Genomic DNA, 229,042 nt, shown 5'->3' on the forward strand with positions numbered 1-229,042 from the left:
TGGCCGGTGCTGTCAGGGCCACTTTCAGGCGCCGCTCCTCACGCTGCAGGGGCAGGTGGATCAGGCCCAACGCGCGTGCCGGGGTGACGCGGTCGCCCTGGCTGCCGGGGCGGAAGGCCAGCACCGAGATGTAGAGGTCGTGGCGGCTCCAGCTCTTGTCGACCGGAATCGTGAGGCTGCTGCCGCTGGCGGAGACGCTGATGCGGCGGCTCCACAGCACCTTGTCCGCTTCGACCGTGACCAAGGCTTCACCATCGTGTGGTGGCACGATGTTGAGTTTCACGCTGTCACCTTCCTTGACCGGTGCGCCTTCAAGCTTGAGCTGGACGCGGTCCGGTCGGTTGCCGAGATCCTCGGCTTCCTGAGCGCCCCAGCCAGCGTAGAAGCGATAGCGCATCGTCATGCCGGTGCTGGCGTCCGTTACTTCCAGCCGATAACGGCCATAGCCGACCGGTAGGGAAAGCTTGCCAGGCTGCTTGAGCGCCAGCTTGCCGGCCTGTTCGAGCTCTTCGGTTTCGGTAAAGCCGGAGTGCCAGCCTTTCTGGTCATCAAAGCGCCAGTAGTATTGGCGATCTTCACGGTAGAGGCGGAATGCGGCCTCGTTGAGCGGGGCGAACTTGCCATCCGTGCCGACGCGGATCAGCTCGAACTCGGCTGGGCTGCTCTCGCGGGCTACGTTGCGATCGAAGGCCGGGCGTACGCCGATCAGCTGGGCGGCCGGCCACCAGGTGCGCTCGATCGAGCGAACCACCGGGCGGCCACCGGATTCGAGCAGGCTGAAGCTGGCACGCACGGTGAGTGGCGAGCGCGCGCCGCTGGCATCGAAGGGCACCTCGACGCTGGCCTTGCCCTGCTCGTCGAGGGCGCTTTCGTCGAGCTCGGCACGGCGTTTGCGGCTGTCGTCGGCGAAGTCGCCGAAGATGAAGTTGGGCCATTTGGCGGCGAGCGGATTGAGCTCGCGCTCGGTGGCCACGCTGCCAAGCAGGCGGTTGCCGGCGGCGGGTGCGCCGAAGAGGTAATCCCCCTGTACGGCGACCTTGAAGTCTGCGTCCCCCAGCAGCAGGGGCTGATCATTGCGTAGCTGAAGCTTCATGCGCTCGGGCAGGAATTCCTCGACCTGGAAGCTCCACACCTTGTCGGCCGCCTTCGCGGCCGGGTCGCTGCGCAGGGCCAGCGTCCAACTGCCGGTCTGGGCATCGGCCGGCAGGCTGACGCGCTGGCGGAAGTAGCCGGGCAGCTTGCTGTCCGGCTGCCAGCTCTGGGTCAGCACGCTCTTGCCGTCCGGCCGCATCAGGGTGGCCTGCAAGGGTTGCGGCGGCTGCACATGGCCATCCGCATCGCGGGCCAAGATGGAGACCTCGAAGCTCTCGCCGGGGCGGTAGAGATCGCGTCCGGCATACACGAAGAGCTTGTTGCGATTGGGTTGATGGCCGCCGGTGTCGAACTCCGAGAGATCCAGTGCCGGTTCCTGCAGGGCGACCAGTGACATTTCCTTGCCGCGGCGGGCCAGCAGCAGGCGTGCATCGGTCGGTACGCCGGCCAGGGCTGCGTGACCATCGCCGTTAACGCGGCCATTGGCGACGCGTTTGCCGTTGGCGTCGAGCACTTCCACTTCTATGTCCCCGAGCGCTTTGCCACTGGCCAGCGAGGTGGTGAATACGTCCAGCTGTTGCACATTGCGGCGTGCGTGCAGGCCGATGTCGCTGACGTAGAAGTAGGTCGTCTGGTAGTCATCACGGAAGCGGCCGGGCTGGCTCATCACCGCAATGTAGATGCCGGGCTCCTGCAGCTCCTTGATGGTCTCGACCGGCAGGTGGGTTACCTTGCGCGCGTTGGGCTTGTCGCTGGTCAGAAAGCGGCCCATGTACACGCTGCTGGACACCTCGCGCAGGCGGTCGAGCTGGTAACTCCAACTGCGGCCCTTGAGCTTGCTGTTGTCGCCCTCATAGCCATAGCAGTCGTAGCACTCGCCTTCTTCGTCACCATCGTAGCTCGGACCCTGATGGCGTATGCCCAGAACGGTTTCGATGAAGCGCGGCATCTGTGCTGGTTCCACGCGCAGAAATTGCACGTCCACCTCCGACACGTTCACTGTCACCACCGGCAGGCCGCCGTTCTGTTTTGCGGGCAGTACCGTTCCCTTGCTGGCGAAGAAGAAGGAGGGCGGCATTTCTTCGCTGGCAACGTCACACTCCTTGGCTGCCACGAGCTTGGCGCCGGCGGCGGCTTTGAACTCGGCGGCGATGCGGATGCGGTAATTACGTTGTGGCTTGATGTAGGGGAAGAACAGCACGCGCGGGTTGCTGCCGATTACCCAGCTGCCGGGGAGAATTTTCTCGTTGCTGCTGGCCTTGCCATTCTGTGCCGGACCCTGATTGGAGCTTTGTTCGCTGCTGCTGTCTGCTGCGCCATCAATGCGGCCCAGATCCACCACCTGCAGCAGCTTGTCGAAGGATTGACCGCTTGCCACCGGTTCCGAAAACACGACAGCCAGGGCGGGCTGGTCTTCGAACAGGCGGGATTGGCAGGTATTGGCTTCAAAGGGGCCATCAGCCTGGGCGATCACGGCATCGCCACCGATCATCTGAGGGGTTCGCTGCGTCTTCCACCACCAACCGGCCATCGCGGCCAGGGCAATGAATGCGGCCGCAATTGCGGCGAGGAGTTTGTGCCTGGTCATGCTGGAATCCCCGGGAGGCGTGCCTGGATCGCTACACGTGCGGTCAGGGCTGTGTTGTGATGGCAGAATTCTGCCATCCGGACCAAAGGCGGAACGGGGCCGGAAGGGCAGGAGTGGCAGGCGTGCGACGGATGGCGTGTCAGCGTCGTTGGCGCGTTGAATCAGGCATCCGTTCTGGGGATTTCGCCATCCAGCTGGCCGCTTAGAAAGTCGAGAGCATCCTTGAGCATGGCCGGGCTGATGGTGTGGCCTGTGGCGTACTCCTTGAGGTCTGCTGCCGTACCTTTTTTCGAGAAATACTTACAGGCTGTGACCGATTCGGAGCAGGCCACAACTTCGTCCTGGCTACCGTGTTGAAGCAGCAGGTTCAAGTGCTGCATGGCCGTGGCCGGTGCCGCTTGCGCTGTGCAAGCGGCAAGCAGGCGTCCGGCAATGCTGACGACGCTCTGCACCATCCGTGGCTCGGTGAGTGCCAGAGCCAAGGCCATGGCGCCTCCCTGGCTGAATCCGAGAATGTGTACTTGTTGCGGGGCCGCGCCGGAGCTTGTGACCAAATCTGCTATGTGCTGCACGAGCCACTGTCGGCTGGCCTCGATCTCTTCTTCATCAAAGATGCTGCCATGAGGGGAGTCAAAGCGTTCGTACCAGCGGTAATAGCCGGGAGCCATTTCGTGTGGGGCACGCAGGCTGATGACCAAAAAGCGCGGATCGACATGGCGTGCCAGAGCGAACAGGTCGTCCTCGTTGGCCCCCTTGCCATGCAGCAGGACCAGCAATGGAGGGTGCTGTGTGGAGACTTCGGGCGAACGCAGTCTGAAGTTCATTGCTCAAGATGGAAGCGAGGATGAATCCAGTCAGCATGGTCACTGCGATTCTCTCCGAGCGCGTCCGTAACTAAGGTGAGGGTTTTCGCGTTACGCACATCTACCTGAGCGTTGACTGCACTCTTGCCGCCGCTCATGGGACCGCTCTTCCAGACCAGTGCGTTGTCAGCCAGGATGCTGAACTCGGCGTAGCCGCCTCCTTCTGTAGCGTCATCAATGCCGGCACGAGTACTGAAGCTGATAGCTTTCTGCGGCACGGGAATAGTGATGCTTGATGCAGCATGTGTGCCAAAGCCGCTTGCGAACTTCTCTCCGCCGACGCGCAGGGCCCTGCCGGAAACTGCGGCGTTCAAAGCCAGATCACCCCACTCCTGCTGCACCATACGTCCCGTGATGCTGGTGGCGTCAATCCATCCCTCGTGGCTTGGCAGGGCGCGATTGACATGGAACCCGGTCGTGGCCAGCCATGAGCTGAACGCGAGAATCAGCCAGGCGCTGATCGGAATGCGCGCATAGCAGGCGCGCCAGTGGATGCTGGCCCAGAGTCTGGGTGCCAGCATCCAGAGCACAAACAACACAGTAAGCGCCGCCACTGCGTATTCGAGGGCGATTCCGCGTGGAGGCAGCAGGAGAAGGATGTTCGCGGCCGACAGCAGGCTGATCCATACGGCATGGACTGCGAATTGCCGGTTGCAGGCTGCGGCTACCAGGGCGATGACCGCCGCCGGGAACATGTAACGCTCATGCATTGCCGGCAGAAGAAGGAAGAAGGCACAGGCCGAGATGATGGCATTCCGCCAGTGAGTGGATTTTTGTTGTGTAAGGAAGGAACTGGTCGTCAGCACAAGACCAAGCGCAGCATAGAAACCCATGCCCAGATATTTCGGCGTAAATAGCCTGTACCAGCCCTCCGGGCTGGCCGCCCAGTCGAAGATAACCAGACTGTCCGGTCGCATGTTTAAGCCAAACAGGTACCAGAGATTGGCCCCGTTCATCGTGGCATAGGGGTACAGGCTGGACGCCTTCAGGTAGGTCTGATCAAACATTGACCCTGTGCTGCCTGCAAGGAAATAGGGCAGCAGCAGGAGCACCGCGATACCAAGTGCGGGAACAGCTCCGAACCACAGGCGGTGGCTGTGCCGGCGATGCCACAGGAGCGGCAAGATGACCGGGGCGACGCAGATGGTCTGGAACTTGGTCAGCACCGCGATCACGAGAATGGGCAGGCTCAGGATCAGGTAGCGGCCTTCAATCAGCGTATAGAGCGCCAGCACCAGCAGGAACGAGAACAGCAGGTCGACCTGTCCCCACAGCGGGCCGTCGATGAGCAAGGCAGGGTTGAGCGCGGCAAATCCGATAACGATATTCCACTCCAGATCATTCGCAACGGACCGCTTGAGGCAACGATCCAGCAGTAGCAGCAGCAGCCCGTGTGCAAGAACGATGGGCGCGTTGCACAGGTGGCGCAAGAGCAGATTGGCCTCCGGTGTGATCTGCAGGCCACTCATGAATTTGCCGACTAGCCAGAGCCAATGCATGTACAAAGGCGGGTAGTTGGCCTCCAGATTTTCGAAGCCGTTGCGTTGCAGTTGTCCGATCCAGTCCACCCAGAATGCGATGTCGCTGCCGAAGCCATCCGTGCTCGCCAGCAAGATGTTCACAATGGTGACGACCATGAGCCAGAAGCCCAGAGGGCGCTCGCCGCTATGGCTGAATACGGACGGGTATTGTGTGGCGGAACGCTGCGGCATGATCGGCGTCGGGATAATGGTTAGGTGTCTTTTCTGCTCTTGAAGGCGCAGCCTTCCAGACGGTCTACTTGAAAGCGTGGTCGATTCTTTGCTTCGGTGTAGATCTTGGCGACGTATTCGCCTATCACGCCAAGGCTCAGCAGTTGCACGCCTCCCAGAAAGTACATCGGGATGACGGTGGAGGCCCAGCCGGGCAGGGCTTCATCGGTGAACAGGCGAATGACCAGACCCCAGCCGGCGAGCGCGAGGCTGACGATGGAAATCAGGATGCCGATCGAGGTGATCAGTCGCAGCGGGTAGGTTGAGAACGAAGTGATGCCCTGCCACGCGAAGGACAGCATCTTGCTCAGCGGGTATTTCGACTCGCCGGCGAAACGCTCGGCGCGGTCGTATTCTACGGTGGCGCTTTGGTAGCCCAGCAGGCGTACCATGCCGCGCAGGAAGAGGTTCACTTCCCTGTATTCGGACAGCGAATCAAGCGCACGACGCGAGAGCAGGCGGTAGTCGGCGTGATTGAAGACGATGTCGACTTTCATCGCGGCCATCAGCTTGTAATAGCCTTCGGCAGTGAAGCGCTTGAAGAAGGTGTCGGTGTCGCGACGCTTTCTCACGCCGTAGACGATCTCACAGCCTTCACGGTAGTGGCGAACCATCTGCGGGATGACGTCCAGATCGTCCTGCAGGTCTGCGTCCACGCTGATCAGGGCATCGCCGGGGGCGGTCATCAGGCCACAAAAAAGCGCGTTCTGATGGCCGCGATTGCGCGAGAGCTTGATGCCGCAGACTTCCGGGTGTGCGGCGGAGAGCTCCTGAATCAGGGCCCAGGTCTTGTCGCGGCTGCCGTCATCGACATAGAAAATTGCACTGGCTTCGCTGACCAGACCTTCCTGACGCATGCTGGCCAGAAGCGGAATCAGCCGGCGGGTGGTTTCGCGCAGCACTTCCTCCTCGTTGTAACAGGGAATGACTAAGCCGATGGTGGGCGTACTCATGATGGATGCCTCGAACGGAAAGACCAGATGGCGTTGATGACGTAATTCCAGACCAGCACGCAGCCGGTGGCCAGGATCTGAGCGGCTGCAACAGGCAGGCCCAGCGCGATCAGGCCGAGCAGGACCAGCTGGTTGATCCCCAGACCGGCTGCCGCGGTGAGCAGAAAGCGGGGGAGACTGTCGCGGTGCCGGTGGCTGCCTCCGAAGGTGAAGCGCGCGTTGGCCCAGTAGTTGTAGAAGGTGCTCAGGCTGTAGCCGGTGGCCGAAGCTGTTGCTGCCGTGCACAGGCTGGTGGCCAGCAAGGCGGCCATGATCAGGTAGTGCAGCGCCGTGGCACTGCCGCCAACCAGCAGGAAGCGCAGGAAAGAGCTGGGGCCGAGATGCGTCATCGTGTGGCGATGGAAAAGAGGAAGAACTGCATGGAAAGCATTGCCAAAAACCTATTTATCTGCCCATAAGGGAAGTGTTTGCCATCATAACGGCTTATCACTGTGTTGCGGCGGGGCAGATAGGCCTTCTTTGTAAGATTTTTTCTGACAGTTGCAAATATGCCGAGACGAAAAAAAGCCTGGTGATTTGGAGTCACCAGGCTAACCATCTGCTTGGCAGCAGGAGGAGTCATCGGGACGTGGCTTGCGCCACGATGATCAGTTGCCGCTGCCGGTTCCGGAATTGTTGTATTCCCAGAAACGGGCGGTTGAGCTGGAATAGGCCGCGCCATTGGTGCCGGCCGCCCAGGGATCGGTGATACGGACATGCGCGCTGATGGCCGTGTCACGTATCACCAGTTGGCCTTTGGCGCCCGATTGCGCCCAGTTTCGACCCAGATAAGTCTTGCCGGTGCCCGCGCTGCCGGTGGAGTTCAAGGTGCTGTTGGTGACCAGGAAGCCGTAGCTGTTGGTCGACTGGGTGCTGGGGGCAAAAATGTAGCTGGTGGCCGAGGCGCCCAGACGCGCGCCGGTGTACTGGATGGTGCAGCCATAGAAGGCGGCGGTGCCGTGACCGAAGATGAAGTCCACATCCCCCTGCACGAAGCTCGACTTGAAGAAGGCGCGGATTACCGCGCTGTAGCTGGTTGAGCCAATGAACAGGGTGTCCTGATTGCCGATCACCTGCACGTTCTCGAAGATCGCCTTGTCGCCGCGCACCGATAAGGCCAGGGCGGACTGGTTGCTGCCGCTGTAGCTGCCCTCGGTGTAGCTGTTCTTGAAAGTCAGGTTGCGGGCGCGGAAGTCTTTGGACATCACCGTGAAGCTGGCACTGTCACTGGTGCCGACGGTGGTAGCCGAGGCGTTGCTGGCGCACTTGGAGGTGGCGGTGCCGGTGGCTTTTGGCGTCAGGTTGGAATTGTTGTAATGAAGCACTGTGTTGCCAGCGCTGGCGTCCAGACCGTAGAGCGTGATCGGTGGCGCGGAGGAGGGGATGCACACCACTTCCTTGTAGGTGCCGGCCTTCACGCTGATGTACTTGCGGCTCGTGCCGCCAGCCGATACGGCGGCGTTGATGGCCGCCTGGATGGTGGTGTAGCTGGCGCTGCCGTCGGCGGCGACCTTGTAGTTGGCGGTGAAGCCACTGATGGCGCCAACGCCGCCAGTGGGATCCCAGTTATCCGTCGTGAGCGAGCCGATGGTGCCGGCCTGGGCCATGTACTTCGAGATCGTGTAGCCGGCCGCTGCCGTACTGCTCAGTTGCGGGCGGGCGGTGGTGGAGCTGACGGCGAGGGCACTCGGGCTGGCCAGCAGGCTGGCAGCCATGAGCGCCAGCGCGCCGATAAGGCGGTGGCTTGATTGCATGTTTGTCTCCAAAAGTCCGTTGTGAAACGTGATTGGCCTTTTTCAGGCTCTGGGCCGGATGTTTCCGGTCACGCGATTATAGTTCTGATATCGGTAACAAATGGAGTCTTTATCGGTTTTTGCAGGCTTGCCCGGGGGCGGCGGGCTCAGGCGCCGGGCAGGCGGATGTGGAATTGGCTGCCCGTGCCGGGCGTGCTGCGTACTTCGATTTGGCCGCCCAGTGTGTCTTCGACGATGTTGCGCACGATATCGAGACCGAGTCCGGTACCACCCTGGCCGGCGCGCGTCGTGAAGAAGGGTTCGAAGATGCGCGCCTGGACTTCGGGGGCCATGCCGCTGCCGTTGTCGCTGATCTGCAGGCGGGCGCAGCCAGTTTCATCCCGCCTGGCTTCGATGCGGATCTGCTGCGTGCCGTCGCCGACATTACCGGCCGGAAAGGCATGGGTGAGGGCATTGCTGACCAGGTTGGTGATGACCTGGGCCAGCGGGCCGGGGCTGGTGTCGAGCTCCAGATCTGGCGGGATGTTGAATTCAAGACGTGTGCCACGTCCCTTGAACATGGGTGAGAGGGTGTAGCCAAGCTGCTCTAGCCAGCTTCGCAGCATGATTTGGCGGCGCATCGAGGTGGCTTGATCCAGCGCCATGTCCTTGAAGCCTTCGAGCAACTCATGGGCACGCTCGAGATTGCGGTCGAGCAATTTGCGGGCTTCGCTGACGGTATCGAGGAAGTCGCTGAGATCGCGCTGGCGCAGGGTGCCGTCTGCCTGCTTGCGGCGAACGCTGGCGAGGTTTTCATCCAGGATGCCGCTGGCCATCCAGCTGTTGCTGATCGGGTTGCTGATGTCATGAGCGAAGAGCGCCACCAGCTTGCCGAGGGTGGCGAGTTTTTCGCTCTGGGCAAGTTGCAGATGGGTGGATTCGAGGCGGGCGAGGGTTTCGCGCAGGGACTGGTTGGCTGCCTCCAGCTCGCGGGTTCGTTCGGCCACGCGTTCGCTCAATGAGGCGTTGGCTTCCGAGAGTAGGCTGGCATTTTCGGCGTGTGCGGCGAGCAAGGCCTGCTCGGCCTGCTTGCGTTCGGTGATGTCCTGATGCGTGCCGGAGAGGCGCCGCGCCGTGCCATCTGCGGCACGTGCAGTGACTTCGCCACAACTCTGGATCCAGCGATATTCGCCACTCTTGCAGCGCACGCGTATGTCCACGCGGTATTGCTCGATCTGACCTGAGCTGAGGGCCTGGGCTGCGCTCATGAGGCTGGACAGGTCATCCGGGTGGACCCGTGCGGTGAATGCATCGACCGACTCGTCCATTTCTTCGTCGGTATAGCCGAGCATCTGTTTCCAGCGCGCATCGAAACGGTTGCGGCCCGAGTCCAGCTCCCATTCCCAGCAGCCCAGGCGCCCAGCGGCCAAGCTCAGTTCCAGGCGCTGCTTGGCTTCGCTGAGTTCCTGGGTGCGTCGGCCGACTTCGTTTTCGAGGCCTGTATTCAGCGTCGACAGGGCCTGTAGGCTGGTGTCGAGACGGCTGCGCGCCTCGGCAAAAGCGGCCAGCAGACTGCCCAGTTCATCACGGTGTGGATATGCCGGCTGGGCCATTTCATCTGCCGCGCCTTTGCGCCAGTGGCGCAAGGCTTCGGCCATGGCGGCCAGTGGCTGCGATAGCTCGCGGTGGATGATCCAGTAGAAGAGGGCCCACAGCGCGGCGGCCATGACGAAGGAGTTGAGCAGGGTGGCTAGAAGGCTGTAACGCATCTGCGCGAGCATCAAGGCGTGACTGGAGTACAGCTCGAAGTGACCGACCGTGATGGTGTTTGCGCCGGGCGCTGCGTGCTCCAGCGCTACGCTCAGCGGTGGCATTCCAGCAGGTTGGCGGGCATCGAGATTCCCTGCCCAGATCAGCACGCGGCCGACTTCGTCGCTGATACGGATGGCGCTGACCACTGGCGAGCGCTCGATGCCGGCGGCGAGATCGGCCAGCTGTCGTCGGTCCATGGCCCACAGCGCTTCGCCCAGACTGGGTGAGAAAGCGCGTGCGAGGTAGTTGAGCTCGCTATCAATGGCCTGGCGGGTGGAGACGTACAGAGTGAACAGTTGCAGCGCGGTGAGTGCCGCCGCCAGCAGCAGATAGGCAGGCAGGAGCTGGCGGAACAGGCGGCGGGCGAGTAGATGCGGCGAGCGCATGCGGAGTCCAGAAGTAGCGACGTCCCCAGTCTAGCCGCGGTTGTTACCTGCCCGATTCGCTTTATGCGTTAAATACGTCAAATTCTGCAATTCATTTGCGAAATCTGTGATTTTTTACCGCACTTCCTGGGCGCTGAGGCGCTTTGCCGGGCACTGGGCGCTGAAGCATGGCGCTGGCGCGCGGCACCAGCTGATGCGGGCTATTGCCGATCAGGTCGCGACGATTGATGTCGACGAGGAACTCGCGGATCAGCTCATGGTTGTCCGGGTCGTGGTAGCGGAGCAGCGCCTTGTGCAGTCTGCGCTGTTTGGCCAGGCGCGGCGTCTCCACGTCCTCCGAATCCTGGGAGACTTTCCTCAGCGGATTCTTGCGCGAGTAATACATGGCGGTGGCCATCGCCAGCGGCGTGGGCGTGAAGGCCTGCACTTGATCCGGGCGGAAGTTGTTCTGCTTCAACCACAGCGCCAGATTCAGCATGTCTTCATCCGCCGTGCCGGGGTGGGCGGCGATGAAGTAGGGCACCAGATGCTGGGTCTTGCCGGCTTCCTTCGAATACTTGTCGAACATCTTGCGGAAGCGCTCGAAGCTGCCGATGCCCGGCTTCATCATCTTGGAGAGCGGGCCTTCTTCGGTGTGTTCCGGGGCGATCTTCAAGAGGCCCGAGACGTGGTGGGTCACCAGTTCCTTCACGTACTCCGGCGAGCGCACGGCGAGGTCGTAACGCAGACCTGATCCGATGGTGATTTTCTTCACGCCGGGAATCGCGCGTGCCTTGCGATACAGCTCGATCAGCGAGTCGTGGCTGGTGTTGAGGTTCTCGCACACGCCCGGATACACGCAGGACAAGCGCCGGCAGGAGGATTCGATTTCCTTCGTCTTGCAGGCCATGCGATACATGTTGGCAGTCGGCCCGCCGAGATCCGAAATATGCCCCTTGAATTCCGGGATCTTGTCGCGGATCTCCTCGATTTCCTTGATGATCGATTCGTGCGAGCGGCTCTGGATGATGCGGCCCTCGTGCTCGGTGATGGAGCAGAAGGTGCAGCCGCCGAAGCAGCCGCGCATGATGTTGATCGAGAAGCGGATCATCTCCCAGGCCGGGATGCGCGCCTTGCCGTAACTCGGGTGCGGCGCACGGGCGAAGGGCGCGTCGAAGACGTAATCCATCTCCTCGGTGGTGAGCGGAATCGGCGGCGGGTTCAGCCATACGTCCCGCTCACCATGCGTCTGGCGCAATGCGCGGGCGTTGCCCGGATTGGATTCGAGGTGGAAGACGCGCGAGTTGTGGGCGTAGAGCACGCGGTCTTCGGACACTGCCTCGAAGCTCGCCAGGCGCACCACGGTCTTGGCGCGCTGGGCCTTGCGGGCCGCGACGCGGGCGGCGGCGGGCACGATCTGCACCGGCAGCGAGCCGTCGGCGTTCGGCGCGGTGGCGGTCTGCTGCGGCTCCATGGCGTAAGGGTCGGGATGCGGATCGACGCGGCCCGGTTTGTCCAGACTCAGCGAGTCGATCTCGCTCCAGTCGGCGTCCGGCAGCCAGTCGCGCTTGACCATGAAAGCCGTGCCGCGCAGGTCGCGGATTTCGCCGATTGGCTCGCCTGCGGCCAGCCGATGCGAGAGCTCGACCAGCGCGCGTTCGGCGCTGCCGAAGATCAGCAGGTCGGCCTTGGAATCCGGCAGCACGGAGCGGCGTACCTTGTCGCTCCAGTAATCGTAATGCGCGATGCGGCGCAGGCTGGCTTCGATGCTGCCGATGATCACGGGCACGCCGGGGAAGGCCTCGCGCGCACGCTGGGCGTACACGGTGACGGCGCGATCCGGCCGCTTGGCGGGCGCGGCGTCCGGCGTGTAGGCGTCGTCCGAGCGCGGTTTGCGGTCCGCCGTATAGCGGTTGATCATCGAATCCATGTTGCCGGCGGTCACGCCGAAGTACAGATTCGGTTTGCCCAAGGCGCGGAAGGGTTCGGCCGAGAGCCAGTCCGGCTGGCTGATGATGCCGACGCGGAAACCCTGGGATTCGAGCAGACGACCGATCAGCGCCATGCCGAAGCTGGGGTGATCGAGGTAGGCGTCGCCGGTGACGAGGATGATGTCGCAGCTGTCCCAGCCGAGCGCATCCATTTCCTTGCGACTCATCGGAAAGAAGGGGGCGGGCTTCAGTTTTGGGCGGTGGCGCGGCCAGCTGGCGAGGGGGCGGGGATCGGTTTGCATCAGGCCGCGATTCTACCCGTGAAAGCCTTGCAGGAAGCCCTGCGCAAGGTGTGGACTCTTGTCACGCCGGCGCATGCCAGCACGGGGCTCAGCCCCGTGGCGCCGGATGATTTCGCGAGGGTCGCTTCAGCGTGTGCGCACGCGGAAGTTTGCAACGGAACGCAGCAACTCGTCGGCGAGCTTGTTGAGCTCGCTTGCGGTGCGGGCCGCTTCACTGACCTCGGCATATACGTGCTCGGACATGCGGGCGATGTGTTCCACGTTCTGCGCCACGCTTTCGTTGGTGCTGCGGTGCTCGCGCAGGGCCGTGTTGATCTCGGCAACTGAAGCCAGCACGCGATCCGCGCTGCTGCATACGGCCAGCATGCGGTCCCCTGAGGCTGCGCTGAGCTGGCTGCCCTGCTGCACGCGGGCGACGCCCTGTTCCATGCCTGCGGCGGCGGCGGCCGTATCCTGGCGGATGGCATTGACTGTACGGACGATCTCGTTGGAGGCCTGGGTGGTGCGTTCGGCGAGCTTGCGTACCTCGTCGGCCACCACCGCGAAGCCACGCCCTTGCTCTCCCGCACGGGCAGCTTCGATGGCAGCATTGAGGGCCAACAGATTGGTCTGGTCGGCGATCTCGCGGATCACCGAGATCATGTGTGCGATCTCTTCGGAGCGCTCGCCCAGCTTGCGGATCGAGGCCGCCGAACCTTCGACCACGCTGGCGATACTGCCCATTTCGGTGACGACCTGGCTCACCATCTGATTGCTTTCGGTGGCTCGCTGGCGTGATTCGGAGGAGGCCGATTCGGTATCCCCGGCGTAGTGTGAAATCTCGCCCAGACTGACCGACATCTGCTCCACCGCAGCGGCCATGGCGGATGCCGAGCTGGACTGCTGTTCCGCGTCATCGCTGACCTTGGCCGCGCCTGCAGTGAGCGCAGCTGCGGCCGTCTGCAAGTGTTGGGCGTCGTTTTGCACCATTCGCAGCACATCTTCTACCCGGTCGCACATGGTGTTGAAGCCAGTGGCCACGCAGCCCAGCTCGTCGCGGCTATCGAGTGCCATGCGCTGGGTGAAGTCGCCCTGGCTCATGGCTTGGGTGCCTGCCGAGAGTTCGTCCAGCCCTTCACGCAGGCTGTGATAGAGCGTGGCCAGCCCGAGTAGCAGCAGCAAGGCGCCGGCCCCGCTGCCGCCGATCACCAGCAGCATCATGCGGCCTGCTGAACTGGCCCGCGCGTCGAGCTGCTCGCGCAGGCGCGGCAGGTAATAACCCTTGCCGTCCTTCACCAGTAGCCCGATCGAGTCGGTCAGGCGCTTCCACCACTCGGCTGGTTCGATGCCGAAACGTGCGCTGAGCACCTCTTCGCGGGTGAGTTTGCGGGCTTCTGCCACTTCTGTGTCCATCTGCGCAGAGAAGGTCTCGAAGTGCTTGCGCGCGTCAGCATCCTGCTGGCTTGCGAAGTGCAGCGCAGAGCGCATCTGTTGCCACATCAGTGCGAGCTCGCCCGACAGGGCCGAGAGGGCTTCGCGCTGGTTGTCGTTGATCTGCTTGGCGGCGAGGATGCCGTTGGCGGCGCCACGCAGCTTGCCCAGGCGTTCGGTGACTTCCGGCATGTACATGGTCAGCGCGGCAATCGCGTAGTAGGTGTGCGCTTCCGGATCGAGCGCCAGACCGGATACGTCATTGAGTTGTTGCACCAGCTTGATCAGGGCGTTGATGGTCTGGGTGTGGGCAGCAAAATTCTGTGGACCGGGCAGGGCAAGGCCGCCTTCACGCAGCTTCTGCCAGTCGTCCATGATGGTTCTGGCCGGTTGTTGCAGCGCCCATGCGGCTGGGGTGGCCTGGGCAGCGCTGGCAAAGGCACGTGCGGCTTGCTCGACTTCCGGGGTTTTCTTGTCGAGCCCTGAGCGCATGCCAGCATTGCCGCCGAGCGCCCCGGCGCTCATGCCGCGGTGTTGCTGCAGCAGGAGCAGGAATTCCAGGGTGGGCTCGAACATCGCGAGGCCTTCGCGCTCGGCCTTGGCGGTTTGCCAGGTACGGAACTCATGGCTGCTGGAAAGGCTCACCAGCAGAACCATCACGATCAGGGCAAAGCTGCCCACGATGGCGAACTTGAGATTCCAGTTCAGGTGCTTGAACAGGCGCAGCAGTGGCGCGAGCAGGGTTTTCATGCGCAGGGCTCCGGCAGCAAACAGGGATACATCTGCTTTAACGGCCGCTTTGGGAAAACCCTGAGCCAGCGATTCGGGCAGAATTCTCTGGCCTGGAGTGGGGTTTTGGGGCACTCCGCAATTTTCATCAAGCCGCAGCCGGCTGGTCTGAGGCATCATTCGCGATCATCTTCTTTAGCGCCCTGCCGGAGGAAACCTCATGAAGTCCATGAATGCCTGCCGTACCGCCCGTGCCAGCCTGCTGGCCACGGCCCTGCTTGCTCTGGCCGGCTGCGCCGGAATGGGCTTGCAGAAGCTCTCCGGTACCGTTGTGCAGGGCGTGGTGTCGCAAGGCGGACCACTCGCCAAGGCCCGGATTGTGGTGACCGATGCGCTGGGCCAGAAGAAAACCGCCAGTGCTGATGCGCAGGGGCACTACGCCTTGAACGTGGACGGGATGCAAGCTCCGCTGATGCTGCTGGCAGTGGAGCCCGGCAACAACAACTGCACCGATAGCACCAAACCCTGGGCCAAGTGTTTCGGCGCCTTGCTACCGGAGCTCAAGGCCAATGCGAGCAACACCGCCAACATCAACGCCCTTTCTGATCGTGCCGTGAGCAGTGTGGCCAGTGCGCTTAAGCTCAAGGGGCCACAGGAATTGCTCGAAAAAGGCAGCACAGAAGGAATCGAGGTTGCATTGATCCGCGATCGCAGTGCTGGTGGGCGCAAGGCCGTGCTGCAGGCGCTCAAGGATGCTGGAGTGCCGGATGCCGAGAGCTTTGATCCGGTGACGACGCCGATGCTGGCCGATGGCAAGGGTGTGGATGCCGTACTCAGTGCGCTGGTGCATAACCGGGGCTACGACAATGACACCGGTGTGCCCGGCGGTACTGCGATACTGGATGCTGACTATCGCTACGTCGGCAACGAAGAGCCGCTGAACCTGGCGCGCGCCCAGGCGGCGCTGGCACGTGCCAAGGATCCGGCCTACACCCGCGTGATCATCGTGGGCGATTCCACGGCCAGTACATACGAGGGCTTCCGCCTGCCGCGCATGGGCTGGGGCCAGGTTTTCGAAGAGCTTTTCAAGCCCGAGGCCAAGGTCAAGGTGCTCAACAATGCCAAATCCGGCCGCAGCTCGCGCAACTTCTACAATCAGGGCTATTTCCGCCAGATGATGCAGTACGTGCGCCCCGGCGATTACGTGATCATCCACCATGGTCACAACGATCAGAACTGTGATGCGACCAAGGCCAAGCGCGGAGCGGCTGATGTGGCCAATGCCTGCACCTATCCGAACGATGCGCAGGGCCGCAAGCAGTTTCCGCAGGGCAAGCCGGAGCTGAGCTTCCAGAACTCGCTAGAGGTCTATGTCAAGGAAGCGCGTGCCAAGGGGGCTATCCCGATCATCATGACGCCTACCACCCGCGTCTGGAACAAGGATCGCAAGGAGGGCTTCCCGGTGGTGCCGAATCACTTCACCTCGGCCGGCCAAGGCAATAACGGCTTCGCCTTTGTTGGCGATTACAGCCAGACCATTCGTGATACGGCGCGGGCCAGCAAGCTGCCGCTGATCGATATCGAGGCCAAGACCATTGCCTTCGTCAACGCCCATCAGGATGACTGGAAAAAGTACTGGCTGGCGGTAGATCCGGCGCTGTACCCCTTCTATGCCAAGGAACCCAGCGGCACCCTGGCCAAGCCGGATACCACGCACTTCCAGGAAGCGGGCGCACGTGCCGTGGCCCAGATGGTGGCGCAGGGCATCAAGGAAACGCCGGAGCTGAAGGCGCTGGCCGACAAGCTGAAGTAAGCGGCGGGGATCACACAGCCAAACGCCCACCTTTCGGTGGGCGTTTGGCCTTGTGGCGTGGGCGCTTTTAACGCCAGCGGCTGCGTGCCCAGCGCTCCATGTCGGCTGTGCTGTAGAAGCTCCAGGCCACGGCACGGCTGATTTTCTGGCCTTGGGCCATGTCCAGCGTGCGCATGTTGCGGGCGCCGATGCGCTCGATCTGGGCGTAGATCTGCGGCAGGTTGTCCTGTTTCGAGACGAGCGTGCTGAACCACAGGATGTTGTCGGCCAGCGGCCGGCTCTGGCTGATCATCTGGCGAATGAACTCGCGCTCGCCGCCGTCGCACCACAGTTCATGGCCGAGACCTTCGAAATTCAGCAGCGGTTTTTCGGTGACTTCCTTGCCGATGTTGCGCAGCTTGCGCTGGCTGCCGGCGGCCGCTTCTTCGGCTGAGGCGTGGAAGGGCGGGTTGCACAGGGTGAATTCGAAGTACTCGTTTGAGTTGATGGCGCCAGCGAGGATGTCGTCCGGGTGCGTCTGCTGGCGCATCTCGAGCGCACCGGCGAGATTGGCGTTGTCTGCGAAGATTTTCTCGGCGTTCAGGAGGGCCGTCTGGTCGATCTCGGTGCCGACGAAGTTCCAGCCGTAGAGCGTGTGGCCCAGCATTGGGTAAATGGCGTTGGCTCCGCAGCCGATATCCAGTCCGCGTACCCGTTCGCCGCGCGGAATCGTGCCACGGTTGCTGGTTGCGAGCAGGTCGGCCAGGTTGTGGAGGTAGTCGGCGCGGCCCGGGATCGGCGGACACAGATAGCCTGGCGGCAGATCCCACTCGCGGATGGCGTAAAAGTGGGCCAGCAGCGCCGCGTTGAGCGTCTTGACGGCAGCCGGGTCGGCAAAGTCGACGCTCAGATCGCCGTGCGGGTTGGGGCGCACGAAGGCTTGCAGCGCCGGATGGCTGGCGATCAGGGTGGGGAAGTCGTAGCGCTCGCGGTGCAGGTTGCGCGGATGCAGGCCGCTCTTGGCCGCCGGAAAGGTCTTTTTATGAGGCATGGCGAAGCTTAGCAGGAAGCCCCCGGATTACGCGCCGCGGATGCAGCCCGCGAGGGTGGCCAGCCCGCGTTCCATTTCTTCGGGCGTCGAGCGGCTGTAATTGAGGCGCAGATACTGGCGGCCTTGCTGCGGGTCCGGAAAGAAGGCCTCGCCGGGCATGAAGGCCACGCCTTGTGCCAGAGCCTTGTCGAGCATTGCGCGGGTGGCGCTGAGTTCGCCGCGCAGGCGCAGCCAGAAGAAGAGGCCGCCGCGTGGCGTCTGCCAGTCCGCGATGTCGCCAAAGTGGCGCGCCAACGCGGCCTGCATGGCATCGCGGCGCAGGCGGTAGCCGCTGCACAGCGATGCCAGATCCGAGGCACGGGAATCGCTGGCGAGCCAGTGTGCGACGGCGGCCTGGCCTGGGCGCTGGGTGTGCAGGTCGGCGGCCTGCTTGAGGCGCACCAGATGCGGCAGCAAGGCCGGGTGGGCGGCGAGGTAGGCGATGCGCAGACCCGGCCAGAGGATCTTGGAAAAGCTGCCCAGATAGATCCAGGGCGCGCGTTTGAGCAGCGCGCAGATCGGCGTCATCGGGTGATCGACGTCCAGTGCCACGCTGCGATAGGGCTCGTCTTCGATCAGGGGCACGTTGTAGCGGTCCAGCAGTTCGGCGATGCCGGTGCGGGCGGCCGGGCTGTAGCAGGTTCCGGATGGATTCTGGAAGCAGGGGATCAGATACACACAGCGCGGTTTGCGTGTGGCCAGCAGCGCTTCGAAGGCGGCGAGGTCCGGCCCTTCGGCGGTGAGCGGCACGCTGGCGATATCAGCACCGAAGAGTTCGAATACCTGCAGCGCGGCGACATAGGTGGGCCCCTCGACGAGCACAGGGCTGCCCTCGTCGATGAAAAGCTTGGCGGCAAAATCCAGCCCTTGCTGTGAGCCGGACAGGGCTAGCACCTGCTCGGCGCTCACTTCCAGACCCATGCTGCCTATCCACTCGGCTACTGCTGAGCGATAAGCCGGTTCGCCTTCGCTCGTGCCGTACTGGTGGAGGGCCGAGTTGGCAAAGACCTGCAGCGGCAGGGTGGGCATCAGGTCCGCCGCCGGCAGGCCGCCTGCGAAGGAGATCATGCCGGGCTGCGCAGCCGCGGCGAGGATGTCGCGCACCAGCGAGGATTTGAGGCGGGCTGTGCGGTGGGCCAGTTCGAATTCGGGCTGAGTGGGGGCGAGGGACACGGCAGACTCCAGATAAGTCATGTATATTGACCAATATCCTTGAGTGTCGAATTAAAGTCAATATGCTTGACGTAAATTCTCCTGAGCGGGAAGCCGAGCTGTTTGCCGCCATCGAGCTGTTCTTCTATGCCTTCCGGGCCTTCACGGCCAAGCCGGATGCGATTCTCGCCGAGCGCGGATTGGCGCGTCTGCATCACCGCATCTTGTATTTCGTGGCGCGGCGCCCGGGTCAGCGCGTCAGCGATCTATTGGCCACCCTCGGGGTCAGCAAACAGGCGTTGCACGGGCCGCTCAAGCAGTTGGTGGAGCTGGGGCTGGTGCAGGTGGCAGCCGATGCCAGCGATGGCCGCGCGCGTTGTTTGTCGCTGAGTGCAGCGGGGGCCGAACTGGAGGCACGCCTGTCGCAGACCCAGCGCGAGCTGATGGCCGGGATCTTTGCTGTACAGGGCAGGGCCGCAGAGCAAGCCTGGCGCGAGGTGATGGCAGGGTTCGCGGAGCAGGTTTGAGGGCAGGATTTCCGGCCTGGATCAAGGCAAGTCCAGCTGCTTGGGTTAGGATGCTGCGGCGAATGGCGCGTGCCTTCGCCGGTTCAACAGGAGCAAGTGGATGCGTGGTTTGAGGGGGGTGCTGGCGCTGCTGGTCGTGTGTGCTTTGAGTGCCTGTGGCGACAGCGACAAAATCCGCATCGGTTTTCTCGGCGGTCTCTCTGGCCGCTATCAGGATCTGGGTAATGCGGGCCGTGATGGCGCGACCCTGGCCGTGGAAATGCGCAATGCGCAGGGTGGGGTGGGCGGGCGTCTGGTCGAGCTGGTAGCGCGCGATGACGAACAGGATGCGACCCAGGCACGCCGCGCGCTGGATGATCTGGTGGCCATGCAGGTTGCGGCCGTGGTCGGACCGATGACCAGCAGCGTGGCGGTGGCGGTGGCACCGCGTCTGGCCCAGACCGGCACCGTGATGCTGGGCGTGCATACCACCACGACCGAACTCACTGGCAAGGACGACATGTTCTTCCGCGTCATCGACGACACCAACAAGTATGCTTCCGAGGTGGCACGCTTTCACTACCAGCGCCGCAACGTTCGCCAGGTGGCGATTCTCTACGATCTGGCCAATGTCGATTACTCGGCAAGCTGGGTAGCGGACTACAAGCGCACCATTGAGGGCCTTGGCGGTGCCGTGGTGCGCTCGATCAGCTTCGATTCGCACTACGAGCGCAAATACGACGACATGGCCCGCACCCTGCTCGACGTGGCGCCGGACATGGTGGTGATCGTGGCCAACGCGGTGGATACCGCCGAAATCGTCGGCAAGCTGCGCGGGCAAAACGAGCGGGTGCAACTCGCCGGCTGTGGCTGGGCCAATACCGAGCGCCTGCTGGAGAACGGCGGCAAGCAGATCGAGGGCCTGCTGCTCGAGGAATACGTTGACCTGGAGGACTTCTCCCGTGTCTATCAGGATTTCCGCGAGGCCTACGTCCAGCGTTTCAAGAAAGAACCCAGTTACGGCGCCTCGATGGCTTATGAGGCAGCCAACATCGTGATGGATGCCCTGAGCCATAACCCGGACCCACGCCAGCTCAAGCAAACCCTGCTGTCTGTTGGCAGCTTCCGTGGCGTGCAGGGCAATATCCGTTTTGATCCCTATGGCGATGTGCAGCGCTCGGTTTTCTTTGCCGAAGTGCGCGATGGCCGTTTTCAGCGTTTGCGCTGAGTTCCCCCAAAGAGGAGTCTTTTTTCATGCCGGTCATTGCCGTCAAACACCCCCTGGTTCAACACAAGATCGGTCTCATGCGTGAGGCCGATATCTCGACCAAGAAATTCCGCGAGCTCACCGCTGAACTCGCACGCCTGCTGGCCTACGAGGCCACCGCCGATTTCGAGCTGGCCCCGGTCGAGATCGACTGCTGGAGCGGCCCGACCGTGGTGCAGCAGATCAAGGGCAAGAAGGTTACCGTGGTGCCCATCCTGCGTGCCGGCCTTGGCATGCTCGATGGCGTGCTGGACATGATCCCCAGCGCCAAGATCAGCGTGGTGGGCCTTGCGCGTAACGAAGAAACCCTGCAGCCCGAGCATTACTTCGAGAAATTCGTCGGTAATCTCACCGAACGCACGGCCCTGATCATCGATCCGATGCTGGCCACCGCCGGCTCCATGATTGCCACCATCGACCTGCTCAAGCGCCGCGGCTGCAAGGATGTGCGTGCGCTGGTGCTGGTGGCCGCGCCGGAAGGTATTGCGGCGATCGATAAAGCCCATCCGGACGTACGTTGCTGGACTGCATCGATTGACAGCCACCTGAATGAAAACGGTTACATCATTCCGGGCCTGGGTGACGCGGGCGACAAGATTTTCGGTACCACTTCCAAGTAATCCCGGTCGCGCAGCCGAGGGCTGCGCGGCTTTCATTCCCCCGCAAGAGAGACAGACATGAGCAATTCCATCACCACGGCCAGCGGCCTGATCTATGAAGACCTCATCGCCGGCAGCGGCGAAGCCGCTCAGGCCGGACGTTCGGTGCGCGTGCATTACACCGGCTGGCTGATCACCGGCGAAAAGTTCGATTCCAGCGTGGATCGCGATGAGCCTTTCGGTTTCCCGCTGGGGGCCGGCCACGTGATTCCGGGTTGGGACGAAGGCGTGCAAGGCATGCTGCCGGGCGGCAAGCGCAAGCTCACGATCCCGCCCCATCTGGCCTATGGCGAAGATGGCGCAGGCGGCGTGATTCCGCCGAATGCCACCCTGGTCTTTGAAGTTGAACTGATCGAAGTGGAGCCGGGCCTCGACATGACGATGCGTGACCCGATTACCACGGCCTCCGGCCTCACTTACGACGACAGCATCCTCGGCACGGGCGCCGAAGCCAAGGCCGGCAAGTATGTGTCGGTCCACTACACCGGCTGGCTCACCACCGGCGAGAAGTTCGATTCGAGCAAGGACCGTGGAGACCCTTTCAGCTTCCCGCTCGGTGGCCGTCGTGTCATCGCAGGTTGGGATGAGGGTGTGCAGGGCATGAAGGTGGGCGGCACGCGCAAGCTGCTGATCCCGGCCGAGCTGGGCTATGGTGCGCGCGGCGCAGGCGGCGTGATTCCTCCGAATGCCACGCTGGTGTTTGAGGTCGAACTTCTGGACGTTCAATAAGGCTTTGAATGGGCGTCATCCCCGCGAAGGCCGGGATCCAGTGGCTTGCGAGTGTCGCTGGGTTCCGGCTTTCGCCGGAATGACTGAAAAATGACATGAAAGACAGCAAAGCCCCCGTTACCGCCGCGATCCGCGTGCTGCGCCAGCACCAGGCCGAGTGGTCCGACCATCTCTACGACTACGAGGAGAAGGGCGGTACAGCGGTCAGCAGCCGTGAGCTGGGCGTCGATGAGCATGCCGTGATCAAGACCCTGATCATGGAGGATGACGCGAAGCGCCCCTTGATCGTGCTGATGCATGGTGATCGCGAAGTCTCCACCAAGAATCTCGCTCGTCATCTCGGGGTGAAGGGCATCACACCCTGCACGCCTGAAGTGGCCAATCGTCATTCGGGTTATATGGTGGGTGGCACCAGTCCCTTCGGTACCAAACGTGCGATGCCGGTCTATCTGCAGCAAAGCATCTGCGCGCTGCCGCAGATCTATCTGAACGGTGGCAAGCGCGGCTATCTGATCGGCATTTCGCCGCAGGCGGTTGTGGCTATACTCAAGCCCGAACTTGTCGATGTAATGGCCTGAACGAGCAGGCCGCTTTAGGAGGAGTGTCGGGGTGCATCTTCTGCTTGGTCTGTTGTTTCTGGGTGTTTTGGCCTATCTGTTTCACCGGATCTTTCTTGCGCCAGCGGCTGTTCAGACTTCGCTGCAGCAGGCTGAGGCGGGGCGCAGCGAGCGTGGTTTTGCTTTCCTCTCGAATGGCCTGTTGTTCCTGCGCCCGCACGGTGGCGAACTGCAGCAACTGCACAGCCCCTATGTGCAGGAGGCGATTGATCGCCGCGAACGGGCACGTGATCGCCACAGCTGGAAGCAGGGCACCAGCTTCGGGATCTCGGCGGGTGGCAACATGCGCAACTTCGAGGCGGGCGACAAGCCTGTGCTAGCCACGACTGCGGCTTTCGAGGCGAATGGCGATCTGCTGTATTTTCTGAAGGATGAAGGCATTGGCGGCCTGTTCCGGCGCGAAGCTGGCAGCGGCAACGAGCTGCGGGTGCTGCTGCGTCAGCATCTGCATCTGGAAGACCTGAGCCTGTCGCCCGATGGTTCCACACTGGCGGCGTCTTCACGCCAGTCCGCCGGCATTGCCAATCTCGCATTGTTCAATCGCGATGGCAGCGCTTTCCGCGAGGTCACCGGGGGCGATACCGTGGATGCGGCGCCGGCCTGGATTCCGGATGCGCCGCGGCGCCTGCTGTTCCAGTCCTCAGGGCTGGCACGCGACGAGAATGGTTACATCGTGGCGCAGGGCAATGCGAGCATCCAGATGCTGGATATGGATACTGGCAGCGTCGCGCCCATTCTCGAGAATCCGCGTTTCGATTTTCTCAAGCCGCGCGTGAGCCCGGCGGGTGACCTGCTTTTCATCCGTCGCCCCTATGAGCTGCCGCGCTACGGCAGTGCGAGCATGTTTGTGGATACCTTGCTGTTCCCTTTCCGCCTGTTGCGGGCGGTATTTCACTACCTGAACTTCTTCTCGTTGATGTACACCCGCAAGCCGCTGACCAGTGCATCCGGGCCGGCGGTGCAGGCCGATCTGAAGAGCATCCTGTTGCAGGGGCGGCGCATCGATGCGGAGAAGGCCCTGCGCAGCGAGCGACCGGTGCAGGGCGTGGCGTCGCTGGTGCCAAGCAGCTGGGAGCTGGTGAGCCGTACCCGGGCGGGACAGGAAACCGTACTGGCCACCAATGTGGCCTCTTACGATCTCGGCACGGATGGCAGCATCGTCTATTCCAATGGCCGCGGAGTGTTTGTCATCGGGCCCGATGGCCGGGCCGGGCTGGCCCTGCGGGATCAGCTGGTGGCCGAGGTGTTTGCCAGCGCCTGAGGCTCAGTGGCGGGTCGGGCGGCTGGCTGACCGACCCTGGCGCGAGCTTCGCACCGAGGCCATGAAGCCATCGAGAACCCGTTGGCGCTGCTCGATGCTGGCGGCCCCGAGGAGCGGCATGGCTTCGTCCGGCAGACGTACGCTGGCGCGGCGGTCATTGCGCACCGGGATCACCCGCCAGCCGGCCAGGAGCAGCCAATCCCACAGTTCCACACTGCAGGGCTGGGTAACCTTGATCTTGTAACCGTTGCGGGTGATGTAGGCGCCCACCTGGGGTGCCGGGGTGACCGGCAAAGCCCTGCGCTTGGTGCGAATCCCGAACAACGTCCTGAAAAAGCTCTTCATTTCTATCCCCTTGGCCTGTTTTTTCGCGACCCTAACGAGGGCAAGGGGGCGCCGCCAAGTGCTTTCTTCCTGACGTGATCCTGCGCGCGTCGAACGGCGTGCGAACAGTCGGGGGCTATTTGCCGAACCAGCCCTTGAGGGTTTCGCCCAGCCCACCACCCGAGCTGCTGCTGCCGGAGCTGCTGCCCAGGCCGATCAGCTTCAGTGCGGCCAGGCCGCCCTGGGCATAGATTGCGTCGTTCAACGAGAAACGCGCATCGTCCAGATTGCCTTGCAGGGTGAAGTCCATGTCGACTGGCCGCCGGGTGTCCGCGTCCAGCCCCTTGGCGCGGGCAAAGGCGGCTGCGGCTTCACGGGTGAGGCCGGCAAGGCCGCCGATTTCGAGCTGGCTCAGGACCATATGGCCCGGCGCCTTGAGCTGGCGCTGCGCCACTTTTGAGTGCAGATCCAGGGCCAGGCTGCCGCGCTTGATCTCGCCGGCCTTGCCCTTGAAGAGATAGGGCTCGACGAGCTTGAGTGGCACGTTCGCGAGTTTGAGTTTCAGGTCCGAGTCCATATTGGCTGGCACCAGATCGCCCTCGAGTGCCAGGCTGCCCTGGCCTGCGACACGGGCCTGCAGATGCAGGAGGGCGGTCTCGTCCATGGCCGGCAGAAGCAGATTTTCAAGTGACAGCTCGATCTGGTCGAGCGGGATGTGCAGGGGCTTGGCGGCGACCGTGGCATCAAAGAAATCGACACGGCTGTTGGCGAGCGTGATGCGTTCGATGCGGATCTTCGGCCCGCTCGTGCTGGCAGCGGGCGCTGCTTCCGGCTTTGCGGCGGGTTTGGCGGGTGCCTCGAGCAGGGCCGGCAGGATCTTGAGGCCGGCGCGGCTGCGCAGCACGCTTAGGGCGGCATCCTCGATTGCGATCGAGCGGACCACGATGGTGGGCGAGAGCAGGCTGCGTAGTGCCGGGGTGACGCTCACACGTTCGGCGCGTAACTCGTCGGCGGCTGGCCAGCCGGGGCGGCTGGCCTTGATGCGCAGCCCTTCGATCTCGATATGGGCGAGGCTGATGCGGATCTCGCGCACTTCACCGGTGGTGCCCAGCGCGGCGACAATCTGCTGCTTGAGGATGTGCAGCGCGGCAAAGTAGCCGGTCACGAGCAGCACGGCCAGCAGTGGCAGACCGATCAGCAGGGCGAGGCGGAGTTTGCGGGATTTCATGATTTCTGTTCCTGATCAGAAGGTGTAAAGCCTGGTGTTTTCAGCGTGATCATTTCCATAGCACTTCTACTCGGTTGGGCATCTCAGGCAGAACTCGAACCTGAAGAATGCTGCCGATGCTGATCTTGTGCCGCCTGACTTGCGGCCCGGACTCACAGATTGTCGTGACAAAGGGTGGCACGCCGTCATTGCACTGAATCTCGACGCACAGATTTACCCATGTGGTGTCGCCACTGAGGCTTCCTGTTTCATAGAGACTCAATACCCTGGCGCTCGCTGCTTGCGCGTTGGCCTCGAATTTCATCCGCTGCCTGAGACTGCGGAGCCCCGTTTTCAGAAGATAAAGGGCTATGAGTACGCCGATTGCAGGGCCGATCCAGGGCGTGATCTGCTGGATGATTTCAGGGATGTCTGCCCATGAAGTCATGCTTGCGTATCTCCTGCCAGGGCTTGCAGCCAGTGCGAAAAACCGGGGTCGGAAATTTCATATTGCCCGCGCTCGCGGCGGGTGATGATTTCGTCGCGCAGCAGGCGTTCGGCGGCGGACTGTACGGCCGTCGTGCTCGGGGTGGCGGCGCCGAGGGTGGTGCCCATGCGCGCCCGGGTGTCTTCGGCGAACAGCGGCGCGCTGGCGAGCACGGCCTGCAGCACCAGCCGGTCTAGGATGGGCAGCGCCTTGAGAATCTTGGCGTACTGAGCTTCGTCGTGTACGTCGTGCAGTTTCAGGGCTACCGCTTCGGCCAGGCTCAGATCAGCGTTCAGCACCATGGCTTCGACCACTGCGCGCAAGCGCCCTGGCACATGGCCGGTGGCCTGGAACTCTTCCCACAGACGCGATTCATCCAGCGCACGGCCCGTGGAGCGCGTGAAAGCGGCGGCCAGATGGCTGCAGAAACCGCGATCCAGGGTTGGCAGCTCGATATTGGTGCCGAAGTGGAAGAAGGGCGCGCGCGCTTCCGAGAACATGCGCCGCAGGCCTTCGCGTGAGGAGCCGGTGAACAGCACCTTGAGCTGATCCTTGTTTATATCGAGGCCGGTGCGCAGGCCGCCGAGCAATTCCTCGTTGCGCGGCAGGCGGGTGAGGATCTGTGCTTCGTCCAGCAGCAGCAGGCAGCGCCCGCCACTGGCCAATGCCTGTACGACCTCGGTTAGCGAGTGCGGCGCGCTGGCGGGCTGGCTGCCGAGTTCTGCTTTCACGCCCAGTAGTTCGGCCGAGACGCGGGCGGTGAGCGGTTTGAGCCAGCGCTTGAGGCGGCCCGCTGCGAATTCGGCAAGAGAGAGGCGGAAAACTTCGCCGGCCTCGTCGCCATCGGTCATGAAGGAGTGGTAAAAAACCCGCCAGCCGTGCTCCTCGGCACGCGGCGCGAGATCCTGCAGGAGGAACTCGGTCTTGCCCATGCGGCGTGGGGCGAACATTGTCAGGGCATGGGAGAGGCCGCTGTCGAAAGCCATCAGCACCGAGTCGGCCAGTGCGCTGCGAGGATAGTGCCAGTAATCAGGAGAGGCCATGTCGAGCCCGCTTTATGATCAATTATGTGAATTGATCATAATTACGTGCGCGCCCGAAATCCAGCCTGAAGCATCGGCTCAAGCCGGCCTTCCGTCGTTTTCGCAAAGAAAAAGCCTCTCCCGGCGCATACCGGGAGAGGCTTCTGGCTGAGGCGCGTTCAGTGCTGGCCGCGTAGCTGATACCAGGCGCTATAGGCCCAGCAGGCCACGCAGAAGGAGAAGGCCCATTCCAGGAAGGAGAATACGGCCAGGACGGTGAGCGGCACGATCCACATTCCGCTGCCGGCCAGATAGAGGCCCGTTGCCACCGTACTGGCGATGAACAGCAGTTTGTTGGCAAACATCTTGGCGCCCGCGTTTTCCTTCTTGCCAGCCTTGCCGAGCTTTTCGAGCAGGGCCGCGTAGAGGCGATGCGAGGGGCACTTGTAGTGGCCGATGAAGCCTCGCACCAGACCTTGTACGATCAGCAGCGGCACCAGATAGGGGAAGCCCGCCAGGGCGATGACGGCGATGATGAAGGTGGTGAGGCCATCGAGGCGGGCGGCGTTGGACCACACCGGCGGTACGTCGAAGCGCAGCATGGGGAGCTCCTGAAAAGCGTGGGTGAGATCAAAATATATAACTACATAGCGATATAGTCAATGCGGTTGTCTGGAGAAAAAACGGGCCCGTCTTGCAGGACGGGCCCGTTGTACTGCCGACGTGATGATTTACTTCTGATATGCGCACTTATTGGGGTTGCCGCCCGGGTTGCTGCCGAAAGCGGCGACGCTACAGGCAATGCTCTTGCCGACACCGACATTTCTGGCTACCCATTTGCCTTTGCGGCCGAACGCGACCCAACCGGTGCCGGTGGGTACCGTGCAGGTGGCGTCCTCAGCCGAGCACTTGGAAAAGCCGGTGGGGTAGTCGCCGGTGCCGAGCAGGGCGGGCGTGGTGCTGGCCGAAGAGGTGGCTGAGGAGGCTGCTTTGGAGGAACTGGCAACGGACGAAGCCGCTGCAGAGGAGGTGCTGGCTGACGAGGAGGCTTTGGATGAGCTGCTTGCTGTGCTGCTGGAGGCTGCCGCCTTGGATGAACTGGCCGTCGATGTGGCAGCACTCGAGCTGGCGCCGCTCATCGTGGAAGCGCCTTGCATGATGGCGGTGACGATTTCCGGATAGGTCCAGCTGAGCGTGCTGCGATTGAGCAGACCAAAGGCTTCGCCGCCGGGGGTGAAAACATTGTTGTCCCACACGATGACCGGGATGCCCAGTTTAGCGGCGGCTTTTACGTAGTACTCGGCGTGCTTCACGCGTTCGGTGTAATTGCCCTTGTTCGTCGTACCCCATTCGCCCATCACCACCGGAATGCCCTTGGCAATGAAACGGGTGTTAAGGCCGGCGAACACGGAATCGACCAGTGCCGTATCGGTGAAGCTGCTGCTGCCCGGATATTCCATCGCGAAGGCATACGGGATGTAAGCATGGATGGAGGCGGTCAGCATGTTGTCTGCCGGCAGGCTCAGGGCATTGATCTGCACGTCCCACGGGCCGGCCACATAGGTCGGCAGCATGACCAGGCGGCTGGCATTGTTGCCTCCGGTGGCGCGGATGGTGCTCAAGGCTGCGGCGTTGAGTGTATTGACCACGGCGTAGTTCTCGGCGGTGCCGGTCCAGTCCTCGCCGCTGCGCGGTTCGTTCATGACTTCGAAGATCAGGTGTTCGTCGTAGCCCTTGAAGCGGGTGGCAATCTGTTGCCAGAGCTTGCTGAGGCGATCCTTGGCCGTGCTCTGGTTGGCATAGGTGGGGGCTTCCCAGCCATTGTGGTGATGCACGTTGATGATCACGTACATGCCGTTGGCAAGGCCGTAGTTCACGACTTCCTCGACCCGGTCTAGGCGGGAGCTGGCAATGCTGTAGCTGCTGCCCGAGGTGTAGTCATCCCAGCTCACCGGTACGCGCAGGCTCTTGAAACCGGCGCTGCGGACCTTGTCGATCATGGCCCGGGTGGTCTTGGGGTTGCCCCAGTTGGTTTCACCGCCGATGGCATCGAGTGCGTTGCCGAGATTCCAGCCCGGCATCATGCTGCGGGTGATCTCGGAGGCACTGGCGGCGTGGGCTAGCGACGAGGCGAGGGTGCAGCCGGCGAGCAGCAGGCTGCCAAGGATTTTGTGCATGAAAATACCCGCTCAGGAATGGCTCCGCCGAGCGGAGCAAAACGTCGAGTATTCAGGCTCTGACGGGCGGCGTAAATCCTTCAGGCAGATGCCCTTCCGGACGGCTTGCGCGCCGGCGCTGGCGGTCGTCCGGGAGGGTTGAACGGCGCAGCCTATTCCGAGTCTTCAAGCCAGGTACGGCCGTCGCGCTCGATCAGGGCGATGGCTGCAGAGGGCCCCCAGGTGCCGCCGGCGTAGGTGTGCATGCGTTGGTCATTGTGTGCCCAGGCAGCGTGGATCGGATCCACCCACTGCCAGGCGGCTGCGACTTCGTCGGCGCGCATGAACAGGGTCTGGTTACCGCGAATCACGTCCATCAGCAGGCGCTCGTAGGCATCCGGATTGGAAACGCCGAAGGTCTCGACAAAGCTCATGTCCAGCGGGATGCGGCGCAGGCGCATGCCGCCGGGGCCCGGATCCTTGATGGTGACTTCCAGCGTGACGCCTTCATCGGGCTGCAGACGCAGGATCAGGCGATTCTGACTCAGCCGTCCGGCGGTCGCGTCGAAGATGTTGTGCGAGATCGGGCGGAAATTCACCACGATTTCCGAGGTGCGCTTGGTCAGGCGCTTGCCGGTGCGCAGGTAGAAGGGCACGCCGGCCCAGCGCCAGTTGGCAATCTCGGCACGGATGGCGACGAAGGTCTCGGTCGAACTCGTGTCATTGCCCAGATCCTCGAGATAGCCGGCAGAGGGCTGACCGCCGACCGAGCCAGCACGGTACTGGGCGCGTACGGTCATATGCTCGGCATTGCGCTCGTCGATGCGTTTCAGTGCCTTGAGCACCTTGAGCTTCTCGTCGCGCACGGCGTCTGCCTCAAAGGCGTCTGGCGGCTCCATCGCGGTGAGGCACAGTAACTGCATGATGTGGTTCTGCAGCATGTCGCGCATCGCGCCGGAAGTGTCGTAGTAGCCGCCGCGATCGCCCACGCCGATGTCTTCGGCGACGGTGATCTGCACATGATCGATGTGAGTGCTGTTCCACAGCGGCTCGAAGAGGCGGTTGGCAAAGCGCAGGGCCATCAGGTTCTGCACCGTTTCCTTGCCCAGGTAGTGATCGATACGGTAGATCTGGTGTTCATTGAAGACCTTGCCCACGGCTTCATTTACTGCGTGGGCGCTCTCGCCGTTCTTGCCGAGCGGTTTTTCCAGCACTACGCGGCTGTGGTCGGTGATCAGGCCGAACTGGCCGATGCGCTCCGAGATCGGTGCGAAGAGATCGGGCGAGACCGCGAAATAGAAGCAGCGCACCGCTTCATTGCCGCTGGCCAGCAAGCTTGCGAGCTCAGGCCAGCCCGATTCGCCGGTGACGTCTACGGGGACGAAATGGACGCGGGCGAGGAAGCGTTTGAGCGCCTCGGGCTCCAGTTCCGAAGCCTTCACATAGGTGCTCAGCGACTTCTTCACGAAATCCAGATAGCCGTCATGCCCCAGTGCCCGGCGTGATACGCCGATGATGCGCCCTTCATCCGGCAGCTGACCGGCGCGATCGCGCTGGAACATCGCAGGCAAGAGCTTGCGGGCGGCCAGATCGCCGGTGCCACCAAAGACGACGAGATCAAAAGCGCTGACCTGGATGGTGCGGGAGGACATGGTGAAACTCCGGGCGAGTGTGCAATGCACAAAGTGTAGCGCCGAACGCCGTGGGCCAGCAGCTGCTTGCTATGCTTGGGCAAAGTTCACAAGGATGAGGCGGAAAAATGAGCAGTCTGATCGTGGTGGAACGCGCCCTCTCCGAGGTGCGCAAAATCGAGCTGGGCGTGGCTCGTTGGCCAGTTTGGGAGAAGGATGTCTCGCGTTTCCCGTGGACTTACGACAGCTCTGAAACCTGCCTGCTGGTGGCTGGCGAGGTGGTCGCGACACCCGTTGGCGGCGTGCCGCTTACCCTGCGGGCGGGCGATCTGGCCACCTTTCCGGCGGGCATGGCCTGCGAGTGGAACATTACCCGGGCGCTGCGCAAGCATTACCGCTTCGGCTGAGCGCTGGGCGTTTGCCCAAGCTTGCTTCAGCTGCGCCCGAGGCGTGAAGCGCGCTTGCGCTGATACATGTCGTGATCGCAGTGGGCGATCAGTTCATCCGCGCTCTGCCCATGTTCCGGATAGCAGGCAAGACCCACTGCCGCACCGCCGGCCGTGCCACCGGGCAGGCTGGCGAGGTCAATGCTTTCTAGAGGTGCTCGCATGAGCTCTTCGATATGCGTGCGCAGGCGCTCGAGCTCCTGGCGCAGAACCGTCGACTGAACCAGGATCACGAATTCGTCACCGGCGTAGCGGGCCACGCGATCCGTTGCGTGGAGGCTGTTGCGCAGGCGGGTGGCGAATTCGACCAGAACGCGGTCGCCGGCATCATGGCCGAAATGGTCATTGATCTGTTTGAAGTTGTTCAGATCCACAAACAGCACGGCAAAGGGCAGCGGGTTGCCGGTGCGGTGTTCGAATTCGATGCGCCGGCTGATGGCGCGCAGCATCTCGTCGCGGTTGGCGAGCCCGGTCATGCCGTCGGTGCGCAGGGCGTGCTGCATCTCGCGGAAGGTGTTGGCGAGCACGCCGATCTCGTCATTGCGGTGAATATCCAGTGGGGCTTCGAGATGGCCTTCACCGGCGGCTTGTGCGGCTTCGGTGAGGCGCTTCAGATCGCCACCGATCCAGCCCACGATGGATAGCCCCAGCACCACGGCTACCAGTGCGCCAAGCAGGCCGATCAAGGCCGAACGTTTGACGTTGGCCGTCACGCCCTGCATGAAATCGCTGCGTGGCACCGCCACGGCGATGATCCAGTCCAGTCCGGCTTCGTCGCGCACCCGGTCGAAGGCCAGTTCCACGGCGCCCCCTTCCGGCCCGGTGAAGCGCTGGGTGACGGCACCCACACTCACGGTGCCGGCGGCGATGAGCGCCTGCACCTGGGCGTAGGCAGCGCGTTGCAGGGCGTCGTGACTCTCGGCCGCACTGATGCGGGCGTTGCTGCCATCGGGCTGGCGCGCCACGTTGGGGCTGCGCGAAGAGGCGATCAGCTTGCCGTCCGGTTCAATGATGAAGGCGACGGCATTGCGGCTGATCGTGAGCTTGCGCACGAAATCATTGAGGCGCTTGAGGGACAGGTCTGTGGCGACCACGCCCTGCAGCTGGCCGTTGTTGTCCAGTACGCGGCGGGCGCGGGTGGCGACCAGCTCCGAGTTGCGGAAATCGATATAGATCGAGGTCCAGGTGTGCGAGGGGCTGCCTTCACCGGCCTTGTACCAGGGGCGCTGGCGTGGCTCGAACATCTTCTGCTCCACTACCGGGCTGCCGGGCTGGCCGTTGATGCCGGTGAAGCGCGAGATCTCGCGCGGGCGCTCGGCTTGCAGCTTCACGCGCAGTTCGGCGTCTTCCTGATTGAAGCGCCACAGGCCGAAGAACTGGCCCTGCTGGTTGCCGTAGTAAACATAGTTGTTCGGATCGATATGCAGCGAGGTGGCGATCCAGAAGCGGGTACGTAGCGCGGGCAGATCCTTGTCCAGGCGGGGCGGAGCCGCCATGCCGTTCGGAAAGGCGGCTTCCAGGACGGCAGCCGAGCCGAATACATGCCGGTCCACCGCCTGGCCGATCCGTGCAACGGTTTCCTGCAGCAGATGCTGGGCCACCGTGTCGACGGCCTGGCTGCCGGTGCGATAGGAGAGGGCGCCGATCAGGATGGCCACACCCAGCACAAGGGCGAGGTAGGGCAGGGTCAGCCACTGGCGCAGGGAAAGGCGGGCGGTAAGTTTCACAGGTGTCGGATGTGAACGGAGAGGTCAGGCGTTGTGTGACGGCAGTAACGGGTGGTTTAAGTGCCGATACTCATTGTGGCACAGACTTACGGGCGGGCGTTCGGCCAGCGCGTGCGTGTGCCAAGCTGGTCAGGCCGCGGCGGAAAAGCTGCCTGCCGATTGTTTTGAACAAATCCGGCTATCCTGCTGTCTTCCTCCCAGTTCCTTTTGCCTGACTGCCCATGTCGAGTCTCCGCCTTGCCCTACAGATGCTCCGCCGCGATCTTCGCGCGGGTGAACTCAGCCTGCTCGGGATGGCGCTGTTGCTTGCGGTGGCCAGCCTGACCAGCGTCGGCTTCCTGACTGACCGGGTGCGCCAGGCGCTGGACCAGAATGCCACCCAGTTGCTCGGTGGCGATCTGCTGATCTCGGCTGATCGCGAGATACCGCCCGGTTTTCTGCAGGAAGCGCAGCGACGGGGGCTGCAAAGTACCCGCACCATTACCTTCAACAGCATGGCCACCAGCGAAGAGGGCGCGCAGATGGTGGCGGTGAAGGCGGTTGAAGCGGGCTATCCCCTGCGTGGCGAGTTACGTGTGGGGGATTTTTCCGGTGCGCCGGCCAAGCAGGCCCGCAGCGCTGTTTTGCCGGGTGAGGCCTGGGTGGATGAGGCTTTGTTGCCGGCGCTGCAGAAGCAGCCGGGCGATGTTTTCCAGCTTGGCTACGCCAAGCTGAAGATTGCTGCGCGGGTTGAATTCGAATCGGACCGCGGGGTGGGCTTTTCCAGTTTCGCGCCGCGCGTGCTGATCAATGCCGCCGATCTGCCGGCCAGTGGTTTGCTGGTCGAGGGCAGCCGGGCCCGTTACCGCCTCTTGGTGGCGGGTGAGCGTGAGGCCGTGCGCAGTTATGAGAAATGGCTTACACCGTTGCTTGAGCGTGGTCAGCAGATTGAGAGTCTGGACAATGCCCGTCCCGAAATCCGCGCCAATCTCGATCGCGCCGGCCGCTTCTTGCGCATGGCGGCGATGCTTGCTGTGGTGCTGGCGGCGGTGGCCATCGGTCTTTCAGCGCGGCGTTATCTGGATCGTCACCTTGATGGTTGTGCCGTGATGCGTTGTTTTGGCGCTCAGCGTGGCCAACTGCTGAGCCTGTACATGGGGGAGTTCCTGCTCTTCGGCTTCTTCGTGGCGGTGGCCGGCTGCCTGCTCGGATATGGCGTACAGGCCGCGCTGGGCGGACTGGCGGCTGCGCTGGTGCAGAGTGAGTTGCCGGCACCCGGCCTGGTGCCGGTGGCACAGGGTCTGGCCATCGGTGTGCTGCTGATGGCGGGCTTCGTCGCGCCGCAGTTGTTGCGCCTGACGGCCGTGCCGCCGATCCGGGCGATCCGGCGTGAGTGGGGCCAGCTGGGGGGCGGCAGTATCGCTGCCTGGGCCTTTGGTGCGCTGGCGCTGGCCGGGCTGATGTTATGGATTGCAGGTGAGTGGAAGCTGGGCGGCATCGTGGTGGGCGGTTTCGCGGCAGCGCTGGCCTTGTTCGCAGCTTTGGCCTGGGGGTTGCTGGCGCTGTTTGGTCGGGCACGCCATGCCGCGGGCGGCCAGGGCCGCTGGGGTTTGCGTTACGGGCTGGCGGCGCTGTATCGCCGGCGCACCTCCAGCGTGATCCAGGTAGTGGCGCTGGCGCTGGGGCTGACTGCGATCCTCTTGCTGACCCTGATCTCGAACGATCTGCTGGCCGGCTGGCGCGCCAAGCAGCCGGCGGATGCGCCAAACCGCTTCATCATCGGGATCCAGCCCGAGCAGCGTCAGCCGATTGCGGATTTCCTTGCTGCGCATGAGATTGCCGTGCCGCTGCAGCCCATGATTCGGGGCCGCCTGGTGGCGATCAATGATCACGCCGTGAAGGGGAGTGATTACGAGGAGGAGCGCACGCGCAATCTTGCCGAACGGGAATTCAATCTCTCATTTGGCAGCGAGCTGCAGGCTGGTAACCGCGTGATTGCCGGCGCCTGGCACGGTGCGCAACAGGCGCCACTGTTCTCGATGGAGGAGGGGATCGGCAAACGCCTCGGTGTGAAGCTGGGTGACAACGTGACTTTCGATATTGCTGGCCAGCGCGTCACCGGCAAGGTTTCCAGCGTACGCAAGCTGGACTGGGATTCGATGCGGGTGAATTTCTTCTTTACGGCGGCCCCGGGCTTGCTCGACAAGATGCCGGCGAGCTACATCACGAGCTTCCATCTACCGGCGGACAAAGCACCGCTGGTGCGCGAGCTGGTCGCCCAGTATCCCAACATCACGGTGATCGACGTGGCCATGGTGCTGGAGCAGGTGGCCAGCCTCACCGAGCGGCTGGCGCAGGTGGTGCGTTTTGTTTTCAGCTTCGCGCTGGCGGCTGGCATTCTGGTGCTGCTGGCGGCACAGCGCAATACGCATGACGAACGCGGCTACGAGGTGTCCGTGCTGCGTGCCCTGGGCGCGCGCCGGCATCAGGTACGCTCGGCCTTGCTGGCCGAGTTTGCGGCCCTGGGCGTGATTGCGGCGCTGCTGGCGGTGGGGGCCTCGACGGCTATCGGTTACCTGCTGGCTGAATATGCACTGGAGCTGGACTTTCAGCCCTCCGTCGCTGCGCTGAGCGGTGCTGGCCTGCTGGCGGTGCTGACCATTGTGGTCTTTGGCTGGCTCGGTGTGCGCCGCCTGCTGGCGCAAACCGTGATCGAAGGCATCCGCGAGACGACCTAGGAGTTTTCATGCAACGCATCCTTCTCGCCGCCGGGCGGGCTCTGCGCAGCCTCGCCGAGCCCGGCATGCTTTGGCATCTGCTGTGGCCGACCCTTGTCGCCCTCCTGCTGTGGGGCGGGCTGGCCATCGGATACTGGAGTGAGGCTGCACAGGCCTTGTTGCAGCTGATGCGCGGCTGGCCACTGGTGGGGGGCTGGTTCGGTAGCGGCCACGAGATCGCCAGTGGCCTGTTGAGCTTCGCCCTGCAGGTGGTGATGCTCCTGCTGATGCTGCCGCTGGTATATGTCACGGCGGCCATGCTGGTGTCGGTGTTTGCCATCGGCTTCATGCTCGAGCGGGTGGCGGCGCGGGATTATCGCGAGCTCGAACAGCGCCGTGGCGGCAGCCTGATCGGCAGTGTGACGAACTCGGCCGGCGCTTTTGTCATCTTCCTGTTAGTTGCACTGGCTACGCTGCCGCTGTGGTTTGTGCCGGGCCTCGGCCTGGTGCTGTCGCTCACGCTGGGTGCCTGGCTTAACAAACAGTGTTACGCCTATGACGCTTTGATGAATCATGCGGATGAGACTGAGCTTGCCCGCCTGCCGCGCGAGCGTCGCAATGAAATGTGGCTGCTGGCGCTGGGGTGTGGCCTGCTTGGTTTCGTGCCCTTGCTGAATCTGCTGGCGCCAGCTTTTACGGGGCTGTGCTGCGTGCATTACCTGCTTGAAGCCTTGCGTCAGGAACGTGGGCGGCCGATCAAAGACATTTCTGCGGAGTAAGACATGGCATTTGGCGTACTCATCATCGGTGATGAAATCCTCTCTGGCAGGCGGCAAGACAAGCATCTCGCCAAGGCCATCGAATTGCTCGCTGCACGCGGCCTGCAACTGACGTGGGCGCGCTATTGCGGTGATGATCGCCCGCTGCTGACCGAAACCATCCGCCAGACTTTTGCGACCGGCGACATCGTGTTTTCCTTCGGCGGTATCGGTGCCACGCCAGACGACCACACCCGTCAGTCCGCCGCCGCCGCCGCCGGTGTGGCGCTAGCCCTGCATCCGGAAGCTGAGGCTGCCATGCGTGAGCGCTTCGGTGCGGAACTTACGCCGCAGCGCCTGAAGCTGGGCGAATTTCCACTGGGCAGCCGCTGCATTCCGAACCCCTACAACCGGGTGCCGGGTTTTGCCTTCGGTACGCATCACTTCCTGCCGGGGTTTCCGGAGATGTCCTGGCCGATGATGGAATGGGTGCTGGATAACTGGTTTGCCGGGCTGCATCACCAGCGTGCGCATGCCGAGCAATCGATCCTGGTGTTCGGGGCTCGTGAGGGCAATCTGATCTCCTTCATGGAGGCGCTGGAAGCGCGCCACGGGGTCACCATCTTCAGCCTGCCGCATCTGGGCAGCGAGAGCCTGCGCCAGCATATCGAGCTGGGCGCGAAAGGTGAGCCGGCTGCCGTGCTGGCTGCGCTGGATGAGATCCGCGCCGAGATGACGCGGCAGCGCTTCGAGTGGCTGCCGGCCGAGGATACGCGCCCGGCTGCCTGAGCTTAGTTCCCCGGAGAGGGGGCTAAGCCGCGTTGCAGTGAATGTTGCTGCGTCTGCCCGGCCGCGAATTCGGCGCTCAGCGCAGCCATCAGGTGATGTGCGCGTGCCGAGTTGTCGGCGCCGAAATTGCAGACATAGACGTCCAGCGTCACGGCGTGCTGCTCGGGCCAGGTGTGGATCGCGAGATGGGATTCGGCCAGCAGCAGCACGCCTGTCACTCCGCCTTGCCCGAGTACCCCCGGGAAGGCGTGCCAGACCTCATTCACGATCGTCAGCCCGGCCGCCTCGACATGCTCGCGGCAACGCGCGGCCAGCAGTTCTGCCCGGGTGAGCAACGCGTCGGCACAGCGGCATTGATGCAGGTCGGCGGTGAGGTGAAGGCCTTGCATGGCGAGTGTCGGTCAGCTTGATGTATTCATTCTGCCAGCGCTTTTTCCAGCGCGCTCAGGGTGCGCGCGCCGAGCCCGGCGCACTGCGCCTCATCCAGCACATACGGCGGCATCCAGTACACCGTGTTGCCGATCGGCCGCAGCAGCAGGCCCTCGGCCAGCGCATGGGCGTGGAAGCGGCGGGCAAAGCCGGGCGTAGCCTCCACATCGAAGGCGAGGATCATGCCCAGTTGGCGCAGGTGACGTACCGTCGGATGGGCCGCGATCGGCCCGGCGGCCCGGGCGAGCCAGCGGGCGCGTTGCTCGTTTGCGATCAGTACATTGTCATCGCGGAAAATTTCGAGTGTTGCCAGTGCTGCCGTGCAGGCCAGTGCGTTGCCGGTGTAGGAGTGCGAATGCAGGAAGCCGCGCGCCACGTCGTCGGCATAGAAGGCCTGATAGATCGTGTCGGTGGTGAGCACCAACGAGAGCGGCAGGTAGCCGCCGGAAATGCCCTTGGAGAGACACAGGAAGTCCGGCCAGGTGCCTGAATGCTCCATGGCGAAGAACTTGCCGGTGCGGCCACAGCCGACCGCGATTTCGTCGGCGATCAGATGCACCTCATATTGGTCGCACAGGGCGCGGGCGCGGCGCAGGTATTCTGCGTCGTACATCGCCATGCCGGTGGCGCATTGCACCAGCGGCTCGACGATCAGCGCCGCCGTTTCGGCGTGGTGCTCGGCGAGAAAATCTTCAAGCGCACGCGCGGCGCGGATCGCCACGTCCCGCGCGGATTCGCCCGGCTCGGCGGAGCGCGCGTCCGGCGAGGCGACCGTGGCGGCAGCGCGCACCAGCGGCGCATAGGCTTCGCGGAACAGGGCGATGTCGGTGACGGCCAGCGCGCCCACGGTTTCACCGTGATAGCTGCCGGCTAGGCTCACGAAGCGGGTCTTGGCCGGGCGGTCGCTGTTGCGCCAGTAATGCACGCTCATCTTTAGCGCGATCTCGGTGGCCGAGGCGCCGTCTGAAGCGTAGAAGGCGTGGCCCAGCGCGTGGCTGGTCAGCGCGGCAAGCTCTTCCGAGAGGCGCACCACCGGTTCATGCGTGAAGCCGGCGAGGAGCACGTGTTCGAGCTTCTCCATCTGTTCGCGCAGGCGTTGATTGATGTGCGCATTGCAGTGACCGAAGAGATTCACCCACCAGGAACTCACTGCGTCGAGATAGCGTTGCCCGTCCTCGGCTACGAGCCAGGGCCCTTCACCGCGCGTGATGGCGATCAGGGGCAGGGTTTCGTGCTGTTTCATCTGCGTGCAGGGATGCCACACGGAAGAGAGCGAGCGCTGGAGCAGGGAGGCGGACATGACGGGGCTGGGCGGCGGCAAAGCGCGCAGTCTACCCGTGAAGCGGCCCGGCTGCTTCAGCTCGCCAGGTGGTCGTGCAGGGCGACGAATTCCTGGGTCAGCTTGTGGCGTGCATCCAGATGGATCATCGGGCGTGCCAGCTGATGGCTCTCGCGGATCTTCACCGAGGCTGAGAGGAAGGTCGGCAGGATCGGCAGGCCTTCGTCGACGAGCTCCTGCACCAGGCGCTGCGGCAGGCTGGCGCGCGGCTGGAACTGGTTCACCACGATGCCCTCGACCAGCAGCTCGCGGTTGTGGTCGGCACGGATTTCCTCGACGTTTTCGAGTAGGGCGTAGAGCGCGCGGCGCGAGAAGTCGTCGCAGTCGAAGGGGATCAGGCAGCCGTCGGCGGCGATCAGTGCCGAGAGGGTGAAGAAATTCAGCGCCGGTGGGGTATCGATGTAGATGCGGTCGAAGTCGTCTGCCAGCTCGGCTAGCGCTTCGCGCAGCTTGTAGATCTTGTGGCGCGATTCGAGCTTGCTCATGAGTTCCTCAAGGCGTGGCGAGGAGGCCATCACGCTGAGGTTTTCGAAGGGAGTGGCAACGGCGTAGTCGGCCGTGGCACGCGTTTCAAAGCGGATGGTGAGGGTCTGCTCGAAGAAGTCCGCCAGTGTGTGCTCGACTGTGGTGACAGCTTCGCCGAGCAGGTAATGCGTGGAGTTGCCTTGCGGGTCGAGATCGATCACTAGGGTGCGCAGGCCTTGCGCGGCCGAGATGGCGGCCAGGTTACAGGTGATGGTGGACTTGCCAACGCCGCCCTTCTGGTTGAACACCACGCGCTTCATGATCCGCCTCCGTTACTTGAATTGCTGCACTGCACACATTGTGCCAAAAAGCCGCAGGAAGTGGCGGCGCGTGTCCATTTCGCCACGCTGCAAGCCCGGTTTCATAGGCCTCGCGGCTACAATGCGGCTTCTAGCCGAGGGGACATAATGAAAGCACGCAAGCTGTTGGCCGCCCTGCTGGCCGCATCGGGTTTTGCCATGCCGGCCGGGGCCGCCGAGTTCATCTCCGTAGGAGGTTTCTCCTACCATTTCGAGCGCGATCTGGGCCACAACGAGTTCAATTACGGACTCGGTTATGAGCGCGATGTGAATGAGGAATGGACCTGGTCTGCCGGCGTGTACAAGAACAGCCTGCGCCGTGCGAGTTTCTATGGCTTGGCCAACTGGTATCCGCTGAATCTGGGCGCGGGCTTCCGTGCCGGCCTCACCGGCGGACTGATGACCGGCTATCACGATTCGCCGGTGATCGCGACCCTGATGCCAACCCTCGAGTGGCGCGGTGAGGTGCTGGCCCTGCAAAGCTATGTGGTGCCGACCATCAAGCCCTATGTGGATGGTGCCGTGGTGCTGCAGTTCAAGTTCGCCTTCAGGTAGGCGGGTTTTCGTTCAACGCCTGCTGCAGGGCAACGGCTGCTCCGGTGAGGGCTGGGTTGCCGGCCGTAATGACCCAGGTTGGAATCGTGGCCAGGTAGGTGGCAAACCGCCCCTTGGCCTCAAAGCGCGCGCGGAAGTCTGAGCGGGCAAAGTAGTTGCCCAGTTGTGGCACGATGCCGCCACCGATGAAGACGCCGCCTTGGGCACCGAGGGTCAGAGCCAGATTGCCGGCGGTGCTGCCGAGCAAGGCACAGAACATGGCCAGGGTGTCAGCACAGAGGACATCGCTGTTGTCCAGTGCCTGGCGCGTGATGGTGGCGCCATCGAGTTGTGGCTCGGCCAGGCCGCGCACCCGGGCAAGGGCCCGGAGCAGGGTCAGCAAGCCGGGACCGGATAGCACCCGCTCGGCCGATACATGGCCGTATTCACGTAGTAGCAGCGCGGTGACGGCGAACTCTTCATCCGTGTATGGCGCGAGGCTGACATGACCGCCCTCGCCACCGATCGGAGCGTACTGCCCCTTGACCGGCACCAGCCCGGAAACCCCTAGCCCGGTTCCTGGGCCGATCACGCCGATGGCCGCACCGCGCAAGGCCTGACCGGGACCAATCTGCTGCAGTCCGGCCGCGTCCAGATGCGGCAGGGACAAAGCCAGCGCGGTGAAATCATTCACGAACACCAGCTCACCCAGGCCCAGCGCTTCACGCAGCGCGCGGATCGAAAACTGCCAGGGGTTGTTGGTCAGGCGCAGCTCGTCGCCGGTAATCGGATTGGCGATACCGATGGCGGCGTGGCGTGGCTGGATGCCTCCCTGGGCCGCAAGGTAGCTGCGGATCGCTTCGAGCGGGCCCGCATGCTCGGCGCAACGCAGGGTGACGATTTGGCTGATGGCTGCACCGGGCGCCGTGATCAGGCCAAAGCGGGCATGGGTGCCGCCGATGTCGCCGACCAGGCGGGGATGACTTTCAGCGTGTCCAGAAAACATGTTTCTCCGGTCCTTGGGCGTGCAGAAAATGGCTCACCGGCAGGGCCGGATTCGTGTGTTGCAGGGCTTCACCGAGAACCTGCCATTTGCGCTGACCCGTGATGTGCAGGATCAGGTTGCGGGTCGCCAGCAGGCGCGCGGCGGTCAGCGTGATGCGCTCGCGCACTGGCGCTGCGCCGATCACCTCCAGGCTGGCGTGGCCCGTCGCATCGTACAGTGCGGCTTCACGTTGCGGGCTATGCGGAAAGATCGAGGCCGTATGGCCATCTTCACCCATGCCCAGTACCACCGCATCAAATTGAGCAGGCAGGGTGGCGAGGCGCGCGTTGCGTTGTGGCGGGGTTTCGTCCGCCAGATACAGTGGCAGGAAGCGTGCTGCGGCTGCCGGCCCTTGCAATAGATGAGTGGCCAGGCTGGCGGCGTTGCTGTGGGGGCTCGCAGGCTCGCAGCAGCGGTCGTCTGCAAGGGTTACGAAAATACGTGACCAATCCAGAGAGGCCGCACTCAGTGCGCGGAAGAACCCGGCCGGTGTGCGTCCGCCTGAGAGCGCGAGGGCGGCCTGGCCATGTTCGGCAAGGCCGGCACGCAGGCAGCCAGCGACCAGGGTGGCCTGGGCCTGATCCAGCTCGGTGGCGCTGGCGAAGGTGTGGAGCGACAGGTTCACGGCTAGATGGCTACGGAAAGCGGGTTCTCGAGTGTAGGAAATTGGCGTGCGGAAGGCTAGCGCTTGCAAGGGTGGCGAGCGGCACGAATTTTCATGGCGGGCATTGTGAAGTCCGATGCTTGTGCGTGAAGCAGCATTGGACTACTTTCTGAAACTCGACCCCCGCCAGAAAATACCATCATGCCGATTCATCCGATTCTCGACGCGGTGACTCACCGCATCGTTGCCCGCAGCGCCGAAACCCGAGGCCGTTACCTAGCCCGTATTGAGGCCGCTATTCCTGGTGCCCCCTATCGCGGCCAGCTCGGCTGTACCAATCTGGCGCACGGTTTTGCGGCCAGTCCGGCGGAAGACAAGCTGCGCATCAAGACCATCAAGGTGCCGAACATCGGCATCGTGACCGCTTACAACGACATGCTGTCGGCTCATCAACCCTACGGCGTCTATCCTGAAATCATCAAAACGGCCGCGCGCACTGCGGGTGCCACGGCTCAGGTGGCTGGCGGCGTGCCCGCCATGTGTGACGGCATTACCCAGGGTCAGGACGGCATGGATCTGTCGCTGTTCTCGCGCGACGTGATCGCCATGAGTACCGCGATTGCACTGTCCCACAACATGTTCGATGCCGGTCTGTGCCTCGGCGTGTGCGACAAGATCGTGCCCGGGCTGTTCATGGGCGCGCTGCGTTTCGGCCATCTGCCCTTCATCTTCGTGCCTGCCGGGCCGATGCCCACCGGCATCTCGAACGATCAGAAGGCCAAGGTGCGGCAGAAGTACGCCGCTGGCGAAGTCGGGCAGGAGGCGCTGCTGGAGAGCGAATCACAGTCCTACCACGCACCGGGGACCTGTACTTTCTACGGCACCGCCAACAGCAACCAGATGATGATGGAGATGCTGGGCCTGCATCTTCCGGGGGCGGCCTTTGTGCCGCCAGGCACGCCTTTGCGTGAGGCGCTGACGCGGGCCGCTGCGACCCGCGTGCTGGAACTCACCTCCAGCCGCGCAGAATTTACGCCGCTGGGCCGCATGATCGACGAGCGCAGCATCGTCAATGCACTCGTTGGCCTGCTGGCTACCGGCGGCTCAACCAATCACACCCTGCACCTGGTGGCGATGGCGCGTATGGCAGGGATCCTGATTGACTGGAGCGATTTCGAATCACTCTCCAAGGCGGTGCCATTGATTGCGCGCGTCTATCCGAATGGTGCGGCCGATGTGAACCAGTTCCATGCGGCGGGCGGCATGGCCTGGGTGGTGCGCGAGCTGCTGGCGGGGGGGCTCTTGCACGAGGATGTGCAGACGGTGTTCGGCAAGGGGCTGGCGGCCTATGCCAAAGCTCCGGCTCTCGACGAAAGCGGGGCGCTGGTGTGGCGCGAAATTCCCGCCGAGAGCGGTGATCCGGCGGTACTGAGCAGCGTGGCCGAGCCTTTCAGTGAGGATGGCGGTCTGCGCCTGCTGACCGGCAACCTCGGTCGGGCGGTGATCAAGGTGTCGGCAGTGAAGCCTGCGCAGCGTGTGATCCGTGCTCCGGCCATCGTTTTCGAAAGCCAGGATGCACTGCTGGCCGCGGCCAAGGCCGGGCGTCTGGAGCGTGATTTCGTGGCGGTGCTGCGTTTTCAGGGGCCGCAGGCGATTGGTATGCCGGAGCTGCATCAGCTCACCCCAACGCTGGCCAACCTGCAGGACAAGGGGTTCAAGGTCGCACTGGTGACCGATGGGCGCATGTCTGGCGCTTCCGGCAAGGTACCAGCGGCGATCCACGTCACGCCGGAGGCATTGGCGGGTGGCCCGCTGGCACGCGTGCAGGATGGTGATGTCATCGAGCTGGATGCTGAGGCCGGCATCCTGAGGCTGGAAACTGCCGGGACAGATTTTGCCGGACGTACCCCGGCTAAATTCCGTGGCGCGGGTCAGAGCGGTATGGGGCGTGAGCTGTTTGCACCAATGCGAGCGGCCGTGAATGGTGCCGAGCAGGGCGCGACTGTGTTCTCGTTTGAGGAGTGAGAGGTAGCAGGCGCGCGGCTTAGCCCGCGTGATGCCGCCAGGTGATCGCCCAAGCATACAGGGCGCTCACGCACAGGATGTCGAAGGCTGGGCCGAAGACCAGGAACAGGGTCGGCATGGCCAGCGGACTCATGAATTGCAGCAGGGCGGCGTGGGCCAGCAGCTTCAGTGGCAGGCTCAGTACGAGGAAGGCCGCAATCATCAGTGTGGCCAGCAGGCGGCGCTCATGGCTGCGCTCCACGATGTAATGGGTGGCAGCCATCACCAGCGGCAGACTCAGCAGCAGGCCGATGCTGATGACTGCAAGGTGGTGGGTGTGCTGGGCTACGTCGTAGTCGAGCGGGCTTGCCGCCTGCAGCAGCAGGGTGGCGAGATGAAAGCCTGCCAGCGCGCGCACGACCGAGCGCAGGGCCGGGCGCAACAGGCTGGCCAGCAGGAACAGCAAGGCCGCTCCTCCCAGATTGCCAAGCCAGGCCTGGGAATCCGCAGCGGCCAGCCAGAGCTGGATCGCAGGCGTTTCGAACTCTCCCCATAGCGGCAATTCCAGGTTCATGCGGCCGGCCATCGCGTCGCTCAGTGGCAGCCAGCTCAGCAGATGCAGCAGGGCTGCGTCCCAGAAACGCAGCAAGGCTGGCAGCACTCGGAAACTCAGCCAGGTGAGGCCGGCGGCCATCAACAAGGCGACCAGTGCTTGGCCGAAGCGACTTGCAGCAAAACGTTGCAACAGGCTCGGAGGCGTGGTCGGACTGGTGGCGAGTGCCGCATCAGGCAGATTCATGCGCTGATCCTCGCATCGATGACTTCGCCGCGCCGACCCGCTCGGACCGTACCGTATGCCACACACCCCTCGCTGACGAGGAGTTCATCCGCCGCCAGGGTAGAGGGTTCGTCCGGTTTGCCGACCCGGCTGCAGGGCCCCAGGCGCAGGCAGGAGGCTGAGATTAGCGGGCCGCTGACCAGACAGTTGGCGCCTGTGCTGATCGGGCCGTCGGCATACACCGCGCCTTCGATCTGCACATCCTGACCCAGCACGATGCCTTTGTCGGCACGTAGCTGGCCGAAAATCCGGCAGCCATCGCCAATCTCCAGCAAGCCGGCCACGATCAGATCACCACGTACGGTATGGCCGGGCGGGATGACGAGATTGCGTCCGTTGCCGAGCTGCTCACCGCGCCGTGAGGGCGGATCGAAGCGGGCTACCGGGTCTTCAAGGGCCGGTCGGGCCGGGCTATCCGGTTGGCGTCCGAAGCTGATGCGTGGGGCCTCGAGCTGCTCGAAGCGGGTGCGGCGGGCCAGTGCGATCTCGATACCGGCACTGGCAAAGCCCTTTACGCTGCCGCCCTCGGCCACATCCAGGCGGCGATCACTGCGTACCCAGCGGGTGACCCGGGCACGGATGCCGATGGCGATGTCGCGGTGGGACAGTACGGATTTGACGACGGCATTGTGGGCAACGTTGATGCGGCCCTCGGCGAAAATCTCGCGGTCACACACCAGTTCGCCAGGAATGTCGAGGTGCCCGGCTGAGAGCACCAGGCTGCGCAGGCGTCGGGTTGCGGGTGGGATGCACTCGGCTAGATGCTTGTTGAAGCCCAGCACGATGAAAGGTCGGCCGCTTTCGTTGGCGCCCTGGATCGGTTCGCTTTCGCGCACGACTTGCAGCAGTTGTGCAAACTGCTGCGTCACCATGCCACGGAAAGCTTCGATCCGCGCCGGCGCATCCTTTTCAGCCTCCGGTGCTGGATTGCGGGCCTCGGGCCGGCGCAGGGTCCGCAGTGCCGGCAGGAAAGGTAGCAACAGGCCGAAGGCGCAGAGCGCAACGAAAGCCAGCCAGGCTTGCAGGGGACTCAAGCGACCGCTCCTTCACTGGCGGGCGTTTCGATGGGCTGAGCATGCTCGCGGCGTCGTGGTGTCCGCGTGGTGGCCAGCAGAATGATGCCGCCGAGCAGGCGATGTGCAAAGCCCACCCAGCTCAACGGCAGCAGGCGGATTTCTTCGCGGACTCCGGCCATGCGCGCAGCGGCCGCGATGCGGAAGGCCGGGCCTGGATTGCCGTGCGGGTCGAAACTGCAGGCGGTGCATAGCAGGATGGCCAGTCCGGCAAGCAGCGGTGCGCCGGTGAAATAGAGCGCGATGCCGCAGGCGAGGTTGATGAGCCAGACCAGGGGAAGAGCTGCTGTGAAGAAAGCCGCCGCGCCCTGGCGACGAGCCCCCGCGGGCAGGCGCGGGTCCACCAGCAGGCTGGCCAGTCGCAGGCTCTGCAGAACCAGCGCCGGATGCAGGCGAGGTGAGCGGATCTGGTCGAGCAGATCTTCACTGTGGTAGCGGGTGATTTCGCCGAGCAGGCTGGATTGCCAACCCAGCCGGGTGAGATCGAGGATCAGACTGGCGCCATCGGGGGCGTGCAGGAGATCGGGCGCGTGCAGGCTCTTCATCGCCTGGCGGCGCACTGCGCGGATGCGCGCCTTGCCACATAGCAGCAGGTTCAGCGCATCGTTCTGGCTGGCCAGCAGCGTGTCGGCCTGGTCGGCAAGCAGGTCCAGGCGGGCGGAGAGTGCTCCGTCTAGCGGGGTGAACACGGCCCGGGTGAGCACGCAGCCGATGGCCGGATCAAGAAGTGGGGTGATGGACTGACGCAACCAGTTACGGGCCAGCGGCAACTCCTGATCGAGCACCACCAGTGCGGTGCCGATGGAGTTGGCGACTGCAGCGTGCAGCGCTGTGGCCAGCGTGGTGTTGGGACCGGCCATCATCGGCAGGGGATGGACCCGGCCCGGGCAGGCTCGCTCAAATACTGCGACCGCTTCGACAAGCCCGGTTTCAGCGGGGTCGAACATCAGCACGAAATGGATGCATTCGGCGGGGTAATCGAAATCCATGCCGGCCAGGGCTGTCAGGCGTTCGATCTGTTGTGCGGCTTTGCCGTGTGATGGCACCAGGATCGAAATTGTGGGCCAGCGGGCATGGCTCAGGGCCAGCGGACGCGGCGGGCGCAACACACGCAGGCGCAGCACGCGTAGCCATTCGCGTAGCAGATGCAGACCCAGCAGGGTCGAGGTGAGGAGCCAGAGCCCCTGCAGGGCGGACTGCAGCAGCTTGCTGTGGGCAGGCGCTTCTGTCGGCGCTGGCGAGGCCGCTTCGATCGGGGGTGTGAGTTGCAGATCGGGTGGGGTGCTAAGGATCTGCGGACTGAGATTCAGCGGACGCTCGTTCTCGTCCGCCGAGCCCTGTGGTACTGGGGTGGCAGGGGGTGCGATCTGAGTCGAACCGATATGCGGATCAAGCTGCAGGTGAGGGTCGGGGCTCGATGCTGACGTGTTTGTGCTACATGCGAAAAGCATGAGCAGGGCAGCGCACGACGAGCGGAACGACGGGATCGACTGCATTCTTGTAGGTATGTCGCCTGGGTTCAGAAGGCCGTCTGTTGCGCCGTCATGTCTCCCCCGGCCGGCCTCATGAGCAGGGATTCTAGCCCGGTTTGCCGCGCTTGCGCGTGCTGCGCGGCCTCCTCAGTTGATCTCCAGATTGTCAATCAGGCGGGTGCTGCCCAAGCGGGCAGCAGCCACCACGACAAGCGGCTGATTGTCCTGTGGCGCCTGCAGGTCGGATTGCTGGCGGATGGCAATGTAATCGGGCTGCCAGCCGTGCGCGCGTAGCTGTTCTACGGCTTCGGCTTCGAGGACTGTGTAGTCCTGACGACCGGCTTTCACGGCTGCCGCCAGTTGCTTCAGGCAAGCGGCGAGGCGAGGTGCCTCGACACGCTGTTCGGCCGTCAGGTAACCATTGCGGGACGACAAGGCGAGCCCGTCCGGTGCGCGCACGGTGTCACAGCCGATGATGGTGATCGGCAGATTCAGTTCGCGCACCATGTTGCGAATCACGATCAGCTGTTGGTAATCCTTCTTGCCAAAGAGCGCGATTTGCGGCTGGACGATATTGAAGAGCTTGGTGACGATGGTTGCCACACCCCGGAAATGCCCGGGGCGGGATGCGCCTTCAAGGATTTCGTCATGGCGTGCGGCAGGCTGTACGAAATAGCTTTGAGCCTGCGGATACAGCTCCGCTTCATCCGGGGCAAACAGGTGATCGACTCCCACCGCAGCCAGTTGCTCACAGTCGGCCTGGAAGGTGCGCGGATAGCGGTCGAAGTCTTCGTTTGGGCCGAACTGGGTGCGATTGACGAAAATGCTGCTGACCACGGCATCACCATGTGTACGTGCAGTTTGCATGAGGCTCAGATGGCCGGCGTGCAGGTTGCCCATGGTGGGGGCAAAGGCGATGCGGGTGGCGGAGGCAAGGGCTGCGCGCAGGCTTTCAATGCGAGTATGGATCTGCATGAGGGGAGGGCGGCGAGAGGCGGGCTAAAAACAAGTCGGGCAGGATGCACCAAGCGCCTCGCGCAGGCAATCTTTGCAGTTCAGCCTGTCTGCCCCGACGGGCAGAGCTTGGGTCGCATCCTGCCTAGACGAGCATGGGCCGGGGCGGCTCTGCCGAACTGACCTACAAACACGATGACTGGCCGTTTCGCATGGTCGGCAACGGTGGCAGAGGGACAGGAATGCAAGGTTTCAGGCAGTGTTTCCGCTCAGCTTCCCTTCACTACGCCTTGCGGGTAGTCGCGGCGTATTTCGCGATTGCCGCGCTGTGGCTGGGTTTGCTTGATCATCTTGTGGCCTGGTCGCAGGTCAGCCCGGCATTGCGCGCGGAGATCCTGCGCTGGCAGGGCTGGGCCTTTGTGCTGTTCAGCGCGGCTTGTCTTTTCTTGGCGCTGTGGTGGAGCCGCGGGCGGGTGGAGCATCGTCTGGAACAGTTGCGGGCCAGCGAATTGCGTTTCCGCTCCCTGTTTGAGCGGCTGCCCGCCATTGCGGTACAAGGCTACGCTGCGAATCATGAGGTGATTTTCTGGAATGCGGCCAGTGAGCGGCTGTACGGTTATCGCGCCGAGGAGGCGCGCGGACGTTTACTCGAAGAGCTGATCGTGCCGGTGGAGTGGCGTGAGGCGGTGCGACAGCAGATTACGGATTGGCTGGAGAAGGGGCAGGCCATTCCGCCAGGCGAACTGCTGTTGATGCGCAAAGATGGCTCGCGGGTGCCGGTCTATTCAAGCCATGTGCTGATCGAGAATGTCCGTGGCGAGCAGGAAATGTACTGTCTGGACGTTGATCTTTCGGCACTCAAGCAGGCGGAGGCCAAGGTCCGTTTGTCCGAAGCCGTATTCAACGACTCGGCAGAAGGCATCCTGGTGACCGATGCGGATAACCGGATCGTGTCGGCTAACGATGCTTTCTGCCGCATCAGTGGTTACAGTCCAGAAGAGGTGGTGGGGCAGACGCCCAACATATTCAGCTCCGGCCGCCACGACTATGGTTTCTACGCCTCAATGTGGCGAAACTTACTGGAGAAGGGGCGCTGGCACGGCGAAATTCTCAACCGCAAGAAGAATGGTGATGTTTATCCCGCCTGGCTGGCGATCAGCGCGGTGGAGGATGAAGAAGGCAGCATCTCGCATTTTGTGGCCATCCTGTCTGACTTCTCCGAACGCCGTGCTTTTGAGGAGCGTCTGGAGTTCGTCGCCAATCATGACGCGCTGACCGGTTTGCCTAATCGCGTGTTGCTGCGCGACCGCGCCGAACGTGCGCTGATGCTGGCCGCTCGCGATGGTTTCAGCCTGGCCATGGTGGTGCTGGATCTGGATCACTTCAAGATCGTTAACGATTCGCTCGGGCATGCCAGTGGAGATCGCCTGCTGCTGGCCGTGGTTGATCGCCTTCAGTCCTGTCTGGCCGAGGCCGACACCTTCTGTCGGCAAGGGGGGGACGAATTCATTCTGCTGATTCCTGCGGATGCCGGGCGTGAGCAGCTGGGTAGCAAATTGCAGCACATGCTGGCGAGTCTGGCCCAGCCATTCGATATCGAGGGGCATTCCTTGATCATCACGGCTTCGATGGGCGTGGCACAGTTCCCGGATGATGCGCACAGCGTCGATGAACTGCTGCTCAAGGCGGAAACCGCGATGTATCACGCCAAGCAGGCAGGCCGGAACGCCTATCGTTTCTTCTCCGAGCAGATGAACGCGGATGCTCACGAGCGCTTGGCCCTGCAATCGCGTCTGAGTCAGGCTGTCGAGCGTGGCGAGTTGCTGTTGCATTACCAGCCTCAGATTGATCTGCGCACGCGGCGCATCATCGGTGCCGAAGCACTGGTGCGCTGGCGCGATCGTGAGCTTGGGTTGGTCTCTCCAGCCAAGTTTATCCCGGTCGCGGAAGAGAGCGGACTCATCATCCCGATCGGTGAGTGGGTGCTGCGCGAAGCCTGCCGTCAGGTTCAGCTCTGGCGCGAGCAGGGGTTGCCGGAGTTATTGATCGCTGTAAACATGTCTGCCCTGCAGTTCAAACGCAGCGATCCGGTTGAAACCGTGCGCCAGATTCTGGAAGAGACAGGGCTGCCCGGTCACTGTCTGGAGCTTGAACTGACGGAGTCAATCCTGATTGATGACGCCAACCTGATTCTCGAAACACTCCGGCGTCTCAAGGCGTTGGGGGTACAGCTGGCGATCGACGATTTTGGTACTGGCTATTCAAGCCTGGCCTATCTCAAGCGTTTCCCGATCGACAAATTGAAGATCGATCAGTCCTTCGTCAGAGATATCGTTGATGATGCCGACGAAGCCGCCATCGTGCACACGATCATTCAGCTAGGCCGCAACCTCAAGATGCGTACCCTGGCGGAAGGGGTGGAAACCGAGTCGCAGCTGGCCTTCCTGCGCGTCGAGGGCTGTCGTGAGGCGCAGGGCTATCTGTTCAGTAAGCCCTTACCGCCAGATGACTTTCTTGCCTTGTTCAGACAGGGGCGCGCACTGGCGGGGGGCTCAATTCAGTCAGTGCCAAGCGCAGTGCCAGTGCAATGAAAAACACGCCGCTGAATCCTTGTAGCCAGTTATGCAAGCGTGGATGAGCGTGCAGCAGGCGTCCTAGGCTGCCCGCGCTCAGCGCAATCATGCTGAAAACAGCGCCTGCAGCTAGCGTGAAGATCAGGCCGAATATGGCGATCTGAGTGGCACTGCTCCAGTTGCCGGGGCGTACGAACTGCGGCAGGAAAGCAAGGAAGAAGAGTGCAACCTTCGGGTTGATCGCGTTGGCGATCAGGCCTCGCCTGAAGTGCGCCAGGAAAGTTGTTTCGCTCTGCGCAGTACTGGTCAGGGCGCTGCTCTTGGTGCATTGGCGCAGGCTTTGCAAGCCGATCCAGCCCAGATAGGCGGCCCCGAGTCCCTGCAGCAGTTGCAAGGCTAGTGGCGAGGTTGCGAGCAGGGCCGTAATGCCCAGTACGGCTAGCAGGGTGTGGTTCAGACAGCCCGCCGCACAACCTAATGCAAACCCGAGGCTGGCGCGGCGGCCGGTGGACAAACCCAGCGCCAGCACACCCAGGTTGTCTGGCCCGGGCGTGGCGGCGATCAGCAGGGCCGTGGGTACAAACAGCAGTAATTGCCCTGCGTCCATCCCCATGATTTTTACTTGCTGGCCAGGTAGCGGCTGTTCGGATAGTTCTGGCGCAGGACGCGCTCAGTGTCCAGGCGCAGAGTTTCAAGTTGTAGCTCACGATAGCTCTGGATCATCAGGCCCAGCGCATCTTCAACCGACTTCGAAGTGGAGTAGGTTTTCACCACGGCTTGCGCCCGATTGGCTGCAGCCAGCGGTGCCCGACGTTGCAGGTAGTAGCGGGCTGCATTCAACTCATGGGTGGCCAGCGCTTCAAGCAGGATGTTCATGCGCAGGTGAGCATCTGCGGCATAACGGCTGTCTGGAAAGCGCTGATAGAGCTGCTTGAAGGTTTCAAACGCGTTCTGTACGCCTTTCTTGTCCCGCTCCGAGAGTGGTTGCTGGGGCAGGAAGGGAAGCCATTCATCGCGCTTGGTGTTTTCGTAAGCGAGGCCCTTCAGGTAGTAGGCGTAGTCAACATTCGGATGATTCGGGTGAAGCCGGCTGAAACGCTCGGCGGCACCAATCACAGCATCCATTTCGCCCATCTTGTAGTGCGCATAGGCTGTATCGAGCTGCGCTTGCTGGGCGTGACGACCATATGGGAAGCGGGCTTCGAGCTGCTCGTAAGCCGTGATGGCAGATTCGTAAGAACCGGCATCCAGAAACTCCTTGGCCTCGGCATACGCAGACTGCGGGTCTTTCGCAGTGGAACCCGGCTTGGGTGCGGTTGCACAGGCGGTGAGCAAGCACAGCAGAGCGACTGCCGGTAAACTACTGAGGGTGAACTTGAACATTCCGACACCATCCGAAAGCAATGCCGCTGATTATAGCGGAAGCCCTGCGGCCGACTGCCGCATTCTGCATGTGCCGGCCGAACTGGCTGGGCAGCGACTCGACGCAGCACTTGCGCAGCTCATCAGCGAATACTCGCGCAGTCGCCTGCAGAGCTGGATTCGCGATGGCCTGGTGAGTTGCGAAGGCCGTTTGCTGGCGGACCCCAAAATGCGCCTGAATGGTGGTGAAAGCCTGCGAGTTGAGCTGGCCCCGCCGCCCGAAGCGCTCGCTGATGTGCCGGAAGATATTCCGCTGGACGTGATCTTCGAAGACGAGCACATCCTCGTTCTGAACAAGCCAGCCGGCCTCGTGGTACATCCGGGCAGTGGCAACTGGAGTGGAACCCTGCTCAACGCGTTGCTGGCACATGCCCCAGCATTGGCCGAGGTTCCACGAGCCGGCATCGTTCATCGTCTTGATAAAGATACCTCTGGCTTGATGGTGGTGGCCAAGACTTTGGCGGCGCAGACTGATCTGGTGCGCCAGTTGCAGGCACGCACCGTAAAGCGGCACTACGCGGCAGTTGTGATGGGTACCCCACCGGCACGTGGCACTGTGGATGAGCCGATTGACCGGCATCCCGTGCAGCGCACGCGCATGGCCGTGGTGCCGGGCGGGCGCGAAGCGCGCACACATTTCCGGGTGATCGAGAAACTGCAGGGTGCGTGTTGGGTGGAATGTGTGCTGGATACCGGACGTACTCACCAGATCCGGGTCCACATGGCGCATCTGGGGCACCCGCTGGTGGGGGACCCCGTCTATGGCGGGCGTAAAATTCTGGCGCCAGCATCGGGCTTCAAACGCCAGGCTCTGCATGCTTTCCAGCTTGGCTTGCGGCATCCGGCCAGTGGTCAGGAAATGCTCTGGCAGGTACCCCTTGCAGATGATCTGCAGACACTGATTGCCGCCCTAAGAACTGCCTCCTGATCTGTTTTCCGGGTGATCGCCCTTGCCGCTGGCAGGGCTGGTCTCGTTCCTGCTTTGTGTTTCGCGCTTGCGGCGCAATCTTGCGGGGGTGCCGATGAGCCATAGCAGCAGGCAAAGTGGCAGCAGACCCCAGAAGAAAAAGCTCAGCAAACCAGCGATCCAAGAGGCTTGGCTGATGGCAATCAGGCTGGCTGTAAACAGCCATGCAATGGCGACGATGTACATTGGGGCAGCGCCTTGACGTGCGGTTTTGTGCAGGGCAACAATGCCTCGCAAGCCCCTATTGTCGCGGCAGCCCGGCCCGTGCTGCAATCTGTTTGAGGCTGTTTCGCTGAACCGCAACCCCGTTTCCAGGAGAGAGTTTCAATGATGACCCCCGAGCAGTCACGTGCAGCCGTAGAGGGCTGGATGCGCGCCAGTCAGGATTTCATGCAGGGCTTCATGCAGCAGGTGAGCCAGGTTCAGGCATCTCAGCCGGGTTTGCCGCCTTTTGCGGCCTTGCCTGCATTGCCCGGTCTGGAAAACGAGAAAATGGCCGCGCTCCACCGTGAGCACGCGGAATTGCACGCGAAGCTGTGGAGCTCGCTGGCTCAGCGCAAACCCGGTGATGAAAGTGAGCCGATCATGGCTCCGCCGCCTGGCGATCGTCGTTTCAATGCGCCGGAGTGGAGTAGCAGCCCCCTGCACGACTACATGCGCCAGGCTTATCTGATCAATGCCCGCTTTCTCAATGAGGTGGCTGAAAATCTCCCGATCACTGACAAGCTAGCGCGCAGCAAGCTGCAGTTCGTGATGCGCCAGTATGTGGATGCGATGGCGCCTTCGAACTTTGCTGCCACCAATCCTGAAGTCGTTCAGAAGGCACTCGACACAAAGGGTGAAAGCCTGACTCAGGGCCTGCTGAATCTGATTGCGGATGTGGAAAAAGGCCGCATCTCGATGACCGACGACTCAGCTTTCGAAGTTGGCGGCAATCTGGCCACTACCGAGGGCGCGGTGATCTTCGAGAACGAGTTGATGCAGCTGATCCAGTACGCGCCGCTGACCGAAAAGGTCTGCAAACGCCCCTTGCTGATCGTGCCGCCCTGCATCAACAAGTACTACATCCTCGATCTGCAACCGGAGAACTCCTTCGTGCGCTATGCGGTGGAGCAAGGGCTGACGGTTTTCCTGGTTTCGTGGCGAAATCCCAAGGCTGAGCAGAATCATCTGGGTTGGGACGACTATCTAGGTGAGGGTGTGCTGCGCGCACTGGAGGTAGTGCGTGCGGTAAGCAAACAGGATAAACCTAATGTCATGGGTTTTTGCATTGGTGGCACCTTGTTGGCTTCAGCCTTGGCGGTGGCGTACGCGCGCGGGGAAGACCCGGTCGAAAGCGTGACTTTCCTGACGTCCATGCTCGATTTTGCCGACACCGGCGAGATCGCCTGTTATATCGACGAGACTTCAGTAGCGTCGAGCGAAGCCACCATAGGCAAGGGCGGCCTGATGGCCGGCAAGGAGCTCTCGCGCGTCTTCTCCAGCCTGCGTCCGAACGACCTGATCTGGAATTACGTGGTCGATAACTACCTCAAGGGCAACAAGCCACCAGCCTTTGATCTCCTCTACTGGAATTCGGACAGCACCAATCTGCCCGGCCCCTTTGCCGCCTATTACCTTCGCAACACTTATCTCGAAAACAATTTGCGCGTGCCGGGCAAGCTCACCATGTTGGGCGAAGCGGTTGACCTGGGGCGGATCTCCTGCCCGGCCTATTTCCTTGCCACTCGCGAGGATCACATCGTGCCCTGGCAGACGTCCTATCTCGGGCGCCGCTTGTTGGGCGGGGAGTCCACCTTCGTGCTGGGCGCCAGCGGCCATATCGCGGGGGTCATCAATCCTGCCGCCAAGAACAAACGCAGCTTCTGGACCAATGTAGCACCCGCCTCCACCAGTGGTGACTGGATGGACAGTGCTACCGAGCACCGCGGCAGTTGGTGGCCGCACTGGATCGATTGGCTCAAGACGCGCAGCGGTGAACTCGTTGCGGCCCGCAGCAAGCTTGGCGCCAAGGATTACAAGGTATTGGAGGCCGCCCCCGGCCGTTACGTGAAAGAACGTGCCTGACCTGACAGAGAGGTGGCAGCAAGCGGCTGGCGCCACTGCCCGGAAGCGCCAGCCTTGATAACGACCGGGTATGCCTGATGACAAAAGGAGAACTGAATGCCTCACGTAGCACTGATCACCGGCGGTATGGGCGGCCTGGGTGAAGCCATCTGCATGAAGATGGCGGCCCTCGGCTACCGGGTGGTGACCACCTACTCCCCCAACAACACCTCGGCAGAAGAGTGGCTGACCAAGATGCATCACTTGGGCTATGGCTTTATCGGAGTGCCCTGCGATGTCACCGATTTCGATTCCTGCAAGGCTTGTGTGGCCCAGGTGGAGAAGGAGGTCGGTCTGGTTGATGTGTTGGTCAACAACGCCGGCATTACGCGCGACATGACCTTCAAGAAAATGACCAAGTCGGACTGGGATGCCGTGCTGCACACCAACCTGGATTCGGTTTTCAACATGACCAAGCAGGTCATGGACGGCATGATGGCCCGCAAGTGGGGACGCGTGATCAACGTGTCTTCGGTCAACGGCCAGAAAGGCGCTTTCGGTCAGACCAACTACTCCGCTGCCAAGGCCGGCATGCATGGATTCACCAAGGCACTGGCGCTAGAGGTGGCCAAGCACGGCGTGACGGTGAATACCATTTCGCCGGGCTACATCGGCACCAAGATGGTGACGGCGATTCCCAATGAAATTCTTGAGTCCAAGATCCTGCCGCAGATTCCGGTGACTCGTCTGGGTAAGCCGGAAGAGGTTGCAGGGCTGGTGGCCTATCTGGCCTCTGATGAAGCGGCTTTCCTGACCGGAGCCAACATTTCGATCAACGGTGGTCAGCACATGTATTGATGTCGTGCCGCGGCGGTTGCCACGGTGCAATAGAGTTGGGGCGCGAATTCCTCGCGCCTCCCTGGTTTTCAACTAGAGAGGTGAATGCAAATGGCTAAGAACGTGGCTCTGGTAACCGGTGGCATGGGTGGTCTGGGAACAGCAATCTGCAAATCGCTGGCAAATGATGGCTGGAAAGTAGTCGCCAACTGCCTGCCAGCTTTTCCACCTGCCGCAGAGTGGGTCGCCAAGTGCAAATCCGAAGGCTATGACTTCCAGATCGCAGAGGCTGATGTAACTGACTACGATCAATGCGCCGCGATGATCAAGAAGATCGAAGCCGAGATCGGCCAGATCGACGTATTGGTCAACAACGCAGGTATCACCCGCGACGCAATGTTCCGCAAGATGGACAAGGGCCAGTGGGATGCCGTGATGTCCACCAATCTGGATTCAGTGTTCAATGTGACCCATCCCTTGCTGCCGCTGATGGCCGAGCGTGGTTTCGGGCGTGTGGTCAATATCTCATCAGTGAATGGCGTAAAGGGGCAGTTTGGCCAGGCCAACTACTCCGCCGCCAAGGCCGGTATCCTCGGAATTACCAAGGCGCTGGCGCAGGAGGTGGCCAAGAAGGGCGTGACGGTGAATGCGATTGCCCCGGGCTACATCGGTACCGAGATGGTTATGGCCATCAAGGAAGAAGTACGCGAACAGATCGTTGCCACGATCCCGGTGGGGCGCCTTGGCCGCCCGGATGAAATCGGTGATCTGTGTGCCTACCTTGCTTCCGACAAAGCCGGTTTTATCACCGGCGCGACGATCAATATCAACGGCGGCCTGCACATGTGTTGAGCGGTGTGTGGCATTGCGCACAACAACCCCGCAGCTTCAGGCGGGGTTGTTTTTGTGCGCTGCTATAATCCAGCGCAAGGTTCCGGTGCCGGATGCGGAACCTTCTGCCCATACACATACAAGCAGGGGACAACGCAACATGGCCGAACAGCTTCGACTGATCAAGAAATATCCAAACCGTCGTCTCTACGATACGGCTTCCAGTTGTTACATCACCCTCGCAGATGTGCGCGATCTGGTACTCGGCCAGGAAACCTTTCAGGTTGTGGATGCCAAGTCCGGCGAAGACATTACCCGCAGCATCCTGCTGCAGATCATTCTTGAAGAGGAAAGTGGCGGGGCGCCGATGTTCACCAGCGACCTGCTGGCCCAGATGATCCGTTTCTATGGCAATGCCATGCAGGGTTTCATGGGTCGTTACCTGGAAAACAACATCAAGTCCTTCTCCGACATGCAGGCCAAGCTGCAGGAGCAGACCAAGGGTCTGTATGGTGAGAACAGCCCGATGAGCAAGGATATGTGGACCCAGTTCCTGAATTTCCAGGGTCCGGCCATGCAGAGCATGATGGGGACCTACATGGAGCAGAGCAAGCGCATGTTCTCGCAGATGCAGGAGCAGATCGAGAGCCAGACGCGCAGCATGTTCACTACCTTCCCGTTCCCGGGGAACGACGCAGACAAGAAATAAACTGAGCAATCTGTTGCGTACTTGTGACTGCCGGTCTCTGTGAGGAGACCGGCAGTTTGCGTTTACAGCATTGCTGTCGCGACAGCGTCAGGCATTGGTGCGCACCCACCAGCGCCGCCAGAAGAGGGCCAGGATCAGGCCGGCACCGGCGACCGCGATCATGATGAGCACTATCAGCCAGCCTTCGTGATCTTCCAGCAGCGGCAGGTAGTGGAAATTCATGCCGAAGAAGCCCGTTAGTAGGGTGGCGGGAGCGAACAGGGTGGTGATTACGGTGAGCATGCGTACTTCTGCATTCAGCCGGTTGCTGACCGAGGACAGGTGAATGTCCATCAAGCCACCGATCAGTTCGCGCATTGAATCGAGCTGCTCAATGACGTGCACGGCGTGATCGTAGACATCACGGAAGTACAACTCCGTATCCTTGTTCAGAACTGAGCCAGGCATCCGCAACAGGCTGCCTAGCACTTCACGCAAGGGCCACACGGCGCGGCGGATTTCCAGGGTTTCGCGCTTGAAATGGTTGATGTCTTCGATCGAGTGCTTGCCGGTCCCGGCGATCAGGCTGTCTTCAAGATCCTCGATGTCGTTGGCGAGCGATTCGACGACCACGAAATACTGGTCGACCACCGCATCGATGAGGGCATGCAACAAGGCATCCGGGCCGCCGCCACGTAAGGAACCGATGCTCTTGCGCAGGCGGTTGCGGATCGGGTCGAAGAGCCCGGACGAGCGCTCCTGGAAGCTCAGGACGAAATCCTCACCCACGATCAGGCTGATCTGGTCGGAACAGGCATCGTGCTGTGTTTCGTCGTAGCGGAAGCTGCGTAGCACTATGAAGGCATAGTGTTCGTAATCGTCGAGCTTGGGGCGCTGGTGGGTATTGGCGATGTCTTCCAGCACCAGCGGGTGCAGATTGAAGCGGCGCCCGATCTCCTCCATCACCGCCGGCTCGTGCACGCCGTGCACGTTGAGCCAGATCCACCTGTTTTCACGCTTCTGCTGGCGGGACTCGTCCAGTGTGGAAAATGAGATTTCGCGCAAGGCGCTGGCGTCGTAGTCGAAGACGCAGAAGCTGGTCTGATCAACCTTGACGTCACCGATATGAACGATACTGCCCGGCGCCAGCCCGATCTTGCTGGCGTAAGGCGTACGACGGCGTCTGGTTTTGCGTTCGCTCTGTTTGTGCATGGCATCATCCGGATTCGGCATTGCACAGTATCATGCACGCCTTGCAGCCCTGTTAGCATCAGGGGTTTTTTGGGGGGTTTCAAGAAGGGTGTGACAGGCAGGCGGGAAGACTGAGGCGCTGACTTTACTGGGCAGAGTATGCATGCCAAGAGTGAAGCTCGAAAACCCTCGTCTCCAAGGCACTGCATCTTGAATGTAATGGCGTCGCAGCCAAGAGTTGGAACAAGCATGGCCTGAGTTTTGCCTTCGTTCAGTATTGTCAAAAGCTTGGTTTGACGATCCGCTGGCAAAGCAGGCGAGTACATCGACTTTGTGGTGTGGGTGCGGATTGCCGCATGCCGGCCCAGTCGCCAAGGTGAACGGGTTTATTTTCTATCTGGACGTTAACGGAGAACAGAGCATGTCACTGCTTATAGGGGTGCCTCGGGAAGTTTTTGCAGGGGAGAAACGCGTCGCGACTGTTCCAGATGTCGTAGAAAAGCTGATCAAGCTGGGCTTCAGGGTTGTTGTTGAATCGGGCGCGGGTGAGCTGGCGAACTTCAGTGATGATGCCTACCGTGCCTCGGGTGCCGAGATCGCCGGAAGCGCTGCCGAGCTGTGGTCAGAGGCCGATATCGTGTTCAAGGTGCGTGGCCCGAACGATGCGGAAGTCGAGCTGATGCGCGCAGGCAGCACGCTGATTTCCTTCATCTGGCCGGCGCAGAACCCCGAGCTGATGCAGAAGCTTGCCGCCAAGAAGGTCACTGTACTGGCGATTGACGCTTTGCCGCGCCAACTCTCCCGCGCGCAGAAGATGGATGCGCTGACTTCGCAGGCTGGCGTCGCGGGTTATCGTGCCGTGATCGAGGCTGCCAATGGCTTCGGGCGTTTCTTCAACGGTCAGATCACTGCTGCCGGCAAGGTGCCGCCCGCCAAGGTCTTCATCGCCGGTGCCGGCGTGGCAGGTCTGGCGGCCATCGGTACCGCGGCAGGTCTGGGCGCCATCGTGCGTGCCAATGACACGCGCGCCGAAGTGGCCGATCAGGTGAAGTCGCTGGGTGGTGAGTTCGTCAAGGTCGATTACGAGGAAGAAGGCTCGGGTGGTGGCGGTTACGCCAAGGTCATGTCCGAAGGCTTCCAGCAGGCTCAGCGCGAGATGTATGCCAAGCAGGCGCGTGAAGTAGACATCATCATCACCACCGCGCTGATTCCGGGCAAGTCGGCACCCAAGCTCATTACGGCCGAGATGGTGCAGTCCATGAAGCCGGGCAGCGTGATCGTCGACATGGCGGCCGAGCAGGGCGGCAACTGTGAGCTGACCGTGCCGGGCGAAGCCGTGGTGCGTCATGGCGTGACCATCATCGGTTACACCGATCTGGTGAGCCGCTTGTCCCGCCAGTCTTCGACGCTGTACGCGACCAACCTGTTCCGCCTGACCGAAGAGCTGTGCAAGACCAAGGACGGCCTCATCAACGTCAACTTTGAAGACGATGCCATCCGCGGCCTCACCGTCATCAAGGAGGGCGAAATCACCTGGCCGGCTCCGGCGCCGAAAATTCCCGCCGCAGCGGCCAAGCCGGCTGCTGCAGCGGCTCCGGTGGCGAAGAAGTCCTCACATGGTCACGGCGAGCCGTCCGAGCCGATGTCGCATCAGAAGATGGCGGTCATGTTCGGTATCGCAGCGGCCCTGTTCTGGATCATTGGTGCCAATGCACCGGAGGCCTTCCTTGGGCACTTCACCGTTTTCGTGCTGGCCTGCTTTGTCGGATACATGGTGGTGTGGAACGTGAAACCGGCGCTGCATACGCCGCTGATGAGCGTGACCAATGCGGTCTCCAGCATCATCGCGATTGGCGCCCTGGTGCAGATCGCGCCGCCGCTGACGGCGGATATTTCCCGCCCGGATGAAGTGATCCGCTGGCTCGCCGTGGGTGCCATCGTGCTTGCCACCATCAATATGTTCGGCGGCTTCGCCGTGACCCAGCGCATGCTGGCGATGTTCCGCAAATAAGGAGAATTGAAGAATGTCTGCAAGTCTGGCTACGGTCTCCTACCTCGGAGCAACCATTCTCTTCATCCTGTGTCTGGGCGGTCTGTCCAACCAGGAAACCGCACGTCGCGGCAACCTCTACGGCATGATCGGCATGACCATCGCGGTGCTGGCAACAGTGTTCGGCCCGCGTGTGGCTTCGCTGGGCCTACCCTGGATCATTGGCGCGATGGTCCTCGGTGGCGTGATCGGGGTTTATCTGGCGCGCGTCGTCAAGATGACGCAAATGCCCGAACTCGTCGCGTTCATGCACAGTCTGGTCGGTCTGGCAGCCTGTCTCGTGGGTTTTGCCAGCTACATCGATACCTCCATCGCCTTTACCGGTGCTGAAAAGGCCATCCACGAAATCGAGATCTATGTCGGCATCCTGATCGGCGCCGTCACCTTCTCGGGTTCGGTGATTGCCTTCGGCAAGCTCTCGGGCAAGGTCGGCGGCAAGCCGCTGCTGCTGCCGGGGCGTCACTTCATCAACCTGATCGGCCTCCTGGTCGTGATCTATTTCGGCTACGCCTTCCTGCATGCCGAAACCGTGGAAGCCGGCATGCTGCCGCTGATCGTGATGACGGTGGTGGCCTTGCTGTTCGGCATCCATATGGTGATGGCCATCGGTGGCGCTGACATGCCTGTTGTGGTGTCGATGCTCAACAGTTACTCGGGTTGGGCGGCAGCGGCCACCGGCTTCATGCTGTCGAACGATTTGCTGATCGTGACCGGCGCGCTGGTGGGCTCCTCAGGTGCAATCCTGTCGTACATCATGTGTTCGGCCATGAACCGCAACTTCATCAGCGTGATCGCGGGTGGTTTCGGTTCCGATGGCGGTTCGCCCGCCCCCAAGGCAGCGGGCGCCAGCGCCGAGCCGGTGGGTGAGGTGAGCCCGATCCTGGCAGGCGAAACGGCTGAACTGCTGCGCGAAGCCAAGAACGTGGTGATCGTGCCGGGCTACGGCATGGCCGTGGCGCAAGCCCAGCACACGGTGTTCGAGATCACCTCGTACTTGCGTGAAAAGGGAGTTAACGTGCGTTTTGCGATTCATCCGGTGGCGGGCCGCATGCCAGGCCACATGAACGTGCTGCTGGCTGAAGCCAAGGTGCCGTACGACATCGTGATGGAAATGGACGAAATCAACGAGGACTTCCCGGAAACGGATGTGGCCATGGTGATCGGCGCCAACGACATCGTGAACCCGGCTGCGCAAGAGGACCCGACGAGCCCGATCGCCGGCATGCCGGTGCTGGAAGTCTGGAAAGCCAAGACCAGCATCGTGATGAAGCGTTCGATGGCTTCCGGTTACGCCGGCGTGGATAACCCGCTCTTCTACAAAGACAACAACCGTATGCTGTTCGGTGACGCCAAGAAGATGCTGGACGAAGTTCTCGTCAATCTGAAGTCCTGATCGGGCTGGCGAATAAATCTACTGCGCCGCTCGATCCCGAAACTGTGGTGCTCAACGTACCTGCGTACGTCTCCGCTCCGCGTTTCGGCCTCGACCCGCTCGCTACGATTTCTTCGCCACCCGAAGTCGTGATTCATGGAAAGCCGGCCTTGTGCCGGCTTTCTGCTTTTGGGCGGGCGGCAGGCGCGCTATAGTTCCGCCCTGATTCCACCTTGATCTCCGCTGAAAATGACTCTCCGAATCGCCGTCGCCCAGCTCAACTGCACCGTGGGCGATCTCGCCGGCAATGCGGCCCTGATCCGCGAAGCCGCCTTGTCCGCCCGTGCAGCTGGTGCGCAGCTCGTGCTGACGCCGGAACTGGCGCTGTGCGGCTATCCGCCGGAAGACCTGCTGCTGCGCGAGGACTTCTACTTTGCCTGCGAACGCGAGCTGAGTGCCCTGGCCGAGGCCTGTGCCGGCATCGATGTGCTGGTCGGCCATCCGCTGTTTGCCGATGGCGAGGCCTATAACGCGGCGTCGCTGCTGCGCGATGGCAAGGTGCTGGCGAGCTATCGCAAGAATCGTCTGCCGAACTACGAAGTGTTCGACGAGGTGCGCTACTTTGCGCCCGGTGAAGAAGCCTGCGTGGTCGAGGTGCAGGGCGTGCGAGTGGGCATCAACATCTGCGCCGACGTGTGGGAGGCCGGTACGGCCGCCGCGGCGCGGGCTGCGGGCGCCGAAGTGCTGCTGGTGCTCAACGCATCGCCCTACCACATGGAGAAGCAGGCTCAGCGCCACGAGGTGCTGCGCGAGCGGGTGCAGGAGGCTGGTATCGGCGTGCTCTACTGCAACCTCGTCGGCGGGCAGGACGAACTGGTCTTCGACGGCGGCTCCTTCGCGCTGGATGCGAATGGCGCGCTGAGCTATCAGGCGCCGGCCTTCGAGGCGCGCGTGGATATCGTCGACTTCGCGGGGGGCAAGTTCGCGAGCAGTGTGAAGGTGCCGCGGCCTTCGGTGGAAGCCGAAGTGTATGAGGCCTTGAAGCTCGGCGTGCGCGACTATATTGGCAAGAATCGTTTCCCGGGTGCGCTGCTGGGCCTCTCCGGTGGCGTGGATTCGGCCCTGACTCTGGCCATCGCGGTCGATGCACTGGGTGCTGACAAGGTGCGCGCGGTGATGATGCCTTCACCCTACACGGCGCAGATGAGTCTCGACGATTCTCGCGAGATGGTGAAGCTCCTGGGCGTACGCTATGACGAGTTGGCAATCCAGCCGGCCATGGACACTTTCGAGAGCATGCTGACGCCGCTGTTCGAGGGCCGCGGCGCGGATACGACGGAAGAAAACCTGCAGGCGCGCATCCGTGGCATGAGCCTGATGGCGCTCTCCAACAAGTTCGGCAGCATTGTGCTGACCACCGGCAACAAGAGCGAGATGGCGGTGGGCTACGCCACGCTGTATGGCGACATGGCGGGTGGCTTCGCGGTGATCAAGGACATCCTCAAGACCTTCGTCTATCGCCTGTGCGAATATCGCAACAGCATTTCGCGGGTGATCCCCGAGAACATCCTTACGCGTGCGCCTTCCGCCGAGCTGAAGCCCGATCAGAAGGATCAGGACTCCCTGCCGCCGTATGAGGTGCTCGACGCGATTATCGAGGCCTACATGGAGCGCAACGAGTCGCCGCGCGAGATCATTGCCGCCGGCTATTCGGAGCACGATGTGCGCCGCGTGATCGGCATGCTCCGGCGCAACGAGTACAAGCGCCGTCAGGCGCCGGTGGGTATCCGGGTGACCCAGCGTGGCTTCGGCCGCGACTGGCGCTGCCCGATTACCAACCGCTATGCGGACGAGTTCTGAGCCCAGCTCTGCGACAGTTCCTCGCACAGCTGTGAGAGGAGCGGTTTCCAGCTGCCTTCGGCGCTGTCCTTCCAGTGTAGGCGGGCACTCGGGTAGAGCGCGCAGCTCGGGCTGCCGGGCTTGCCCCAACGCCATTCGAGGCCCGGCGCGAGCAGGATGTGCACGGGGCAACCCAGTGCGCCGACGGCGTGGGCGACCGAGGTGTCCACCGCGATGATCAGGTCCAGCTCGCAGGCCAGCGCGGCGGTGTCGGAAAAGTCCTGCTGCATGTCGCCCAGCGGAATGATGCCGCCGCTGCAGAGCTGATCCAGTTCGCCTGAGCTGGCGTCATCCTTCTGCAGGCTGAAGAACATGGCCTGTGCGCCGAGCCGGCGCGGCAGTTCGAGAATTTCTTCCGTGGTGATGGAGCGCATGCGGTTGCTGGCATTGCCCGCCGCACCGCGCCAGGCGATGCCGATCTTTTTCTTTTGCCCGGCCCACTCGGCAAGCTGTTTGCGCCAGTGCTGGCGCTTCTCCGGTGCTGCCTGCAGATAGGGGTATTGCCAGGTTCGCAGCGGGTTCTTGTCGTCCAGATGAAGTGGCAGGCTCAGCAGTGGCGACCAGTAGTCGAAGTGCTCGGCCATGGGGGCTTCGGCATGACAGGCTTGCAGTCCCGGCGCGGTGCCCAGCAGGCCACGCAGGCCGGCGCGGCAGACCAGATCGACGTGTGCGCCGCTGGCCGCCAGCGGTTCGATGAAGCGGGCGAACTGGATCTGGTCGCCCAGTCCCTGTTCCCCCATCAGCAGGATGCGCTTGCCTGCCAGCGCTTCGCCTTGCCAGCGTGGCCATGGATAGTCGGTAAAGCGTACGGCGTCATGGGCCAGCAGGCTGCTGTCATGACGGGCTTCGTAATAAGGCCAGGCCTCAGCGAAGCGGCCCTGGGCGAGCAGGGCCATGGCGAGGTTGGCACGCGCCCGGGCGGAGTCATCTATCTCCAGTGCCCGACGGTAGGCGGCCTCGGCGGCCTCGGGCTGATTCAGGTAGAGCCGGGCGTTGCCCGCGACCTGCCAAAGGCCGGCTTCCTCCGGCGAGCTGGCGCAGGCCGTCTCGGCTTCCGCGCGGGCCTGCTGCAGGCGGCCTGCGGCCACGAGCTGCTGCAGGCGCTCCACCTGCAGGGCGGGGCTGGCTTCTTGTGCCAAGGCCTGACGGTAGTGCATGTCGGCTTCCTCGGTCCGGCCAAGCTGAGCCAGTGTACGGGCCAGGTTCATGCGTGCCGGGCGGAAGCCGGGTTGGTGGCTCAGGGCCTGCGTGTAGAAATTGAGGGCTTCCTCGGGCTGGCCGGCGCGCACGCAGATGGCGCCTAGGTTGCTGAGCGCTTCGACGCAGTCGGGTTGCTGTTCAAGTATGTTTGCATATGCCGCTACTGCGGCTTCGAGATCGCCGCGCTCTTCGGCCTGCACGGCGGCCAGCAGGTCGGCTCGGCTCACAGGCGCGGCCCGCCTCTGCGCTGCGATGGCTTTTCGCCCAGCGCCAGGCTGACCAGCCAGGTCAGCAGGCTATAGATCAGTGCACCCCACATCGCGGACCAGAAACCGCCCACCTGGAAGCCGCCGACGAGCTCGGAAGCGAGCCAGAACAGCAGGGCGTTGATGACGAGGATGAAGAAGCCAAGCGTCAGCGCGGTGATTGGCAGGGTCAGCAGAATCAGGATCGGGCGCACTAGCGCGTTCAGAAGGCCGATGATGATGGCGGCGATCAATGCGGCGGTGTAGCTGCTCACCTGAATGCTGCTGACAAGCTCGGGCACAAGCATCAGGGCGACGGCATTCAGCGCCCAGCGCAGCAGGGTCATCATTGTGTGGCTCCCAGAGCGTGAGCGCAGGCTTTGCTGGCGGCAAGGGTGGTGGGGGATGGGGCTGGCGTGGCAAGCCAGTCCTGCATGTGGCTGCGGGCAATGTTGCGTAATGCACCGATGAAGTCTGGCTCTTCATTGAGGCAGGGCACGTAGCGGAATTCCTTACCGCCGGCGTTCAGAAAAGCGGCTTTGCATTCCAGGGCGATTTCTTCAAGGGTTTCGAGGCAGTCGGACACGAAGCCGGGGCAGACCACGTCCACGCTCTTCACGCCTTCCTTGGCTAGTTTCTGCAGGCTGGGTTCGGTATAGGGCTGCAGCCATTCGGCGCGACCGAAGCGGGACTGAAAGGTGACGAGGTATTGCTCGGGCTTGAGCGAGAGGTATTCGGCCAGTAGGCGCGCGGTCTTGTGGCACTCGCAGTGGTAGGGGTCGCCTTTGTCGAGCGAGAAACGCGGCGTGCCATGGAAGCTCATTACGAGCTTGTCCGGCATGCCATGCTGTTGCCAGTGCGCGGCGATGCGCTGACCCAGCGCACGGATGTAGTCAGGATGGTCATGGAAGCTTCGCACGAAGCGCAGCTCGGGCAGATTGCGGATCTTCATCCCGGCTGCAGCCACTGCATCGAAGGCACTGGCGGTGGTGCTGGCGGCATATTGCGGATAGAGCGGCAGCACCAGTATTCGGCTGCAGCCACGCGCCTTGAGGCGCATCAGCGCCCCCTCCACGTCTGGCTGACCGTAGCGCATGGCCCAGTCGACCTGAACGTCCGGATGCCCCGCCTGCAGCAGGTAGCCGGCGAGCAGCTTGGCTTGTTTTTCCGTATGAACCCGCAACGGCGAGCCTTCCTTGCTCCACACCGTGGCGTACTTTGCGGCTGACTTTTTGGGGCGAGTATTGAGGATGATGCCGTTGAGGATTAACCACCATAGCGCGCGCGGAATTTCGACCACACGCGGGTCGGAGAGGAACTGCTTCAGATAGGGGCGCACTGCCTTGGCAGTCGGCGCGGCCGGAGTGCCGAGATTGATCAGCAGCACGCCGGTACGTGGTGTGCTGCCATGCGTGAATTCAGGCTCTTGCAGAAAGCGGGGCATGGTGATCCTGTGCAATCGATTGCCTTTATGCCGGCAGTTGCCGGAGTTTGGCGTTTTCGCGGGGAGTCAGGTGTTGCTCGACAAGGCGCTGGAAAGCAGTCGTGCTGTGATGTCCACAATCGGGATGACGCGTTCGTAAGCCATGCGCTGCGGGCCGATCACAGCCACGGTGCCGACAACTTGGCCGTCGACCTCGTAAGGCGCGGTGACCACACTGCATTCGTCCAGCGGGCTGATGCCGGATTCTCCGCCGATGAAGAGCTGCACGCCCTCGGCGCGATTGGAAATATCCAGCAACTGCACCAGGCCAGACTTCTGCTCGAACATTCGGAACAGCTCGCGCAGGCGGTTCATGTTGGAGGAAATGTCATCCACTTCCAATAGCTTGCGTTCGCCGGTGATCAGATAGCCCGAGTTCTGTTCCTCCATGGCTTCCTGGCCAACAGTAATGGCGGCCGACATCAGCTCGCTCATGTTCTGCTGCAGCTGCACCAGCTCACCGCGCAGGTGATCGACCATTTCGCCAAAAGCCAGCCCGGCGCAATGGTGGTTCAGGTAATTCGCAGCGGTGACGAGTTCGGAGGCTGTGTAGGCGCGTTGGGTGAACAGGATGCGATTCTGCACATCGCCGCTCATAGCCACGATGATCAGCAGCACGCGGGTGTCCGACAGGCTCACGAACTCGATCTGGCGGATTTTGGTGGCTTCGCGGCGTGGCGCGGCGACGATGCCGGCAAAGCTGGTCAACTCCGAGAGCAGGCTGGAAGCTGCAGAGAGTACGCGGCGTGGCTCGTCCGGATGGATGTGGTGTTGAAGTTCGCGAACTTCGGTCTGCGCCAGCGGTTTGACGGTAAGCAGGGTGTCCACGAACAGACGATAGCCACGTGCGGTAGGGATGCGACCGGCAGAGGTATGTGGGCTGGTGATCAGGCCCAGCTCTTCCAGATCCGACATCACGTTGCGGATCGTAGCGGGCGAGAGTTCCAGCCCGGACTGCTTGGAGAGCACGCGCGAACCTACGGGTTGACCCTCGGCGATATAGCGTTCGACGAGCGTTTTCAGCAGGAGTTGGGCACGTTTGTCTAGCTGGGGCATGGCTGCATTGTAAGGGCTTGGCAGGAGCTTTGGGCAGATCCTGCGGCCTGGCCCAAACAGCAGAATTGGGGGGCATTTAGCCGGCTCACATGCCGCTCCACGTAGGCAAAAACTTGCAAAAATTTGCTAAACCTTTGTTCTGACTCGCCGTTACAGAACGCATCGGGCTCCGACTGAAGCGGCTTGCTGCTGACTGGAACCTATAAAACTAGAGAAACGCATTTCCGTCAGGAGTTAGCCATGCCAACCGTTACCGGACTGTCGGCCTCACAGATAGCCGCACTGACCACAACCCAGGTGGCCGCACTCACGACCGCGGATTTCAAGGCGCTTTCCCAAACCCAGATCGGTGCATTCAGCGCAGAGCAGATTGCGGCGATGGAAACCCAGGATCTGGTGACCCTGACCGGGGCCCAGGTTGCTGCGTTCACCCCTTACAACGTGGTGGGTTTCACCAGTGGACAGATTCAGGCGCTGACTCAAACCCAGTTTCAGGGCATGACGGTTGAGCAACTCAGCTCCCTGAGTTCCGATCAGATAGCCGCCATGGAAACCCGTGATCTGGCGGCCCTGTCGGTGACGCAATTGCGCGGGCTGACGGTGGATCAGCTTGTCGGGTTTGGTACGAGTCAAATCCGGTCTTTGAGTGCCACACAGGTCGCTGGCTTCTCTGCCGAGCAGATCGGCTCCTTCTCCACCACGCAGATTTCCGCCCTGTCGACTTCGCAAATCAAGGTTTTGACAACAGGGCAGGTGGCTTCTCTGGGGGCTGAACAGGTTGCGGCGCTGACCACGGCCCAGGTGAGGAATCTGACTGTTAGCCAGGTCCAGACCTTGTCCGAAGACCAGCTCAATGCGTTGGAGACTAGTGACTTCAGTGCTTTGACGGCAACCCAGATCCAGGCACTGAAGACCAACCAGATCAGTGCCTTGTCGGAATCCCAGATTGCGGCTTTGACGACGCAGCAGGCCGCCAGTCTCACCCAGGCCCAGATCCAGGTGCTCTCGCCGGAGCAGATTCAGGCCATGAAGACGCAGGACGTTGGCGCACTGGCTGTATCGCAGCTCAAGGGGCTGACAACCGAGCAAATCGAATCCTTGTCGTCTGCCCAAGTGGCGGCAATGACTTCTGGCCAGTTGGCCAGCTTTAGTGCGAATCAGCTCAAAGCGCTCACGACGGCACAGGTGTCGGCCCTTGAAACACAGGATCTGGCCGCGCTGCTTGCAACCCAGATCAGCAGTTTGAAAACGGATCAGCTCGCTGCGCTGAGCACCACACAGATCCAGGCCTTGCAGGCTACCCAGGTTGCCGCATTGAGTTCCGCCCAGGTACGTGCTTTGAGCAGCGCCCAGATCGCGGCGCTGGAAACGCGGGATCTGTCCGCTCTGTCTGCCACGCAGATTGCAAGTCTGACCAATGAGCAGGTGTCTGCCCTCGGCACACAGCAGTTTGCGGCCCTTTCAGGCGCGCAGATCAAGGGGCTGACGAGCAGCCATATCCAGGCGTTGACGACGGGCCAGATCGAAGCACTGAACTCGGTGCAGGTACAGAGTCTGTCTGCGACCCAGGTTTCTGCCATGTCATCCGATCAGATCGTGGCGATGGAAACCCGCGATTTCTCGATGCTGAGCGCTACGCAATTGCGCGGATGGGATGCCAGCCAGGTCGGCACCCTGACCACGAGTCAGATCGTGGCCTTCACGGCCATGCAGATCGCTGGTTTGACCACCTCCCAATTGTCGGGGCTGAGCACGGGGCAGGTCAGTGCGATCGAGACACGTGATCTGGTTGCCCTGACGGCAACCCAGATCCAGAAGCTCTCGACGGATCAGCTGAGCGCTTTGAGTTCGACCCAGATTCAGAGTCTGACCGCCCTTCAGATCAAGGGCCTGGATGCTTCGCAATTTGCGGGCTTTTCAACTGAGCAGATTCAGAGCCTGACGACTGCTCAGTTCAGCAACCTTTCGGCTACTCAGCTGGGAGGGCTCAATTCGAGTCAGATCGCTGCAATTGAAACCAGCGATTTGCGATTGTTGTCCGCAACCCAGCTTGCCGGGCTGAATTCTGACCAACTCAGCGCGCTGGGGACGGACCAGCTGGGGGCGTTGAAGACCAATCAGATTCAGGGTTTGACCACTACTCAGCTGGCTGGGCTCACGTCCGATCAGATCGAGTCACTGACGACCGATCAGTTCAGGGCCATGAGTGCCAAGCAGATCAGCTCTTTTTCGACTACCCAGATCGCAGCCCTGGCGACCGATGATCTGACATCCTTGACGACCGCGCAGTTCAAGGCAATGAGTGCAACCCAGCTGGCCGCATTGACGACCAGCCAGATCACTGGGCTGAATGAAGAGCAGATCAGCGTGCTGAGCTCGGCGCAGCTGGCTGGCCTCGAAACCGCCGATCTTTCGGTCATGAATGCCACGCAGTTGCGGAGCCTGACGACGGCTCAGCTGCGCCAGCTCTCGACTGATCAGGTGGCTTCACTGACCTCGGCTCAGGTCGCAGGTCTTGGTGCTGCTCAGATCAGCGCCTTGAAGACGGATCAGATTGCAGCACTCAACTCCGAGGATCTCTCGGCGATGAGCCGGGTGCAGATCCGCAGCATGACAACTGCGCAGCTGAATGTACTGACGACGGATCAGTTCTCCGGGCTGGACTCCTCCCAGATTACGGCCTTGAGTGCCGCACAGGTGGGCTCACTGCGCACGGATCAGATTCGCGCCATGACGGTGGACGAACTTGGCGCCATGAGCCAGAGCCAGGTGCAGGGTTTTGTCACCTCACAGATCCGCGCAATGACGACCGAGCAGGTCAGTGCCCTGACGAGCGCGCAGATGTCCGCCATGAGTTCGGCTCAGCTTGCCGCACTTGATTCTGCCCAGATCGGGGCCATCGGTACCGGGGATCTGGCGGCTTTGAGCGCCACCAAGGTGCGGGGCTTCACGACAGCTCAGATGCAGGCGCTTACCAGTGATCAGATCACCGCCCTGACGACCGGGCAGATTGCCGGGCTGAGTACGGCTCAGGTTGCCGCGCTTGAGACCGCTGACCTGCAGGCCATGAGTTCTCAGCAGATTGCCGCGCTGACCAATACTCAGGAGCGTGCACTCACCAGCCAGCAGGTGGGCGCTTTGACGAGTGACCAGATCGGCTCACTGTCCGCAAGCTGGATTGCAACGCTCGCAACGAGCCAGATCGCCTCCTTGAGCTCCGAGCAGTTGAACAACCTGACGAGTGCCCAGATTCAGGCGCTCACGACCGGTCAGATCGCAGCCTTGTCGTCCAGCCAGATTACTTCGATGACGACGGAGCAGCTGTCCGCCTTGCGTTCGGCCCAGATGACGGGCTTTGAAACCGGCGATCTTACGAATCTGACCACCGCACAACTGGCCAGCCTGACGACGGCTCAGCTGGGCGGCTTGAGCAGCACCCAGATTGCTGCGCTCAGCACTACCCAGATCGGGCGGCTGAGCACTGATCAGGTACGGGGCTTGAGCAGCGCTCAACTCCAGGCGCTGACCACTACCCAGATGAGTGGGCTGGGGTCTGATCAGCTGGCGGCGCTGACGACCGCCCAGTTCGCTGCGCTGGAAACGGCAGATGTGGCCGCGCTGAGCACCGAGCAGCTGGCTAATCTGTCGACTACGCAGGTGAATGCGCTCTCTACTTCCCAGGTGGCAGGACTCCAGACTTCGCAGATTCGCGGCTTGACCTCGGCCCAGGTTGCTGCGCTGAGCACCGGCCAGATCAAGGCATTGACTACGGCCCAGGCTGCTGCCTTGGGCACTGCGCAGACGGTGGGCCTGGGGACTACCCAGATTGCAGCGATGGAAACCCGTGATCTTGCCGCGCTGAGTTCTGTTCAGCTGGCTGGTTTGACGACAACCCAGGTCGCTGCATTGGGCACCCAGCAGATTGCGTCGCTGACCACCACTGAATTGCAGGGGCTCACCAGTGCCCAGGTTCAGGCACTCGATAGCACCCAGATTCGCGCACTGACGACCGGCCAGATTGCTTCGCTGACGACCAACCAGACCAATGCGCTCACCACAGCCCAGCTGCTGGCCCTCGAGACGGCTGACCTGGCTGCGCTCACCACGACGCAGGTGTCGCAACTCGCAGCAGGGCAGGTGGCTGCCTTGACGACCAGCCAGATCCGCATTCTCTCCTCTGCACAGATCGGAGCGCTGAGTGCCGAGCATATCAATGCCATGTCCACGGATCAGGTGGTGGCGATTGAAACGGCAGACATCGGGGCGTTGAGCAGCACCCAGATCAGGAACTTCAGTGCAGACCAGATTGCCAGCCTGACGAGTGCTCAGGTCGCGGCCTTGAGCACCGATCAGATCCGCTCGATTGAGGCGGATGATCTGGCTGCGGTGAGCAGCACGCAAATTTCCAGGTTGTCGACGGCCCAGGTGGCTGCCCTGACGACCCTGCAGGTTGTGGGTCTGGAAGAAACCCAGGTTGCTGCTTTGAGCAGCGCCCAGATCCAGGCCATGGGCACCAGCCAGATTGCAGCACTGGAACTCAATGACCTTGCTGCCATGAGTACCGCGCAGCTTGCCGCATTCTCCACCGCGCAGATCGCCGGTTTGACGACGGCCCAGGCGACAGCTTTGACGACCGCCCAGATTGCAGCCCTGAGCAGCGCTCAGGTGCGTGCACTGGAAACGCGTGATCTGGTCACCCTGAATGCTGATCAGATTGGTGCGCTGGATACCCGGCAGATCGTTGCCTTGAGCAGCACACAGGTTCAAGCGCTGACGGCTGAGCAGTTGGGCGCCTTGAGTTCCGCTCAGGTTGGGGCACTTGAAACCTCCGATCTGGCGCTGCTGAGTACCACACAGATCCGCAATCTCTCGGCTGAGCAGATCGCAGGCCTTACAACGGCTCAGATTCAGTCCCTGAGTACCGATCAGGTCAAGGCTCTCACTGGAGCGCAGATTGCTGCCCTGAGCTCTACCCAGCTTGTGGCTATTGAGACCCGTGATCTGGAAGCGCTGGGTGTAGGCCAGGTCAGAAGCTTCACCACGGATCAGGTTTCTGGGCTGACCAGTGCCCAGATCCAGGCCTTGAGCACCACTCAGGCCCAGGGCTTGAGGACGGATCAGATTGCCGCACTGACCACTGCACAGGTTCGCGCAATGGAGGTCGCCGATGTATCGGCCTTCACCACGGCTCAGCTCCAGGCCATTGAAACGGCGGACTTCGCCGCATTGAGCTCGGCACAGGTCCAGGGCCTGAGCACCGCTCAGGTAGAGGCCATGACAACGGCTCAGGCTGGCGCGATGACCGCGACTCAGGTTGGCAGCATGACGACGGCTCAGGTGGCGGCAATGCAGACGGCCGACCTGACACAACTGGGCTCCAGCCAGATCCAGGCGCTGAGCACGGCGCAGGTTGTTGCCTTGGGCACGACACAAGCTGCCGCGCTGCTGACCAGCCAGGTGTCCAGCCTCACTGCGGCCCAGATTGGCGCCATCGAAACCTCCGACCTCGTCGCACTCGATACCAGCCAGTTCCAGGCGTTGAGCTCCGCGCAGATCCAGGCGCTGGGCACTGGCCAGGTGCAGGCCTTGAAGACCACGCAGATCGAGGCGCTGACAACGACCCAGGCCGCCGCGCTTACAACGGCGCAAGTGGCTGCGCTGACCACCACGCAACTGGTGGCCGTGGAGACCATGGACATCGCGGTATTGGGCGCCGCCCAGATGACCGCGCTGAGCAGTGCGCAGGAAGTGGCGCTGACCAGCGCCCAGGTGGCCGTGCTCTCCAGCGTTCAGATTGGCGCACTGTCCGGCGACTGGGCGGATGCGCTGGGAACCACCCAGCTGGCCGCACTGACCAGTGCTCAGACCCTTGGCATGACCACAGCCCAGATCCAGGTACTGGATTCGGCCCAGATCGTGGCCCTGACGAGTACCCAGGCTCAGGCGCTGACCATCGAGCAGCTCGCCGCCATGAGCAGTGCTCAGGTCGCCGCACTGGCGACGGACGATCTCGCCGTATTGAGTGGCAACCAGATCCAGGCGTTGGGCACGGCTCAGACCCGTGCGCTGACTTCCGCTCAGATCCAGGCGCTGACGACCACCCAGGTCCAGGCGCTCACCGCAGAGCAGCTTGGCGCTTTGAGTTCCGATCAGATCGCAGCCTTCGAAACCTCCGATCTGGCCGCTATGACAACGGCACAGGTGCGCAGCCTCTCCACAGCGCAGATTGCCGCGCTGACCACTGCCCAGATCTCCGGGTTGAACACCACGCAGGTCAGTTCGCTGACGGTGGCTCAACTGGGTGCGTTCGAAACCAGCGATCTGCAACAGCTCACTTCCTCGCAGATCCAGGCGCTGACCGCACTCCAGATCACCAACCTGAGTACTGCCCAGACCCAGGTGCTGACTTCGACCCAGATTGCGGCGCTGAACACGAGCCAGATCCAGTCGCTGACGGCAGACCAGCTCGGAGCCCTGACCTCGGCGCAGTTTGCCGCGATCGAAACCGGCGATGTGCAGGCCCTGACGGCGATCCAGATCCAGTCTCTGAGCACCACGCAGATCGCGGCACTCACGACCTCCGCTGCTGGCCAGCTCGCAGCACTGACGACCAGCCAGATCCAGTCGCTCACAGCGGCTCAGGTGGGTGCGTTGAGTACGGCACAGGTCTCCTCGCTGACGACCAGTCAGGTCACCGCGATCGACCCGACGGATCTGGTTTCGCTCACCACCGCCCAGATCGATGCGCTGAGCAATGGTCAGGAAACGGCGCTGAACTCCAGCCAGCTCGTGGCACTAAGCAGCCAGCAGATCGGTGCGCTCTCCACGACGTGGGCTGGCGCTTTGAGCACGACGCAAGTCGCACAGCTCACGGCTACCCAGATCACTGGCCTGACGACTTCTCAACTCGCGGCATTTGGCAACAGCCAGATTCAGGCGATCGAGGTGGTGGATCTCATGCAGATGAGCACGACCCAGATTACCAATCTGGCCGACAGCCAGCTGCAGGCCTTCAGCACTACGCAGATCCAGAACCTGACCGAAGGCCAGATCAGCGCACTGAATACGGATCAGCTGACCGCACTCACTGCATCGCAGGCTGCCGCAGTGACCGAAACCCAGCGTGCCGCCCTGACGACGGCTCAGATATCCGCCCTGGATTCCTGAGTAATGATCTGATTTGGCACCCCGAAACCGGTTTATTCCGGTTTCGGGAGCAGGCCCGGAGGCATTAATCTGCAGGCTACCCGTGAAAGGATGTAGCCGTGGCTGAGTCTGGAACAGATTTAGGGAGTGTGCTGCTGCGTGCCTGGCAGGGTCAGCTTGATCTGCTGCAGCTCTTCAATGCTGCTGCGGGTTTTGATGCGCAAGGCCTGTTCCCACTCTCGGCCGTGCTGTACCAGACCTGGCTGCAGCGCAATCATTCCGATCGTCAGCAATACGTCTACTTCAATCTGGGTTCTGCCTTGCTCAATGCGGGCGATCTGGAGCCTGCCCAGACTGCCTATCAGAAGGCAGCAGAGCTGGATGCCGGTTTCATCCAGCCACGATTCAATTTGGGTATTGTGCAGGAGCGGCTCGGGCGCATCGCGGATGCACTGGAGATGTGGCGCTGGGTAACGGTCAATGTGAACCCGGAGGACCCTGAGCAGCGCGAGATGCTGATCTCGGCGCTGAATAACATCGGGCGCGTGCAGGATGCCGCAAAGCAGTATGGCGAGGCACATGATTGCCTCACACGCAGCCTTCAACTCAAACCCGATCAGCCTGATGTGCTGCACCACTGGGTCTTCATTCGGGCACGGCAGTGTGCCTGGCCGGTGTATTCAGCGATCCCCGGCGTGAGTCTTGAAGCCATGCGTGCGAATACCTCGGCGCTGGCCATGCTCAGTCAGAGTGATGATCCGCAGGCCCAGCTGGAGGCTGCGCGCAACTATGTGCGCAAGAAACTCGCGCCGCTACCGCCTCCGCTTACGGATGGCAGCCGCTATGCACATGACAAGATTCGTGTGGCCTACTGCTCGTCGGACTTCTGTCTGCACCCGGTAGCTATGCTGACGGTCGAGTTATTTGAATTGCATGATCGTGAGCACTTCGAGGTCTACGGCTTTTGCTGGACGCGCGAGGACGCTTCGCCGATTCGCCAGCGTATCGCCAAGGCTTTCGATCATTTCATCCGTATCGATACGTTGGATGACGAAGCTGCTGCCCGCCTGATCCGCGAACATGAAATAGATATCCTCATCGACCTGCACGGGCAGACACTCGGTGCGCGCGCCAACATGCTGGCCTGGCGGCCGGCGCCGGTGCAGATCACCTATCTGGGCCTGCCGGCCACCACAGGGCTGCCATCAATCGATTACGTGATAGCTGATCGCTTTCTTATCCCGGAGGTATGCGCTCCGTTCTACTCCGAAAAGCCGCTGTACATGCCAGACATCTATCAGGTCAGTGACCGCAAGCGGCTCTGTCTGCCGCCGCCGAGCCGTGAGAGCTGCGGCCTGCCGGTGGATGCCTTCGTATTCTGCTCCTTCAACAACAATTACAAATTTACACCGGCCGTGTTCGAGGTCTGGATGCGTATCCTGCAGCAGGTGCCGCATGGGGTGCTGTGGCTGCTCTCGGACAATCCGTGGGCCGAGGCCAATCTGCGCCGTGAGGCGCTGGCACACGGCATCAATCCGGCCCGTCTGATCTTTGCGCCGCGTGTCGCACCCGAGGCTTACCTTGCGCGCTACATGGCCGCTGACCTGTTCCTCGACACCTTTCCCTTCAATGCCGGCACCACGGCCAATGATGCGTTGTGGGCGGGCTTGCCGGTGCTGACTTGCCCCGGGCGGACCTTTGCCTCGCGCATGGCCGGCGCCTTGCTGACCGCAGCAGGCGTGCCCGAGCTGATCTGTGCGGATTTTCCCGCCTACGAGCGCAAGGCCATCGAACTGGCCAACGACCCGGCCACCTGTCGACGCCTGCACGAACACCTGCTGCAGCAGCGCGAACATGGTCCCTTGTTCGACAGCCCGCGCTTCGTACGCCACCTTGAGCAGCATTTCCGGAGATTGATCCATCATGAAAATTAGCCTGCCCTGGGGGCGCCTGTTCCGCAGCGCTGACGCCATGCCTGCCGAACCGTCTGCAGCGTCCGCATCGAGTGTCGCTGCGCCCGCGCCTGCCATCCCGGTGCGGCGCCTGGTCTGCTATTGCGATGGCGGCTTTGGTAATCGCTTCAATGCGCTGGTCACCGGCCTGATCCTGGCGCGTCGTGCGGATTTGCCGCTGGAGGTGGTATGGCCGGTCAACAACTGGTGCGGGGCGCGCTTTGGCGAACTCTTTGATAGCCCGCTGACGGTGATCGAGCGCGAGCTGGCGAGCTTCGTGGCCGAGAAGGGCGAGTACCAGTATCTGATGACCGAGGATCACCTGCAGCAGGGCGTAAGCTTCCGCTCGCCGCTGGGCTTTGAGCAGGAAAGCGAGCTGCTGGCCTGTGTGAGCGGCGATGACAAACCGGTGTTTCTCTATACCCCCTTGATTCCGGCCTGCCTGCCGCCGGACGAGGTGCTGGCTCAGGTACGCGCCTTGCAGATTCGTCCGGAAATCCAGCGCCGAGCGGAGGCTTTCCTGGTTGCAAAAGGTTTGCAGGGCGAGTTCTTTGGTCTCCAGATCCGCAAGACTGATTTCGGCGCCAATGCGGCGGACGACGAGAATCTCTTCAATCTCGTCAAATCCTTGCCGGATCGGCGTTTCTTCGTCTGCTCGGACGATGCCGGTGTCGAGCAGCGGTTTGCCAGCCTCGCCAATGTGGCCGTGCATGCCAAACAGGCTTATGTGGAAAAGCTCAATCCGGGCGACTGGATGGATCCGACCCAGGACTGCAGTGGCCGCATCTATCACGGCAACATCAATCGCAGTGCCGCCAGCGTGATTGATGCGGTGGTGGATCTCCTGATCCTTTCGCATTCAAAAGTGGTGCGCACTTCGGGCAGCACCTTTCTGAGCACCGCCTTGCTGCTGCAGGTGGCACGCACTGACGTGGCTACTGCGCCGGTTGTGCCGCAGGCGGCGGCCGCAAGCGTTGTGCCGGTGCAGGCCTACAAGATGAGCCTGCCCTTGTTCGATACGATCCGGGCTCTGGGCTTGCCTGCCCCTGCTGGCATTCTGCAGGTGGGAGCCAGCTATGGTCAGGAGATGCAGTATTTCCTCGAGAACGGCATTCGCGCGGGCCTCTTCATCGAGCCCCTGGCGGAGCCTTTTGCCCACCTGGCGAGCGTGTGTCGCCAGATTCCGGGCTATATCGCCATGCAGGCCTTGTGTGCTGACACGAGCGGGCAGACGCATACCTTTCATGTCGCCAGCAATGGCGGCATGAGCAGCAGCATCCTCAAGCCGGCGCAGCATCTGCAGGTATTCGATTACGTGAAGTTCCCGGATACTGTCGAACTCGTCTCCCACACCCTGGACGAAGTCATGAAGTTCGTGCGCGAGTCCGGCCACGGTGAGACGCTGGACAAACTCGATACGCTCTACATGGATACCCAGGGCGCCGAGCTCCGGATCATGGTCGGCGCACCGCACACGCTGCGGCAGATCAACTACATCTTCACCGAAGTGATGCGCGGCGAGCTCTACGAGAAGCAGGCTTCCTTTCAGAGCGTATGCGCTTGGCTGGATGTAATGGGCTTCACCCTGAACAACGTGTATTTCGGCCCCGGCCATACCGGCGACGCGCTCTTCATCCGCAAGAGCCTGCTCGGCTTGTGAGGGGTGCGGGCAGGGCGCCGAGGCGCGCCCTGATGTCCCTCAGCGCGCGTACACGTCACCCCACAGCAGACTTTCGCTTGAGGCACTGTTGCACAGGATCTGGATCAGCTGATAGAAGGGCAGCCATTGCTGGAACTGGAAGTTTTTCTGCTCTCCGAGTGAGAGATTGAACTCCTTGTAGCCCAGGCAGATCAGGCGCTCGATCACTTCCATCGAGCGCGGCATGAACTCCGCCGTGAATTCGAAAGAGAGGATGCCGATTTTCGAGTTCAAGCCCTGGATGACGTTGCTCTCGTAGCCTTCCACGTCGATCTTGCAGTAGCGCGGCACGCCGTACTCGGCAACCAGAGCGTCGAGCGTGGAGATTTCGACTTCGGCGGTCTTGTCCCACACGACATTGGCAAAACGGCCGGTCTTCCAGTGTTCGGCCAGCGTGCTCAGTACCGGGGATTCGGAGCAGATATTCATCGTCATGCGCCCGGGCAGCTCGCCGAGGGCTTTTTCGACGACGGCCGCATCAAGCTGGCCGCCGAAGCGCTGGCGCAACCGGGCCGCCATTTCGGGTTGCGGCTCCACGCAGACCACGCGTGCCTTGTGAGCCAGAAAGACCGCCGCCTTGTCACCCAGATTGGCACCGATATCGAATACCAGATCGCCCGGATTGAGCAGCTTGAGAACTTCGTGTTCATTGGCCATGTTCGGGGCTCCGTGCACACTTGCAGGGGTCAGAAGGGATTCAGGCACAGGTCGGCCTGGAAGGGGTGGTTGGGGCGATCCAGCGGGCCGGGGATGGGCTCACGGGAATAACCGGCAAAGCCATCCAGATCACGGCGCAGGTAGCTCAGTTCCAGTACCTCGGGGATCGGCACGCCTTCCACCATCACGAAGCCCTTGTAGTTGTTGGCGTGCAGATGAATCGGCGCATGGTGCTTGCCCAAGCATTCAAGCAGATGCTTGACGCGGCTGAAGAACAGCGGGTCGGCAAGCTTGTTGAAATCATGCAGCTCGCAGCAGATCACCTCGAAGGGCAGCAGGGCGTCCGGGTTCAGTTGCTCGAAAATCTCGTATTCACCGCCTTCAATGTCGAATTTGAAGAGCGGGTGCAGTGGTGTCCCTTCAAGTTGAGCGCAGATGTCCTGCAGGGACAGAAAATCTCCTTCCGTGCGTGGCCCCCAGCCCTTGCGAAAAAAACGGAACAATGGGTGCTCGACCGGCAGCTTTGCAACCGTGTGATCGAACTGGATTACCTTCGCTCCGCGTTGGGCCAGCGCCAGATCGAAGCTCACATCCGGCCCCACTCCGATGGAGACCACCGCGTCGCAGGCGAGGGCACAGTCGGGCACCACGTAGCCTCCGTCGTAGTGATTGCCCAGGCGCACCTTGCCATGTCGACGCATGGCCAGTGGGCGCATCAGGGCGAGAAGTTCGAGCACTCGGTGCTGCTGGCGGACGTCATAAAGTTGCATGAGCTTTTTCCTGTCAGGACTGAAGCAGGGGAATAAGGGGAGCGATGGCGTGATCCCAGTCGTGGCGGCTGGCGTGTTCGCGTGCGGCCAGACGGGCCGGCGCATCGGCGCCCAACGGGCCGGCCAGGGCCGTTTCGCGCACCAGGGCTTCGAGGCTGGCGAAGTCTGGTTCCAGCCAGCAGCTTTCTTCGGCCTCGCGCAGCACGCCGCGCTTGAATACCGTGGCGATCTTGCGGGTGTCCGTGCCATGGCAGAAGTCGTCGGTCGAACCGCACGAGCTGACGATCACCGGCGTGCCACAGGCTTGCGCTTCGAGTACCGGCAGGTTGAAGCCTTCTGCCCGGTAGGGCGACACATAATGATCGGCGAGCCCGTAGAGCTGGCGCAGTTCGGCTTGGGAGAGATTCTGTGACACGACCAGGATCGCGTTCAGCACATCCTGATTGAGCAGGCCCGGGTGGCTGGCCGCCACCTGCTGCAGCACGCTGTCGACCGGCAGGCCGTACAGCGCCCGGGCATCCTTGAGGATCAGGCGGATGTTTGGCTGGCGCTGATGCGCCAGGGCGAAGGCGCGTAGCAGGAGATCTATGCCCTTGTTCCAGGTCGGCACGCCGACGTTCAGAAACACCACCGCATCTGCCGGAATTCCTAGTGCGGCTCGTTGGCTGGCCAGCTCTGCGGCCTCGAGTGGCCGGCAGCTGTGCAGATCGACGCCATGCGGCACCACGCGCAGCTTGTCCTCCGCAAAGCCGAAGTCGAGCAGGCGGTCGCGTGACCAGCGCGAGGGCGTGACTAGCAGGTTGTTGCCCGCGGTGATCTGCTCTGGCGACGTGGCCGGGTCTTTCAGATTGGCGCGCTGGTAGCCCAGCTCCGTCACGGCGAAGCTGAGGGTGCGGCGGGCTGCCGGATCGGGGGTGTGGAGCGGGGCGCAGATGCGATACACGCAGTCTGCTGCAGCCTCATCCAGCGGCGGCAGCCCCATGATCAGCGCCTCTTCTGCCGGGTGGAAGCCCGATGCGTGGTCGCGGGTGTTCCAGTGCTGGAAGAACCAGGGCATGTCCCGGTGAAACAGCTCAAAGCCGCCGTGGCGGGCCAACGCCAGGATCTGGTGCTGGTTGACCATGGCGAAGGAATGACTCACGCCACGCCAGCCGGCAATCAGGATGCGTTTCATCGGGTGCCTTCAAGGGGATCGGCTCGTATCAGGCAGTATGGAGGAGGGCCTCGCTTGAAAAGACCGGATAAAGGGGAATTTGTCCGGTCAAACCCTGTGCTTGAAGCCATCCGCAGCTTGGCCGGCTGTGGTTTAATCCCGGCCCATGGATGATGAATTCAGGATTGTTGCCCTGGTTGGAAAGTTCCGTAGCGCGGATGTGGCCGAGTCGGTCATGCGCATGGCGGCATTTCTGGCTGGGCGCGGGCTGGAGGTCTGGCTTGAGGCAGGCACTGCCCATGCCGTAGGCCATACCGGCACTGAGCGCGTGCTGAGTTTTGAAGAGATTGGCGAAGGTGCTGATCTGGTCATCGTGATGGGGGGCGATGGCACCATGCTTACCGCCGCGCGTGCCCTGGGGGTGCATCAGCTGCCGCTGGTGGGGGTGAATCAGGGGCGCCTGGGCTTCCTGACCGATGTGTCGCACGAAGAAATGTTCGAGCGGGTCGGCGAGATCATTGATGGCCGTTACCTGCGCGAACGTCGCTCCCTGCTGGAGATTGAGCTGTGGCGTGCAGGTGAGTGCATCCATTCAGGCATGGCTCTGAATGACGTCGTGCTGTCGCGTGGCGAGATCGGCCGCATGATTGAGTTCGAACTCCGGGTGGATGGCGAGTACATCTACACGCAACGCTCCGACGGCATGATCATTGCCACGCCGACAGGCTCCACTGCATATGCTTTGTCGGCTAATGGTCCGATCCTGCACCCGCGCTTGGCCGGCATCGTGCTGGTGCCCTTGTGCCCGCACGCGCTGACCTATCGGCCGCTGGCGCTGGCGCAGGACAGCGTGGTCGAACTCAAGATTCTCGGCGAGCGCGATGCGATGGTGCACTGTGATGGCCAGACCATCTTCGAAGCCACGCTGGGTGACAGCATCCGCGTGCTGCGCTCGCAACAGGGCGTGACCTTGCTGCATCCCGAGGATTACAGCTATTTCAATGTGCTGCGCGAGAAGCTCCACTGGAGCGCGTTGCCGCCCCAACTTAACTGATCTGTTGCCAAGCGAAGAAACCAAGCCATGCTGCGCCGTCTGCTGATTCAGGATTTCGTGCTGGTTGATCGTCTTGAGCTGGATTTCCGGGTGGGCTTCGGTGCGCTGACCGGCGAGACCGGTGCCGGCAAATCTATCCTGCTGGATGCGCTGTCTTTGCTGCTGGGTGAGCGTGCCGATGGTGGCGTGGTGCGTAGCGGGCGTGACAAGGCCGACCTGGTGGCCGAATTCGATCTGGCTGAGGACTCTCACGCCATCGAATGGCTGGCGTCGAATGATCTTTCCGGCGATGAAGGCGTACTGCTGCTGCGCCGCGTGGTGGATGCCGGCGGTCGTTCGCGTGCCTATATCAATGGCCTGCCTGCCACGGCCACCCAGTTGCGCGAGCTGGGCGATTTCCTTGCGGACATTCACGGTCAGCACGCACATCAGGCCTTGCTGCGTGCGGATGCCCAGCGCGATCTGCTCGACAACCACGCTGGCCTGCGTGGCCTGGCGCGCGAAGTCGCCGGCCTGTGGCGTGACTGGCAAGGCGCCCGCAAGGCCCGCCTGGAGGCAGAGCAGGGCATGGAAGCCTTGCAGCATGAGCGCGATCTGCTCGCTCATCAGGTCGAGGAATTGCGCGCGCTGGCTTTCGAGGTGGCGGACTGGGAGGCGCTGAATGCCGAGCATGCCCGCCTTGCCAATGCCGCGGGCCTGATCGAAGGTGCGGCGGCGGCACTGGACGCCCTTAGCGAAGGTGAGGCGCCGTTGGGTGCCGAGACCGAACGTGTGGCCGCGCGCCTGAGTGAGCTCGCCGGCTATGACGCTGCGCTGGCGCCGATTGCCGAACTGATTTCCGAAGCCGCGATCCGCATGGACGAAGCGGGTCATGAGCTGCGACGCTATCGCGATCGCCTTGAGTTGGACCCGGCCAGCCTGCAGCGCGCCGAGCAGCGCATCGAAGCCGTGGTGGGCATGGCGCGCAAATACCGGGTGTCGCCTGAAGGTTTGCCGGAGTTGCTGAGCGGGGCCTCTTTGCGCCTGGCCAGCCTCAGCGCGCTGGCCGATCCGGCCGCCCTGCAGGCACGCGAAGCCGAAGCGCGCAGCGCCTATCTGGATGCCGCCCGGCGCCTCTCGGCCGGGCGGGCGAAGACGGCTGCCGAACTGAGTGGGGCCGTCACTGCCGCCATGCAGGATCTGGCGATGGCCGGCGGGCGTTTCGAGATCGTGCTCTTGCCCGAGCCGGAAGGCTCCGCCGTGGGGCTGGAAAAGATCGAGTTCCAGGTGGCGGCCAACCCTTCCCAACCGCAGCGCGCGCTAGGCAAGGTGGCCTCTGGCGGTGAGCTCTCGCGGATCGGGCTGGCAATCCAGGTCATCACTTCCGAATCACAAGCCGTGCCGACCCTGATTTTCGATGAGGTGGATTCTGGCATCGGTGGCCGCGTGGCCGAGATTGTCGGCCGCCGTCTGCGCGAGCTGGCACAAGCCGGGCAGGGCCGCCAGGTGCTGTGCGTGACGCACTTGCCACAGGTTGCCGCACAGGCCAACTGGCAATGGCAGGTCAGCAAGCAGACTACGGCGGGGATCACTACCTCGCATCTGGTCGAACTCGATGAGGCCGGCCGGGTAGAGGAAATCGCGCGCATGTTGGGCGGCGTCAATATCACCGACACCACGCGCAGCCATGCTGCCGAGCTGCTCGGCACACGCAGCTGATCGGCTCCGCCGGCCACATGTGGCAATCGCGATCAAGACCGCTGCCGGGCCCGCTTGGCATACTTGCCGTTTCCTGATGACGTTTGAAAAGCAGCGCTCATGACTTCTTCTTTCCCCTTGCAGCACCTTCTGCGCATTCCATTGTGGCCCGGCGTAGCACCCGGTTCCGAGGGCGTTCAGCTCACCGAAACCCTCACTGAGCGCAGCCCCGATCCGGCCGTCTTCATGGATCGCGCCGTGACCGGCATAGCCAGCCCGTACCTGACGGCCTATGTACCGGCCAAGCCGAATGGCACGAGTCTGGTGCTGGCGCCCGGCGGCGGCTATATCCGTGTGGTGCTGGACAAGGAAGGCATCGAGATTGCCGAGTGGTTGAACACCTTCGGCATTACCGTGTTCATCCTCATGTACCGCCTGCCCGGCGAGGGCCATGCTTCGCGCTCTGAAGTCCCGCTCCAGGATGCGCAGCGCGCCTTGCGTCTGGTGCGTGCGAATGCCTCGGTCTGGGGGCTGGCGGCAGACAAGGTCGGCGCCATGGGCTGCTCGGCCGGCGGACATGTGATCGGTGCGCTGGCCACTCTTTTCGAGCGGCCGGTGTATGCGCCGCAGGATGCGGTGGATCGCCAGTCAGCCCGGCCGGACTTTGTGTCGCTGCTCTATCCGGTGCTGACCATGGATGCGCGCTGGGCCCATGTTGGCTCGCGTGAAAAGCTGCTCGGCCTGTCGCCTGGCGAGGCTGTGGATCCGGCACTTGAAACCGCCTGGTCGTGTGAAGCGCAGGTCGGTCCGGCCACGCCCCCCTGTTTCATTGCTCATGCTGCCGATGACGCGTCCGTGCCCGTGCAGAATGCGCTGGCTTTCCACCAGTCTCTGCTTCAGCAGAATATCTCGGCCGCGCTGCATATCTTCGAAAGTGGCGGACATGGTCATGGCATTCGCCTTGCCAAAGGCCATCCTACCGAAGCCTGGAGCGGGCTTTTCGAACGCTGGTTGCGTCAGCGCGGCCTGATCTGAACCCGGAAGGAACCTATATGAATCTCGACGCCGATCTGGCCCGCATTGCCCTGCAGGAAGAGCGCCTGCAGTTCGAGTCCTTCGGTCCGGATACGGCCTGGGCGCTGGGCTGCCGCTTGCGTGAAGCAGCCGTGGCTGCGGGCCATCGCGTGGCCATCGAGGTGTGTCAGAACGGCTTTCCGCTCTTCTACAGCGCCTTGGCCGGCTCTTCGCCGGATAACGCAGACTGGATCCGGCGCAAGCGCAATGTGGTCGAGCGTTTTCACAAGAGCTCCTACGCGCTGTGCCTCATGATGGAAAAGCGCGGTTCTACGCTCACTGAGCGTTACGGGATTCCGCTTTCTGAATACGTGGCGGCGGGAGGTGGTTTCCCGGTCCGCGTGCGCGGCACGGGAGTGGTCGGCTTCATCGGCGTATCGGGCCTGGCCCAGCGCGACGACCATGGTTTGATCGTCGAGGTATTGGCCGGAATGTTAGGCGTGGCGCTGGCCGAGGTGGCACTCGCTGCCGAATAAGCCCGGCAGCTTGCGTCGATCTGCTGGCTCTGCGAGGCTGGCAGCACTTTCTTTGCGCCGGACTCTGCCATGACTGACAAGGACGCACGTCTTCCCGCCTGGTTCTGGCTCACCCTGGCCGCTGCGGCAATGCTGGCGATCACCATGGGCGCCCGCCAGTCGCTGGGCCTCTTTCTCTCTCCACTCAATACGGCGACTGGCCTTGGCGTGGCCAGCATCAGCTTCGCCATGGCCATTGGCCAGTTTGTGTGGGGCGCGGTGCAGCCGGTGGCGGGGGCGGTTGCTGATCGCCACGGACCGGGACGGGTGCTGGTGGTGGGGGTGCTGATCCTGGCCGCCGGGCTGGCGGTCACGCCCTTCATGGCGTCGACCTGGGGCTTGAGCCTGAGCCTGGGCTTGCTGATGGCGGCCGGCTCCGGCGCGGGCAGTTTCTCGGTATTGATCGGTGCCGTCGCGCAGCGCCTGCCGCCTCAGAATCGTGGCATGGCCTCCGGGATCATCAATGCGGGTGGCAGCTTCGGCCAGTTCGTGTTTGCGCCGGTGGTGCAGGGGCTGATCCTGCTTCTGGGCTGGATGGGTGCCCTGTGGGCGCTGGCCCTCATCACCCTGGCGGCCTTGCCGCTGGTGCGTGTGCTCAAGCGTCCGGTACATGATGAGGCGGCTGTCGCCAGTCATGCCGCTGCGATGGCGGAGCCACTGTCGGTGGTCTTGCGCGGCGCCTTGCGCGATCGCAGTTATCTGCTGCTGCACGCAGGATTCTTCACCTGTGGCTTTCATATCGCGTTTCTCGTCACTCATCTACCGGGGGAGGTGAATCTGTGCGGGCTGCCGGCCGGCGTGGCGAGCTGGTCACTGGCATTGATTGGTCTGGCCAATATTTTCGGCAGCCTGTTTGCCGGCTGGTGCGTGCAGCGCTATCTCAGCAAGATGATCCTGTTCTGGATGTACGCCTCGCGGGCTGTGCTGATCCTGATCTTCCTGGCTGCGCCCAAGAGCGCGCTGACTTTCTATCTCTTTGCCATCGGCCTGGGTTCTACCTGGCTGGCGACCGTGCCACCCACGGCCGGGGTGGTCGGGAAGCTTTTCGGCACGCGTTATCTCGGTACGCTTTTCGGACTCACGCTGCTGTCGCACCAGATTGGTGGCTTTCTCGGTGCCTGGCTGGGCGGTCTGGCGTTGGCAGGGTGGGGCAGTTTTGCCCCGATGTGGTGGGCGGATATCGTGCTCGCTGCGCTGGCGGCGCTGCTGAATCTGCCTATCCGGGAAGCACCACAGCAGCCTGTTGCGGGGAGAGTGTCCTGATCACAGCTTGCCCTGCCGTTAAGTCTGTCGTAACCCCCGGTCGCGGTGAGCATCGGGCCGGTTGTCGGCATGTAAGACAAAGTCTTACAAAGACTCTTCCAAAAGTTCGATTTGACTGCTAATTTCCGCTCTGGGCTGTGAAATAAGTCACGGTTTGCGGCCCGTACAAAAACGAGACGCCAAGTAGCACCCAGGAGTCCGGAGACAGGCGGTAGCGCACCTTCCGGTGCGGTGTCGGGCGGGAGACGGGCGCAAGCCTGCTTCCCGGTTGACATGTCGGGTCACCCCTTGCGGTCTTCCCTGACCTGATCCAGAACCGCAATCCCCATCAAGTAGTGTTGCATGCCCTAAGGCTAAGCTCGCCGGAACAATTGTTCTTCCGAGGAGCTCTTTGCATGATCACGCGCCGCACCCTTCTGGCCCTATCCATCTCCGCAGCCTGTGTCGGTCTGGCCGGCTGCGCTACATCCGGGCTGGACAATCGCCCCGAACTCGCCGGAGTGGTCGCCGTAGGCGGCCCGTTGGCACATGCCCGGGTCAGCATCGTGGATGCCAAGGGCCTGCGCCGCAACGTTCAGGCTGATAGCCGTGGCCGCTATGAACTGGACCCGAGCGGGCTGACCGCACCGCTGCTGATCTCGGCCATCGAGGCCGGTAACAACAGCAATTGCCGTTACAACGCCACCCTGCGCGCGCGTTGCCTCGCTTCGGTGCTGACCGAGCTTTCCCCGGGCCGCAACATCGCCAACATCAATCCGCTGACCGACCGCATCGTGTCCGATGTGGCAGTGGGGCTCAACTACTACGGCCCGCAACAACTGGTCGATGCCGGCAAGGCGGCGGACATCACGCCGGCCGCTGTGGCGGCGGCCAAGAAAACCTCACTGGAGGGATTCGCAGCCGCCTTGAAGGCCGCCGGTGTCAGTGAGGTCGAGCGCTTTGACGCGGTGACGACCCCGATGCAGGCCAATGGCAAGGGCCTGGATGCGGTGCTGGAAGTGGTGAATCACAACCGCAATTACCATAACCCGAGCAGCGAGTCCGCCTATACGGTGCTGACTGACATCAGCTTCCGCCCGATCGTTGGCCTCAATGGCAGCGGCCCTTACGAGGCGCTGGATTTCAAGCGCGCACAGCAGGAGCTGGCTGCGATCAAGGCGGCCAAAGTCCGGGTACTGGTGGTCGGCGATTCGACGGCGGCCACCTACGAACTGGAACGCATGCCGCGCATGGGCTGGGGTCAGGTTTTTGAAGCGAATTTCCGGCCCGAAGCTAGCGTGAAGGTGCTTAACGCCGCACGGGCAGGGCGCAGCTCGAAGGATTTCTACATGGGCGGCTGGTATCAGCAGATGGCGCGTTTCATGCAGCCGGGGGATCTGGTGCTGATCAATCACGGCCATAACGATCAGAACTGCGATGGCAGCAAGAAGGAGCGCGGCGCAGCCGATGTGGCCGGGCTGTGCAGCTACCCGAACGACGCCCAGGGGCGGCCGCAGTTCCCGTCAGGCAAGCCCGAGATGAGCTTCCACAATTCGCTGCTGCGCTATGTAGACATGGCTCGCGCAGCAGGTGCCACACCGGTATTTCTGACACCGACTACGCGCGTCTGGAACAAGGATCGCAAGCCCGGCTTCCCGGTTGTGCCGCAGCACCTTACGACGCAGAACAGCGCCCAGGGCTTCGCCTTCGTGGGCGACTACAGCCAGACCGTAAAGGACGCGGCCCGTGCGAGTGGCGTGCCGCTGATCGATCTGGAAGCGAAAACCATCAGCTTTGCCAATGCTCACCAGCAGGACTGGCAGAACTACTGGCTCGCCATTGGTGATTTCAAGGCCTGGCCCTGGTACGCCACTCAGAGTGCCGGCACAGCGAAGAACCCGGACACTACGCACTTCCAGCAAGGGGGCGCCGAAGCTGTCGCTGCGCTGGTCGCGCAGGGCCTCAAGGAGACGCCCGCGCTCAACAGTTACGCTGTGCTGCTCAAATAGCGCGCGGACCCCTGTCTTGTCTCATTGCCCGGCACCCGATTCAGGTGCCGGGCTTTTTTTCGCGTCTGCTGCAGTCTGCCGGGCGAGTCGTGCTAGTATCCGCGCCTCTCGCAGCGGTGCCGCCAGGTTCGGTTTGCGGGAGACGTCCGGTCCCCATCGTCTAGAGGCCTAGGACACCGCCCTTTCACGGCGATAACCGGGGTTCGAATCCCCGTGGGGACGCCAGATTCGAGGAGGCTGCGCAAGCGCAGCTTTCGGCAGAGCAAGGAGTGCAGTTCAGGCTGTACTCATGGAGTGGTAGTTCAGTTGGTTAGAATACCGGCCTGTCACGCCGGGGGTCGCGGGTTCGAGTCCCGTCCACTCCGCCAGCAATGTGCAAATGCCCTGTAATCCTGTGGTTTCCACAGCATTGCAGGGCATTTTGCTTTCTGGCGTTACACACTGGTATTACACGCGGCGCGAGCACGATAGGTCTTGCGTCCTTCGTCTGCTGCGCTTTCTAAAGCTGCTTTGAGATGCCGGCGTATTCGACCAGATCCGCGACAGCTTCATTCCTGTGGGGATCCTGCCCGTCGCGCAAACCTCTTGTCACGCCGGCCCGGTCCGCAGCATTGCGGTTCTGGCTCAGCTTGAATTTGCCTTCAATGCGCTGGAGGGGGATTTCGATGCCGATGATTGCCTTGAGCTGGCCGGCCAGATAGTCGTCCGGCAGATCACGCAGGGCCCATGGCTCAGGCCGGCGCTGCTCGTGCTGCTCCGTTAGGTCCTTGAGCTGGCGCAGCAGCCAGGCCGCGTCTTCGGTGACTTCCGGCCTGCCCCAGGCATGGACCGCGGTGTAATTCCAGGTTGGCACTGCCCGGTGGGTTTCGGCCTTGCTCGGATACCAGGATGGTGTGACATAGGCTTGCGGCCCCTGGAAGACCACCAAGCATTCGAGGAGCCCCTGCAGATCCTGCCAGTGAGGGTTGGCTCTGGCCAGATGCGCGCGCAGTACGCCGCATTCGCCTTCGTCCGGATACAACAGGAAGGGCAGGGGAGAGGCTTGCAGACCGCTCGGGCCGTGAGTGATCAGCAGACCCAGTGGATGAGCCTGCATGAAGGCGTGCAGGATTTCGCTGCGCGCTTCGCGGAAGGAAGCGGGGATGTACATCTGGGGATTGTCCGTCAGTGAGCAGGCTGCAGTTTCAGGCAAGCGTGGCCGTGGCGTCCAGATAGGGTGCGATATTGCGCTGCATGCGGGTGATGTATTCCTCCTTTTCGCCCACCGGCGCGACATAGTGGAGTGCGCTGCTGGCCGCTTCGATTCCGATCAGCTTGGCGATCATCCAGCAGGCGAGGTACTGCGAGGCCAGACAGCCGCCGGCCGTGGCCAGATTGCCGCGTGCGAAGAAGGCCTGGTTGAGTACGGCCACACCAGCTTCCTCTACCCACGGTCGGGTGGTGAGGTCGGTGCAGGCCGGCACCGCATCGAGCAGGCCCAGTTTCGCCAGCACCAGGGTGCCCGAGCATTGTGCGCCCAGTAGCTGGCGCGACGGATCGAGGCGTAATTGCGCCATCAGGGCGGCATCCGCAACGATCTCGCGGGTCTGCATCCCGCTGCCGATGAGCACAGCATCCGCCTCGGCTGCTTCGGCCAGCGAGGCCTGTGCTTCGAGCAGCAGGCCGTTCATGGAGCGAACCTGGCGGGTGGGGCTGGCGATGGAAACGCGCCAGTCCGGCCGCTTGATCCGGTTGAGGATGCCAAGCGCGATGAGCGAGTCGAGCTCGTTGAAACCGTCGAAGGTGAGGATGGTGATATGCATGGCGTGGTTTTCTCCGGGAGTCGCTGAGCGATGAATCATCCTAAGTACAATGTTCAATACATTCAAAAAATTGTCATGGATACATTCAGGCATGCCTCAAGCACGTTACAAACAGTTGGTTGACGCATGGGCGGCGGATATCCGGGCTGGCCGCCTTGCGCCGGGGACGCGTCTGCTCACGCATCGCCAGCTCGCTGCGCGTGAGAAGATTTCCCTCGCCACGGCCAGCCGTGTGTATGCGGAGCTGGCCGCGATGGGCCTGGTCAGTGGTGAAACCGGGCGCGGCAGTTTCGTACGCGAAACGTCTCTGCCGCAGGGCTTGGGTATTGATCAGCAGGCCGTGGCAGCGGGCATGATCGATTTGAGTTTCAACTACCCTTCGCTGCCGGGGCAGGCCGAATTGCTGCGCACGGCGTTGCGTCAGCTTGCCAGCGCGGGGGATCTGGAAGCCTTGCTGCGCTACCAGCCGCATGGCGGGCGCCTTCACGAGCGGGCAGGCATTGCCCGCCATCTTCTCAGTCGTGGGCTGGCGGTCACGGCCGAGCAGGTCTTGATCGTCTCGGGAGCCCAGCATGGGCTGGCGACGAGTGTGATGGCCCTGCTGCAGCCCGGTGATCTGGTGGCGACGGATGCATTGACCTATCCCGGCTTCAAGGTGCTGGCCGAGGCGCAGCGCCTGGAACTGGCGGCGATTCCGGCCGCCGCTGGCAACATCGATCCCGACGCACTGGAGCGCCTGTGCCGGCAGCGGCGGGTGCGGGCCCTGTACCTGATGCCGACCTTGCACAACCCGCTGGGCTGGGTGATGAGTGCCAGCAGGCGCCGGCAACTGGTGGCGATTGCGCGCCGCCATGATCTGCTGATCATCGAGGACGCCGCCTATGCCTTCCTGGAGGAAGCTCCGCCACCGCCGCTGGCCGCCTTGGCACCGGAGCGCAGCGTGTATGTCTCCGGCTTTTCGAAGAGCGTGGCCACAGGCCTGCGTGTGGGTTTCGTCGCCGCGCCTCCGGCCTGGCTGCCACGGCTGGAGCGTGCCATCCGGGTGAGCACCTGGAACACCCCCGGCGTCATGACAGCGATTGCCTGCAACTGGCTGGAGGAGGGGCTTGTCACGCGCCTCGAAGCCGCCAAGCGCGCGGATGCGCGAGCGCGTCAGGCCATCGTCTCGGACGTTTTCCAGGGCCTGGACTGTGTGCGTCATCCGGCCTCTTACTTTGTCTGGCTGCCCTTGCCGGAGGAGGCGCGGGCTGATGCTGTAGCCCGGGCACTCATGCAGGAGCGGATCTCCGTTTCCACGGCGGAACCCTTCGCCATCTCCGCCTCGGTGCCGCATGCCATCCGTGTGGCCCTGGGTTCGGTGGATCTTGTGGCCTTGCGCGCGGCCTTGTTGACGGTCCGCCGTGTGATCGACACCTACCGCTACTGAGCCTGCCCTTTTGCCCGCAGCCCCTACAGTTCCGGCACCGTACTGCCGTTAAAGGTCTCGTACCCGGTAAGCCGGGTGTTGGGCTGGTCGGGGGCAAGGCATGGGAAAACCGCAGAAATATCGTCTGGGTGAGTTGCTGGTGCAGCAGGGGCTGGTGACCGAAGCCCAGCTTGAAGAGGCATTGGCGCAGCAGAAGCAGAGCGGGCGCAAGCTCGGCCGGGTGTTGGTCGAAAGCGGCGTCGTGACCGAAGAGCTGATTGCCACGGCGATTGCACGCCAACTTGGCATCGAGTTCCATGATCTGCGCGAGAAGGATGTTGAACCCGCGGTGGCCAGCGTGTTGCCGGAAACCATGGCGCGGCGCTTCCGCGCGCTGGTGCTGGCCGATGAGGGGCGCAGCTATCTGGTCGGCATGGCCGACCCTTCGGACGTGTTCGGCTACGACGAGATTGCCCGCACCCTGAAGAAGGACGTGAGCCTCGCCGTGCTGGCCGAAGGCCAGTTGCTGGGGGCCATCGACCGCCTCTACCGCCGCACCCACGAAATCACCGGTCTCGCCAATGAGCTGCAGCGCGACCTAGGCAACGCTTACGTCGATTTTGGCGGCCCGGCGCTGGAGACCACGGCAGACGATGCGCCGGTGGTGAAGTTGCTGCAGTCCATCTTCGAGGATGCCTTCCAGATCAAGGCGTCGGACGTGCATATCGAGCCGCAGGAGCTGCGCCTGCAGATCCGCTTTCGCATCGATGGCGAAATGCATCTGCAGACCGAGGTGGATAGCCGGGTCGGCCCGGCCCTGGTGCTGCGCCTGAAGCTCATGAGCGGGCTGGATATTTCCGAGAAACGCCTGCCGCAGGACGGGCGCTTCAACGTCAAGGTCAAGCAGCAGTCGGTGGATGTGCGCCTGTCCACCATGCCGACCCAGTATGGTGAGTCGGTGGTGATGCGGATCCTGGCGCAGAACAGCGGCCTGCTGGATCTGGATCGCATCGGCATGCCGGCGGAGATGCTGGCTCACTACCGGCGCATGATCAGCCATTCCTACGGCATGATCCTGGTGACCGGGCCGACCGGTTCGGGCAAGACCACCACACTCTATGCCACCCTGGCTGCACTGAACGCCCCGAGCACCAAGATCATCACCATCGAGGATCCGGTGGAATACCGCTTGCCGGGCCTGTCTCAGGTGCAGGTGAACGACAAGATCGAACTCTCCTTTGCCCGCGTGCTGCGCTCTACCTTGCGGCACGACCCGGACATCGTGCTGGTCGGCGAAATGATCGATCAGGAAACCGCCCAGATCGGCGTGCGTGCGGCCATGACTGGCCACCTCCTGCTCTCCACCCTGCATACCAACGATGCCGTCAGCACCCCGGCCCGCCTGCTCGACATGGGCGTGCCGCAATACCTGCTCGCCACCACCTTGCTGGGCGTGATCGCCCAGCGCCTGGTGCGGATGATCTGCCCGGCCTGCAAGACGCCGGCCAGCCTCGATGCGAACGAGCAGATCTGGCTTGAGCGGGAGGCCAAGGGGGCTGCGGCGCAAGCCTGGCACGGGCGGGGCTGCAGCCAGTGCAACAACTCCGGCTTTGCCGGCCGCGAAGCCATCTACGAGATGCTGGAGATGACACCGCCGCTGGCCGAGGCCCTGAGCCGCAACAGCCTGGCTGACTTCAGCCGCCTCGCCCGCAGTCAGCTCGCTGGCAAGACCATGCGCGCCCATGCGGTGGCTCGCGTGCTGGCTGGTGAAACCACGGTGGCCGAAGCGATGCGCGTGTCCACCCAGATTGACGAATAGGAAGCGCGCGCATGGCCAGTTTCAATTACCGCGCACGCGATGCCCAGGGTGGGTTGCTTGAGGGCCTGATCGAGGCGCCGGAGAAATCGGCCGCCGCCGACCTGCTGATCTCGCGTGGCCTGGTGCCGGTGGAGATCAGCCCGGAGGCACAGCAGAGTCGTCTATTTGCCCAGTTCTCTGGTGCGCGGCGGCGTATCAGCGATGAAGACATCATGTTTTTCAGCCGCCAGATGCACACCCTGATCAAGGCCGGAGTGCCCATCCTGCAAGCGCTCTCCGGTCTGCGCGATTCGGCCACCCATCCGGGCTTTGCCGCCATGCTGGGGCAGCTGCGTGACAGCCTGGACAGTGGCCGCGAACTCTCCATCGCCATGAAAGATACCGGTGCTTTCAACCCCTTCTACATCAGCATGGTGCGGGTGGGGGAGATGACCGGCAAGCTCGATGCCATCTTCATGAGCCTGTTCGAGCACCTGAATTTCGAGAAGGAAATGCGCGCCAAGATCAAGGCCGCGCTGCGCTATCCGATCTTCGTCGTGATCGCCCTGTCTGGTGCGCTCGTCGTGATCAACTGGATGGTGATCCCGGCCTTTGCCAAGGTTTTTGCGAGCTTCCGCACCGAGCTGCCGCTGATGACGCGGATCCTCATCGGCTTCTCGGATTTCTGTGTGAATTACTGGTGGGTCGTGCTGGGCCTGGTGCTGGCCCTGATCTTCAGCGTGCGCGCCTTCGTCCGCACTCCGGGCGGTCAGCTCTACTGGCATCGTCAGAAACTGAGCCTGCCGATCATTGGTGAAACCATCCGCAAGGCCACCCTGGCACGCTTTGCGCGCAGCTTCTCGCTGTCGCTCGCAAGCGGCCTGCCCGTGATTCAGGCGTTCACGGTGGTGGGGCAGGTGGTCGATAACGCCCATATCGCGGCCAAGCTGGATGACATGCGGCGCGGCGTCGAGCGCGGCGAGAGCATCCTGCGCACCGCCGCGGCGAGCCGCGTATTCACGCCCATCGTGCTGCAGATGATCGCCGTGGGAGAGGAGTCCGGCTCGATTGACGATCTGCTGATGGAAATTGCCGGCATGTACGAGCGCGAGGTGGATTACGAGGTGGACAACCTCTCGGCGCGCATCGAGCCGATCCTCATCCTGTGTCTCGGCGCCATGGTGCTGGTGCTGGCCCTGGGGATCTTCCTGCCGATCTGGGATCTGAGCTCGGCCATGCTGGGCAAGCACTGACATGCGCAAGGATGCCTTCGGCTTGCCGCTGGGCGAATTGCTGATGTGGACGGTGATCGCCGGCATCGCGCTCGGTGTGTTGGGCCACAGCATCCAGACGGTGCTGGAGCTGACCGAAAAAACGGCCGTGGAGACAGCGGTGACGCATATGCGCAGCGGCCTGCGCCTTGAAAAAGTACGGCGCCTGGCGAATGGGCAGCCCCTCGGTGATCTGCCCGGGTGCAATCCGCTGGAGTTTCTGGCCAGCACAGGCCCGAACAGCCTGAATGCGCTGAGCGAGCAGATCCGACCGCTCGACTTTCGCTTCGATCCACAGCGCCACCAGCTTGTTTATCACCCGGAGCGCCAACGTTTTCTAAAGATGCAGCAGTCCGGTGCCGATAAGGAGCTGACATGGCAGACCCGCGCGACGCAGCCCGATGGCAGTGATGTGGAGCTTGTGCTGCTGACCCCCTATGAATGGTTCTGATTGTTGATTGACTGCCGAAGGAGAAATGGAATGAAAAAAGCCCGTGGTTTTACCCTGATCGAGATGGTGGTTGTGATGGTGATTCTCGGCATCCTTGCCGCTGTGGCCCTGCCGAAGTTTGTCGACATGACGACTCAAGCGCGTCAGGCCAAGATGAATGGCGCTGTCGGGGCTGTTCAATCATCCATTACCCTGATCCATGCCAAATGGCTGGCTCAGGGGTCGCCGACCGCGACAGCTGCGGGCACAACTGTTGCATATGAAGGCGGCACCCTTGATGTTTTCACGGACATGGCTTTCGGCTACCCGAAGGCATCGGCGTTCCTGCTCAGTGGCAAGAACCTTGCGGGCATGGATAGTTCTTACGCCACATCGGGAACCACGACTGTAACCATTACCGACAAGGACAAGACGACCTGTGCGTTTACCGTTGCAGATGCGACCGCTACGACGCCTCCAATCGTGACGACTACCGCCATCACGACCAGCGGTAACTGCTAAACATGTCTGACTCAGGGGATGAGCTCTGTTTCACCCCCTGACCCATCGAGGCGTGTCAGGCATGCCGGCCATTCCTCGCACTCATGCAGACCGGTTTCGGGTGGGGTTCACTCTGCCCGAGCTGGTCGTCACCATGGTGGTGATCGGCATCCTGGCCGCCGTGGCGGTGCCGCGCTTTGCCACACGGGCCGAGTTCGATGCCTTCGGCTACAGCGAGGCGCTGCGCCAGGCGCTGCGCTTTGCGCAAAAGTCCGCCGTCGCCAAACGTCGCCCTGTGTGTGTGGCCATCAGCTCCAGTAGCCTGAGTCTCACCCTGGGGGCGAGTTTTGGTGCGGCAAGCTGCACCCTGAGCCTGCCTGATCCAGCCACTAATACGGCTTACCTGCTGGCCGCGCCGGCCAGTGTCACGGTCAGCAATGCCAGTTTCAGTTTTGATTCCCTCGGTCGCCCCTCTGCCGCGCAGAGCATCACGGTGAGCGGTGGTTCCAATGTGCAGACGATCCAGGTTGTGACGGAGACCGGCTATGTGCGCTGAGTCCTGCCCTTGCAGCCGGCGCCAGCAGGGCCTGTCGCTGATCGAGCTGATTGTCTTCATGGTGGTGGTGAGCGTTGGTCTGGCGGGTGTGCTCGGCGCACTCGATTACAGCAACCGTGTCAGCGTTAATCCGATGCTGCTCAAGCAGCAGGTGGCCATTGCTGAATCCTTGCTCGAAGAAGTCTCCAGCAAGCCTTTCACCTGGTGCGATCCGGACGATCCAAATGCCGCCACGGCAAGCAGTGCAAGCGGCTGCACGGTGGTGCAGGGCCTTGGCCCCACGGCAGGAGAAACACGCAGCAATTTCGACAACGTGGGCGATTACCACGGCTATGCCATGAACGCCGGCATTCTCAATCCGGTGAGCGGCACAGTGATCAGCGGGCTGCAGAGCTATCGCGCCAGTATCGCGGTGAGCCTTGCCGGCAGCGCGCTGGGGCTGGCCGACAATAGTGCCGCCCTGCGCATCGATGTGAGTGTGACAGCGCCGGATGGCAACCTGATCACCCTCACCGGCTACCGGAGCCGCTATGCGCCGAACATCTGAGCACAGGGCTGCGGCAGGCTTCACCCTGATCGAGATGATCGTGGTGATGACCATCACGGCCATTCTGGTGGCTATTGTGGCGGTGTTCATCCGCCGGCCGATGGAGGGGCTGGTGGACACCACCCGCCGTGCGGCGCTGGCCGATGCGGCCGATACCGCCTTGCGCCGCATGGCCCGTGAAATCCGCGCGGCTCTGCCCAACAGCCTGCGCGTAGCGCAGAGTGGCAGCACCTGGTACATCGAATTCCTGCCGGTGCTGGCGGCCGGCCGCTACTGCGAGCAGAGCGACTGCGGTAGCACGCCACTGGATACGGTTGGCGGCAATGCCAGCCTCTCCTTTGCCGGACCTGCGCCGGCGCTGAGTCCGATTCCCGCCGGCACCGAGGCCGTGATCTACAACCTTGGTGTGACGGGCCTGGATGCCTATGCCGGTGGCAACAGCGTGGGCCTGGCCAGTATTGGTGCCAGCAGCATCAGCTTCTCGGCGAGCAAGATCTTCACCTATGCCTCGCCGGGGCGGCGCGTCCAGCTGATCGGGCCGCCGGTGAGCTATGCCTGCAGCTCGGGCGGCACACTGAGCCGGATCTGGGGCTATACCAAACAGGCCAGCCAGCCGGTGGCCGTGCCGGCGAATGCCAGCACGGCCGTGCTGGCCGATTTCGTGGCCAGCTGCGCGGTGGACTACACCCAGTCAGCCATCGACCAGAACGGTCTGCTCTATCTCTCCCTGCAGCTGGCACGTGCCGGCGAAACCGTTTCCGTGAGCCATGCGATCCAGATCAATAACACGCCCTGACTTCGGCGCCGCGCCTTGCCCCTCGTCCAGAGCGCTGCGAGCGCGACGTGGGAGTGACAGGCAACAGCCCCTGGGCTTCGTTCTGCCGACCGCGATCTTCCTGATCGTGATCATGGCCAGCCTTGCCGTGCTGGTGGCCCGACTCGGCACGGCCAGCCTCGCCGCCAGTGGCCAGGATGTGCAGGGCGCGCGGGCACTACAGGCGGCGCGGGCCGGCATCGAAGCTGGGCTGTATGCCGTGCAGATCAATGGCAATTGCCCCGGCGGCACGCTCAGTGGCCTGGCCGGGCTGAATGGTTTCAAGGTCAGTTGGGCGTGCGCCGCCTATGCCTTCAAGGATGGCTCGGCCGATGGCAGCAATAACCGCAGCATCTGGCAGATCACCGCCACGGCTTGCAGCACCAGTGGCACGGCTTGCCCCTCAAGCAGCACCACCGAGCAGCAGAGTGCCGATTACACCGAACGCCAACTGGTGGTGGTGACCGAGCGATGAAGCTGCGCCGCCTCCTGCTCATGGTGTTGCTGTGCGGGCTAGGCATCGGGCCGGGTCAGGCCGCGATCACGGTCACCTATGGCAGTGCCGACCAGACCGGGGGGCTGGGGGACTACACCCTGACGCTCTCGCCGCCCGCCGGTACCCAGTCCGGCGATGTGCTGATCGCCCAGATCGCCACGCCGGGTAATCAAGTGACTTCCTTCAGTCCGCCCGCTGGCTGGACGCTGATTACGCCGGCCAGCAACACCAGCGGCGCGGCGATCCAGCAGCGCATCTACTACCTGAACCTGTCTGCAGCGGCGGCCGCTAGTTACACCTGGACAATCTGGGACTGGAGCTATCGCAGCGTCGGCGTGATCTATGCGCTGCGCGGCGCCAAGGCGCTCAACTGTGGCAGCGCCAATACCACCAACTGCGCGGGCAACCTGCAGTCCGGCGGTGGTAGCGGCATCACCGCGCCGAATGTGCACGTCACGATGGAAAACGGCAGTCTGCGCATGGCTTTTTTCGCCGACCAGGATGGCTCGGCCACCATTACGCCCGGGCTCGAAAACGGGGCCACCGCCGGGGTGTATTACCGTGGCGGCTCCGGCGATACCGGCATGGGTATTCACGGCAGTTACTTCACCATGAGTGCTGCTGGCAATGGAGACACCCAGAGCGCCAACCTCAACCGCAGTGAGAACAATATCGGCAGCACCTTGTTGATCGCGCCCGCCGTGGCGGCGGCCAGCCTGAATCATCTGCGCATCGAGCTCACCGGTACGCCGCTCACCTGCACCCCGTCCACGGCCACCATCAAGGCCTGTGCCGACAGCAACTGCAGCGCGCTGGCGACGAGTGCCACCACGGCCACACTGACAACCACCAACGGTAGTTGGGGGACGAGTCCGCTCACTTTTACCGGCAGTGGCACCAGCAACCTCGCAGTGCGCACCACAGCCACCACGACCCTCGGCGCGACCAGCAGCCCGGCTGCCAGCAGTGCCACACGCTGCTACCTCAACGGCACCCAGCTCACCAGCTGCCAGCTGGCTTTTGCGGATTCCGGCCTGCTGCTGACGATCCCGAGCCAGGTGGCCGGTGTGACATCCAGCGGCACTGCGCGATTCTCGCTGGCTGCGGTGAAGAAGGCGGACAACGGGCTGTCCTGCACGCCGGCCTTTGCCAATGTCACGCGCAGCGTGAAGTTCTGGACCAGCTATACCAGCCCGGCCAGTGGCAGCAAGAGCCTTGCCGTGAATGGCACAACGGTGGCGACCGCCAGCCCCGGCACCGGCGTATCACTGGCCTTCGACTCGACCGGTACGGCCAGCGGCCTGACCCTGAGTTACATGGACGCTGGCCAGCTCACCCTGAATGCGCAATATGACGGCAGCGCCGGCACCGGTGATAGCGGCCTGGTGATGACTGGCAGCGCGGCTTTCGTGACCGTGCCCTATGCGCTGTGCGTAGATAGCCCGGACGCCAACTGGGGCTGTACGGCGGCGGACATCAGTTGCACGAAGTTCACCAGCGCAGGCAGCGCTTTCAACCTGCGCGTCACAGCCAAGGCCTACCAGGCCGGCACCGCGACCTGCGCGCTGCCGACTACGCCGAACTACCTGCAAAACGCCCTGGCGCTCAGCTCCACGCTGGTGGCGCCGAGCGGTGGTGTGAATGCCAGCCTGAGCCCCGCTACGATCAGTATCACCAGCGGCGGTACCGCCACGCAGGCGAGCCAGACCGTGTCCGAGGTCGGTGTATTTACGCTCACCGCGACGCCGCCCGCTGCCGGCTATTTCGGTTTGACCGTACCTCCCGGCACCAGCGGCAACTCCGGTCGTTTCGTACCTTACGGCTTTGCGGTAACGAACAACACGCTCAATGACCGTAGCGATATCAATACCGCGACAGCGATCGGCAGCAGCGAGAGCTGCGCAAGTGACTTCACCTATCTCGGTGAGCCTGCCCGCGCCTTGTTTCGCCTCACCGCAGTGAGCGCCTCGGGCGGCACCACCCAGAATTACTTCGGCAGCTTCGCGCGTCTGCCACTGAATGTGGTGACCAGCCTGGGCAGCAATGGCCTGCTGTTTGGCGCGCAGTACGGCAGCACACCGCTTTCGCTGAACACCCGTCTGGCTGCCAGCTGTGCCAGTTGCGGCAGTTTTGCGGCCGGGCAGGCCGATGTAGCGGCCGATCTCACCCTGGGGAGGGCGAGCGCCAGCGCGGTGGATGGCCCTTACAACGGCACGAATGGTGTCAGCTTCGGCCTCGTGGCGCGGGATGCCGATGCGGTCGGCATGAGCAGCCTGAACTTCAACTGGGATCTTGCCGGCGCAGCAGAAGGCACCAGACTGCAGCCCGGCTCTACGACGAGCAGCTACTACTTCGGTCGTCTCAAGGTCGATAGCGCCTATGGCTCCAGCTTGCAGAACCTGCCGGTGCCCACCTGGGCCGAGTACTGGAGTGGCAGCGTTTTCGCGCGGGCCGACGGGCAGGCAAGCCGGCCGCTCGATAGCTGCACCCGGCTCACGGTACCTGCCAGTTCCACCATTACCGCCGGCACGGCGGCGGCCCTCTACTGCACTGGTGGAGTAGGGCTGTACGGCAGCTTGGCGGGCGTCACGGCCAGTTTCAACGGCATTTCTTCCGGGGGCACGGCCACCCTTGCGGCGGGAAGTGCCGCTGTCATTTTGAGCAAACCGACGAATAGCGGGGGCGGATACCTTGATTTCGCGCCATCCGTGCCGTCATACCTGAAGTACAACTGGGATGGGACAGACCAATCCGGCGCCGCATGCAGCGCAAGCACCGATGGCGATCTGCATGACGACAACCCGCGGGTGCGCATCCGCTTCGGGGCACGGCGCAACAACGCGCTGATCTATTCGCGTGAAGTGTATTGAGTGGCGGCCCGGGCATCGGGTGTTGAGCGTCGGTAGTTCAGAAAGGTGACGATGTTTTTTGGTGCAGGCAGATCCCGTGAGCAGCGCCCCCTGAATCTGGCGACTTCGCCGGGCCGGGTGGTGGCGGTGCAGCTTGTCAGCGAAGCGCCTGCAGCGCAGCCGCAGCTGGCGGTGGCACGCGTGCTGGATGCTACGGGCAATACGGTTGCGCGCCTCGAGCAGATGGCGCAGGCCCTGTCCCTGCGTCAGAGTCCGCTGCGCTTGCTGCTGGAGCCGGACGAGTACCAGTTCCTGCAGACCGAGCTGCCCAATGTGCCGGACGAAGAACTGAACACCGCATTGCGCTGGCAGATCAAGGAAATGCTGCGCTATCCGCTGGACGCTGTGACGCTTGAAGTCATTCCGCCGCCGCCCGATCCGCTCGGCCAGCGGCGCACCAACGGTTTCGTGGTGGCCGCGCCGAATGATTTGCTGCGCGAGCGCATGCTGATGTTCCGGCCCTGGAGTTCCAGCGTGCGGGCCATTGATGTGATTGAAATGGCTCAGCGCAATCTGGCCGACCGCCTGGAAGAGCCCGGGCGTGGCACCGCAGTGCTGGCGATCACTCCGGGCGGCTGCCTGCTCACTGCCAGCCGTGAGGGTGTGCCGTATTTCGTGCGCGGCTTCGATCTCTCCAGCCTGGCCTTGCAGGCCAGCGAAACGCTGCGCCGCGAGCAGCTCGATCGGCTGGTGCTGGAGCTGCAGCGCTCGGTGGATGTGCTGGAGCGTCAGCTGGGTTTCCTGAACGTTTCCACCTTGTGGATTGCGCCGTTTGCGCATGCGGGAGAGTTGCTGAGCCTCCTGATCGATACCCTCTACCTGCCGGTGAAGCTGATCGATCTGGCGACCCTGTTTGACTGTAGCCGCTGCCCGCTGCCGGTTGATCCAGAGGAGCAGGCCGCGCTCTTCCATGCCCTGGGCATGGCCCTGCGCGGGCCGGGGGGCGCGCCATGAAGGCCTTCATCAATCTGGCCAACCCAGCCCTGTTGCCGCCCAAGCCCTTCTTCCAGTTCCGTACCATGATGCTGGCGCTGGGCCTGGTACTGCTGATGCTGATCGGCCTGAGCAGCTTCATCCGCTGGAGCCTGGCGAGCTACCTCGCCGTTGCGCAGCAGGCCCAGCTGCGTGTCACCGCCCGCGAGGCGCAACTCAAGGCCCAGCAGGCCTTGCTGACCGTGCGCGAGAAGAGTCCGCAAGTGACGCTGGATCTGGCTGCCGCGCACGCCGAAACGGCACGCCTGCGGCAGATTGCCGTCAACCTAGCAGGGCAGGAGGGCGGGCCGCAGGCCTCCGCCAGCCTCGCCGCACTGTCGTCCGCGGTGCTGCCCGGCGTGTGGCTGGAGCAGGTGGCGTGGCAGCGTGGCGCCGTTTCCCTGCAAGGCTATGCCTTGCGCGCGCCTCAGGTGCCGGAGTATCTGGAGCGTCTGCGCAGCCAGGAGGCTTTCCGCAAACAGCGTTTCGAAATGTTTGAACTCGGCCGCAAGCAGTTTCCGGCGCCGGCGGGTGTGGCTGCGCCCGAGGCCCTGGCCTTCAGCCTGCAGGCGCGAACGGGGAGCGGGCGGCCATGAAGAAAGCCTGGCTCTTTGTCGCGGATCGTTTTGATGCCTTGCAAGCGCGTGAGCGCCTGCTGGTCTTTCTCGGGCTGGCGGCGCTGCTGGCCGGCATCTTCATGTTCAGCGTGCTGGAGCCGGCGCTCTCGCGCTATCGCCAGGCCCGGCAGAGCCTGCAAGAGAGTGAGCGCAGCCTGGCCAGCCTGAGCCAGGAGGAGAGCCTGCTGATCGAGGGCAGTCAGCGCGATCCGGATGCTGCAGAGCGTAGCGCGCTCGGGGAGGCGGAACGTGAGATTGCGCTTCTGCACAGTCGCCTGACCGGCCCCGAGGCTCGCCTGCTTGCGCCCGAGCGCATGAGTGCCTTGCTACAGGCGCTGATCGCAGCGCAGAAGAATCTGCTTCTGGTCTCGATCCGCTCTGGCGAACCTGTGGATCTGCTGGCCGCTGCCAGCGCACCGGCTGCCACGCCCGGCGGCTCGAGCCTCTACCGTCACAGCGTGAAGCTGGTGCTGCAGGGGGATTACCCGGCACTGGCCGCCTATCTGCACGCCGTCGAACGCTTGCCGGTACAGCTGGAAGTGAGCGCTTATACGCTGCAAGTGCAGGAGTGGCCGCAGGCCCGCCTGAGCCTGACGCTCGATTTCAACAGTCTGGAGCGCGCATGGCTAGGTTTCTGATGCTCCTTCTCGCCCTGTGGACCCTGCCTGCGCTGGCGCAGACGGACCCGTTACGCCCGCCACCCGGTTTCTTCATGCCTGGTGCTGCCCCGGCGACGGTCGAAGAAGCGCTGCGCCTGCAAGGCGTGCAACTTTCCGCCGGACGCCAGCGCGCCCTCATCAACGGGCGCAGCCTGGCGCCGGGCGAGCGCATCGGCGATTACCGTCTGCTCAGCCTGGATGCCGCTTCCGCCTTGCTGCAAGGCCCTGCCGGTCGCTTGCGTCTGCATCTGCTGCCTGCTTCGCAGGCCGCCCCGACTATCTCATCCCCGCTGCCGCCGGGAGGTCGAACCGAATGAAAACACTCTCCAGTCTCGTCCTTGTGCTCTTGCTGAGCGCCTGTGTTGCCCAGCAGGCAGCCAGGAAGCCGGCTGACACGATCCGCGCCGAACTGGCTGCGGCCGCCGCCCAGCCACCCTCCGCGCCGCAACTCGCGCCGGGCCAGCAGAGCGCTTTCTATCCTTCGCTGCGCCTGGATATGCCGGAGGCCACCGCGCGGGTGATGGAGCCGCGTTTCGATCTGGTGGTGAGTGATGCTCCGGTGCGCCAGGTGTTCCTGAGCATGGTGGCCGACACCCGCTACTCGATGCTTTTGCCCAACGACCTGGATGGCAAGGTGACGGTGAGCCTCAAGGATGTGAGCGTGCGCGAAGCGCTGGATGCGCTGCGCGAACTCTACGGTTATGAATACCGCATCGATGGCAGCCGCATCTTCATCCAGGGGCGCAGCCTGCAGACGCGAATCATGAAGGTCAATTACCTCAACGCAGTGCGCAAGGGCACTTCCGATATCCGGGTGATTTCCGGCTCGGTCAGCGATTCCGCCAGCAGCTCAGGCAGCACTACGGCGGGCACCAGTGGCACGAGCTCCAATACCAGCACCAATTTCGTGACCAGCAAGATCACGACCACCGCTCAGAGTGATTTCTGGGGCGAGTTGCAGGAGGCGGTGAAATCCATCATCGGTACGGCGGAAGGGCGCAGCGTGGTGGTGAGTCCGCAAAGCGGCGTATTGGTGGTGCGCGCCTTGCCTGGCGAGATTGCTCAGGTGGAAGCCTTTCTGGCCGCCTCGCAGCTGACCCTGGAGCGCCAGGTGATCATCGAGGCCAAGATCATGGAAGTGGTGCTCTCCGATAGCTTTCAGGCCGGCATCAACTGGGCCGCTTTTGGCGGCAGCCGCATCAGCGCCGGCCAGCTCACGCCGGGTAGCAGCATCAGCCAGGGCGGGGCGATCAGCACCACACCGATCGGCACCAGCGGGGTAGGCAACATTTCGAACAGCTCCGACGCGGTGGGCGCCATGTTCGGCATGATCCTGCGCAGCAGCAACTTCACTGCGGTGATCAATCTGCTTGAGGAGCAGGGGCGAGTGCATGTGCTATCCAGCCCACGCGTGGCTGCACTGAACAACCAGAAGGCGGTGCTCAAGGTGGGGACTGACAACTTTTTTGTCACCAACATCAGTTCCACGGCCTCTACCACCAGCAACGGCAACCCGACCTCCACGCCCAACCTGACCCTGCAGCCTTTCTTCTCCGGTGTGGCGCTGGACGTGACACCGCAAATCGATGGTGAAGACCGCATTACCCTGCATATCCATCCGATGGTCAGCAAGGTCACGGCGGTCACCCAGGAAATCAACCTCGGTACCCTCGGAAAGTTCAGCCTGCCGCTGGCCTCCAGCCAGGTCAGCGAGATGGATAGCGTGGTACGCATCCGCGATGGTCAGATGGTGGCCCTCGGCGGCCTGATCCGTGAAGGCGCGGCCAACACCGACCAGGGCATCCCGGGGGCGAGCAATCTGCCCATCGTCGGCAATCTGTTCAAGAACCAGAGCATCGAATCGGAGCGGCGCGAGCTGGTGATTCTGCTGCGCCCGACGGTGGTGCAGAACCCCGGCAACTGGTCCGACGACATCCGGCAGAGCAATGCCCGCGTCGGCCGTCTGCTCGATGAGCGTGGCAACCCCAGCGGGGGGCCGCAATGAACGCGTCGAGCCGCCTCGTGAGCGGCGCGCTGCTGGTGTGCTGCCTGCTGCCGGCGTTTGCGGCGTCTGCCGCGGAGCCAGCTCGCGCCAGCCGGGCTGCGCCGGCCAAAGTGCTCAGTGCGCCCGAACGGGCTCGCCAGTACCTGCGCAGCGGCCGCGTGGTGGAGGCCGCCGATAGCCTGCGTGCCCATCTCCAGTTGCAGCCGCAGGATCTCGACAGCCGCCGCCTGTTGCTGCAACTGCTGCTTGATGGTGGCCATCACACCGAAGCCGAGGCCCAGTTGTCCGAGGCGCTGGCGCTGCAGCCGGATGTGCCGGATTTGCGCCGCCTGCAGGCCAGCCTGCTGGCCCGGCGTGGCGAAGCCGCGCTGGCGCTCGCCAGCCTGCACCGCTCGGCCAGCTTTGGCCAGCACGCAGGGGATCTGGCTTTTGCCGGCCAGCTGGCCCTACAGGTCGGCCAGCCCGAGGCGGCGCGCGAGCATTTCGAACAGGCTTTGCGCCTTGGCCCGGTGCTGCCGCGCTGGCAACTGGCCTTGGCCGGAGTGCGCCTGAGTCTGGGCGACAAAGCGGGGGCCCGCGCTCTGCTGGAGGCCATACCGGCGGAGAGTTTGGCGGACTATGCTGATAGCTCGTATGCCAAGCAGCTGATGGCTGCGGCCAGACTGGCCGACTGAGCCATTGCCGTCCGCAGGGTGCCATTCCGGGGGAGCGCGCATGGGATCACTGTTTCACGCCAGCTCGATCCGCCGCAGCCTGTTGTGGCGCTCCTTGTTCATTGTGCTGCTGGCGCTGCTGGTGTTCGCAGCGACTACCTATTACCTCGTCATCCTGCCCGGGCAGCAGCGCTCGGCTGAGGCACAGATGCAGGCCAGCTCGGCGGAGCTGGAACATCGTCTGCTTCGCCTCCTGCGTCTGGTGGAAACCACCGTACGCGTCAGTCGCACCTGGATCATCGAGAGCCGTTTCGCGCTGGATACACAGAAGCCTTTCGATCAGGGTCTGTCGATCGATATCGAGGCGCTGCGGCGTCTGAACCAGTTCTTCGTGCCGATCCTCGATAACAACCAGGAAGTTTCCTCGGTCATCCTTGCAGACGAATCGGGCGCTGAAGCGCTGACTCTGCGCGATCGACAGGGGCAGCTTATCAATCGTCTGAGCAATCCCGCACGCTGGGGGCGCCAAGTCTATTGGATCACCTGGGACCAAGGCTTGCGCTATCCACGCATTGAGCGGCGCGAGATGGATTACGACGCCCGCAAGCGACCATGGTTTGCCGGAGGCATGGCACTGAAGAGCGATGGCGAGCTGTTCTGGACTCCGCCCTACACCTTCTTCACCACCCGTGAGCCCGGCGTGACGGCGGTGTCACGCCTGACTGCGGCCGATGGGCGCCGCTATCTGATTGCCCACGATGTGAGCCTGCTCGATCTTTCTCATTTCACGCGCGAATTGCAGGCGGGAAAGAATGGGGTCGGCGCTTTGTTCGATAGCCAGATGCGCCTCCTGGGGGTGCCGCGCAGCCCGCATTACCAGAACGAGGAGGCGATCAAGCAGGCCGTGCTTCAGCCGATTGATCGCGAACCGCTGCTGGCCGTGCGTGAGGCCACGCGCCACTGGCAGCAAGCGGGTCAGCCCGACACGCAGCTCGGGCATCTGAAGCTCACCGATGGCGAGGCATGGCTCTACCAGTTTCGCAGTCTGCGGCTGGGTTCCCAGCAGGTGTGGCTGGGCGTGTATGCCCCGGCGGCTGACTACGCCTTGCTTGGCTCGCGTGAGCTGAGTGTGCTGGGCATCCTGACCCTGCTCACTCTGGGGCTGACTGCTTGCGTGATGTTGCCCAGTGCACGTGGCTTTGCCCGCCCGCTCGAAAAACTGGTGGTCGAGAGCGAGCGCATTGGCCGCATGGAGCTCGATCAGCCGGTGGCTGTCACCTCCCGCCTGATCGAAGTACGCCAGTTGGTGGCTGCGCAGGAAGCGATGCGCGAGAGCCTGTTGGGTACCACGCGCAGCCTGGAAGAGGCCAATGCCACGCTCGAAGCCAAGGTGGCCGAGCGTACCCATGCGCTTGAAGAGAGCAGCCGGAGCGCCGAGGATTCGCGCAAGCAACTGATGACCATGGCCAACGCCTTGCCCTGCGCGGTTTTTCGATACGAGGCCGGCGCCGGCGGAGGCGGGCAGTTTGCTTTTGTGAGCGCCATGGCCTGCGAAATATGGGGGATTACGTTGAGCCAGATGCTGCGCGATTTCGAGCAGCGCTGGGGTCGGGTGCATCCGGAGGACGCCGCTCCGGCACGTGCCTCGTTCGAGGCCGCCATCGAGGCTCGTGAGGGCATCGAATCCTTGTTCCGACTGGTCGATCCGGAGGGCGCCGTGCGCTGGATCGAAACCCGCGCCCAGGTGGCGCAGACCGAGGACGGCCGCTGGATCTGGAACGGCTACTGGCTGGACGTGACTGCGCAGCAGGAGGCCAATCGCGCACTGGCCGATCGCATGGAGTTTCAGCGCGTGCTGGTCGACACCATTCCCTATCCGATTTTCTACAAGGGGCCGGACGCCCGTTTTCTCGGCTTCAACCGCAGCTACTGCGAAACCTTCGGTGTGGCGCGCGAAGCCTTGCTCGGCAAGCAGGTGCTGGATCTGGAATACCTGCCGCTAGCCGACCGGATCATCTACCAGCAGGAGGATGAGGACATCATCGCGCGTACCGGCAGCCTGCAGCGCGAAGCCCTGATTCCGTTTGCCGATGGCCAGGCGCACCACACGTTGTATTGGGTATCGGGTTTTCGCAAGGCTGATGGAAGCCCAGGCGGGCTGGTAGGTACCTTTGTCGATATCTCGGCCCAAAAGGCCGCCGAAGCCCAGATGACCCAGGCCAAAGAGTTGGCCGAGGAGGCCGCGCGCATCAAGTCCGACTTTCTGGCCAACATGAGCCACGAGATCCGTACGCCGATGAACGCGGTGATCGGGATGGCTCACCTGATGCAGAAAACCGGGCTGGACCTGCGCCAGCGCGACTACCTTGCCAAGATCCAGCGTTCCAGCCAGCACCTGCTTGGCATCCTGAACGACATCCTGGACTTCTCCAAGATCGAGGCCGGCAAGCTGGAGGTGGAGGAAGCGGATTTCGATCTCGAACGCCTGCTTGAGAACGTGGCCGACCTGATCGCCGAGAAAACCGCAGCCAAGGGCCTCGAGCTGATTTTCGACATTGCCGCCGATGTGCCGCGTCAGCTGCGCGGCGATGCCCTGCGCCTGGGGCAGGTGCTGATCAATTACGCCAACAATGCGGTGAAATTCACCGAGCGTGGCGAGATCACCATCCAGGCGCGCCTGCGCCACTCAAGCGAGACGCGTGCGCTGGTGTATTTCGCGGTGCGCGATACCGGCATCGGCCTGACGCCCGAACAGCAGGCCCGCCTGTTCCAGAGCTTTCAGCAGGCGGATGCCTCCACCACCCGCAAGTACGGCGGTACCGGCCTGGGCCTGGCAATCTGCAAGAGCCTTGCCAGCCTGATGGGGGGAGAGGTTGGCGTGGAGAGTGCAGCCGGGCAGGGCAGCTGTTTCTGGTTCACTGCCAGCCTCGGCCTTGGGGAGACTCAGAGCAGGACGCTGCTACCGGATCCGGATCTGCGTGGCCTGCCGGTGCTGGTGGTGGATGACAACGAGAACGCCCGCACGGTGCTGGCCGAGATGCTCGGCAGCATGAGCTTCCGGGTGGTCACCGCGGCGGGCGGGCGCGAGGCGCTGGCAGCGCTGCGCGAAGCGGCCCAGGCCGGTCAGCTGCCAAGCATCGTGTTTCTCGACTGGCAGATGCCGGGCATGGACGGCATCGAGCTGGCACGGGCCATCGGCGAGCTGAGCCTGGCGCCGGCCCCGCGCCTGATCATGGTGACGGCTTACGGCCGCGAAGAAGTCATGAAAGCCGCGCCGGGCGTTGGCATCGACTATGTGCTGGTCAAGCCGGTGAATGCCTCGCTGCTCTTTGATGCCGCCATGCGCTTGCTGGGCGGCACGCTGGTGGAGCCGGCGCCGGGCCTCACCGGGCTGGATGTTGATGAAAGCCGCCTCGGCAGCATCGCCGGTGCGCGCATCCTGCTGGTGGAAGACAATGATCTGAACCAGGAAGTGGCCTGTGGCCTGCTCGCGGATGCCGGCTTCGAAGTGGAGGTGGCTGAAAACGGAGCCCAGGCGCTCGAGCGCCTCGCTGTCAGTCACTACGATCTGGTCTTGATGGACATGCAGATGCCGGTCATGGATGGTCCGGCAGCCACCCGCGAGATCCGCCGCCAGCCGGCCCTGGCCAATCTGCCGGTGATCGCCATGACGGCGAACGCCATGCAGCAGGATCGCGAGCTATGCGCCGAGGCCGGCATGAATGATTTCGTCACCAAGCCGATCGATCCTGGCGCCTTGTGGGCCGCATTGCTGTGCTGGATTCCCCCGCGCCATTCCTCGGCCGAGGCTGCGCCCTTGGCACGGCCCGCGGCGGCGGAGTCCTCGGTCGTGCTGCCGGAGGTTCTGGACGGCGTCGATATGCAGGCTGGCCTTAAGCATGTGATGGGCAAGCGCGCGCTCTATCTCAGCCTGCTGCACAAGTTTCGCGACGGTCAGCGCGGTACGCTGGCCGCACTCCAGGCGGCTCTCGATCTTCAGGATTACGCCAGCGCAGAGCGCCTCGCGCACACCACCAAAGGCGTCGCCGGCAATATCGGTGCGGCCACCGTGCAGGCCCGCGCGGCGGTACTCGAAGCGGCGCTGCGCGAGCAGCGCATGGAACAAGTGCCGGCTGCACTGGCTGGGCTGGCCGAGGCGCTGAACATGGCACTGGCGAGTCTGGATGCGCACCTTGCTGAAGTGAGGTGCGAGGCGGCTGAAAGCTCGCCGGAGGCGCTGCTCAGCCTGTGCCGCGAGCTCAGTGCCCGTCTGGCCGACGATGATTCGGCAGCAGTCGACAGTTTTGAGGCCGCCGCCGGCGCGTTGCGTGCGGCCTTCCCGAGTCGTTTCACGCTCATTGAAGGTGCAATCCGGAGTTTCGACTTCGAGACCGCACTCACGACCCTGCAAGACGCGCTCGCTGAGCGCGGCATTCGCCTGTGAGGAGTTCGCCATGGACCTGATCGAGATCGAGAAAGCCACGGTACTGGTTGTGGATGACACGCCGGACAATCTGAGCCTCATGAGTGGCTTGCTCAAGGAACACTATCGCGTCAAGGTCGCCAGCAATGGTGACAAGGCCCTGCGCATTGCGGCCGCCACCCCGGCTCCGGACCTGATCCTGCTCGACATCATGATGCCCGACATGGATGGCTACGAAGTCTGCCGACGCCTCAAGCTGGACGCTGCCACGCGCGATATCCCGATCATCTTCCTCACCGCGCGGTCCGAAACCGAGGATGAAGAGAAGGGCCTGGCGCTCGGTGCGGTCGATTACATCACCAAGCCGATCAGCCCGCCGATCGTGCTGGCGCGTGTGCAGACCCATCTGAACCTCAAGGCCAGTGCCGACTTTCTGCGTAGCAAGAGCGATTTTCTGGAGCAGGAGGTTGCTCGCCGCACCCTCGAAATCATGGCCATCCAGGATGTGACCATCCTTGCCATGGCCTCCCTGGCCGAGACGCGGGATAGCGATACCGGCAACCATATCCGCCGCACCCAGTTCTACGTCAAGGCGCTGGCCGAAAAGCTGCGCAGCCATCCGCGCTTTGCCGCCTACCTCACCGACTACACCATCGGCATGTTGTTCAAGTCTGCCCCGTTGCACGATATCGGCAAGGTTGGCATTCCGGATCGCATCCTGCTCAAGCCGGGTCGCTTCGAAGCGCATGAGTTCGAGATCATGAAGACCCACACCACACTCGGGCGTGATGCCATTGCCCATGCCGAAGAAGCCCTCGGTACCCGCGTGGAATTCCTCAGCATGGCCAAGGAGATTGCCTACTCCCATCAGGAAAAGTGGGATGGCAGCGGCTATCCGGAGGGCCTGGCCGGGGACTCCATCCCCGTTTCAGCGCGGCTGATGGCACTGGCTGACGTGTATGACGCCCTGATCAGTCGTCGTGTGTACAAGGAGGGTATGCCGCATGAGAAGGCGGTGAGCATCATTCTGGAGGGGCGCGGGAGCCATTTCGACCCCGACGTAGTCGATGCCTTTGCCGAAATCCAGGAAGAGTTTCGCGCAATTGCCCTGCGCTACGCAGATTCCGATCTCGATATGGCGCGGAAAACAGACTATCAGCTCATTTCCGGCATGGGCGCGGCCCCCGGTAATGCCACCTGATAAGGCGCAAAGCCTCTTGCGGCAAGGGTTTTGGCGCAGATAAAGAGAGGTGAATGTCTTATATAAGATGGTTATTAAACGGAGCTTATTCCGGAATCCAAACATCCGATTGGATTTGATCTGGCGCAACTCATAGTATTCACACCAAGCACTCCCCCCGGTGCTCAGGTAAATGAAAGAGAGGCTTGAAATGGTTCCCAGTTTTGGTTTGTTTGAATTCGAACCCGCACACAAGGCTTTCGTGAGCAGCGAAGATCAGGAACGTGCAGGTTATCTGGCTGAAGTCGTGCTGAACAGCACCGAATTCGGCGCCGGCAACCACAGCGAATCTGCTGCCCGCCGCAGCGGAATCTCCAGTGCGCCGATGTTCAACCCCTTCTGATAGCGGGTTGCAAGCAGAGTCAGAAACGGCCCGCTAAGTGCGGGCCGTTTTATTTTTTCAGCCGGTTTCCGGCTTTGAGAAAGATTTTCAGCGTTGTGCCTGCCTTGCAGGCTTTTAATTCCTTTTTCACCGCGCTGAAGTCTATTTGCATGACCACTTGATACGCTGGATTTTCCCTGATTCAAGAGAAAGTCCAGCCATCATGCGCATTCCCATTTCGTCTTCCGCCCGTTCGCTGTGTCACGCTGGCGGTGTGCTGGCTCTGCTGAGCCTCGCAGCCTGTGGCGGTGGTACCACTTCGGACGACGAGCTCAGTATTTCTGGCATTACCCAGTCTGCCACCACCGTCGATTGTGGCGCGGCGGCGTATGCCACGGCTTCGGTCAGTTATGACGGCGATGTGACGGCCAGCGACATTGATTACAGCTGGGTGCAAAGCTCAGGTACTTCGGTATCGTTGAGCTCAAGTAATACTTCCAAGGTCTATTTCACCGCCCCTTCGAGCGCCGGCACGGTGGTTCTGAAGCTCACCGTGAGCACCGATTCACTGAGCGATTCGGAGTCGGTCAGCTTCACGGTGTCTGGTTCCAGTTGCAGCTAATGCGGCTAGGCTGAAAATGACAAAGGGCGCCTGCGGCGCCCTCTATTTTTAGTTTGACCCGCTCAGATCAGATCGGCATTTATCACCGTCTTGAGCACGGTCTGCAGCTCACCATTGCGTTCGCGCAGCTGAAACCACCACAAGGCGCCTTTCTTGAAGGACAGGGCGCTGTCCTCGTCGCGCAGCAACAAGGACGCGACCTGGCCCAGGGTTGGCTGATGGCCGACCACCAAAACCGCGCCACCGGCTTCCGGCCAGCCAGCGGCTTCGAGCAGGCTTTGCGGCGTGGCGTCCAGGCCGACAGCCGGGTTGATTTCGTAGTCCGAGCGCCAGGCTTCGATGGTTTGCCGTGTGCGGGTGGCCGGACTGACCAGCACCCGCAGCTCGGCCGGGGCGTGTTCATCCAGCCAGCGCGCCATGCGCTGGGATTGCTTCAGCCCGCGCGGGGTGAGGGTGCGGCTGATGTCGGGGCTGCCCTCACCGGCGTCGGCGTGACGCCACAGCAACAGATCCAAGATTTTTCTCCTGTGTCGGCTATTTGCCGGCCGTGTGTTTTTTGCCGAGTAGTTTTCGGCAACGCGGCAGGATAGCGCGGCGAAGTTGCAGGCTTGTTGCAGCTTGCCAGCCCACTACGAAGGCGACTGCTTCAGTGAGCTCGGGCCGACTGCGAGAGAAGTCCGCGAGGCGTGGCATGGCAAGTGCGAGGTCGTGCAGGTGGCCCAGGTCCGCCTGCAACTCGGCCAGGCTGTTGGTGGTGGCCGCCTGTTTCTTGTCCAGGGTGGCGGCGAACAGTTCCTGCCCCAGGCGCAGGCGTCTGGTGGCAATCCGCAAGGCATGCAGCGCTTCGGTGCTGCGCTCTGTGTCAGCGCAGCGGTAGCGGCGCTGAGCCTGGCGCTGCAAGCGTGCGAGTGCTTGGGCGGCGAATGCTTCGAGCGGCATTTGAGCTTCCGCTTGCGGGAGGGCATGCAGGGCTCGGGTGAGGGCCAGCAGGGGCTGGCCTGCGCCGGGCGCGGCGAGGCGGGCCCGAACGGCGGCGTGGGCATGCTGGCGGGCGGCGGATGCGTGGGTCAGCAGGGCCGGCAGGCGCGCATCGCTGTCGCCCTCGGTGACGGCCAGAATTTCGTCGCAGAGCACATCCAGATCACGCGCTTCGGCGAGGCTGGCGGCTTCGCGACGCAGGGTGGCTTGCCAGTGGGCCGTGAAGCTTTCTGGCAGCAACGGCGCAAACAGGCGGATCAGGCTGCGCAGGCGGCGCAGGGCAAGGCGTAGCTGGTGGATGAATTCGGCATTGTCGCTACTGATTGCAGCATGCTGATTGGCGGCCCAGGCCGCAATTTCCGTAAAGGCTGCCGCGCTGAAGGCTGCCAAAGGCTGGGTTTTTGGATTCGCCGGGCTGATCCTGTGGTGCTCGGGAAGGATGGGGTCGCCGCGAAACAGGCGGTAGCCGCGCGCGGCCTTGCTCGGGTCGTAGGGCAGCAGCGGCAGGCTGGCGGCAAGTTCGCTGGCGATGGCCAGCAGATCATCTGCGCTGCCGTGCTCGAGCTCCAGCTCCAGCTCGCTGATGGCCTCGCTGCGGCCGTTGGCGCTGACTTCGCCGGAATCGATCATCACCAGCACGCGCACGTCAGCCGAAGGGGTGAGAAGCAGGGTCTGGCGGCGGAAGTTGGTGGTAAATAGCGGCACGATGGCGTCGCGATGTACTTCGAGCAGCTTGCGCGGCGCCTCGGCATCCACTGCCGAGAAATCGAACTCGCCCGTGAAGTGCTGCTCCCATTCAGGCCGCGACGAGAGACCGCCGAAAGACTCGGCTGCGCATTTCACGGTCTGCAGCCAGGTGTCGCCGATCTTGCGGGTGCGCAGGGCAACCCGGCGTGCAGACAGTGCCATGTCCGGCGTGTCGTAATAGGTGTTGATCAGCTCATTGGCTGCGCCCAGGCGCTCGGCACGGGCCAGCAGCGGGTGGGAGAGGATGGCCGCGTGGGCGGCAGGTGCAAAGGCCAGCTTGAGTTCGATCTCCCTGGCCATTACAGGGCCTTCCAGTGGCCGGACTTGCCACCTTCTTTTTCGAGCAGGCGGATGGATTCGATCTGCATGCCGCGATCCATGGCCTTGGCCATGTCGTAGATGGTCAGCAGTGCCACGCTGGCAGCCGTGAGCGCTTCCATCTCCACGCCGGTGCGGCCCACGGTTTCGGCCGTGACGGTGCAGTCGATGGCGCTCGCGGCTTCGTCGATCGTGAATTCCACGGCAACTCTGGTCAGCGGGATCGGATGGCAGAGTGGAATCAGCTCAGCTGTGCGTTTGGAACCCTGAATCGCGGCAATGCGCGCGATGCCCAGAACGTCGCCCTTCTTGTTGTTGCCGGCGAGGATGGTGGCAAGGGTTTGCGGCTGCATGCGGATGCGTCCGGCAGCCACTGCGCGGCGGGCAGTTTCGGTCTTGGCACCCACATCAACCATGTGGGCTTGGCCCTGGGCATCGAAGTGGGTGAGGGGAGATTGACTCATATGGAGGACTCTTTGCAGTTTTTTAGGCGGCCCGTGCGCTGTGGTTTTGAACGCATCAAGCCGGGCAGTATCATAGCCGGATGCAAATTCATTCTGCTCCCTGTCGCCTGTTGGCACGGCTGCTGATTGCCGTGTTGTTGATCCAGCCTGTGGCTGCCCAGCAGTTGGCCAACCGCCTGCCGGATCTGGGGGATCCCGCCCAGCAATCGCTCTCGCCCGCCCAGGAGCGCCGTATTGCCGAAGAGGTGATGCGCGAGGTGCGTTTCCGCGAGCCAAGCTATCTGGACGACCCCGAGGTCGAGGAATACCTCGCGGCGCTTGGGCGCTCCCTCACATCGAGCCCGGTGGTGGCTGGCCAAAACTACCAGTTCTTCGTGCTGAATGATCGCACCATCAATGCTTTCGCCATGCCGGGCGGGGTGATCGGCTTGCATACCGGGCTGATTGCGACGGCTGCCACCGAGTCCGAGCTGGCCTCGGTGATGGCGCACGAGATCGGTCACGTCGAGCAACACCATATGGCGCGAATGCTCTCGCGCCAGGGCAATACCACCGCCATGATGATCGGTTCGCTGCTGCTGGCCATCCTGGCCGGGCGCAACAGTCCGGCGGCGGCTGGCGCTTTGCTCGCTTCTGGCCAGGCGGCGGCAATCCAGAGTCAGCTCTCATATTCGCGTGACTATGAGCGCGAGGCGGACCGAGTCGGGCTGCAGATTCTGGACTCCTCCGGCTTTGATCCGGAAGGCATGCCGAGCTTCTTCGAGCGCATGTATGCCCAGACTCGCGGCATGGATAACAATGCACCGGCCTATCTGCGTACTCACCCGCTGACTCAGGACCGGGTGTCCGACATCGGTTCGCGCGTGCATCAGCTGCGCGCGCAGCCGCATGCCAGCTCCATCGATTTCGCGCTGGTGCGCAGTAAAGTCGAGGTCTTGCAGGCGGGAGGGCAGATTGCCCTGTCACGTCTGCTGCCGCGCAAGGTGGTGACGGCGCAGGAGCAGTCCTCCCGCTGGTATGGTTTGGCACGCGCCTACCTGGCCGAGAATCAGCTCGACAAGGCCGCTCAGGCGCTGGTGGAATTGCGCAAGCTGAAGCCGGATACCTCGATGCTGGCCATGCTCAGTGCCGACATCGAGCGTGCCCATGGCCGCTTCGATACGGCCGCACGCACCTGCCGTGAAGCGCGTACGCTCTATCCGATGCGCCGCTCGCTTCTGTATTGCGAGGCGGAATCCTGGCTCGCTGGCGGTAAGCCGGAAGAAGCCCTCAAGGTGGTCGACCCGCTGCTGCGGGCACCGAGTACGGACTACCGTCTCTACGTGCTGCAGTCCAAGGCTAACACTGCATTGGGACGTACCACCCAGGCACATCGCGCACTGGGCGAGGTCTACCTGCTGCAGGGGGATCTGAGCTCGGCACTGGATCAGTTGCAGATTGCCCAGCGTGCCGGTGGTGGTGATTACATGGAGCAGGCAGCTCTGGATGCGCGCCTGCGTGAAGTCAAAAAGCTGTTCGAAGAAGCGATGAAAGATCGCTGAGTCTTCCGGAAAGAGAACAAGATCATGAGTACAAGCGAACTCGACGTGCGCGGCCTGAAGTGTCCGCTGCCCATCCTGCGCACCAAGAAAGCCCTTGCCGGCATGGCAAGCGGCCAGTTGTTGCGTGTTCTCGCCACTGATCCCAGCGCCAAGAAGGATTTCGAAGCCTTCGCGCGCCAGACCGGACATGAGCTGGAAGATCAGAGCGCGGCGGATGCCGCTGAATTCATCTTCCTGATCCGTCGCAAGTAACAGAAAGAAGCAACCCTTGGCCCTGCGTTCCACCGTTTTCAAGGCGGAGGTCGGTATCTCCGACCTCGATCGTCACTATTACGCCGCCCACAATCTGATTCTGGCCCGGCATCCTTCCGAAACTGACGAGCGCATGATGGTGCGCGTGCTTGCCTTCATCTACAACGCCAGCGAGTCCCTAGAATTCGGCCGTGGCATTTCCACCGATGATGAGCCGGCCTTGTGGGAGCGTGATCTGACCGGCGCCGTGCAGCACTGGATCGAAGTCGGCCAGCCTGACGAGCGCCTCGTGCGCCGGGCCTGCGGGCGCGCCGACAAGGTCAGCGTCTATGCTTACGGCCGTGGCGTGGAACAGTGGTGGCAGCAGAATGCTGCAGCCTTCGGCAAGCAGGAAAAACTCACGGTGTGGCTGGTCGACAGCCGCCAGAGCCAGGCGCTTGCAGCCCTAGCCGAGCGTGGCATGCAGCTGCAGTGCACGCTGCAGGATGGCAACGCGATGGTCGCGGCGGATGCCGATACCCTCGACATCGAACTCAAGCGACTCACCGAGGAGCGCTGAGATGGAGTTCGCGATTCTTGCCGTGTTGGGCTTGCTGGTGCTGGCCGCCATCTGGCTGGGCTTGCGTTTTGCCGCGCAGGCCACTGCACAGCAGGTGCAAAGTGAGGCGCTGCTGGCACGCGTTGATGTAGCGCTGGGTAATAGCCATCGTGCCATGCTCAACGATTTCGCCGCCGGCCTCGATCGCCTTGGCGATCGCATGATCGGGGCCCATACCGACAGTGCCGAGCGCCAGCGCACGCTGGTGGGCGAGGAGTTGCGTGCGACGCGCGAGGCCATGCAGGCACTGCAGCTTGCCCTGCAAGGACTGGTGACGAAGCAGGGCAGTGAAACGGCGCAGAAGCTTGCTGAACTTGCCAGCACCCTGATCGCGCGGCAGGACCAGCTGAAGACCGAGATGCTGGCTCAGACGCTCGAAAAACTTGCCGAGGCCGCCCGAGCCGACCGCGAGCTGCTGCAGGATGGCTTGCGTAAGGCGTCCTTGCAGCAGGCCGAAACCACTGAAAGCCTGACCCGCAGCATGAACGAGCGTCTCGATGCGATCACCGGTGTGGTCAATCAGCGTCTCGACGAGGGCTTTGCCAAGACCAATGAAACCTTCACCAACGTCATGGCGCGGCTGGCGACCATCGATGAAGCGCAGAAGAAGATTGGTGACTTGACCGTGAATGTGGTGAGCCTGCAGGAGCTACTGGGGGACAAGAAGGCACGTGGCGCATTCGGTGAAGTGCAGCTCGAAGCCCTGGTTCAGAACGCGTTGCCGCCGGATGCCTACGAGTTTCAGTGCCAGCTGGCCTCAGGCGTGCGCGCCGATTGCGTATTGAGACTTCCTGAGCCGACTGGCCGGGTCGCTGTGGACTCCAAGTTTCCGCTCGAAAACTATCACCGCATGTTCGAGCCTGGGCTTGGCGAGATCGAGCGCAAGGCCGCCGAAAGCCTGTTCAAGCAGGACATCAAGCGCCATGTGGACGCGATTGCCAGCAAGTACATCGTGGCGGGAGAAACCTCCGATGGCGCGGTGATGTTTGTGCCGGCTGAAGCGGTGTTTGCCGAAATCCACGCCTACCATCCGGATCTGGTGAGCTACGCGCAGGCCCGCCACGTGTGGATCGTGTCGCCCACCACCTTGATGGCGGTGCTCAATACCGCCCGGGCGGTGCTCAAGGATGTCGAAACGCGCAAGCAGATCCATCTCATCAAGGACGCGCTGGGCAAGCTTTCAAAGGATTTCGGTCTCTTCGATCAGCGCATGAAGAAGCTCGCCGATCACATCCGTCTGGCCCATGAGGATGTGCAGGATGTTCACGTTTCAAGCAAGAAAATTTCCGGCCACTTTCAGAAGATCGAAAAAGTGCAGCTCGATGAAGTCAGTGAGCTGCTGAGCGCACCGGACGATGCTGAGGGCTGAGAAGCTGTTCACGATCTTACTGCGAGGCCGTGATCCGGGCTCATGCGCTGCTCGGAATCCTCATTTATCAACATAAACTCCGGTTCCTGTGCTGCTCTTCACCCTGCTGACAGCCTCTCGCTACAGATCGTGAACAGCTTCTGAGCTCCCTCAGCTCACGCGGGCAAAGCGGGGTTGGTGCTGGCCGTCGATCTCGATGCTTTCGACAAACATCGCATAAGGCCGCACCCACAGCCCTGTTGCGTTGTAGAGCGGGCGATAGACCACTAGCGCTTCCAGACTCTCGCTATGGCGGGCGATCCCGACAACTTCGTATTCACCTCCCTTGTAATGGCGATAGTGGCCGGGTTCCAGGGCGGGCAGGGGAGGCAGGTCGTGGCTCATGGCGGGGCGGGCTCGCAAAAAACGTGATTATCGCCCACGCGTGTGAATCAAAGCTGCGGCAGTACCGGTCGCGAGGCGAGGATGGGCTGGCGGGTGCGTAACTCTTCGCGTGAGCCGTGGCTGCCAGGAGTCGGGGCGGCGGCGGCCAGAATGGCATCCAGCCAGGCTGTGATCGGCTGCCACTCCGGCAGATAGGTTTCGACCTTGTTCGGCGGGAAGTCGAAGATCGATAGGCCTGCTTCGAGGCATTTGCTGTAAGCCTGGGCCATGCGGATCGTACCGATGCAATCGAGCGCCTGTTCGCTGGCCCAGGCCTGCAAGGCTTCTGCCTGACGGGTGCGGCCATCGATGCGCATACCCACGCAGGCGATCTTGCAGCGACCGCTGGCCACGCGCGGGAAGGCGCGCAGCTCGCGGATGCTCTCGGCAGCCGAATTACGGTCGAAGATCCCGGCCGCTGCGGGCAGCAGGATCGCATCGGCATACATGGTGACCTTCATCAGGCCAAAGCCCTGGAAGCCGCCGGGGGTGTCGAGCACTACATGCTTGACACCGGCAGGCGGGCGGGCGAAGTTCTTCTCATCGATCGACCAGCCGTGAATCTTCTTGTAGCGTGGATCGCGCAAGGAGAGCCAGAGGCGCGAGGACTGCAGGCGATCGATATCGCCCAGCATCACTTCCTCACCCAGTGAGGCGAGATAGGCGGCGATATGGGTGGACAGTGTGGACTTGCCCGAGCCTCCCTTGCGGTTAACGACAGCGATCACACTCATGCAGCAGCCTCCGGTAGCGCGCCCGGGCGTCAGGTTCTGCTCGGCAGATGGCCGATAGCCTGCGCAGCAAGAGAGCACGAGCTTCCATTGTAGGAAGCAATCCATTCTGTGCAATAGCCATCAGGCGGGTATTCCGGCCGTATGCGTGCCGATGGCCGGACGTCTCCGCCCCTAGTTTTCCTTGCTGCAGTGCGGAATCTGCTGAAGTGGGCAATCTTGCGCCGCAGCATGTTGTTTCAACGCAGAAAACAGTTTCGTGTTTTCGGAAACACGATGAACGAACCTCAGGCTCTCATTGACAGCGCGAGGTCGCTGCACTAGTTTTCTCCTGCTCGTCTATTACTTTTGTAAGAATTTGTCTTACATCTAAAGTTGTAGCACTGGACGAGGTGGCAGGCCGGAACAGGTCTGCGTCATAAATAAGTTAGGAGACACCATGCAAAGTAAGATCCTGGGCGGAGCCGCCCTTCTGCTGTTGGCTGCCAATGTGCAGGCCGCCAGCGACTATCCCACCGGTTACACCAAGTGCGCACAGAATACCGGCGCCACCTGCACGATGGCGGGTACCCGTTCGGTTGCGCTGGGCAAGTCCGGCAGCTTCGTGTATGCCACCAAGACTGACAGCTTCGCCTGTATTGGTTCGGCTTTCCCGACCAACACCTATACCACTTCCGCATGGTGCTCCTATGGCCCGCTGAGCAGCTCGTCCTCCAGTGCTGCCGTGAGCAGCGCCGCAGCCAGCAGCGTTGCCGCCTCTTCGGCCGCTTCCAGCAGCAAGGCCGCCAGCAGCGCCGCCGCTTCGTCGGCTGCAGTGTCTTCGGCTGCGGCATCCTCGGTAGCCGCTTCGTCCGCCGCTGCGAGCAGCGTTTCGGCTGCAGGTATTGACGCTCGCACCCTGACGGGTGCCAGCACTCCCCTGCAGAACGTCAGCGGCAGCTATACCTATGGCGTGCGCAACTATCTGGCGCCGGCCACGATCGATGGTCTGCACAACCCGACCAACTACAAGGCCGCTCCGGTGCTGCCGACCTGGCAATTCGCCACGGTGGATCCGACTGGCGGGGTGCTGAGCTTCGAGCGTGCCACGGCGCCGCAAAACGGCTGGCATACCTGGTCGCGCAAGGGCAAGGTAGTCGTGACGGGTGGTTCGGCTGCTGCGGCCAACCGTGTCTACACCGTATTCAACGGTCAGCAACTGGTTGCAGCCCTGGCTGAAGCCGGTCTGGAGCCGAAGATCGTGCGCGTGGTGGGCCACATTGATCTGCGCTGGAGTGCCAACAATACGGTGTTCAAGGAATACACCAGCTACATGGATCAGAAGTACGGCGGCTCGATCATGATCCCGTCGAACACCACGCTGGTGGGTATCAACGACGCTCAGGGGCGCACCGCCCGTATCACCGGAACGTCGATCCTGATTGGTGGCGAGCTGGCCAATGGTGCTGCAGATGCTCAGGCCGGTTACAACGCCTGGATCGCCGCCGGCAAGGACAGCGAAGACTATCCGACCTGGACGCGCAACATCATCATCCGCAACCTGCAGATTGATGCGCCCTGGGACGTCAATCCGGAAGATTCGGCCAATGCTTACGCGGACGGCATGACCCTGTCGCGTGCGCAGAACATCTACATCGATCACATCTCGATGGGCGATGGCGATACGCCGGATTCGCTGGCAGGTGACACCCGTCACGATGGACTGCTGGATATCGTGCGTGGTTCCGACTACACGACGGTCACCAATAGCTATTTCTTCAAGCACCACAAGACCACCCTCATCGGCAACGGTGATTCGGGTCGTGCCTGGAGCGATGACGGCCGTCTGCACGTCACCCTGTCCAACAACTTCTACGATCGCCTGGAATCGCGCTTGCCCTTGAACCGTTATGGCCAGGTGCATATGTTCAACAACTACATCTATGGCCGTACCGATAGCTCTGTGCCGGCTGACCTGAAGTTTGGCAGTGGTGTGGATCCGCGCTACAAGTCGAACATGCTGGTCGAGAACATGTATTTCGAGATCACGGCATTGGCGACTGACAGCTTCTGCAAGAAGGGTATTGATGGCGGTAACGGAACAAATCCGATCGGTTTTCGTTCCTCTGGTCACCTGATGCTGACCGACAAGGGTGGCAACACCACCCCGGTGGCTTGGGATGGTCAGTGTGGCTATGCCGTGCCGACCGGCGCCAATGTGTGGACCCCGCCTTACGCTTACACGCTGCAAACCGCCGCAGCGGCCAAGGCTTCGGTGATCAGCAACGCAGGTGCTGGCAAACTGAAGTAAGTTTTACCCTCGGGCCGGTCGCAACAGGCCGGTTCGATGCAATCCTGATGAGGCCCGTCACGCAAGTGGCGGGCCTTGTCCGTTAACCCTCAGGGAGGGCCTACTTGCGGCGTCTGCGGATCACCCGGGCGCGCAGGGGCAGGGTGAAAATGAAGCTGGCGCCCTGTTCCGGATCGGCTTCAGCCCAGATCTGTCCGCCGTGACGCTCGATGATGCGGCGTACCGAGGCCAGTCCGATGCCGGTGCCGCCGAAGCCCTGGTTGCCGTGCAATTGTTGAAAGGGCTGGAACAGGCGTTTGGCATGGGCCATATCGAAGCCGATACCGTTGTCGGCGAGCGTAAAGCGAATGAACTCCGCTTCTTCTTCGGCCGTGAAGCTGATTACGGCCGGGCGTCTGCCGCGGGTAAATTTCCAGGCATTGCCGATCAGGTTGGTGAGCGCGTTGCGCAGCAAGGCTTCATCACCCTCCACATGCAGGTTGGCCTGGGCCTGGAAAAGCACCTGGCGTTCCGGGCTGGCGAGGCGCAACTCCTCCACGATGTCGCTGGCGATCAGGGTCAGGTCGAGTTCCTCGATCACCAGAGGGGCACGTGAAACGTTGGCCAGGGCTAGCAGTTCGTCGATCAACTCGCCCATGCGAACGCTGGCGCGGCAGATGCGATCCAGATAGTCGCGTCCCTGATCATCGAGGCGTTCGCTGAAGTCCTCGCGCAGGGCGTGTGCAAAGCCATTGATGGCGCGTAGCGGCGCGCGCAGGTCGTGGGAAATCGAATAGCTGAAGGCGATCATTTCGCGGTTGGATTGCTCCAGTTCAGCTGTTCGCCGGCTGACTCGCTCTTCGAGAGAGGCGTTGATGCGACCGAGACTGGCACGCGCCGAGCGATGGCGCTGTGAGTCGGCGTAAATCAGCCAGGTGAGCAAGCCGAGCAGGCCGATCAGTGCGCCGGCTCCCGTCAGCAGGCGGCGCTTCATGGCGGTAAAGCCAGCCCTTGCCACGGCGGTAGGGCGGGCGGCCTCCACGATCAATGGGTAACGGCTCAGCCAGCGGAAGACGCCGACCTGGCTCTCGCCATCTATTTCGTAAGTGGTGCCGAAGGCCTTGTCCGGGCGCTGGCCGTTGGCTTGGCTGGCCAACAGGCGGCGGAAGTCCGGCATTGGGGCGTCAGTTTCTACAGGCATGCTGGTCAGCAGGCGGGTGTCTCCATCGAGCAGACTGGCCTGGTCTGAGTCCGTCAGGCGGATGGCACGGAAGTACTGCTCTAAGGTGGTCACCTCCAGCAGCGCCACGCCGTAGCCTTGCAGTTCGCCCTGTGCGCCACGCTGTATACGTTCCACCGGCAGGTAGCGCAAACCATCTGCCCCTACGATAGCGGTGTGGATGAGGAGCCCCTGCTGAGGCTGACGGCGGAAAAGTTCCACCGACGGCAGAGGGCTGGAGAGGGTGGTGGCCAGCATGTTCTGCTGCACGCCCATGATTTCCTGCCCTTTTGCCGACCAGATGGAGAGGCGAGCAATGTGTGGGGCTTGCAGCAATTCCTGGCGGGCTAGCTCGCGCAGGTTTTCCGTGTTTGCCGATAGGGCTTTGGCTTGCATGCGGCCAAGGCTGCGCAGGGCACGATCGGCATCTGCCAGATCATGCTCGAGCATTTCGGCGAGCGAGTGAGCGAGGCTGGAGAGTTCAGTTTCCTGGACTTTTTGCTGGCGCACCCAGTCCTGTGTAATCAAGGCCCAGGTGCCTGCGAGGATCAGAACTACCAGCAACAGATAGATCCCGAGGAAGGACCATGCCGATCGCGCCAGCAGATCACCGGCTAGCGGCTCAGCCTGGCTGCTTTCCGGTAGAGCGGGGGGAGGGGCCAAGTGGATGCTCCGCAAAGCGGGGGCTTGAAATTCGGAACCGGCGCCCCTATCTCTCCGAATGCTAACAAATGCATTACCGGAGGATAAAGAGCATGACTGAACGGGCAGCATCCACCACCGAAAAACGTGGTTTCCAGGCTGAAGTGAAGCAACTGCTTCACCTGATGATTCACTCCCTCTATTCCAATCGCGAGATTTTCCTGCGCGAGCTGGTTTCCAACGCTTCGGATGCCTGCGACAAGCTGCGTTTCGAGGCGCTGGACAACGCTGCGCTGTTCGAGAGCGATTCCGAACTGAAGATCCGCGTGCGCTTTGACAAGGCCTCGCGCACCATCACGATTTCGGATAATGGTATCGGCATGAGCCGTGAGGAGGCGATCAACCATCTAGGTACCATCGCCAAGTCTGGTACCAAGGAGTTCTTCTCCAAGCTCTCTGGTGACAAGCAGAAGGACGCCAACCTGATCGGCCAGTTCGGCGTGGGCTTCTACTCGGCTTTCATTGTGGCCGACAAGGTCACCGTGCTGACTCGCCGTGCCGGCGATGCGGCGGATGCCGGCGTGAAGTGGGAATGCTCGATGGCCGGTGACGAAGCCGGCGAATACTCGGTTGAGTCCTATACCAAGGCGCTGCGCGGCACCGACATCATCCTGCATCTGCGCGAAGGCGAAGACGATCTGCTCTCCGGCTGGAAGCTTCGCTCGATCATCCGCAAGTATTCGGATCACATCGTGCAGCCGATCCTGATGCAGAAGGAAGAGTGGAATCAGGAGAAGGCCGAGAACGTGGTGTCCGACGAAGAGGAGACCATCAACCAGGCCAACGCGCTGTGGACCCGCTCCAAGAATGATGTGTCGGACGACGATTACAAGGCTTTCTACAAGCATGTGTCGCACGACTTTGAAGACCCGATGGCCTGGAGTCATGCCAAGGTCGAGGGGCGTCACGAGTACACCCAGCTGCTGTATGTGCCCAAGCGTGCACCGTTTGACCTGTGGGATCGCAATCCGCGCCATGGCCTGAAGCTCTATGTGCGTCGCGTCTTCATCATGGACGACGCCGAAAAGCTGTTGCCGCACTACCTGCGCTTCGTGCGCGGCGTGGTGGATTCGGCGGATCTGCCGCTCAATGTGTCGCGCGAAATTCTGCAGGAGAGCAAGGACGTCGACACTATCCGCGGCGGTTGCACGAAGAAGGTGCTGGGCCTGCTGGAAGACATCGCCGAGAACCGCAAGGATGACTACGTCGACTTCTGGCGTGAGTTCGGCCGTGTGCTCAAGGAAGGTCTGGGCGAGGATTCTGCCAACAAGGACAAACTTGCCGGCCTGATGCGCTTTGCCTCCACGCATACCGACACGGCGGATGAAGGCGTCTCGCTGAAGGACTACATTGGCCGCATGAAGGAAGGCCAGGAGAAGATCTACTACGTCACCGCCGAGAGTTTCAACGCGGCCAAGAACAGCCCGCACCTCGAAGTCTTCCGCAAGAAGGGCATCGAAGTGCTGCTGCTCTCCGACCGTATCGACGAGTGGGCGATCAGCTACCTGACCGAGTTCGATGGCAAGCAGATCGTATCGGTAGCCAAGGGCGGCCTCGATCTGGGTGCGCTTGAGGATGAGGCTGAGAAGAAGAAGGTCGAAGAGCAGGCTGAAGAGTTCAAGCCGCTGCTGGAAAAGGTGAAAACCTCGCTGGGTGAGCGCGTGAAGGAAGTGCGCGTGACGCATCGCTTGACCGACAGCCCGGCCTGCCTGGTGGTGGATGAGAACGAGATGGGTGCGAATCTCGCGCGCTTGCTCAAGGCTGCCGGCCAGAACGTGCCGACCTCGGCGCCGATTCTGGAGATCAACCCGGAGCACCCGGTGGTGGCGCGCCTGAAGAGCGAAGACGGCAAATTCGATGACTGGGCCGCCGTGCTCTTCGATCAGGCTTTACTGGCCGAAGGCGGCACGCTGGATGATCCGGCCACCTTCATCCGCCGCATGAACCAGCTGATGTTGGACATGGCTAAATAGTATGAGGAGGTCCCTTCGCTGGGACTGCCAGAAATGAAACGGGCCGCCTTGTGCGGCCCGTTTCATTTCTGCTGATGCGCTGTGGTGGATTTCACGGGCAAGGGTTTTCTCCAGTGGTCAGGCGTCGTTTTGCAATGCAGCATTTGCACACCAGAACATTCGCCGCGTAAGTGGCGCACAAGCAGGCTACGGTCTGACAATGGAGAGAAGCATGAACCACGACAACGCACACGCACAGCACACGGAAGCCCTTGCCAGCAGTGAAATCGAACTGGAAAGGCAAGCCTATCTGGAGGAGTTGCAGATTGACAGCCTGCAGTTTGGGGTGGGGCGTGGTCTGGAGCCTGTGAAGCAGGCCTGAGAAGCTGTTAACGATCTGTAGCGAGAGACTGTCCGCAGGGCATCACCGGAGTGTATGTGGATACATGGGGATCCCGAGCAGCGCATGAGTCCTGATCATGGCCTCGCGGTCAGGTCGTAAACTGCTTCTGAGGCAGAGATGCTCAGCCGAAGCGCAGCTTCATGATCAGGATGAACAGGGCCAGCAGCAAGGTGATGGCGTTGGCCACGATTACTGGCCAGGACAGGATGGCGATGCCATAGACCAGCCAGAGTGCCACGCCGGTCACGAAGATGCTGTACATGCCCAGTGACACCCCGTGTGCCGAGCGGGTCCGCCAGGTCAGCCAGGCTTGTGGTACGAAAGCCAGGGTGGTGCAGAAGGCAGCAAGGAAGCCGATCAGTTCAGTCATGGCGCGGCGGGTGCAGGGCGGCAGGCGAGGGCACGAGTGTATCAGGCTCTCCCGGAGCCCCTTGAAGCGCTCAGCGCAGGCGGCTCTGGGCCGGCAGGTGATGGGCAAGGAAATCCATCTGGTCGGCGAGGATGCTGCGGTTCGAGAGGATCAGGTACTCGGCCTTGTTCGGTACATAAGGCGCGTAGAGCAACATCATCCGCGCCTGCTCGGGGGTGTGGCCGCCCTTGCGTTGATTGCAGCTGCGGCAAGCTGTCACCACATTCATCCAGCTGTCTGCGCCGCCTTGTGAAACCGGTTTGACGTGGTCCCGCGTCAGGCGGGCAGACTGCAGCTCCTGCCCGCAATAGGCGCAGACGTGGCGATCGCGATTGAATAGTTCGCGATTGGATAGCGGTGGCACCTGGCGCAGGGTGCGGTTTGAGAGTGCCCGCCCCTTGATGGCGATGATGCTGTTGGCGGTGATGATCGAGCGCACGCCGGTTTGGCGCGAGATGCCGCCGTGAAAGGTGAAACAGGCATCCCCGGCATCCCAGGCCACCATATTGCGCGCGTAGTAGAACAGGGCGTGCTGCCAGCTTACCCAGCGATGGGGTTGCCCCTGGGTATCCAGCGTGAGGATCAGGGGGCAGCGTTCGCGGGATAGGACACGGACTTCAGGGCGATGCTCGGGCGGACGCATGGAACGCTCCAGAGAATGAAACCTGCATGTTCCTCGGGACTACTCTTCCTACACGCTAACCGCCTTGGCCCGATTAAGCAATCCTTCCTCGCCGCGCGAGTGGCAGCGCCTGTGTCTGGGTGGCCTCGCAGCTTCATTGGTGCTGCACCTGTTGGTGCTGGATCTCTGGCGCGGCATGGGCGTCTCAGGTGAACGCCTGCGGGAGCCTGTTAAGGCGAAGCTGAGTCTGTATGTCGCGCCGCTTCTTCCTCCCCGCCCAGTGCAAGCTGAAGTGGTCCAGCGGATCGAACCAGCATTGATGCCCGGTAGTGAAGTGCGTGTTCCTGATACCAGACATGGGCCGGCCGCGCTTACTGTGGCGCCTGCTGTACCGTCTGAGTCGCTAAGTGTAGTGTCGCCAGAACCAAAGGTCGCCCTACGCACCCTGAGTATGGCGGAAGCCAGAGTGGCTTACCGCCTGGCGTTGCTTATGGCAGACGATGAGCCCTGGCCCGCACTGTCAGAGGCTGGAGTCTTGCTGGAGTTGGCACTGGCCGCGGATGGGCGTCCTGAAGCAGTGCGTCTTCTGCGTGCAAGTGGTGACACGCAGATGGATCAGGCCTGGCTTCGACGCCTGCAGAGCGCTGCCCGTCGCGCAGAACTGCCGGCAGCCCTGCAGGGCAAGGCTTTTGTGCTGGAGCTTGAGTTCCTGCCCTGAAACCCGCCGGGCGTTTTAAGCGCTTGCCGTATTGGCCTGAGTGATGGGCAGGTACATCTCTACGCGCAGGCCACCCTGTTCGCGATTGCTGGCGATGACCCGCCCGCCGTGGGCTTCGATGATCTGCCGGGTAATTGCCAGACCAAGCCCGTAGCCGTCGTTGCTGCGGGCGTCTCCGAGGCGGACAAAGGGATCAAAGATGGTTTCCAGGGCTGACTGGGGCACTCCAGGGCCGCAATCTTCCACCGTGACGCAGAGCTCTTCACCGTGGTTTTCTACGCCGACGCTGAGCGCGCTTGCCGGCGTGGTGTAGCGGATCGCGTTGCGCAGCACGTTCTCGATGGCCCGGTGGAGCAGATCTGCCCGCCCCTTCACTAGACCCTGTGCGTCGCCTCCCAGCGCTACATGGCATTTCTTCGCTTCGGCCTCAAAACGGGCGTCTTCTACCAGCTCACCCAGCAGTTCGGGCAAGTCCACCGTGTCGTCGAGCTGACCACAAGCGCCTGCTTCAAGTCGCGACAGCGTCAGCAATTCCTCGACGAGGTGATCAATGCGGCCGGCTTCGCGCTCCAGCCTAGCCATGCTTTCCGGGGTTTTGTCCGGCTGCTGGCGGGCTAGATCGATGGCGAGCTGCATACGTGCGAGCGGCGAACGCACTTCGTGGGAAACGTCGTGCAGAAGCCGGCGCTGGTTGTGGACGAGCATCTTGAGTTGGGCCGCCGTGCGGTCGAACTCTTCGCCCAGATCTGAAAGCTCATCCTGCCAGTGCAGCTTGTTGCGGGCCAGGCGAATGTCGAAATTGCCACCGGCCACGTCCTTGAAAGCCTTGCTCAGGCCAACGATGGGGCGAGAGAGATGGCGCGCCAGCAAGGCCGCGAAGAGCAGGCTGGCGATCAGGCCGATGACTGCGGGTTGCCAGGGCAGGCCACGTGGCCCTCCGGGGCGTGGTCCAGGCGGGAAGGGGCGCTGGAATTCCTGTGTGTTAGTGCTTGTGCCCGGGGGGCGAGGTTGCGGTCCGCCGGGGGCGAAGGCTGGGGGCGGCCCCTCTGGCCGGGCGCTGCCCGGCACGCTTGCCATATTCGGAGACTGATTCTGACGCGCCGCATGCTCAAGCCAGAACAGGAAGCCCACGCCCCAGCCCGTGAGCAGCTGGGCGAGGAAAATCGCCAGAAACAGTTTCCAGAACAGGCGCCCCATGTCAGCTCCGAATGAACTGATAACCCTGACGGAAGATGGTCTGGATGACCGAGCGGCCGTCTTCCTGTGGGCCCAGTTTTTCACGGATCTTCGACAGGTGCACCTCGATGCTGCGGTCGAATTTCTGCAAGGGCCGTCCCAGCCCTTGTTCGGACAGCAACTGCTTGGAAACGGTGTGGCCGGCATGGCGGGCCAGCACTTCGAGCAGATTGAACTCGGTGCTGGTCAGCTCGAGAGCCTGATTGCGCCATTGGGCACGGCGCTGGTCTGGCCACATGATGAGCTCGCCAGCGCTGACCGGCAGGCTGTCCGGCTCTTCCTGGGTGCCTGTGCGGCGCAGGATGGCGCGGATACGCGCGGTGATTTCGCGGGCCGTGCATGGTTTGGGGACATAGTCATCCGCGCCTTGTTCCAGGCCGACAATGCGGTCGATGTCATCGCCCTTGGCGGTAAGCATCAGTACCGGCATACGGCTTTGCTTTCGGATGCGGTTGAGCACTTCGATGCCAGACAGGCGCGGCAACATGATGTCCAGCACCGTGATCGCGAAATCGCCGCCAAGTGCTTTCTGCAGGCCGGCCTCGCCGTCGTTCGCGGTTTCCACGCTGAAACCTTCCTGCAGCAGGTATTCCTTCATCATTTCGACGAGTTCCTGATCGTCGTCCACCAGTAGTACCCGGCTCATCGCAAACCTTCTGAATCAATCATTTGATGAACTCATGATAGCGAATGCGGCGTCAGCCGCCTGTTGGTTTGCTATAGCTTTTAATCATTTTTACGAAGCCAGAAGGCCGATTGCCAGAGAGGCTTATGACACCGTTTTTAGTGTTTTTACGGCTGCTTGAGGGGGCTTAACAGTGGTAACGCCGAGAATGCTTTCCATGCCGCCAGCCATGGCAGCCCCGTTAAACCTCTACAAGGAGTCTGTCATGTCTGCAGTCAAAAACCTCTGGCGTAGCCTGATGCTGGCCAGTCTGTGCACTGCCCCGGCTGCCTTTGCCGAAATGCCGTCGATGCGTGCGCCGCACGAAGCCTTCATGCCTGGTATGGGGGGGGGCGCCTTGCCACCGCGTGCTGCATTAGAGCAACTCGATCTGAGTGAGGCTCAGCAAGACAAGTTGTTTCAGCTTCATCACCAGCAGGCACCGGCCATCCATGCCCAGCGCAAGGCCGAGCGCAAGGCGCATGAGGCCTTGCAAGCCTTGATCGGTACGGCCGAGTTCACGGCCGCAAAGGCCCGCGAACTTGCGCAGGCTGAAGCTCAGGCTCGCGCCGAACTGGTTTTACTGCAGGCCCAGGCAGAACATCAGTTCTTGAGCCTGCTGAGCCCTGAGCAGCGCAAGGCGCTCGATTCAGGCAGGGCGCGTGAGCCGGGCAGGCCAGGCGAAGGCCCGCGTGGCGGTGGCAATCAGCCGCCAGCCCCGCGCGACGAAAGGCGCTGAAATTTTCCTGAGCCTCTTCCGGGCGGCTGATGTGTTTCATGCAGGCCCGGGATAGTCTTTTTGGCAAGCTCAGCCCCCACAACTCCTCCCGGTGGGAACTCCCTGTCTTGTCACTTGAGCCATTCCTGCGTTCTGCGTCGGAGTGGCTTTTTTTTCGTCGGCAGTCCTTGCCGGTTACGGCGGGAGCCTGTTCTAAAAGACTGACTGCGCCGGCCGTGCGGATATTGCCGTCCCTCTGGAGAGCGGCAGAAGCTGCCGCCTGAGGCCGGTGCGAAGTGAGGAAGCGGGCCTGAAAGCAGCGCACGAAGCTGTTTTCTTGATGAGTTTTTAACTGGATTAACGCCGTTCGCTAAAAAAATTGCACGTTGCTGGCCGATAACTTGCCATGGGGAAGGCATGTTCACGCCCGTTTTGCGATGGGCTGGGCTGCGCGGCCGGCGTTTGTCGGTCATCTCTTTTGAAGACGCAAGGAGCACATCATGATCAGTGGTCTTGGCAGCAGCATCAGTTCGATGGCCAGCAGCCTGTTTGCGCGGCTGGACACCAAGAGTCAGGGTTATATCGAGAAAACCGACCTGCAATCGGCGTTCGAGCAGATTTCCGGTGCGAGTGATGCCGATGAAATTTTCTCGGCGCTGGATGGCGACAGCGATGGCAAGCTTACCGAGAGTGAGCTGACCTCAAGTCTGACCAAGCTGGCCGAGGAGCTTGATAACCAGTTCAATGCAATGCGCATGAGTGGTGCCATGGCCGGCATGGGTGGGCCTGGTGCAGCGGGCGGGATGCCACCGCCGCCTCCACCGCAAGATGATGAAGGCTTTACGCAGGATGAGCTGGGCGCTCAGCTGGAGGAGATCGGCAGCACCGATAGCAAGCGCTCCAGCCTGATTTCGAGCATCGTTGAAAACTTCGATCAGGCCGATGCCGATGGCAACGGCAAGGTGAGTCATAGTGAAGCAATGGCTTTCGAGCAGGAGAGCGGGACGGGCGGCAGCGACTCGACTCAGGCGAGCAGTAATAACGAGTTTGCCGTGATGTTGCGCATGATGCAGCTGGCGCAGGCTTATGGCGCTTTCGGTCAGAGCACGGAAACAGCTAGTGTCTCCGAGGTGGCTTGAGGCCGTTCAGCCTGGCAGGACACAAGAAAAGGCCGGAAGCCTGCCAGGACTTCCGGCCTTTATTCATGGGTAGAGGGTTTAGCGCCCGAGCTGGAAGTGGCTGACCGAGCCCAGCATGTCGCGTGCGATGTCCTGCAGGTTGCGCGCAGCGTTGCCGGTACTGGCGGTGCTGGAGTTGAGCTCTTCGGCGTGTACCGCAACTTGTTCAATCCGGTTGGCTACGTCCGTCGAAGCAGTGGCCTGTTCGCGCAGACCGTGGGAAATTTCTTCCACCAGATCCGCTACTTTGCTGGCCAGCTGACGAATTTCATCGACCGAGCTGCCAGCCTGACCGACCAGTTCTTCGCCGGTATCCACCGAGCCGACGCCGCTTTCAATGCCGGTTACCGCTTCGCGTGTGGAGCGCTGGATATTGGCGATCATCTGGGTGATTTCGGACGTGGAAGCCGCGGTGCGCTCTGAGAGCTTGCGTACTTCATCGGCCACCACTGCGAAACCGCGCCCCTGTTCGCCGGCACGGGCGGCTTCGATTGCTGCGTTGAGCGCGAGCAGATTGGTCTGATCAGCAATGTCCTTGATCACGGTGACAATGTTGGAAATTTTGTCAGACTCGGCTTCGAGGACTTCGATTTTCTGGGACGCGTCGCGCACTATGTGGGCGATGCGCTGGATTTCGCTGACGACCTGATTGAGTTTGCTTGAACTGGCAATCGCTTGCTGGTCGGCCGCACTGGCGAGCTTGCTGGCGTCGTCAGTGCTACGCGAGACGTGGGCGATCGAGACAGTCAGTTCTTCCACGTTTGCGGCAATGGCTGACGCGGCTTCGCTTTGCGTACTGCTGCTCAGCTCGGTTTGCTGAGCGGCTTCCGCCAGTTGCTGGGACGCATGCGAGACGCCCTCGGCCTGCTCGCGCATCCGGTTGACCATGCCGTGCAAGGCGCCGCGCATTTCCTCCATGGTGCTGAGCAGCTTGCCCATCTCATCACATCCGCGCGCTTCGATGCGGATACCAAGGTCTCCGCCAGCGATGCGCCGGGCGATGCTGACCAGGGATTCCAGAACATGCGAGACCCGCTGGGCGAACCACCATGAAAAAGCAATGGCAATCAGGGTGGCGAGAATGAGCGCGCCCCAGGCCAGACTACGTGCCTGGGTGGCCTCGCGAATGGATTCTTCACCCTGTTTCTGGCCGGCTTCGAGGACCATGGCGCTGAGGGCATCGGTCTTGTCACGCAAGGCATTGGCCTTGGCGACCCATTCCTTGCGGCGCAGGTTCTGGGCAGCCTCTTCATCACCTGCCTTGATCTTGGCGACGCCTTCCTCGACGACTTTCTTGTATTCACCGGCGCCCGCCCGCACTTCGTCGAGCAGTGCTTTCTCTTCGGTGCTGTTCGCGAAGGCCGCATGCGCTTCAATGGTTTTCTGTACTTCACCATCCAGTTGCTGAAGGGATTGTTCCAGCTTGGCGCGCTCCTCCGGAGTCCCGGGCAGCATGTATTCGAGACTGCGCACGCGATAGCGCAAACGCATTTCGCTGATTTTGCCGGCAGATTTCATCGCAGGTACCGAGGTATTAGCAAAGTACGCGACGTCTTCGCCAAGGCCACCGATACGGAAGGCGCAGAAGAGCAGAGCTGCGATTAGGAGGCCGCTGCTGATGACAAAGTTGACTACAAGCTTGTTGCGGAACTGAAGATTTTCAAACCAGCGCATGATGGCTCTCCGTTTCGGGCGTAGCCCGCCGTAACAAGCGGGTTCTTACGCGCTTTACGGCAGAGAGCAGTTCTGGCTTGAGGCCCCATCAGGGCAGGTGGGCTGTGCCGGGCAAAAGCGTTTCTTCTCGTTGGGTGAAGTTGCCGCGGCGGCGATCCTCGAAAAAATTTCGCAAACTCAGGCTGATCGAGCGGAAGGCGATCTCATCCCAGGGAATCTCTTGTTCTGAGAAGAGGCGGGTTTCCAGCGATTCCTCACCCGGGTGGAAACCGGTATCCAGCAGGCGGGCACGGTAAATGACGTGGACCTGATTGATATGTGGAATGTTGACGAGGGTGTACAGGCCTTGCAGTTCGATATTGGCGCAAGCTTCCTCAAAGGTTTCGCGGCAGGCTGCTTCGGCGAGGGTTTCGTCGGCCTCCATGAAGCCCGCAGGCAAGGTCCAGAATCCGAGGCGTGGCTCGATGGCACGGCGGCACAGCAGGACCTTGTCTTCCCACACTGGCAGACTGCCAACAACGAGCTTGGGGTTAAGGTAGTGTACTTGGCCGCACGACGGACACACTTGGCGTGGACGGTGATCGCCGGGCGGAATCTCGGTATTGACCTTGCTGCCGCAAGTGCTGCAATGGATGATGGGAATGTTCATGGCGGGGACTCGATGAATGCGTTCCGGATAGCCGGCCGGCGGAATACCCTGATTGTAACTGTTCGCTAGATCTACAATTTTCAGCTTGTAGCTAAAAAAGCGGGTCGCATGACTAAACGCCGTGATATTCACGATGCCTGGAATGAAATGGTGCTGGCCTGGAAAATGGTCTGGCAGGCGAGTCACGACCTCGAATTCTGGGCAGCCTTCATGCTCCATTGTGATCGCTTGCACGGTCTCGCACGCGAACAGGGTCTGGTCGAACTGGAGGTCGCCTTGCGTCCTTTGCTTGGGATGCTGGCTGGACTGGCAGATCCTGGAGAGGCGCAGAAATCCCAGGCCGACTTGCTCTTGCCCAACGTATTTGCTGCCGTGCGCGATGCTTGCAGCCTGACGCCGCGTCGTAAGCAGAGTGATCTGACGATTGGCGAAAACGAAGGTCTGCCACTGGTGGTCGTGTTGACCCCCGAAGTGGAGAGCATGGCCGAGTTGCTCCTGCAGATGGAGAACTACGGTTACAGTTTCCGGGTGTTTTCCGATTTCATGGGTGGCATGCAGTTCGCGCTGGCGCAGCGGGCGGTGACGGTATTGATCGATCTGCCGGCGTTGGTTGATCTGCAGACCCGGGCCCTGATCCGCCAGGCCAATCAGGCTGGCCTGAAGTGGTTTGCAATGTCGCAGCAAGGGGATTTTCACTTGCGTTTGCAGGCGGTGCGGCTGGAAGCCCAGGGCTTTTTTCAGTTGCCCCTCACGGTCAGCACGCTCGTGGATGCACTTGATCCGCTAGCCTACCCGGCGCGCGAAGAGCCCTACCGGGTCATGATTCTGGATGACTCTGCCACCGTGCTGGCTTCGGTAAAGAAGGCGCTGGAGCCGATGCCTAACCTCAGCTTGCGGGCGATTCGCGAGCCCGACCGGGTGCTCGAGACGCTGCTGGATTTTTCGCCGGATGTGCTGCTGCTGGACTTTCACATGCAGGACTGTACCGGTCTTGAAGTGGCAAAAATCATTCGTCAGAACAAGGCTTTTGAATCCATTCCGATCGTTTATCTGACCAGCGAAACGAGTGTCGAAATCCAGCTCGAAGCGATGCGCCATGGCGGTGATGACTTTCTCACCAAGCCGATCAGTCAGGCCCAGCTCGTGAATACCGTGATGGCCAAGGCTGAGCGCTATCGCAGCCTGCGCAAGATGATGGTGGAAGATAGTCTTACCGGCCTGTTCAATCATGTGAAGACCAAGGCCCTGCTGCAGCAGGCGCTGCTTCAGGGCGAGCGTCAGGCGCTGCCGGTGTGCTACGCGATTCTTGATATCGATCATTTCAAGCGCGTGAACGACAGCTACGGTCATGCCGTGGGTGACCGCGTGCTGCGGACTCTCGCGCGCTACCTCAAGCAGCGCCTGCGCCGCTCTGACGTGGTGGGGCGCTACGGCGGCGAAGAGTTTGCCATCGTGTTCTTCGACGCCACTCTGGAGCAGGCGGAAGAGCGTCTGAACAGCATCCGTGAGGGGTTTTCGCGGATTTATCACGCCTATGACGAGGGCATTTTTTCGGTGACTTTCAGCGCGGGTCTTGCGCATTTTCCGGCCTATACCCATCTGATGGAGCTGATGGTGGCAGCCGATACTGCACTGTATGCAGCCAAACGGGCAGGGCGTAACCGGGTCGGGCGGGCCCCTGCGGGCTAACGGGATTCTGCGGTCAAGCTTCGGCGCATTCTGTCGTTAACCGGATCGATTGCTTGCGCTGGCCATGAGTGGCCGGCTTCAACCCGGTTTGCAGGACTCCGACTTTTCATGGCTCCCCCGATCGACGTTTCCCGTTTCGAACAACTCAAGGCTTCTGGCGATCTGCCCTCACCCAAGGGCGTTGCCCTGGCCGTGATGCGCATGACGCAGCTGGATGAGTGTTCGATGGCGGAGCTTGCCCAGCTCATCCGCACCGACCCCGCTTTTGTCGGCCGCCTTATCAAGGCTGCTAATGGTGTGATCGGCTATGGTCGTCGTCCGGTCGTGTCCGTGCAGGATGCCCTGACCGTGCTGGGTATGCCGGCCGTCCGCAATATGGCTCTGGGCTTCTCGTTGCTCAACAACCACCGCAGCGGTGCTTGCGAGGGGTTCGACTACGGCCGCTACTGGTCGACTTCCTTGCTTTCCGCAGTGGCCCTGCAGGCGGTTACCTTGCGCACCCGGGTTGCCGCGCCGGATGAAACCTATTGCCTGGGTTTGCTGGCAAGGGTCGGCGAGCTGGCGCTGGCGACACTCTATCCGCACGACTATGCCGTCATCTGCCACGATGCGGGGGGCGACATCGCCCGCCTGCTGGCGCTTGAATCGCGCAGTTTTGCCATGACTAATGCGGAGCTTGGTGCCGCCATGCTGGCGGACTGGGGCTTGCCGCGTCTGTTTACGGATGCAGCCTTTTGTGTGGCCTCCGGCCTTGAGAGTTCGCATCCGGAAGGCTCGCGTGACGCGACCCTGAGCCTCTCGTTGAGTCTTGCGCGCCAGATGAGTGTCCTGTGCATGGCGCCCGAGGCTGAGCGTCCGGCCATGATGCAGAGCCTCAAGATGGCTGGTTCGCGCTTGTCCTTTGATGAGGAGGCCGTTGCTGTACTGGCGGATGGCGTGGTGGCTGAGTGGGTGGAGTGGGGCGCTTTGCTCCATGTGCATGCGGAGCAACTGCCGCCCTTCGAGCGCCTGTTGCGTCCGCCGAGCCCTCCGCTCTCTGTTGCGGTTGAAGCCACAACCTCTCCTGACGGGACATCGCCAGTGTCGCGTGCTCTGCGGGTGCTGCTGGTGGATGCGGTGGATGAGGTGCGTCAGGAGTTGCGTCAGGTTCTGCTGGAAGCAGGTTATGAGGTGGCTGAAGCCCGCGACGGTTTTTCGGCGACCGAGCTAGCGCTCGATTTTTGTCCCGACATGATGCTCCTTGGCTGGCAGATGCCTGATGTAAGCGCTACCGAGCTGCTGCTTACCTTGCGCAAGACGCGCATCGGGCGCGGTATTTATGTGCTCGTGATGGGCGATTGCAACAACGAGGAAATGGCGCTGGAGGCTTTTGATGCCGGCGCCGACGACATGCTGGCCAAGCCTGTGGCACATCGTCTGTTGCTGGCTCGGCTGAGCGCTGGCAAGCGCCTTTCGTCCCTACATGGTGAGATCGAACAGGATCGCGAGGAAATCCGTCATTTTGCGGCTGAGCTGGCGGTGAGTAATCGCCGCCTGCAGGAGGTCGCGCTGACTGATGCGCTGACTGGCTTCCCCAATCGCCGTTTTTTCAGCGAGCGCCTGGTGCAGGAGTGGGCTGCCTCGTTGCGCAGCAAGCGTCCGCTGGCCTGCATCATGCTGGACGTGGATCACTTCAAGCAGATCAATGACACCTATGGTCACGACGCTGGCGACTCGGCCCTGCGCCAGGTGGCGGTAGCGATTCGCAGCGCGGTGCGCACTCATGATCTGGTTGCGCGCATGGGTGGTGATGAGTTCGTGGTCCTCTGTCCGGACTCCAGTATTGAAGCGGCCATGGTGTGTGCTGAGCGGGTACGTCGTGCTGTAGATGAGGCGCAGCTTTCCTCCGGTCTGTTGCATCTGAAGCTGAGCGTGAGTGCCGGGGTGTCCTGTCGGGATGCTGCCATTCCCGATGCCGAGAGTCTGCTCAAGCGAGCAGATCAAGGCCTTTACATGGCCAAGCAGGCTGGCCGGAACCGGGTGGCTGCGCCGCAGTTGCGCCCAGCAGGCAGCGGTATGGCCTGAATGCTGGAAAACCGCCTGTGGCGGGCCGCCGTTTGCGGGCTGGAAAAAATTTCACAGGCTGCCCTAAAGTTCTGCCTGGCCCAGTCGTAAACCCGAACACTAAGGCCGTAAAGTCACTTCGATCTGCCCTTCCGTACCCGTCTGCGCTTGGCATGTAGGTAGCATTCCTACATGCCTGCTGTCGTCTATTGCTACAGCATTTTCCGACGCTGCCTGATTGGTTGTCGCCCCCTTGCGGGCCACAATGCAATCCCATAGAGCCCGAAAACAGGGCTTCTTCAAAACGCAGTGGAGGTGATCATGAAAATGGACGTGAGCAGCGAAATCCGGGAACTCAATCTTTCCTATCTGATGCTGTCCCAGCAGCTGATCCAGGCTGATCGTGCGGGCGCAATGTTCAAGCTCGGCATCGGTGAAGATGTTGCCGACATTATCCAGAACCTTTCTCCGGCGCAAATTCTGCGTATGGCCTCCAGCGATATGCTGCTGTGCCGCTTCCGTTTTGACGACACTCTGTTGCTGAATCTGCTTGGCAATCATGGCCGCGAGAATGCAGCTGCGCGCATTCACGCCACCATTCTGGCCACCACCAAGCCGGTCGAACATCTGGCCTGAGGGCTTGGGAGACTGTCATGCGGATGAAAAGTTTGGTTCAGGATGCGCAGGAAACCCAGCTCGCGATCGAGATGATCGAGCTGGGCGCCCGCATGCAGATGCTGGAGTCGGAAACCGGCCTGTCGCGTGAGCGACTGCTCAAGCTCTATAAGGAGATCCGAGGCGAATCACCGCCCAAGGGCATGCTGCCCTTCTCCACGGACTGGTTCATTCCATGGCAGCAAAACGTGCACGCCTCTCTTTACATGTCACTGCGCGGCTTCGTGACCCAAAACACCGGTCTGCAAGGCCTGGCAGCCACGCTGCAGGCTTTCCGCATGTATCGCGAACAGGTCGAGGCCAACGATCTTGAACAGGTGCTGAGCCTGACCCGGGCCTGGACTTTGGTGCGCTTCTTCGAAGCCAAGATGTTGCAGCAAAGCCGTTGTACGAAGTGTGGCGGCAGCTTTGTCGCTCATGCGTTTGACCCGACTCACGATTATGTCTGTGGCCTGTGTCATGTCCCGGCCCGTGCAGGCAAGGGTAAGCGCCCGATGCGCGACACGCGCAGCGCCGTCGCCTGAGAATTAATCCTCCTCTCTGTTTCCCCGGCTCTGCGCAGGCAGGGCATTGCAAGCCGCTGGCAGGTCCAGCGGTTTTTTTTGCCCATCGGATGCGTCAAGTTTTGTGTACTGGGGCCGATACCCATACTGGTCCGGGCAAGTTTCTGTCGTCCGGGTGATGCGGCAGGTTCGGGGGCGTGTGGTGAGCCCTTCGTCCAGTCGGTTTGATTCGTATCGTACAAGGCTTCCGCGATGCTCCTGATCGTTGGCTATGTGATCATTCTTGCGGCTTCCGTCGGCACTTATGCGGTGCACGGCAGTCTTGCCGCGCTCTTTGTGCCGCTGGAGTACATCGCTATTGTGGGCCTGACCATCGGGGGCCTGGTGGCGGGTAACTCGATGCGCAACACTAAGGCTGCTCTGGCTGCGCTGCCGACCCTCTTCAAACCTTCGCCCTATAGCAAGGCCTTCTACATTGAGCTGCTAGCTATGCTCTTCGAGATTCTGGCGAAAGTGCGCAAGGAAGGCCTGATGTCGATCGAGAACGATATCGAGAATCCGGATTCCAGCCCGATCTTTTCCAAATATCCGGCTTTCCTGCACGACCACCATGCAGTCGAATTTCTCTGCGATTACCTGCGCATGATGGTGGGCGGCAATCTGAATGCTTTTGAGCTCGAAAATCTGATGGACATGGAAATTGAGACTCACCATACCGAAGCGCATGCGCCAGCGCATATCTGGTCCAAAACTGGCGATGCCACACCTGCCTTCGGTATCGTGGTGGCGGTGATGGGGGTGGTGAATGTGATGGGGTCCGTGGGTGAGCCACCGGCGGTGCTGGGCAAGATGATTGGCGGTGCGCTGGTGGGTACCTTCCTCGGTATTTTGGTGTCTTACGGTTTCGTGGCGCCGATTGCCTCGCAGCTGGAGCAAAAGTGCGAAGAGGGTGCCAAGATCTACCAGTGCATCAAGGTGGTATTGCTGGCCAGTATGGGTGGCTATGCGCCGCAGGTTGCCGTGGAGTTCGGGCGCAAGGTCTTGTTCTCGTCGGATCGTCCAGGCTTTTCCGAGCTGGAAAGCGAAATAAAGAGCCGCAAGAAATAAGCGGCATTCCGGCATACCAGGGGCACAGGAGTCATGAGCGGCGACAACCAACAACCCATCATCGTCAAGCGCATCAAGAAGGGCGGCAGCGGTGCGCACGGTGGTGCCTGGAAGATCGCCTATGCGGACTTCGTGACGGCCATGATGGCTTTCTTTTTGCTGATGTGGCTGCTTGGTTCGACGACCAAGGGCGACATGAAAGGTATTGCGGATTTCTTCCAGAATCCGCTCAAGGTCTCACTGGCAGGGGGGCCTGGCTCTGGTAGCGCGACCTCACCGATCCAGGGGGGGGGGCAGGATCTCACCAAGTCTGTGGGCCAGATTGCCAAGAGCAGCTATCAAGAAAGCAAGAAAATCAATGAAGTGAAGGTCGCTCCGGCTGATTCACAGGCGGTTGCGGGTAATGCTCAGGAGCTGATGCCCGATAGCAAGGCGCAGATGGATAAGAAGGCCATGCAGGAGGCGCTTGAGAAAGAGGAGCGCCTGCGCCTGCAGGATGTAAAGGCCAAGCTTGAAGCGGTGATAGAGGCTTCGCCAGACTTGCGCCAGTTCAAGCGCCAACTCTTGCTGGACCTCACTTCCGAGGGTTTGCGCATTCAGATCGTGGATGAGCAGAATCGGCCGATGTTCGATTCCGGCGGGGCTGAGATGAAGCCCTACACCAAGTCCATCGTGCGGGCGATTGGTCAGGTACTTAATCAGGTTGAGAACAAGGTCAGTATCTCCGGGCATACCGATGCCTCCCAGTATGCCGGTGGCAATCGTGGCTTCTCCAATTGGGAGCTATCTGCCAATCGCGCCAATGCCTCGCGTCGCGAGCTGATTGCCGGAAGTATGGATGAAGGCAAGATCATGCGAGTTGTGGGCCTCTCGTCCACCATCCCGCTGGATCGCAGCGATCCCTTCAATCCGATCAACCGGCGCATCACGCTGATCGTGATGAACAAACGCACCGAAGACGCTATGCGGCAGGAGGGCGGTAGTCTGGATGTTCAGGCTGATCAGCCCTTGGAGCCGGCGCCCATCGTGGAGGGAGCCCGGCAGATTCTGGATCCCGCTGCCGGCATTCCGCAGTTGCCGCGCCGCCGCTGAGAATTGGGGGCTGAGGATGGAAATCGATCTGAGCCGCTACCTGCCTCAGTACTTCGAAGAGTCAGCCTTCTGTGTGCAACGGCTGACTGAGAGTCTTGAACATCTTCTGCAGGATGGATGGGATGCAGCTACGGCGGATGCTGCATCCCGGGCTGCTCATTGCATCAAAGGCAATAGTGGCGCTTTCGGTTTCAACGAGATCGGAGCCCTGGCGGCCGAGCTGGAATATGCCCTGCGTCATGCGGGGAAGGGGTATGACGCGCAGAATTCTGCGTTCATTGCCGATTGCCATGCAGCACGTCAGCTGCTGGAGAAATTGCTGGATGCCCGTTTGCGAGGGCTGGGCACCGATGCAGGTGCGGCGCAGGCTGTGGCCATCCAATTGCAGCGTTGGCAACTGCAACAAGGAGTTTGTAATGAACGAGCGTAACAAGCCTGGCCTATCTGGCCTTGGCGGCCTTGCTTCCACCACTCCAGTCCGGGCCAGTGTCAGCGCTACACCGCGCCCTTCGGCGTTGCCTGTCGGGGGAGGAGGGGCTGCCGGTGCGGCGTCCCGTGTGCAGATCAACGATACGCTCAAGCGGATCGACACGGGTGGACGTGAATTCGAGTTTACTGCGCAGGATTTCGAACGGGTACGCAGCCTGATCTATAAGCACGCAGGCATATCGCTGTCGCCCGTGAAGCAGGATATGGTTTATAGCCGTCTTGCGCGACGTTTGCGGGTGCTCAATCTCAAGCGCTTCACCGAATACCTCGATCACCTCGAGCGCAGTGGTGGCCCTGCCGAGTGGGAGGCTTTCGTCAATGCACTCACCACTAACCTGACTTCTTTTTTCCGCGAGGCGCATCACTTCGATCTGCTTGCGGAGCAGATGCGCAAGAGTCCCGATCGCCGACCTTTCCGCATTTGGTGTAGTGCTGCCTCCACTGGAGAAGAACCGTACTCACTGGCGATCACCGCCTGCGAAGTCTTCGGCAACAATCCTCCGGTGGAAATCATCGCCTCTGATCTTGATACCAATGTGCTGGCGCATGGCCAGAAGGGCATCTACACCGCCGACAGAGTTGAACGCCTGAGTCGCGAACGGGTGCAGCGTTTTTTTCTGCGCGGCACCGGAGAGCAGGATGGTCATGTGCGGGTACGCCCTGAACTCACCCGCCTGATTACCTTCCGTCAGATCAATCTGCTCGATCCTAAGTGGGCGTTGCGTGAGGGCTTTGATGCGATCTTTTGCCGCAACGTGATGATCTATTTCGATAAGCCCACGCAGTACAAGATCTTGGAACGCTTCGTTGGCTTGCTTCAGCCAAACGGTTTGATGTATGCAGGCCATTCGGAGAACTTCATCCATGCGGCCAAGCTCTTCCGTTCTCTTGGTCGTACCGTCTATGCCCGTGCGGACCAAGCGGTGAGCAAGCCCTGAGGCGCTCATGACAAGCAAAACCCGCGTGCTGGTGGTGGATGATTCGGCCCTCATGCGTTCCTTGCTGGCCGAGATCATCAATGCTGCACCGGATCTTCAGGTGGCGGGTACAGCGCGTAACGCTCAGGAAGCCGGCACCCTGATCCGGGCGCTGCGGCCCGAGGTGATCACGCTCGACGTGGATATGCCGGGCATGGACGGAATCGCTTTTCTCGAGCAACTGATGCGCAGCGACCCAATGCCGGTGGTGATGGTGTCTGCGCTCACCGAGCGCGACTCCGAAGTTGCCTTGCGGGCACTCGAATTGGGGGCAATTGACTATGTATCAAAACCCAAGCTCGATCCGCTTGCTAACATTCATGCCTGCGCCAACGAAATCTGCGAAAAAATCCGGATAGCTCGGCAGGCCCGCAGGCCTGCCCGGCCTGTTGCGGGAACTGGTCAGCGCCCTGCAGGACGCTCGATACCACTGGATGTTCACCTGCCCGCAAGGGTGTTGCAGGAGCGTCTGGTTCTGATTGGTGCGTCTACGGGAGGGACAGAAGCGCTGCGGGCATTGCTCACGGCGCTGCCTGAGAAAATGCCAGGCATCCTGATCGTGCAGCACATGCCGGAGATGTTTACCGGTTCGTTTGCGCGGCGTCTTGACGGTTTGTGTGCCCTGACGGTGAAAGAAGCTGACGATGGTGAGCCAGTCAAGCCCGGTACGGTTTATATTGCGCCCGGCCACTCGCACTTGCTGGTGCGGCGGGTTGCAGGCGGATTTCGCTGCGAGCTCTCGCGTGAGTCGGCTGTCAATCGTCACCGGCCGTCGGTTGATGTACTGTTCCACGCCGGCGCACGTGAAGTCGGCAAACATGCCGTCGGCGTGATGCTGACCGGGATGGGCAAGGATGGCGCTGCCGGAATGTTGGAGATGCGCAAAGCAGGTGCCTGGAATATCTGTCAGGATCAGGAAAGTTGTGTGGTGTGGGGGATGCCGCGTGAGGCTACGCTGAATGGCGCAGCCAATGAAATAGCCCCTCTGTGCGAGATTCCAGCACGGGTGATCAATAGTTTGCGTGGCACGTAGGCACCCGGCTGGGCATAATGTCTCAAGCTGCGGCGGCAGATGACGTAATCGGCCAGTAGGTACAGGCGCTGTGCGTGCCAAATTTGAATTTGAACAGCTTGGAGTAACGGGAGAATCTCGATGGAAGCTCAAGTCACGGTAAATGATTCGCAAGCAGTGCTGCGACTGGGAGGGCGCTTCGATTTCAAGGCGCACCGTGAATTCCGCGATGCGGTGGATAATCTGCTCGGACAGGCTGGCAGCAAACCGCTGCAAGTGGATCTGGGAGATGTGTCCTACCTCGATAGTTCGGCGCTGGGCATGCTGTTGATGCTGCGCGACAAGGCTAAGGCTGCCAACAAGGATGTGGCGCTGGTTGGCGTGAAGGGCAGTGTACGCCAGGTGCTTGATATCGCTAATTTCTCCAAGCTTTTCTCTATCAGCTGAGCGTCCTGCTCAGTTGAAAGCCTGCCCTGCGGCGAAAGTCTGCGGGGCGGGGCAGTCCTCCTGCCCTGAAGTTCCGGCTGTTTTTTCCCTCTCAAGTTGTTTCCGGCGCGACCGATATTCATTCGGTGCGTTGAGCCTTTACGTGCCCGGCGCATCGCACCCGGCGTGGGTGGCTTCATGGCAGGCAAGGCTCGCAGCGCGTTGGGCAGTGCCGCTTCTGACCCACTCAAGTTCATCCGCCGGGTGCCGTAAAACCCTCAGGGGCAACGCTCTGGCTCATCCAGTCAGAACGCGGCGGACAAGAACACGTGGAGAACACCATGTCGGAATTGCTGAAGAACATTGATGCACGTACGCGGCTTGCCGGCACCAACAAGCTGGAAATTCTGCTTTTTTCACTCGGTACCGATATGCGCACCGGGCGCAAGGAGAGCTTCGGCATCAACGTATTCAAAGTGCGTGAGGTGATGCGCACGCCGCCGATTACTGCGGCACCGGAGATGCAGGATGGCGTGGAGGGGATGGTGTCCCTGCGTGGCCAGCTGGTGCCGATTGTGGATCTGGCCAAGTATTGCGGGATTGATCCGGACGGCAAGCGCGAGATCATGATCGTGACCGAGTACAACGGCCACACCCAGGGTTTCCTGGTCGAAGCAGTGGATACCATCCTGCGTCTGGATTGGGAGCAGATGCGCATTCCGCCGGACATGATGACCAGCCGCATGGGGGGGCTGGTGACTGCCGTGACTGAACTTGAAGGCAATCGGCTGATCATGATGCTGGACGTCGAAAAGGTGCTGGCGGAGACCACCAAGATCGACGATGACTATCTCTTCAAGGACATTCAGCCGCTCAAACGCGATTTCACTGTGCTCTATGCGGATGATTCCTCCGTGGCCCGCAAGCAGATCGAAAAGACGCTCGATGCACTGAACGTCAAACAAATCGCGGCGGTCAATGGCCGGGCGGCTTGGGATGAGCTCGAACGCATTGCCAAGCATGCCGAGCTGACTGGCCGCAAGGTGTGGGAGATCCTGCATCTGGTGCTGACAGATGTCGAGATGCCGGAAATGGATGGCTACATCCTCACCAAGAAAATCAAGACCGACCCCCGGTTTGATGGGGTGCCGGTGCTGATGCACTCCTCGCTTTCCAGTAGTTCGAATCAGACGCTGGGCAAGTCTGTCGGGGTGGATGGTTACGTGCCCAAGTTCGAGCCGCATCGCTTGGCGGGCGCAGTTCGCGCCATGCTGGCACCGGAAGAAAACCCTGAGGCTCTGGCCTGATCGATAGCAAGGGATCGTCATGGAAAACGCAAACCCCAATCTGCTCGAAGCCGTAGATGCCCGCACCAAACTGGCGGGCTCCAACCGGATGGAAATCCTGCTCTTCGCGCTTGGTACCAATGAAACCTTCGGTATCAACGTGTTCAAGGTGCGTGAGGTTTCCAAGACGCCTTTCATCACCCGTGCGCCCAATATGCCAACCGGGGTGGAAGGCTTGATCTCCTTGCGCGGCAACGTGATTCCGGTGCTGTCGCTGGCCAAGATCCTTGGTATTGCCAAGCCGGGACAAGGTCTGGGCGGTTCGATGATGGTCACTGAATACAGCAAGCGCACGCTTGGCTTCTTGGTGCATGACGTGGATCGCATCATCCGGGTTGAGTGGGACAAGGTGCGTCAGCCCGAAAATATGGCCGGCACCACTCAGAACTACATTACCGCGATCACCGAACTGGCCGATGGCAAGCTCGTCTCCATTCTCGATGTGGAGACCATCCTTTCGCAGACCTTCGGCGAGGCTCCGGTGGGGCAGATCATGGCGCTGGACCGGGATGTCGAGGTCAACATCTTCTTCGTGGATGACTCGGCGATTGCACGCAAGAAGATTGCTGAAGTGCTCGACAAACTCGGCGTTCGCCACAAGCACGCACTCAATGGTCTGGAAGCCTGGACGCGACTCGATGGCATGGCCACTCACGCGCAGCAGCAGAAGCGCCGCCTGAGCGACGAGATCAGCATGATTCTGGTAGATGCCGAAATGCCCGAGATGGATGGCTACGTGCTCACCCGCAATATCAAGAACGACCCGCGCTTCGATGGCATCCCGGTCGTCATGCATTCATCTCTCTCATCCGAGGCTAATCGCTCGATGGGCAAGGCGGTAGGGGTGGATGCCTATGTTGCCAAATTTGATGCAGAGATACTGGCCGAGACTTTGCGCCCGTATCTTTTGAAGGCCTACAAGGACTAATCCGGAGAAAACCAATCATGTCCGATCCGAAAATGAAATTCCTGGTGGTGGACGACTTTTCGACAATGCGTCGGATTGTGCGCAACCTCCTCAAGGAGTTGGGATACACCAACGTCGATGAGGCGGAAGACGGCGTCGTAGCCATGCAGAAACTCACGGCAGGGGGGTTTGACTTTGTGGTGACCGACTGGAACATGCCCAACATGACCGGTATCGAGTTGCTCAAGGCCATTCGTGCCAATGCCCAGCTCTCGCATCTGCCCGTGCTGATGATTACTGCCGAGGCCAAGAAGGAGAACATCATCGAAGCGGCCCAGGCCGGCGCTAGCGGCTACATCGTCAAGCCTTTCACGGCGGCGACCCTCTCCGAGAAGCTCGGCAAGATCTTCGAGAAGATGGGCAAGTGAGCCTGCATTCAGGCGATACATCGCGAGCCTGTACGGGGACTCCCCGGCTCGCAGCGGACTGAAAAGACTTAGGAGCCGATACCATGGCCAAACGGCTGAAAGCGGACGAATCTGGTGATAACGACGAACTGCAAGCGCTGTTCGATTCGATAACGGACACTGCCGAGCCGGCTGCGGCGCCGGTGAGCCCGGCGGTAGCGAAGGCAGTTGCACAGGTAGTCAAGGATGAAGGGGATTCTGATGACTTGCAGGCGCTGTTTGACAGTGTTGCGAGTGGTGGTGCGGCTGTCGCAGCCACACCGGCAGATCCGGTAGAGGACGCGGTCAATCTGAAGGAAGTGGTGGCGGCAGCGTCCAGCATGTCGCCAGAGGAGCGGCATCAGCAGGCTTTCCTGCAGATCGGACAGCTCACGCGCTTGCTGCACGACACCATCCGCCAGCTCGGTTATGACCGGATGCTGGAGGAGACCGCTGAGAAGCTGCCCGACGCACGCCAGCGCCTCTCCTATATCTCTCAGATGACCGAGCAGGCCGCTAGTCGCGTGCTGAATGCTACGGACATCGCTAAGCCGATTCAGGATCGCATCGAGACGCAATCCAGCGAGCTTGGTTCGCGCTGGTCGAAGCTCTACAACAAGGAACTGTCCGTGGCGGAATTCAAGCTGCTTGCCGCCGATACGCGCAGCTTCCTTGATCAGTCTGCGAAAGACAGCAAGATCGTCAACGAGCAGCTGCTTGAAATCATGATGGCGCAGGACTTCCAGGATCTTACTGGCCAGGTCATCAAGAAGATCGTGGACATGGCCAGCAAGATGGAGAACGGCCTGCTTAAGGTGCTGATCGACATCATGCCTGAGAGCAAGCGGGTGGCTGCCGAGGATGGTTTGCTCAATGGCCCGGTGGTCAATGCCGAAGGGCGCGAAGACGTAGTTACCAGCCAGGAACAGGTCGACGATCTGCTCGACAGCCTGGGGTTCTGAATGCCGGTCATTACATGTACCGGGCACAGGTTTGATTCATCAGCACACAACCGGAGTCAGCCATGAGCGATTTCGCGGGAATGGAAGATCTGTTGCAGGATTTCTTGATTGAAGCCGGGGATCTGCTGTCCGGGGTCGATAACAAGCTTGTCGACCTTGAGCGCAATCCCAATGATCTGCATCTGCTCAACGAGATCTTCAGGGGGTTCCACACCATCAAGGGTGGTGCGGGTTTCCTCAATGCAGCTGAACTGGTGACCTTGTGCCACCTGACAGAGAACCTGTTCGACAAGTTGCGAACGGGGGAACTGAAGGTCGGCCCTGAGATGCTGGACGTGATTCTCGGTGCCACTGCTGCCGTGCGTTCCATGTTCGGTGATCTTGAGCGTGGCCTGCAGCCTGCGCCGGCTGAGGCTCAGTTGCTCGAGCAACTCAAGCAGGCGCTGGCAGGAACCCTCTCCAGTGCTCCGGCTTCCGCCAAGCCCGTCGTTGCACCGGCGCCGGTACCTGTAGCTAGCGTGCCAGTAGTGTCCTCCGGAGGTAATGATCCGGACTGGAATGCCTACTACCATGCGGTGACCGGTGTTACGCCGCCCGGTGAAGCGGGTTTGCCGGAGATTCCTGTTACGGCAACCGCGGAGGATCCTCACCTGAATGAAACGGTGGCAGCCGAAATCATTCAGGCTGCTGTGGGACGGCGTTCTACCGACAAGCCTGGTTATCAAGGCCCCCCGGGAGGGCGTCGTGATGGCGAGCGACAGCGCGACAACTCGATTCGCGTCGACACCTCGCGCCTTGATCAGGTGCTTAACCTCTCCGGTGAGATCGGTCTGACCAAGAACCGGCTTACGGCCTTGCGCAGTGACATTCTCAACGGCAAGAACGATACCGATACCCTGCATGCACTCGATCTGGCGGTGAGTCAGCTCGACTTGCTGGTTTCCGATCTGCAGAATGCGGTCATGAAGACGCGGATGCAGCCGGTGGGCCGCCTGTTCCAGAAGTATCCGCGGATTGCTCGAGATCTGGCCCGCTCGCTGGGTAAGGATGTCGAGATGATGCTGGCTGGCGAAGATACCGAGATCGACAAGACCATGATCGAGGATCTCTCCGACCCGATCATCCACCTGATCCGCAATGCAGTGGATCACGGCATCGAATTGCAAGCGGAGCGCATGTCCTGCGGCAAGCCGGAGAAATCCATCGTGCGCCTGGAGGCCCGTCAGGAGGGCGACCACATCGTGATCGTGGTTGCGGACGACGGGCGCGGCATGAGTGCGGAGCGTTTGCGCGCCAAGGCGCTGGAGAAAGGCCTCATCTCGGATGAAGAGGCCAACACCATGGATGAGCGGCAGAGCTTCAACCTCATCTTCCTGCCGGGCTTTTCGACTGCCAGTACCGTCTCTGACGTATCCGGTCGTGGCGTGGGCATGGACGTGGTACGCACCAACATCCAGAAACTGAATGGCTCCATCGAGATCAAGTCTGTGCTGGGTAAGGGCACCGAGTTCGTTATCTCACTGCCGCTGACTCTGGCCATCCTGCCGGTGCTGCTGGTCTGCCTCGAAGATCAACCTTTCGCGGTGCCGCTGTCGATGGTGCGCGAAATCCTGCCGATCGAGCCGAAGGAAGTCCAGGAGTTGGGTGGGCGCGCCACCATGGTGGTGCGCGGCGAGGTCCTGCCTATCGTCACGCTGGCTGCTTTGCTGGGCTGGCCGCAGGAGCGTGTGCCGGAGTATGGCGTACTGATGCAGTCGGCCGAACAGAGCTTCGTGCTGGCGATTGACTCCTTCGCCGGGCGTGAGGATGCGGTAATCAAGTCGCTGGACGATTTCCGGCCCAAGGGCGTGGCAGGTGTCACCACCTTGTCGAATGGCCAGATCGTGCTGATTCTGGACATGAAGGAACTTCTTGGCGGTATGGGCGAGCAGAAGGTGGCGACCCGTGCGCAGCTTCTGCTGGAGCATCGCCAGATCGCAGCTGCAGCCTGACAGGTCGGACCTGTCCGGACAGGGAGAAGGCGGGCTTGCCCGCCTTCTTTTTTGCCCGGGATTTGCGCGATCGCAGCGGATGCCGGGGGCGATGCGCATCGCGGTTGGCGGGAATGCGCGTACAAATGGGATAATCACGACATGACTACGAATATAACCTCCGCTCAACTGGACGCAGCCTCCGATGTGCTCGAAGACGTGCTGCGTTTCCAATCCCCCGCTGACAGCGTGCTGTCCGGTTTTTTCCGCGCCAACAAGAAGGCTGGCGCACGTGATCGTGCCTTCATTGCAGAGGCCGTGTACGGTGTGCTGCGCAATTTGCGCCAGCTGCAGGCCGTGGTGGGCGAATCAGTGCGTGCCCGCAAGCTCGTGCTGGCCTGGCTGATCCGTGTGGAAGGCTATTCGCAGCGCCACCTGAATCCGCTGCTGTCGAAGAACGAGTCAGACTGGATCATCGAAGTGAAGTCCACCGCCTGGACTGCAACGACGCTGGGCGAGCGAACCAATATGCCGGACTGGCTTGCGACGCGTCTCGAAGCTCAGTTTGGTGAAGAGAAACTGCTGGCTTTGTCCGCAGCTTTCAATCGCCCCGGTCCGCTGGATCTGCGCGTGAATCCGCTTAAGGCTGAGCGTGATGTTGTGCTGGCGCAGTTTGCCGCCGAAGGCATCGTGGCTACGGCGTGTACTTACTCGCCGCTGGGCATTCGCCTGGAGAGCAAGATTTCGCTGCAAAAGCATCCGCTCTTCCTCGACGGCAGCCTCGAAGTGCAGGACGAAGGCTCGCAGCTGCTGGGCTTCCTCGTGGCGCCCAAGCGTGGCGAGATGGTCACTGATTTCTGTGCTGGCGCGGGTGGCAAAACCCTGCTGCTGGGCGGGCTGATGCGCTCCACCGGCCGTCTGTATGCCTTCGATGTGTCCGAGAAGCGTTTGCAGAAAGCCAAGCCGCGTCTGGCGCGTGCGGGGTTGTCCAATGTCCATCCGGCCGCCATCGACCATGAAAACGATTCGCGCATCAAGCGTCTGGCCGGCAAGATGGATCGCGTGCTGGTTGATGCGCCGTGCAGTGGCTTCGGTACCTTGCGTCGCAACCCGGATCTGAAGTGGCGCCAGACTGAGCCCGGAGTGATCGAGCTTACCGAGAAGCAGGCTAGCATCCTTACTGCGGCCTCGAAACTGGTGAAAAAAGGTGGGCGTCTGGTGTATGCCACCTGCTCGCTGCTGGATGTCGAGAACGATGTGGTCGTGGATGCTTTCCTGGCAGCGCACCCGGAGTTCAAGCAGATTTCTGCCACCGAAGTACTGGCTCAGCAGAAAGTTGTGCTGGATACCGGTGAGCGCTTGCGCCTCAATCCGCTGACGCATGGTACGGATGGCTTCTTTGCTGCTGTGTTCGAGCGCGTGGCTTGAGGATCGTCCTGAATGAATAGTTTGCTGGCCGACGTTCTGAGCCTGTTCCAGCAGCCGGCCGCGTTGCGCGAACTGGGCATGATTGGCGTGTTGCTGGTGACTGCGGCATTGTTCGCGCGCGGTGTGCGCGGGCAGATAAAAGGGAATGCCGCCGCGAGCGGCATGCGTCAACTGGCCTTCCCGCTGCTGGGGGTGCTGTTGTTGAGCATCATGCGCTTCGTGGCCCACCACAATGCTTGGCCCCTGCATTTCGTAGCGGTGGCGGTGCAATTGCTGTGGGCCATGGCGGGTATCCGTATGGCGGTGTTTGCCGTGCAGCATGCGTTCCCCAAAGCTCTCTGGGTTCGCAGTTTCGGGCGCAACATCGCCGCACTGGTATGGTGTGGCGTAGCGCTGGATCTGGTGGGTATCCTGCCTGAGATGATTGCCTGGCTGGATGGCTTCGTCATCCCGCTTGGCAAGAGCCACATCACGCTGTGGGGCGTTTTCCAGGGCGTAGCCTCGGTGTTCGGCTCACTGATTGTGGCGCTGTGGCTGGGTGGTGTGATCGAAGCGCGCTTGATGCAGGCCAGTGGGCTGGATTCGAGCGTGCAGGTGGTGCTCTCGCGGGTGGCCAAGGCGCTGCTGATCCTGGTCTCCATTCTGGTCGGTGTTGAACTGGTGGGGCTGGATCTCACCGCCCTCTCCGTGTTCAGTGGTGCGCTGGGCGTGGGTCTGGGCTTGGGCATGCAGAAGATCGCCAGCAACTATGTGTCTGGTTTCATCATCCTGCTCGATCGCTCGATCAAGATTGGCAACCTAATCCAAGTCGGCAACGAGCGCGGCGAGGTGCTTAACATCACTACGCGCTACACGGTGCTGCGAGCCCTGACTGGCGCGCATTTCATCGTGCCGAACGAGGTGCTGGTCGGCTCGGTGGTGCAGAACGATTCCTTCGTGGATCCGAAGACCCGTGTGGCGGTGCAGGTTCAGGTCGCTTACGGAACCGACGTTGAGCGTGTCCTGCCTATCTTGGAAGAGATTGGAAGGAAGCCGGAACGTGTGAGGCAGGAGCCGGCGCCGCAAGCCTATCTGGTGTCGTTTGACGAGAGTGGCATGACGCTTGAGCTCGGTGTATGGATTGCGGATCCAGGTAGCGGTACGCTGGGTCTGCGCTCAGATCTGAACCGAGCCGTGTTACAGCGCTTCCGCGAGGAGGGCATCGAAATCCCCTTCCCGCAACGCGAAGTGCGCATGCTGAATCCGGCCTGATCCTCTAATTACAAGGCCCTTCCTGATGGATAAATCACTGGCCATGCTGGATCAGGTGCAGACGGTTGTTGTGACGCAGGCTGTCAGCTTCGGGCCCAAAGTGCTCGTTGCGGCGATCATCGTCGGTGCCGGTTTCTACGCCGGGCGCTGGGCCGGGAAGATGCTCAAGCGCTCGCTGATGCGCATGAAGCTCGAACCAGACCTTGAGCTGCTGCTAGTGCGTGTGATGCGTATCGCGGTGCTGGCGCTCTTTGGCGTGATCGCGCTGCAGAACCTGGGCGTACAGCTCCTGCCGCTGATTGCGGGGCTGGGCGTGGCTGGGGCCGGCATCGCACTGGCCATGCAGGGTCTGCTGTCCAATCTGGTTGCGGGTCTGACGATCATTTTTACCCATCCGTTCCGGATCGGAGAGTACATCAGCGTTGTTGGCGTGGAAGGTGTCGTGAGCGACATCAGCCTCTTCAACACGGTGCTGACGCATGCCGACCAATCCCGCGTGGTGGTGCCCAATCGCAAGCTGGTCGGCGAAATCCTTCACAACTATGGCCATGTACGCCAGTTGGATCTGGGCTTGCAGGTTTCTTACGATTGCCAGCCTGCGAGCGTGTTGGCAATCGTGCGTGAAGTGTTGCAGGCCAATCCTGCCGTGCTGGCCGAACCTGCTGCGGTCGTGCAGGTTTCCGCGCTGGAAGACAACGGCATCCGGATTGCCGTGCGGCCGTGGGTGGCTGTCGGGGATGTAAGCCGGACCGGTGGCGAAATCAATCAGGCCTTGCTGGAAGCCCTGCGTGCCCAAGCCATCCGGTTGGCCCTGCCGCAGCGCGAAGTGCGTGTACTGGGTGCCGGGCAGGGCTGAAGTGCGCCAGGAATGTCGATTCCCAGAAGCCGGCTGAGGCAGCACCTCATGCCGGCTTTTTTGTGACCTGGTTCAGGCGGCCCGGTTGAGGGCCGAGATCAGCGCGCGCAGGGAAGCCTCAACGATGCTGGTCGAACTGCCCGCGCCGAACAGGGTGCCGGTGCGGCCCGGCACGGTGATCTCGACGAAGGCCATGGCGCGTGCATCCGAGCCGCTGCCAATCGAGCGTTCCTCGAAGCTGTGAATGGCGGCGGCTGAACCGAGGGCGTCCAGCGCGGCGGCCAAGGGGCCATTGCCTGTGCCGGTGAGGCTGCGCGCGTCGCCTTGCCATTCCACATCGAGCGTGATGCCGTGGCGCTCGTGGCTTTCGTCGAGGCGATGATTCACGAGACGCAGGGGGGATTCGGCTTCGAGATACGAGCGGGTGAACAAGGCCCAGATTTCGGCCGGGCTCATCTCCGCACCGGTGTCGTCCATATGCTGCTGCACGACGCCGGAGAATTCCACCAGCATGCGGCGGGGCAAGGCGAGGCCGTAAGCGGTTTCGAGCAGCCAGGCGATGCCGCCCTTGCCGGACTGGCTGTTGACGCGGATCACCGAGTCATAGCTGCGGCCCAGATCGCGCGGGTCGATCGGCATGTAGGGCACTTCCCACAAGGCGTCGTCTTTCTGTACCGCGAAGCCCTTCTTGATCGCGTCCTGATGCGAGCCGGAGAAGGCCGTGAATACGAGATCGCCCACATAGGGGTGGCGCGGGTGGATCGGCAGGCGGGTGGATTCTTCGACGATGCGCGCGACTTCGTTGATGTTGGAGAAGTCGAGGCCCGGATCGATGCCCTGGGTGTAGAGGTTCAAGGCCAGCGTCACCAGATCGACGTTGCCGGTGCGCTCGCCGTTGCCAAAGAGACAGCCTTCGACGCGATCCGCGCCGGCCATCACGGCGAGCTCGGCGGCGGCCACTGCGGTGCCTCTGTCGTTATGCGGATGTACTGAAATGGTCGTGGCGTTCCGTCGTGTGAGGTGGCGGCTCATCCACTCGATCTGGTCGGCATACACATTGGGCGTGGCGCCCTCCACGGTGGCCGGCAGGTTGAGGATCATCGGCCGCTCGGGCGTGGGCTGCCACACATCAGCGACGGCCTCGGAGATCTCGAGCGCGAAATCGAGTTCGGTGGAGCTGAACACTTCCGGGCTGTATTGGAATATCCATTCCGTTTCCGGATGCTCGGCGGCGAGTGCCTTGATCTTCTTTGCGGCATTCACCGCGATTTCGATGCAGCCGGCGCGATCCACGCCGAACACGGTGCGGCGGAAGACCGGCGCAGTCGCGTTATACACATGCACGATGGCGCGGCGCGTGCCCTTGAGGGATTCGAAGGTGCGCTCGATGAGGTGGTCGCGGGCCTGGGTCAGCGCCTCGATGGTCACATCCTGCGGGATGCGGTCTTCCTCAATGAGGCGGCGCACGAAATCGAAATCGGTCTGTGAAGCGGCCGGGAAGGCGACTTCGATTTCCTTCAGGCCCACGCGGCAGAGCATGGCGAAGAAGTTGATCTTGGTGTCGACCGACATCGGCTCGAAGAGCGCCTGATTGCCGTCGCGCAGATCGGTGCTCATCCAGATCGGGGCGCGGGTGATGGTCTTGCCCGGCCATTGGCGATTCGGAAGATTGATCGGGGCGAAGGCGGTGTACTTGCTGGACGGGTTTTTCAACATCGACATGATCTTTTTGCTCCATTGCTGTTTCGGGTGAGGGCGGTGGCCGAGGTGGGAAACGAGCAAGGGACAGCGGGCGGCCACTTGATCGAGGCCCGCTATCCGGTGCGCAGTCGCAGCAGCAAGGAGTGAAGAGTCATGTCAAAAACCGTGATGGAGGCGTGCAAAAGCACAGGGCCTGCGGGGTGCAGGAAGGTGAAGCGCAAAGCGAGGGGAGGGGGTCTTATCTGCGCGTGCGGCGCAGCAGACGCAGGTCTTGACGCAGACGCAGCGGTTGCAGGCGACGAGCCTGACGCTGGCGACGGGCCATGAAGGCCAGACCAAGGGAGAGAAGCAGAGCGAGGGCGAACAAAAACGTAGCCATGACTGAACCATATCGCCTGCCACGCAGGCGCGTCAAGCGCGGCGCGATTGGATTTTGCAATCTGTTTGATTTGCTGGCTGGACAAATACATGGCCGTGCTTATCATAAGCAAAGCTTACTAATTATTTGCCATGACTCCTCAGGAAGAACGCCTTGGTTTTCTCGTCACCGACGTCGCCCGCTTGATGCGCCAGATCTTTGCTCAGCGAATCGATGGGGATGCCCTGACGCTGGCGCAGGCCCGCGCACTGGTGCAGATCGCACGTGAGGAGGGCTTGCGGCAGGTGGAGCTGGCCGAACGCCTGGATGTGCAGCCGATCACCCTGGCCCGCCTGCTCGATCAGCTAGAGGCGGAAGGGCTGGTCGAGCGTCGTGTCTGCCAGGCAGATCGGCGTGCTTACCGGCTCTATCTGTTGCCCGCCGCCGAGGCGCATTTGACGGAAATCCGCCAGCTTGGTGAGACCCTGCAAAACCATGCACTGCATGGCCTCGATGTGGCGCAGATCGAAGTCCTGTATTCCGCGCTGCGCATCATGCGCAGCAATCTGGCGCAATTGCGCCATCAGCAGAAAGATGATGTTTCATGAGTCAAGCCACTGAGTCCGTCGCCGTTTCTTCCGCTACTTCACTGACACCGCAAGAGCGCGGCCGGCGTACGAAACGCCTCGTGCTGCTGCTGGGCCTGCCCCTGCTGGCGGGCTGTGTCGCGCTGGTCATTTATCTGAAGGGTGGGCGCGCGGTCGAGACCGACAACGCCTACGTGAAGGCCGACAAGCTTTCGATCAGCGCCGAGGTGGCGGGGCCGGTGCAGGAAGTGCTGGTGCGCGAGAACGACGAGGTGAAGGCTGGTCAGCCGCTGTTCCGCCTTGATCCCGAGCCCTTTAACGTGGCGGTGGCCAAGGCGGATGCGAAGCTGGCGCAAGTGCGTACCGATCTGGCGGCCCTGAAGGCGGCCTATCGTGAGAAGCAGGCCGAGATCAATGTGGCACGCACGCGCGCCAGTTTTGCGGCCAAGGATCAACAGCGTCAGACCGATCTGGCTGCGAAGAATTTCATTCCGGTCTCCAAGCTGGATGACTCGCAGCAGACCGCCGCGCTGGCGTCGCAACAGGTGATTGCGCTGGAGCAGGATCTGCACCGCATTGCCGAAAGTCTCGGTGGCAGCGTGGATCTGCCGGTCGAGCGCCATCCGTCCTGGCTGGCCGCGCAGGCTGAACTGGCGCAGGCGCGCCTGAACCTCTCGCGCATTGAGGTGAAGGCGCCGGTGGCCGGCACGGTCAGCAAGCTGCCCAAGCCGGGGCAATACCTGGCGGCCGGCACCACCGCGATGTCCCTGGTGGCCGGTGGTGAGTTGTGGATCGAGGCGAACTTCCCCGAAACCGATCTGACCCATGTGCATCCGGGGCAAGCTGTGCAGGTGAGCGTGGATACCTTTCCTGACCAGCACTGGCTGGGCATGGTGGACAGCCTTTCGCCCGCTACGGGGGCCGAGTTTTCGGTGATTCCGGCGCAGAACGCTACCGGAAACTGGGTCAAGATCGCCCAGCGCGTGCCGGTGCGCATCCGCATCGAGTCGCAGGCCGGGCAGCCCGCCTTGCGTGCAGGTCTGAGCGCCAACGTCGAGATCGAGACGGGTCACAAGCGTCGTCTGCTCGGCTTCACGCTCTGAACAAGTCGCGACCCCCTCGAAGAACATGAGCAGTAGCGCAGCACAGCCGGCGGCGCCGGAAACGACCCATCGCGGCCTGATCACCGTAGCGGTGATGCTCGCTACCATCATGCAGGCGCTGGATACCACCATCGCCAACGTGGCTCTGCCGCACATGCAGGGCGCGATGGGGGCGACGCAGGACCAGATCTCCTGGGTGTTGACCTCTTATATCGTTGCCTCAGCCATCTTTCTGCCACTGACAGGCTTTCTCGCCGCTCGTTTCGGGCGCAAGCGCCTGTTCCTGTGGTCGGTGGTGGGTTTCACGCTGACTTCCATGCTGTGCGGCGCTGCTCAGGATCTGACCCAGATCGTCGCCTTCCGCCTGTTGCAGGGCGTGTTCGGTGCGGCGCTGGTGCCGTTGTCGCAAGCAGTGATGCTGGATACCTATCCGCGCGAGAAAATCGGCGCGGCCATGGCGCTGTGGGGTATGGGCGTGATGATCGGGCCAATCCTTGGGCCGAGTCTCGGAGGCTGGCTGACCGAGTATTACAACTGGCGCTGGGTCTTCTACATTAATCTGCCCTTCGGCATTCTGGCCTGGCTGGGAATCGCGGCTTACGTGAAGGAAACACCGCTGGATCGAAGCCGGCGGTTCGATTTGCTCGGCTTCACGCTGCTGGCAGTCGCCCTTGGCGCGTTGCAGATGCTGTTGGACCGGGGCGAGTCGCTGGACTGGTTCAATAGTGCCGAGATCGTGATTGAGACCGGCCTTACCGTGCTGTGTGCCTATCTCTTCGTGGCCCACATCTTCACCCATGATCATCCTTTCATCGAGCCTGATCTGTTTCGCGATCGCAACCTGTCGATCGGCCTGATCTTTGTGTTCATCGTCGGTGTGTTGCTCCTGTCTACGATGGCCTTGCTGCCGCCTTTCATGCAGAACCTGATGGGCTATCCGGTGATCGACGTGGGCCTGCTGCTGGCGCCACGTGGCTTTGGCACCATGTTTGCAATGATGGTGGTCGGTAAGCTGGTTGGGCGCATCGATGCCCGGTTGCTGATTCTTATTGGACTGGGGTTGACCGGTTTTTCGTTGTGGGAGATGACTCATTTCACGGTGGACGCGACCGGCTGGATGATCGTCAGCACCGGTGTCGTGCAGGGTATGGGTTTCGGTTTCATCTTCGTGCCCTTGTCCACACTGACCTTTTCCACCTTGGCCCAGCGCTACCGCACGGAAGGCACCGGGCTTTACAGCCTGATGCGCAACATTGGCAGCTCGATTGGCATCTCGGTTGTGACTACCGCGCTGGCGCAGAATGTGCAGGCCAATCATGCCGCGCTGGCGGGTTTCATCAATCCTTTCAGCGAGTCCTTGCGTCAGGCCGTGGAAGCGGGTGTGTACAACCTGTCGACGCCGGCCGGCCTCTACAGCCTCAATGCAGAGGTCACTCGCCAGGCCAGCACACTGGGCTACCTGCAGGACTTTCGCCTGATGATGTGGGTGACCGTGTTTGCCATGCCCCTAGTGCTCCTGTTGCGGCCGGTGGCACGCAAGTCCTGAAACGGAAAAGCTGGCTGGCCTGCTTGCGGGTCAGCCGGCTTTGGTAAGATGCCGCCTCGCTTCACCTTGCCCGCAAGCCCGCCGCATGCTGTTTCCCACCGTTGAATACGCGCTGTTTTTCCTGCTCTCGCTGGGGCTGGGTTGGGGCCTGCTGCGCTGGCACCGTGCCCACAAGCTGGTGTTGCTGGGGCTGAGCTATGTGTTTTACGGCTTTTGGGACTGGCACTTCGTGCCCATGCTGTTCGTGCTCTCGTGCTGGGCCTGGGCCTGCACGCGCGGCATCCAGAGCCGCAGCCTGCGCCGCCTCTGGCTGATCCTCGGCGTGACCGGCAGTCTGGGGCTGCTGGCGCACTACAAGTACAGCGCCTTCTTCCTCGAATCCCTGGTCGATCTGGCAGCACTCGCCGGCTTCAAGCTGGAGCTGGCGGTGTCCACGCCGATGCTGCCGCTGGGGATTTCCTTTATGACCTTCCACGCCATCTCGCTGATGATGGATGCGTGGCGCAGGAAGCTTGCCGACAAGGTCGATTTCGCCGATTCACTGCTGTACGTGGCCTTCTTTCCGCAACTGATAGCCGGCCCCATCCTGCGCGCTTCACACTTCCTGCCTCAGCTGAAAAAGCGCCCGGACCCCGCTCGCATCGAGACCGGTCGGGCCTTGCTGCTGATCGTGGCGGGCCTGTTCAAGAAGGTGGTGCTCGCCAACACCCTGGCGACTTTGCTGGTCGATGACGTGTTCGCGAATCCTGCCGCCATGAGTGCCAGCCAGGTGCTGCTGGGCATCTACGGTTACGCGGCCCAGATCTATTGCGATTTCTCGGGCTATACCGACATCGCCATCGGTTGCGCCTTGCTTTTGGGCTACCGTTTTCCGCTCAACTTCGATTCGCCCTACAAGGCCGCGTCGCCGCAAGAGTTCTGGCGACGTTGGCACATTTCGCTGTCCAGTTGGTTGCGCGACTATCTCTACATTCCGCTCGGAGGCTCACGCAAGGGCGCTTGGCGGACCCGTCTGAATCTCTTCGTCACCATGTTGCTGGGCGGGCTGTGGCACGGCGCAGCCTGGAACTTCGTGTTGTGGGGCGCCTGGCATGGTTTGCTACTGGCGGGGCATCGCCAATGGGAGGATTTCTGGGGGGCTCGCGCGGCGGACTGGCGACGTTCGGGGTGGTGGAAGTGGTGTGCCCGCCTGCTTTGTTTTAACGCCATCTGTCTGGGGTGGGTGTTGTTCCGTGCGGGCAGCCTGAGCGAGGCGCAAGCGGTGCTGGCACAGCTCTGGCAGGGGGAGTGGTCAATGAATCTACCGCTGGGGCCGCTGCTTTGTGCTGCGGCAGGCATCGGTCTGCAATATCTGCCGGAGCGTTTCGAGTTGCGTCTGCAGATTGGCGTTTTGCGCCTGCAGCCCTTGCTGCATGGTGCGGTGTTTGCGCTGGCCTTGGTGCTGATTGAAGTGTTGGGCCCTAGTGAGCCCGCCCCCTTCATCTATTTCCAGTTCTGAAATCGGCTCATGACCCCAGCGCGAGATAGTGATCGCAGCGCATGCGCTGCTCGAAATTCTGATCGACCAAACTACACTCCGGTTTCTCCCCAGTCCATCGCTGCGTTGAGCACTTCTTGCTACGCTTCATGAACAGATTTGAGTCAATCTTGATGCCACGCCGTTTCGACAAACTTCCGCGCATGTTTCTGACCCTGCTGGCCGCCATGCTGGTGGGGCTCGTGCTGGAGGCCGAAGGCCTCAAGGTATGGGCTGAGCGGCTCGAAGTCGGCCCGCTCCGCAGTGTGGCCGAGCCGGTGACACAGCTCTGGCACGAGACGGCCCAGGTGTTCGGTGCTGAGGTGCCGAGACGTCTGGCGCTGGCCGGCAAGGCGAGTTTGGCAGACGGTTTCAGTGGTCAGCCCACGCTTTTGGTACAGCGCGATACGCCGGAACCCGTCGTTCCCGCAGCGCTGCAGTCCGAGCCCGCTTCACCCATTGCGCAGGCCTCAGTGCCGCTTGCCGCCGCCTCAAAGCCTCTGGCTTCGGCAGCACCCGCCGTGCTGCGCCCGCTTGCTGCACCCTCCGGAACCCAGATCGTGCTGGCCGGGGATTCGATGATGGCCGTGGGGCTGGCCCCCACGCTGCGGCGCGGGCTTGGGGATGGCCAGAGTGTGCGCATCATCAAGGCCTATCGTTCTGGTACCGGCCTGGCTCGTCCGGAGGTGTTCGACTGGCTGGCGCAATATCCGCAGATGCTTGGCGAGACGCGTCCGGCCGTCGTGATCTGCTCGCTCGGTGCGAATGACGGGCAAAACGTGCAACTCGGCAAACAGGTGCTGGAGTTTGGTTCGCCCGAATGGGATGCCTTTTACCGCGCGCGCCTGACGGCCTACCTGGACCTTCTTACCCGGCACGACACCCGGGTGTTGTGGGTCGGCATGCCGGTGATGCGCGCGCCTTCCTTCGCACGCAAGATGCAGCACATGAATGCACTGGTGCAGGATGTGCTGAAGGCTTATCCGATGGTCAGCTGGCTGGATCCCAATCCTGCCCTTGGCCAGGAAAAGGGCAGCTTTGCGCAATTCCGCGCGAATGAGCGCGGCAAGCTGATCAAGCTGCGGGCGGATGATGGCATCCACATGACCGACGACGGAGCGCTCTTCCTGCTGCCCGGTATCCGCAGTTGGCTGGAGCAGCAATTGCCCTCGGCCTGAGGGTTTTCACTGCGCTCAGGAGCAGGGGTCTTCGATCTCGGCTTCCCTGTAGGGCTGGCCCCCCGGCCAGTAACCGAGGAAGCGGTTCTCGGCCGCTTTGCGGCTGAAGAGTTCGCTCGGGAACTCGCTGCCATCCACATAATCCAGAAGACGCATCGTGAGGCGCCAGTAACCGTAGTAGTCCAGCAGATTCAGTGAGCCTGAAGGCTCGAACTCGCGGGTGCCGGCAATCTGCTCGGCAACCGGGCGGCGCGAATCCGGAAAGTCATAGCGGCTGTCTGGCGCACCGGGTGAGCCATGGCCGGCCGTGATGCGGCGTTCGCCGTCGCTGTCGGACGGGAACAGGATCAGATTGCGGCGACTGGAGGGTAAGTGACACAGGCGTTCAGCCAGCGCGCGCCCGGTTGGCACGCCGATGCTGGTGTCGGCCGCGCCGGTGGCGATCACCACTGGCAGATCAGCTGGTAGGCGTTCGACTGGGCCAATGATGCTTTGTGCGCGCTCGCCCTTTGCAACGTGATGGGCATCGCCGGGTGCCAGCAGGAGCAGGGCGCGCGGCGCGGGCAGACCGAAACTGGCTGGCTGCAGGGCGATGTTGAGGGAGATGCTGCTCCCCATCGAGAAGCCCCAGTAGAGCGTGCGACTGCGATCAATGAGGCGCGGATAGCGTTTCTCAGTTTCCGCCAGTGCGTTTGCCGCCGCTTGGGCGGCGAGGCGGGTGACGGCCTGTGGCGCGGTCTGGTCACCATCCTGATAGACCGGATAGATCAATACCGCACCACGGCGAACCACAAGATCAATCAGACCGCCGAAATTCTTCGGATTCATGCCCAGCCATCCGTGCTGAAAGAGTACCAGCGGCAGGCCACGCAGGCCGCTCGCGTCCGGCATGAACACATAGGCGCGGGCAGGGCCTTCGCCCACACTGAAAACCTGTACACCGGAGTGGATACGGCGTGTTTGCCAGGCTTCCGGGCTGTAGCGGGCTGCGAGTTCGGGTGAGGCTTTGGCTGGCGTGGCAAGGCTAAAGCCAAGCAGGATGAGCAGGGCGAGTGGCTTGAAGAATTGAGGCATGGTGCGTTATTCCGGTACAAACAAAAAAGCCCGGCAGGGCCGGGCTTTTCAGGCAATCAAGCGTCCGCGATTACTCTTCGGGACGGATGTTCGAAGCCTGCTTGCCCTTCGGGCCTTCCGTGATGTCGAAGGCGACACGCTGGTTTTCAGCCAGGGTACGGAAACCCTTGGACTGAATTGCGGAGAAGTGAGCGAAGAGGTCCTCGCCACCGCCGTCCGGCGTGATGAAGCCAAAACCCTTGGAGTCGTTGAACCACTTGACGGTACCAGTTGCCATGTTTGAAGCGTCCAGAAAAAAAGTACAAAAAACCGGGCCGGGCCCGGCATGGACGAGAATCAAGGAGGAAGGGGATTACTACTGGCGCGCCGCAAGTAGCGGGCACTGCGATAAAACCACTGCAACACTGCTTGAAAATCGTGTCCGGGACTATGGAGATTTTGAAACTGCTTGGCAAGCGTTTTTTCGCGCCCGGCAGATCAATGGCTCCTACTTGCCCGCTTGGGCAGAAAGCTGGGCTGGCCTCATGATTGAGGGGGTTTCCGGCGCACGCTGACGATCTGGTATACCCCGCCGAAGATGCTTTCCTTATGCCAGCTGAAATCAGCGGCTTGGGATGCGAAATGCGAGATCTCGTGATTCCACAGTGCTTCGGCAAAAGGCTCGAGCAGGCGGTTGACCCATTTGAGGATGTAACGGACAGGTTGCCAGCGAGCGGGGCGGTGGTAATCGACGAACAATACTTCGCCATGCTCAGGCATCTGCGCCAGCATGTTGTCGACGATGCGGCGTTTCCAGTCATCCGGTACTTCGTGCAGCAGGAAAAAACTGCAGATCAGATCGTAAGGACGGCCGTCTCCATGATGCAGGGCTGCATCCTGGCGGATCACGCGCGCCCAGGGCAGGGTGCCGATCTTGCGTTTACCGTGGGCGATCTGGATCGGCGTGATGTCGGTCAGGTGGAAGGCGCCCTGGCTGCCAGCGCGTTGCGCCGCCAGCTCAACCAGATCGCCGTACACGTGCGCCACTTGCCAGACCCGCATGCCAGGCTGAATGCGAGAGAGATAGCGACGCATCAGTCGGCGATCGTTACCGAATAGCAGAGTCTTGACCACGAGATTGTGATCAAGCCAGCGCACCCAGGCCGGGTCGACATAGGCCCAGTCATAGACATCGGTCATGTAACTCGGCATTTCGGGAGAGGCTGGCGGGATGTGGCGGGGGCTTGCTGCATCCCGCTCGGCTGTTTCATAGGTGGTATCGATCATAGCGTGAAACCTGTTGCGAACCCGGGAAACGATAGCAGCGGCTAATGAATACAGTCTTGCGCTGGACCAAATCCGGCTGACTCCGGGCTTCATCTGCCTGAAACATGTGGGCCATAGCATCCGCCCGGTTTCAACCCGAACAAAACAGAGAGCCATGAACAAACCTGCAGAACACATTTCGCCGCTGGATCCGGATGACATTGGTTTTAACACCTCTGGCAATGAACACATTCAGGACGTGCTGGGTGCCCGCCGTTCCTTTCTGAAGGGCAGCGCCGGAGCCGCGGTTGCTTCGCTCTTTGGCAGCCTCGGGCTGGCTGCCTGTGGTGGCGGTAGTTCCACCTCGGAAGCGGCTGCCGCTGTCGTCAGTTCTTCGTCCTCTGCCGCTTCCTCGGCAGCTGCCAGTTCTGCTGCAGCGAGCTCTGCGACCACCAGCCTGCTGGGTTTCACACCGGTGGCCAAGAGCTTGGCGGATGTGTTCACCGTGCCGAGTGGCTATACCGCCACGGTGATCTATGCGCTGGGCGATCCGCTCAGCGCTGCGACGCCTGCGTTCAAGAACGATGGCACGGATAGCGATTTCGAAAATCGTGCTGGCGACTGCCATGACGGTATGGAGTATTTCGGCCTTTCGGCTGCGGGCCTGCCGGATCAGAGCAGCAGTGATCGCGGCCTGCTGGCCATGAATCACGAATACATCAACCAGACTTTCCTGCATGCCAGTGGCCCGACCTCGGGCACGCGCCCGGCCGCCGAGGTGGACAAGGAAGTGGCGGCACACGGTGTCTCCGTGGTCGAGATCAAGAAAACAGGGGGCAAGTTCGCGACCGTGCAGTCCTCTTCTTTCAATCGTCGTGTCACTGGCCTGACCGAGATCGAGATTGCTGGCCCGGCTGCCGGCCATGCCCTGTTGAAGACGAAGTTTTCGCTCGACGGCAAGAAGACGCGTGGCACGCTGAACAATTGCGGCACCGGCAAGACTCCCTGGGGCACGCTGCTGACGGGCGAGGAGAACTGGTCCGGTTACTTCAAGCGCGCCAGCGGCGATGATGCCCTGCGTGACGCGAAGAGCGTGACTTCGCTCAACCGTTACGGCCGCAAGCAGAACACCAGCAGCCGTTATGGCTGGGAAACCGCGGGGGCGGACGACAAATATGCTCGCTGGAACATCAGCGTCACGGGTAGTTCTACCGATGGTTCGGATGACTATCGCAACGAGCTCAATGGCCAGGGCTACATCACGGAAATCGACCCCTACAGCAAGAGCGCGGTGGTACGCAAACGCACGGCGCTGGGGCGCTTCAATCATGAGGCAGCGGCTGTTTCGAAGCCTGTCGCAGGCAAGCCTCTGGCGGTATATATGGGCGACGATGCCCAGAACGAGTACGTCTACAAATTCGTGTCGGCCGCCAACTGGGATGCTGCGGATGCAAACCCGCTGGACCGCATTGCTACCGGTGACAAGTACCTGAACAACGGCACCCTGTACGTGGCGAAGTTCAATGCTGATGGTTCGGGCAACTGGCTCGAACTGTCGCTTGGCAACAGCACCGTCAAGAACTACGCGACTTACGCGTTTGCAGATCTGGGCGATGTGGTGATCAACGCTCGTCTGGCGGCGGATGCGGTCGGCGCGACGAAGATGGACCGCCCCGAATGGTGCTCGGTGAATCCGGCCAACGGTGAGATCTACTTCACCATGACCAACAACACGAGCCGTACGGCCGCCACAGTGGATGCGGCCAACCCGCGCGCCTATACCGATACCAAGGGGGCCTCGACGACGCAGAACGGCAACGTCAACGGTCACATCATCCGCATTGCTGAAAGTTCGGCCAATCCGGCTGCCACGAGCTTCAAGTGGGATGTGTATGCCTTTGGTGCCGAAGCGACTGCGGCGGCGGGCGTGAATCTTTCCGGTCTGGATGACAGCAATGACTTCTCCAGCCCGGATGGCCTCGGTTTCACTCAGAGCAGCGGCATCTGCTGGATCCAGACCGATGACGGCGCCTATACGGATGTCACCAACTGCATGATGCTGGCGGCATTGCCGGGCACGGTGGGTGATGGCGGTGATGTGAGCGTCACCAGTGGCAGCACCACGCTTACGACCAAGATGGGTGCCAAACCGGGTACCAAGCTCAAGCGCTTTCTGGTCGGCCCCTACGATCAGGAGATCACCGGGGTATGCGAGAGCCCGGATGGCAAGACCCTGTTCGTGAATGTGCAGCACCCGGGGGAAGGCTCTGTCGTGGCCAATATCGCGGATCCGAGCAAGTACACCAGCCAGTGGCCCAGCAACGCGGGCTATGGTGCTGGCAAGCGTCCGCGCTCGGCGACCGTGATGATCACCCGCAATGACGGCGGCCTGATCGGTTCCTGATCGCAAGCGCTGGTGCAAAGCCGGAGCCTGTATGGGCTCCGGCTTTTTTATTGGTTCGGCGGGCGGAAATCGAGTGCTGTGGCAGTCGCGGGGGCGCCGTGCACATTGATGACATCTTCGTCTGTCAGAGGGGCGACGAGTGGAATGTGGATGTAGAAACAGGTGCCGCCACCGGGTGAACTGATGAGCTGGATCTGGCCACCGAGCAGGCTGGTGACGATGTTGTAGACGATGTAGAGCCCGAGGCCGCTGCCGCCCTGGCCGAGGCGGGTGGTGAAGAAGGGGTCGAAGACGCGGCTTTGTTTCTCCGGCGGGATGCCGATGCCGTTGTCGGAGAGCATCAACACGATTTCATGATCGCCTGTCTGGCTGGCCGAAATGATGATTTCGCCGCTCTCGCCCGGTTTGAAGGCGTGCACGGTGGAGTTGGTCACGATATTGCTCACCACCTGATCCAGTGGCCCAGGGTAGCTGTTCAGGCGCAAACCTTCAGGAATGTCGATGGTGATCCCGTGATGTTGTTTGCGCAGGCCCGGTGCGAGTGTTGCCACCACTTCCTGCACCGTTTGCAGGAGATCGAATTCGCGTCGCTGGGCACTGGTCTGGTCGACGGCCACCTGCTTGAAGTTGGACACGAGGGTCACGGCGCGCTCGGCGTTGCGCTCGATCAGCCGGCAGCCCTCTTCGCACACATGCATGAACTCCGCGAGATCCGAGCGGCGCAGCCCGCCGGCTTCGACCAGTTTCTGGATTTCGTGTACCTGGTCGCGCAAGGAGCTTGCCGCAACCAGCGCATTGCCCAGTGGGGTATTGAGTTCGTGGGCAACACCCGCCACCAGATTGCCCAGCGAGGCCAGCTTCTCGCTCTGCACGAGCTGCTCCATGGCCTGCGAGAGCTGCTCGTTGGAGCGTTGCAGTTCGGCGGTGCGCTCGGCGACGCGCTGCTCCAGCGTCTGGTTGAGGCGTCGTACCTCGGCTTCGGTGGCTTTCTGCGCCGAGATGTCCTTGGCCGTGCCGCGGTAGCCGCGAAATTCGCCTTTCAGCCCGAGGATGGGCTCACCGCTGGCCAGCAGATGGATGACTTTGTTGTCCGGCAGAAGCAGCGCGAACTCGAAGTCGCGGAAGGCCTGATGAGCCTCCACCGTGCGCCGATGGGCCTGCCACTCCTCGCGGTAGCCGCTGATGCGGGGGTTTTCCCAGGCACGGATGCCCAGCGAGAGAACGTTGCGGGCCAGCAGATCACCGGCGCGCTGGCCCGAGAAGGCGGTGTACTGGCACAGCTCGTTCTGTTCCCAGAAGAAGTCGCTGGACATGTCCGACAGCGAGCGGAAGCGCCCCTCGCTGTCACGCAGGGCCTGCTCGGCGAGCTGGCGTTGCTGCGAGCTCTGGCGAAAGTCGCGCAATGCGCCGGCCAGACGCCCCAGCTCGTTGCTGCCTACATCCGGTACCTGCGGGCTGAAATCGCCACCCGAGAAGGCTTCCACGGTGCGTAACAGGGCCGCGAGTGGCTCGCGGATGGAGCGTGCCACGAGGGTGCCGAAAAGCAGGGTGATTGCGATTACCAGCAAGCCGAGCAGGATGGCAATGCTGTTGATGAAGGCCAGCCTGCGGGTGTAGTCGGTCCGCAAGGCTTGCTCGATACCGGCGTAACGGCTGTCGATCGAGCGTGCGGCACTGGCGATCACCGACTGGCTGGCCTCGATCTTGTGTTCCATGATGTTGGCGCGGTTGGCGTAAGCGCGTTGCAGGCTGCCGAGCCCGGAGATCATGGTGTGGACGCGGGCCTTGAGCTCCTGCAGGGCGCGTCGCTCGATATCGGTATCGGCGAGCGGTTCGAGCACCGGCGCCAGCTGAGCGACACGCTCAAGCGAAGTGCGGGTGGCGAGGCTGATATGAGTCTCGCGTTTGGCGTAGTAGGCGTTCATCTTCAGCAGCGAGTCGTTGAAGGCCTGGATCAGCGACAGCGATGCCGGCCCGATCAGGGTCTGTCCTTTGCGCTGGGTGCTGCTGTTGAGCACCATGGTGAGCAGGCCCGCCGCTTGCTGGCTGGGCTCGAGCAGCTGGGTCTGGTAGGTCTGGTCGATCTCGGTGTTGATCTTCTTGAGCTCGTAGTAGCCCGTCATGAAGGTCTGCAGGGCATTGCGCAGCAGGGTGACGCTTTCGGCGTAGTCGCTTTTCTCGCGGGCCTTGGTGTTCAGCTCGATGAATAGTTGTTCGGTGCTGCGATCGATCTGGTGCATCAGCTCATCATCGGAGGAGCCCAGGTATTGCCGGATGCCGGCCTGCAGGCGCGCGGTTTCGGTATTGAAGTGTTGCAACTGGCGTTGCTGCGTGTTGAGTTGCTCGATGGCATTGAAGTAGCCGTCCTTCACGATGCTGCTGAGCAGGCTCAGCAGCAATAGCAGCAGCAGCCCGCCCACATTGAGCAGCGTCAGGTATTGCAGGCGGCGCTGGATGGGCGTGGCACGCAGCCAGACCTGCAAACGTTCGCGAAGTTTATCGGCGATCGGGAGCGTCATTTGACGGCGCGTATCCTCTTGATCAGATCCTGTTGTGGCGGGCTGCCCGTGAATTGAGCGTACAGGGGCTGTACGGCTTCGGCAAACCGGGCCAGCTGCTCGCGTGGCAATTCGACGAATTTCACACCAGCGAGGCGCAGGGTGGCTTCAACCCGCTCCTCGCGCTGCTGCCACATGTCGCGCATCATCGGTACCGATTCTGTGGCCGCGGTCCTCAGCAGGGCTTGCTCAGTGGGCGTGAGCTTGTCCCAGCTGATCCGGGAGACGACGAGGACGTCAGGCGTCATGGTGTGACGGCTGAAGGTGTAATAGGGCGCGTGCTTGTAATGCTCGGTGCTGGAGTAGGACGGCAGGTTGTTTTCGGCCGCGCTGATCAGTCCGTTGCTGAGTGCGTTGCCGGTTTGCGAGAAGGGCAGCTTGACCGGCTTGGCCCCCAGCTTTTCGAACACCGCCATCGACAGATCTGAGGGCTGAACCCTGATTTCCAGATCCTTCAGGTCTTCCAGGCGTTGAACGGGTTTCTTGCTGGAGTACAGGTTGCGGGTGCCTGAATCGTAGAAGGCCAGGCCGATGAGGCCGTAAGTACGCAATGAGTCCAGCACTTCGCGGCCGATCGGGCCGTCCAGCACCTTGTGCTGATGCTCGCTGTCACGGAACAGATAGGGCAGCGAAAGCACTCGTGTCAGTGGAGAAAGCCCGTCCAGTGCCTGCGCGCTGATCCGGTTCATATCCAGCTCGCCGCTCTGCACCAGGCGCAGCAGCGGGGCCTCGTCACCGAGCAGGCCAGACGGGAAGACCTGGATGGCGAGCTTGCCGGCACTGCTTCTGTTCACTCGTTGGTGCATGAAGAGCATGGCCTGGACGGTTGGATAGTCTTCCGGATGAACATCCGCAGCGCGCAAGCTGCGCACGCCACCGGTGTTTTCCAGCGCCTGCAGCGTCGGGCTGGCGAAGAGGCAGGCCAGGAGCAGGCTGGTGAGCAGGTGTTGGAGGCTGCGGGTGGGCAGGCGCATGGGCAGAGAGTCCTTGGTCAGCGGATGGCAGGACGCAGTTCGGCAGGAAGATCGCGCTGATGGTGGCGGCGATAGATGTGGTTCAGGCTGCCGTCACGCAGACGGTTGCCGAGCCAGCCATTGACCTGTTCGCGGAGCGCTTTCTCCTGCCGTGGCAGCCCGATGGCGAGATCGAACTCTTTCTGCACGAATTTTTCCTCAAACAGCGCCTTGCCGGCTTCGCGGTTGATTTCGTCAAGCACGGCGTACTGACTCGAAAAGATGTCGACCTTGCCTTTGACGGCCGCTGCGATCAGCTGGGCGTCGCTGTCGAACCCCTGGATGACAGACTGTCCGGCGTATTGAGCAAGGAGGGCGGCGTTTGAGCTCTTCAGGGTTACGCCGATACGCTTGCCGGCGAGGTCCGGATAGCTGCTGATGGCTTGTCGCGGATGAGCGGCGATGATGGTGTAGAGGCGTGCGTAAGGGATCGAGAAGCTGATCTGCTGCTCCCGCTCGGGGGTGATCGAGAGACTGGAAATCACCATGTCCACTTTGCGGGCTTCCACCGCGCTGACCCGCTCCGCATTGCTTAGCGCAACAATCTGCAACTCCAGCCCCCAGTCGCGTGCCAGCAGGCGTGCCGTGTCAACATCCGAGCCTTGCAGGCTCTGCTGTGCGTCCAGATAGCTGAAGCGGGGTACGCCAACGGCGATGCCTACCTTGAGCTTGCCAGCCTGGCGAATCTCGCTCAGCAGATCGGCCCGGCCAGGGCTGCTGAGCAGCAAGGTGAGGGCACCGAGCAGGACAAGGCTTTTCTTCATGGCAGGGTTTTTCCTTTCGGCCGCACCGGCACGATCGAGGCGGGCAGCGCATGGCCGTGGTATTTGCGGTAAACGGTGTCAAGACTGCCGTCCTGAAGTCGGCTGACCACCCAAGCATTCACCCAGTCACGCAAGGGCTTCTCGCTCTTGGGCAGGCCGATGGCGATATCGAATTCCATCTGGGTGAAGTGCACTTGCAAGGGCTGGCGGGGTTTTAGGGTGTTTGTCTTTTCGACGATGCTTGCCGGGGCTGACATGATGTCGAAATCTCCGGCCAGGTAGGCCTCGGCGAGGCGGTCATTCTCCGGGTATTCGATGATCCGGGCGCCTGGGGCATTACTGCGCAGGTGTGCGAGGTTGGAGCTGGCCGCCAGGGCGCCCACCGTCTTGCCGTTGAGATCCAGCACCGATGAGAGATGCATTTTTGCCGGCGCGGCGATGACGACGGCGATGGTGGCGTAAGGCACGGAGAAGGCAATCAGGCGCTCGCGTTCTGGGGTGATCGAGAGTGCTGAGAGCACCAGGTCTGCACGCCGCTCCTGCAACACGCTGATACGTTCCGCGTTGCCAATGGATACGAGTTCCAGGCGTGCGCCTAGGTCCTGTGCCAGCAATGCAGCTGTTTCGGGGTCGGAGCCGGTCAGCTTGCCCTGTGCCGTATGGAAATTGAAAGGTGGCACCTCCCCGGCAATGGCAATCCGGACTCGCCCGCTGGAGCGGATATCCGCCAGCAATTCTCCCCTGGCGGGCAAGGTGTTCAGCAGGCTCAGACAGCTCAGGACAATGCTGAAAATTATGTGCGGGCAGTGCATGGCGTGTTCCTGAGGCTACACAGTGCGGCTAGGCTGGGCGTCATGAAGGCATTCTGGCCTTGGGCAAGGTGGCGGGCAGGACCGAGTCAGGCAGCGAATGGCCATGATGGCGGCGGAAAATCTCGTTGAGCTGGCCATTGCGCAGATTCTCGCCGACCCAGGCGTTGATCCAGTTGCGCAGGCTCGCATCTTCCTTGCGAATGCCGATGGCGACCGGATATTCGCGCTGGATGAATTTTTCCTCGATCTGGCGCTGGGCGGGCAAAAGTCGATTGAGCAAGGTAATCGACGCGCGCTGGCAGGAGATGATGCTGAACTGTTGACTGAGAAATGCCTTGAGCAGGGCGGGCTCATCGTCGAACTCAATGATCCGGGCTTGGTTGGCGTATTGTTTGAGCAGCGCTCCGTCCGAAGTGTTACGGCCAACGCCGATGCGCTTGCCGGCAAGATCTCTATAGCCATTGATGGCTTCTGTGGGCGGAGCGCCGATCACCAGGGCGATTGAGGCGTAGGGCAGGGAGAAGGCGATCTGTTGCTCCCGCGTGGGCGTAATCGAAAGCGCGGAGATGATGATGTCGGCGCGCCGCTCGAGCAGAGTGGTGATTCGCTCGGCATTGCTGACGACGACAAATTCAGGTTTCAGGCCAAGATCGCGTGCTAGTTGGCGGCCGGTGTCGGCATCGGAGCCGCTCCAGCCCAGGCTGGGGTCAAGCTGGCTGAAGCTCGGCAGGCCGTTGATGATGGCGATGCGAAGCTTGCCGGACTTGCGGATCTGTTCGAACTGGTCAGCATGGGCAACTGGCGCCGCGAGGAGGCCGAGCAAGCTCGCCGCCAGTATCCAGGCTCGGGAAATACTGAACATGAGGCCTTGTCTCCTCCCTCTGCGGGGCTTTGTTATGGTTTCACGCCTACGGTTTAACGACCTAGTAGGGTCGGGCTTGAGCGGTGCAGTGGGCTTTTCCGGCCGGGCTGTTTGCCGTTGTCAATTATGGCCCGGTTTGAGCAGCCGGGCCGCTCTGCGGTATCATTCCCATTTCCCGCTCTGGTACTCCCATGACCAAGTACGTTTTCGTCACGGGCGGTGTCGTGTCCTCGCTGGGCAAAGGCATCGCAGCGGCCTCACTCGGGGCCATCCTGGAGTCACGCGGCATCCGCGTCACCCACCTCAAACTCGACCCCTATATCAACGTCGACCCGGGCACCATGAGCCCTTTCCAGCACGGCGAAGTCTTCGTGACCGAAGACGGTGCGGAGACCGACCTTGATCTTGGCCATTACGAGCGCTTTACCAGCGCCAAGATGACCAAGCGCAACAACTTCACCACCGGTCAGATCTACGACACCGTGATCCGCAAGGAGCGCCGTGGCGAATATCTGGGCAAGACGGTGCAGGTGATTCCGCACATTACCGACGAGATCAAGGCTTCGATCAAGCGTGGCGCCGAAGGTGCCGATGTGGCGATCATCGAAGTTGGCGGTACGGTGGGCGATATCGAGTCCCTGCCTTTCCTTGAAGCCATCCGCCAGATGGGCATCGAGGAAGGTCGCAGCAATACCTGCTTCATGCACCTGACGCTTCTGCCTTACATCGCGACGGCAGGCGAGCTGAAAACCAAGCCGACTCAGCACTCGGTCAAGGAATTGCGTGAAATCGGTATTCAGCCTGATGTGCTGCTGTGCCGCTGCGATCGCGAAATTCCGATGGAAGAGCGACGCAAGATTGCACTGTTCTGTAACGTGATGCCGGAAGCCGTGATCGAAGTGCAGGATGCGGACTCGATCTATAAGGTGCCGGGCATGCTGCACGAGCAGATGCTGGACGAGATCGTCTGCCACAAACTGGCGATCCTGGCCAAGGCGGCCGATCTGTCGATCTGGGAAAAGCTGGTTTACGCGCTGGAAAATCCGCTGCGCGAAGTCGATATCGCCTTTGTGGGCAAATACGTCGACCTGACCGAATCCTACAAGTCCCTGATCGAAGCGCTGAAGCACGCCGGCCTGCATACTGAGAGCAAGGTCAATCTGCACTATCTCGATTCTGAAGACATCGAGAAGAATGGTTGTGACGTGCTCAAGAAGATGGATGCGATTCTGGTGCCGGGCGGTTTTGGCAAGCGCGGCACGGAGGGCAAGATTGCTGCGATCCGTTTTGCTCGCGAGAACAAGATTCCCTATTTGGGCATTTGCCTGGGCATGCAGCTGGCCACCATCGAATTCGCCCGCCATGTCGCCGGGCTAGAAGGCGCCAACAGCACCGAATTCGAGCCGCAAGGTCCGCATCCGGTTGTGGCGCTGATTACAGAGTGGCTGGATCGCGAAGGCCGGGTCGAGACGCGCAGCGAAGGTTCTGATCTGGGCGGCACTATGCGCCTCGGTTCGCAAACCTGTCCGATCAAGGCCGGCACACTGGCGGCCAGCGTTTATGGTGCCAAGGTGACCGAGCGCCACCGCCACCGCTACGAAGTGAATAACGTTTATGTGCCCAAGCTTGAAGCGGCCGGTCTGGTCATTTCAGCGCGCACACCGACCGAAAACCTTCCGGAAATCATGGAGTTGCCGAAAGATCAGCATCCTTGGTTCATAGGCGTGCAGTTCCACCCGGAATTTACCTCCAACCCGCGCAACGGCCACCCGCTCTTCATTGCCTATGTGAAGGCAGCCATTGCTCAACGTGAGGGCAAGTGATGAAACTCTGCGGCTTTGATGTCGGGCTGGACAAGCCTTTCTTCCTGATCGCCGGCCCCTGCGTAATCGAGTCGCGCGAGATGGCACTCGAAACAGCGGCCGAGTTGAAGGCCATCACCAGCGAGCTGGGGATTCCCTTTATCTACAAGTCGAGCTTCGACAAGGCTAACCGCTCCTCGGGCAAGAGCTTCCGTGGCCCGGGCATGGATGCCGGGCTGGAAATTCTCGCCGAAGTGCGCGCGACCCTGAACGTGCCGGTGCTGACCGATGTACACGATGAAGAAATGATCACGCGCGTGGCTTCCGTCGTCGATGTGCTGCAGACGCCCGCCTTTCTGTGCCGCCAGACCGACTTCATCCACGCCGTGGCCACCTGCGGCAAGCCGGTGAACATCAAGAAGGGGCAGTTCCTGGCTCCGGGCGACATGAAGCAAGTCGTCCTGAAGGCCAAGGAAGCTAATGGCGGGCTGGACAACATCATGGTCTGCGAGCGGGGTGCTTCCTTCGGATACAACAATCTCGTCTCTGACATGCGCTCGCTGGCGATCATGCGCGAGACGGGCTGCCCGGTCGTCTTTGATGCAACCCACTCGGTCCAGTTGCCTGGCGGGCAGGGGGACAAGAGTGGTGGTCAGCGTGAGCATGTGCCGGTGCTGGCGCGTGCCGCCGTGGCTGCCGGCATTGCCGGCCTGTTCATGGAAACCCACCCGAACCCGCCTTGCGCGATGTCTGACGGCCCGAATGCTTGGCCCCTGGGCAAGATGCGTGAGCTGCTGAGCACGCTCAAGGCGATAGATGCCGTGGTCAAGCAGCAGGGTTTTGCAGAGTTGAGCCTGTGATTACTCACGTCGTCTTGTTCAAGCTGCTTCCGGGCTTTACGGCCGACAGCGCGCCGGTGCAGGCCTTCCATGCGGCCATGCTTGAACTGCCGGGCAAGATTCCGCTGATCAAATCATGGTCGTGTGGCTTCAATACCGTGCCGGATGCCCAGGCGGCGCACTACGTGCTGGTGGCCGGGTTCGAGAGTCAGGCGGATCTGTTTGCTTACTTTGAGCACCCGGCGCACGTCGCCGCGGTGTGTTGTCTGGATGGCGCGGCCGAGCTTCTTTTTGGCGATATTGCTGCCTGAAAGTACGGTGAGTCTGTGTGTAGTCAACCGGATGAAACCTTGATTGCGTAGAATTACGCGGTTTTTGGCTGACTGGCGCACCCCCTGCGCCGGTGAGCAAGCCCGGCGCAAGCCGGAACTCATTGAATCGATTAACAAGGGAAAAACACATGAGTGCAATTGTTGACGTGATCGCCCGTGAAATCCTCGACTCCCGTGGCAACCCCACCGTTGAAGTCGATGTGCTGCTTGAATCCGGCGTGATGGGCCGTGCTGCTGTGCCGTCGGGCGCTTCCACCGGCTCGCGTGAAGCCATCGAACTGCGCGACGGCGACAAGAGCCGTTACCTGGGCAAGGGCGTGCTGAAGGCCGTTGAGAACGTCAACACCGAAATCTGTGAAGCCCTGGTTGGCTTGGATGCTGAAGAGCAGACCTACATCGACCGCGTGATGATCGAGCTGGACGGTACCGACAACAAGGCTCGCCTGGGGGCCAATGCGCTGCTGGCTGTGTCGATGGCCGTGGCCCGCGCTGCGGCTGAAGAAGCCGGCCTGCCGCTGTATCGTTACTTTGGCGGTTCGGGTCAGATGACCCTGCCGGTGCCGATGATGAACATCATCAACGGTGGCGCACACGCCAACAACAGCCTGGACTTCCAAGAATGCATGATTCTGCCGGTGGGCGTATCGAGCTTCCGCGAAGCCGTGCGTTGCGGCGCTGAAATCTTCCACAATCTGAAGAAGATTCTGGACAAGAAGGGTTACCCGACGACCGTGGGTGACGAAGGCGGCTTCGCTCCGAACGTCTCCGGTGCTGTTGAAGCGCTGGAACTGATCATGGAGGCCATCGCTGCTGCTGGCTACGAAGCTGGCAAGGACGTAATGCTGGGTCTGGACTGTGCTGCCTCGGAGTACTACAAGGATGGCAAGTACGAAATGCACGGCGAAAAGCTGTCGCTGACCTCCGCTCAGAACGTGGATTTCCTGGCCAATCTGGTCGACAAGTTCCCGATCATCTCCATCGAAGATGGCATGGCCGAACAAGACTGGGACGGCTGGAAGCTGCTGACCGACGCGCTGGGCAAGAAGGTTCAACTGGTGGGCGACGATCTGTTCGTGACCAACACCAAGATCCTGCAAGAAGGTATCGACAAGGGCATCTGCAATTCCATCCTGATCAAGGTGAATCAGATCGGCACCCTGACTGAAACTTTCGCCGCCGTGGAAATGGCCAAGCGCGCCGGCTACACCGCCGTGATCTCGCACCGCTCGGGCGAAACCGAAGACAGCACCATTGCTGATATCTCGGTGGGCCTGAACGCTGGTCAGATCAAGACGGGTTCGCTGTCCCGTTCGGATCGCGTCGCCAAGTACAACCAGATTCTGCGCATCGAAGAAGATCTGGGCGAAATCGCCGTGTATCCGGGTCGTGCGGCCTTCTACAACCTGCGCCTGAAGTAATTCGGCGTCGGAACTAGCGGGTACAATCAGGGCGCACTGCGGTGCGCTCTTTTTGTATCTGCTTCAGCCCCACTCGCCGATCACAGACTTTCTACTCATGCGCTGGCCTGCCCTGATCTTTTTAGCCTTGCTGCTTGCCCTCCAGTACCCGCTCTGGTTCGGCAAAGGCAGCTGGCAGGATGTACGCGAGCTGCAGACGCGTCTGGAGGCGCTGCAGGAGGCTAATCAGCAACTGGAGCAGCGCAATGCTGATCTCGCGGCAGAGGTCAAGGATCTGAAGTCGGGTTACGAAGCGATGGAAGAAAAAGCGCGCTTCGAACTCAATCTGGTCAAACCCGGCGAGGTTTTTGTGCACATCCCGGACGAGCCTGTCACGGCAGTCGGCCGCTGAGTTTGCGTTTTGGTTGATGCCGCCAGAGGGCGTCAGTCAAACAGGGTGCGTGCGCTGGTAAAGCGCTGGGCGTAGTAAGCCATGTCCAGCCGGTCGATGCGGACCTTGCCACGCGTAGAAGGCGCGTGTACGAAGCGCCCGTCACCCAGGTAAATACCCATATGTGAATAAGGTTTGCCGCTGGTGTTGAAGAACACTAGATCCGCAGGCTTGAGTTCCTTGCGTGCCACCTCACGCGTCTGCGCTGCAATCTGCGCGGCATTGTGCGGCAGGCGGCGGCCACTGGCTTTCTCTACCACCAGACTCACCATGCCGCTGCAATCCAGTCCGGCTTCCGGATTGCGTCCGCCAAACTGGTAATTGGTTTCGAGCAAGGCCATGGCCTGCAGCACGATCTCGTTGGCGGTTTGCTGATCTTCGAAGCGGAGGTGGGCGGGGCGCTTGTCCTCCGCTGAGGGGCTGGGAGGGGCGGGCGTGGACGGAGTGCTTGAGCAACCTGCAAGCACTGCCAGCCCACACGCCAAGCCCAAGAGCGTCAGTTTCATGCCGCACCGTTCTTGAGACTTTGGTCTTGATGTTTGGCGATGGCTGCCGAGGGTAGCAAGAGAGCGAAATTCCAGCACCATCATCACATCTCCAGCCAGAAAGTTACCGGGCCGTCATTGACCAGACTGACTTGCATGTCGGCACCAAACTCACCCGTCGCTACATCTGGGTGAGCTGCGCGGGCGAGTTCTACGAAATGATCGAAGAGCTCGCGTGCTTCCTCCGGCGGGGCTGCTGGCGTAAAGCTTGGCCGCGTGCCTTTCTTGGTGTCCGCCGCCAGCGTGAATTGGGAAACCAGCAGGAGTCCGCCACCTGTATCCGCTAAAGAGCGATTCATCCGGCCGGCTTCGTCGCCGAAAACACGGTAGGCCAACAGCTTGTCCAGCAGGCGGCGCGTGCTGGCTGCGTCATCTGCGCGCTGAATGCCGATCAGGGCGAGCAATCCTGGGCCGATTTCACCTGTCAGGCGGTTTTCAACATGCACCGAGGCTGAACGGACTCGCTGAATCAGCGCAATCATTCTTCGATCCGGCGCAGGCCCTTGCGAAAGCGCGCTGCGTTCTCAACGTAATGGACGGCCCCTGCTTCGATGCGGGCCACTTCCTCGTCCGTCAGCTCACGAATGATCCGCCCAGGCGTTCCCACAACTAGCGAGCGATCAGGAATCACCTTGCCCTCAGGAATCAGTGCCTTGGCGCCGATCAGGCAATGCTTGCCGATCACGGCGCGATTGAGGATGACGGCGTTCATGCCGATCAGCGTTCCATCACCCACGGTGCAGCCATGCAGCATGGCCATGTGGCCGACCGATACGTTCTCGCCGATAGTGAGAGGGATTCCTTCGTCGGTATGCAGGATCGCGCCATCCTGGATGTTGGAGTTCGCGCCCACCGTGATCGGCTCGTTGTCGCCACGCAGAATGGCGTTGAACCACACGCTTACGCGCTCCCCTAATTTGCTTCGGCCGATCACTTGTGCCGAATCGGCGACCCATGCATCCTTGCTGAGTTCTGGTTTCTGGTCATTCAGGGCGAAAACTGCCATTGCCGAGATCCTTGATTTATCTATGCTTGCTGCGCTGCAGCCAGCCGCAATCATATCAGCGCCAACGCCTTGGACGGCATGGTTGGCGGTATTCAATAAGCCCAAGCTGACGCCTAGCGGAGGCAAACTGACGAAATTTGTCAGCAGGAAAGATCGGAAGATAGTGTTGATATGCCTTTGGTGTTGTGGGGGATTTTTTAGCTGTATGATTTTATTGATAATTTTTTATTTTCGTTCGGGTAGGCATGAAACTGGCTTCTAGAGGCTAGCGGAATCCCTCCGTATTCTTCCTCAAGGAGATCACTATGAAGCGTATTCAACAGGGCTTTACCCTGATCGAACTGATGATCGTTGTTGCGATCATCGGTATTCTGGCCGCCGTTGCTCTGCCGGCATACCAGGATTACACCAAGAAGGCCAAGGTTTCAGAAGTTGTGCTGGCCGCCAGCTCGGCTCGGACGTGCGTGACTGAGATTTTCCAATCGTCCAGTGGATCCTCTATTCCTAGTTCAGTTACGTCCTGCGCTAGCTCAAATGTTACCAAGTACGCGGGATCTGTTGCTGTTTCGACTACGAATATTATCGTGAGCGGGGTTGGTGATATTGCTGGAGTTGTCGTTACTCTGACGCCTGGGATTGTTAACAACTCGACCCTTACTTGGGTTTGCGGTGGCACGCCCACTAGCTTGATGCCGGGCTCCTGCCGCGGCTGATCGGCTTGCGCTTGAAAAAAAGGCCACCTTGAGTGGCCTTTTTTAATGCCGTATCTCCTTGTTATAAGGGATATCTGTTCGTCATTGTTTGGATTGCTTGGCGACTCAGGTGCTCGCTGTTTCTTTGTGGTTAGGGTTTGGAAGAATGCGCTGAATATGATGAAAATTTTTGAGCGGTTTTTCTCTCGTTTCGGGGGTGCTGTTGCCCTCTCAGCCAAGTGGGTCGAGCATCTGCGCTCGATGGATCTTGAGCGAATGCGAGCCGCCTTTCAGGTTGCAGCTGGGAGTGATGTCTTGCCGGATTTTTCTGCATTGAGGGACAAAGCTGTGGCGCTTGGCTGGAGTGGGGTGATGCTCGATAAGCTTTGCGCCTATCGGGAGCTGTACGGCAGCGAGGTTTCTCAGGGCTACCAGAGGGTGCTGGTTGGTGGTTTGGCGCATGATGATTTCAAGATGATGTTGGTTGCAGTTGCGCGCTGCTATGAATTTCAGCGCTATGTTGAAGCGTGGCAGATCTTTAGTGACTTTGATCGCCGCAATGTTCCTGCAGGCGAGGAGAGCGAATACCTGGGCCAGGGGATAGCACTGGTCCTAGCATCCCGACGCGATATTGTGCAGGCACGAATTTTTGCAGATGAGGCCATGGAACATGGCTATCTCACCATGTTCCTCGCCATGAATGCCTGTGTAGTTTATTTCGAGCTAGGTGACCACGCCAAGGTCAGGGTGCTCGAAGACTTCATGGTTCAGGGGTTTTCGACAAGTCCTTATGTGCTGCAGAGCCTTGGCTGGCTGGCGCTGGCTCGAGGCTATTATGGTGAAGGCTTTCGCTTGCTCGAGGCTCGTCAGGCTTTGCCTGAGTTGAGGGTGGAAGTTCCAGCGCATTTATGGGAGCGCGAGCGCTGGACGGGCGAGACCGTCAAAGGGCAGCGTCTGCTTGTCTATGAAGAGCAAGGTATTGGTGACGCCGTGATGATGGCGCGTTATCTTGCTGAACTGAACGACAAGGGCTTCAAAGTGCTTTTTGCAGCGCGCCAGCAGATCATTTCCTTGCTCGAAGGCTGCATGCCCTATGTGGAGTACGTGGTGCGCTCGCCACGGAATTGTGCGGCGTGTGAGTTTGATCGCTGGGTGCCGATGATGAGTTTGCCCCATTTTATGAATACGGTAGTGTTCAATGTGCCGCGCAGGCGGGGTTTTCTGGCCGCACCCGATGAGCAGCGCGCCTACTGGCGTGAGCGGGTTGGGGAAAAGTCAGCAAGGGGGGGGCTCAGAGTTGGCATTGCGTGGTCTGGAAATCCGGATCACAAATTTGATAAACGGCGTTCACTGGCCTTTTCGGAGGTTGAACCGGGTATCCGCTCTCTTCCGGGGGTTGATTTTTACGCCTTGCAAACGAGTACGCCGGATATATACCCCGGGAATCTGTATGTAATGTCCGAAGAATTTACAACCCTGTCAGATACGGCTGCGCTGATCGAATTGATGGATATCGTGATTTCAGTGGATACCTCAGTTGTCCACCTTGCCGGTGCGCTTGGCAAGCAGACGCTTCTGATGCTGCCCTATCGTTACGAGTGGCGCTGGGGGCTGGAGGGTGAAACAAATCCTTGGTACGAATCCGTTCGGGTTCTTCGTCAGTCCCGTCATGCTGACTGGTCAGATGTGCTCGCACGTGTTTTTGAGATCGAATTGCCGAAACTGTCACGCGAAGGTGTGCATTGATGTTCGGATGGTTCTCCAGAAAATCAGTAAGCAAACTCCCTTCTACATTGCAGGCGGCGCTTGAAACACATTCCTATCCGGATGTTGCGACTGAACTCCGGTCCTGGCGCAGCAAAAACGATATTGCAGAGGATGAAAATAAATTACTCAAGGCGGCGAAGTCCTGTGGTTGGGATGATGGCTCGTGCAGAAAAATAAGTATTTTTCTGCGATTTTACCGCAATGATTATTCGGGGGCCTTTTTACTTTCAAAAGATCTGATCAATCCTGGCCAAAGATTTGATGCGGATGTCTTTGTGCTTTGCATCAATATCCTTCACCAGAATAATCAGTTTGAAGATGCGGCCCGATTGATTGGAACGATTTCTGCCGAAACCCCGCTTCTCTGTGAGCGGGGGGATTATTGGACATCGCGTGCCTCGGTGTGCTGGTCCGTGAACGACATGCCCGGGGTGGATGAGGCTATTGGCCGAGCGCTGATATTGGAACCGGATAATCGGAACACTCTTGAGATTTCGCTGCCCATGTATTGGGAGTTGGGATGTCTGGATAAGTTCGAGGCATCCCGGTCACATCTTGCCGCGCTGGGGCTCGCTTCCAGTTACCCCTATTCCCTGTGTTTGCTGGCTTCTGGGGATTATCTGGCTGGTTTTGAAGCGATGGAGGCTCGCTATGAACTCGATGAAGCACATCGTTATTTGAATCAGGCCTTGTTGAACTTGCCACGCTGGAATGGTGTGGAGGATGTGGATGTTGGAATCCTCGTTAGTTCAGAGCAGGGTTTTGGTGATGGTATTCAAATGGCGCGCTATTTTCATCAACTAAATTTGCTTACGGATAAACCTGTGGCTGTCGAGGTTCAGCCTGAAGTATTGTCGCTTTTTGAGCATAATTTTCCAACTATCCGTTTTGTCGTACGTGAGCGTGGCCAGCGGCCGGCGGTTGATTTTGATCGCTGGATTGGCATGATGAGTTTGCCGTGGATTTTCAAAACACGCCTGGATAATGTGCCGCTGTGTTCAGGCTATTTGACGGTGCCGGAAGATAGTTGTGATTACTGGCGTGAGCGCGTTGCCGGGCTTGCCCGTGCTGGTAAAAAGCGCATCGGTCTTGCCTGGTCTGGGCAGCCAGCACATCGTGCTGACAGACGGCGTTCCATTCCTTTTGTGAAGATCGTCGATTCGATACGTGTTTGTGATGCGGATTTTTTTGCACTGCAGACTGTGGTGCCGGAAAATCTACCTGCCAACATTTTCAATGTATCTGAAGAGTTGTTGACTTTGGCTGATACTGCTGGATTGATTCAGCAAATGGATTTGGTCGTGGCGGTAGATACTTCGGTTGTACATATAGCGGGAGCTCTGGGTAAGCCTACCTTGTTGTTGTTACCATTTCGCTATGAGTGGCGATGGGGCGTCGAGGGGGAGAGTAATCCCTGGTATGAATCCGTGCGGGTTCTCCGACAGCTGCAGGCAGGTGATTGGGATGAAATGCTGATGAAGGTTTTTAGAAATGAAATTCCATGTCTTGATGAAAGGGCTGTATATGGGAATGCTCGCTGATATTTTTTCCAATGTCCCCGTAGCTTTTGCTGATGAACTGGTGGCCAAGATTACTCGCCAGTTTCCGCCCGCAAGTGAAGCTCAGCTTGAAAAAAAAGGAGCTCAGCGCAGGCTGGAAGGAATTGTTGAACATGTAATGAAAGATATTGATGCTTTCCAGAATAAAAATAAACTTGGTTGGATTGGAAAGGCTCGTTTCGGCAATGCCGTTAGGTGGCGCTTGATCGAGAAGGGCTACTCCAAGCAATTCTCTGAAGCTATAACGGAAGGTGTTGTTCGTCAGATTGCTGCGTGAGGTTTGATCTATGCTTTCTGTGATCATTCCTTGCTTCAATCAAGCGAAGACCTTGCTGCGAGCAGTTGTTTCTGCTGAGAAGGTCCGTGGCGTGGGCGAAATAATAATTGTCGACGATTGTTCCGATGACGGTTCTGCAGAATTGATTGCCTCAATTTGCGCTGAGCGTGAAAATGTGCGTGGGCTGAGTAATGCGGTTAACTCAGGACCAGGTGTTTCAAGAAACCACGGGGTGCGAAATGCTCATGGAGAATACGTTACATTTCTGGATGCGGATGATGAATTGATAAATGTTGGTTTGTTTGAAGAGTCAATGGATGTGATTAGGCAGAATCCATTGATTCAAGCAGTGAAGCCAATGGAAGAATTCTTTGATTCAGTCAAGGGTTATATTCTTCCTGAATATGATCCTCGGTACGTGTCTGTGGTGTTGAGTTCAGTACATGGGTTAGTGGTCAAAAAAAAATATTTTGATGTGATTGGTGGTTTTCCAGAAGGGGATGTTTTCAGAGGCCCTTTGGGAGGAGAGGATGTTGCATTCATGCAAGCCCTGGTTGAGTGTGGGCCTCTTGGAAAGCTTGATGCAGTCTCTTACCGGATGTGGAGTAGTCAGGGAGGACATACAGATCAGTTTCTGGCGGCTACTCGTTTGATGAACTCCGGGTTCGAGTTTCTTGTTAAGGGCGACGCAGCTGTTGATGAGTTGGGCCGTGCTGTCAGCGAATTCAAATCTATTGTTTGCCAAAGAATGCGGGATTTTTGATATGAGTATCCTTCTTGGTTTTCTTCGGAGAAGTTCTTCCGGGAGTAATGGAGTTTTACCTTTTACGCGGTCCGTTGTTCAAAAAGATCGTGGCACCATAATTGTCTTGTCGGCTTATGGGCTTGGAAACGCGATCACAGGGATTATGCCGATGATTGTGGAGCCTTTAAGGCGATATTCGGCTGATATTTGTTTGGTTGATCTTAATGCACCAGGGTGGCAGGCCGATTTTGAAAAGGCTATTGCAAATCCTGTCTGGTTTGTTGCTTCGTATTTTGGGGTGGGGCAAGATCTTTATCCAGTGGAGCATAATGGTGTTAAGTACAATTTTTGGGAGTATTTTGGCATCCCTTTTATAAGATTTTATGGAGACATTCCTGCCTATTTTCCTGATCGGCACGCTACGGCTTCTGGAAATGTTGCGAATGTTTATTTTGATCCTGATCATGAGGCGTTTTTTAAGAATTATTTTCCGGGGCGTGGTGCGTCTGTGTGGTTGCCGCCGATTCCGAATGGTGGTGTGTTGAAAAAGTCGGTAGATGTTTCGAAAAAGCTGAGAGGGAAAATAGTTTTTCCAAAAAACGGTGGAAGTCCTGATGAGCTTATCGATTTTTGGAGGCGGAGTTTGCCCCGGATGATTTGTAAGGTTATTGAGGATGTTTCGGATGAATGTGTTTCTTTAAGAAAAGTTGACTCAAGGATTCGTATTGATGAAGAGTTTTTGAATTACTTTTCTTCGTATGGTCTGGGTGTAGATAAGTTTGCTTCTGTTTTGTCTTTCATGGTTGCTCAGGTGGATGACTATCTCAGAAGGGTTAAGTCTACTTTGGTTGTGAAAGCCTTGCTTGATTTGCCTGTTGTTGTTAATGGAGTAGGGTGGGATCATGTTAATTTTTCTGGCCGGTGCGCTAGTTATGATCCTGATTGCGATTTTTTCTCGACTGAGAAAAAAATGCCTGGCTATTTGGCGGTAATAGACTCTCCGCCAAATACTAATTATTTGGTTCATGACAGAATTAGTCGGGCTGTCGGTGAGAGAACTGCGTTCATTACGGCGCGTCATCTTCTTCTTGAAGAGAGAATGATGGGTTTTGACGAGGCTTTTTATTCTTACACCCCGGATTCTGTGGTTCAGGTTGTTTCTAGGTTTGTGGACGATCCTACGTGGGCGGTTGATTTTGGGTTGGCGCAGTCTGAAAAGTTTTTTAGCGCCTTTCCGTTTTCTGATTACGCCGATAAGTTGTTGATGTTGGTGGATGTTGTAAAGCTTAATTCTGGTGGTCGTCCAGAAGGAACTCAATTCAATGTTAGTTTTCCGTCGCGTTGTTTTTGAATGTTGTGCGGAGGTGTGATGAAGGCAGTTATCTTGGCTGGTGGGTTGGGGACTAGAATTTCCGAGGAGTCGTCGGTACGGCCTAAGCCGATGATCGAGATCGGGGGGAAGCCAATTCTATGGCACATCCTCAAGACGTATTCATCGCATGGAATAAATGATTTTGTTATCTGTTGTGGATATAAGGGATATGTGATCAAGGAATATTTTGCGAATTATTTCTTGCACATGTCAGATGTAACCTTCGACATGAGTAGTAATCAAATGGAGGTTCATCATCGCCACGCCGAACCTTGGCGTGTGACGCTCGTGGATACCGGCGAACAGACGATGACCGGGGGGCGCATCAAGCGAATTGCTGAACATGTTGGGGATGAACACTTCTGCATGACCTATGGCGATGGGGTCGGGGATGTCAATATCCGTGAGCTGGTTGCATTTCATCGCGCTCATGGCAAGTTGGCTACCGTGACAGGGGTTCAGCCTCCGGGGCGATATGGTTCGCTAGCACTGGATGGGAGAACCGTACGTGATTTTCTGGAAAAACCGGCGGGCGACGGTGGCTGGGTCAATGGTGGGTATTTTGTGCTGTCGCCAGAAGTATTTGATCTGATTGAAGGCGATGCGACGATCTGGGAGCGTGAGCCTTTGGAGAGGTTGGCTGCATTGGGCCAACTCGAAGCTTATCTGCACGCGGGATTCTGGCAGCCAATGGATACCCTGCGCGACAAGGTTGCGCTTGAGGAAATGTGGAAATCGGGGCGCGCGCCATGGAAGGTTTGGGCATGAGCAAGGAGTTCTGGCAGGGGAAGCGGGTTTTCCTGACCGGACACACTGGCTTCAAAGGCAGCTGGCTTTCGCTGTGGCTCCAGTCTTTGGGGGTGAAAGTCACCGGCTATGCGTTGGCGCCGAATACGAAGCCCAGCTTGTTTGAAGAAGCTCGTGTCAGCGAGGGCATGCGCTCGATATTCGGTGACGTTCGAGATCCGGCAGCCCTGCAAGAGGCAATAGCAAGCGCTCAGCCGGAGATTGTGATTCACATGGCTGCTCAGCCGCTGGTGCGTTATTCGTACGCCAATCCGGCTGAGACTTACGCGACCAATGTGATGGGCACGGTGCATCTCCTGGATGCGATCCGCCAGACTCCTGGCATCAAGGCGGTGGTCAATGTGACCAGCGACAAGTGTTATGAAAACCGCGAATGGGCTTGGGGCTATCGCGAGAATGAAGCGATGGGTGGCTACGATCCGTACAGCAACAGCAAGGGTTGTTCGGAGCTCGTTACGGCAGCCTTTCGCTCGTCCTATTTCAATTCGGCTGAGTATTCAAAGCATGGCGTCGCCTTGGCTTCTGGCCGCGCTGGAAATGTGATCGGAGGTGGGGACTGGGCGCTCGATCGCTTGATTCCGGACGTTGTGCGCGCAATCGAAGATGGGCGCGAAGTCATCATCCGCAGCCCGCATGCCATTCGTCCGTGGCAGCATGTACTGGAGCCGCTCTCTGGTTATTTGGCCCTCGCTGAAAAACTTTATACCGAAGGTGTGCTGTATGCGGAGGGCTGGAATTTTGGCCCGCACGATCATGATGCCAAACCGGTGGCGTGGATCGTTGAGCAACTCACCCGCATCTGGGGCGATGGCGCGGCTTACCGCATGGATACCGCTGCCGCCAACCTGCACGAAGCGCATTACCTGAAGCTGGATTGCTCCAAAGCGCAGATGAAACTGGCGTGGCAGCCTCGCTGGAACTTGCTACATACGCTGGAGAAAATCTGCGAATGGCACAAGATGCAGCAGGCAGGGGGTGACATGCAGGCGATGACGCTGCAGCAGATTCGCGAATACGAAGCGACAAGAAATACCTGACTCGATTTTACGGCATGCGTAATGCCGTTTTCACTAAAGACGCGATAATGGAAAAATCCCAACAGCTCCGCCAGCAAATAGCTCGACTCGTTGAAGAGTACGCTGCAGTTCAATATGCTCCGCGTGATTTCGTGCCTGGGCAATCGGTGGTGCCGCCATCGGGCAAGGTGCTGGATGCCGAAGAGCTCAAGCTGATGGTTGAAGCTTCGCTTGACGGATGGCTGACCACTGGTCGCTTCAACGACCAGTTCGAACAGAACCTCGCCCAATTTCTGGGTGTGAAATACCTGATTACGACCAATTCTGGCTCTTCTGCCAACCTCCTGGCCTTCTCGGCCCTGACTTCACCGAAGCTGGGTGATCGCGCGATCAAACCGGGTGATGAAGTCATTGGCGTGGCTGCCGGCTTCCCGACCACCGTCAATCCGATCCTGCAATTTGGCGCGGTGCCGGTTTTTGTAGACGTTGAGCTGGCGACTTACAACGTGGACGCCGGCAAGATCGAAGCCGCGATCAGCCCGAAGACCAAGGCGATCATGCTGGCGCATACGTTGGGCAATCCATTCAATCTAAGCGTCATCAAGGCATTGTGCGAAAAATACAAACTTTGGCTGGTTGAAGACTGCTGCGACGCGCTCGGCTCCACCTACAACGGCCAGTTGGTGGGTTCGTTTGGCGATATCGCCACGCTGAGCTTCTACCCGGCGCACCACATCACCATGGGTGAGGGGGGCGCGGTGTTTACCAACAACCATCTGCTGAAACAGATTGCCGAATCGTTTCGTGACTGGGGCCGCGATTGCTATTGCGCACCGGGAAAAGACAACACCTGCATGAAGCGTTTTGCTTGGAAGCTTGGCGATTTGCCGGAAGGCTATGACCACAAATACACCTATTCGCACGTAGGTTACAACCTTAAGATTACCGATATGCAAGCCGCTTGCGGCGTGGCGCAACTGGAGAAGGCCGGAAGCTTCATTTCTGCCCGCAAGAAGAATTTCAAGTATCTGAAGGAGAAGCTGCAATCGTGTGCGGATTGTCTGATCCTGCCAGAGGCAACCGAGAATAGCGATCCATCCTGGTTCGGCTTTCCGATAACGGTCAAGACGGAGGCTGGTGTGCGGCGCGTTGATCTGCAGCAGTATCTGGATCAGAACAAGATCGGTACGCGCTTGCTGTTTGCTGGCAACCTGACCCGCCAACCGTACATGATCGGCAAGAACTTCCGTATCAGCGGCGATTTGACCAATACCGACATCGTGATGAACCAGACTTTCTGGATTGGCGTGTATCCGGGTCTTTCGACCGAGATGCTGGATTTTGTGGTCGAGAAGATTGAGACTTTCTTGGGGGTTAATTTCTAAACAGCCCACCTGGAGCAGAGCATGGACAAGGTGAAATACAGCGATCTGCTGGCCAAATGGCTGGTCGAGGCAGGCTACAGCAAGTGCTTCTCGCTCGGGGGGGGCAACATCATGCACTTGGCGGAAAGTGTGAGCCGGGCCATGCAATTGATCCCGGTGGTGCATGAGGTCGCCGCAGGAATCGCGGCGGAGTATTTCACCGAAACCGGTGAGGGGCAGCGCGCTTTTGCGCTGGTGACGACTGGCCCGGGCTTGACCAATGTTGTGACGGCTATTGCCGGTGCATATATGGAAAGCCGTGAGTTGCTGGTCATCGGAGGGCAGGTGAAAACTGCTGACCTGTGCCACGGCCTGATTCGTCAGCGCGGCATCCAGGAGGTTCAGGGCGAGAAGCTGGTCGAGGTCATTACCAAGAAAAGCGTGCGTCTGGATGCCCCGATCTGTCGCAGTGAATTCCTGGCTTTGGTCAAAACCGGCTGGACACCGCGCAAGGGGCCGGTTTTCATCGAGATGCCGCTTGATGTTCAAGGGCGTATGGTCGATCCGACTGATTTTGAGGACGAGGTCGACGCCCTTGCGGAGCCACCCCTGCCCAAGGCAAGCGACGCGCAAGTGCAGGATATCGTTGCTCGTTTTCGTGCGGCAAAACGTCCGGTCTTGTTGGTCGGTGGCGGGGTAAGCCGTGAAACGGCATTGCAGGTCGGTCCGGAGGGCTATACCCGCATGGGGGTGCCGGTCATGACGACTTACAACGGGGCCAGCCGGATTGGCAGCGAGCATCCGCTATATTTCGGTCGGCCCAATACCTTCGGGCAGCGCTATTCCGGAATCCTGGTGCAACAGGCCGACTTTGTGCTGGCGCTTGGAACCCGGCTTGGCATGCAGCAATCTGGCTTTAACTGGCAGCAGTTTGTTCCCTTGGGGGATATTCTTCAGGTAGATCTGGATCAGGCCGAGTTGGACAAGGGGCATCCGCAGATTGATCTCGGCCTGTGCGTAGATGCAAACGATCTGCTGCAGCGTTTGCAGGGCCAGTCTTTGGGTGAACACGGCGAGTGGATCGATTTCTGCAACGGAGTGAAGGCGGAACTGCCGCTGGTCGAGCCGGGCATCAATGTCACTGGCGCAGGCTATCTGTCTCCCTATGTTTTCTTCGATGAGTTGTCGAAGCTATCAAGAGCAGATGATGTCCTGATTCCGTGTAGCAGTGGAGGCGCGTTTACATGCTCGTATCAGTCTATTTCGCAGAAATTCGGCCAACATTTCGTTTCGGACAAGTCTCTGGCTTCCATGGGTTATGGCCTGAGCGGTGCGATCGGTGCGGCTTTGGCCAATCCGCACAAACGCACCATCCTGATCGAAGGCGACGGCGGCTTTGCGCAAAATATGCAGGAAATCGGCACCGCGGTGATCAACAAGGTGAACCTGAAGATGTTCATCTTCGATGATCAGGGCTATGCCTCGATCCGCATGACGCAGCGCAGCTATTTTGGTGGTCGTTATGTCGGCTGCGACATCAACACGGGTTTGGGGCTGCCTAATTGGGAAAAGATTTTTCCAGCCTATGATGTTCCACTGGTGCGCTTGCGCCCCGGATTTGAAAATGATCCGGCTTTTCTATATTTATTTAATGCCGATGGTATTGCTGCCTTCTTGGTTACGATCGACCCGGAACAAACCTACCTCCCCAAAGTGACCAGTCGCGTGAAGCCGGATGGCAGCATGGAATCAAACCCGTTGCATCGGTTGTCGCCCGAGTTGCCGGAAGGTGTCTATACACGGACGGCGCCGTTCCTGGTGAAAAAAGGTCTCTGATTGCCTTGGTTTGAGAAAAAAGGATTAAGCTTAAATGAATCTTGGATTGAAGAATAAGGTTGTATTTGTAACTGGGGCGTCCAGTGGAATAGGTCGAGCCTGCGCAGAGCAATTTGGCAAGGAATTCGCTTATGTGATTGTTGGGTATCGTAATAATAAAGAAATTGCTGATCAGGTTGTTGAAAACATAAAAGATAACGGTGGTGATGGATTTGCCGTTAGACTGGACTTGAGCGACCTGAATAGTTTGGATGCATGTGTTAAAGAAATTGAAGGCCGGGTTGGTAAAATTCATTCGCTCATCTTAAATGCTGGCGAAAATTCCTTAACGCCATTTGATGCGATCGAAGAAGATGAGTGGGATGCGCTGCTATCTTCCAATTTGAAAGGTCCCTACTTTCTGTTAAAAAAAATGATTCCATTGTTTGCAAATTCTGCGAGTGCAGTTTTTGTTGCTAGTATCGCAGGGCAAACAGGGGCGCCTGGGCATGCGCATTATGCAGCGGCTAAAGCAGGAACTATTAATTTAAGCAAGAGCGCGGCGAAATTCTTTGCCTCCCGCGTTCGAGTTAATTGCGTATCGCCGGGTTTGACAATGACTAGGATGGGTGAGGAGGCAATTAAAGGCGCTAATCCTGAATATTTACAGAAAAAATTGCTTTCTCGTCGTGCAGCGACGCCGGGTGAGATTGCTAATGTCGTCGTTTTTATGGCAAGCCCGGCAGCGTCATTTGTTTATGGTGCAACGATTGATGTGAATGGCGGTAGAGAGTTACGGTAATGAAGGTAGTTGTGGGTCTAGCTAAAAAAAAAGTATTAGTTACGGGGGCTTCAAGCTTTATTGGTATTCGTCTCTGTGAACTTTTGGCTGCTCAAGGGTGTTGTATTTATGCCTTGGTTCGGGAAAGTTCGGCGGGGTTGAATGCAATTCTTAATTTGCACGGTGTTTGCTGTGTTTTGGGAGATGTTGAGTCAATTGAAAGTGTGCTGAAAAAAATCGGAACAATTGATATTGTTTTCCATTTGGCATGGTCTGGCGTGGGTGGTGTTGACCGTGCAGATCCGGAAATTCAGATTCGTAATTTTGAAAATTCAATGAATGTGCTGCGGCATGCAAAAGCGCATGGTTGTTCGCTATTTGTTTTTGGCGGTTCGCAAGCTGAGTATGGTCGGTGTAATGGACTAATAACAGAACTTACTTTATGCAATCCTGAGTCTGAATATGGTAAAGCCAAGCTGGCATTCACGATGGCCGGGACGGATTTTTGTGAACAATCTAATATTTCTTATCGGATGGCCCGTATTTTTAGTGTCTATGGGCCGGGTGATCATGAGTGGACTTTGGTCTCTGAATTGATTAGATCAATGTCTAATAACGAAGTTGTGCCGTTGACGCAGTGTGAACAGCGGTGGAATTTCTTGTACCTGGATGATGCGGTGAATGCATTGATCTCGCTGGCTTCAGATTTTTGCGGTAATGGTATATACAATATTGCCAGTGCGAATACGAGGCCGCTTAAAGAGTATGTCAATATTATCAGGCAGAAATTTCCTGAGTCGCCAGCTCCGGGTTTTGGTTTGAGTGTTGGCGTCGCTACTCATGAAATCAATCCTGTTGTTGACAAGATTTTGAGAAAAACAAACTGGAAAGAGCGGTTTTCTTTTGAGGATGGTATTCGAAATACGATAAGTAGTTATCGTTATTTATAATTTTAGTAATTAATTTTGTGTCTCAAAGATGGTTCGTGGGTGGTGCAAATGAAGTGTCGGATGTGTGGGTGTGAATTTTCTGGTCGAGTTGTATTTGAAATGACTGGCGCCCCCGCTGGTGCTCAGTATTACCCGGAGGAAAGCGAATTTGCAGTGGATTGTGGCGTAAACCTAAAACTATGCGCTTGTCCAGTTTGTAATCTTTATCAGCTCGATAATGATCCGGTTGCTTACTATCGCGATGTGATCCGGTCTGGTGGCTATAGTGCTACCGCAGTGGAGTTGCGTCGTAGACAGTACTCGGAAATGATGCGTCGATTTAATATTTCTGGGAAGCGTGTGTTTGAATGTGGGTGTGGTCGTGGTGAATTTCTTTCTGTTTGGAAAGAATTTTCTGTTGAGGCTGTGGGGGTTGAAAATTCGAAATTATTGGTTGATGAAGCCCTTGCAAATGGTCTTTGTGTTGAGCGGGGTTTTATCGGTTCTTCCACCGACGGCTTAAGGGCTGGGCGGTTTGATGCTTTTACTTCATTCAATTTTTTGGAGCATCAGCCAGATCCGAGTGGTATGCTGCAAGGGATTTTTAATAATTTAACTGATGACGGCGTCGGATTGGTGACCGTGCCCGGATGGGAATATATTCATAAACGACAGGCTTATTATGAATTAATTGTTGATCATCTGGTTTACTTTACTCGAGATACTTTCGAAAAAATTCTTAATCGCAATGGGTTTGTTGTAGAGGCGTGGGATGAGTCTTTAGAGGATACTCATGCTGCATTTGTTCGCAGAGTTCGGACTTTGTTGGATGTCGGATTGGAACGGGCTGAAGGCCAACTTTCTGCAAAATTAAAGGGTTTTGTTCGTGCGAACCAGAAAAGCCATGGGCATATTGTCGTATGGGGAGCGAGCCATCAGGGCTTTACGATACTGGCTTGTGCTGGCATAGCACATCTCGTTGACTATATTGTTGATTCTGCAATTTTCAAGCAAGGTCGTTATTCACCCGGGAGTCATCTTGAAATTAAGAATCCAAGCGTGTTGGCTGATGATGATGTTTCTGCACTTGTTGTTATCGCCCCAAATTATGCAGATGAAATTATTAAAATAATCGTCGAGAATTATGGATTGAAATGCCCAGTTGCGGTCGTCAGAGATGGGGATGTTGAGATTTATGATAAAAGTTTGTCTGCATGACCCCCCCTTGCGTTGCGCGTTTTTATTGGGTGTGGCGGTTTAGTAGCATTCAGAGTGATTTAAATTTTCATCTGCATGAATCATCGTCGTGGCTTGGATTGCAAGTTCTTCTCAGTTTTGTGCTGGTTTTCTTGGGTGAGTCTGATGTGTTTTGATGTGCCGCACAGGTTTTTTGGGGGCCTGCTGTGCTTGGGCTTGGCTATGCCGACTTCGGTGAGCCTGCACCATAACCCGCAATCTGTACTGTATGCGGAGTGGCTGGCCTGCCTAGCTGTGGCGCTGGGTTTCGGGCTGTGGGGGCTGAGGCAGGAGCAAGGCCTGCGATTGAAGCTTGCTGCGGTATTCGGGCTGGGCTTGTGCAGCTTGCTCGTGATGGCGCTCTGGCCGGCTAGCCATTCGGCCGGCTATACGGGTTATTGGGCGCTGTTTTTTCTAAGCCTGATGCTGGGGCTGTCTGCAAAAGCGGAGGAGGGCTTGCTCGATTGGGTGGCTGCCGGTTTATTGACTGGTGCAGCGTTGCAGTCGATTGCAGGGCTGATTCAGTTGGCAGGCTGGCCTTCTGCCGGGCTAGTGATGCAGAAGATGTATCTGCAGGCCTTCGGCAATATCGGTCAAGCCAATCACTATGCGAATCTGGTGTTTTTGGGGCTGGGCTCGCTTAGCTTTCTGCATGCACGCAGATTGCTGAACGGCTGGTGGATGACAGGGCTGGCTGCCTGGCTGAGCTTGGCGGCTGCGGCTTCGGCCTCGCGCAGCGTGTGGCTCTACACCTTTGTGTTCGCATTTCTGGGCGCTTGGGCGCAATGGCGCGGCGGCGTTGAAGCGCGCCGTGCTGGGCGGGCTTTGCTGGTGGTGGTGCTGTGTTCGGTTGTTGCCCAGTTGCTGCTGGCTTACGGCAACCTTCTGGATGTGTTCGGGGTGACTTCTTCGCTAGAGCGTGCGGGGGATGCAGGCTCGAATGGGCAGCGGCTGTATAACTGGCAGGCGGCCTGGCTGGCGATTCAGGAACACCCTTTGCTGGGGCAGGGACCGGGTTCGTTCTATAAGGCGTCCATCGATGCGATGTTCCTGACGCCGCCCGAGAAATTTCCGAAGTTTGCCGAGCATGCGCATAACTTGCCGCTGAATCTGGCGGTGGAGTTTGGCGTGCCTATTGCTTTGCTGGTGACGGGGGCGATCGCCTGGTGGTTCATTCGTCATCTGCGGCGTGCGCCTACGCCGACTAGCGTCTGGTGTCTAGCTGTGGTGGGTGTGATTGGCGCTCACAGCATGGTGGAGTACCCGCTCTGGTACACCTATTTCCTGATTCCTTTTGGCTTGTGCATGGGGATTGCTGATGCAGAGGATGAGAGCCTGCGGGTAGTACGAATTCCGCGCTGGGTAGGGGGGGCGATTTCCGTTGTTGGTTTGGGCGTCCTGACATGGATCGCACATGACTGGTGTGCAGTGCGTGAAGCCTATGTGCGGTTGGGCTCAGAAGAGCCGAATACTTCAATGGCGACGCGAGAGGTGGCGCGCGCCGAACTCGACAAGGTGTCACGCTTTTCTGTGTTTGCGCTGCATGCGGAGAGCTTGCGTTTGCAGAGCTGGCATCCGGATGAGCCGGGTGCGGCGCAGATCGCTGAGCGTTGTGACGCGCATTGGCACTACAAACCGGGCTGGTACATGATGATGCGCTGCGGCGAGGCTTATGCGGTGACGCAGAAAACTGCTTCGCTGGATCGTTTGGCGGTGGCTTTGTGTGATGGTTTTTCCTATCACCGTGCAGCCTTGCGCGAATGGGCTCAGGGCTTTGATGCGCAGGACTTGCCAGGGCTGAAACTTGCCGGGCGCAGCTGTCTTTGATCGCTGACTATTTTCCATCGGTTTGATATTCGCGACTTTTCTGGTCGCGCTTGAGAACTGTCTGACGCTCGTTTCCCCGTATCGCCTTCATTCCGGCCTGGAATGAAGGGCGGGGCGCGGGCTGACGGTATACTGCGCGCTTCCCTTCGCGTGGCCGGCTTTTGCCGGGATCTCTTCCGGCATGAAACTCCTGCTTGTAATCCCGACTGTGCATGGCGGTGGCGCAGAGCAGGTGGCTGCAATCCTGGCGCGCGAATGGTCTCGCGTGCACCAGTTGCGGGCCGTGGCCTGGCATGTGGGGGCTGAACGTTTCGATTTCGGGGTTCCGATCGAGGACCTGCGGCTTCCGGCTCAGAACGGCTTGCTGGCGAAGTTGCGAGCCTTTCGGCTGCGCGTGCAGGCGATCGCCGAGATCGAACGCGGCTGGCAGCCGGATGCGGTGCTGGCGTTCATGGATGAGGCCGGATTGGCCTGTACGCTGGCTGCCTTGCAAGGGGGTTGGTGCCAGCGCCTGATCGTGAGCATGCATCACAATCCTCTGTGGTTGGGGCGCGCGCGCCGCGTGTTGATGGCTTGCTGCTATCGGTGGCCGGCTGCGGTGGTTGGCGTGTCGCAAGGCGTCAAAGTCGAGATGGCGCGCAGCATGCGACTGCCGCTTGAGCGTTTGCACAGCATTCCCAATCCGCTGGCCGTAACAGCGCCTGAATATGTGCTGGCACACAGTGCGATGGCGGATAGCTTTGACACGGGATTTACGCTCTTTGCCGGTCGCCTGGATCGTCATACCAAGGGGCTGGATATCCTGTTGGCCGCTCACGCTGCGCTGCCACGTTCGCGGCCGCCATTGCTGATTGTTGGCGATGGACCTGATCGGGACTGGCTGGCGGCAGAGATCGTCCGGCAGGGTTTGCAGGATGTGCATTGCACGGGGTGGCAGGCGGACTTGCAGCCCTTCTATCGTCGCGCGGGTTTGCTGGTGGTGAGTTCGCGTTTTGAAGGCTGGTCCAATGTGCTAATGGAAGCCATGGGGGCGGGCTGCCCGGTGGTGTCGACGGATTGCCCTTACGGTCCGGCCGAGATTCTCGGGTCGGCGTTTCACGCTCAGTTGAGCCCAGTTGAGGATGTGCCTGCGTTGTCGGCGAATATGGCGCGCGTGCTGGCCTTACCGGAAGCTGAGCGGAAAGCGCTTGGCGAAGCCCTGCGCGAGCGCGCATTGACGTTTGCCGCGCCGCTTGTCGCACAGCGCTGGATTGAGTTGGTGCGTAGCCTGCCGGGAGTTGTGCGATGAGTCTGCGCGCTTCGGCTGCCTATATCGCGACACGTATCACGTCTGGCGCTCTGGCGATGCTGACCCTGGCGCTGGTGGTGCGCGGGTTGGGGCCCGAGCGGTATGGGCAGCTGACCCTGGCACTGGCTGCTGCGGCTGCCGTGACGTTGGTGTTGTTCAATCCGATCAATGCGAGCCTGGCACGGTTTTACGCTGAGGCAGATCGACGCGAGGCCTTGTTACGACTGCTGCGGCGAACAATGCTGGGCATGGGGCTATTGCTGGTCTGCGTGGCGTGGGGGCTGGACGTGCTTGGCCACTCGCCGTTTGCGCCCTGGCTGCTGTTGCTGGCGGCCTGTATGGCGCTCGCGCAGGGCATGTTCGATTTTTCCGGCCAGTACCTGGCAGCCGCCCAGCGTAGCGCCCGTTACTCGCTGCAGTTCGTGAGCAAGGCCTTGATGGCTTGCGTGTTCTGCGTGCTCGCCTTGCAGATCGCAGGCGGTGCTCAGGCCGTGCTGGTGGCCATGACGATGGCTTTTCTGTTGGCGGCCTTGCTGGCAGGGGACGTTTGGCGGCCGGTCGCGAACGCACCCGACATTTCAGGCAATCCCGTCTTGAGACGTGATTTGCTGGCCTTTGGCGGCCCGCTGCTGCTGACTTCCTTGCTGGGTTACCTGCTTTTGTGGGGGGACCGCTATGTGCTGGAGCGCCTGATGCCGCTGGCCGAACTGGGCCGCTACAGCGCGGTGATGGATCTGGCCCAGCAAACGCTGGGGCTGATCTTCAGCGGTTTGTGTACTGCCTGGTATCCGCGTCTGGTACAGGCCTGGGGGCGTGGCGAGGGCAGCGAGGTGCAAAGGCTTTATGAGCGTTACGGTGCGCTCGGTCTGGCCATCAGCCTGCCGGCAGGGCTTGGCTTTGCCATGATTCTGCCGGATGTGCTGCCTCTCTTGTACGGAGAGGCGTTTGCCAGCCTGCCGCCAGCGCTGCTGGCGTTGGTGAGCGCCGCGGCGGTGATGGCCGGAGTGAAGGCCTACTACTTTGATCAGCCGCTGCTGTTGGCCAAGCGCGTGTGGTGGCACGCCGCTAGCATCGGATTGTCGGCAGGAGGCGGGCTTGTGCTGGCCTGGCTGCTGGTGCCCGAAATGGGTACGCCTGGCGCTGCACTGGGTTTGCTGCTGGGCCAGTGTGCCGGGGCTGTGGTGAGTCTGTGGGCCGGGCGCGGGGTTTTACGGCCGCGTATTCCTTTTGGATTGTGCTGGCCTCCTCTGTGTGCGGCAATCCTGATGGGAGGGCTGTTGTGGATATGGCCGGCGGCGGGCTGGTTGGCCGTGCTGAGCAAGATCATGGCGGCGGCGGGTGTATATGGTGGCGCGATGTTGATGACTGATTTCGATGGAGTGCGCGGCCGCTGGCGGCGCAGGTTGGCATGAAGATTGTGCTGTTCGCGAATACGGACTGGTTCCTCTACAACTTCAAGCTCTCACTGGCAAAGGCTCTGCGCGCGCGGGGTGATGAGGTCTTGCTGCTGTCGCCTCCCGGGGATTACGGCCCGCGTTTGCGGGATCTCGGTTTTCGCTGGGAGCCGCTGCCTGTTTCGCGTAGTGGCGTGAATCCGCTGGCCGAACTGGCCGTGATCCGCCGGATTGCCCGCTTGTATCGCGAGGAGAAGCCTGATCTGGTTCATCACTTCACGATCAAGTGCGTGATCTATGGCAGTTTCGCAGCACGTCAGGCAGGGATAGCGGGCATCGTCAATTCGGTGACTGGCCTGGGCTTTGCGCTGTTGGCGGATACGCTCAAAGCGCGTTTGATCCGGCCGGTGGTGCTTGGCCTTTATCGCCTGGCCCTGCGCGGCACGCAGGTGGTATTCCAGAATCGGGACAATCGCGACACCCTCGCCAGCTACGGCGTACTGGCGAACAGTGGTGTGCAGGTGATTGCTGGTGACGGCATAGATACGGCCCACTTTGCTCCTGCTCCCCGAGTGCCTCAACAGGCAACGGTGTTGATGATGGCCCGCCTGCTGCATTCCAAAGGGATTGCCGATTTTGTCGCAGCGGCGCAGCGGGTGCGCCAAGTGCGGCCGGATGTTCGCTTTCTGTTGGCGGGGGCTCCGGATCCGGGCAATCCGGAGAGTGTGACGGAGGCCGAGCTGACGAGCTGGCGAGCGAGCGCTGCAGTGGAGTTTCTGGGCCAGCGCAGCGATGTGCTGGCCTTGAACCAGTCTGCGAGCATTGTGGTGCTGGCCAGCACGCAGGGCGAAGGCATTCCGCGCGCCTTGCTGGAAGGCGCAGCCTGTGGCGTGCCCATGGTGGCGACGGATGTGCCAGGCTGCCGCGATGTAGTTGTGGACGACGAAACCGGGTATCTAGTCCCTCCCTCCGAAGGCGAGCGGCTGGCTGAGGCCTTGCTCGATTTGCTGCAGGACGAGGCGAAACGCCGTCGCATGGGCGAAGCGGCGCGTCGGCATGTGGAAGCGAACTTTTCAGATCAGGTGGTGATCGCCCAGACCCTGGCGGTGTACGCCCGTGCAGGCGGGAGGGCGAGCGCATGAGCCTAGTCGTGATCCTCACGGCCTTTGTGCTGACGGCGCTGGGCTGCCGTTTTCTGGCGCAGCATGCCGCGCGTTTGCGCCTGATCGATATGCCAGACGCGCGCAAGCAGCATGGCGCACCGATACCCGTAGTGGGGGGGCTGGCCGTTCTGATCGGTTTTGTGCTGGCTTGTGCTTTGGCGGGGAGGCTGGGCGTTCTGACCGAGGTGGCCGGGCCGTTGTTGCTGATGCTGGTGATCGGTCTTGTAGATGACGCGCGCAATCTCTCGGCGCGTTTCAAGCTCCTGTGCCAGATCGTGGCGGCGGGCTGGCTGGTGTATGCCAGCGGGGCCGCACTCTACGCGATGCCATTGCCTTTCCTGGCCGGTCACCTGGATCTGGGTTGGGCCGCCAAGCCGCTGACGGTGCTGATGATCGTGGCGGTGCTCAATGCGATCAACATGATTGACGGACTAGACGGGCTTGCCGGCGGCTGTCTCTCCATCGCCTCCCTGGCTCTGGCGCTTGCCGCGCAGGCGGCTGGCCGACCGGAGCTGGCGCAAGTAGCGGCAATCCTGTGCGCAGGGATGCTGGGTTTTCTGCTGTGGAATGCACGCTGGCCCTGGCAGGCGCGCGCCAAGGTCTTCCTGGGGGATGCAGGCGCACTGGCGATCGGCATGCTGCTGTGCTGGCTGATTCTGAAGCTTTCGCTGTCCTGGCTGGGCTTTGCGGTGCAGCGCGTGCCTTTGACGGTGGTGCTGGCCCCGGTGGCGGTGCCGGTCATCGACTTGTTCGTGGTGGCTTTCTGGCGCGCGGCCGAGGGCCGCAATCCCATGCAAGCCGATCGTGGCCACTCTCACCACCTGTTGTTGGAGATGGGCCTTTCGACAGTCGGAGCGGTGCGCCTGCTGTGGCTCGCAGCAGCTTTGATTGCGCTGACGACTTTCGCAGCCTGGCGCGCAGGTGTGCAGGAGGGGCGATTGCTCGGGGTTCTGCTGGCCGGCTCGCTGGCCTATCTGGTGTGGTTCAGGGTGAGCTGGTTGAAGGTGCGAAAGAACACAGGCGCTTCTGCCTGTGGTCGCGAGCATTCGCTGCCAGAGGCTAGGCCCGCTGGGATGCCACGACGGGTGTTGTTCGTCACCAGTGGTCTCGGTGTCGGCGGTGCTGAGCGGGCGCTGGAGCGCCTGTTGCCCGGTTTGCAGGCGCAGGGCTTGAGTGTGGCAGTGGTGTCGCTGCGTGAGCCGCAAGCGGTGGGGCAAAGTCTTCGGGCGTTGGGCGTCGAAGTATTTGAATTGGGCATGGCACCCTCGCGCCCGACGCCAATGGGGCTGTGGCGCTTATGGGATGTCGTGCGCACGTTCCGGCCGGATGTGATTCAGGGCTGGATGTACCACGGCAACCTTGCTGCGCAGGTTGCGCGCCTTGCTGTGCCGCGTGCGGCGGTGGTGCTCGGCATCCATCAGACGCTGGCACGCCCGGAACTTGAAAGCCGGGCGACACGTGCGGTGATCCGCTGCGATGCGCTGCTGTCACGCTTTGCAGCGAAGATCTTGTACGTTGCTCAGGCTGCCGTGGCGCAGCATGAGGCAGCGGGGTATGCGCAGCGCGCCCTGGTGCTGCCGAATGCTCTGGACACTGCCTTGTTCCGGCCAGACGCTGCCGCGCGCGCTGCGAGCCGGGCAATGCTCGGCGTGCAGGATGATGAGTTGCTGATCGCCATGATCGGCCGCCTGCATCCGGCCAAGAATCACGCTGGTTTTCTGCGCGCCGCAGCGCTGGTGGCGGAGGCCTGGCCGGCGGCCCGCTTTCTATGCGCCGGGCTGGGCGTGACTCCAGACCATCCGGCGCTCGCAGCACAGGTGGAGCAAGCCGCTTTGCAGGGCAAGGTTTTCCTGCTTGGGCCGCGCGAGGATGTGCCCGCTTTGCTGGCTGGGTGCGATCTGAGTGTGCTCAGCTCGATTCAGGAGGCGCTTCCGAATGCAGTTGCAGAAGCCATGAGTTGTGGCTTGCCTTGCGTGGTGACGAATGTGGGTGATGCAGGGCGCATGATCGGTGATACCGGCTGGTTGATCGAACCCGGTGATGATGAGTTGCTTGCGCATGCGATCGAGTTGGCGCTTGGAGAGGGCCTGCCCGCTTTGCAGGCGCGCGGTCAGGCGGCACGCCAGCGAATCGAGCAGAGTTTTGCAGTCGACGCGGTTGCGGCACGCTATGCGCAGATGTACCGCAGCTTCTAAGAGCGCTACGGATTTCCTTGAAATGCAAACGGGGCGCCGCAGCGCCCCGTTTTCTTGAACTGGCCGAGTTTATTTCTGTTTCACGCAATCCACGCAATAGTGGATCTGGCCATCGCGCTGCTCCTTCACGAGCCCGTGGCAATCGCTCTCGAAGCCGGGGAAGCGCTCGTTGAATTCGCGCACAAACTTCAGGTAATCGACGATGGTCTTGTTGAAGACTTCACCCGGAATCAGCAGTGGAATGCCCGGCGGGTAGGGTGTCAGCATTATCGCGGTGACGCGGCCTTCCAGTTTGTCGATGGCGACGCGTTCGATCTCGCGGTGCGCCATCATGGACCAGGCGTCAGTCGGACGCATTGCCGGCACCATGTCCGACAGATACATTTCGGTGGTGAGACGGGCCACGTCGCGCGCCTTGTATACGTCATGGATCTGCTGGCACAGATCACGCAGGCCATGCCGTTCATAGCGCGGATTCTTGGCGATGAACTCCGGCATCACGCGCCACAGCGGCTGGTTCTGGTCGTAGGCATCCTTGAACTGCTGCAGTTCGGTCACTAGCGTGTTCCAGCGGCCCTTGGTGATGCCGATGGTGAACATGATGAAGAAGCTGTAGAGGCCGCACTTCTCGACGATGATGCCGTGCTCGGCCAGATACTTGGTGAGTACGGCGGCGGGGATGCCAGCTTCTGCGAAGTCGCCATCCACATCGAGCCCCGGGGTGATGATGGTGGCCTTGATCGGGTCGAGCATGTTGAAGCCTTCGGCCAGATTGCCGAAGCCATGCCAGCGATCATTGGCCTTGAGCATCCAGTCTTCGCGCTCGCCCATGCCTTCTTCGGCGAGGTAGTCCGGGCCCCACACCTTGAACCACCAGTCGGCTCCCCATTCCTCGTCCACCTTGCGCATGGCGCGGCGGAATTCCATGGCTTCGGCGATCGATTCCTCGACCAGCGCCGGGCCGCCGGGGGCATCCATCATCTCCGCCGCCACATCGCAGGAGGCGATGATCGAGTACTGCGGGCTGGTGGAGGTGTGCATCAGGTAGGCTTCGTTGAAGAGGTCTTTATCCAGCTTGCGGCTCTCTGAATCCTGCACCAGGATCTGCGAGGCTTGCGAAAGGCCAGCCAGCAGCTTGTGGGTCGACTGGGTGGAGAACACCATCGACTCCTTGCAGCGCGGACGATCTTCGCCGATGGCGTGGTAGTCGCCATAGAAATCATGGAAGGCGGCGTGCGGCAGCCAGGCTTCGTCGAAGTGCAGGGTGTCGATCTTGCCGTCGAGTTCTTCCTTGATCTCTTCGACGTTGTACAGCACGCCGTCATAGGTGCTCTGGGTGATGGTGAGCACGCGCGGCTTGGCATTCTTGTCGAGCGCGAAGGGGTTCTTGGCGATCTTCTTTTGGATGTTTTCCCACTTGAACTCGCTCTTCGGGATCGGCCCGATGATGCCGTAGTGGTTGCGCGTGGGCATCAGGAATACCGGAATTGCGCCGGTCATGATGATCGAGTGGAGGATGGATTTGTGGCAGTTGCGGTCGACGACCACGATGTCGCCCGGCGCAACGGTCGAGTTCCAGACGATCTTGTTGGAAGTCGATGTCCCGTTGGTAACGAAGAACAGGTGGTCAGCGTGGAAAATGCGTGCGGCATTGCGTTCCGAGGCGGCCACCGGACCGGTGTGATCCAGCAGCTGGCCGAGTTCCTCCACTGCATTGCACACGTCAGCGCGCAGCATGTTCTCGCCGAAGAATTGGTGGAACATCTGGCCCACCGGGCTCTTCAGGAAGGCCACGCCGCCGGAGTGGCCGGGGCAGTGCCAGGAATAGGAGCCGTCAGCCGCGTAATGGGTCAGGGCGCGGAAGAAGGGCGGGGCGAGCGAATCGAGATAGGCCTTGGCTTCGCGTTGCACGTAGCGCGCGATGAATTCAGGTGTGTCCTCGAACATGTGGATGAAGCCGTGCAGTTCGCGCAGTACATCGTTCGGGATGTGGCGCGAGGTACGCGTCTCGCCGTGCAGGAAGATCGGGATATCGGCGTTGCGAAAGCGGATTTCTTCGACGAAAGCACGCAACTCTGCGATGGTCTCGTCGGCCTCTTCGGAGGTGAATTCTTCGTCGTCGATCGACAGGATGAAGCCTGAGGCACGGCTCTGCTGCTGGGCAAAGGAGGAGAGGTCACCATAGCTGGTGACACCCACGACCTCCATGCCCTCGGCCTCGATGGCCTTGGCGAGAGCTCGGATGCCGAAACCCGAGGTGTTTTCCGAGCGGAAGTCCTCGTCGATGATGATGATCGGGAAGTGGAAGCGCATGGCATTTCCTGTCTGGCTGGTGGCTGCTGAAGGAGCAGCCGCTGCCTTCATGTTAGGGCAGCAGGGTTACGGAATGGGTTTGGCAAGTACAAGGGGCCGCCAAGCATCAGCTTGCGGCCCCGTGAGCGTGTAGTCGGCGCTGGTCGATAGGCGTCAGATTTTCGGCAAGGTCACACCGACCTGTCCCTGGTACTTGCCGCCACGATCCTTGTACGAGGTTTCGCAGATCTCGTCGGATTCGAAGAACAGCACCTGGGCGCAGCCTTCACCCGCGTAAATCTTGGCGGGCAGCGGCGTGGTGTTGGAGAACTCAAGCGTCACGTAGCCTTCCCATTCCGGCTCGAAAGGGGTGACGTTCACGATGATGCCGCAGCGGGCATAGGTGCTCTTGCCCAGACACACGGTGAGCACCGAGCGCGGGATGCGGAAATATTCAACGGTGCGTGCCAGCGCGAAGGAGTTCGGCGGAATCACGCAGTAACCCTTGCCGGAAACTTCCACGAAGGAATTCAGATCGAAGTTTTTCGGATCAACGATGGTCGAGTTGATGTTGGTGAAGACCTTGAATTCGTCAGCGCAGCGAATGTCGTAACCGTAGCTCGATGCGCCATAGGAGACGATTTTCTCCCCGTTGGCTTCGCGCACCAGCTGCGGCTCGAAGGGCTCGATCATGCCGTGTTGCTCGGCCATGCGGCGGATCCACTTGTCTGACTTGATGCTCACGATGCTTCGTCCGGCTGGATTAAGAGCGCGAATTCTAAGGTTTATCGCAGAAATTGGGTGGATTTTGCTTGACGGAGGCCTGAGGCCGGATGCCCGGGCTATTTCTGCTCTTGCAGCCAGGCCAGCAACTCGGCGATTTCGGCCTGGCCCGGCGTGCTCAAAAGCCGCATCTTGGTGCCGGGGAGATCTTTCTTCGGGTTGGCGAGAAAGCGCGCGAGGCGCTCTGGCGACCATACGATGCCGGCATTGCGCAAGGCTTCCGAATAGTTGTAATTGGGCTGACCCGCTGCGGCCTTGCCGAGGACCCCGGCTAGACTGGGGCCGCGTTTGTTCTTGCCGGGCGTGACGGTGTGGCAGTCCGCGCACAGGTCTTCAAATACGGCCCGGCCTTCGCTGGCGTTGGCGGCAAGCGCCGAGTGGCTGGCCGCCAACAGTCCGGCAGCCAGCGCCCATCTTGCGAGGTACTCGTTCAATCCTTGTTCACCACGATGGTGGGGAATTTCAGGCGCATGTCGCGCTGTTTCTCGGCAATGCTCACCGCCACCTTGCGGGCAATCGTGCGGTAGGCGTCGGCAATAGCGCTTTCCGGCTCGGCTGCCACGGTGGGGGTGCCTGCATCGGTCTGGCTGCGGATCTTGATATCCAAAGGCAGCGCCCCGAGGAAGGGTACTTCGTAGTCGGCACACATGGCCTCGCCGCCGCCGGCGCCAAAGATGTGTTCGGCGTGGCCGCAGTTCGAGCACACATGGATGCTCATGTTTTCGACGATGCCGAGGATCGGGATGCCGACCTTCTCGAACATCTTGAGGCCTTTGCGCGCATCGAGCAGTGCGATGTCTTGCGGCGTGGTCACGATTACCGCACCCGTCACCGGTACGGTCTGGGCAAGCGTCAGCTGGATGTCGCCAGTGCCGGGCGGCATGTCGATCACGAGATAGTCGAGATCATTCCAGCGGGTATCGAAGAGCAGTTGGCGCAGGGCCTGCGTGACCATCGGGCCTCGCCACACCATGGGCTGTTCGGGATCAATCAGGAAGCCGATGGAGTTGGCTTGCAGGCCATGCGCTTCGAGCGGGCGCATGGTTTTGCCATCGTCTGACTCGGGCTGAGCCTCGGCGATGCCCAGCATCTGCGGCTGGCTCGGGCCATAGATGTCTGCATCCAGAATGCCGACGCGTGCGCCTTCCTGTGCCAGCGCCAACGCCAGATTGACGGTGGTCGTGCTCTTGCCTACGCCACCCTTGCCTGAGGAAATCGCGATGATGTTCTTAACGCCGGGCAGCAGAGCTACATTGCCCTGCACCTTGTGGGCGATCACTTTCGAGCTGATGATGGCTTGCGCTGAGCGGACGCCGGGCAGGGCGGTGGCGACTGTTTCAAGCTGGGCTGCGATGGCAGCAAACTGACTGGCCGCCGGGTAGCCCAGCTCCACCACGATTTCGGCGCGCTCGCCGCTCAGTCGGGTGGACTTGATTGCTTTGGCTGCAGCGTAAGACTTGCCTGTGTTGGGGTCGATCAACTCACCCAGAGTGGCAAGAAGGCTGGCTTCAGTGGTGCTCATAATGGTTTTTGGGAGAATAGTTGAGAGTTTCACTCAAGTTTACCATGTGTGCAGGCCGCTTGATCCATCCAAGGGGGCCGGTTACCGTGCGGGCTGACGAGTCCTGAAGTACCCTGACCATGCATATTCGCCCATTCAATCTTGCTGACGAAGCTGCCGTGATTTCCCTGTGGCAGATCTGTGGTCTCACACGGCCGTGGAACGATCCTAGACTGGATATCGTCCGCAAGCTCACCGTGCAGCCGGAACTGTTTCTGGTGGGCGAAATGGATGGAATGGTCGTAGCCAGCGTGATGGCTGGCTATGATGGACATCGAGGTTGGGTGAATTATCTTGGTGTGGCGCCGGAGCAGCGGGGGCGGGGTTTTGCCCGGGCACTGATGATACGGGTGGAGGAGTTGCTTACGGCACGTGGCTGCCCAAAGCTCAACTTGCAGGTGCGCCAGGATAACGAGGTGGCTCTAGGTTTTTATGCGGCTATCGGTTATGGCCAGGATGCGGCTTTGAGCCTGGGCAAACGCTTGATCCAAGACTGACTATCTGGAGGAGATTTCATGCACGGAAAATTGTGGACGATCTTGGTTGGACTCGTTGTACTGGCCGGCTGTGCTTCGGCACCGCCAGCGGACCGTTTCGTAGCCTCTGCAGATGGTCAGGAAGTGACCGACACCCACTACAAGCTGGTGTGGCGTCGCTGCGTAGAGGGCATGGTGTGGGATGGCAAGACCTGCAGTGGCAGCGCGCTGGAGTTCGCCTATCCCGATGCGCTTTCGCGCGCGCGCGTGGAGGCCGGCGCGGGCGCCAAGGCCTGGCGGATTCCGACGGTGCAGCAGTTGGGGCATCTGGCCGATCGTCGTTTCAGCAAACCGGCTATCGACAGCAGCATGTTTCCGGCAACTCCGACAAAATGGTTCTGGACCGACAGTGATCTGCATCCCGCCGATTACGATCCTTTCCAGCCGCAGGATATCTGGGTGGTGGATTTTGCGAGCGGGCGCAGTGGCATGACCAAGTCGGATGATCGCCTGCCGCTGCGACTGGTGCGCGTGATCAAGTAGTTAGCGGGGACAAAGCCGGGCGCGCGGCTGTGCGCCCGGGCTACAATTACGGTCTTCCCCTGCAATTTACGTGCATCAGACCAACATGACCCGCAAGATTTTCGTTACCAACGCCCTGCCGTATGCCAACGGCGATATCCACCTCGGCCACCTTGTCGGCTACGTTCAGGCCGATATCTGGGTACGCTTCCAGCGCATGCTGGGCAACGAAGTGCATTACGTGTGTGCCGACGATACCCACGGCGCGCCGGTGATGCTGCGGGCCGAGAAGGAGGGCATCAGCCCTGAGGCGCTGGTCGAGCGGGTGCGCGGCGAACATCTGCGCGACTTCACCGATTTCGGTGTGGCCTTCGACAACTACCACTCGACCCACAGCCCGGAAAATCGCGCCTACGCTGAAGACATTTACAAAAAGCTGCGCGCCGCCGGCATGATCGAAACGCGCGCCATCGAGCAATACTACGATCCGGTCAAGAACATGTTCCTGGCCGACCGCTTCATCAAGGGCGAGTGCCCCAAGTGCGCGGCCAAGGACCAGTACGGCGACAGCTGCGAGGTCTGCGGGGCCGCCTATGCGCCGACCGAACTGAAGAATCCGTATTCGGCCGTGTCCGGTGCGACGCCCGAATTGCGTTCCTCCGAGCATTTCTTCTTCCGCTTGTCGGACCCGAAGGCGGTCGAGTTCCTGCGTGAATGGACCCGCGCCACTAATGCCGATGGCTCCCGTCGCATGCCGCCGGAAGCTTCCAACAAAATGCGCGAATGGCTCGGCGAAGCTGGCGAGAATAAGCTCTCGGATTGGGATATCTCGCGCGATGCGCCGTACTTCGGTTTCGAGATTCCGGACGCGCCGGGCAAGTATTTCTACGTCTGGCTGGATGCGCCGATCGGTTATCTGGCTTCGTTCAAAAACTATGCAGACCGCATCGGTCTGGATGTGAGCGACTACATCGATCCGGTCAAGGCCGAGGCGGCTGGTACCGAGATGGTTCACTTCATCGGCAAGGACATCCTCTACTTCCACGCTCTGTTCTGGCCGGCGATGCTGAAGTTCGCCGATTACCGCACGCCGAACTTCCTCAACGTGAACGGTTTCCTGACCGTTGATGGCGCCAAGATGAGCAAGAGCCGCGGCACCTTCATCACTGCCCGCTCCTATCTTGAGCAGAAGCTGAATCCGGAATGGCTGCGCTACTACTACGCCGCCAAGCTCAACTCGAACATCGAGGATCTGGATCTTTCGCTGGATGACTTCGTGGCCAAGGTGAATTCGGATCTGGTCGGCAAGTTCGTGAATATCGCCAGCCGTTGTGCCGGCTTCATCAGCAAGCGCTTCGAAGGCAAGCTGTCGGCGAGCGATGCTGCAGCGCTGGCCCCGTTCGTTGCTGAAGAAACGATTGCGGCACTGACGAAGGCTTTCAACGATCGCGACTACTCCAGCGCGCTGCGTGAAGTGATGCGTCTGGCCGATGTGGCGAATGTGTACGTGAATGACGAGAAACCCTGGGAGCTGGCGAAAGATCCGGCCCAGCTGGAGCGCCTGCACCGCGCCTGCTCGACCGCGCTGAACCAGTTCCGTGCCCTGACGATCATGCTCAAGCCGGTGTTGCCGACGCTGGCCGCGCAGGTCGAAGCCTTCTTCTGCGTGACCGTGTTCAAATGGAGCGATCTGGCCACGCCGCTGCCGGCAGGTCACACCATCAACACCTATGCTCACCTGATGACCCGCATCGAGCGCAAGCAGATCGATGCGCTGATCGAAGCAAACAAGGAAACCCTCGTGACGGAAGTGAAGCAGTCCGAACCGGCGCAGAAGCATGCCCAGCATCAGGCACATACCGCTCAGACCGAGACGGCACAGGCCGAGGAGTTCGAACCCTTCATCAGTATCGATGACTTTGGCAAAGTTGATCTGCGCATTGCCAAGATCGTCTCCGCAGAGCATGTGGAGGGGGCGGCCAAGTTGCTCAAGCTGCAACTGGATATCGGCGAAGAAAAACCGCGCCAGGTTTTCGCTGGCATCAAGAGTGCCTACGACCCGGCTTTGCTGGTTGGGCGCCTGACCGTGATGGTGGCCAATCTCGCGCCGCGCAAGATGAAATTCGGCATGTCCGAAGGCATGGTGCTGGCAGCATCCGACGACAAAGGTGAAGTGCCCGGTCTCTTCATCCTATCGCCGGATTCGGGCGCCCAGCCTGGCATGCGGGTGAAGTAAGCGATGCAGAGCGCCTCGCGGGGTTTTCGCGTTACGCCGCGTCTCCTGCTGTGGCTGGTGCTGGATCTCGTGGGCATGGTCCTGTTTGCTGGCGGCGCGCTATATCTGGCGGCAGGGCAGGTACTGTACCTGCGCCTGCCCACGACGCTGATCGAGGCTGCGGTTTTGCTGGTGGCCGGTGGTCTACTGATGCTGGTTGCTGCGGCCAACTTGCTGCGCGAAGGTTTTTCTGGCCGGACGGTTCAAGCACTGGACAAACCGTTGCGTGACTGACTGGTCGTGGCCTTGCGACGGATCTCGCCGGCCTGGGTTTTTGTCTTGCACCTGCGACGGCGTTGAATTTATTCAGTCTGGTTTTGGGCTTGAATTTGCAGAGGAGCGTGGCAGTGATGTCGTTGCACAGGTTCCATCCGAAGCTCCAGGAAGCCATCGAGGGCTACACTAAACACCGCTTTGCCCGTGATCTGTCGGCAGGTTTTACGGTAGGCGTACTGGCCTTACCGCTGGCGATGGCCTTTGCGATAGCCAGCGGTGTCAGCCCGTCTGCGGGGATCTGGACTGCCATCATTGCTGGTTTCATCATTTCCGCTTTTGGCGGCTCGCTGGTGCAGATCGGTGGTCCCACGGGTGCCTTCATTCCCATTCTGTATGGCATCGTCGCCGCCCATGGGGTGAGCAACATGCTGGCCGCGACTTTCATGGCCGGCATCCTGCTCGTAGTGATGGGGCTTACGCGGATGGGTAACCTGATCCGTTTCATTCCGATCTCGGTCGTGATCGGTTTTACCAATGGTATCGGGGTGGTGCTGGCGCTGTCGCAGGTCAAGGATTTCTTTGGTCTGGGGGGCGGAGCGCTGCCGGCTGAGTTTTTTGCACGGATGCGGGTGCTGGTCGAACTTGCACCAACCGTCAATCCTTATGCTGCAGCGCTGGCCTTGGCAACCGTGGCGCTGAAGGCCGGTTGGGAAATGCTGGGACGACGCTATCCTCGCGTTGGAGCCGTACCGGCTTTGTTGATAGCGCTATTGCTGGGAACTGCGCTTGGAGTCGTGCTGGAATTGCCAGTGGAAACCATTGGCAGCCGTTTCAATGGTATCCCCCAGGGCTTGCCGGCCATTTCATTCCCTTTGCCCGATCTGAGTCGCTTGGGCAGCCTGCTGGCGCCGGCTATCACGATAGCCTTGCTGGGGGCGATCGAGTCTTTGCTCTCTGCGCGTGTGGTCGATTCTCAGGTGGGCGATCGGCATGACCCGAACCAGGAATTGATGGCCCAAGGGCTGGCCAACATTGCTTCGCCATTCTTTGGCGGCATCGCTGCTACGGGCGCGATCGCACGTACTTCGACCAATGTACGTGCCGGTGGCCGTACGCCGGTTGCTGGCATCGTACATGCGCTGACCCTGCTGATCATCGTGCTGGTGGCTGCGCCTCTGGCTGTCTGGGTGCCGATTCCTGTATTGGCGGCGATTGTGGTGGTGACTGCCGTGCGCATGGGGGAGTGGCATGAGTTCGCGCGCTTGCGCCATTTTTCGTGGAACTACCGAATTACCCTGTTGGCCACTTTTCTGCTGACGGTGCTTTTTGATCTGACTGTTGCGGTGGAAATCGGCATGCTGCTGGCGAGCCTGTTCTTCATCTATCGAATGCAGGATCTGACCGTAGCTGAGCCACTTGGCGTGCAATTGCGTCCTGGCCTGCTGGCTTTTGATTTGCGTGGTTCGCTGTTTTTCGGAGCAGTGGCCAAACTGGACGCCCAGCTCGATCCCGCGCGCCTTGATGTTGAAGTGCTGATTCTGAATCTGCGTGAAATCCTCAATATTGATACCTCCGGGGTCGACTGGCTGGAAGGGCTGCAGGAAGCGCTGGAGAAAAAGGGGGCGACACTGGTGCTGTGTGGTCTGGGCAAGCAGCCCCGCTCCATCCTGCAGCGCTCAGGTCTTGCGGCTCAGTTGGGCTTGCATAACCTGTGTGTCGATATCGAAGCGGCCTTGCTGCGGGCACGCGAGATCCAGAATGAGCGGGAGTGAGGCAGCCTTGAGAGCGGATCAGATCGTGGTGGGGCGCCGCCTGCGGGTCAGTGGAACTGTGCAGGGGGTGGGCTTTCGATGGTTCGTGTGCAGTGTGGCGCGTGAGCTGGGTTTGCAAGGCTGGGTGCGCAATCTGCGCAGTGGTCAGGTTGAGGTGCTGGTTTGGGGCGCGCAGCCTCAGGTTGTGGCGCTGATCCATCATGTGAGTCTGGGGCCGCCGCATGCCCGTGTGGACGCGCTGGAAGTGGAAGACTCGGCAGAGCGCACTGCGGGCTTCGATCAGAGGCCAACTATCTGAGCGATAGGCGGGGGCAATCGAATCCGGGGTTTACCTTCAAGGCAGTGCCAACCATAATCCGCACACCCAAACCCCTCCGGTTTACTCAGGTATGCCGGAGCCATTTTCGAGAGAGGACTCATCATGGCCGTTCTGGTTGCCAAGCAAGCCCCCGATTTCACTGCGACTGCCGTTCTGGGCAACAACGAAATCAAGGACATCACCTTGTCCGCAGTGAACAAGGGCAAGTATGTCGCCTTGTTCTTCTACCCGCTGGACTTCACCTTTGTGTGCCCTTCCGAGCTGATCGCCTTCGATCATCGTCTGGAGGAATTCAAGAAGCGTAATGTGGAAGTTATCGGTGTCTCGATCGACTCCCAGTTCAGCCATCTGGCCTGGAAGAACACTCCGGTCGACAAGGGCGGCATCGGCCAGGTTGGTTACACTCTGGTTGCTGACGTGAAGCACGAAATCGCCAAGGCCTACGATGTTGAATCCGAAGGCGGCGTGGCGTTCCGTGGCACTTTCCTGATCGATAAGAGCGGGGTGGTGCAGCATCAGGTCGTGAACAACCTTCCGCTGGGCCGTGATATCGATGAGCTGCTGCGCGTGATCGATGCCCTGCAATTCACCGAAGAACATGGTGAAGTCTGCCCGGCAGGCTGGAAGAAGGGTTCAAAGGGTATGAACGCTTCGCCGGAAGGCGTAGCCAAGTACCTGGCTGAAAACGCCAAGGCCTTGTAAGCCGGCTTCTTTCGCAGAAACCAGCCCGGTGGCGCGAGCCCCGGGCTTTTTTGTATCTAAAGCTTCCCCTAAGGGTGCCGTTAGCCCCTTTAGCCGCGCGGACTCTGACGCGCCGGACATTGGGGGAGTGAATAATGAGCATTGCACGCAAGATCACCTTGCTGGTTGTGATTGCCTTGCTGACCTGTGCGGCAGTCATCGCAGTGGCTGTCAGCGGGCTGAGTCGCGTCAAGACGGGCGTGGATGACATCACCGCGACGACCCTGCCGGCCGTGATGGCTGCCGGCGACGTGCGGGCCATGTATCTGAGCCTGCACGCTGCGGCCTACGACCGGGCCTTGATCAGTGATGCCGATGCGGCCAAGACGGCGGATGCCCGCATGGCTGAGCTGGCCGAGGGTATCGTCAAACAGATCAATTTCTATACCGAAAAGGCCCATGAGGAGAGCGAGAAGAAGCTCCTCCTTGACGCCAAGACAGGTATTGCAGCCTATATGGCACGTATGAACCAGGTGCAGAATCTGGCCAAGATGGGGGAGCAGCAGATGGCATTGGGCATCATGCAAACTCAGGTCGGGCCTATTCACAAGCAGCTGGCTGAGGCTTTTGAGGCCTTGCTCAAGGCCAAGAAAGAGGAGGCAGACGCGGTTTCTCAGTCGGCCAGCGATGCTTTTTCCAGCACTTTGGCTGCGGTCATCCCGGCGGCATTGGTGGGTTTGCTGGTGATTGGCGTGATGGGCTTCTTCCTTGGCCGCTCAATCGTGCAGCCGCTTGCGGCCATGCAGGCCGCCATCGTGCGGACGGCTGAGGCGCTGGACTTTCGGGATAGCATCCCGGTGCGCTCACAGGACGAGATCGGCCGCACGCTGACCGCCTATAACGCGCTTCTGGCCCGCTTGCGCTCGAGCTTCGCCGACGTGCAGCAGGCTACCCGGCGCATGCAGCAGGTGGCGGAGCAGGCCGACAGCACGGCGCAGGACATTGCCCGCAATTCCCGCGTCCAGAGTGATGCCTCCTCCAGCATGGCTTCTGCTATCGAGGAGCTTACGGTGAGCATCTCGATGGTGGCCGGGCAGGCTCAGGAGGCCAGCCAGCATACCCACGCCTCACGTGCGAGCGCCGATCAGGGGGGCGAAGTGATCCTGGCAACGGTGGGTGGCATTCAGAAGATTGCCAGCAGCGTGCAGCTGGCGTCCGAACGCATTGGAGCCCTGCGTAACGACAGCGACAGCATCTCCTCGGCGGCCAACATCATCAAGGAAATTGCCGACCAGACCAATCTGCTGGCCCTCAATGCGGCCATCGAAGCTGCCCGCGCCGGTGAGCAAGGGCGCGGTTTTGCGGTGGTCGCTGATGAGGTGCGCAAGCTTGCTGAGCGCACGGCCAATTCCACTCAGGAAATCAGCATTTTGCTGAGCAAGATGAAGGACAGTGCCTTGCTGGCTGTCGACAGCATGGGGCAGGCGGTGCAGGAAGTGGCTGCTGGGGTGGAGAAGGCCCGCATGGCCGGTGAATCCATCCAGACCATTCGAGAGGGCTCAGGAGCGGTCGTTGGCGTAGTCGAGGAAATCACCGAAGCGGTACGTGAGCAAAGCTCGGCAAGCACCGTGATCGCGCAGCAGATCGAGCAGATTGCCCAGATGACCGAGCGTAACTCCAACGCTGCCAACGAAGCGGCAAGTGCCGTGGACCAGATTACCGCCATGAGTCGTGACATTGCCCGCACCCTTGATGCCTACAAGGTGTGAGCTGCGGGGGCTTGCCCCCGTCATGCTCAGTTGGCCAGTGCGGCGCTGACGATTTCCTGTGCCTCGCGCACGATTGTCTGCAGATGTTCGGCGGAGATGAAGCTCTCGGCGTAAATCTTGTAGATGTCTTCCGTGCCGGAGGGGCGTGCGGCGAACCAGCCGTTGGCAGTCGTGACTTTCAGCCCGCCGATGCTGGCACCATTGCCCGGCGCGGTGGTCAGGCGTGCGGTGATCACTTCGCCGGCCAGCGATTGGGCTGCGACCTTGTCGCCGGTGAGTTGCTTGAAGGCCTTCTTCTGGGTTGGCGTAGCGGCCGCATCAATGCGGATGTAATGCGGTGCGCCGTACTGAGCAGTGAGCTCGGCGTAGTGCTCGGCCGGGTTCTTGCCGGTGACTGCCGTGATCTCGGCGGCGAGCAGGCCGAGGATGATGCCGTCCTTGTCGGTGCTCCATACCGTGCCGTCGCGGCGCAGGAAGGAGGCGCCGGCGCTTTCCTCGCCACCAAAGCACAGGCTGCCGTCCTGCAGGCCAGGCGCAAACCACTTGAAGCCGACCGGCACTTCCAGCATCTGACGGCCGAGGCCGCCGACCACGCGGTCGATCATGCTGGAGGACACCAAGGTCTTGCCCACCGCGCAGCTGGCCCACTGCGGGCGGTGCGTCAGCAGATAGCGGATGGCGACAGCCAGGTAGTGGTTGGGGTTCATCAGCCCGCTGGGCGTGACAATGCCGTGGCGGTCTACGTCGGCGTCATTGCCCCAGGCAATGTCAAAGCGATCCTTGAGGCCGACGAGGCTGGCCATCGCGTAGGGGCTGGAGCAGTCCATGCGGATCTTGCCGTCGTGATCCAGCGTCATGAAGGCGAAGGCCGGATCAACCTTCGGATTTACCACCTCGATGTTGAGGCCGTATTGCTCGGCGATGCGCGACCAGTAAGCCACGGCTGCCCCGCCCAGCGGATCAACACCGATCTTGAGATTCGCCTTGCGGATTGCCTCCATGTCGATGACATTGCCGAGATCGGCGATGTAGGCCGTTGCAAAGTCCATCTGGGTGATGCAGGCGGCCTTGATCGCCTCGGCGTAGGGCAGGCGCTTCACTTCGATATTGCCAGCGGCCATAAGCGCATTGGCGCGCTGTTCGATCCAGCCGGTCACATCGGTGTCGGCCGGGCCGCCATTGGGCGGGTTGTACTTGATGCCACCGTCCTGCGGCGGGTTGTGCGAGGGGGTGATGATCAGGCCGTCGGCCAGACCGCTGTCGCGCCCCTTGTTGTAAGTCAGGATCGCGTGCGAGATCACCGGGGTGGGCGCAAAGCCGTCGTCCGCCTGCATGCGCACCTGCACGCCGTTGGCTGCCAGCACTTCGATGGCCGAGCACTGGGCCGGGGCGGAGAGGGCATGAGTGTCCTTGCCGATGTAGAGCGGGCCGGTGATGCCCTGCGCCGCGCGGTACTCGCAGGTGGCCTGGGTGATCGCGAGAATGTGAGCCTCGTTGAAGCTGTGCTTGAAGGCGGTGCCACGATGGCCGCTGGTGCCGAAGGCTACGCGCTGCTCTGCGATGCTCACGTCCGGCAGCTCACCATAGGCGGCGAGCAGGGCGGGAATGTCGGTCAGGGCGTCATTCGGGGCGAGCTTGCCGGCGAGAGGGTGGGCCATCGGGAACTCCGTGAAAGGTGAATGCTGCTGATTTTAAGCGAGGCGTTTCAGAGCAGGATTTCTTTTGCCTGAGGATGGCCAAGAAAGTCACGCGGGCTGGCGGTGAAGCCGTAGGCACCGCTCTGGTAGACCACCACTAGATCGCCGGGCAGCGCCAGCGCTAGTTCCATGCGCTCGGCGAGAATGTCCAGCGGCGTGCATAGCGGGCCGACTACCGACACCGTCTCCGTGCGTTCGGGTGCGGCCTTGTTGCCGATGATGACCGGGTAGTTCTTGCGGATCAGCTGGCCGAAGTTGCCGGAGGCGGCGAGGTGGTGATGCAGGCCGCCGTCGCAGACGAGGAAAGTCTGGCCGCGCGAAACCTTGCGGTCGACCACACGGCACACATAGACACCGGCCTCGCCGACCAGATAACGGCCGAGCTCAATGACGAGTTCTGCGTGGGGCAGTTGGGTCTTGGCGAGCTCGGCCAGTGCGGCCAGATTCGCGCCGATGGGGGCCAGATCCAGCGGTGCGTCGCCGGGGAAATAGGGAATGCCGAAGCCGCCGCCGAGGTTCAGCGTGCGTACCGGCGCCGGTGCGTGGGCAGCCAGGCGCACGGCCAGCTCGAAGCTCAGCTGCTGGGCTTCGACGATGGCTTCGCTGCGCAGGTTCTGCGAGCCGGCAAACAGGTGAAAGCCCTCGAAAGCCAGTCCCAGATCGCCGATTCGCTGCAGCAGCTCCGGCACGTTTTCGGCATCCACGCCGAAGGGCTTCGGCCCGCCGCCCATCTTCATGCCCGAGGATTTGAGTTCGAAATCCGGATTCACGCGCACGGCGACGCGGGCGGGCAGGCCGAGGCGCTGCGAGAGCGTGGCGAGTAGTTCGACTTCGCGGAAGGATTCGACGTTCAGCAGTACGCCGGCACGTACCGCCGCTTCCAGCTCCGGCTCGCGCTTAGCCGGGCCGGCAAAGCTGATTTCGCGAGCGTCCATGCCGCTGGCGAGTGCCACGGCGAGCTCGCCGCCGGAAGCCACGTCCAGCCCGTCAACCCGTCCGGCCATGTGCGCCACCAGGGACGGCATGGGGTTGGCCTTGATTGCGTAGTGCAGCTTGACCGCAGCGGGCAGCGCGGCACGCAGGTGGGTGATACGGGCGTCGATCACGGCGCGGTCGTAAGCGTAGAAAGGCGTGCCGAGCTCGGTGGCGAGCTGCGAGACTGACTGGCCGCCGATCACCAGTTCGCCATTGACGATGGGGTACTGGGTCATCGGAGCGTGGCGGGGTTTGACTGACATGGGTATGGGTGTGGCAACAATTACAGGGACATCTTCAGCTTGCGTCCGCCGCTGATGGAAAATCCCTCGCGTTCATAGAAAGCTAGGGTTCTGTCGAACTGAGGGAGTGGTGGCGTTGTAACTTCCAGACGTTTCCAGCCCCGCGCGGCCGCAAACGCTTTTGCCTGTGACAGCAGACGCAGCCCGAGCCCTTGCTCCCGGAAGCCGGGACGGATATAGAACTCGGGGATGCTGCCGAAAACACCTTCGGTGTAGAGCGCATAGCTCTCACAGAGAGCGATGAAGCCGGCTGGCTGGTCCGCAGTGGTGCGCGCGACAAATACGAAGTAGCGGCCCTTGTCGAGAAAATCTTCGAACTGCGACAGGCTTTTCGTGAAATCAAAATTGAATGCTTGCTGGCCCGTGATCCGCGTGATTTCGGCCAGCAATTCGCCGAGCATGGTTGCAACCTCGGGCGCATCCCCGGTATGGGCTTCGCGGATCACAAAAGTCGTGTTCATGCCGGGTCGTCCAGCGGTGAATTCGGAAACAGATCGAGGAAGGTCGTTGCCAGCGCCTTGCGGTCGATCTTGCCGTTGGCATTGCGCGGCAGCGGCTCATGGCGGAGCGCAATGTGGGCCGGCAGTTGGTAGGCGGGCAGACGCAGCTTCAGCGCTGCGAGCAGCGCGGCGGCCTCTGCATCGGCGCGGGCCGGGGTGGCGATCAGCACGATGGCCGCTCCCAGCTGGGGATGCGGCACGCCGACGGCCGCGCATTCGCCGACCAGTCCGGTGGCATAGACCTCTTCCTCTACTTCGCCGGGGCTCACGCGGTAGCCGGAGGTCTTGATCATCTCGTCCGTGCGGCCGATGAAGTAGAGGAAGCCTTCTTCGTCACGGCGCACCGTGTCGCCCGAATACACGGCCATCTCGGGCAGCATCAGGCCATGCGGGCGCAGGTGGGCGGGCAGCGGGCGGAAGCGCTCAGCAGTTTTCTCCATGTCGTTCCAGTAGCCCATCGCGACCAGCGGGCCACGTTGCACCAGCTCGCCCGGCTCGTTGGCTGCGCATTCCGTGCCATCAGGCCTCAGCACCAGCACTTCGTTGTCCGGAATCGCCTTGCCGATGGAGTCCGGCCGGCGGGCGACTTCTGCCGGATCAAGGTAAGTCGCGCGGAAGGCTTCGGTGAGGCCATACATGAGGTAGGGCTGGGTCTGTGGCAGGCGTTCCAGTAAGGACCGGAGCGTGGCTTCAGGCATATGGCCACCAGTGTTGGCGATGTAGCGCAGGTGGCTTGCAATCGATTCCGGCCAGGCCGATAGGGTGAGCTGGATCCACAGAGGCGGTACGGCGGTGAAGCCGGTGATGCGTTCGCGCTCGAGTGCCTTGATCACGTCACGCGGCATCAGGTAATTGAGCAGCACGACACGTGCGCCGGCATGGAAGGCTGTGGTGAGCTGTGAGAAACCGGCATCAAACGACAGGGGCAGGGCGGCGAGCAGGCTGTCGTCCGGGCTGTTGCCGAGGTATTCCGCCACGCTCTTGGCACCGGCCACCAGATTGCGGTGGGAGAGCACCACGCCTTTGGGGCGGCCGGTGCTGCCTGAGGTGTAGAGGATGGCCGCCATGTCCAGCTCAGTGACGGGCGGGTTGAAGCTTCGGCCTGCTTGAAGAACATCGCTCCAGACATGAATCGAGCAGTGCGTTTCGCTTTTGCCAGGCCCGGTGAGGATGATGTGACGGAGGTCGGAGCACTGGGGGAGTACGTGCTGCCAGCCGGCAAGGCGTTCGGGCGAAGTGAGGAGCACGCGCACATTGCAGTCGCGCAGGATGTAGGCGACCTGCTCGGCTTTCAGCAGTGGATTGATCGGTACGAAAACGCCGCCCGCCGCAGTGGTGCCGAAACTTGCGACGACCGTTTCGATGCGCTTGTCGAGCCAGATGCCGACACGCTCGTTGCGGCCAAGCCCCAGAGCTGTCAATCCGCTGGCGACGGCGGAGGTGGCTTGCCACAGGCTTGCGTAATCCAGCGTATGGCTGCCGACGGTGAGCGCTGGTGCGGCCGGACTACGCGCAGCGCTGTTTTCGATCAGATGGTGGAGGAGCCAGGCGTCACGCATGGTTTGAGGTTTCTGGACTGGCCGGGACAGGTTCAGGGCTTATAATGCCGCGCTTTCGTGCTGCAAAACCAAGGATACGATCTTGTCTTCGCTCGATACTACGCGCCGGGAGGTGTTGCAGGTGCTGGAAGAGGTTCTGGGCCTGGGGGGCCGCGCTGCATCCTTCGACGATGCTACGCCGCTGTTGGGCGCTGTCCCCGAACTGGATTCGATGGCAGTGGTAGGCGTGATTGCCGCACTTGAAGAGCACTTCTGTTTTCATCTTGCCGACGATGACATCGACGGCTCGACCTTCGAAACGGTGGGCACGCTAAGCACTTTTGTGGCGAACAAGCTCGGCCGCTGATCGTTCCCTGCGGCAGGGCTCTTGGCCGCTGCCGCAGCTCACCCGGCTTTCGCCGGGGCGGCGCCCAAGCCTTACTTACTCTTGATCATCGTGCCGACACCATGGTCGGTGAGGATCTCAAGCAGCAGGCAGTGTTCCACGCGACCGTCAATGATGTGCACCGAGTGCACGCCGCTGCGCGCTGCGTCCAGCGCGGAGCTGATCTTCGGCAGCATGCCGCCGGAGAGCGTGCCGTCGGCGACCAGGTCGTCAATCTGGCGTGGGGTCAGCCCCGTAAGCAGATTGCCTTCCTTGTCCAGTACGCCCGGGGTGTTGGTCAGCAGCACAAGTTTCTCGGCCTTGAGTACTTCGGCGAGCTTGCCGGCGACCAGATCGGCATTGATGTTGTAGGTTTCACCCGCCGAGCCCACACCGATCGGGGCGATCACCGGGATGAAATCGCCTGAATCGAGGAAGGTGATGATCGAAGGGTCGATCGAGGAAATCTCGCCGACCTGGCCGATATCCAGCATCTCCTCGGGGTTGTCCTTGTTGGGCATCATCAGTTTCTTGGCCCGGATGAACGCGCCATCCGCTCCGGTGAGGCCCACGGCCTTGCCGCCATGTTTGTTGATGAGATTGACGATGTCCTTGTTGACCTGGCCGCCGAGCACCATCTCGACGATGTCCATGGTCTCCGCATCGGTCACCCGCATGCCCTGGATGAACTGGCCTTGCTTACCTACGCGTTTGAGCAGGTCGTCAATCTGTGGGCCGCCACCATGCACCACCACCGGGTTCATACCGACCAGTTTCAGCAGCACCACATCACGCGCGAAGCAGTCCTGCAGTTTGGGGTCGGTCATCGCATTGCCGCCGTACTTGATGACGATGGTCTTGTCGAAGAAGCGTTTGATGTAGGGCAGCGCTTCCGCGAGGATTTCGGCCTTCAGGGCGGGGGCGAGCTGCTTGGTGTCTGCGGACATGGCGATACCTTGGAAGGTGGAGCGAAAGGCAGGATTTTAGCGCATGAAAAAGGCAGAGCCCGGCGGCCCTGCCTTGTTTTTCTGCCACTCGTCCATCTCCGCCACAGGAACAGATCTGCCACCCTGCGGCCACACGATCCGGCAGCGACCCGTGTCGGCCTGTTCCGGCAACGCCCCGTTCAGCTGATCATCAGCTTTTTGGCCTGGGTGATGGTCTTGTGCGGCAGCGTGAGCTCCAGTACGCCATCGTTGAATTTCGCGCAGGCTTTGCTTTCATCCAGCGTTACCCCCAGATCGAAGCTGCGGGAAACCTTGCCGAAACTGCGCTCGGTGCGCAATACGCGCTCGCCATCCTTTACTTCGCGTTCGTGCTTGCGTTCAGCGCTGATCGACACCGTGCTGCCTTCGATTTGCACATGGATGTCTTCCTTCTTTACGCCAGGGAGTTCGGCGTGCACGGTGTAGGCATCGTCCTTTTCACGAACGTCGATCTTCATTGACGGCCCATCCATGGCCGTGCCGTATTCAACCGGGCGGACGAAGAAACCGCGGAATAGATCCTCGAAAGGATCAGAACGCATGATGTTTGCCATGATGCTCTCCTTTCCTGACTGGTCACAAAGTGGGGAATTTCCTTCCCCCTCCACTACCAAAATGGGAGTGCCAACGTCGATCATCAAGGGTGCGGAGATCTTTGTGGCGGGAGGTAGCGCTCAGGTTTCCAGGCCAGAGGTCTGACGATGGGGAAGCATCAGGATGGCATCCTGGTTGGTCCAGGAGAAACAGGCGCTGGCGGCTTCTTGCCAGGGTAGCCAGCGCTGGGCGCGATGTTCCGCTGGCGCCAAGCGGACCTCGGAGGGTTGCGGTACACAGACGCTGAAAACGTGTTCGAGATTGTGGTTCACGCCGGGGGCGTAGCGGTGGCGCCATTGCGCCAGAATTTCGAAACGATTGGCCAGATGCCAGTCCTGCAGGGCTGCTGCTTCAACTAGCAAGCCCGTCTCTTCGGCGAGTTCGCGGCGTGCTGTTTCACGCAGGTTTTCCGTGCCTTCGCGGCTGCCGGTGACGGATTGCCAATAGCCCGGATGCAGGGCTCGCTCGATGAGCAATACCTGCAGATCCGGTGTGTGGATGACAACCAGGACCGATTCGGGCTGTTTGTAGCCTTGGCTCAAGCGTTTACTTCCAGACGGGGAAGCTCAGGAAAGTCGCCGATGAGGAGCACCCAGAATCTGATTTTCTGCTCATGCCAGACCTGCACTGCGTCTTCAAGAATTTCGACCAGGGTGTTGAAGCTCTCCGGGTCCGCGGTCTGTAGCGGTTCTGCACGCTGCAGAGCGAGAACGTATGTGTTTGCCTCGTCCCAGGACATGTCGCTGAGGCAATCGGCCAGCGCATCCCAGTTGTGGCCGTACCAGTCCGGGAAATGCAGGGCACGGGCCAGCACATGATGGAGCTTAGTGGTGTCCGTAGCGGTCCCCAGGTCAATGCGATAGGTTTTGCCACCTGCGGTATGTGCGGCCTGGAGCATGGTGCGCGCGGAGTCTGCCGAACAGGCGCTAAGGCTGGCGTCAGCCTTGAAGAGCAGCTCGGAAGCCGTCGGAAGTGAGGAGGTGGTTTTCATGGCTGGATGATGCGCTTGAAGCTGCGGTAATGGTCAGCGCTGTAGTAGTACTCGCGCGCTTCGCCGGTCACGATGCGGCGTGCTCCCCGATCACGCGAGCCTGGCGTGGGTACGGTGTATTCGCGGTAGTAAGCGCGTGCCTGGGCGGGCAAGCGGCGTTCGCGGTTCTGGAACACGACGCCATCCTTGCGGTAGGGGAAGGGGCCGCCGCGTTCGATCAGGCGCAGGGTGTCGCGCGCTTCGGGCGGGAGTTCTGACTGGTGGATGCGGGCAATGCTGCCGTCGGCCAGTTTTTCGCGTGCGGCGAGCGGCTGAAGCCCTGAGAGCAGGAGCGCCAGCAGCGCGAGGATGAGGTGTTTGATGAACTTCATGGCCCGAGTTTAGCAGGCAGGCTGGGGCGTGCGGCCTTGTTCAGCGTACCTGCTCGGGCTTGATGCCATTCTTGCGTAGCAGGGCGTGGTAGTAATCCACTAGTGCCGCAAGACGCTTGTTGCCTGGATCCTGGCGGCGTACCCGTTCGATGAAGAGTTTGGCATTGCTGGCGAAGTGATCGTTCCAACCGATGTTTTCGATGTGCTTGAGCAGGGCCAGAGAAGCGTTGAAGGCTACGTTGGTGTTGCCAGGCAGCTTTTCGGCTGCCTCCAGCATCTGGCGTACGGCGCCGTCGTAGTCGCCGCTCTGGGCAAGCTGGGCGCCCTCGGTCATGATGTCGCGGACCTCCGTGCGGATACGCTCGGCGAGCTGGGCACCGAGCTCCGGGCGGCCGAGATCGACCAGCATGTTCTTGATGGCTTCGACAGCGGCGTCGTCTGCCGCATGACGCATGACGTCCATGATGACTTCAGCCGCCATCTCGTCTTGCTTGTTCTCTATGCAGATGCGCGCCAGATCCTTTTTTATGCTGACCGAGGCGCCCAGGCGCGGATCGTTGAAACGGATAGCTTCCTCCAGTGCCGCGTTGGCCTTGGCGGTGTCGCCGGTATGGGTGGCGACCATGGCATTGGAAAGTGCCTTGCACAGCGCCGTCTTGGGTTGGCCGCTCATGCTGCGTTCCATGTCACGGACGGTGTTGGCAGCCCCCACTGAGTCTCCAGAGCCGAGCTGAGCCTTGACGAGCAGGACATGGTCTTCCGGATCGCGAAAGTCCGAGTACTTGCCTTTCTCCACGACCGTATTGAGCATCTTGGTGGCGGTGGCCATATCGCCCACCTCAGTTGCCACTTCGCCGAGCTTGCGCAGGCGGCGTACGGTGTGCGGAGAGACTTTTACCGCGTCTTCCAGTACGGCCTTGGCTTCGTGCAGCTTGCCGGTGGCTTCGCGCGTCTTGGCTAGCCAGTCGTAAGCATCCAGATACATCTCGTTCTCGGCCAGCAACTCCTCGAGTTGTTCCTCGGCTTCGTTGTAATGCTTCTGCATGAACAGGGTCTTGGCCAGACCCAGTTTGGCCCACGGGACTGCTTTGGTCTCTAGAACCTTGGTGTAGCAGTCCTGCGCTTCGCTGGCCTGGCCTGCGGAGACATGCAGCTCCGCACGCAGGCGCAGGAAGTCGACAAGATGACCGGGGTGGGCCTCTTCGCCGCGCCGGCAGGAGGCAATGGCCTCGGGAATGTTGCCGGCTTCGATGAGTTTGTAGGTGGGGATGAAAATGTCACGTTTTTCCAGCGCCTTGGCGATGCGACTGAGCAGCTTCTCTGAGGAGAAGGGTTTTAGGATGTAGTCGTTGGGCGCCAGCTCGGCGGCGCTGATCACGCGCTCATGCTGGCTCTCGCCGGTGATCATGAGGAACAAGGTGGCCAGCGGGATCAGATGGTGATGGCGCAGGTCTTCGAGCAGGTGCTGACCATCCTGACCTTCGCCGAGATGATATTCGCACAGGATGATGTCGAAGTTCTGGTCGCGCAGCTTGCGCACCGCTACGCCGGCTGAAACAGCCAGAGCCACCTGGGTGATGCCACACAGTGAAAGCATGTTGCGCAGCTGGGTACGCATGCCGGCGTTGGCTTCAACGATCAGGACCGAAATCTCTTCGATTTTCTGGGGCATGTGGGCTCGCCATGCGGGCGAGAAAGTCGCCCGATCTGCTTGTGCCTACGGCAGGGAGCCGCTTTTCTTTAGGGCAGCGTACTTTCCGGCAGACTTGCAGGAGCAAGGGTTGCGAGCGCAAAGGCGAGCTGGCGGGCGCGTTCGTGCAAGGCATCGTAACGACCGGAGGCTCCGCCATGGCCAGCTTCCATGCTGGTGAGAAAGAGCAGGGGATTGTGGTCAGTCTTCAGCGTACGCAACTTGGCAACGTACTTGGCCGGCTCCCAGATCATCACCTGTGAGTCGTGCAGGCCAGCTTCGATCAGTATCGGCGGATAGGCGCGGGCTTGCAGATTGTCGTAAGGAGAATAGGCCAGCATGCGTCGGTAGTCCGCCCGCCGTTCCGGGTTTCCCCATTCTTCGTATTCGCCTACGGTGAGCGGCAGGCTAGGGTCCAGCATGGTGGTGACGACATCCAGGAAAGGCACTTCGAGGATAGCTGCACCGAAGAGCCCGGGGGCCATGTTGAGTGCAGCACCCACCAGCAGGCCGCCAGCACTGCCGCCGTTGGCGAGGATCTTCCCCTTGCTGGTGAAGCCTTGGGCGATCAGGGTTTCGGCGCAAGCAAGATAATCACTGAAGCTGTTCTTCTTCTCTTCCAGCTTGCCGGCTTCATGCCAGCGTTGGCCGAGGTCGCCGCCGCCGCGGACATGGGCGATCGCAAAGATCCAGCCACGGTCGAGTAGGGACAGGCGTGTTGCCGAAAACCACGGGTCGTTGCTGATGCCGTAAGCGCCATAGCCATCGAGCCACAGTGGGGCACTGCCATCCAGTTGCGTCGCTTTGTGCCATACCAGCGAGATGGGGATTTGCGCGCCATCGGTGGCCATCGCATGAATCCGAGCCGATGCATAGTTGGCCGGATCAAATCCGCCTAGTACTGGCTGGCGCTTGAGAAGGGTTGATGTGCGGCTTGACGGATCGTAGGCGAAGAGAGAATCCGGCGTCGTCAGTGATTCGTAGGTGTAGCGCAGGATAGGGGCGTCCCACTCGGGTAAGTCTTCCAGATCAACGACATAGGCTGGGTCCGAGAAGGCGATCTGGTGGGTTTTGGCACTGGGGAGGTGAGTCAGCGATAGCTGGGGCAGGCCGGCGCAGCGCTCGGAGGCGATGAGCCAGTCCTGATAAAGATCGACGCCTTCAAGGATCACCTCTTCGCGCAAAGCCAAGACTTCTTCCCAGTGTCCATGCCAGCGGGCGAGAGGGGCGCGGAGCAGGCGGAAATTCTGTCCCGCATCATTGCTGCGCAGATAGAGATGATCGCTGTGGTGATCTACTTCGTATTCCACGCCGGCGCGGCGGCGCTGCACCAAGCGCCAGCGGCCTCTGGGCTGGCTGGCCGGCAGGATGCGTGCCTCGCTGGTGGTATGGCTGGTGCTGCTGGCAACGATGAGGCCGCGTGAGCGGGTCTTGAAGACCAGCAGGTTGAAGCGTTCGTCGCGCTCCTCATGGAGTGGGGTAGGGGCTTTGTCTTGCAGATGCTGACGCCACAGGGAGCAGGCGCGCTTGGTTTTTGCATCCTCAGTTACGAAAAACAAGGTGGCACCGTCAGCGTTTTCGTCTTCAGCCCAAGCAAGGCTCACTACTCCCTTGTGGCTGAGGCGCAGGTTGCGACCGCTGACCAGGTCACGCACGCGCAGCCGGTAGGAGCGCTGGCCACGCGTATCTTCAGTCCATGCGAGATAGCGCCCGGATGGTGAGAGCTCATAGTCCCCAACTTCGTAGAAACTCTTGCCTGCCGCTTCGAGGTTCTCGTCGAGCAGGATCTCCTCGGGGGCGTCTTCCCAGCCTGTGCTTGTGATGCGTTTACGTGCATGAACCGGGTACTGCGCGCCCTGAACGGTTCGGCTGTAGTACATCCAGGACCCGAACTTCACCGGTACCGAAAGATCTGCCTCCTGGATCCGGCTCAGCAACTCGGTATACAGCGCTTCCTGTGCGGCTTGCGTTGGTGCCAGCACAGCCTCGGCATAAGCATTCTCTGCGCGCAGGTAGTCCAGTACTTCTTGGCTTTTCACCTTGCGTAGCCAGTGAAACGGGTCAAGGCGTACGTGGCCGTGGGCAAGGAGCTTTTTAGCGCGCTTGGCGGCATTGGGCGGAGTTGGCGAGAGATCGAGTTTGCTCAAGGCGGAGCCGGGTATCAGAAAGTGAGGGGGTAAAAATACAAGGGCCGCCAAGGAAAATCCTGGCGGCCCTTGCCTGCTAGTCTCGCGGCTGCTTAAGCAGCGCCATCGGCCTTCTGCACATTGCGCAAACGGATGTGCAGTTCGCGCAATTGCTTCTCGTCGACCGGGCTCGGCGCCTGTGTCAGCAGGCACTGGGCGCGCTGGGTCTTGGGGAAGGCGATCACGTCGCGGATCGATTCGGCGCCGGTCATCATGGTGACGATGCGGTCCAGACCGAAGGCGAGGCCGCCGTGGGGCGGAGCTCCGTACTTCAGCGCGTCGAGCAGGAAGCCGAACTTGAGCTGGGCTTCTTCTTCGCCGATACCGAGGGCAGCGAAGACCTTCTCCTGTACGTCGGCGCGGTGGATACGCACCGAGCCGCCGCCGAGTTCCCAGCCGTTCAGCGCGAGGTCATAGGCCTTGGCCAGACACTTGCCCGGATCGGTGGTGAGCAGGTCCAGATGCTCATCCTTCGGCGAGGTAAAGGGGTGGTGGCAGGCGACCCAGCGCTTGTTTTCTTCGTCGTAGTCGAACATCGGGAAGTCGACCACCCAGGCCGGGGCCCACTTGCGACCATCGACGTGGCCCTTTTCATGGCCGATCTTGCTGCGCAGTGCGCCCAGTGCGTCGGTGACGATCTTGGTCTTGTCGGCGCCGAAGAAGATCAGGTCGCCACTGATGGCGCCGGTGCGCTCGATCACGGCCTTCAGCGAGGCTTCGGACAGGTTCTTGACGATCGGCGACTGCAAGCCGGTTTCGTTGATCTGGGTGACGTCATTGACCTTGATGTAGGCCAGACCCTTGGCGCCGTAGATCTTCACGAACTCGGTGTAGCCGTCGATCTCACCACGCGTCAGTGCCGCACCGCCGGGGATGCGCAGGGCGGTGACGCGGCAGGCCGGGTCGTTGGCTGCGCCAGCAAAGACCTTGAAAGCCACGTCTTTCATCACGTCGGCGACATCGACGAGTTCCAGGGTCACGCGCAGATCCGGCTTGTCGGAACCATAGCGGGCCATGGCGTCAGCGTAGCTGATGCGCGGGAAGGGATTCGGCAGCTCAACGTCGATGGCATCCTTGAACACGTAACGGATCAGGTCTTCCATGATCGCGGTGATCTCGTCTTCCGTGAGGAAGGAGGTTTCCATATCGACCTGGGTGAATTCCGGCTGGCGGTCGGCGCGCAAGTCTTCGTCGCGGAAGCACTTGGTGATCTGGTAGTAGCGGTCGTAGCCGGCCACCATCAGCAACTGCTTGAAGAGCTGGGGCGATTGCGGCAGAGCGAAGAATTGACCGTCATGCACGCGGCTGGGCACGAGGTAATCGCGTGCGCCTTCCGGCGTGCTCTTGGTGAGCATCGGGGTTTCGATGTCCACGAAACCGGCATCGTCCAGATAGCGACGGAACGCGCGCGCAGTCTTGTAGCGCAGCATCATGTTGCGCTGCATAGCTGGGCGGCGCAGGTCGATCACACGGTGCGTCAGGCGCACGTTTTCGGACAGGTTTTCGTCATCCAGCGGGAAGGGCGGGGTGACCGATGTGTTCAGCACTTCGAGCTCGTGCGCCAGCACTTCGACTTCGCCGGAGATCAGGTTGGCGTTGGTCGTGCCTTCCGGGCGACGGCGCACCTTGCCGGTCACGCGCAGGCAGAACTCGTTGCGCACGTCTTCAGCGATCTTGAAGGTCTCTGCACGATCCGGGTCGCACACCACCTGCACCAGACCCTCGCGGTCGCGCAGGTCGATGAAGATCACGCCGCCGTGGTCGCGACGACGATGGGCCCAGCCGAAGAGGGTGACGGTCTGGTCAAGCAGGGCGGCGGAAACGAGGCCGCTGTAAGTGGTACGCATTGAAGATCTCCGTGATCCGGTATTTGTGTGTTGTCTTGATTCGGAAGGGCCATCAGCTATCGCTGACGGCGGATGTTCAGTTTCTGGCTGCATCCGGGGCAACCGAGCCCATCGAGATGATGAATTTCAGTGCTTCATCGACCGACATCTCAAGCTCTACGACATCTTTTCTGGCCATCATCAGGAAGAAACCAGAGGTCGGATTTGGTGTGGTCGGTACATAAACGCTGACCACTTCGGCTGGAAGATGCTGCTCTAGCTCGCCGCCGGGGGTGCCTGTCTGAAAACCGATTGTCCAGCAGCCCTCGCGTGGATACTGAACCAGCAGCGCCTTGCGAAAAGCCTGGCCGCCAGGGCCTAGCAGCGTGTCCGAGACCTGTTTGACGCTGGAGTAGATCTGCTTGACCACCGGGATGCGGTTGAGAACGCTCTCCCAGGTTCTTACCAGGCGCTGACCGAAGAAATTAGAAGCCACTACCCCAGTAGCGATCACCACCAACAGGGTGATCAAGGTTCCCAAGCCCCACAGCTTGAAGCCAATCAGGTTGTTCGGCTGCCAAGCTTGTGGCAACAGCAGAAGAGACTGGTCCAATGTGCTGACAATCGCACGCAACACCCAGACTGTAATGACCAACGGTATCCAGACCAGTAGGCCTGTAATCAGGTATTTTTTCATTCAGACGGCGCAGCCTTAGTGGCAGGCACAGCTACCCGCACAGGGCGGGGGAGGTGCATCAGGTGCCGCTGGGCATGCAGCTTCGGATTTGGCTGAGCTGCTGGCGCTGCCTTTGAAGTCTGTGGCGTACCAGCCGCTTCCTTTGAGCTGAAAACCTGCTGCAGTCAGCTGCTTTGTGTAGCTGGCGCTGCCGCAGGCCGGGCAGGCTGCGATCGGCGCATCGCTATGCTTCTGCAGGTGGTCTTTTTGGTGGCCGCAGTCGCCACAACGGTATTCGTAGATGGGCATTTGATTCTCCTCAGCCGTGCATTCTAACGCATTGGCACAACGGGAAAAACCGCCGGCTGATCGTGGTGAGCACGCTAGCGGGCGGTTTTTTTGCTGTAAGGGCTGAAGATCGGGCTTTCAGATCAATCAGAGCGGCACGAAAAGCGCGCTCAAGGCGTCACCAAAGA

Annotated in this window: 204 protein-coding genes, 2 tRNA genes and 1 pseudogene (2 of these 207 running past the window's edge); 121 read left to right on the forward strand and 86 right to left on the reverse strand. The window is 61.0% G+C overall.

The window, feature by feature from the left end:
• From Q3Y64_RS00780 to Q3Y64_RS00825, 10 genes are all read right to left on the reverse strand, one after another.
• Positions 1-2,680, reverse strand: partial view of an alpha-2-macroglobulin gene (locus Q3Y64_RS00780; RefSeq protein ID WP_303559444.1) — the 5' portion only. Its footprint begins 2,441 nt before the window's first position; only the first 2,680 of its 5,121 coding nucleotides appear in the window; the start codon lies at positions 2,678-2,680; its stop codon lies off the left edge, out of view.
• Between the two features lie 161 nt (positions 2,681-2,841).
• Positions 2,842-3,504, reverse strand: coding sequence for an alpha/beta hydrolase (locus Q3Y64_RS00785; protein ID WP_303559446.1), 663 nt, complete (start codon positions 3,502-3,504; stop codon positions 2,842-2,844).
• The gene (locus tag Q3Y64_RS00790) at positions 3,501-5,255 is read right to left on the reverse strand and encodes an NPCBM/NEW2 domain-containing protein (protein ID WP_303559447.1); all 1,755 of its coding nucleotides are present in this window, start codon (positions 5,253-5,255) and stop codon (positions 3,501-3,503) included. The genes Q3Y64_RS00785 and Q3Y64_RS00790 overlap by 4 nt, the downstream gene beginning before the upstream one ends.
• A 20-nt stretch (positions 5,256-5,275) precedes the next feature.
• Entirely contained in the window at positions 5,276-6,247 is a 972-nt protein-coding gene (locus Q3Y64_RS00795; RefSeq protein WP_101942374.1) for a glycosyltransferase family 2 protein, read from the reverse strand.
• Complete coding sequence (locus Q3Y64_RS00800) at positions 6,244-6,636, reverse strand: GtrA family protein (protein WP_101942375.1); 393 nt, start codon at positions 6,634-6,636, stop codon at positions 6,244-6,246. The genes Q3Y64_RS00795 and Q3Y64_RS00800 overlap by 4 nt, the downstream gene beginning before the upstream one ends.
• On the reverse strand, positions 6,633-6,869 hold the full coding sequence (locus Q3Y64_RS00805; protein ID WP_303559449.1) for a hypothetical protein: 237 nt from the start codon (positions 6,867-6,869) through the stop codon (positions 6,633-6,635). Before Q3Y64_RS00805 ends, Q3Y64_RS00800 begins: the two co-directional genes overlap by 4 nt.
• 25 nt (positions 6,870-6,894) lie before the next feature.
• On the reverse strand, positions 6,895-8,040 hold the full coding sequence (locus tag Q3Y64_RS00810) for a pectinesterase family protein (protein WP_303559451.1): 1,146 nt from the start codon (positions 8,038-8,040) through the stop codon (positions 6,895-6,897).
• 146 nt (positions 8,041-8,186) lie between these two features.
• Positions 8,187-10,217, reverse strand: coding sequence for an ATP-binding protein (locus Q3Y64_RS00815; RefSeq protein WP_303559452.1), 2,031 nt, complete (start codon positions 10,215-10,217; stop codon positions 8,187-8,189).
• A 91-nt stretch (positions 10,218-10,308) separates the two neighbouring features.
• Positions 10,309-12,429: a YgiQ family radical SAM protein gene (locus tag Q3Y64_RS00820; RefSeq protein ID WP_368506632.1), complete on the reverse strand. Its 2,121-nt coding sequence runs from the start codon at positions 12,427-12,429 to the stop codon at positions 10,309-10,311.
• Positions 12,430-12,555: 126 nt separating this feature from the next.
• Positions 12,556-14,589, reverse strand: coding sequence for a methyl-accepting chemotaxis protein (locus Q3Y64_RS00825; RefSeq protein WP_303559454.1), 2,034 nt, complete (start codon positions 14,587-14,589; stop codon positions 12,556-12,558).
• A gap of 199 nt (positions 14,590-14,788) precedes the next feature.
• Here Q3Y64_RS00825 and Q3Y64_RS00830 point away from each other — a divergent pair, with 199 nt between their 5' ends.
• Entirely contained in the window at positions 14,789-16,381 is a 1,593-nt protein-coding gene (locus tag Q3Y64_RS00830; protein WP_303559456.1) for a rhamnogalacturonan acetylesterase, read from the forward strand.
• 67 nt (positions 16,382-16,448) lie between these two features.
• On the opposite strand, the gene rlmF is transcribed toward Q3Y64_RS00830, so the two are convergent.
• Both rlmF and Q3Y64_RS00840 read right to left on the reverse strand, forming a co-directional pair.
• A complete protein-coding gene (gene rlmF, locus Q3Y64_RS00835) occupies positions 16,449-17,411 on the reverse strand; it encodes a 23S rRNA (adenine(1618)-N(6))-methyltransferase RlmF (RefSeq protein WP_303559458.1) in 963 nt (320 codons plus the stop codon).
• Positions 17,412-17,438: 27 nt separating this feature from the next.
• Positions 17,439-18,623: a PLP-dependent aminotransferase family protein gene (locus tag Q3Y64_RS00840; RefSeq protein ID WP_303559460.1), complete on the reverse strand. Its 1,185-nt coding sequence runs from the start codon at positions 18,621-18,623 to the stop codon at positions 17,439-17,441.
• Positions 18,624-18,685: 62 nt separating this feature from the next.
• Between Q3Y64_RS00840 and Q3Y64_RS00845 the strand changes: the two genes are divergently transcribed.
• The 7 genes and pseudogenes from Q3Y64_RS00845 (at position 18,686) to Q3Y64_RS00875 (ending at position 23,641) form a co-directional block, all read left to right on the forward strand.
• The gene (locus Q3Y64_RS00845) at positions 18,686-19,129 is read left to right on the forward strand and encodes a MarR family winged helix-turn-helix transcriptional regulator (protein WP_101942383.1); all 444 of its coding nucleotides are present in this window, start codon (positions 18,686-18,688) and stop codon (positions 19,127-19,129) included.
• Between the two features lie 100 nt (positions 19,130-19,229).
• Positions 19,230-20,336: an ABC transporter substrate-binding protein gene (locus Q3Y64_RS00850; RefSeq protein WP_303559463.1), complete on the forward strand. Its 1,107-nt coding sequence runs from the start codon at positions 19,230-19,232 to the stop codon at positions 20,334-20,336.
• A 26-nt stretch (positions 20,337-20,362) separates the two neighbouring features.
• Positions 20,363-20,995: a uracil phosphoribosyltransferase gene (upp, locus tag Q3Y64_RS00855; protein WP_101942385.1), complete on the forward strand. Its 633-nt coding sequence runs from the start codon at positions 20,363-20,365 to the stop codon at positions 20,993-20,995.
• A gap of 57 nt (positions 20,996-21,052) precedes the next feature.
• Positions 21,053-21,394, forward strand: a pseudogene (locus Q3Y64_RS00860) (FKBP-type peptidyl-prolyl cis-trans isomerase); the annotation flags it as partial.
• Positions 21,395-21,415: 21 nt separating this feature from the next.
• Complete coding sequence (locus Q3Y64_RS00865) at positions 21,416-21,763, forward strand: FKBP-type peptidyl-prolyl cis-trans isomerase (protein WP_216821727.1); 348 nt, start codon at positions 21,416-21,418, stop codon at positions 21,761-21,763.
• Positions 21,764-21,858: 95 nt separating this feature from the next.
• Positions 21,859-22,341: an aminoacyl-tRNA deacylase gene (locus tag Q3Y64_RS00870; protein ID WP_101942387.1), complete on the forward strand. Its 483-nt coding sequence runs from the start codon at positions 21,859-21,861 to the stop codon at positions 22,339-22,341.
• Positions 22,342-22,372: 31 nt separating this feature from the next.
• On the forward strand, positions 22,373-23,641 hold the full coding sequence (locus tag Q3Y64_RS00875) for a hypothetical protein (RefSeq protein WP_303559466.1): 1,269 nt from the start codon (positions 22,373-22,375) through the stop codon (positions 23,639-23,641).
• Positions 23,642-23,644: 3 nt separating this feature from the next.
• On the opposite strand, the gene Q3Y64_RS00880 is transcribed toward Q3Y64_RS00875, so the two are convergent.
• The 7 genes from Q3Y64_RS00880 to zwf form a co-directional block, all read right to left on the reverse strand.
• Positions 23,645-23,986 carry a hypothetical protein gene (locus Q3Y64_RS00880; RefSeq protein WP_101942389.1) on the reverse strand — a complete coding sequence of 114 codons (342 nt, stop codon included), beginning with the start codon at positions 23,984-23,986 and terminating at the stop codon, positions 23,645-23,647.
• Positions 23,987-24,101: 115 nt separating this feature from the next.
• Entirely contained in the window at positions 24,102-25,193 is a 1,092-nt protein-coding gene (locus Q3Y64_RS00885; RefSeq protein ID WP_303559469.1) for a DUF748 domain-containing protein, read from the reverse strand.
• Positions 25,194-25,242: 49 nt separating this feature from the next.
• Positions 25,243-25,620 carry a hypothetical protein gene (locus tag Q3Y64_RS00890; protein WP_303559472.1) on the reverse strand — a complete coding sequence of 126 codons (378 nt, stop codon included), beginning with the start codon at positions 25,618-25,620 and terminating at the stop codon, positions 25,243-25,245.
• Positions 25,617-26,702 (reverse strand): ATP-binding protein, encoded by a 1,086-nt coding sequence (locus Q3Y64_RS00895; RefSeq protein WP_101942392.1) that lies wholly within the window; start codon positions 26,700-26,702, stop codon positions 25,617-25,619. The genes Q3Y64_RS00890 and Q3Y64_RS00895 overlap by 4 nt, the downstream gene beginning before the upstream one ends.
• 158 nt (positions 26,703-26,860) lie before the next feature.
• Positions 26,861-27,283, reverse strand: a complete 423-nt coding sequence (locus tag Q3Y64_RS00900; protein WP_303559475.1) for a DUF4395 family protein — start codon at positions 27,281-27,283, stop codon at positions 26,861-26,863.
• A gap of 129 nt (positions 27,284-27,412) precedes the next feature.
• Positions 27,413-28,858 (reverse strand): glycoside hydrolase family 5 protein, encoded by a 1,446-nt coding sequence (locus tag Q3Y64_RS00905; RefSeq protein ID WP_303559477.1) that lies wholly within the window; start codon positions 28,856-28,858, stop codon positions 27,413-27,415.
• Between the two features lie 152 nt (positions 28,859-29,010).
• A complete protein-coding gene (gene zwf, locus Q3Y64_RS00910; protein WP_101942395.1) occupies positions 29,011-30,489 on the reverse strand; it encodes a glucose-6-phosphate dehydrogenase in 1,479 nt (492 codons plus the stop codon).
• Between the two features lie 107 nt (positions 30,490-30,596).
• Here zwf and Q3Y64_RS00915 point away from each other — a divergent pair, with 107 nt between their 5' ends.
• Complete coding sequence (locus Q3Y64_RS00915) at positions 30,597-30,875, forward strand: cupin domain-containing protein (protein ID WP_303559479.1); 279 nt, start codon at positions 30,597-30,599, stop codon at positions 30,873-30,875.
• 26 nt (positions 30,876-30,901) lie between these two features.
• On the opposite strand, the gene Q3Y64_RS00920 is transcribed toward Q3Y64_RS00915, so the two are convergent.
• Entirely contained in the window at positions 30,902-32,641 is a 1,740-nt protein-coding gene (locus Q3Y64_RS00920; protein ID WP_101942397.1) for a sensor domain-containing diguanylate cyclase, read from the reverse strand.
• A 221-nt stretch (positions 32,642-32,862) separates the two neighbouring features.
• Between Q3Y64_RS00920 and Q3Y64_RS00925 the strand changes: the two genes are divergently transcribed.
• Genes Q3Y64_RS00925 through Q3Y64_RS00935 form a run of 3 tightly spaced genes read left to right on the forward strand, consistent with a single transcriptional unit; the run spans position 32,863 to position 36,884 of the window.
• Positions 32,863-35,358 (forward strand): ABC transporter permease, encoded by a 2,496-nt coding sequence (locus Q3Y64_RS00925; RefSeq protein ID WP_303559482.1) that lies wholly within the window; start codon positions 32,863-32,865, stop codon positions 35,356-35,358.
• Between the two features lie 8 nt (positions 35,359-35,366).
• A complete protein-coding gene (locus Q3Y64_RS00930; RefSeq protein ID WP_303559483.1) occupies positions 35,367-36,116 on the forward strand; it encodes an EI24 domain-containing protein in 750 nt (249 codons plus the stop codon).
• Positions 36,117-36,119: 3 nt separating this feature from the next.
• Positions 36,120-36,884 carry a molybdopterin-binding protein gene (locus Q3Y64_RS00935; protein ID WP_101942400.1) on the forward strand — a complete coding sequence of 255 codons (765 nt, stop codon included), beginning with the start codon at positions 36,120-36,122 and terminating at the stop codon, positions 36,882-36,884.
• Between the two features lie 2 nt (positions 36,885-36,886).
• On the opposite strand, the gene speD is transcribed toward Q3Y64_RS00935, so the two are convergent.
• From speD to Q3Y64_RS00950, 3 genes are read right to left on the reverse strand one after another with little or no spacing between them, the layout of a single operon-like run.
• On the reverse strand, positions 36,887-37,273 hold the full coding sequence (speD, locus tag Q3Y64_RS00940) for an adenosylmethionine decarboxylase (protein ID WP_303559486.1): 387 nt from the start codon (positions 37,271-37,273) through the stop codon (positions 36,887-36,889).
• Positions 37,274-37,299: 26 nt separating this feature from the next.
• Complete coding sequence (gene bioA / locus Q3Y64_RS00945; RefSeq protein WP_303559488.1) at positions 37,300-38,613, reverse strand: adenosylmethionine--8-amino-7-oxononanoate transaminase; 1,314 nt, start codon at positions 38,611-38,613, stop codon at positions 37,300-37,302.
• A 56-nt stretch (positions 38,614-38,669) separates the two neighbouring features.
• Positions 38,670-39,437: a ParA family protein gene (locus tag Q3Y64_RS00950; protein ID WP_303559490.1), complete on the reverse strand. Its 768-nt coding sequence runs from the start codon at positions 39,435-39,437 to the stop codon at positions 38,670-38,672.
• A 147-nt stretch (positions 39,438-39,584) separates the two neighbouring features.
• On the opposite strand from Q3Y64_RS00950, the gene Q3Y64_RS00955 reads away from it, so the two are divergent.
• Entirely contained in the window at positions 39,585-40,031 is a 447-nt protein-coding gene (locus Q3Y64_RS00955) for a hypothetical protein (protein WP_101942404.1), read from the forward strand.
• On the opposite strand, the gene Q3Y64_RS00960 is transcribed toward Q3Y64_RS00955, so the two are convergent.
• Positions 40,024-41,016: a glucokinase gene (locus tag Q3Y64_RS00960; protein WP_303559492.1), complete on the reverse strand. Its 993-nt coding sequence runs from the start codon at positions 41,014-41,016 to the stop codon at positions 40,024-40,026. The two genes, Q3Y64_RS00955 and Q3Y64_RS00960, sit on opposite strands and share 8 nt — an antisense overlap.
• Positions 40,997-41,680: a 6-phosphogluconolactonase gene (gene pgl / locus Q3Y64_RS00965; protein WP_303559493.1), complete on the reverse strand. Its 684-nt coding sequence runs from the start codon at positions 41,678-41,680 to the stop codon at positions 40,997-40,999. The genes Q3Y64_RS00960 and pgl overlap by 20 nt, the downstream gene beginning before the upstream one ends.
• A gap of 186 nt (positions 41,681-41,866) precedes the next feature.
• On the opposite strand from pgl, the gene edd reads away from it, so the two are divergent.
• Positions 41,867-43,684, forward strand: a complete 1,818-nt coding sequence (gene edd, locus Q3Y64_RS00970; protein WP_368506642.1) for a phosphogluconate dehydratase — start codon at positions 41,867-41,869, stop codon at positions 43,682-43,684.
• 19 nt (positions 43,685-43,703) lie between these two features.
• Here edd and Q3Y64_RS00975 read toward each other — a convergent pair whose 3' ends face one another.
• From Q3Y64_RS00975 to panC, 4 genes are all read right to left on the reverse strand, one after another.
• On the reverse strand, positions 43,704-44,462 hold the full coding sequence (locus Q3Y64_RS00975) for a hypothetical protein (protein WP_303559497.1): 759 nt from the start codon (positions 44,460-44,462) through the stop codon (positions 43,704-43,706).
• A complete protein-coding gene (locus tag Q3Y64_RS00980) occupies positions 44,459-45,535 on the reverse strand; it encodes a hypothetical protein (protein WP_303559499.1) in 1,077 nt (358 codons plus the stop codon). The genes Q3Y64_RS00975 and Q3Y64_RS00980 overlap by 4 nt, the downstream gene beginning before the upstream one ends.
• On the reverse strand, positions 45,532-47,025 hold the full coding sequence (locus Q3Y64_RS00985; RefSeq protein ID WP_303559501.1) for a hypothetical protein: 1,494 nt from the start codon (positions 47,023-47,025) through the stop codon (positions 45,532-45,534). The genes Q3Y64_RS00980 and Q3Y64_RS00985 overlap by 4 nt, the downstream gene beginning before the upstream one ends.
• A 168-nt stretch (positions 47,026-47,193) precedes the next feature.
• Complete coding sequence (panC, locus tag Q3Y64_RS00990) at positions 47,194-48,021, reverse strand: pantoate--beta-alanine ligase (protein ID WP_303559503.1); 828 nt, start codon at positions 48,019-48,021, stop codon at positions 47,194-47,196.
• A 221-nt stretch (positions 48,022-48,242) separates the two neighbouring features.
• On the opposite strand from panC, the gene Q3Y64_RS00995 reads away from it, so the two are divergent.
• Complete coding sequence (locus Q3Y64_RS00995) at positions 48,243-50,591, forward strand: bifunctional diguanylate cyclase/phosphodiesterase (protein ID WP_303559505.1); 2,349 nt, start codon at positions 48,243-48,245, stop codon at positions 50,589-50,591.
• On the opposite strand, the gene Q3Y64_RS01000 is transcribed toward Q3Y64_RS00995, so the two are convergent.
• A complete protein-coding gene (locus tag Q3Y64_RS01000) occupies positions 50,524-51,186 on the reverse strand; it encodes a LysE family translocator (RefSeq protein WP_235943798.1) in 663 nt (220 codons plus the stop codon). The two genes, Q3Y64_RS00995 and Q3Y64_RS01000, sit on opposite strands and share 68 nt — an antisense overlap.
• A 5-nt stretch (positions 51,187-51,191) precedes the next feature.
• On the reverse strand, positions 51,192-51,956 hold the full coding sequence (locus Q3Y64_RS01005) for an outer membrane protein assembly factor BamD (protein WP_101942413.1): 765 nt from the start codon (positions 51,954-51,956) through the stop codon (positions 51,192-51,194).
• A 61-nt stretch (positions 51,957-52,017) separates the two neighbouring features.
• Here Q3Y64_RS01005 and rluD point away from each other — a divergent pair, with 61 nt between their 5' ends.
• On the forward strand, positions 52,018-52,923 hold the full coding sequence (gene rluD / locus Q3Y64_RS01010; protein WP_170022018.1) for a 23S rRNA pseudouridine(1911/1915/1917) synthase RluD: 906 nt from the start codon (positions 52,018-52,020) through the stop codon (positions 52,921-52,923).
• Here rluD and Q3Y64_RS01015 read toward each other — a convergent pair.
• Positions 52,906-53,148, reverse strand: coding sequence for a hypothetical protein (locus Q3Y64_RS01015; RefSeq protein WP_101942414.1), 243 nt, complete (start codon positions 53,146-53,148; stop codon positions 52,906-52,908). The two genes, rluD and Q3Y64_RS01015, sit on opposite strands and share 18 nt — an antisense overlap.
• A 144-nt stretch (positions 53,149-53,292) precedes the next feature.
• On the opposite strand from Q3Y64_RS01015, the gene Q3Y64_RS01020 reads away from it, so the two are divergent.
• The 4 genes from Q3Y64_RS01020 to phaR all read left to right on the forward strand — a co-directional run bounded on the left by Q3Y64_RS01020 (position 53,293) and on the right by phaR (position 57,385).
• Positions 53,293-55,029: an alpha/beta hydrolase gene (locus Q3Y64_RS01020; protein WP_101942769.1), complete on the forward strand. Its 1,737-nt coding sequence runs from the start codon at positions 53,293-53,295 to the stop codon at positions 55,027-55,029.
• Between the two features lie 96 nt (positions 55,030-55,125).
• On the forward strand, positions 55,126-55,866 hold the full coding sequence (phbB, locus tag Q3Y64_RS01025) for an acetoacetyl-CoA reductase (RefSeq protein ID WP_101942415.1): 741 nt from the start codon (positions 55,126-55,128) through the stop codon (positions 55,864-55,866).
• A gap of 90 nt (positions 55,867-55,956) precedes the next feature.
• Positions 55,957-56,697 (forward strand): beta-ketoacyl-ACP reductase, encoded by a 741-nt coding sequence (locus Q3Y64_RS01030; protein ID WP_101942770.1) that lies wholly within the window; start codon positions 55,957-55,959, stop codon positions 56,695-56,697.
• Positions 56,698-56,836: 139 nt separating this feature from the next.
• Positions 56,837-57,385, forward strand: coding sequence for a polyhydroxyalkanoate synthesis repressor PhaR (phaR, locus tag Q3Y64_RS01035; RefSeq protein WP_101942416.1), 549 nt, complete (start codon positions 56,837-56,839; stop codon positions 57,383-57,385).
• 87 nt (positions 57,386-57,472) lie between these two features.
• Here phaR and corA read toward each other — a convergent pair whose 3' ends face one another.
• Entirely contained in the window at positions 57,473-58,576 is a 1,104-nt protein-coding gene (gene corA, locus Q3Y64_RS01040; RefSeq protein WP_101942772.1) for a magnesium/cobalt transporter CorA, read from the reverse strand.
• Positions 58,577-58,976: 400 nt separating this feature from the next.
• On the opposite strand from corA, the gene Q3Y64_RS01045 reads away from it, so the two are divergent.
• From Q3Y64_RS01045 to Q3Y64_RS01055, 3 genes are all read left to right on the forward strand, one after another.
• A complete protein-coding gene (locus tag Q3Y64_RS01045; protein ID WP_303559517.1) occupies positions 58,977-60,566 on the forward strand; it encodes a Re/Si-specific NAD(P)(+) transhydrogenase subunit alpha in 1,590 nt (529 codons plus the stop codon).
• Between the two features lie 13 nt (positions 60,567-60,579).
• A complete protein-coding gene (gene pntB / locus Q3Y64_RS01050) occupies positions 60,580-61,998 on the forward strand; it encodes a Re/Si-specific NAD(P)(+) transhydrogenase subunit beta (protein ID WP_303559519.1) in 1,419 nt (472 codons plus the stop codon).
• A gap of 228 nt (positions 61,999-62,226) precedes the next feature.
• Complete coding sequence (locus Q3Y64_RS01055; RefSeq protein ID WP_303559521.1) at positions 62,227-63,837, forward strand: NAD+ synthase; 1,611 nt, start codon at positions 62,227-62,229, stop codon at positions 63,835-63,837.
• Here Q3Y64_RS01055 and Q3Y64_RS01060 read toward each other — a convergent pair.
• The 4 genes from Q3Y64_RS01060 to hrcA form a co-directional block, all read right to left on the reverse strand.
• On the reverse strand, positions 63,819-65,303 hold the full coding sequence (locus Q3Y64_RS01060; RefSeq protein WP_303559523.1) for a tetratricopeptide repeat protein: 1,485 nt from the start codon (positions 65,301-65,303) through the stop codon (positions 63,819-63,821). The genes Q3Y64_RS01055 and Q3Y64_RS01060 overlap by 19 nt on opposite strands.
• Positions 65,300-65,671: a phage holin family protein gene (locus Q3Y64_RS01065; RefSeq protein WP_101942421.1), complete on the reverse strand. Its 372-nt coding sequence runs from the start codon at positions 65,669-65,671 to the stop codon at positions 65,300-65,302. The genes Q3Y64_RS01060 and Q3Y64_RS01065 overlap by 4 nt, the downstream gene beginning before the upstream one ends.
• Entirely contained in the window at positions 65,668-66,765 is a 1,098-nt protein-coding gene (hemH, locus tag Q3Y64_RS01070; RefSeq protein ID WP_101942422.1) for a ferrochelatase, read from the reverse strand. Before hemH ends, Q3Y64_RS01065 begins: the two co-directional genes overlap by 4 nt.
• Positions 66,766-66,831: 66 nt before the next feature.
• Entirely contained in the window at positions 66,832-67,860 is a 1,029-nt protein-coding gene (hrcA, locus tag Q3Y64_RS01075; protein WP_101942423.1) for a heat-inducible transcriptional repressor HrcA, read from the reverse strand.
• Between the two features lie 240 nt (positions 67,861-68,100).
• Between hrcA and Q3Y64_RS01080 the strand changes: the two genes are divergently transcribed.
• The 3 genes from Q3Y64_RS01080 (at position 68,101) to Q3Y64_RS01090 (ending at position 78,618) form a co-directional block, all read left to right on the forward strand.
• Positions 68,101-75,027, forward strand: coding sequence for a hypothetical protein (locus Q3Y64_RS01080; protein ID WP_303559532.1), 6,927 nt, complete (start codon positions 68,101-68,103; stop codon positions 75,025-75,027).
• Positions 75,028-75,125: 98 nt separating this feature from the next.
• The gene (locus tag Q3Y64_RS01085) at positions 75,126-76,940 is read left to right on the forward strand and encodes an acetylglucosamine transferase (RefSeq protein WP_303559534.1); all 1,815 of its coding nucleotides are present in this window, start codon (positions 75,126-75,128) and stop codon (positions 76,938-76,940) included.
• Entirely contained in the window at positions 76,930-78,618 is a 1,689-nt protein-coding gene (locus tag Q3Y64_RS01090; protein ID WP_303559536.1) for an FkbM family methyltransferase, read from the forward strand. Before Q3Y64_RS01085 ends, Q3Y64_RS01090 begins: the two co-directional genes overlap by 11 nt.
• Positions 78,619-78,657: 39 nt before the next feature.
• Here Q3Y64_RS01090 and Q3Y64_RS01095 read toward each other — a convergent pair whose 3' ends face one another.
• The 3 genes from Q3Y64_RS01095 to Q3Y64_RS01105 are packed head-to-tail and all read right to left on the reverse strand — an operon-like array spanning position 78,658 to position 81,258.
• Entirely contained in the window at positions 78,658-79,314 is a 657-nt protein-coding gene (locus Q3Y64_RS01095; protein WP_303559538.1) for an FkbM family methyltransferase, read from the reverse strand.
• 29 nt (positions 79,315-79,343) lie between these two features.
• Positions 79,344-80,084: a hypothetical protein gene (locus Q3Y64_RS01100; protein ID WP_303559540.1), complete on the reverse strand. Its 741-nt coding sequence runs from the start codon at positions 80,082-80,084 to the stop codon at positions 79,344-79,346.
• A 13-nt stretch (positions 80,085-80,097) separates the two neighbouring features.
• Positions 80,098-81,258: a glycosyltransferase family 4 protein gene (locus Q3Y64_RS01105; protein WP_303559541.1), complete on the reverse strand. Its 1,161-nt coding sequence runs from the start codon at positions 81,256-81,258 to the stop codon at positions 80,098-80,100.
• A 145-nt stretch (positions 81,259-81,403) separates the two neighbouring features.
• Here Q3Y64_RS01105 and Q3Y64_RS01110 point away from each other — a divergent pair, with 145 nt between their 5' ends.
• The 8 genes from Q3Y64_RS01110 (at position 81,404) to Q3Y64_RS01145 (ending at position 89,176) form a co-directional block, all read left to right on the forward strand.
• Complete coding sequence (locus Q3Y64_RS01110) at positions 81,404-82,291, forward strand: NAD kinase (protein WP_303559542.1); 888 nt, start codon at positions 81,404-81,406, stop codon at positions 82,289-82,291.
• Positions 82,292-82,318: 27 nt separating this feature from the next.
• Entirely contained in the window at positions 82,319-83,989 is a 1,671-nt protein-coding gene (gene recN, locus Q3Y64_RS01115) for a DNA repair protein RecN (protein WP_303559544.1), read from the forward strand.
• Positions 83,990-84,088: 99 nt separating this feature from the next.
• The gene (locus tag Q3Y64_RS01120; protein WP_303559546.1) at positions 84,089-85,003 is read left to right on the forward strand and encodes an alpha/beta hydrolase; all 915 of its coding nucleotides are present in this window, start codon (positions 84,089-84,091) and stop codon (positions 85,001-85,003) included.
• A 17-nt stretch (positions 85,004-85,020) separates the two neighbouring features.
• Positions 85,021-85,518, forward strand: coding sequence for a heme-degrading domain-containing protein (locus Q3Y64_RS01125; RefSeq protein ID WP_101942432.1), 498 nt, complete (start codon positions 85,021-85,023; stop codon positions 85,516-85,518).
• Positions 85,519-85,587: 69 nt separating this feature from the next.
• Entirely contained in the window at positions 85,588-86,820 is a 1,233-nt protein-coding gene (locus tag Q3Y64_RS01130) for an MFS transporter (RefSeq protein WP_303559549.1), read from the forward strand.
• A gap of 395 nt (positions 86,821-87,215) precedes the next feature.
• Complete coding sequence (locus tag Q3Y64_RS01135; protein WP_303559551.1) at positions 87,216-88,808, forward strand: GDSL-type esterase/lipase family protein; 1,593 nt, start codon at positions 87,216-87,218, stop codon at positions 88,806-88,808.
• 149 nt (positions 88,809-88,957) lie between these two features.
• Positions 88,958-89,033, forward strand: a tRNA-Glu gene (locus Q3Y64_RS01140).
• 66 nt (positions 89,034-89,099) lie between these two features.
• Positions 89,100-89,176: transfer RNA gene (locus tag Q3Y64_RS01145), tRNA-Asp, on the forward strand.
• 131 nt (positions 89,177-89,307) lie between these two features.
• Here Q3Y64_RS01145 and Q3Y64_RS01150 read toward each other — a convergent pair.
• Together Q3Y64_RS01150 and Q3Y64_RS01155 are read right to left on the reverse strand one after the other, a co-directional pair.
• On the reverse strand, positions 89,308-89,958 hold the full coding sequence (locus Q3Y64_RS01150) for an FMN-binding negative transcriptional regulator (RefSeq protein ID WP_101942452.1): 651 nt from the start codon (positions 89,956-89,958) through the stop codon (positions 89,308-89,310).
• A gap of 34 nt (positions 89,959-89,992) precedes the next feature.
• Positions 89,993-90,610, reverse strand: coding sequence for a DJ-1/PfpI family protein (locus tag Q3Y64_RS01155; protein ID WP_303559554.1), 618 nt, complete (start codon positions 90,608-90,610; stop codon positions 89,993-89,995).
• Positions 90,611-90,701: 91 nt separating this feature from the next.
• On the opposite strand from Q3Y64_RS01155, the gene Q3Y64_RS01160 reads away from it, so the two are divergent.
• The 20 genes from Q3Y64_RS01160 to Q3Y64_RS01255 all read left to right on the forward strand — a co-directional run bounded on the left by Q3Y64_RS01160 (position 90,702) and on the right by Q3Y64_RS01255 (position 112,850).
• On the forward strand, positions 90,702-92,036 hold the full coding sequence (locus tag Q3Y64_RS01160; protein ID WP_303559556.1) for a PLP-dependent aminotransferase family protein: 1,335 nt from the start codon (positions 90,702-90,704) through the stop codon (positions 92,034-92,036).
• Positions 92,037-92,136: 100 nt separating this feature from the next.
• Positions 92,137-93,834, forward strand: coding sequence for a GspE/PulE family protein (locus Q3Y64_RS01165; RefSeq protein WP_170021811.1), 1,698 nt, complete (start codon positions 92,137-92,139; stop codon positions 93,832-93,834).
• Between the two features lie 11 nt (positions 93,835-93,845).
• On the forward strand, positions 93,846-95,066 hold the full coding sequence (locus tag Q3Y64_RS01170; RefSeq protein WP_101942456.1) for a type II secretion system F family protein: 1,221 nt from the start codon (positions 93,846-93,848) through the stop codon (positions 95,064-95,066).
• 1 nt (position 95,067) lies between these two features.
• On the forward strand, positions 95,068-95,535 hold the full coding sequence (locus Q3Y64_RS01175) for a hypothetical protein (RefSeq protein WP_303559559.1): 468 nt from the start codon (positions 95,068-95,070) through the stop codon (positions 95,533-95,535).
• Positions 95,536-95,565: 30 nt separating this feature from the next.
• The gene (locus Q3Y64_RS01180; RefSeq protein ID WP_303559561.1) at positions 95,566-96,036 is read left to right on the forward strand and encodes a type II secretion system protein; all 471 of its coding nucleotides are present in this window, start codon (positions 95,566-95,568) and stop codon (positions 96,034-96,036) included.
• A 61-nt stretch (positions 96,037-96,097) separates the two neighbouring features.
• Positions 96,098-96,571: a Tfp pilus assembly protein FimT/FimU gene (locus Q3Y64_RS01185; protein ID WP_101942459.1), complete on the forward strand. Its 474-nt coding sequence runs from the start codon at positions 96,098-96,100 to the stop codon at positions 96,569-96,571.
• Entirely contained in the window at positions 96,561-97,118 is a 558-nt protein-coding gene (locus tag Q3Y64_RS01190) for a prepilin-type N-terminal cleavage/methylation domain-containing protein (protein ID WP_101942460.1), read from the forward strand. Before Q3Y64_RS01185 ends, Q3Y64_RS01190 begins: the two co-directional genes overlap by 11 nt.
• A complete protein-coding gene (locus Q3Y64_RS01195) occupies positions 97,102-97,914 on the forward strand; it encodes a type II secretion system protein (RefSeq protein ID WP_101942461.1) in 813 nt (270 codons plus the stop codon). The genes Q3Y64_RS01190 and Q3Y64_RS01195 overlap by 17 nt, the downstream gene beginning before the upstream one ends.
• Before the next feature lie 112 nt (positions 97,915-98,026).
• Entirely contained in the window at positions 98,027-98,407 is a 381-nt protein-coding gene (locus tag Q3Y64_RS01200; protein WP_303559566.1) for a hypothetical protein, read from the forward strand.
• A complete protein-coding gene (locus Q3Y64_RS01205) occupies positions 98,404-101,298 on the forward strand; it encodes a DUF6701 domain-containing protein (RefSeq protein ID WP_303559568.1) in 2,895 nt (964 codons plus the stop codon). Before Q3Y64_RS01200 ends, Q3Y64_RS01205 begins: the two co-directional genes overlap by 4 nt.
• 51 nt (positions 101,299-101,349) lie before the next feature.
• A complete protein-coding gene (locus Q3Y64_RS01210; protein ID WP_303559569.1) occupies positions 101,350-102,291 on the forward strand; it encodes a hypothetical protein in 942 nt (313 codons plus the stop codon).
• Entirely contained in the window at positions 102,288-102,905 is a 618-nt protein-coding gene (locus Q3Y64_RS01215; protein WP_303559571.1) for a PilN domain-containing protein, read from the forward strand. Before Q3Y64_RS01210 ends, Q3Y64_RS01215 begins: the two co-directional genes overlap by 4 nt.
• Entirely contained in the window at positions 102,902-103,564 is a 663-nt protein-coding gene (gene gspM, locus Q3Y64_RS01220; protein WP_101942466.1) for a type II secretion system protein GspM, read from the forward strand. The genes Q3Y64_RS01215 and gspM overlap by 4 nt, the downstream gene beginning before the upstream one ends.
• Positions 103,549-103,902 (forward strand): hypothetical protein, encoded by a 354-nt coding sequence (locus Q3Y64_RS01225; RefSeq protein ID WP_143707409.1) that lies wholly within the window; start codon positions 103,549-103,551, stop codon positions 103,900-103,902. Before gspM ends, Q3Y64_RS01225 begins: the two co-directional genes overlap by 16 nt.
• Positions 103,899-105,590 (forward strand): pilus (MSHA type) biogenesis protein MshL, encoded by a 1,692-nt coding sequence (mshL, locus tag Q3Y64_RS01230; RefSeq protein WP_101942468.1) that lies wholly within the window; start codon positions 103,899-103,901, stop codon positions 105,588-105,590. The genes Q3Y64_RS01225 and mshL overlap by 4 nt, the downstream gene beginning before the upstream one ends.
• The gene (locus Q3Y64_RS01235; protein ID WP_303559577.1) at positions 105,587-106,264 is read left to right on the forward strand and encodes a tetratricopeptide repeat protein; all 678 of its coding nucleotides are present in this window, start codon (positions 105,587-105,589) and stop codon (positions 106,262-106,264) included. The genes mshL and Q3Y64_RS01235 overlap by 4 nt, the downstream gene beginning before the upstream one ends.
• A 40-nt stretch (positions 106,265-106,304) precedes the next feature.
• Entirely contained in the window at positions 106,305-110,687 is a 4,383-nt protein-coding gene (locus Q3Y64_RS01240; RefSeq protein ID WP_303559579.1) for a response regulator, read from the forward strand.
• Positions 110,688-110,697: 10 nt separating this feature from the next.
• Entirely contained in the window at positions 110,698-111,867 is a 1,170-nt protein-coding gene (locus Q3Y64_RS01245; protein WP_303559581.1) for a two-component system response regulator, read from the forward strand.
• A gap of 190 nt (positions 111,868-112,057) precedes the next feature.
• On the forward strand, positions 112,058-112,249 hold the full coding sequence (locus Q3Y64_RS01250) for a hypothetical protein (protein ID WP_101942472.1): 192 nt from the start codon (positions 112,058-112,060) through the stop codon (positions 112,247-112,249).
• A 202-nt stretch (positions 112,250-112,451) separates the two neighbouring features.
• Complete coding sequence (locus Q3Y64_RS01255; protein ID WP_303559584.1) at positions 112,452-112,850, forward strand: hypothetical protein; 399 nt, start codon at positions 112,452-112,454, stop codon at positions 112,848-112,850.
• Between the two features lie 62 nt (positions 112,851-112,912).
• On the opposite strand, the gene Q3Y64_RS01260 is transcribed toward Q3Y64_RS01255, so the two are convergent.
• Genes Q3Y64_RS01260 through moaC form a run of 3 tightly spaced genes read right to left on the reverse strand, consistent with a single transcriptional unit; the run spans position 112,913 to position 115,357 of the window.
• Positions 112,913-113,365 (reverse strand): histidine phosphatase family protein, encoded by a 453-nt coding sequence (locus tag Q3Y64_RS01260; protein ID WP_101942474.1) that lies wholly within the window; start codon positions 113,363-113,365, stop codon positions 112,913-112,915.
• Between the two features lie 19 nt (positions 113,366-113,384).
• Complete coding sequence (locus tag Q3Y64_RS01265; protein ID WP_303559586.1) at positions 113,385-114,875, reverse strand: CYTH and CHAD domain-containing protein; 1,491 nt, start codon at positions 114,873-114,875, stop codon at positions 113,385-113,387.
• Positions 114,875-115,357, reverse strand: coding sequence for a cyclic pyranopterin monophosphate synthase MoaC (gene moaC / locus Q3Y64_RS01270; RefSeq protein ID WP_303559588.1), 483 nt, complete (start codon positions 115,355-115,357; stop codon positions 114,875-114,877). Before moaC ends, Q3Y64_RS01265 begins: the two co-directional genes overlap by 1 nt.
• An 80-nt stretch (positions 115,358-115,437) precedes the next feature.
• Here moaC and Q3Y64_RS01275 point away from each other — a divergent pair, with 80 nt between their 5' ends.
• Genes Q3Y64_RS01275 through Q3Y64_RS01290 form a run of 4 tightly spaced genes read left to right on the forward strand, consistent with a single transcriptional unit; the run spans position 115,438 to position 119,117 of the window.
• Positions 115,438-116,898, forward strand: a complete 1,461-nt coding sequence (locus Q3Y64_RS01275; RefSeq protein WP_101942477.1) for a M48 family metalloprotease — start codon at positions 115,438-115,440, stop codon at positions 116,896-116,898.
• Positions 116,899-116,922: 24 nt separating this feature from the next.
• On the forward strand, positions 116,923-117,150 hold the full coding sequence (locus tag Q3Y64_RS01280) for a sulfurtransferase TusA family protein (protein WP_303559591.1): 228 nt from the start codon (positions 116,923-116,925) through the stop codon (positions 117,148-117,150).
• Positions 117,151-117,166: 16 nt separating this feature from the next.
• The gene (locus Q3Y64_RS01285) at positions 117,167-117,709 is read left to right on the forward strand and encodes a YaeQ family protein (protein WP_303559593.1); all 543 of its coding nucleotides are present in this window, start codon (positions 117,167-117,169) and stop codon (positions 117,707-117,709) included.
• A 1-nt stretch (position 117,710) separates the two neighbouring features.
• Positions 117,711-119,117, forward strand: a complete 1,407-nt coding sequence (locus Q3Y64_RS01290) for a DNA recombination protein RmuC (RefSeq protein ID WP_303559595.1) — start codon at positions 117,711-117,713, stop codon at positions 119,115-119,117.
• Between the two features lie 150 nt (positions 119,118-119,267).
• Here the strand turns inward: Q3Y64_RS01290 and Q3Y64_RS01295 are convergent, their stop codons facing one another.
• Both Q3Y64_RS01295 and Q3Y64_RS01300 read right to left on the reverse strand, forming a co-directional pair.
• Entirely contained in the window at positions 119,268-119,501 is a 234-nt protein-coding gene (locus Q3Y64_RS01295; RefSeq protein WP_303559597.1) for a DUF1653 domain-containing protein, read from the reverse strand.
• Positions 119,502-119,548: 47 nt separating this feature from the next.
• On the reverse strand, positions 119,549-120,274 hold the full coding sequence (locus tag Q3Y64_RS01300) for a ParA family protein (RefSeq protein WP_158239217.1): 726 nt from the start codon (positions 120,272-120,274) through the stop codon (positions 119,549-119,551).
• Between the two features lie 436 nt (positions 120,275-120,710).
• Here Q3Y64_RS01300 and Q3Y64_RS01305 point away from each other — a divergent pair, with 436 nt between their 5' ends.
• Complete coding sequence (locus Q3Y64_RS01305; protein ID WP_254048225.1) at positions 120,711-122,561, forward strand: polysaccharide lyase family 1 protein; 1,851 nt, start codon at positions 120,711-120,713, stop codon at positions 122,559-122,561.
• A 100-nt stretch (positions 122,562-122,661) separates the two neighbouring features.
• Here the strand turns inward: Q3Y64_RS01305 and Q3Y64_RS01310 are convergent, their stop codons facing one another.
• Entirely contained in the window at positions 122,662-124,422 is a 1,761-nt protein-coding gene (locus Q3Y64_RS01310) for an ATP-binding protein (protein WP_158239218.1), read from the reverse strand.
• A 92-nt stretch (positions 124,423-124,514) separates the two neighbouring features.
• Between Q3Y64_RS01310 and htpG the strand changes: the two genes are divergently transcribed.
• Both htpG and Q3Y64_RS01320 read left to right on the forward strand, forming a co-directional pair.
• Positions 124,515-126,434 carry a molecular chaperone HtpG gene (gene htpG, locus Q3Y64_RS01315; RefSeq protein ID WP_303559604.1) on the forward strand — a complete coding sequence of 640 codons (1,920 nt, stop codon included), beginning with the start codon at positions 124,515-124,517 and terminating at the stop codon, positions 126,432-126,434.
• A 211-nt stretch (positions 126,435-126,645) separates the two neighbouring features.
• Positions 126,646-126,795 carry a hypothetical protein gene (locus Q3Y64_RS01320; protein ID WP_158239219.1) on the forward strand — a complete coding sequence of 50 codons (150 nt, stop codon included), beginning with the start codon at positions 126,646-126,648 and terminating at the stop codon, positions 126,793-126,795.
• 142 nt (positions 126,796-126,937) lie between these two features.
• Here the strand turns inward: Q3Y64_RS01320 and Q3Y64_RS01325 are convergent, their stop codons facing one another.
• Both Q3Y64_RS01325 and Q3Y64_RS01330 read right to left on the reverse strand, forming a co-directional pair.
• Positions 126,938-127,186 (reverse strand): SemiSWEET transporter, encoded by a 249-nt coding sequence (locus tag Q3Y64_RS01325; protein ID WP_101942485.1) that lies wholly within the window; start codon positions 127,184-127,186, stop codon positions 126,938-126,940.
• A gap of 70 nt (positions 127,187-127,256) precedes the next feature.
• A complete protein-coding gene (locus tag Q3Y64_RS01330; RefSeq protein ID WP_303559607.1) occupies positions 127,257-127,868 on the reverse strand; it encodes an HNH endonuclease in 612 nt (203 codons plus the stop codon).
• A 469-nt stretch (positions 127,869-128,337) separates the two neighbouring features.
• On the opposite strand from Q3Y64_RS01330, the gene Q3Y64_RS01335 reads away from it, so the two are divergent.
• Complete coding sequence (locus Q3Y64_RS01335; RefSeq protein ID WP_303559608.1) at positions 128,338-128,565, forward strand: energy transducer TonB; 228 nt, start codon at positions 128,338-128,340, stop codon at positions 128,563-128,565.
• A gap of 15 nt (positions 128,566-128,580) precedes the next feature.
• Here Q3Y64_RS01335 and Q3Y64_RS01340 read toward each other — a convergent pair whose 3' ends face one another.
• Both Q3Y64_RS01340 and Q3Y64_RS01345 read right to left on the reverse strand, forming a co-directional pair.
• Positions 128,581-129,762 carry an ATP-binding protein gene (locus tag Q3Y64_RS01340; RefSeq protein WP_303559611.1) on the reverse strand — a complete coding sequence of 394 codons (1,182 nt, stop codon included), beginning with the start codon at positions 129,760-129,762 and terminating at the stop codon, positions 128,581-128,583.
• Position 129,763: 1 nt separating this feature from the next.
• Positions 129,764-130,447, reverse strand: coding sequence for a response regulator transcription factor (locus Q3Y64_RS01345; RefSeq protein ID WP_101942489.1), 684 nt, complete (start codon positions 130,445-130,447; stop codon positions 129,764-129,766).
• Positions 130,448-130,691: 244 nt separating this feature from the next.
• Here Q3Y64_RS01345 and Q3Y64_RS01350 point away from each other — a divergent pair, with 244 nt between their 5' ends.
• Both Q3Y64_RS01350 and Q3Y64_RS01355 read left to right on the forward strand, forming a co-directional pair.
• Positions 130,692-131,204: a Spy/CpxP family protein refolding chaperone gene (locus Q3Y64_RS01350; protein WP_303559614.1), complete on the forward strand. Its 513-nt coding sequence runs from the start codon at positions 130,692-130,694 to the stop codon at positions 131,202-131,204.
• A 479-nt stretch (positions 131,205-131,683) separates the two neighbouring features.
• Positions 131,684-132,322 carry an EF-hand domain-containing protein gene (locus Q3Y64_RS01355; RefSeq protein ID WP_303559616.1) on the forward strand — a complete coding sequence of 213 codons (639 nt, stop codon included), beginning with the start codon at positions 131,684-131,686 and terminating at the stop codon, positions 132,320-132,322.
• A gap of 78 nt (positions 132,323-132,400) precedes the next feature.
• On the opposite strand, the gene Q3Y64_RS01360 is transcribed toward Q3Y64_RS01355, so the two are convergent.
• Positions 132,401-134,035 carry a methyl-accepting chemotaxis protein gene (locus tag Q3Y64_RS01360; RefSeq protein WP_303559618.1) on the reverse strand — a complete coding sequence of 545 codons (1,635 nt, stop codon included), beginning with the start codon at positions 134,033-134,035 and terminating at the stop codon, positions 132,401-132,403.
• Positions 134,036-134,123: 88 nt separating this feature from the next.
• Positions 134,124-134,672, reverse strand: coding sequence for an NUDIX hydrolase (locus Q3Y64_RS01365; protein ID WP_303560366.1), 549 nt, complete (start codon positions 134,670-134,672; stop codon positions 134,124-134,126).
• Positions 134,673-134,792: 120 nt separating this feature from the next.
• On the opposite strand from Q3Y64_RS01365, the gene Q3Y64_RS01370 reads away from it, so the two are divergent.
• From Q3Y64_RS01370 to Q3Y64_RS01455, 18 genes are all read left to right on the forward strand, one after another.
• The gene (locus Q3Y64_RS01370; RefSeq protein ID WP_101942494.1) at positions 134,793-136,373 is read left to right on the forward strand and encodes a diguanylate cyclase; all 1,581 of its coding nucleotides are present in this window, start codon (positions 134,793-134,795) and stop codon (positions 136,371-136,373) included.
• 108 nt (positions 136,374-136,481) lie between these two features.
• Entirely contained in the window at positions 136,482-138,437 is a 1,956-nt protein-coding gene (locus Q3Y64_RS01375) for a diguanylate cyclase (protein WP_303559621.1), read from the forward strand.
• Positions 138,438-138,737: 300 nt separating this feature from the next.
• On the forward strand, positions 138,738-139,052 hold the full coding sequence (gene flhD / locus Q3Y64_RS01380) for a flagellar transcriptional regulator FlhD (protein WP_101942776.1): 315 nt from the start codon (positions 138,738-138,740) through the stop codon (positions 139,050-139,052).
• Between the two features lie 17 nt (positions 139,053-139,069).
• On the forward strand, positions 139,070-139,615 hold the full coding sequence (flhC, locus tag Q3Y64_RS01385; protein ID WP_101942496.1) for a flagellar transcriptional regulator FlhC: 546 nt from the start codon (positions 139,070-139,072) through the stop codon (positions 139,613-139,615).
• 231 nt (positions 139,616-139,846) lie between these two features.
• The gene (gene motA / locus Q3Y64_RS01390; protein WP_101942497.1) at positions 139,847-140,701 is read left to right on the forward strand and encodes a flagellar motor stator protein MotA; all 855 of its coding nucleotides are present in this window, start codon (positions 139,847-139,849) and stop codon (positions 140,699-140,701) included.
• 33 nt (positions 140,702-140,734) lie between these two features.
• Entirely contained in the window at positions 140,735-141,793 is a 1,059-nt protein-coding gene (gene motB / locus Q3Y64_RS01395; protein WP_303559626.1) for a flagellar motor protein MotB, read from the forward strand.
• A 16-nt stretch (positions 141,794-141,809) separates the two neighbouring features.
• Complete coding sequence (locus tag Q3Y64_RS01400; RefSeq protein ID WP_303559628.1) at positions 141,810-142,223, forward strand: Hpt domain-containing protein; 414 nt, start codon at positions 141,810-141,812, stop codon at positions 142,221-142,223.
• Positions 142,210-143,220 (forward strand): CheR family methyltransferase, encoded by a 1,011-nt coding sequence (locus Q3Y64_RS01405; RefSeq protein ID WP_303559630.1) that lies wholly within the window; start codon positions 142,210-142,212, stop codon positions 143,218-143,220. Before Q3Y64_RS01400 ends, Q3Y64_RS01405 begins: the two co-directional genes overlap by 14 nt.
• A gap of 7 nt (positions 143,221-143,227) precedes the next feature.
• Positions 143,228-144,292 (forward strand): chemotaxis response regulator protein-glutamate methylesterase, encoded by a 1,065-nt coding sequence (locus tag Q3Y64_RS01410; protein WP_101942501.1) that lies wholly within the window; start codon positions 143,228-143,230, stop codon positions 144,290-144,292.
• 120 nt (positions 144,293-144,412) lie between these two features.
• The gene (locus tag Q3Y64_RS01415; protein WP_101942502.1) at positions 144,413-144,718 is read left to right on the forward strand and encodes an STAS domain-containing protein; all 306 of its coding nucleotides are present in this window, start codon (positions 144,413-144,415) and stop codon (positions 144,716-144,718) included.
• A 320-nt stretch (positions 144,719-145,038) separates the two neighbouring features.
• On the forward strand, positions 145,039-146,004 hold the full coding sequence (locus Q3Y64_RS01420; protein WP_101942503.1) for a chemotaxis protein: 966 nt from the start codon (positions 145,039-145,041) through the stop codon (positions 146,002-146,004).
• A 19-nt stretch (positions 146,005-146,023) separates the two neighbouring features.
• Positions 146,024-146,971 (forward strand): chemotaxis protein, encoded by a 948-nt coding sequence (locus Q3Y64_RS01425; RefSeq protein ID WP_101942504.1) that lies wholly within the window; start codon positions 146,024-146,026, stop codon positions 146,969-146,971.
• Between the two features lie 17 nt (positions 146,972-146,988).
• Positions 146,989-147,378 carry a chemotaxis response regulator CheY gene (cheY, locus tag Q3Y64_RS01430; RefSeq protein ID WP_216821720.1) on the forward strand — a complete coding sequence of 130 codons (390 nt, stop codon included), beginning with the start codon at positions 146,989-146,991 and terminating at the stop codon, positions 147,376-147,378.
• 83 nt (positions 147,379-147,461) lie between these two features.
• Positions 147,462-148,358 (forward strand): protein phosphatase CheZ, encoded by an 897-nt coding sequence (cheZ, locus tag Q3Y64_RS01435; protein ID WP_101942505.1) that lies wholly within the window; start codon positions 147,462-147,464, stop codon positions 148,356-148,358.
• Between the two features lie 62 nt (positions 148,359-148,420).
• Positions 148,421-150,349 carry a chemotaxis protein CheA gene (locus Q3Y64_RS01440; RefSeq protein WP_303559637.1) on the forward strand — a complete coding sequence of 643 codons (1,929 nt, stop codon included), beginning with the start codon at positions 148,421-148,423 and terminating at the stop codon, positions 150,347-150,349.
• Between the two features lie 141 nt (positions 150,350-150,490).
• Positions 150,491-151,756, forward strand: a complete 1,266-nt coding sequence (locus Q3Y64_RS01445) for an RsmB/NOP family class I SAM-dependent RNA methyltransferase (protein ID WP_303559639.1) — start codon at positions 150,491-150,493, stop codon at positions 151,754-151,756.
• A 12-nt stretch (positions 151,757-151,768) separates the two neighbouring features.
• Entirely contained in the window at positions 151,769-153,007 is a 1,239-nt protein-coding gene (locus Q3Y64_RS01450) for a mechanosensitive ion channel family protein (protein ID WP_303559641.1), read from the forward strand.
• A gap of 25 nt (positions 153,008-153,032) precedes the next feature.
• A complete protein-coding gene (locus Q3Y64_RS01455) occupies positions 153,033-153,863 on the forward strand; it encodes a mechanosensitive ion channel family protein (RefSeq protein WP_303559642.1) in 831 nt (276 codons plus the stop codon).
• A gap of 72 nt (positions 153,864-153,935) precedes the next feature.
• Here the strand turns inward: Q3Y64_RS01455 and leuA are convergent, their stop codons facing one another.
• The gene (gene leuA, locus Q3Y64_RS01460) at positions 153,936-155,579 is read right to left on the reverse strand and encodes a 2-isopropylmalate synthase (protein WP_303560367.1); all 1,644 of its coding nucleotides are present in this window, start codon (positions 155,577-155,579) and stop codon (positions 153,936-153,938) included.
• A 223-nt stretch (positions 155,580-155,802) separates the two neighbouring features.
• Complete coding sequence (locus Q3Y64_RS01465; RefSeq protein ID WP_303559644.1) at positions 155,803-155,943, reverse strand: hypothetical protein; 141 nt, start codon at positions 155,941-155,943, stop codon at positions 155,803-155,805.
• Positions 155,944-156,074: 131 nt separating this feature from the next.
• On the opposite strand from Q3Y64_RS01465, the gene Q3Y64_RS01470 reads away from it, so the two are divergent.
• The 5 genes from Q3Y64_RS01470 to Q3Y64_RS01490 all read left to right on the forward strand — a co-directional run bounded on the left by Q3Y64_RS01470 (position 156,075) and on the right by Q3Y64_RS01490 (position 161,852).
• Positions 156,075-156,530 carry a MarR family winged helix-turn-helix transcriptional regulator gene (locus tag Q3Y64_RS01470; protein WP_101942509.1) on the forward strand — a complete coding sequence of 152 codons (456 nt, stop codon included), beginning with the start codon at positions 156,075-156,077 and terminating at the stop codon, positions 156,528-156,530.
• Complete coding sequence (locus Q3Y64_RS01475) at positions 156,527-157,612, forward strand: HlyD family secretion protein (RefSeq protein WP_303559646.1); 1,086 nt, start codon at positions 156,527-156,529, stop codon at positions 157,610-157,612. Before Q3Y64_RS01470 ends, Q3Y64_RS01475 begins: the two co-directional genes overlap by 4 nt.
• Positions 157,613-157,637: 25 nt before the next feature.
• Complete coding sequence (locus tag Q3Y64_RS01480; RefSeq protein ID WP_303559648.1) at positions 157,638-159,158, forward strand: DHA2 family efflux MFS transporter permease subunit; 1,521 nt, start codon at positions 157,638-157,640, stop codon at positions 159,156-159,158.
• An 85-nt stretch (positions 159,159-159,243) separates the two neighbouring features.
• The gene (locus tag Q3Y64_RS01485) at positions 159,244-160,656 is read left to right on the forward strand and encodes an MBOAT family protein (RefSeq protein WP_101942512.1); all 1,413 of its coding nucleotides are present in this window, start codon (positions 159,244-159,246) and stop codon (positions 160,654-160,656) included.
• A gap of 152 nt (positions 160,657-160,808) precedes the next feature.
• Complete coding sequence (locus Q3Y64_RS01490) at positions 160,809-161,852, forward strand: DUF459 domain-containing protein (protein WP_254048236.1); 1,044 nt, start codon at positions 160,809-160,811, stop codon at positions 161,850-161,852.
• A 15-nt stretch (positions 161,853-161,867) separates the two neighbouring features.
• Here the strand turns inward: Q3Y64_RS01490 and Q3Y64_RS01495 are convergent, their stop codons facing one another.
• Complete coding sequence (locus Q3Y64_RS01495; protein WP_101942514.1) at positions 161,868-162,926, reverse strand: hypothetical protein; 1,059 nt, start codon at positions 162,924-162,926, stop codon at positions 161,868-161,870.
• Positions 162,927-162,996: 70 nt separating this feature from the next.
• Positions 162,997-163,203 (reverse strand): cold-shock protein, encoded by a 207-nt coding sequence (locus tag Q3Y64_RS01500; RefSeq protein WP_101942515.1) that lies wholly within the window; start codon positions 163,201-163,203, stop codon positions 162,997-162,999.
• Between Q3Y64_RS01500 and Q3Y64_RS01505 the strand changes: the two genes are divergently transcribed.
• Positions 163,202-163,480 (forward strand): hypothetical protein, encoded by a 279-nt coding sequence (locus tag Q3Y64_RS01505; RefSeq protein ID WP_143707410.1) that lies wholly within the window; start codon positions 163,202-163,204, stop codon positions 163,478-163,480. The genes Q3Y64_RS01500 and Q3Y64_RS01505 overlap by 2 nt on opposite strands.
• On the opposite strand, the gene rquA is transcribed toward Q3Y64_RS01505, so the two are convergent.
• Entirely contained in the window at positions 163,449-164,192 is a 744-nt protein-coding gene (gene rquA / locus Q3Y64_RS01510) for a rhodoquinone biosynthesis methyltransferase RquA (protein ID WP_303559658.1), read from the reverse strand. The two genes, Q3Y64_RS01505 and rquA, sit on opposite strands and share 32 nt — an antisense overlap.
• Before the next feature lie 154 nt (positions 164,193-164,346).
• Between rquA and Q3Y64_RS01515 the strand changes: the two genes are divergently transcribed.
• On the forward strand, positions 164,347-166,575 hold the full coding sequence (locus tag Q3Y64_RS01515; protein ID WP_101942516.1) for a PhoX family phosphatase: 2,229 nt from the start codon (positions 164,347-164,349) through the stop codon (positions 166,573-166,575).
• 47 nt (positions 166,576-166,622) lie between these two features.
• On the opposite strand, the gene Q3Y64_RS01520 is transcribed toward Q3Y64_RS01515, so the two are convergent.
• From Q3Y64_RS01520 to Q3Y64_RS01540, 5 genes are read right to left on the reverse strand one after another with little or no spacing between them, the layout of a single operon-like run.
• A complete protein-coding gene (locus Q3Y64_RS01520) occupies positions 166,623-169,094 on the reverse strand; it encodes an ATP-binding protein (protein WP_101942517.1) in 2,472 nt (823 codons plus the stop codon).
• Positions 169,091-170,107, reverse strand: a complete 1,017-nt coding sequence (locus Q3Y64_RS01525; RefSeq protein ID WP_303559660.1) for a TRAP transporter substrate-binding protein — start codon at positions 170,105-170,107, stop codon at positions 169,091-169,093. The genes Q3Y64_RS01520 and Q3Y64_RS01525 overlap by 4 nt, the downstream gene beginning before the upstream one ends.
• A 17-nt stretch (positions 170,108-170,124) precedes the next feature.
• Positions 170,125-170,910 (reverse strand): transporter substrate-binding domain-containing protein, encoded by a 786-nt coding sequence (locus Q3Y64_RS01530; protein ID WP_303559661.1) that lies wholly within the window; start codon positions 170,908-170,910, stop codon positions 170,125-170,127.
• Entirely contained in the window at positions 170,907-171,722 is an 816-nt protein-coding gene (locus Q3Y64_RS01535; protein WP_303559663.1) for a transporter substrate-binding domain-containing protein, read from the reverse strand. The genes Q3Y64_RS01530 and Q3Y64_RS01535 overlap by 4 nt, the downstream gene beginning before the upstream one ends.
• A gap of 40 nt (positions 171,723-171,762) precedes the next feature.
• Positions 171,763-172,584 carry a transporter substrate-binding domain-containing protein gene (locus Q3Y64_RS01540; protein WP_303559665.1) on the reverse strand — a complete coding sequence of 274 codons (822 nt, stop codon included), beginning with the start codon at positions 172,582-172,584 and terminating at the stop codon, positions 171,763-171,765.
• A gap of 191 nt (positions 172,585-172,775) precedes the next feature.
• Here Q3Y64_RS01540 and Q3Y64_RS01545 point away from each other — a divergent pair, with 191 nt between their 5' ends.
• The 5 genes from Q3Y64_RS01545 (at position 172,776) to ftsB (ending at position 177,366) form a co-directional block, all read left to right on the forward strand.
• Complete coding sequence (locus Q3Y64_RS01545; protein WP_303559667.1) at positions 172,776-174,407, forward strand: CTP synthase; 1,632 nt, start codon at positions 172,776-172,778, stop codon at positions 174,405-174,407.
• Entirely contained in the window at positions 174,407-175,246 is an 840-nt protein-coding gene (gene kdsA, locus Q3Y64_RS01550) for a 3-deoxy-8-phosphooctulonate synthase (protein ID WP_303559669.1), read from the forward strand. The genes Q3Y64_RS01545 and kdsA overlap by 1 nt, the downstream gene beginning before the upstream one ends.
• Complete coding sequence (locus tag Q3Y64_RS01555; RefSeq protein ID WP_303559671.1) at positions 175,243-175,536, forward strand: Dabb family protein; 294 nt, start codon at positions 175,243-175,245, stop codon at positions 175,534-175,536. Before kdsA ends, Q3Y64_RS01555 begins: the two co-directional genes overlap by 4 nt.
• A gap of 149 nt (positions 175,537-175,685) precedes the next feature.
• A complete protein-coding gene (gene eno / locus Q3Y64_RS01560) occupies positions 175,686-176,975 on the forward strand; it encodes a phosphopyruvate hydratase (RefSeq protein WP_101942525.1) in 1,290 nt (429 codons plus the stop codon).
• A gap of 97 nt (positions 176,976-177,072) precedes the next feature.
• Positions 177,073-177,366 carry a cell division protein FtsB gene (gene ftsB / locus Q3Y64_RS01565; protein ID WP_101942526.1) on the forward strand — a complete coding sequence of 98 codons (294 nt, stop codon included), beginning with the start codon at positions 177,073-177,075 and terminating at the stop codon, positions 177,364-177,366.
• A gap of 32 nt (positions 177,367-177,398) precedes the next feature.
• Here the strand turns inward: ftsB and Q3Y64_RS01570 are convergent, their stop codons facing one another.
• The 3 genes from Q3Y64_RS01570 to Q3Y64_RS01580 all read right to left on the reverse strand — a co-directional run bounded on the left by Q3Y64_RS01570 (position 177,399) and on the right by Q3Y64_RS01580 (position 178,956).
• A complete protein-coding gene (locus Q3Y64_RS01570) occupies positions 177,399-177,911 on the reverse strand; it encodes a C40 family peptidase (RefSeq protein WP_101942527.1) in 513 nt (170 codons plus the stop codon).
• Positions 177,912-177,994: 83 nt separating this feature from the next.
• On the reverse strand, positions 177,995-178,432 hold the full coding sequence (gene dtd, locus Q3Y64_RS01575) for a D-aminoacyl-tRNA deacylase (protein WP_303559674.1): 438 nt from the start codon (positions 178,430-178,432) through the stop codon (positions 177,995-177,997).
• On the reverse strand, positions 178,429-178,956 hold the full coding sequence (locus Q3Y64_RS01580) for a gamma carbonic anhydrase family protein (protein ID WP_303559676.1): 528 nt from the start codon (positions 178,954-178,956) through the stop codon (positions 178,429-178,431). The genes dtd and Q3Y64_RS01580 overlap by 4 nt, the downstream gene beginning before the upstream one ends.
• Positions 178,957-179,261: 305 nt before the next feature.
• Here Q3Y64_RS01580 and Q3Y64_RS01585 point away from each other — a divergent pair, with 305 nt between their 5' ends.
• The 18 genes from Q3Y64_RS01585 (at position 179,262) to Q3Y64_RS01670 (ending at position 201,183) form a co-directional block, all read left to right on the forward strand.
• Positions 179,262-179,669 carry a pilin gene (locus tag Q3Y64_RS01585; protein WP_303559677.1) on the forward strand — a complete coding sequence of 136 codons (408 nt, stop codon included), beginning with the start codon at positions 179,262-179,264 and terminating at the stop codon, positions 179,667-179,669.
• A gap of 156 nt (positions 179,670-179,825) precedes the next feature.
• Positions 179,826-181,394: a glycosyltransferase family 9 protein gene (locus Q3Y64_RS01590; RefSeq protein WP_303559679.1), complete on the forward strand. Its 1,569-nt coding sequence runs from the start codon at positions 179,826-179,828 to the stop codon at positions 181,392-181,394.
• Positions 181,394-182,956, forward strand: a complete 1,563-nt coding sequence (locus Q3Y64_RS01595) for a glycosyltransferase family 9 protein (RefSeq protein WP_303559681.1) — start codon at positions 181,394-181,396, stop codon at positions 182,954-182,956. Before Q3Y64_RS01590 ends, Q3Y64_RS01595 begins: the two co-directional genes overlap by 1 nt.
• Positions 182,907-183,251 (forward strand): hypothetical protein, encoded by a 345-nt coding sequence (locus Q3Y64_RS01600; protein WP_303559683.1) that lies wholly within the window; start codon positions 182,907-182,909, stop codon positions 183,249-183,251. Before Q3Y64_RS01595 ends, Q3Y64_RS01600 begins: the two co-directional genes overlap by 50 nt.
• A gap of 10 nt (positions 183,252-183,261) precedes the next feature.
• Positions 183,262-184,014 (forward strand): glycosyltransferase family 2 protein, encoded by a 753-nt coding sequence (locus Q3Y64_RS01605; RefSeq protein ID WP_303559685.1) that lies wholly within the window; start codon positions 183,262-183,264, stop codon positions 184,012-184,014.
• A 1-nt stretch (position 184,015) separates the two neighbouring features.
• Positions 184,016-185,347 (forward strand): hypothetical protein, encoded by a 1,332-nt coding sequence (locus tag Q3Y64_RS01610; RefSeq protein ID WP_303559687.1) that lies wholly within the window; start codon positions 184,016-184,018, stop codon positions 185,345-185,347.
• A gap of 18 nt (positions 185,348-185,365) precedes the next feature.
• On the forward strand, positions 185,366-186,136 hold the full coding sequence (gene rfbF, locus Q3Y64_RS01615; RefSeq protein ID WP_303559689.1) for a glucose-1-phosphate cytidylyltransferase: 771 nt from the start codon (positions 185,366-185,368) through the stop codon (positions 186,134-186,136).
• Entirely contained in the window at positions 186,133-187,212 is a 1,080-nt protein-coding gene (gene rfbG, locus Q3Y64_RS01620; protein WP_303559691.1) for a CDP-glucose 4,6-dehydratase, read from the forward strand. The genes rfbF and rfbG overlap by 4 nt, the downstream gene beginning before the upstream one ends.
• A 14-nt stretch (positions 187,213-187,226) precedes the next feature.
• Positions 187,227-188,576 carry a lipopolysaccharide biosynthesis protein RfbH gene (rfbH, locus tag Q3Y64_RS01625; protein WP_303559693.1) on the forward strand — a complete coding sequence of 450 codons (1,350 nt, stop codon included), beginning with the start codon at positions 187,227-187,229 and terminating at the stop codon, positions 188,574-188,576.
• A 21-nt stretch (positions 188,577-188,597) separates the two neighbouring features.
• On the forward strand, positions 188,598-190,391 hold the full coding sequence (locus tag Q3Y64_RS01630) for a thiamine pyrophosphate-binding protein (protein WP_303559695.1): 1,794 nt from the start codon (positions 188,598-188,600) through the stop codon (positions 190,389-190,391).
• Positions 190,392-190,425: 34 nt separating this feature from the next.
• Positions 190,426-191,172: an SDR family NAD(P)-dependent oxidoreductase gene (locus Q3Y64_RS01635; RefSeq protein ID WP_303559696.1), complete on the forward strand. Its 747-nt coding sequence runs from the start codon at positions 190,426-190,428 to the stop codon at positions 191,170-191,172.
• Positions 191,172-192,101, forward strand: a complete 930-nt coding sequence (locus Q3Y64_RS01640; protein WP_303559698.1) for an NAD(P)-dependent oxidoreductase — start codon at positions 191,172-191,174, stop codon at positions 192,099-192,101. The genes Q3Y64_RS01635 and Q3Y64_RS01640 overlap by 1 nt, the downstream gene beginning before the upstream one ends.
• 99 nt (positions 192,102-192,200) lie before the next feature.
• On the forward strand, positions 192,201-193,298 hold the full coding sequence (locus tag Q3Y64_RS01645; RefSeq protein ID WP_303559700.1) for a class I SAM-dependent methyltransferase: 1,098 nt from the start codon (positions 192,201-192,203) through the stop codon (positions 193,296-193,298).
• A 213-nt stretch (positions 193,299-193,511) separates the two neighbouring features.
• Positions 193,512-195,143, forward strand: coding sequence for a PglL family O-oligosaccharyltransferase (locus tag Q3Y64_RS01650; RefSeq protein ID WP_303559702.1), 1,632 nt, complete (start codon positions 193,512-193,514; stop codon positions 195,141-195,143).
• Between the two features lie 181 nt (positions 195,144-195,324).
• The gene (locus tag Q3Y64_RS01655) at positions 195,325-196,431 is read left to right on the forward strand and encodes a glycosyltransferase (RefSeq protein WP_303559704.1); all 1,107 of its coding nucleotides are present in this window, start codon (positions 195,325-195,327) and stop codon (positions 196,429-196,431) included.
• A complete protein-coding gene (locus Q3Y64_RS01660) occupies positions 196,428-197,843 on the forward strand; it encodes a lipopolysaccharide biosynthesis protein (RefSeq protein ID WP_303559706.1) in 1,416 nt (471 codons plus the stop codon). The genes Q3Y64_RS01655 and Q3Y64_RS01660 overlap by 4 nt, the downstream gene beginning before the upstream one ends.
• Entirely contained in the window at positions 197,840-198,967 is a 1,128-nt protein-coding gene (locus Q3Y64_RS01665) for a glycosyltransferase family 4 protein (protein ID WP_303559708.1), read from the forward strand. Before Q3Y64_RS01660 ends, Q3Y64_RS01665 begins: the two co-directional genes overlap by 4 nt.
• Positions 198,964-201,183, forward strand: a complete 2,220-nt coding sequence (locus Q3Y64_RS01670) for a glycosyltransferase (RefSeq protein ID WP_303559709.1) — start codon at positions 198,964-198,966, stop codon at positions 201,181-201,183. The genes Q3Y64_RS01665 and Q3Y64_RS01670 overlap by 4 nt, the downstream gene beginning before the upstream one ends.
• A 69-nt stretch (positions 201,184-201,252) precedes the next feature.
• On the opposite strand, the gene Q3Y64_RS01675 is transcribed toward Q3Y64_RS01670, so the two are convergent.
• From Q3Y64_RS01675 to apbC, 4 genes are all read right to left on the reverse strand, one after another.
• Entirely contained in the window at positions 201,253-203,496 is a 2,244-nt protein-coding gene (locus Q3Y64_RS01675) for an arginine/lysine/ornithine decarboxylase (RefSeq protein WP_101942546.1), read from the reverse strand.
• A gap of 153 nt (positions 203,497-203,649) precedes the next feature.
• Entirely contained in the window at positions 203,650-204,219 is a 570-nt protein-coding gene (dcd, locus tag Q3Y64_RS01680; RefSeq protein ID WP_101942547.1) for a dCTP deaminase, read from the reverse strand.
• Positions 204,220-204,317: 98 nt separating this feature from the next.
• A complete protein-coding gene (locus tag Q3Y64_RS01685) occupies positions 204,318-204,692 on the reverse strand; it encodes a cytochrome c family protein (RefSeq protein WP_303559712.1) in 375 nt (124 codons plus the stop codon).
• On the reverse strand, positions 204,689-205,780 hold the full coding sequence (gene apbC / locus Q3Y64_RS01690) for an iron-sulfur cluster carrier protein ApbC (protein WP_303559714.1): 1,092 nt from the start codon (positions 205,778-205,780) through the stop codon (positions 204,689-204,691). Before apbC ends, Q3Y64_RS01685 begins: the two co-directional genes overlap by 4 nt.
• A gap of 119 nt (positions 205,781-205,899) precedes the next feature.
• Here apbC and Q3Y64_RS01695 point away from each other — a divergent pair, with 119 nt between their 5' ends.
• From Q3Y64_RS01695 to Q3Y64_RS01730, 8 genes are all read left to right on the forward strand, one after another.
• A complete protein-coding gene (locus Q3Y64_RS01695) occupies positions 205,900-206,316 on the forward strand; it encodes a GNAT family acetyltransferase (protein ID WP_303559715.1) in 417 nt (138 codons plus the stop codon).
• Positions 206,317-206,334: 18 nt separating this feature from the next.
• Positions 206,335-206,838, forward strand: coding sequence for a DUF1566 domain-containing protein (locus tag Q3Y64_RS01700; RefSeq protein WP_303559717.1), 504 nt, complete (start codon positions 206,335-206,337; stop codon positions 206,836-206,838).
• A gap of 85 nt (positions 206,839-206,923) precedes the next feature.
• Entirely contained in the window at positions 206,924-209,053 is a 2,130-nt protein-coding gene (gene metG, locus Q3Y64_RS01705; protein WP_303559718.1) for a methionine--tRNA ligase, read from the forward strand.
• Between the two features lie 3 nt (positions 209,054-209,056).
• Positions 209,057-209,326, forward strand: coding sequence for a hypothetical protein (locus tag Q3Y64_RS01710; RefSeq protein WP_303559720.1), 270 nt, complete (start codon positions 209,057-209,059; stop codon positions 209,324-209,326).
• A gap of 116 nt (positions 209,327-209,442) precedes the next feature.
• Positions 209,443-211,080 (forward strand): SulP family inorganic anion transporter, encoded by a 1,638-nt coding sequence (locus Q3Y64_RS01715; protein ID WP_303559722.1) that lies wholly within the window; start codon positions 209,443-209,445, stop codon positions 211,078-211,080.
• Positions 211,067-211,378, forward strand: a complete 312-nt coding sequence (locus tag Q3Y64_RS01720) for an acylphosphatase (RefSeq protein ID WP_303559724.1) — start codon at positions 211,067-211,069, stop codon at positions 211,376-211,378. The genes Q3Y64_RS01715 and Q3Y64_RS01720 overlap by 14 nt, the downstream gene beginning before the upstream one ends.
• 123 nt (positions 211,379-211,501) lie before the next feature.
• On the forward strand, positions 211,502-212,101 hold the full coding sequence (locus tag Q3Y64_RS01725) for a peroxiredoxin (RefSeq protein ID WP_170021724.1): 600 nt from the start codon (positions 211,502-211,504) through the stop codon (positions 212,099-212,101).
• Between the two features lie 134 nt (positions 212,102-212,235).
• Entirely contained in the window at positions 212,236-213,849 is a 1,614-nt protein-coding gene (locus tag Q3Y64_RS01730) for a methyl-accepting chemotaxis protein (RefSeq protein ID WP_303559727.1), read from the forward strand.
• A 26-nt stretch (positions 213,850-213,875) separates the two neighbouring features.
• On the opposite strand, the gene pgm is transcribed toward Q3Y64_RS01730, so the two are convergent.
• From pgm to Q3Y64_RS01750, 4 genes are read right to left on the reverse strand one after another with little or no spacing between them, the layout of a single operon-like run.
• Entirely contained in the window at positions 213,876-215,507 is a 1,632-nt protein-coding gene (pgm, locus tag Q3Y64_RS01735; RefSeq protein ID WP_303559729.1) for a phosphoglucomutase (alpha-D-glucose-1,6-bisphosphate-dependent), read from the reverse strand.
• 47 nt (positions 215,508-215,554) lie between these two features.
• Entirely contained in the window at positions 215,555-216,784 is a 1,230-nt protein-coding gene (locus tag Q3Y64_RS01740; protein WP_303559731.1) for a pyridoxal-dependent decarboxylase, exosortase A system-associated, read from the reverse strand.
• A 20-nt stretch (positions 216,785-216,804) separates the two neighbouring features.
• The gene (locus Q3Y64_RS01745; protein ID WP_303559733.1) at positions 216,805-217,284 is read right to left on the reverse strand and encodes a GNAT family N-acetyltransferase; all 480 of its coding nucleotides are present in this window, start codon (positions 217,282-217,284) and stop codon (positions 216,805-216,807) included.
• Positions 217,281-218,882: an acyl-CoA ligase (AMP-forming), exosortase A system-associated gene (locus Q3Y64_RS01750; protein WP_303559735.1), complete on the reverse strand. Its 1,602-nt coding sequence runs from the start codon at positions 218,880-218,882 to the stop codon at positions 217,281-217,283. The genes Q3Y64_RS01745 and Q3Y64_RS01750 overlap by 4 nt, the downstream gene beginning before the upstream one ends.
• An 82-nt stretch (positions 218,883-218,964) precedes the next feature.
• Here Q3Y64_RS01750 and Q3Y64_RS01755 point away from each other — a divergent pair, with 82 nt between their 5' ends.
• Complete coding sequence (locus Q3Y64_RS01755; RefSeq protein WP_101942560.1) at positions 218,965-219,228, forward strand: acyl carrier protein; 264 nt, start codon at positions 218,965-218,967, stop codon at positions 219,226-219,228.
• 71 nt (positions 219,229-219,299) lie between these two features.
• Here Q3Y64_RS01755 and argB read toward each other — a convergent pair whose 3' ends face one another.
• From argB to Q3Y64_RS01810, 11 genes are all read right to left on the reverse strand, one after another.
• Entirely contained in the window at positions 219,300-220,193 is an 894-nt protein-coding gene (gene argB / locus Q3Y64_RS01760) for an acetylglutamate kinase (protein WP_101942561.1), read from the reverse strand.
• Between the two features lie 179 nt (positions 220,194-220,372).
• Positions 220,373-220,786 carry an Hsp20/alpha crystallin family protein gene (locus Q3Y64_RS01765; protein ID WP_101942562.1) on the reverse strand — a complete coding sequence of 138 codons (414 nt, stop codon included), beginning with the start codon at positions 220,784-220,786 and terminating at the stop codon, positions 220,373-220,375.
• 120 nt (positions 220,787-220,906) lie between these two features.
• A complete protein-coding gene (nudB, locus tag Q3Y64_RS01770; RefSeq protein WP_303559741.1) occupies positions 220,907-221,368 on the reverse strand; it encodes a dihydroneopterin triphosphate diphosphatase in 462 nt (153 codons plus the stop codon).
• Positions 221,365-221,817 (reverse strand): barstar family protein, encoded by a 453-nt coding sequence (locus tag Q3Y64_RS01775; protein ID WP_303559742.1) that lies wholly within the window; start codon positions 221,815-221,817, stop codon positions 221,365-221,367. The genes nudB and Q3Y64_RS01775 overlap by 4 nt, the downstream gene beginning before the upstream one ends.
• Positions 221,814-222,188 (reverse strand): ribonuclease domain-containing protein, encoded by a 375-nt coding sequence (locus Q3Y64_RS01780; RefSeq protein ID WP_303559744.1) that lies wholly within the window; start codon positions 222,186-222,188, stop codon positions 221,814-221,816. The genes Q3Y64_RS01775 and Q3Y64_RS01780 overlap by 4 nt, the downstream gene beginning before the upstream one ends.
• A gap of 40 nt (positions 222,189-222,228) precedes the next feature.
• A complete protein-coding gene (locus Q3Y64_RS01785; RefSeq protein ID WP_101942565.1) occupies positions 222,229-223,860 on the reverse strand; it encodes a tetratricopeptide repeat-containing response regulator in 1,632 nt (543 codons plus the stop codon).
• Positions 223,861-223,928: 68 nt separating this feature from the next.
• Positions 223,929-226,025 carry a S9 family peptidase gene (locus tag Q3Y64_RS01790; RefSeq protein ID WP_303559747.1) on the reverse strand — a complete coding sequence of 699 codons (2,097 nt, stop codon included), beginning with the start codon at positions 226,023-226,025 and terminating at the stop codon, positions 223,929-223,931.
• A 92-nt stretch (positions 226,026-226,117) separates the two neighbouring features.
• A complete protein-coding gene (gene aspS / locus Q3Y64_RS01795; RefSeq protein ID WP_303559749.1) occupies positions 226,118-227,911 on the reverse strand; it encodes an aspartate--tRNA ligase in 1,794 nt (597 codons plus the stop codon).
• Positions 227,912-227,987: 76 nt separating this feature from the next.
• Positions 227,988-228,587, reverse strand: a complete 600-nt coding sequence (locus Q3Y64_RS01800; RefSeq protein ID WP_101942568.1) for a DUF502 domain-containing protein — start codon at positions 228,585-228,587, stop codon at positions 227,988-227,990.
• Between the two features lie 15 nt (positions 228,588-228,602).
• Positions 228,603-228,875 (reverse strand): FmdB family zinc ribbon protein, encoded by a 273-nt coding sequence (locus Q3Y64_RS01805; protein ID WP_101942569.1) that lies wholly within the window; start codon positions 228,873-228,875, stop codon positions 228,603-228,605.
• 126 nt (positions 228,876-229,001) lie between these two features.
• Positions 229,002-229,042: the 3' portion of an A24 family peptidase gene (locus Q3Y64_RS01810; RefSeq protein WP_303559751.1), read on the reverse strand. The gene runs 814 nt beyond the window's last position; 41 of the gene's 855 nt are visible here — the last part of the coding sequence; its start codon lies off the right edge, out of view; it ends in the stop codon at positions 229,002-229,004.

Source organism: Uliginosibacterium sp. 31-12, assembly GCF_030548425.1.
Lineage (GTDB): Bacteria > Pseudomonadota > Gammaproteobacteria > Burkholderiales > Rhodocyclaceae > Uliginosibacterium > Uliginosibacterium aquaticum.

Coding starts and splice junctions, on each gene's coding strand:
- Q3Y64_RS00785 (WP_303559446.1), bottom strand. CDS start 3,504: ATGAACTTCAGACTGCGTTCGCCCGAAGTCTCCACACAGCACCCTCCA.
- Q3Y64_RS00790 (WP_303559447.1), bottom strand. CDS start 5,255: ATGCCGCAGCGTTCCGCCACACAATACCCGTCCGTATTCAGCCATAGC.
- Q3Y64_RS00795 (WP_101942374.1), bottom strand. CDS start 6,247: ATGAGTACGCCCACCATCGGCTTAGTCATTCCCTGTTACAACGAGGAG.
- Q3Y64_RS00800 (WP_101942375.1), bottom strand. CDS start 6,636: ATGACGCATCTCGGCCCCAGCTCTTTCCTGCGCTTCCTGCTGGTTGGC.
- Q3Y64_RS00805 (WP_303559449.1), bottom strand. CDS start 6,869: ATGACTCCTCCTGCTGCCAAGCAGATGGTTAGCCTGGTGACTCCAAAT.
- Q3Y64_RS00810 (WP_303559451.1), bottom strand. CDS start 8,040: ATGCAATCAAGCCACCGCCTTATCGGCGCGCTGGCGCTCATGGCTGCC.
- Q3Y64_RS00815 (WP_303559452.1), bottom strand. CDS start 10,217: ATGCGCTCGCCGCATCTACTCGCCCGCCGCCTGTTCCGCCAGCTCCTG.
- Q3Y64_RS00820 (WP_368506632.1), bottom strand. CDS start 12,429: ATGCAAACCGATCCCCGCCCCCTCGCCAGCTGGCCGCGCCACCGCCCA.
- Q3Y64_RS00825 (WP_303559454.1), bottom strand. CDS start 14,589: ATGAAAACCCTGCTCGCGCCACTGCTGCGCCTGTTCAAGCACCTGAAC.
- Q3Y64_RS00830 (WP_303559456.1), top strand. CDS start 14,789: ATGAAGTCCATGAATGCCTGCCGTACCGCCCGTGCCAGCCTGCTGGCC.
- rlmF (WP_303559458.1), bottom strand. CDS start 17,411: ATGCCTCATAAAAAGACCTTTCCGGCGGCCAAGAGCGGCCTGCATCCG.
- Q3Y64_RS00845 (WP_101942383.1), top strand. CDS start 18,686: ATGCTTGACGTAAATTCTCCTGAGCGGGAAGCCGAGCTGTTTGCCGCC.
- Q3Y64_RS00850 (WP_303559463.1), top strand. CDS start 19,230: ATGCGTGGTTTGAGGGGGGTGCTGGCGCTGCTGGTCGTGTGTGCTTTG.
- upp (WP_101942385.1), top strand. CDS start 20,363: ATGCCGGTCATTGCCGTCAAACACCCCCTGGTTCAACACAAGATCGGT.
- Q3Y64_RS00865 (WP_216821727.1), top strand. CDS start 21,416: ATGCGTGACCCGATTACCACGGCCTCCGGCCTCACTTACGACGACAGC.
- Q3Y64_RS00870 (WP_101942387.1), top strand. CDS start 21,859: ATGAAAGACAGCAAAGCCCCCGTTACCGCCGCGATCCGCGTGCTGCGC.
- Q3Y64_RS00880 (WP_101942389.1), bottom strand. CDS start 23,986: ATGAAGAGCTTTTTCAGGACGTTGTTCGGGATTCGCACCAAGCGCAGG.
- Q3Y64_RS00885 (WP_303559469.1), bottom strand. CDS start 25,193: ATGAAATCCCGCAAACTCCGCCTCGCCCTGCTGATCGGTCTGCCACTG.
- Q3Y64_RS00890 (WP_303559472.1), bottom strand. CDS start 25,620: ATGACTTCATGGGCAGACATCCCTGAAATCATCCAGCAGATCACGCCC.
- Q3Y64_RS00895 (WP_101942392.1), bottom strand. CDS start 26,702: ATGGCCTCTCCTGATTACTGGCACTATCCTCGCAGCGCACTGGCCGAC.
- Q3Y64_RS00900 (WP_303559475.1), bottom strand. CDS start 27,283: ATGCTGCGCTTCGACGTACCGCCGGTGTGGTCCAACGCCGCCCGCCTC.
- Q3Y64_RS00905 (WP_303559477.1), bottom strand. CDS start 28,858: ATGCACAAAATCCTTGGCAGCCTGCTGCTCGCCGGCTGCACCCTCGCC.
- zwf (WP_101942395.1), bottom strand. CDS start 30,489: ATGTCCTCCCGCACCATCCAGGTCAGCGCTTTTGATCTCGTCGTCTTT.
- Q3Y64_RS00915 (WP_303559479.1), top strand. CDS start 30,597: ATGAGCAGTCTGATCGTGGTGGAACGCGCCCTCTCCGAGGTGCGCAAA.
- Q3Y64_RS00925 (WP_303559482.1), top strand. CDS start 32,863: ATGTCGAGTCTCCGCCTTGCCCTACAGATGCTCCGCCGCGATCTTCGC.
- Q3Y64_RS00930 (WP_303559483.1), top strand. CDS start 35,367: ATGCAACGCATCCTTCTCGCCGCCGGGCGGGCTCTGCGCAGCCTCGCC.
- Q3Y64_RS00935 (WP_101942400.1), top strand. CDS start 36,120: ATGGCATTTGGCGTACTCATCATCGGTGATGAAATCCTCTCTGGCAGG.
- speD (WP_303559486.1), bottom strand. CDS start 37,273: ATGCAAGGCCTTCACCTCACCGCCGACCTGCATCAATGCCGCTGTGCC.
- bioA (WP_303559488.1), bottom strand. CDS start 38,613: ATGTCCGCCTCCCTGCTCCAGCGCTCGCTCTCTTCCGTGTGGCATCCC.
- Q3Y64_RS00950 (WP_303559490.1), bottom strand. CDS start 39,437: ATGAAGCGCGTGGTGTTCAACCAGAAGGGCGGCGTTGGCAAGTCCACC.
- Q3Y64_RS00955 (WP_101942404.1), top strand. CDS start 39,585: ATGAAAGCACGCAAGCTGTTGGCCGCCCTGCTGGCCGCATCGGGTTTT.
- Q3Y64_RS00960 (WP_303559492.1), bottom strand. CDS start 41,016: ATGTTTTCTGGACACGCTGAAAGTCATCCCCGCCTGGTCGGCGACATC.
- Q3Y64_RS00975 (WP_303559497.1), bottom strand. CDS start 44,462: ATGAATCTGCCTGATGCGGCACTCGCCACCAGTCCGACCACGCCTCCG.
- Q3Y64_RS00985 (WP_303559501.1), bottom strand. CDS start 47,025: ATGCTTTTCGCATGTAGCACAAACACGTCAGCATCGAGCCCCGACCCT.
- panC (WP_303559503.1), bottom strand. CDS start 48,021: ATGCAGATCCATACTCGCATTGAAAGCCTGCGCGCAGCCCTTGCCTCC.
- Q3Y64_RS00995 (WP_303559505.1), top strand. CDS start 48,243: ATGCAAGGTTTCAGGCAGTGTTTCCGCTCAGCTTCCCTTCACTACGCC.
- Q3Y64_RS01000 (WP_235943798.1), bottom strand. CDS start 51,186: ATGGGGATGGACGCAGGGCAATTACTGCTGTTTGTACCCACGGCCCTG.
- Q3Y64_RS01005 (WP_101942413.1), bottom strand. CDS start 51,956: ATGTTCAAGTTCACCCTCAGTAGTTTACCGGCAGTCGCTCTGCTGTGC.
- Q3Y64_RS01015 (WP_101942414.1), bottom strand. CDS start 53,148: ATGTACATCGTCGCCATTGCATGGCTGTTTACAGCCAGCCTGATTGCC.
- Q3Y64_RS01020 (WP_101942769.1), top strand. CDS start 53,293: ATGACCCCCGAGCAGTCACGTGCAGCCGTAGAGGGCTGGATGCGCGCC.
- phbB (WP_101942415.1), top strand. CDS start 55,126: ATGCCTCACGTAGCACTGATCACCGGCGGTATGGGCGGCCTGGGTGAA.
- Q3Y64_RS01030 (WP_101942770.1), top strand. CDS start 55,957: ATGGCTAAGAACGTGGCTCTGGTAACCGGTGGCATGGGTGGTCTGGGA.
- phaR (WP_101942416.1), top strand. CDS start 56,837: ATGGCCGAACAGCTTCGACTGATCAAGAAATATCCAAACCGTCGTCTC.
- corA (WP_101942772.1), bottom strand. CDS start 58,576: ATGCACAAACAGAGCGAACGCAAAACCAGACGCCGTCGTACGCCTTAC.
- Q3Y64_RS01045 (WP_303559517.1), top strand. CDS start 58,977: ATGTCACTGCTTATAGGGGTGCCTCGGGAAGTTTTTGCAGGGGAGAAA.
- pntB (WP_303559519.1), top strand. CDS start 60,580: ATGTCTGCAAGTCTGGCTACGGTCTCCTACCTCGGAGCAACCATTCTC.
- Q3Y64_RS01055 (WP_303559521.1), top strand. CDS start 62,227: ATGACTCTCCGAATCGCCGTCGCCCAGCTCAACTGCACCGTGGGCGAT.
- Q3Y64_RS01065 (WP_101942421.1), bottom strand. CDS start 65,671: ATGATGACCCTGCTGCGCTGGGCGCTGAATGCCGTCGCCCTGATGCTT.
- hemH (WP_101942422.1), bottom strand. CDS start 66,765: ATGCCCCGCTTTCTGCAAGAGCCTGAATTCACGCATGGCAGCACACCA.
- hrcA (WP_101942423.1), bottom strand. CDS start 67,860: ATGCCCCAGCTAGACAAACGTGCCCAACTCCTGCTGAAAACGCTCGTC.
- Q3Y64_RS01080 (WP_303559532.1), top strand. CDS start 68,101: ATGCCAACCGTTACCGGACTGTCGGCCTCACAGATAGCCGCACTGACC.
- Q3Y64_RS01090 (WP_303559536.1), top strand. CDS start 76,930: ATGAAAATTAGCCTGCCCTGGGGGCGCCTGTTCCGCAGCGCTGACGCC.
- Q3Y64_RS01095 (WP_303559538.1), bottom strand. CDS start 79,314: ATGGCCAATGAACACGAAGTTCTCAAGCTGCTCAATCCGGGCGATCTG.
- Q3Y64_RS01100 (WP_303559540.1), bottom strand. CDS start 80,084: ATGCAACTTTATGACGTCCGCCAGCAGCACCGAGTGCTCGAACTTCTC.
- Q3Y64_RS01105 (WP_303559541.1), bottom strand. CDS start 81,258: ATGAAACGCATCCTGATTGCCGGCTGGCGTGGCGTGAGTCATTCCTTC.
- Q3Y64_RS01110 (WP_303559542.1), top strand. CDS start 81,404: ATGGATGATGAATTCAGGATTGTTGCCCTGGTTGGAAAGTTCCGTAGC.
- recN (WP_303559544.1), top strand. CDS start 82,319: ATGCTGCGCCGTCTGCTGATTCAGGATTTCGTGCTGGTTGATCGTCTT.
- Q3Y64_RS01120 (WP_303559546.1), top strand. CDS start 84,089: ATGACTTCTTCTTTCCCCTTGCAGCACCTTCTGCGCATTCCATTGTGG.
- Q3Y64_RS01125 (WP_101942432.1), top strand. CDS start 85,021: ATGAATCTCGACGCCGATCTGGCCCGCATTGCCCTGCAGGAAGAGCGC.
- Q3Y64_RS01130 (WP_303559549.1), top strand. CDS start 85,588: ATGACTGACAAGGACGCACGTCTTCCCGCCTGGTTCTGGCTCACCCTG.
- Q3Y64_RS01135 (WP_303559551.1), top strand. CDS start 87,216: ATGATCACGCGCCGCACCCTTCTGGCCCTATCCATCTCCGCAGCCTGT.
- Q3Y64_RS01150 (WP_101942452.1), bottom strand. CDS start 89,958: ATGTACATCCCCGCTTCCTTCCGCGAAGCGCGCAGCGAAATCCTGCAC.
- Q3Y64_RS01155 (WP_303559554.1), bottom strand. CDS start 90,610: ATGCATATCACCATCCTCACCTTCGACGGTTTCAACGAGCTCGACTCG.
- Q3Y64_RS01160 (WP_303559556.1), top strand. CDS start 90,702: ATGCCTCAAGCACGTTACAAACAGTTGGTTGACGCATGGGCGGCGGAT.
- Q3Y64_RS01165 (WP_170021811.1), top strand. CDS start 92,137: ATGGGAAAACCGCAGAAATATCGTCTGGGTGAGTTGCTGGTGCAGCAG.
- Q3Y64_RS01170 (WP_101942456.1), top strand. CDS start 93,846: ATGGCCAGTTTCAATTACCGCGCACGCGATGCCCAGGGTGGGTTGCTT.
- Q3Y64_RS01175 (WP_303559559.1), top strand. CDS start 95,068: ATGCGCAAGGATGCCTTCGGCTTGCCGCTGGGCGAATTGCTGATGTGG.
- Q3Y64_RS01180 (WP_303559561.1), top strand. CDS start 95,566: ATGAAAAAAGCCCGTGGTTTTACCCTGATCGAGATGGTGGTTGTGATG.
- Q3Y64_RS01185 (WP_101942459.1), top strand. CDS start 96,098: ATGCCGGCCATTCCTCGCACTCATGCAGACCGGTTTCGGGTGGGGTTC.
- Q3Y64_RS01190 (WP_101942460.1), top strand. CDS start 96,561: ATGTGCGCTGAGTCCTGCCCTTGCAGCCGGCGCCAGCAGGGCCTGTCG.
- Q3Y64_RS01195 (WP_101942461.1), top strand. CDS start 97,102: ATGCGCCGAACATCTGAGCACAGGGCTGCGGCAGGCTTCACCCTGATC.
- Q3Y64_RS01200 (WP_303559566.1), top strand. CDS start 98,027: ATGGCCAGCCTTGCCGTGCTGGTGGCCCGACTCGGCACGGCCAGCCTC.
- Q3Y64_RS01205 (WP_303559568.1), top strand. CDS start 98,404: ATGAAGCTGCGCCGCCTCCTGCTCATGGTGTTGCTGTGCGGGCTAGGC.
- Q3Y64_RS01210 (WP_303559569.1), top strand. CDS start 101,350: ATGTTTTTTGGTGCAGGCAGATCCCGTGAGCAGCGCCCCCTGAATCTG.
- Q3Y64_RS01215 (WP_303559571.1), top strand. CDS start 102,288: ATGAAGGCCTTCATCAATCTGGCCAACCCAGCCCTGTTGCCGCCCAAG.
- gspM (WP_101942466.1), top strand. CDS start 102,902: ATGAAGAAAGCCTGGCTCTTTGTCGCGGATCGTTTTGATGCCTTGCAA.
- Q3Y64_RS01225 (WP_143707409.1), top strand. CDS start 103,549: ATGGCTAGGTTTCTGATGCTCCTTCTCGCCCTGTGGACCCTGCCTGCG.
- mshL (WP_101942468.1), top strand. CDS start 103,899: ATGAAAACACTCTCCAGTCTCGTCCTTGTGCTCTTGCTGAGCGCCTGT.
- Q3Y64_RS01235 (WP_303559577.1), top strand. CDS start 105,587: ATGAACGCGTCGAGCCGCCTCGTGAGCGGCGCGCTGCTGGTGTGCTGC.
- Q3Y64_RS01240 (WP_303559579.1), top strand. CDS start 106,305: ATGGGATCACTGTTTCACGCCAGCTCGATCCGCCGCAGCCTGTTGTGG.
- Q3Y64_RS01245 (WP_303559581.1), top strand. CDS start 110,698: ATGGACCTGATCGAGATCGAGAAAGCCACGGTACTGGTTGTGGATGAC.
- Q3Y64_RS01250 (WP_101942472.1), top strand. CDS start 112,058: ATGGTTCCCAGTTTTGGTTTGTTTGAATTCGAACCCGCACACAAGGCT.
- Q3Y64_RS01255 (WP_303559584.1), top strand. CDS start 112,452: ATGCGCATTCCCATTTCGTCTTCCGCCCGTTCGCTGTGTCACGCTGGC.
- Q3Y64_RS01265 (WP_303559586.1), bottom strand. CDS start 114,875: ATGGCCAGGGAGATCGAACTCAAGCTGGCCTTTGCACCTGCCGCCCAC.
- moaC (WP_303559588.1), bottom strand. CDS start 115,357: ATGAGTCAATCTCCCCTCACCCACTTCGATGCCCAGGGCCAAGCCCAC.
- Q3Y64_RS01275 (WP_101942477.1), top strand. CDS start 115,438: ATGCAAATTCATTCTGCTCCCTGTCGCCTGTTGGCACGGCTGCTGATT.
- Q3Y64_RS01280 (WP_303559591.1), top strand. CDS start 116,923: ATGAGTACAAGCGAACTCGACGTGCGCGGCCTGAAGTGTCCGCTGCCC.
- Q3Y64_RS01290 (WP_303559595.1), top strand. CDS start 117,711: ATGGAGTTCGCGATTCTTGCCGTGTTGGGCTTGCTGGTGCTGGCCGCC.
- Q3Y64_RS01295 (WP_303559597.1), bottom strand. CDS start 119,501: ATGAGCCACGACCTGCCTCCCCTGCCCGCCCTGGAACCCGGCCACTAT.
- Q3Y64_RS01300 (WP_158239217.1), bottom strand. CDS start 120,274: ATGAGTGTGATCGCTGTCGTTAACCGCAAGGGAGGCTCGGGCAAGTCC.
- Q3Y64_RS01305 (WP_254048225.1), top strand. CDS start 120,711: ATGCAAAGTAAGATCCTGGGCGGAGCCGCCCTTCTGCTGTTGGCTGCC.
- htpG (WP_303559604.1), top strand. CDS start 124,515: ATGACTGAACGGGCAGCATCCACCACCGAAAAACGTGGTTTCCAGGCT.
- Q3Y64_RS01320 (WP_158239219.1), top strand. CDS start 126,646: ATGAACCACGACAACGCACACGCACAGCACACGGAAGCCCTTGCCAGC.
- Q3Y64_RS01325 (WP_101942485.1), bottom strand. CDS start 127,186: ATGACTGAACTGATCGGCTTCCTTGCTGCCTTCTGCACCACCCTGGCT.
- Q3Y64_RS01330 (WP_303559607.1), bottom strand. CDS start 127,868: ATGCGTCCGCCCGAGCATCGCCCTGAAGTCCGTGTCCTATCCCGCGAA.
- Q3Y64_RS01335 (WP_303559608.1), top strand. CDS start 128,338: ATGGCAGACGATGAGCCCTGGCCCGCACTGTCAGAGGCTGGAGTCTTG.
- Q3Y64_RS01340 (WP_303559611.1), bottom strand. CDS start 129,762: ATGGGGCGCCTGTTCTGGAAACTGTTTCTGGCGATTTTCCTCGCCCAG.
- Q3Y64_RS01345 (WP_101942489.1), bottom strand. CDS start 130,447: ATGAGCCGGGTACTACTGGTGGACGACGATCAGGAACTCGTCGAAATG.
- Q3Y64_RS01350 (WP_303559614.1), top strand. CDS start 130,692: ATGTCTGCAGTCAAAAACCTCTGGCGTAGCCTGATGCTGGCCAGTCTG.
- Q3Y64_RS01355 (WP_303559616.1), top strand. CDS start 131,684: ATGATCAGTGGTCTTGGCAGCAGCATCAGTTCGATGGCCAGCAGCCTG.
- Q3Y64_RS01360 (WP_303559618.1), bottom strand. CDS start 134,035: ATGCGCTGGTTTGAAAATCTTCAGTTCCGCAACAAGCTTGTAGTCAAC.
- Q3Y64_RS01370 (WP_101942494.1), top strand. CDS start 134,793: ATGACTAAACGCCGTGATATTCACGATGCCTGGAATGAAATGGTGCTG.
- Q3Y64_RS01375 (WP_303559621.1), top strand. CDS start 136,482: ATGGCTCCCCCGATCGACGTTTCCCGTTTCGAACAACTCAAGGCTTCT.
- flhD (WP_101942776.1), top strand. CDS start 138,738: ATGAAAATGGACGTGAGCAGCGAAATCCGGGAACTCAATCTTTCCTAT.
- flhC (WP_101942496.1), top strand. CDS start 139,070: ATGCGGATGAAAAGTTTGGTTCAGGATGCGCAGGAAACCCAGCTCGCG.
- motA (WP_101942497.1), top strand. CDS start 139,847: ATGCTCCTGATCGTTGGCTATGTGATCATTCTTGCGGCTTCCGTCGGC.
- motB (WP_303559626.1), top strand. CDS start 140,735: ATGAGCGGCGACAACCAACAACCCATCATCGTCAAGCGCATCAAGAAG.
- Q3Y64_RS01400 (WP_303559628.1), top strand. CDS start 141,810: ATGGAAATCGATCTGAGCCGCTACCTGCCTCAGTACTTCGAAGAGTCA.
- Q3Y64_RS01405 (WP_303559630.1), top strand. CDS start 142,210: ATGAACGAGCGTAACAAGCCTGGCCTATCTGGCCTTGGCGGCCTTGCT.
- Q3Y64_RS01410 (WP_101942501.1), top strand. CDS start 143,228: ATGACAAGCAAAACCCGCGTGCTGGTGGTGGATGATTCGGCCCTCATG.
- Q3Y64_RS01415 (WP_101942502.1), top strand. CDS start 144,413: ATGGAAGCTCAAGTCACGGTAAATGATTCGCAAGCAGTGCTGCGACTG.
- Q3Y64_RS01420 (WP_101942503.1), top strand. CDS start 145,039: ATGTCGGAATTGCTGAAGAACATTGATGCACGTACGCGGCTTGCCGGC.
- Q3Y64_RS01425 (WP_101942504.1), top strand. CDS start 146,024: ATGGAAAACGCAAACCCCAATCTGCTCGAAGCCGTAGATGCCCGCACC.
- cheY (WP_216821720.1), top strand. CDS start 146,989: ATGTCCGATCCGAAAATGAAATTCCTGGTGGTGGACGACTTTTCGACA.
- cheZ (WP_101942505.1), top strand. CDS start 147,462: ATGGCCAAACGGCTGAAAGCGGACGAATCTGGTGATAACGACGAACTG.
- Q3Y64_RS01440 (WP_303559637.1), top strand. CDS start 148,421: ATGAGCGATTTCGCGGGAATGGAAGATCTGTTGCAGGATTTCTTGATT.
- Q3Y64_RS01445 (WP_303559639.1), top strand. CDS start 150,491: ATGACTACGAATATAACCTCCGCTCAACTGGACGCAGCCTCCGATGTG.
- Q3Y64_RS01450 (WP_303559641.1), top strand. CDS start 151,769: ATGAATAGTTTGCTGGCCGACGTTCTGAGCCTGTTCCAGCAGCCGGCC.
- Q3Y64_RS01455 (WP_303559642.1), top strand. CDS start 153,033: ATGGATAAATCACTGGCCATGCTGGATCAGGTGCAGACGGTTGTTGTG.
- leuA (WP_303560367.1), bottom strand. CDS start 155,579: ATGTTGAAAAACCCGTCCAGCAAGTACACCGCCTTCGCCCCGATCAAT.
- Q3Y64_RS01465 (WP_303559644.1), bottom strand. CDS start 155,943: ATGGCTACGTTTTTGTTCGCCCTCGCTCTGCTTCTCTCCCTTGGTCTG.
- Q3Y64_RS01470 (WP_101942509.1), top strand. CDS start 156,075: ATGACTCCTCAGGAAGAACGCCTTGGTTTTCTCGTCACCGACGTCGCC.
- Q3Y64_RS01475 (WP_303559646.1), top strand. CDS start 156,527: ATGAGTCAAGCCACTGAGTCCGTCGCCGTTTCTTCCGCTACTTCACTG.
- Q3Y64_RS01480 (WP_303559648.1), top strand. CDS start 157,638: ATGAGCAGTAGCGCAGCACAGCCGGCGGCGCCGGAAACGACCCATCGC.
- Q3Y64_RS01485 (WP_101942512.1), top strand. CDS start 159,244: ATGCTGTTTCCCACCGTTGAATACGCGCTGTTTTTCCTGCTCTCGCTG.
- Q3Y64_RS01490 (WP_254048236.1), top strand. CDS start 160,809: ATGCCACGCCGTTTCGACAAACTTCCGCGCATGTTTCTGACCCTGCTG.
- Q3Y64_RS01495 (WP_101942514.1), bottom strand. CDS start 162,926: ATGCCTCAATTCTTCAAGCCACTCGCCCTGCTCATCCTGCTTGGCTTT.
- Q3Y64_RS01505 (WP_143707410.1), top strand. CDS start 163,202: ATGTTTGAAGCGTCCAGAAAAAAAGTACAAAAAACCGGGCCGGGCCCG.
- Q3Y64_RS01500 (WP_101942515.1), bottom strand. CDS start 163,203: ATGGCAACTGGTACCGTCAAGTGGTTCAACGACTCCAAGGGTTTTGGC.
- rquA (WP_303559658.1), bottom strand. CDS start 164,192: ATGATCGATACCACCTATGAAACAGCCGAGCGGGATGCAGCAAGCCCC.
- Q3Y64_RS01515 (WP_101942516.1), top strand. CDS start 164,347: ATGAACAAACCTGCAGAACACATTTCGCCGCTGGATCCGGATGACATT.
- Q3Y64_RS01520 (WP_101942517.1), bottom strand. CDS start 169,094: ATGACGCTCCCGATCGCCGATAAACTTCGCGAACGTTTGCAGGTCTGG.
- Q3Y64_RS01525 (WP_303559660.1), bottom strand. CDS start 170,107: ATGCGCCTGCCCACCCGCAGCCTCCAACACCTGCTCACCAGCCTGCTC.
- Q3Y64_RS01530 (WP_303559661.1), bottom strand. CDS start 170,910: ATGAAGAAAAGCCTTGTCCTGCTCGGTGCCCTCACCTTGCTGCTCAGC.
- Q3Y64_RS01535 (WP_303559663.1), bottom strand. CDS start 171,722: ATGCACTGCCCGCACATAATTTTCAGCATTGTCCTGAGCTGTCTGAGC.
- Q3Y64_RS01540 (WP_303559665.1), bottom strand. CDS start 172,584: ATGTTCAGTATTTCCCGAGCCTGGATACTGGCGGCGAGCTTGCTCGGC.
- Q3Y64_RS01545 (WP_303559667.1), top strand. CDS start 172,776: ATGACCAAGTACGTTTTCGTCACGGGCGGTGTCGTGTCCTCGCTGGGC.
- kdsA (WP_303559669.1), top strand. CDS start 174,407: ATGAAACTCTGCGGCTTTGATGTCGGGCTGGACAAGCCTTTCTTCCTG.
- eno (WP_101942525.1), top strand. CDS start 175,686: ATGAGTGCAATTGTTGACGTGATCGCCCGTGAAATCCTCGACTCCCGT.
- ftsB (WP_101942526.1), top strand. CDS start 177,073: ATGCGCTGGCCTGCCCTGATCTTTTTAGCCTTGCTGCTTGCCCTCCAG.
- Q3Y64_RS01570 (WP_101942527.1), bottom strand. CDS start 177,911: ATGAAACTGACGCTCTTGGGCTTGGCGTGTGGGCTGGCAGTGCTTGCA.
- dtd (WP_303559674.1), bottom strand. CDS start 178,432: ATGATTGCGCTGATTCAGCGAGTCCGTTCAGCCTCGGTGCATGTTGAA.
- Q3Y64_RS01580 (WP_303559676.1), bottom strand. CDS start 178,956: ATGGCAGTTTTCGCCCTGAATGACCAGAAACCAGAACTCAGCAAGGAT.
- Q3Y64_RS01585 (WP_303559677.1), top strand. CDS start 179,262: ATGAAGCGTATTCAACAGGGCTTTACCCTGATCGAACTGATGATCGTT.
- Q3Y64_RS01590 (WP_303559679.1), top strand. CDS start 179,826: ATGATGAAAATTTTTGAGCGGTTTTTCTCTCGTTTCGGGGGTGCTGTT.
- Q3Y64_RS01595 (WP_303559681.1), top strand. CDS start 181,394: ATGTTCGGATGGTTCTCCAGAAAATCAGTAAGCAAACTCCCTTCTACA.
- Q3Y64_RS01600 (WP_303559683.1), top strand. CDS start 182,907: ATGAAATTCCATGTCTTGATGAAAGGGCTGTATATGGGAATGCTCGCT.
- Q3Y64_RS01605 (WP_303559685.1), top strand. CDS start 183,262: ATGCTTTCTGTGATCATTCCTTGCTTCAATCAAGCGAAGACCTTGCTG.
- Q3Y64_RS01610 (WP_303559687.1), top strand. CDS start 184,016: ATGAGTATCCTTCTTGGTTTTCTTCGGAGAAGTTCTTCCGGGAGTAAT.
- rfbF (WP_303559689.1), top strand. CDS start 185,366: ATGAAGGCAGTTATCTTGGCTGGTGGGTTGGGGACTAGAATTTCCGAG.
- rfbG (WP_303559691.1), top strand. CDS start 186,133: ATGAGCAAGGAGTTCTGGCAGGGGAAGCGGGTTTTCCTGACCGGACAC.
- rfbH (WP_303559693.1), top strand. CDS start 187,227: ATGCGTAATGCCGTTTTCACTAAAGACGCGATAATGGAAAAATCCCAA.
- Q3Y64_RS01630 (WP_303559695.1), top strand. CDS start 188,598: ATGGACAAGGTGAAATACAGCGATCTGCTGGCCAAATGGCTGGTCGAG.
- Q3Y64_RS01635 (WP_303559696.1), top strand. CDS start 190,426: ATGAATCTTGGATTGAAGAATAAGGTTGTATTTGTAACTGGGGCGTCC.
- Q3Y64_RS01640 (WP_303559698.1), top strand. CDS start 191,172: ATGAAGGTAGTTGTGGGTCTAGCTAAAAAAAAAGTATTAGTTACGGGG.
- Q3Y64_RS01645 (WP_303559700.1), top strand. CDS start 192,201: ATGACTGGCGCCCCCGCTGGTGCTCAGTATTACCCGGAGGAAAGCGAA.
- Q3Y64_RS01655 (WP_303559704.1), top strand. CDS start 195,325: ATGAAACTCCTGCTTGTAATCCCGACTGTGCATGGCGGTGGCGCAGAG.
- Q3Y64_RS01660 (WP_303559706.1), top strand. CDS start 196,428: ATGAGTCTGCGCGCTTCGGCTGCCTATATCGCGACACGTATCACGTCT.
- Q3Y64_RS01665 (WP_303559708.1), top strand. CDS start 197,840: ATGAAGATTGTGCTGTTCGCGAATACGGACTGGTTCCTCTACAACTTC.
- Q3Y64_RS01670 (WP_303559709.1), top strand. CDS start 198,964: ATGAGCCTAGTCGTGATCCTCACGGCCTTTGTGCTGACGGCGCTGGGC.
- Q3Y64_RS01675 (WP_101942546.1), bottom strand. CDS start 203,496: ATGCGCTTCCACTTCCCGATCATCATCATCGACGAGGACTTCCGCTCG.
- apbC (WP_303559714.1), bottom strand. CDS start 205,780: ATGAGCACCACTGAAGCCAGCCTTCTTGCCACTCTGGGTGAGTTGATC.
- Q3Y64_RS01695 (WP_303559715.1), top strand. CDS start 205,900: ATGCATATTCGCCCATTCAATCTTGCTGACGAAGCTGCCGTGATTTCC.
- Q3Y64_RS01700 (WP_303559717.1), top strand. CDS start 206,335: ATGCACGGAAAATTGTGGACGATCTTGGTTGGACTCGTTGTACTGGCC.
- metG (WP_303559718.1), top strand. CDS start 206,924: ATGACCCGCAAGATTTTCGTTACCAACGCCCTGCCGTATGCCAACGGC.
- Q3Y64_RS01710 (WP_303559720.1), top strand. CDS start 209,057: ATGCAGAGCGCCTCGCGGGGTTTTCGCGTTACGCCGCGTCTCCTGCTG.
- Q3Y64_RS01715 (WP_303559722.1), top strand. CDS start 209,443: ATGTCGTTGCACAGGTTCCATCCGAAGCTCCAGGAAGCCATCGAGGGC.
- Q3Y64_RS01720 (WP_303559724.1), top strand. CDS start 211,067: ATGAGCGGGAGTGAGGCAGCCTTGAGAGCGGATCAGATCGTGGTGGGG.
- Q3Y64_RS01725 (WP_170021724.1), top strand. CDS start 211,502: ATGGCCGTTCTGGTTGCCAAGCAAGCCCCCGATTTCACTGCGACTGCC.
- Q3Y64_RS01730 (WP_303559727.1), top strand. CDS start 212,236: ATGAGCATTGCACGCAAGATCACCTTGCTGGTTGTGATTGCCTTGCTG.
- pgm (WP_303559729.1), bottom strand. CDS start 215,507: ATGGCCCACCCTCTCGCCGGCAAGCTCGCCCCGAATGACGCCCTGACC.
- Q3Y64_RS01740 (WP_303559731.1), bottom strand. CDS start 216,784: ATGTCAGTCAAACCCCGCCACGCTCCGATGACCCAGTACCCCATCGTC.
- Q3Y64_RS01745 (WP_303559733.1), bottom strand. CDS start 217,284: ATGAACACGACTTTTGTGATCCGCGAAGCCCATACCGGGGATGCGCCC.
- Q3Y64_RS01750 (WP_303559735.1), bottom strand. CDS start 218,882: ATGCGTGACGCCTGGCTCCTCCACCATCTGATCGAAAACAGCGCTGCG.
- argB (WP_101942561.1), bottom strand. CDS start 220,193: ATGTCCGCAGACACCAAGCAGCTCGCCCCCGCCCTGAAGGCCGAAATC.
- Q3Y64_RS01765 (WP_101942562.1), bottom strand. CDS start 220,786: ATGGCAAACATCATGCGTTCTGATCCTTTCGAGGATCTATTCCGCGGT.
- Q3Y64_RS01775 (WP_303559742.1), bottom strand. CDS start 221,817: ATGAAAACCACCTCCTCACTTCCGACGGCTTCCGAGCTGCTCTTCAAG.
- Q3Y64_RS01780 (WP_303559744.1), bottom strand. CDS start 222,188: ATGAAGTTCATCAAACACCTCATCCTCGCGCTGCTGGCGCTCCTGCTC.
- Q3Y64_RS01785 (WP_101942565.1), bottom strand. CDS start 223,860: ATGCCCCAGAAAATCGAAGAGATTTCGGTCCTGATCGTTGAAGCCAAC.
- aspS (WP_303559749.1), bottom strand. CDS start 227,911: ATGCGTACCACTTACAGCGGCCTCGTTTCCGCCGCCCTGCTTGACCAG.
- Q3Y64_RS01800 (WP_101942568.1), bottom strand. CDS start 228,587: ATGAAAAAATACCTGATTACAGGCCTACTGGTCTGGATACCGTTGGTC.
- Q3Y64_RS01805 (WP_101942569.1), bottom strand. CDS start 228,875: ATGCCCATCTACGAATACCGTTGTGGCGACTGCGGCCACCAAAAAGAC.